Origin of the sequence: Enemella evansiae (genome assembly GCF_002250705.1) — a bacterium.
Classification (GTDB): Bacteria; Actinomycetota; Actinomycetes; order Propionibacteriales; family Propionibacteriaceae; genus Enemella; species Enemella evansiae.
On the sequence record NZ_NMVP01000036.1, the window covers coordinates 1 to 209,114 of the forward strand.

194 protein-coding genes, 4 tRNA genes and 7 pseudogenes are annotated in these 209,114 nt (G+C 69.1%); 80 read left to right on the top strand and 125 right to left on the bottom strand.

Annotated features, from left to right (window positions below; translation table 11 throughout):
* On the bottom strand, nucleotides 1-300 hold a 300-nt coding region (locus BI335_RS18085), incomplete at its 3' end, for an IS110 family transposase (protein WP_144009081.1).
* A gap of 605 nt (nucleotides 301-905) precedes the next feature.
* Here BI335_RS18085 and BI335_RS18090 point away from each other — a divergent pair.
* Genes BI335_RS18090 through arr form a run of 3 tightly spaced genes read left to right on the top strand, consistent with a single transcriptional unit; the run spans nucleotide 906 to nucleotide 5,595 of the window.
* On the top strand, nucleotides 906-4,127 hold the full coding sequence (locus BI335_RS18090) for a DEAD/DEAH box helicase (RefSeq protein WP_094432699.1): 3,222 nt from the start codon (nucleotides 906-908) through the stop codon (nucleotides 4,125-4,127).
* A gap of 17 nt (nucleotides 4,128-4,144) precedes the next feature.
* Nucleotides 4,145-5,170: an enoyl-CoA hydratase/isomerase family protein gene (locus BI335_RS18095; protein WP_094432701.1), complete on the top strand. Its 1,026-nt coding sequence runs from the start codon at nucleotides 4,145-4,147 to the stop codon at nucleotides 5,168-5,170.
* Entirely contained in the window at nucleotides 5,170-5,595 is a 426-nt protein-coding gene (gene arr / locus BI335_RS18100) for an NAD(+)--rifampin ADP-ribosyltransferase (RefSeq protein WP_172421950.1), read from the top strand. Before BI335_RS18095 ends, arr begins: the two co-directional genes overlap by 1 nt.
* Nucleotides 5,596-5,604: 9 nt before the next feature.
* On the opposite strand, the gene BI335_RS18105 is transcribed toward arr, so the two are convergent.
* Nucleotides 5,605-6,486: an alpha/beta fold hydrolase gene (locus BI335_RS18105; RefSeq protein WP_094432703.1), complete on the bottom strand. Its 882-nt coding sequence runs from the start codon at nucleotides 6,484-6,486 to the stop codon at nucleotides 5,605-5,607.
* 36 nt (nucleotides 6,487-6,522) lie between these two features.
* Complete coding sequence (locus tag BI335_RS18110; RefSeq protein ID WP_094432705.1) at nucleotides 6,523-7,182, bottom strand: TetR/AcrR family transcriptional regulator; 660 nt, start codon at nucleotides 7,180-7,182, stop codon at nucleotides 6,523-6,525.
* A 47-nt stretch (nucleotides 7,183-7,229) separates the two neighbouring features.
* On the opposite strand from BI335_RS18110, the gene BI335_RS18115 reads away from it, so the two are divergent.
* The gene (locus BI335_RS18115) at nucleotides 7,230-7,559 is read left to right on the top strand and encodes a TFIIB-type zinc ribbon-containing protein (RefSeq protein ID WP_094359580.1); all 330 of its coding nucleotides are present in this window, start codon (nucleotides 7,230-7,232) and stop codon (nucleotides 7,557-7,559) included.
* 99 nt (nucleotides 7,560-7,658) lie between these two features.
* Here the strand turns inward: BI335_RS18115 and BI335_RS18120 are convergent, their stop codons facing one another.
* Both BI335_RS18120 and mptB read right to left on the bottom strand, forming a co-directional pair.
* Nucleotides 7,659-8,456, bottom strand: a complete 798-nt coding sequence (locus tag BI335_RS18120) for an SDR family NAD(P)-dependent oxidoreductase (RefSeq protein ID WP_229119684.1) — start codon at nucleotides 8,454-8,456, stop codon at nucleotides 7,659-7,661.
* Nucleotides 8,457-8,597: 141 nt separating this feature from the next.
* Nucleotides 8,598-10,172 (bottom strand): polyprenol phosphomannose-dependent alpha 1,6 mannosyltransferase MptB, encoded by a 1,575-nt coding sequence (gene mptB / locus BI335_RS18125; protein WP_133626298.1) that lies wholly within the window; start codon nucleotides 10,170-10,172, stop codon nucleotides 8,598-8,600.
* A 115-nt stretch (nucleotides 10,173-10,287) separates the two neighbouring features.
* On the opposite strand from mptB, the gene BI335_RS18130 reads away from it, so the two are divergent.
* Together BI335_RS18130 and BI335_RS18135 are read left to right on the top strand one after the other, a co-directional pair.
* Nucleotides 10,288-11,517, top strand: coding sequence for an MFS transporter (locus BI335_RS18130; protein WP_094405530.1), 1,230 nt, complete (start codon nucleotides 10,288-10,290; stop codon nucleotides 11,515-11,517).
* 4 nt (nucleotides 11,518-11,521) lie between these two features.
* Complete coding sequence (locus tag BI335_RS18135; protein WP_094405529.1) at nucleotides 11,522-13,093, top strand: alpha-amylase family glycosyl hydrolase; 1,572 nt, start codon at nucleotides 11,522-11,524, stop codon at nucleotides 13,091-13,093.
* 3 nt (nucleotides 13,094-13,096) lie between these two features.
* Here BI335_RS18135 and BI335_RS18140 read toward each other — a convergent pair whose 3' ends face one another.
* Genes BI335_RS18140 through BI335_RS18150 form a run of 3 tightly spaced genes read right to left on the bottom strand, consistent with a single transcriptional unit; the run spans nucleotide 13,097 to nucleotide 14,398 of the window.
* Nucleotides 13,097-13,441, bottom strand: coding sequence for a 4Fe-4S binding protein (locus BI335_RS18140; protein ID WP_094359570.1), 345 nt, complete (start codon nucleotides 13,439-13,441; stop codon nucleotides 13,097-13,099).
* Nucleotides 13,438-13,998 carry an NADH-quinone oxidoreductase subunit C gene (locus tag BI335_RS18145; RefSeq protein WP_166646823.1) on the bottom strand — a complete coding sequence of 187 codons (561 nt, stop codon included), beginning with the start codon at nucleotides 13,996-13,998 and terminating at the stop codon, nucleotides 13,438-13,440. The genes BI335_RS18140 and BI335_RS18145 overlap by 4 nt, the downstream gene beginning before the upstream one ends.
* Nucleotides 13,991-14,398, bottom strand: coding sequence for an NADH-quinone oxidoreductase subunit B (locus BI335_RS18150; protein WP_094427312.1), 408 nt, complete (start codon nucleotides 14,396-14,398; stop codon nucleotides 13,991-13,993). Before BI335_RS18150 ends, BI335_RS18145 begins: the two co-directional genes overlap by 8 nt.
* A 374-nt stretch (nucleotides 14,399-14,772) precedes the next feature.
* Here BI335_RS18150 and BI335_RS22520 point away from each other — a divergent pair, with 374 nt between their 5' ends.
* The 7 genes from BI335_RS22520 (at nucleotide 14,773) to BI335_RS18185 (ending at nucleotide 23,954) form a co-directional block, all read left to right on the top strand.
* Entirely contained in the window at nucleotides 14,773-15,051 is a 279-nt protein-coding gene (locus BI335_RS22520) for an endonuclease domain-containing protein (RefSeq protein WP_411266764.1), read from the top strand.
* 124 nt (nucleotides 15,052-15,175) lie between these two features.
* Nucleotides 15,176-17,230, top strand: coding sequence for a 2-oxoacid:acceptor oxidoreductase subunit alpha (locus tag BI335_RS18160; RefSeq protein WP_407644079.1), 2,055 nt, complete (start codon nucleotides 15,176-15,178; stop codon nucleotides 17,228-17,230).
* Nucleotides 17,227-18,300 carry a 2-oxoacid:ferredoxin oxidoreductase subunit beta gene (locus tag BI335_RS18165; RefSeq protein ID WP_094359562.1) on the top strand — a complete coding sequence of 358 codons (1,074 nt, stop codon included), beginning with the start codon at nucleotides 17,227-17,229 and terminating at the stop codon, nucleotides 18,298-18,300. The genes BI335_RS18160 and BI335_RS18165 overlap by 4 nt, the downstream gene beginning before the upstream one ends.
* Nucleotides 18,301-19,227, top strand: coding sequence for an EamA family transporter RarD (gene rarD, locus BI335_RS18170; protein WP_094405526.1), 927 nt, complete (start codon nucleotides 18,301-18,303; stop codon nucleotides 19,225-19,227).
* Between the two features lie 46 nt (nucleotides 19,228-19,273).
* Nucleotides 19,274-20,398, top strand: a complete 1,125-nt coding sequence (locus tag BI335_RS18175; RefSeq protein ID WP_094405525.1) for a hypothetical protein — start codon at nucleotides 19,274-19,276, stop codon at nucleotides 20,396-20,398.
* A gap of 50 nt (nucleotides 20,399-20,448) precedes the next feature.
* Nucleotides 20,449-21,951 carry a hypothetical protein gene (locus tag BI335_RS21635; protein WP_094405524.1) on the top strand — a complete coding sequence of 501 codons (1,503 nt, stop codon included), beginning with the start codon at nucleotides 20,449-20,451 and terminating at the stop codon, nucleotides 21,949-21,951.
* A 47-nt stretch (nucleotides 21,952-21,998) separates the two neighbouring features.
* The gene (locus tag BI335_RS18185) at nucleotides 21,999-23,954 is read left to right on the top strand and encodes a M13 family metallopeptidase (RefSeq protein WP_229117846.1); all 1,956 of its coding nucleotides are present in this window, start codon (nucleotides 21,999-22,001) and stop codon (nucleotides 23,952-23,954) included.
* Between the two features lie 167 nt (nucleotides 23,955-24,121).
* Here BI335_RS18185 and BI335_RS18190 read toward each other — a convergent pair whose 3' ends face one another.
* On the bottom strand, nucleotides 24,122-25,072 hold the full coding sequence (locus tag BI335_RS18190; protein ID WP_094405523.1) for a Gfo/Idh/MocA family oxidoreductase: 951 nt from the start codon (nucleotides 25,070-25,072) through the stop codon (nucleotides 24,122-24,124).
* Nucleotides 25,073-25,192: 120 nt separating this feature from the next.
* On the opposite strand from BI335_RS18190, the gene ligA reads away from it, so the two are divergent.
* Genes ligA through BI335_RS18205 form a run of 3 tightly spaced genes read left to right on the top strand, consistent with a single transcriptional unit; the run spans nucleotide 25,193 to nucleotide 27,440 of the window.
* A complete protein-coding gene (ligA, locus tag BI335_RS18195; RefSeq protein ID WP_094404044.1) occupies nucleotides 25,193-25,729 on the top strand; it encodes a protocatechuate 4,5-dioxygenase subunit alpha in 537 nt (178 codons plus the stop codon).
* A complete protein-coding gene (locus BI335_RS18200; RefSeq protein WP_094405522.1) occupies nucleotides 25,729-26,568 on the top strand; it encodes a class III extradiol dioxygenase subunit beta in 840 nt (279 codons plus the stop codon). The genes ligA and BI335_RS18200 overlap by 1 nt, the downstream gene beginning before the upstream one ends.
* The gene (locus BI335_RS18205; protein ID WP_208109297.1) at nucleotides 26,565-27,440 is read left to right on the top strand and encodes an amidohydrolase family protein; all 876 of its coding nucleotides are present in this window, start codon (nucleotides 26,565-26,567) and stop codon (nucleotides 27,438-27,440) included. Before BI335_RS18200 ends, BI335_RS18205 begins: the two co-directional genes overlap by 4 nt.
* Nucleotides 27,441-27,512: 72 nt before the next feature.
* Here BI335_RS18205 and BI335_RS18210 read toward each other — a convergent pair whose 3' ends face one another.
* From BI335_RS18210 to BI335_RS18240, 7 genes are read right to left on the bottom strand one after another with little or no spacing between them, the layout of a single operon-like run.
* Complete coding sequence (locus tag BI335_RS18210; RefSeq protein ID WP_094405521.1) at nucleotides 27,513-28,598, bottom strand: 4-oxalomesaconate tautomerase; 1,086 nt, start codon at nucleotides 28,596-28,598, stop codon at nucleotides 27,513-27,515.
* Nucleotides 28,595-29,290 carry a 4-carboxy-4-hydroxy-2-oxoadipate aldolase/oxaloacetate decarboxylase gene (locus BI335_RS18215; RefSeq protein ID WP_094405520.1) on the bottom strand — a complete coding sequence of 232 codons (696 nt, stop codon included), beginning with the start codon at nucleotides 29,288-29,290 and terminating at the stop codon, nucleotides 28,595-28,597. Before BI335_RS18215 ends, BI335_RS18210 begins: the two co-directional genes overlap by 4 nt.
* A gap of 48 nt (nucleotides 29,291-29,338) precedes the next feature.
* Nucleotides 29,339-30,853 carry an aldehyde dehydrogenase family protein gene (locus tag BI335_RS18220; protein ID WP_094405519.1) on the bottom strand — a complete coding sequence of 505 codons (1,515 nt, stop codon included), beginning with the start codon at nucleotides 30,851-30,853 and terminating at the stop codon, nucleotides 29,339-29,341.
* 10 nt (nucleotides 30,854-30,863) lie between these two features.
* Nucleotides 30,864-32,072 (bottom strand): amidohydrolase family protein, encoded by a 1,209-nt coding sequence (locus BI335_RS18225; protein ID WP_094359542.1) that lies wholly within the window; start codon nucleotides 32,070-32,072, stop codon nucleotides 30,864-30,866.
* Nucleotides 32,073-32,089: 17 nt separating this feature from the next.
* A complete protein-coding gene (locus BI335_RS18230) occupies nucleotides 32,090-32,413 on the bottom strand; it encodes a hypothetical protein (protein ID WP_094405518.1) in 324 nt (107 codons plus the stop codon).
* On the bottom strand, nucleotides 32,400-32,780 hold the full coding sequence (locus BI335_RS18235) for a Rieske (2Fe-2S) protein (RefSeq protein ID WP_094432713.1): 381 nt from the start codon (nucleotides 32,778-32,780) through the stop codon (nucleotides 32,400-32,402). The genes BI335_RS18230 and BI335_RS18235 overlap by 14 nt, the downstream gene beginning before the upstream one ends.
* A 34-nt stretch (nucleotides 32,781-32,814) precedes the next feature.
* Complete coding sequence (locus tag BI335_RS18240) at nucleotides 32,815-34,101, bottom strand: MFS transporter (RefSeq protein ID WP_172421952.1); 1,287 nt, start codon at nucleotides 34,099-34,101, stop codon at nucleotides 32,815-32,817.
* 217 nt (nucleotides 34,102-34,318) lie between these two features.
* Between BI335_RS18240 and BI335_RS18245 the strand changes: the two genes are divergently transcribed.
* Nucleotides 34,319-35,590 carry a GAF domain-containing sensor histidine kinase gene (locus tag BI335_RS18245; protein WP_094405516.1) on the top strand — a complete coding sequence of 424 codons (1,272 nt, stop codon included), beginning with the start codon at nucleotides 34,319-34,321 and terminating at the stop codon, nucleotides 35,588-35,590.
* A complete protein-coding gene (locus tag BI335_RS18250; protein ID WP_094405515.1) occupies nucleotides 35,587-36,249 on the top strand; it encodes a response regulator in 663 nt (220 codons plus the stop codon). Before BI335_RS18245 ends, BI335_RS18250 begins: the two co-directional genes overlap by 4 nt.
* Nucleotides 36,250-36,274: 25 nt before the next feature.
* On the opposite strand, the gene purU is transcribed toward BI335_RS18250, so the two are convergent.
* The 3 genes from purU to BI335_RS18265 are packed head-to-tail and all read right to left on the bottom strand — an operon-like array spanning nucleotide 36,275 to nucleotide 39,401.
* The gene (purU, locus tag BI335_RS18255; RefSeq protein WP_208109296.1) at nucleotides 36,275-37,156 is read right to left on the bottom strand and encodes a formyltetrahydrofolate deformylase; all 882 of its coding nucleotides are present in this window, start codon (nucleotides 37,154-37,156) and stop codon (nucleotides 36,275-36,277) included.
* Complete coding sequence (locus tag BI335_RS18260; RefSeq protein WP_229119685.1) at nucleotides 37,156-38,040, bottom strand: methylenetetrahydrofolate reductase; 885 nt, start codon at nucleotides 38,038-38,040, stop codon at nucleotides 37,156-37,158. Before BI335_RS18260 ends, purU begins: the two co-directional genes overlap by 1 nt.
* Nucleotides 38,041-38,054: 14 nt before the next feature.
* Complete coding sequence (locus tag BI335_RS18265) at nucleotides 38,055-39,401, bottom strand: hypothetical protein (RefSeq protein WP_208109294.1); 1,347 nt, start codon at nucleotides 39,399-39,401, stop codon at nucleotides 38,055-38,057.
* A gap of 183 nt (nucleotides 39,402-39,584) precedes the next feature.
* Here BI335_RS18265 and BI335_RS18270 point away from each other — a divergent pair, with 183 nt between their 5' ends.
* Together BI335_RS18270 and BI335_RS18275 are read left to right on the top strand one after the other, a co-directional pair.
* Nucleotides 39,585-40,448: a bifunctional 5,10-methylenetetrahydrofolate dehydrogenase/5,10-methenyltetrahydrofolate cyclohydrolase gene (locus tag BI335_RS18270; protein ID WP_094405512.1), complete on the top strand. Its 864-nt coding sequence runs from the start codon at nucleotides 39,585-39,587 to the stop codon at nucleotides 40,446-40,448.
* The gene (locus BI335_RS18275; RefSeq protein ID WP_094405511.1) at nucleotides 40,445-41,152 is read left to right on the top strand and encodes an alpha/beta hydrolase; all 708 of its coding nucleotides are present in this window, start codon (nucleotides 40,445-40,447) and stop codon (nucleotides 41,150-41,152) included. The genes BI335_RS18270 and BI335_RS18275 overlap by 4 nt, the downstream gene beginning before the upstream one ends.
* A 375-nt stretch (nucleotides 41,153-41,527) precedes the next feature.
* Here BI335_RS18275 and BI335_RS18280 read toward each other — a convergent pair whose 3' ends face one another.
* The 5 genes from BI335_RS18280 to BI335_RS18300 form a co-directional block, all read right to left on the bottom strand.
* Entirely contained in the window at nucleotides 41,528-42,574 is a 1,047-nt protein-coding gene (locus BI335_RS18280; protein WP_094405510.1) for an ABC transporter substrate-binding protein, read from the bottom strand.
* An 11-nt stretch (nucleotides 42,575-42,585) separates the two neighbouring features.
* Nucleotides 42,586-43,446, bottom strand: a complete 861-nt coding sequence (locus tag BI335_RS18285) for an ABC transporter permease (protein WP_094404036.1) — start codon at nucleotides 43,444-43,446, stop codon at nucleotides 42,586-42,588.
* Entirely contained in the window at nucleotides 43,443-44,210 is a 768-nt protein-coding gene (locus BI335_RS18290) for an ABC transporter ATP-binding protein (RefSeq protein WP_094405508.1), read from the bottom strand. Before BI335_RS18290 ends, BI335_RS18285 begins: the two co-directional genes overlap by 4 nt.
* Before the next feature lie 78 nt (nucleotides 44,211-44,288).
* Entirely contained in the window at nucleotides 44,289-45,200 is a 912-nt protein-coding gene (locus tag BI335_RS18295) for an NAD(P)-dependent oxidoreductase (RefSeq protein ID WP_094405507.1), read from the bottom strand.
* Complete coding sequence (locus BI335_RS18300; protein WP_094405506.1) at nucleotides 45,197-46,219, bottom strand: amidohydrolase family protein; 1,023 nt, start codon at nucleotides 46,217-46,219, stop codon at nucleotides 45,197-45,199. The genes BI335_RS18295 and BI335_RS18300 overlap by 4 nt, the downstream gene beginning before the upstream one ends.
* Before the next feature lie 151 nt (nucleotides 46,220-46,370).
* On the opposite strand from BI335_RS18300, the gene BI335_RS18305 reads away from it, so the two are divergent.
* Nucleotides 46,371-47,024, top strand: coding sequence for a GntR family transcriptional regulator (locus tag BI335_RS18305; protein WP_229117843.1), 654 nt, complete (start codon nucleotides 46,371-46,373; stop codon nucleotides 47,022-47,024).
* Nucleotides 47,025-47,028: 4 nt separating this feature from the next.
* Here BI335_RS18305 and BI335_RS18310 read toward each other — a convergent pair whose 3' ends face one another.
* The 19 genes and pseudogenes from BI335_RS18310 to BI335_RS18400 form a co-directional block, all read right to left on the bottom strand.
* Nucleotides 47,029-47,586, bottom strand: a complete 558-nt coding sequence (locus tag BI335_RS18310) for a DinB family protein (RefSeq protein WP_094405504.1) — start codon at nucleotides 47,584-47,586, stop codon at nucleotides 47,029-47,031.
* 32 nt (nucleotides 47,587-47,618) lie between these two features.
* Nucleotides 47,619-49,043, bottom strand: a complete 1,425-nt coding sequence (locus BI335_RS18315; RefSeq protein WP_094432715.1) for an amidase — start codon at nucleotides 49,041-49,043, stop codon at nucleotides 47,619-47,621.
* Between the two features lie 9 nt (nucleotides 49,044-49,052).
* Nucleotides 49,053-50,228 (bottom strand): 4-hydroxybenzoate 3-monooxygenase, encoded by a 1,176-nt coding sequence (locus BI335_RS18320; protein ID WP_094432717.1) that lies wholly within the window; start codon nucleotides 50,226-50,228, stop codon nucleotides 49,053-49,055.
* A gap of 48 nt (nucleotides 50,229-50,276) precedes the next feature.
* Nucleotides 50,277-51,242: a polyprenyl synthetase family protein gene (locus tag BI335_RS18325; protein ID WP_229119686.1), complete on the bottom strand. Its 966-nt coding sequence runs from the start codon at nucleotides 51,240-51,242 to the stop codon at nucleotides 50,277-50,279.
* A gap of 79 nt (nucleotides 51,243-51,321) precedes the next feature.
* Nucleotides 51,322-52,887 carry an NADH-quinone oxidoreductase subunit NuoN gene (gene nuoN, locus BI335_RS18330; protein ID WP_094432719.1) on the bottom strand — a complete coding sequence of 522 codons (1,566 nt, stop codon included), beginning with the start codon at nucleotides 52,885-52,887 and terminating at the stop codon, nucleotides 51,322-51,324.
* On the bottom strand, nucleotides 52,887-54,416 hold the full coding sequence (locus BI335_RS18335) for an NADH-quinone oxidoreductase subunit M (RefSeq protein WP_094432721.1): 1,530 nt from the start codon (nucleotides 54,414-54,416) through the stop codon (nucleotides 52,887-52,889). The genes nuoN and BI335_RS18335 overlap by 1 nt, the downstream gene beginning before the upstream one ends.
* A gap of 13 nt (nucleotides 54,417-54,429) precedes the next feature.
* On the bottom strand, nucleotides 54,430-56,358 hold the full coding sequence (gene nuoL, locus BI335_RS18340; protein ID WP_094432865.1) for an NADH-quinone oxidoreductase subunit L: 1,929 nt from the start codon (nucleotides 56,356-56,358) through the stop codon (nucleotides 54,430-54,432).
* Between the two features lie 55 nt (nucleotides 56,359-56,413).
* Complete coding sequence (gene nuoK / locus BI335_RS18345) at nucleotides 56,414-56,713, bottom strand: NADH-quinone oxidoreductase subunit NuoK (protein ID WP_094432723.1); 300 nt, start codon at nucleotides 56,711-56,713, stop codon at nucleotides 56,414-56,416.
* 203 nt (nucleotides 56,714-56,916) lie between these two features.
* Nucleotides 56,917-57,720 (bottom strand): annotated as a pseudogene (locus BI335_RS18350) (NADH-quinone oxidoreductase subunit J); the annotation flags it as partial.
* Nucleotides 57,717-58,304, bottom strand: coding sequence for an NADH-quinone oxidoreductase subunit NuoI (gene nuoI / locus BI335_RS18355; protein WP_094432725.1), 588 nt, complete (start codon nucleotides 58,302-58,304; stop codon nucleotides 57,717-57,719). The gene nuoI and the pseudogene BI335_RS18350, both read right to left, overlap by 4 nt.
* Nucleotides 58,304-59,719 (bottom strand): NADH-quinone oxidoreductase subunit NuoH, encoded by a 1,416-nt coding sequence (nuoH, locus tag BI335_RS18360; RefSeq protein ID WP_094432727.1) that lies wholly within the window; start codon nucleotides 59,717-59,719, stop codon nucleotides 58,304-58,306. Before nuoH ends, nuoI begins: the two co-directional genes overlap by 1 nt.
* Nucleotides 59,716-62,178: an NADH-quinone oxidoreductase subunit G gene (locus tag BI335_RS18365; RefSeq protein ID WP_094432729.1), complete on the bottom strand. Its 2,463-nt coding sequence runs from the start codon at nucleotides 62,176-62,178 to the stop codon at nucleotides 59,716-59,718. Before BI335_RS18365 ends, nuoH begins: the two co-directional genes overlap by 4 nt.
* On the bottom strand, nucleotides 62,178-63,515 hold the full coding sequence (gene nuoF, locus BI335_RS18370; RefSeq protein WP_229119694.1) for an NADH-quinone oxidoreductase subunit NuoF: 1,338 nt from the start codon (nucleotides 63,513-63,515) through the stop codon (nucleotides 62,178-62,180). The genes BI335_RS18365 and nuoF overlap by 1 nt, the downstream gene beginning before the upstream one ends.
* A gap of 17 nt (nucleotides 63,516-63,532) precedes the next feature.
* Nucleotides 63,533-64,276, bottom strand: a complete 744-nt coding sequence (nuoE, locus tag BI335_RS18375; RefSeq protein WP_094432731.1) for an NADH-quinone oxidoreductase subunit NuoE — start codon at nucleotides 64,274-64,276, stop codon at nucleotides 63,533-63,535.
* Nucleotides 64,276-65,655, bottom strand: coding sequence for an NADH-quinone oxidoreductase subunit D (locus BI335_RS18380; protein WP_094432733.1), 1,380 nt, complete (start codon nucleotides 65,653-65,655; stop codon nucleotides 64,276-64,278). The genes nuoE and BI335_RS18380 overlap by 1 nt, the downstream gene beginning before the upstream one ends.
* Nucleotides 65,655-66,398: an NADH-quinone oxidoreductase subunit C gene (locus BI335_RS18385; RefSeq protein ID WP_094432735.1), complete on the bottom strand. Its 744-nt coding sequence runs from the start codon at nucleotides 66,396-66,398 to the stop codon at nucleotides 65,655-65,657. The genes BI335_RS18380 and BI335_RS18385 overlap by 1 nt, the downstream gene beginning before the upstream one ends.
* Nucleotides 66,395-66,958: an NADH-quinone oxidoreductase subunit B gene (locus BI335_RS18390; protein WP_094432737.1), complete on the bottom strand. Its 564-nt coding sequence runs from the start codon at nucleotides 66,956-66,958 to the stop codon at nucleotides 66,395-66,397. The genes BI335_RS18385 and BI335_RS18390 overlap by 4 nt, the downstream gene beginning before the upstream one ends.
* Before the next feature lie 34 nt (nucleotides 66,959-66,992).
* Complete coding sequence (locus BI335_RS18395; RefSeq protein WP_267489543.1) at nucleotides 66,993-67,358, bottom strand: NADH-quinone oxidoreductase subunit A; 366 nt, start codon at nucleotides 67,356-67,358, stop codon at nucleotides 66,993-66,995.
* A gap of 45 nt (nucleotides 67,359-67,403) precedes the next feature.
* Nucleotides 67,404-68,732, bottom strand: coding sequence for a geranylgeranyl reductase family protein (locus BI335_RS18400; protein ID WP_094359490.1), 1,329 nt, complete (start codon nucleotides 68,730-68,732; stop codon nucleotides 67,404-67,406).
* Nucleotides 68,733-68,943: 211 nt separating this feature from the next.
* On the opposite strand from BI335_RS18400, the gene BI335_RS18405 reads away from it, so the two are divergent.
* The gene (locus BI335_RS18405) at nucleotides 68,944-70,218 is read left to right on the top strand and encodes an isochorismate synthase (RefSeq protein WP_094405097.1); all 1,275 of its coding nucleotides are present in this window, start codon (nucleotides 68,944-68,946) and stop codon (nucleotides 70,216-70,218) included.
* A 111-nt stretch (nucleotides 70,219-70,329) separates the two neighbouring features.
* On the opposite strand, the gene BI335_RS18410 is transcribed toward BI335_RS18405, so the two are convergent.
* From BI335_RS18410 to BI335_RS18430, 5 genes and pseudogenes are all read right to left on the bottom strand, one after another.
* A complete protein-coding gene (locus BI335_RS18410; RefSeq protein ID WP_094359486.1) occupies nucleotides 70,330-71,016 on the bottom strand; it encodes a GTP pyrophosphokinase in 687 nt (228 codons plus the stop codon).
* A 62-nt stretch (nucleotides 71,017-71,078) separates the two neighbouring features.
* Entirely contained in the window at nucleotides 71,079-72,719 is a 1,641-nt protein-coding gene (locus tag BI335_RS18415) for a dihydroxyacetone kinase family protein (protein ID WP_094405096.1), read from the bottom strand.
* A 70-nt stretch (nucleotides 72,720-72,789) separates the two neighbouring features.
* On the bottom strand, nucleotides 72,790-73,725 hold the full coding sequence (locus BI335_RS18420) for a LysR family transcriptional regulator (protein WP_094359482.1): 936 nt from the start codon (nucleotides 73,723-73,725) through the stop codon (nucleotides 72,790-72,792).
* Nucleotides 73,726-73,754: 29 nt separating this feature from the next.
* On the bottom strand, nucleotides 73,755-75,410 hold the full coding sequence (locus BI335_RS18425) for a DUF6297 family protein (RefSeq protein ID WP_094405095.1): 1,656 nt from the start codon (nucleotides 75,408-75,410) through the stop codon (nucleotides 73,755-73,757).
* A gap of 146 nt (nucleotides 75,411-75,556) precedes the next feature.
* A pseudogene (locus BI335_RS18430) lies at nucleotides 75,557-76,204 on the bottom strand (ABC transporter ATP-binding protein); the annotation flags it as partial.
* 91 nt (nucleotides 76,205-76,295) lie between these two features.
* Between BI335_RS18430 and BI335_RS18435 the strand changes: the two are divergent.
* Entirely contained in the window at nucleotides 76,296-76,997 is a 702-nt protein-coding gene (locus BI335_RS18435; RefSeq protein WP_094432739.1) for a demethylmenaquinone methyltransferase, read from the top strand.
* A 1-nt stretch (nucleotide 76,998) separates the two neighbouring features.
* A complete protein-coding gene (locus BI335_RS18440; RefSeq protein ID WP_133626293.1) occupies nucleotides 76,999-78,726 on the top strand; it encodes a TM0106 family RecB-like putative nuclease in 1,728 nt (575 codons plus the stop codon).
* A 371-nt stretch (nucleotides 78,727-79,097) separates the two neighbouring features.
* On the opposite strand, the gene BI335_RS18445 is transcribed toward BI335_RS18440, so the two are convergent.
* The 7 genes from BI335_RS18445 to BI335_RS18475 all read right to left on the bottom strand — a co-directional run bounded on the left by BI335_RS18445 (nucleotide 79,098) and on the right by BI335_RS18475 (nucleotide 86,355).
* The gene (locus BI335_RS18445; protein WP_094405091.1) at nucleotides 79,098-79,868 is read right to left on the bottom strand and encodes an ABC transporter ATP-binding protein; all 771 of its coding nucleotides are present in this window, start codon (nucleotides 79,866-79,868) and stop codon (nucleotides 79,098-79,100) included.
* Entirely contained in the window at nucleotides 79,865-80,827 is a 963-nt protein-coding gene (locus tag BI335_RS18450) for a FecCD family ABC transporter permease (protein ID WP_208109293.1), read from the bottom strand. Before BI335_RS18450 ends, BI335_RS18445 begins: the two co-directional genes overlap by 4 nt.
* An 8-nt stretch (nucleotides 80,828-80,835) precedes the next feature.
* The gene (locus BI335_RS18455) at nucleotides 80,836-81,807 is read right to left on the bottom strand and encodes a FecCD family ABC transporter permease (RefSeq protein ID WP_094359468.1); all 972 of its coding nucleotides are present in this window, start codon (nucleotides 81,805-81,807) and stop codon (nucleotides 80,836-80,838) included.
* Nucleotides 81,797-82,819 carry an iron-siderophore ABC transporter substrate-binding protein gene (locus BI335_RS18460; protein ID WP_094432742.1) on the bottom strand — a complete coding sequence of 341 codons (1,023 nt, stop codon included), beginning with the start codon at nucleotides 82,817-82,819 and terminating at the stop codon, nucleotides 81,797-81,799. Before BI335_RS18460 ends, BI335_RS18455 begins: the two co-directional genes overlap by 11 nt.
* Before the next feature lie 66 nt (nucleotides 82,820-82,885).
* Nucleotides 82,886-83,755, bottom strand: coding sequence for a siderophore-interacting protein (locus BI335_RS18465; RefSeq protein ID WP_094432744.1), 870 nt, complete (start codon nucleotides 83,753-83,755; stop codon nucleotides 82,886-82,888).
* A 21-nt stretch (nucleotides 83,756-83,776) separates the two neighbouring features.
* Nucleotides 83,777-85,411 (bottom strand): 2-succinyl-5-enolpyruvyl-6-hydroxy-3-cyclohexene-1-carboxylic-acid synthase, encoded by a 1,635-nt coding sequence (gene menD / locus BI335_RS18470; RefSeq protein WP_229119687.1) that lies wholly within the window; start codon nucleotides 85,409-85,411, stop codon nucleotides 83,777-83,779.
* Nucleotides 85,408-86,355 carry an o-succinylbenzoate synthase gene (locus BI335_RS18475; RefSeq protein WP_094405088.1) on the bottom strand — a complete coding sequence of 316 codons (948 nt, stop codon included), beginning with the start codon at nucleotides 86,353-86,355 and terminating at the stop codon, nucleotides 85,408-85,410. The genes menD and BI335_RS18475 overlap by 4 nt, the downstream gene beginning before the upstream one ends.
* A gap of 35 nt (nucleotides 86,356-86,390) precedes the next feature.
* Here BI335_RS18475 and BI335_RS18480 point away from each other — a divergent pair, with 35 nt between their 5' ends.
* From BI335_RS18480 to BI335_RS18505, 6 genes are all read left to right on the top strand, one after another.
* Entirely contained in the window at nucleotides 86,391-87,578 is a 1,188-nt protein-coding gene (locus BI335_RS18480; protein ID WP_094405087.1) for an AMP-binding protein, read from the top strand.
* The gene (locus BI335_RS18485; protein WP_094405086.1) at nucleotides 87,575-88,477 is read left to right on the top strand and encodes a 1,4-dihydroxy-2-naphthoate polyprenyltransferase; all 903 of its coding nucleotides are present in this window, start codon (nucleotides 87,575-87,577) and stop codon (nucleotides 88,475-88,477) included. The genes BI335_RS18480 and BI335_RS18485 overlap by 4 nt, the downstream gene beginning before the upstream one ends.
* A 164-nt stretch (nucleotides 88,478-88,641) precedes the next feature.
* Complete coding sequence (locus BI335_RS18490; protein ID WP_094359456.1) at nucleotides 88,642-90,036, top strand: hemolysin family protein; 1,395 nt, start codon at nucleotides 88,642-88,644, stop codon at nucleotides 90,034-90,036.
* On the top strand, nucleotides 90,036-91,064 hold the full coding sequence (locus BI335_RS18495; RefSeq protein WP_094432746.1) for a CNNM domain-containing protein: 1,029 nt from the start codon (nucleotides 90,036-90,038) through the stop codon (nucleotides 91,062-91,064). The genes BI335_RS18490 and BI335_RS18495 overlap by 1 nt, the downstream gene beginning before the upstream one ends.
* 29 nt (nucleotides 91,065-91,093) lie before the next feature.
* Nucleotides 91,094-91,354: a PLD nuclease N-terminal domain-containing protein gene (locus BI335_RS18500; protein ID WP_094359453.1), complete on the top strand. Its 261-nt coding sequence runs from the start codon at nucleotides 91,094-91,096 to the stop codon at nucleotides 91,352-91,354.
* Nucleotides 91,355-91,404: 50 nt separating this feature from the next.
* Nucleotides 91,405-91,854 carry a hypothetical protein gene (locus tag BI335_RS18505; RefSeq protein ID WP_094432748.1) on the top strand — a complete coding sequence of 150 codons (450 nt, stop codon included), beginning with the start codon at nucleotides 91,405-91,407 and terminating at the stop codon, nucleotides 91,852-91,854.
* Between the two features lie 106 nt (nucleotides 91,855-91,960).
* Here BI335_RS18505 and BI335_RS18510 read toward each other — a convergent pair whose 3' ends face one another.
* Together BI335_RS18510 and BI335_RS18515 are read right to left on the bottom strand one after the other, a co-directional pair.
* Complete coding sequence (locus tag BI335_RS18510; RefSeq protein ID WP_094405083.1) at nucleotides 91,961-93,526, bottom strand: flotillin family protein; 1,566 nt, start codon at nucleotides 93,524-93,526, stop codon at nucleotides 91,961-91,963.
* A 34-nt stretch (nucleotides 93,527-93,560) separates the two neighbouring features.
* Nucleotides 93,561-94,085 (bottom strand): NfeD family protein, encoded by a 525-nt coding sequence (locus tag BI335_RS18515; RefSeq protein WP_094432751.1) that lies wholly within the window; start codon nucleotides 94,083-94,085, stop codon nucleotides 93,561-93,563.
* Between the two features lie 135 nt (nucleotides 94,086-94,220).
* On the opposite strand from BI335_RS18515, the gene BI335_RS18520 reads away from it, so the two are divergent.
* The 4 genes from BI335_RS18520 to BI335_RS22320 are packed head-to-tail and all read left to right on the top strand — an operon-like array spanning nucleotide 94,221 to nucleotide 98,599.
* Complete coding sequence (locus BI335_RS18520; RefSeq protein ID WP_094404684.1) at nucleotides 94,221-94,958, top strand: hypothetical protein; 738 nt, start codon at nucleotides 94,221-94,223, stop codon at nucleotides 94,956-94,958.
* 19 nt (nucleotides 94,959-94,977) lie between these two features.
* Nucleotides 94,978-95,622: a PRC-barrel domain-containing protein gene (locus BI335_RS18525; protein ID WP_094404683.1), complete on the top strand. Its 645-nt coding sequence runs from the start codon at nucleotides 94,978-94,980 to the stop codon at nucleotides 95,620-95,622.
* A 57-nt stretch (nucleotides 95,623-95,679) separates the two neighbouring features.
* Nucleotides 95,680-96,321: a MerR family transcriptional regulator gene (locus tag BI335_RS18530; protein WP_094404682.1), complete on the top strand. Its 642-nt coding sequence runs from the start codon at nucleotides 95,680-95,682 to the stop codon at nucleotides 96,319-96,321.
* 4 nt (nucleotides 96,322-96,325) lie between these two features.
* Entirely contained in the window at nucleotides 96,326-98,599 is a 2,274-nt protein-coding gene (locus tag BI335_RS22320; RefSeq protein ID WP_094404681.1) for a VIT and vWA domain-containing protein, read from the top strand.
* Here BI335_RS22320 and BI335_RS18540 read toward each other — a convergent pair.
* Genes BI335_RS18540 through BI335_RS18550 form a run of 3 tightly spaced genes read right to left on the bottom strand, consistent with a single transcriptional unit; the run spans nucleotide 98,565 to nucleotide 100,515 of the window.
* Nucleotides 98,565-99,233: an energy-coupling factor transporter transmembrane component T family protein gene (locus BI335_RS18540; protein WP_094404680.1), complete on the bottom strand. Its 669-nt coding sequence runs from the start codon at nucleotides 99,231-99,233 to the stop codon at nucleotides 98,565-98,567. The two genes, BI335_RS22320 and BI335_RS18540, sit on opposite strands and share 35 nt — an antisense overlap.
* The gene (locus tag BI335_RS18545) at nucleotides 99,230-99,922 is read right to left on the bottom strand and encodes an energy-coupling factor ABC transporter ATP-binding protein (protein WP_411266700.1); all 693 of its coding nucleotides are present in this window, start codon (nucleotides 99,920-99,922) and stop codon (nucleotides 99,230-99,232) included. Before BI335_RS18545 ends, BI335_RS18540 begins: the two co-directional genes overlap by 4 nt.
* Nucleotides 99,919-100,515 (bottom strand): biotin transporter BioY, encoded by a 597-nt coding sequence (locus BI335_RS18550; protein WP_094359435.1) that lies wholly within the window; start codon nucleotides 100,513-100,515, stop codon nucleotides 99,919-99,921. The genes BI335_RS18545 and BI335_RS18550 overlap by 4 nt, the downstream gene beginning before the upstream one ends.
* 148 nt (nucleotides 100,516-100,663) lie before the next feature.
* Between BI335_RS18550 and BI335_RS18555 the strand changes: the two genes are divergently transcribed.
* Nucleotides 100,664-101,200: a MarR family winged helix-turn-helix transcriptional regulator gene (locus tag BI335_RS18555; protein WP_094404678.1), complete on the top strand. Its 537-nt coding sequence runs from the start codon at nucleotides 100,664-100,666 to the stop codon at nucleotides 101,198-101,200.
* Between the two features lie 2 nt (nucleotides 101,201-101,202).
* On the opposite strand, the gene BI335_RS18560 is transcribed toward BI335_RS18555, so the two are convergent.
* From BI335_RS18560 to BI335_RS18640, 17 genes are all read right to left on the bottom strand, one after another.
* Nucleotides 101,203-101,529, bottom strand: a complete 327-nt coding sequence (locus BI335_RS18560; protein WP_094359431.1) for a hypothetical protein — start codon at nucleotides 101,527-101,529, stop codon at nucleotides 101,203-101,205.
* The gene (locus tag BI335_RS18565) at nucleotides 101,529-102,641 is read right to left on the bottom strand and encodes a Rieske 2Fe-2S domain-containing protein (RefSeq protein WP_094404004.1); all 1,113 of its coding nucleotides are present in this window, start codon (nucleotides 102,639-102,641) and stop codon (nucleotides 101,529-101,531) included. Before BI335_RS18565 ends, BI335_RS18560 begins: the two co-directional genes overlap by 1 nt.
* A 1-nt stretch (nucleotide 102,642) precedes the next feature.
* Nucleotides 102,643-102,861 carry a recombinase-like helix-turn-helix domain-containing protein gene (locus tag BI335_RS18570; RefSeq protein WP_094404677.1) on the bottom strand — a complete coding sequence of 73 codons (219 nt, stop codon included), beginning with the start codon at nucleotides 102,859-102,861 and terminating at the stop codon, nucleotides 102,643-102,645.
* A 37-nt stretch (nucleotides 102,862-102,898) separates the two neighbouring features.
* Nucleotides 102,899-103,420: an alpha/beta fold hydrolase gene (locus BI335_RS18575; protein WP_094404676.1), complete on the bottom strand. Its 522-nt coding sequence runs from the start codon at nucleotides 103,418-103,420 to the stop codon at nucleotides 102,899-102,901.
* Complete coding sequence (locus tag BI335_RS18580) at nucleotides 103,417-105,105, bottom strand: thiamine pyrophosphate-binding protein (protein ID WP_229117664.1); 1,689 nt, start codon at nucleotides 105,103-105,105, stop codon at nucleotides 103,417-103,419. The genes BI335_RS18575 and BI335_RS18580 overlap by 4 nt, the downstream gene beginning before the upstream one ends.
* Before the next feature lie 29 nt (nucleotides 105,106-105,134).
* The gene (locus tag BI335_RS18585) at nucleotides 105,135-105,926 is read right to left on the bottom strand and encodes an SDR family oxidoreductase (protein WP_094359421.1); all 792 of its coding nucleotides are present in this window, start codon (nucleotides 105,924-105,926) and stop codon (nucleotides 105,135-105,137) included.
* Between the two features lie 8 nt (nucleotides 105,927-105,934).
* Nucleotides 105,935-106,678, bottom strand: coding sequence for a 3-oxoacyl-ACP reductase family protein (locus tag BI335_RS18590; RefSeq protein ID WP_094360047.1), 744 nt, complete (start codon nucleotides 106,676-106,678; stop codon nucleotides 105,935-105,937).
* Entirely contained in the window at nucleotides 106,671-107,468 is a 798-nt protein-coding gene (locus tag BI335_RS18595) for an alpha/beta fold hydrolase (RefSeq protein ID WP_094404000.1), read from the bottom strand. Before BI335_RS18595 ends, BI335_RS18590 begins: the two co-directional genes overlap by 8 nt.
* 6 nt (nucleotides 107,469-107,474) lie before the next feature.
* Nucleotides 107,475-108,482, bottom strand: coding sequence for a VOC family protein (locus BI335_RS18600; RefSeq protein ID WP_094359417.1), 1,008 nt, complete (start codon nucleotides 108,480-108,482; stop codon nucleotides 107,475-107,477).
* Between the two features lie 30 nt (nucleotides 108,483-108,512).
* Nucleotides 108,513-109,496: a PDR/VanB family oxidoreductase gene (locus BI335_RS18605; protein WP_094403998.1), complete on the bottom strand. Its 984-nt coding sequence runs from the start codon at nucleotides 109,494-109,496 to the stop codon at nucleotides 108,513-108,515.
* A 45-nt stretch (nucleotides 109,497-109,541) separates the two neighbouring features.
* Nucleotides 109,542-110,072, bottom strand: coding sequence for a cupin domain-containing protein (locus BI335_RS18610; RefSeq protein WP_094359413.1), 531 nt, complete (start codon nucleotides 110,070-110,072; stop codon nucleotides 109,542-109,544).
* A 43-nt stretch (nucleotides 110,073-110,115) separates the two neighbouring features.
* Complete coding sequence (locus tag BI335_RS18615; RefSeq protein WP_094432874.1) at nucleotides 110,116-111,621, bottom strand: aldehyde dehydrogenase; 1,506 nt, start codon at nucleotides 111,619-111,621, stop codon at nucleotides 110,116-110,118.
* Nucleotides 111,622-111,772: 151 nt separating this feature from the next.
* Nucleotides 111,773-112,567: an aspartate dehydrogenase domain-containing protein gene (locus BI335_RS18620; protein WP_094404673.1), complete on the bottom strand. Its 795-nt coding sequence runs from the start codon at nucleotides 112,565-112,567 to the stop codon at nucleotides 111,773-111,775.
* Complete coding sequence (locus BI335_RS18625) at nucleotides 112,564-113,391, bottom strand: ABC transporter ATP-binding protein (RefSeq protein ID WP_094432753.1); 828 nt, start codon at nucleotides 113,389-113,391, stop codon at nucleotides 112,564-112,566. The genes BI335_RS18620 and BI335_RS18625 overlap by 4 nt, the downstream gene beginning before the upstream one ends.
* Nucleotides 113,392-113,398: 7 nt before the next feature.
* Nucleotides 113,399-114,331: an ABC transporter permease gene (locus BI335_RS18630; RefSeq protein ID WP_229117663.1), complete on the bottom strand. Its 933-nt coding sequence runs from the start codon at nucleotides 114,329-114,331 to the stop codon at nucleotides 113,399-113,401.
* The gene (locus tag BI335_RS18635; RefSeq protein WP_094404736.1) at nucleotides 114,328-115,116 is read right to left on the bottom strand and encodes an ABC transporter permease; all 789 of its coding nucleotides are present in this window, start codon (nucleotides 115,114-115,116) and stop codon (nucleotides 114,328-114,330) included. The genes BI335_RS18630 and BI335_RS18635 overlap by 4 nt, the downstream gene beginning before the upstream one ends.
* A 28-nt stretch (nucleotides 115,117-115,144) precedes the next feature.
* The gene (locus BI335_RS18640; protein WP_094404670.1) at nucleotides 115,145-116,113 is read right to left on the bottom strand and encodes an ABC transporter substrate-binding protein; all 969 of its coding nucleotides are present in this window, start codon (nucleotides 116,111-116,113) and stop codon (nucleotides 115,145-115,147) included.
* Between the two features lie 225 nt (nucleotides 116,114-116,338).
* Here BI335_RS18640 and BI335_RS18645 point away from each other — a divergent pair, with 225 nt between their 5' ends.
* From BI335_RS18645 to BI335_RS18655, 3 genes are all read left to right on the top strand, one after another.
* Nucleotides 116,339-117,454, top strand: coding sequence for an FAD-dependent monooxygenase (locus tag BI335_RS18645; RefSeq protein WP_094404668.1), 1,116 nt, complete (start codon nucleotides 116,339-116,341; stop codon nucleotides 117,452-117,454).
* Nucleotides 117,451-118,083 carry an IclR family transcriptional regulator gene (locus BI335_RS18650; RefSeq protein WP_172421954.1) on the top strand — a complete coding sequence of 211 codons (633 nt, stop codon included), beginning with the start codon at nucleotides 117,451-117,453 and terminating at the stop codon, nucleotides 118,081-118,083. The genes BI335_RS18645 and BI335_RS18650 overlap by 4 nt, the downstream gene beginning before the upstream one ends.
* A 201-nt stretch (nucleotides 118,084-118,284) precedes the next feature.
* Complete coding sequence (locus BI335_RS18655; RefSeq protein ID WP_094404664.1) at nucleotides 118,285-119,013, top strand: DoxX family protein; 729 nt, start codon at nucleotides 118,285-118,287, stop codon at nucleotides 119,011-119,013.
* A 90-nt stretch (nucleotides 119,014-119,103) separates the two neighbouring features.
* Here the strand turns inward: BI335_RS18655 and BI335_RS18660 are convergent, their stop codons facing one another.
* A complete protein-coding gene (locus BI335_RS18660; protein WP_094404663.1) occupies nucleotides 119,104-119,313 on the bottom strand; it encodes a DUF6458 family protein in 210 nt (69 codons plus the stop codon).
* 166 nt (nucleotides 119,314-119,479) lie between these two features.
* Here BI335_RS18660 and BI335_RS18665 point away from each other — a divergent pair, with 166 nt between their 5' ends.
* Both BI335_RS18665 and BI335_RS18670 read left to right on the top strand, forming a co-directional pair.
* On the top strand, nucleotides 119,480-120,520 hold the full coding sequence (locus BI335_RS18665) for a sugar kinase (RefSeq protein ID WP_094432755.1): 1,041 nt from the start codon (nucleotides 119,480-119,482) through the stop codon (nucleotides 120,518-120,520).
* Nucleotides 120,517-121,113 carry a bifunctional 4-hydroxy-2-oxoglutarate aldolase/2-dehydro-3-deoxy-phosphogluconate aldolase gene (locus tag BI335_RS18670; protein WP_094432757.1) on the top strand — a complete coding sequence of 199 codons (597 nt, stop codon included), beginning with the start codon at nucleotides 120,517-120,519 and terminating at the stop codon, nucleotides 121,111-121,113. The genes BI335_RS18665 and BI335_RS18670 overlap by 4 nt, the downstream gene beginning before the upstream one ends.
* 1 nt (nucleotide 121,114) lies before the next feature.
* Here the strand turns inward: BI335_RS18670 and BI335_RS18675 are convergent, their stop codons facing one another.
* Nucleotides 121,115-121,831, bottom strand: coding sequence for a trimeric intracellular cation channel family protein (locus BI335_RS18675; protein WP_094432759.1), 717 nt, complete (start codon nucleotides 121,829-121,831; stop codon nucleotides 121,115-121,117).
* A gap of 58 nt (nucleotides 121,832-121,889) precedes the next feature.
* Here BI335_RS18675 and BI335_RS18680 point away from each other — a divergent pair, with 58 nt between their 5' ends.
* From BI335_RS18680 to BI335_RS18700, 5 genes are all read left to right on the top strand, one after another.
* A complete protein-coding gene (locus BI335_RS18680; protein WP_094432762.1) occupies nucleotides 121,890-122,174 on the top strand; it encodes a zinc ribbon domain-containing protein in 285 nt (94 codons plus the stop codon).
* A 32-nt stretch (nucleotides 122,175-122,206) separates the two neighbouring features.
* Nucleotides 122,207-123,466: a formamidase gene (fmdA, locus tag BI335_RS18685; RefSeq protein WP_094404660.1), complete on the top strand. Its 1,260-nt coding sequence runs from the start codon at nucleotides 122,207-122,209 to the stop codon at nucleotides 123,464-123,466.
* A gap of 72 nt (nucleotides 123,467-123,538) precedes the next feature.
* Complete coding sequence (locus BI335_RS18690; RefSeq protein ID WP_094404658.1) at nucleotides 123,539-124,015, top strand: SRPBCC family protein; 477 nt, start codon at nucleotides 123,539-123,541, stop codon at nucleotides 124,013-124,015.
* A gap of 32 nt (nucleotides 124,016-124,047) precedes the next feature.
* Entirely contained in the window at nucleotides 124,048-124,293 is a 246-nt protein-coding gene (locus tag BI335_RS18695; RefSeq protein ID WP_094360037.1) for a DUF2630 family protein, read from the top strand.
* A 110-nt stretch (nucleotides 124,294-124,403) separates the two neighbouring features.
* Complete coding sequence (locus tag BI335_RS18700) at nucleotides 124,404-125,984, top strand: alkaline phosphatase D family protein (protein ID WP_094404656.1); 1,581 nt, start codon at nucleotides 124,404-124,406, stop codon at nucleotides 125,982-125,984.
* On the opposite strand, the gene BI335_RS18705 is transcribed toward BI335_RS18700, so the two are convergent.
* Nucleotides 125,938-126,594, bottom strand: a complete 657-nt coding sequence (locus BI335_RS18705; RefSeq protein ID WP_094360035.1) for a TetR/AcrR family transcriptional regulator — start codon at nucleotides 126,592-126,594, stop codon at nucleotides 125,938-125,940. The two genes, BI335_RS18700 and BI335_RS18705, sit on opposite strands and share 47 nt — an antisense overlap.
* 273 nt (nucleotides 126,595-126,867) lie before the next feature.
* Between BI335_RS18705 and BI335_RS21640 the strand changes: the two genes are divergently transcribed.
* A complete protein-coding gene (locus BI335_RS21640; RefSeq protein ID WP_172421956.1) occupies nucleotides 126,868-127,173 on the top strand; it encodes an HXXEE domain-containing protein in 306 nt (101 codons plus the stop codon).
* Nucleotides 127,174-127,352: 179 nt separating this feature from the next.
* Nucleotides 127,353-128,111, top strand: a complete 759-nt coding sequence (locus BI335_RS18715) for a transporter substrate-binding domain-containing protein (protein WP_208109289.1) — start codon at nucleotides 127,353-127,355, stop codon at nucleotides 128,109-128,111.
* A gap of 18 nt (nucleotides 128,112-128,129) precedes the next feature.
* Here the strand turns inward: BI335_RS18715 and BI335_RS18720 are convergent, their stop codons facing one another.
* The 4 genes from BI335_RS18720 to BI335_RS18735 form a co-directional block, all read right to left on the bottom strand.
* The gene (locus tag BI335_RS18720) at nucleotides 128,130-128,459 is read right to left on the bottom strand and encodes a hypothetical protein (RefSeq protein ID WP_094404650.1); all 330 of its coding nucleotides are present in this window, start codon (nucleotides 128,457-128,459) and stop codon (nucleotides 128,130-128,132) included.
* Between the two features lie 79 nt (nucleotides 128,460-128,538).
* Entirely contained in the window at nucleotides 128,539-129,222 is a 684-nt protein-coding gene (locus BI335_RS18725) for an ion channel (RefSeq protein ID WP_094359382.1), read from the bottom strand.
* A 43-nt stretch (nucleotides 129,223-129,265) separates the two neighbouring features.
* Nucleotides 129,266-129,339, bottom strand: a tRNA-Lys gene (locus BI335_RS18730).
* A gap of 298 nt (nucleotides 129,340-129,637) precedes the next feature.
* Nucleotides 129,638-130,519 (bottom strand): neutral zinc metallopeptidase, encoded by an 882-nt coding sequence (locus tag BI335_RS18735; protein ID WP_094404647.1) that lies wholly within the window; start codon nucleotides 130,517-130,519, stop codon nucleotides 129,638-129,640.
* Between the two features lie 192 nt (nucleotides 130,520-130,711).
* Here BI335_RS18735 and BI335_RS18740 point away from each other — a divergent pair, with 192 nt between their 5' ends.
* The 4 genes and pseudogenes from BI335_RS18740 to BI335_RS18755 all read left to right on the top strand — a co-directional run bounded on the left by BI335_RS18740 (nucleotide 130,712) and on the right by BI335_RS18755 (nucleotide 133,889).
* Nucleotides 130,712-131,176, top strand: a complete 465-nt coding sequence (locus tag BI335_RS18740; RefSeq protein ID WP_094403988.1) for an NfeD family protein — start codon at nucleotides 130,712-130,714, stop codon at nucleotides 131,174-131,176.
* 33 nt (nucleotides 131,177-131,209) lie between these two features.
* Nucleotides 131,210-132,343, top strand: a pseudogene (locus tag BI335_RS18745) (SPFH domain-containing protein); the annotation flags it as partial.
* Nucleotides 132,344-132,558: 215 nt separating this feature from the next.
* On the top strand, nucleotides 132,559-133,248 hold the full coding sequence (locus tag BI335_RS18750) for a hypothetical protein (protein WP_094404643.1): 690 nt from the start codon (nucleotides 132,559-132,561) through the stop codon (nucleotides 133,246-133,248).
* Nucleotides 133,249-133,289: 41 nt separating this feature from the next.
* Nucleotides 133,290-133,889: a sensor domain-containing protein gene (locus BI335_RS18755; RefSeq protein WP_094404641.1), complete on the top strand. Its 600-nt coding sequence runs from the start codon at nucleotides 133,290-133,292 to the stop codon at nucleotides 133,887-133,889.
* A 54-nt stretch (nucleotides 133,890-133,943) separates the two neighbouring features.
* Here the strand turns inward: BI335_RS18755 and BI335_RS18760 are convergent, their stop codons facing one another.
* The gene (locus tag BI335_RS18760; protein WP_094404639.1) at nucleotides 133,944-134,297 is read right to left on the bottom strand and encodes a metallopeptidase family protein; all 354 of its coding nucleotides are present in this window, start codon (nucleotides 134,295-134,297) and stop codon (nucleotides 133,944-133,946) included.
* 264 nt (nucleotides 134,298-134,561) lie between these two features.
* Here BI335_RS18760 and BI335_RS18765 point away from each other — a divergent pair, with 264 nt between their 5' ends.
* Nucleotides 134,562-135,923 carry an SH3 domain-containing protein gene (locus tag BI335_RS18765; protein ID WP_094404637.1) on the top strand — a complete coding sequence of 454 codons (1,362 nt, stop codon included), beginning with the start codon at nucleotides 134,562-134,564 and terminating at the stop codon, nucleotides 135,921-135,923.
* On the opposite strand, the gene BI335_RS18770 is transcribed toward BI335_RS18765, so the two are convergent.
* From BI335_RS18770 to BI335_RS18790, 5 genes are all read right to left on the bottom strand, one after another.
* Nucleotides 135,910-138,474 (bottom strand): glycosyltransferase family 87 protein, encoded by a 2,565-nt coding sequence (locus BI335_RS18770; protein WP_094404635.1) that lies wholly within the window; start codon nucleotides 138,472-138,474, stop codon nucleotides 135,910-135,912. The genes BI335_RS18765 and BI335_RS18770 overlap by 14 nt on opposite strands.
* A gap of 75 nt (nucleotides 138,475-138,549) precedes the next feature.
* Entirely contained in the window at nucleotides 138,550-139,470 is a 921-nt protein-coding gene (locus tag BI335_RS18775; RefSeq protein WP_094404633.1) for an SDR family oxidoreductase, read from the bottom strand.
* Between the two features lie 228 nt (nucleotides 139,471-139,698).
* Nucleotides 139,699-141,282: an AMP-binding protein gene (locus tag BI335_RS18780; RefSeq protein ID WP_094404631.1), complete on the bottom strand. Its 1,584-nt coding sequence runs from the start codon at nucleotides 141,280-141,282 to the stop codon at nucleotides 139,699-139,701.
* Between the two features lie 4 nt (nucleotides 141,283-141,286).
* Nucleotides 141,287-142,414, bottom strand: coding sequence for a DUF5938 domain-containing protein (locus tag BI335_RS18785; RefSeq protein WP_094404629.1), 1,128 nt, complete (start codon nucleotides 142,412-142,414; stop codon nucleotides 141,287-141,289).
* A gap of 2 nt (nucleotides 142,415-142,416) precedes the next feature.
* Nucleotides 142,417-143,238, bottom strand: coding sequence for an SDR family NAD(P)-dependent oxidoreductase (locus tag BI335_RS18790; protein WP_094404627.1), 822 nt, complete (start codon nucleotides 143,236-143,238; stop codon nucleotides 142,417-142,419).
* 161 nt (nucleotides 143,239-143,399) lie between these two features.
* Between BI335_RS18790 and BI335_RS18795 the strand changes: the two genes are divergently transcribed.
* Nucleotides 143,400-144,041: a TetR/AcrR family transcriptional regulator gene (locus tag BI335_RS18795; RefSeq protein ID WP_094432768.1), complete on the top strand. Its 642-nt coding sequence runs from the start codon at nucleotides 143,400-143,402 to the stop codon at nucleotides 144,039-144,041.
* Nucleotides 144,042-144,755: 714 nt separating this feature from the next.
* Here the strand turns inward: BI335_RS18795 and BI335_RS21215 are convergent.
* The 3 genes from BI335_RS21215 to BI335_RS18805 form a co-directional block, all read right to left on the bottom strand.
* On the bottom strand, nucleotides 144,756-145,895 hold the full coding sequence (locus BI335_RS21215; RefSeq protein WP_144009145.1) for a DUF5677 domain-containing protein: 1,140 nt from the start codon (nucleotides 145,893-145,895) through the stop codon (nucleotides 144,756-144,758).
* Between the two features lie 114 nt (nucleotides 145,896-146,009).
* Nucleotides 146,010-146,567 (bottom strand): flavoprotein, encoded by a 558-nt coding sequence (locus BI335_RS18800; RefSeq protein ID WP_094432771.1) that lies wholly within the window; start codon nucleotides 146,565-146,567, stop codon nucleotides 146,010-146,012.
* Nucleotides 146,564-147,787, bottom strand: coding sequence for a helix-turn-helix domain-containing protein (locus BI335_RS18805; RefSeq protein WP_094432773.1), 1,224 nt, complete (start codon nucleotides 147,785-147,787; stop codon nucleotides 146,564-146,566). Before BI335_RS18805 ends, BI335_RS18800 begins: the two co-directional genes overlap by 4 nt.
* 121 nt (nucleotides 147,788-147,908) lie before the next feature.
* On the opposite strand from BI335_RS18805, the gene BI335_RS18810 reads away from it, so the two are divergent.
* The 4 genes from BI335_RS18810 (at nucleotide 147,909) to BI335_RS18825 (ending at nucleotide 151,424) form a co-directional block, all read left to right on the top strand.
* A complete protein-coding gene (locus tag BI335_RS18810) occupies nucleotides 147,909-148,385 on the top strand; it encodes a hypothetical protein (protein WP_094432776.1) in 477 nt (158 codons plus the stop codon).
* Between the two features lie 35 nt (nucleotides 148,386-148,420).
* Nucleotides 148,421-149,920: a replication initiator gene (locus BI335_RS18815; RefSeq protein WP_324252841.1), complete on the top strand. Its 1,500-nt coding sequence runs from the start codon at nucleotides 148,421-148,423 to the stop codon at nucleotides 149,918-149,920.
* A 184-nt stretch (nucleotides 149,921-150,104) separates the two neighbouring features.
* A complete protein-coding gene (locus BI335_RS18820; protein ID WP_094432778.1) occupies nucleotides 150,105-150,305 on the top strand; it encodes a helix-turn-helix transcriptional regulator in 201 nt (66 codons plus the stop codon).
* Nucleotides 150,306-150,359: 54 nt separating this feature from the next.
* Nucleotides 150,360-151,424 carry a tyrosine-type recombinase/integrase gene (locus BI335_RS18825; RefSeq protein WP_172421958.1) on the top strand — a complete coding sequence of 355 codons (1,065 nt, stop codon included), beginning with the start codon at nucleotides 150,360-150,362 and terminating at the stop codon, nucleotides 151,422-151,424.
* A gap of 106 nt (nucleotides 151,425-151,530) precedes the next feature.
* On the opposite strand, the gene BI335_RS18830 is transcribed toward BI335_RS18825, so the two are convergent.
* Nucleotides 151,531-151,606: transfer RNA gene (locus BI335_RS18830), tRNA-Glu, on the bottom strand.
* 85 nt (nucleotides 151,607-151,691) lie between these two features.
* On the opposite strand from BI335_RS18830, the gene BI335_RS18835 reads away from it, so the two are divergent.
* Nucleotides 151,692-152,177, top strand: a complete 486-nt coding sequence (locus tag BI335_RS18835) for a phosphoribosyltransferase (protein WP_094432782.1) — start codon at nucleotides 151,692-151,694, stop codon at nucleotides 152,175-152,177.
* A 187-nt stretch (nucleotides 152,178-152,364) separates the two neighbouring features.
* Here the strand turns inward: BI335_RS18835 and BI335_RS18840 are convergent, their stop codons facing one another.
* The 4 genes from BI335_RS18840 to BI335_RS18855 form a co-directional block, all read right to left on the bottom strand.
* Nucleotides 152,365-153,315, bottom strand: a complete 951-nt coding sequence (locus BI335_RS18840; protein ID WP_094404623.1) for a sucrase ferredoxin — start codon at nucleotides 153,313-153,315, stop codon at nucleotides 152,365-152,367.
* Nucleotides 153,312-154,550 (bottom strand): cupin domain-containing protein, encoded by a 1,239-nt coding sequence (locus tag BI335_RS18845; protein WP_094404622.1) that lies wholly within the window; start codon nucleotides 154,548-154,550, stop codon nucleotides 153,312-153,314. Before BI335_RS18845 ends, BI335_RS18840 begins: the two co-directional genes overlap by 4 nt.
* Before the next feature lie 8 nt (nucleotides 154,551-154,558).
* Nucleotides 154,559-154,813, bottom strand: a complete 255-nt coding sequence (locus BI335_RS18850) for a BatC protein (protein ID WP_094359348.1) — start codon at nucleotides 154,811-154,813, stop codon at nucleotides 154,559-154,561.
* An 85-nt stretch (nucleotides 154,814-154,898) separates the two neighbouring features.
* Entirely contained in the window at nucleotides 154,899-156,305 is a 1,407-nt protein-coding gene (locus BI335_RS18855) for an acyl-CoA synthetase (protein ID WP_094404619.1), read from the bottom strand.
* Nucleotides 156,306-156,384: 79 nt separating this feature from the next.
* Between BI335_RS18855 and BI335_RS18860 the strand changes: the two genes are divergently transcribed.
* The 5 genes from BI335_RS18860 to BI335_RS18880 all read left to right on the top strand — a co-directional run bounded on the left by BI335_RS18860 (nucleotide 156,385) and on the right by BI335_RS18880 (nucleotide 160,232).
* A complete protein-coding gene (locus tag BI335_RS18860) occupies nucleotides 156,385-158,184 on the top strand; it encodes a hypothetical protein (RefSeq protein ID WP_094359344.1) in 1,800 nt (599 codons plus the stop codon).
* Nucleotides 158,185-158,189: 5 nt separating this feature from the next.
* Nucleotides 158,190-159,176, top strand: a complete 987-nt coding sequence (locus tag BI335_RS18865) for a formylglycine-generating enzyme family protein (RefSeq protein WP_094432878.1) — start codon at nucleotides 158,190-158,192, stop codon at nucleotides 159,174-159,176.
* 90 nt (nucleotides 159,177-159,266) lie between these two features.
* Nucleotides 159,267-159,340: transfer RNA gene (locus tag BI335_RS18870), tRNA-Asp, on the top strand.
* Between the two features lie 66 nt (nucleotides 159,341-159,406).
* Nucleotides 159,407-159,483, top strand: a tRNA-Phe gene (locus tag BI335_RS18875).
* Entirely contained in the window at nucleotides 159,483-160,232 is a 750-nt protein-coding gene (locus BI335_RS18880) for a fructosamine kinase family protein (protein WP_094432784.1), read from the top strand. The genes BI335_RS18875 and BI335_RS18880 overlap by 1 nt, the downstream gene beginning before the upstream one ends.
* 406 nt (nucleotides 160,233-160,638) lie before the next feature.
* Here BI335_RS18880 and BI335_RS18885 read toward each other — a convergent pair.
* Both BI335_RS18885 and BI335_RS18890 read right to left on the bottom strand, forming a co-directional pair.
* Nucleotides 160,639-161,622: pseudogene (locus BI335_RS18885) on the bottom strand (IS481 family transposase).
* A 148-nt stretch (nucleotides 161,623-161,770) separates the two neighbouring features.
* The gene (locus tag BI335_RS18890; protein ID WP_094432786.1) at nucleotides 161,771-163,066 is read right to left on the bottom strand and encodes an NAD(P)/FAD-dependent oxidoreductase; all 1,296 of its coding nucleotides are present in this window, start codon (nucleotides 163,064-163,066) and stop codon (nucleotides 161,771-161,773) included.
* 103 nt (nucleotides 163,067-163,169) lie between these two features.
* Here BI335_RS18890 and BI335_RS18895 point away from each other — a divergent pair, with 103 nt between their 5' ends.
* Nucleotides 163,170-164,609: a short-chain fatty acid transporter gene (locus BI335_RS18895; RefSeq protein ID WP_094359266.1), complete on the top strand. Its 1,440-nt coding sequence runs from the start codon at nucleotides 163,170-163,172 to the stop codon at nucleotides 164,607-164,609.
* Here BI335_RS18895 and BI335_RS18900 read toward each other — a convergent pair.
* A complete protein-coding gene (locus BI335_RS18900; protein WP_094432788.1) occupies nucleotides 164,599-165,255 on the bottom strand; it encodes a TetR/AcrR family transcriptional regulator in 657 nt (218 codons plus the stop codon). The two genes, BI335_RS18895 and BI335_RS18900, sit on opposite strands and share 11 nt — an antisense overlap.
* An 88-nt stretch (nucleotides 165,256-165,343) precedes the next feature.
* Here BI335_RS18900 and BI335_RS18905 point away from each other — a divergent pair, with 88 nt between their 5' ends.
* Both BI335_RS18905 and BI335_RS18910 read left to right on the top strand, forming a co-directional pair.
* Nucleotides 165,344-166,534 carry an MFS transporter gene (locus BI335_RS18905; protein WP_094432790.1) on the top strand — a complete coding sequence of 397 codons (1,191 nt, stop codon included), beginning with the start codon at nucleotides 165,344-165,346 and terminating at the stop codon, nucleotides 166,532-166,534.
* Nucleotides 166,512-166,976, top strand: a complete 465-nt coding sequence (locus BI335_RS18910) for a hypothetical protein (protein ID WP_094432792.1) — start codon at nucleotides 166,512-166,514, stop codon at nucleotides 166,974-166,976. The genes BI335_RS18905 and BI335_RS18910 overlap by 23 nt, the downstream gene beginning before the upstream one ends.
* 29 nt (nucleotides 166,977-167,005) lie before the next feature.
* Here the strand turns inward: BI335_RS18910 and BI335_RS18915 are convergent, their stop codons facing one another.
* Nucleotides 167,006-168,055 (bottom strand): glycoside hydrolase family protein, encoded by a 1,050-nt coding sequence (locus BI335_RS18915; protein ID WP_229119689.1) that lies wholly within the window; start codon nucleotides 168,053-168,055, stop codon nucleotides 167,006-167,008.
* Nucleotides 168,056-168,193: 138 nt separating this feature from the next.
* On the opposite strand from BI335_RS18915, the gene BI335_RS21220 reads away from it, so the two are divergent.
* Entirely contained in the window at nucleotides 168,194-168,508 is a 315-nt protein-coding gene (locus BI335_RS21220; RefSeq protein ID WP_144009146.1) for a transporter suffix domain-containing protein, read from the top strand.
* Nucleotides 168,498-168,947 carry a MarR family winged helix-turn-helix transcriptional regulator gene (locus tag BI335_RS18920; RefSeq protein ID WP_144009147.1) on the top strand — a complete coding sequence of 150 codons (450 nt, stop codon included), beginning with the start codon at nucleotides 168,498-168,500 and terminating at the stop codon, nucleotides 168,945-168,947. Before BI335_RS21220 ends, BI335_RS18920 begins: the two co-directional genes overlap by 11 nt.
* A gap of 117 nt (nucleotides 168,948-169,064) precedes the next feature.
* Here the strand turns inward: BI335_RS18920 and BI335_RS18925 are convergent, their stop codons facing one another.
* The 6 genes from BI335_RS18925 to BI335_RS18950 form a co-directional block, all read right to left on the bottom strand.
* Nucleotides 169,065-170,042, bottom strand: a complete 978-nt coding sequence (locus BI335_RS18925; RefSeq protein WP_094432882.1) for an alpha/beta hydrolase — start codon at nucleotides 170,040-170,042, stop codon at nucleotides 169,065-169,067.
* 4 nt (nucleotides 170,043-170,046) lie between these two features.
* Nucleotides 170,047-171,915, bottom strand: coding sequence for an alpha/beta hydrolase (locus BI335_RS18930; protein ID WP_229119691.1), 1,869 nt, complete (start codon nucleotides 171,913-171,915; stop codon nucleotides 170,047-170,049).
* 104 nt (nucleotides 171,916-172,019) lie between these two features.
* Nucleotides 172,020-172,250, bottom strand: a complete 231-nt coding sequence (locus BI335_RS18935) for a DUF3073 domain-containing protein (protein ID WP_094359276.1) — start codon at nucleotides 172,248-172,250, stop codon at nucleotides 172,020-172,022.
* A gap of 106 nt (nucleotides 172,251-172,356) precedes the next feature.
* Nucleotides 172,357-173,427 (bottom strand): phosphoribosylformylglycinamidine cyclo-ligase, encoded by a 1,071-nt coding sequence (purM, locus tag BI335_RS18940; RefSeq protein ID WP_094432796.1) that lies wholly within the window; start codon nucleotides 173,425-173,427, stop codon nucleotides 172,357-172,359.
* On the bottom strand, nucleotides 173,420-174,907 hold the full coding sequence (purF, locus tag BI335_RS18945; RefSeq protein ID WP_094432798.1) for an amidophosphoribosyltransferase: 1,488 nt from the start codon (nucleotides 174,905-174,907) through the stop codon (nucleotides 173,420-173,422). Before purF ends, purM begins: the two co-directional genes overlap by 8 nt.
* Before the next feature lie 14 nt (nucleotides 174,908-174,921).
* On the bottom strand, nucleotides 174,922-176,775 hold the full coding sequence (locus tag BI335_RS18950) for a glycoside hydrolase family 15 protein (protein WP_094432800.1): 1,854 nt from the start codon (nucleotides 176,773-176,775) through the stop codon (nucleotides 174,922-174,924).
* A gap of 207 nt (nucleotides 176,776-176,982) precedes the next feature.
* Between BI335_RS18950 and BI335_RS22525 the strand changes: the two are divergent.
* From BI335_RS22525 to lon, 3 genes and pseudogenes are all read left to right on the top strand, one after another.
* Nucleotides 176,983-177,159 (top strand): annotated as a pseudogene (locus tag BI335_RS22525) (thiamine pyrophosphate-binding protein); the annotation flags it as partial.
* Nucleotides 177,160-177,253: 94 nt separating this feature from the next.
* Nucleotides 177,254-178,627: a thiamine pyrophosphate-binding protein gene (locus BI335_RS22330; RefSeq protein WP_267489873.1), complete on the top strand. Its 1,374-nt coding sequence runs from the start codon at nucleotides 177,254-177,256 to the stop codon at nucleotides 178,625-178,627.
* Between the two features lie 65 nt (nucleotides 178,628-178,692).
* Nucleotides 178,693-181,116 (top strand): endopeptidase La, encoded by a 2,424-nt coding sequence (gene lon, locus BI335_RS18960; protein WP_094432803.1) that lies wholly within the window; start codon nucleotides 178,693-178,695, stop codon nucleotides 181,114-181,116.
* Between the two features lie 29 nt (nucleotides 181,117-181,145).
* On the opposite strand, the gene BI335_RS18965 is transcribed toward lon, so the two are convergent.
* The 8 genes from BI335_RS18965 to BI335_RS19000 all read right to left on the bottom strand — a co-directional run bounded on the left by BI335_RS18965 (nucleotide 181,146) and on the right by BI335_RS19000 (nucleotide 188,126).
* On the bottom strand, nucleotides 181,146-181,541 hold the full coding sequence (locus BI335_RS18965) for a DnaJ family domain-containing protein (RefSeq protein WP_094432805.1): 396 nt from the start codon (nucleotides 181,539-181,541) through the stop codon (nucleotides 181,146-181,148).
* A gap of 12 nt (nucleotides 181,542-181,553) precedes the next feature.
* Nucleotides 181,554-182,885 carry a dipeptidase gene (locus tag BI335_RS18970; protein WP_094432807.1) on the bottom strand — a complete coding sequence of 444 codons (1,332 nt, stop codon included), beginning with the start codon at nucleotides 182,883-182,885 and terminating at the stop codon, nucleotides 181,554-181,556.
* Between the two features lie 78 nt (nucleotides 182,886-182,963).
* On the bottom strand, nucleotides 182,964-183,893 hold the full coding sequence (locus BI335_RS18975; RefSeq protein ID WP_094432809.1) for a hypothetical protein: 930 nt from the start codon (nucleotides 183,891-183,893) through the stop codon (nucleotides 182,964-182,966).
* A gap of 142 nt (nucleotides 183,894-184,035) precedes the next feature.
* Complete coding sequence (locus BI335_RS22335; protein ID WP_267489874.1) at nucleotides 184,036-184,596, bottom strand: hypothetical protein; 561 nt, start codon at nucleotides 184,594-184,596, stop codon at nucleotides 184,036-184,038.
* Nucleotides 184,597-184,708: 112 nt separating this feature from the next.
* Complete coding sequence (locus tag BI335_RS18985) at nucleotides 184,709-185,317, bottom strand: RNA polymerase sigma factor (protein ID WP_208109287.1); 609 nt, start codon at nucleotides 185,315-185,317, stop codon at nucleotides 184,709-184,711.
* Nucleotides 185,318-185,482: 165 nt separating this feature from the next.
* Nucleotides 185,483-186,037, bottom strand: a complete 555-nt coding sequence (locus BI335_RS18990; protein WP_094432813.1) for a hypothetical protein — start codon at nucleotides 186,035-186,037, stop codon at nucleotides 185,483-185,485.
* Between the two features lie 151 nt (nucleotides 186,038-186,188).
* Entirely contained in the window at nucleotides 186,189-187,058 is an 870-nt protein-coding gene (locus tag BI335_RS18995; RefSeq protein ID WP_094432816.1) for a hypothetical protein, read from the bottom strand.
* 177 nt (nucleotides 187,059-187,235) lie between these two features.
* Entirely contained in the window at nucleotides 187,236-188,126 is an 891-nt protein-coding gene (locus BI335_RS19000; protein ID WP_094432818.1) for a hypothetical protein, read from the bottom strand.
* Nucleotides 188,127-188,475: 349 nt separating this feature from the next.
* Between BI335_RS19000 and BI335_RS19005 the strand changes: the two genes are divergently transcribed.
* Nucleotides 188,476-189,861, top strand: a complete 1,386-nt coding sequence (locus tag BI335_RS19005; protein ID WP_094432820.1) for an HNH endonuclease signature motif containing protein — start codon at nucleotides 188,476-188,478, stop codon at nucleotides 189,859-189,861.
* A 497-nt stretch (nucleotides 189,862-190,358) separates the two neighbouring features.
* Here the strand turns inward: BI335_RS19005 and purL are convergent, their stop codons facing one another.
* Nucleotides 190,359-192,641: a phosphoribosylformylglycinamidine synthase subunit PurL gene (gene purL, locus BI335_RS19010; RefSeq protein ID WP_094432823.1), complete on the bottom strand. Its 2,283-nt coding sequence runs from the start codon at nucleotides 192,639-192,641 to the stop codon at nucleotides 190,359-190,361.
* 74 nt (nucleotides 192,642-192,715) lie between these two features.
* On the bottom strand, nucleotides 192,716-193,366 hold the full coding sequence (locus BI335_RS19015) for a hypothetical protein (protein ID WP_094432825.1): 651 nt from the start codon (nucleotides 193,364-193,366) through the stop codon (nucleotides 192,716-192,718).
* A gap of 592 nt (nucleotides 193,367-193,958) precedes the next feature.
* On the opposite strand from BI335_RS19015, the gene BI335_RS19020 reads away from it, so the two are divergent.
* Nucleotides 193,959-195,014 (top strand): LacI family DNA-binding transcriptional regulator, encoded by a 1,056-nt coding sequence (locus BI335_RS19020; RefSeq protein WP_172421959.1) that lies wholly within the window; start codon nucleotides 193,959-193,961, stop codon nucleotides 195,012-195,014.
* Nucleotides 194,971-195,990 (top strand): class I mannose-6-phosphate isomerase, encoded by a 1,020-nt coding sequence (locus BI335_RS19025; protein ID WP_094432831.1) that lies wholly within the window; start codon nucleotides 194,971-194,973, stop codon nucleotides 195,988-195,990. Before BI335_RS19020 ends, BI335_RS19025 begins: the two co-directional genes overlap by 44 nt.
* On the opposite strand, the gene BI335_RS19030 is transcribed toward BI335_RS19025, so the two are convergent.
* Genes BI335_RS19030 through BI335_RS19040 form a run of 3 tightly spaced genes read right to left on the bottom strand, consistent with a single transcriptional unit; the run spans nucleotide 195,966 to nucleotide 199,377 of the window.
* Complete coding sequence (locus tag BI335_RS19030) at nucleotides 195,966-197,360, bottom strand: xylulokinase (RefSeq protein ID WP_094432833.1); 1,395 nt, start codon at nucleotides 197,358-197,360, stop codon at nucleotides 195,966-195,968. The two genes, BI335_RS19025 and BI335_RS19030, sit on opposite strands and share 25 nt — an antisense overlap.
* Nucleotides 197,357-198,346, bottom strand: a complete 990-nt coding sequence (locus BI335_RS19035) for a beta/alpha barrel domain-containing protein (protein WP_094432835.1) — start codon at nucleotides 198,344-198,346, stop codon at nucleotides 197,357-197,359. The genes BI335_RS19030 and BI335_RS19035 overlap by 4 nt, the downstream gene beginning before the upstream one ends.
* Nucleotides 198,343-199,377: an NAD(P)-dependent alcohol dehydrogenase gene (locus BI335_RS19040; RefSeq protein ID WP_094432837.1), complete on the bottom strand. Its 1,035-nt coding sequence runs from the start codon at nucleotides 199,375-199,377 to the stop codon at nucleotides 198,343-198,345. Before BI335_RS19040 ends, BI335_RS19035 begins: the two co-directional genes overlap by 4 nt.
* 237 nt (nucleotides 199,378-199,614) lie before the next feature.
* Between BI335_RS19040 and BI335_RS19045 the strand changes: the two genes are divergently transcribed.
* The 6 genes from BI335_RS19045 to BI335_RS19070 are packed head-to-tail and all read left to right on the top strand — an operon-like array spanning nucleotide 199,615 to nucleotide 206,117.
* Nucleotides 199,615-201,057, top strand: a complete 1,443-nt coding sequence (locus BI335_RS19045) for an ABC transporter substrate-binding protein (protein WP_094432839.1) — start codon at nucleotides 199,615-199,617, stop codon at nucleotides 201,055-201,057.
* The gene (locus BI335_RS19050) at nucleotides 201,054-202,037 is read left to right on the top strand and encodes a carbohydrate ABC transporter permease (RefSeq protein ID WP_229119692.1); all 984 of its coding nucleotides are present in this window, start codon (nucleotides 201,054-201,056) and stop codon (nucleotides 202,035-202,037) included. The genes BI335_RS19045 and BI335_RS19050 overlap by 4 nt, the downstream gene beginning before the upstream one ends.
* Nucleotides 202,034-202,867 carry a carbohydrate ABC transporter permease gene (locus tag BI335_RS19055; RefSeq protein ID WP_229119693.1) on the top strand — a complete coding sequence of 278 codons (834 nt, stop codon included), beginning with the start codon at nucleotides 202,034-202,036 and terminating at the stop codon, nucleotides 202,865-202,867. The genes BI335_RS19050 and BI335_RS19055 overlap by 4 nt, the downstream gene beginning before the upstream one ends.
* Before the next feature lie 3 nt (nucleotides 202,868-202,870).
* Entirely contained in the window at nucleotides 202,871-203,635 is a 765-nt protein-coding gene (locus tag BI335_RS19060; RefSeq protein ID WP_094432841.1) for an SDR family NAD(P)-dependent oxidoreductase, read from the top strand.
* Between the two features lie 21 nt (nucleotides 203,636-203,656).
* A complete protein-coding gene (locus BI335_RS19065; protein ID WP_094432843.1) occupies nucleotides 203,657-204,607 on the top strand; it encodes a carbohydrate kinase family protein in 951 nt (316 codons plus the stop codon).
* A gap of 31 nt (nucleotides 204,608-204,638) precedes the next feature.
* Nucleotides 204,639-206,117 (top strand): mannitol dehydrogenase family protein, encoded by a 1,479-nt coding sequence (locus BI335_RS19070; protein WP_094432845.1) that lies wholly within the window; start codon nucleotides 204,639-204,641, stop codon nucleotides 206,115-206,117.
* Between the two features lie 25 nt (nucleotides 206,118-206,142).
* Here BI335_RS19070 and BI335_RS19075 read toward each other — a convergent pair whose 3' ends face one another.
* The 4 genes and pseudogenes from BI335_RS19075 to BI335_RS21645 all read right to left on the bottom strand — a co-directional run.
* Entirely contained in the window at nucleotides 206,143-206,667 is a 525-nt protein-coding gene (locus BI335_RS19075) for a hypothetical protein (protein ID WP_094432847.1), read from the bottom strand.
* A 507-nt stretch (nucleotides 206,668-207,174) separates the two neighbouring features.
* Complete coding sequence (gene purQ, locus BI335_RS19080; protein WP_094432849.1) at nucleotides 207,175-207,858, bottom strand: phosphoribosylformylglycinamidine synthase subunit PurQ; 684 nt, start codon at nucleotides 207,856-207,858, stop codon at nucleotides 207,175-207,177.
* Nucleotides 207,855-208,193, bottom strand: a pseudogene (gene purS, locus BI335_RS19085) (phosphoribosylformylglycinamidine synthase subunit PurS); the annotation flags it as partial. The pseudogene purS and the gene purQ, both read right to left, overlap by 4 nt.
* Nucleotides 208,183-209,114, bottom strand: a pseudogene (locus tag BI335_RS21645) (hypothetical protein); the annotation flags it as partial. The pseudogenes BI335_RS21645 and purS, both read right to left, overlap by 11 nt.

Sequence of the window (209,114 nt, forward strand, 5' to 3'; positions counted from 1 at the left end):
CCGGGTGGTCTTATCGGGCCGGTTGACCTCGATCACCTCGATCCCGGCCGCCAGCAGATGCACCGTCAACCCGGCCCCATACGAACCGGTCGACTCGACCCCGATCGCGGTGATCGGTCCGTGGCCGGCGACCCAGTCCACCAACGCGGCATAACCCGCGCGGGAGACCGGGAACTCCCGATCAGCCAACAACACCCCGGTCTCGGTGAGCACGACCGCGTGATGGGTGCGTTGATGAGTATCGACCCCGGCCACCACCGGGGTCGGGTCTTGAGGCGTGGCATGGTTGGTGGTCATCATGGGTGATGTCTCCCTCTACAACTGGATCGAGGGATGACCTCCCAGGCCGGGCGGACACCACAGTGATGAGACACCGATCAAGGTCCTATCAAGTCACACCCGCCCGGTCTGGCCATCCAAACCGAAAGAGGGGCCCGGCGGGCCGGCCGTCGACAAGTCGCGTTCAAGGCACCCAACCAACAGCGCCAGTGTCGAGATCGGTCAAACGAACAACCCAGACCCCAAAGACATCATCCCCAAGGCCACCGGACCCCCACCACCATCCTCACTGTGTCGAGATGAGCTGACCCGAGCTGAGCTGTCACGCCGGTTGAGCGAGCGCCAGCGAGTCGAAGCCAGGTTCCCGCAGAGCCCACCCAGCGCCATCCTCTTCCCTTGCCGGCCGTTCCCCACTCTGCGGCTCAACTGTCACTCTGCGGACCGCATGCAAGCCGCGGAGTGAGAGTTAAGCCGCGAAGTGGAGTGATCCCCGATCAGGCCTGGCCCCCGGCCACCCGGCGCCCGAATAACCGGCATTGTGCATCGAGAGGATCGCGGACCCCTGTCCGCGAGGCGAGTTCCGGAGAACAACAGCGAGTGGCCGCCCGGAGGTACAGACTGTGGCCATGCAGGCACCCCGCGCCGCTGCTGAGAAGCAGCAGATCCTGCAGTTCTGGTGGATGCTGGAGCTGTTCAGCCCTCAAAAGTTGCCCAAGCCGACCTCCCGAGCGTCCGGGCCACGGGATCCACGAGTCATCGAGTGGCGGCCCGAGGATCCGCTGCCCTGGGACGCCCTTCGACCTCCTACGCCGCGGGGCAAGACCCGCAGAGTGTGGCGACACACCGTCTACCTGGGCGTGTACACGCTGGAAGACACGTATGACCGGCTGCATCGGATGTTCGCCGTCGATCCCGATGCTTACGACGAGAGACCCGGCGGTCAGAGCGCATGCGCCGCGCTGTTGGTGGACCATCAGGGGCGTTATGTCCCGCAATCTGCCGTGTTGTCATCCGCTCTCTGGGCAGTGGGCCGCATCGACGATCCCGGGCACCACGACCCGCGGTGGGCCGAGGGATTCCCAGCAGCCGGGACGGCGCTCATTGAGGCGGTCGACAAGCTCGAGGGTGCTCGCCGCGAGGAGGCAGAGACCGAGAAACCTCCGCGCCAAGACTCCGAATCCATTCTCAGACTCGTCCAGATCGCACGTACCGCGGCCGGCATCAGTTCCGAAGACGTTCTCGCGACAAACCGGGTCATCATCCAGTCCGTAGCCGTCTCCGCCGATAGATCGGAAGACGGTGCGGACAACGACTTCTTGAACAGCTTCTTCCTGGACGACCTCGCGCTGGCACGCGACGCTGTCGGCGACGGGCAGCCGATCGGGGCAGCGTTGACTGCATATCTGACCGCCGATGCAGACATCGACATGAGGCTCCGGATCGACGTGATCGAGCGGCCCGACGTTGTCGACGCTGGCACCAATCCAGGACGGACTCCCTATGGCCGCTGGCCATCGAACCCTGAGCACGCGTTGGCGCTCAGCCAACAGTTCGCAGTCAATCAAGCCCTCCACGATCTGGCACCGACCAGCGGCATGCTGGGTGTGAACGGGCCACCGGGTACCGGAAAGACCACCATGTTGCGCGACATCTTGGCCGGCAACGTGGTCGAACGAGCTCGTCACCTATCCCGCTTGAAGGACCCACGGGACGCGTTCACCTCCGTCACCCACAAGTGGGACTCGGACGGTCACGGTCGGTTCGTTCGTCAACTCAAACCGGAGCTGACCGGTTTCGAAATGGTCGTCGCCTCCGCCAACAACGCCGCGGTCGAGAACGTCACCGCAGAGATCCCCTCCGAACATGCGATCCACCAGAACTGGCGAGGGAGCGCTGACTACTTCGCCAGCATCGCCACCGGGATACTGAAGGAGGCCCCCAGGGACGACACCGAAGAGTCCGTGCCGTCGCCTGAGGCGTGGGGCCTCGTCGCCGCGAAACTGGGAAACAAGCTCAACCGGGCATCCTTCCGGTCGTCGTTCTGGTTCGACAACGCCGGCCCCTCGACTGGTGAGACAGCAGACGCGGGCAGTCAGCGAATGCAGTCCTGGTTGAACCAGCAGCTCCACGACTCACATCCCCACAAGACCTGGGATCAGGCGAAGGCCGAATTCTCACGCGCCGAGAGACGCGTAGCAGCCCTGGTCGCCGAGCGTCGAGAAGCTGCCGACCGCCTCAGCGCGCTCCCGAAGTGCCTACTCAGAGAGCATCAGCTCGCGGCGGAACTGGGCACTGCGCACCGCGATCTGCAACAAGCGAAATCGGATGTCAACTACCACCAGCTGATTGAGGCCGACGCGCTCACCAGACGTCACGAGGCCCTGGGCAGATACGATCGTGAGTTGGCTGCCAAACCCGGTGTGCTGGAAGCGATCTTCACACTGGGGCGAGCCAACCGTGAGTGGCGTCAGAGACTGACTCCCCTGGCCGACGAACTCGCTGTGGCCGAGCGGACGCAACTCGAGATCGCGACGTACGGGACAGGCCTGCGGGAACGCGTGCACCAACTAGCGGGCTCAGCACACCGACTGGATGATGAGCTGTCCCGGACCCGAATTTCGTTGTCCGAGCTGAGAAGCACGTGCGCAGCAGACCGGCAGCGGTTGGCTGCCGGCTATCCCGACGAGAGCTGGGTCGGTGACCGACGCGAGCTTCATGCCCCATGGCTCGACCCGGAGCTGGACGCCGCACGGTCAGATCTCTTCCTGGCCGCGCTTCAACTCCACCAAGATTTCTTCGCCAGCGCCGCAAAGGACATGCTCAATGGTCTGCGTGGAGCGATCGAGGTGGTTGCTGGGCGCTATCCGCACAATCTGGCACCCGAGGCGCTGAGAGCCGCCTGGCAGCTCTTCTTCCTGGTGGTTCCACTCGTCTCGACCACCTTCGCGTCGGTCGGCCGGATGTTCGGCCAACTGGGGCCCGAAACGATCGGCTGGTTGTTGATCGACGAAGCCGGACAAGCGCCTCCACAGTACGCCGTCGGCGCGATATGGCGCGCCAAACGGTGCGTCGTGGTGGGTGACCCACTTCAGTTGCAGCCGGTGGTGACGATCCCCCAGAAGGTCGAACGCGACATCGCAGCGGCGTACCGGATCTCCTCGACTTGGCTCCCCCCACTGGCCTCGGTTCAGACACTGGCCGATCGTATTGCTCCGTACGGGACCTATCTTGAGCAGGGCGAGGACCCTGTGTGGGTGAGCGCCCCGCTGAAGGTTCACCGTCGCTGCGATGACCCGATGTTCACGCTCTGCAACAAGATCGCCTACAACAACATCATGGTGAACGGCGTCCAGCGACCGGCTGTCGACCCGAACGAGCTGGATCGGTTCGCTCTCGATCGCCCCGAATCGCTCGCCGCCAGTTACTGGGCTGACAGCGCTGCGGAGACATCCGGCACCCATCTTCAAGAGAATCAGATCGAGCGCCTGCAGCGCGGCCTCGACTACCTGCGAGATCACGACGTCGATCCGTCCCAGGTTATTGCTATCTCACCCTTCCGGGCAGTCGCGGATCGCCTGGCATCTCTGAAGTCCGAGTATCCGGGTCTACGTGCAGGCACCATTCACACCGCGCAGGGACGGGAGGCACCGGTCGTGTTTCTCGTCCTCGGTGGTGACCCCGACAGTCCGGGCGCCAAGGCGTGGGCTGCGTCGACGGTGAACCTCGTCAACGTTGCCGCCAGCAGGGCGCAGCGTCGGCTCTATGTGATCGGCGATCATGAATCATGGACCCGGCACAACTACTTCCGTCAGCTTGGCGCAGCCCTGCCTGTTCGTCCCCGAAGCTGACTGGCAGACTCAGCGGCATGGATCACGAGATCGACTACGCGCCGGGGCGTACCGGCAGCGAGCAGGTGCTCTTCGCCCACGATGGCAACCTGGGCCGGATGCTGCTGAACCGCCCGAAGGCGATCAACTCGCTGACCGCCGAGATGTGCGTCGCGATGCTGGACCAGCTGGAGCGCTGGGCCGAGGACCCGGCGATCAAGGCGGTGTCGATCCAGGGCGCCGGGGAGCGCGGGCTCTGCGCCGGTGGGGATGTGAAGGCGCTGCGGCAGGCCCTGGTGGATGATCCGAAGTCCACCGCGCCCGTCGAATTCTGGGAGGCGGAGTACCGGCTCAACCAGTTGATCGCCGAATACCCCAAGCCCTACATCGCGATCATGGACGGCATCGTGATGGGCGGCGGCATGGGGGTGTCCACCCACGGCAGCATCCGGCTGGTCACCGAGCGGACCAAGGTGGCGATGCCGGAGACCATCATCGGCTTCTTCCCCGATGTCGGTGTGCTGCACTCGCTGGCCCGCGTACCGGATGAGTTCGGCACCTTCCTGGCGCTGACCGGCAGCACCATCGGCCCCGGTGACACGTTGGCCGCCGGCCTGGCGGACCACCTGATCGCCCAGGACGACATCGACGCCCACCTGGCGGCGGTGGCCGCGGGGGGCGTGCTGCCGCCGTTCCCGCCGAACCCCGAACCGGAATCCTTCGGCGCCGCCTGGATCGCCGAATCCTTCACCGGGGACGACGCGGCCGCGATCCTGAAGCGGCTGCAGAAGCACTCCGATCCGGCGGCGCAGCAGGCGGCCGAGCAGATCGAGGCCCGCTCGCCGTTCTCGGTCGCGGTCACGCTGGCCGCGCTGCGCCGGGCGGCGGACCTGTCGCTGCCCGAGGTGCTCGCCCAGGATCTCAAGCTGGCAACGCATTTCGCCGGCGATCCGGATTTCAGCGAGGGAGTACGCGCCCAGCTCGTCGACCGCGGCGACAAGCCGAAGTGGCGGCACAAGTCGCTGGCGAAGGTCGACGCCGACGAGGTCGCGGCCCTGTTCTGATGCACCAACCCGTTCCGTTCGAGGTCTTCCAGCCCGGTGTCTTCCTGCACGGCACCAGGACCGAGTTCGCACCCGGTGACCTGCTGGCGCCCGGGCACGAATCGAATTTCGAGACCGGCCGGAAACTGCACCACGTCTATTTCACCGAAACCCTCGATTCGGCGGTCTGGGGCGCCGAGCTGGCCCGCGGCGACGGGCCCGGGCGGATCTACGTCGTCGAACCGACCGGGGCGTACCACGACGACCCGAACGTCACCGACAAACGATTTCCGGGCAATCCGACCCGCTCCTTCCGCAGCACCGAACCGGTCCGCGTGATCCGCGAACTGGACGACTGGGCGGGACACAGCGCGGACCAGATCCAGGCGATGCGGGACGGCCTGCAGGCCCTCGAGGACGCCGGGGAGAACGTGATCCTCGACTGAGGTGCCGGCTCAGCGCCGCACCAGCTCGTCGATGAAAGCCGCCACCTGATCCGGCTGCTCCTCGGCCATGAAATGGCCGGCCGCGATCGGTTGATAGGTCGCCCCGGGCGCCCAGGCCTGCCACAGACTCAGCGCGTCGAACCCGAGCTGCGCTCCCCAGTCCTGGGACAGCACGCCGACCGGCATCGCGAGCTGCCGGCCAGCGGCACGATCGGCCCGGTCCTGCGCCAGATCGATGGTCGCGGTCGCCCGGTAGTCCGCGACGATCGACGGCACCGCGGCCGCGGAACTGTCGATGTAGTGGCGGCGTACCTCGGGCGGGAAGGTCGTCCCGCTCGGATCCCAGGCGTTCAGGAAGGAGGCGAAGAAGTCCTCGGCGACCGCGGTGATCATCCGCTCCGGCAACCCCGGTGGCTGCGCCATCAGATAGAGGTGCCAGGCCACTGTCGCGTCGACCCCGTGCAGCACGTCCCAGGTGTCCATCGTCGGCAGCACGTCCAGGATTCCGAGGTGGGTAACGGTTTCCGGATGATCGAGGGCAGCCCGTACGCCGACCAGCGCGCCGCGATCGTGGCCGATCAGCGCGAACCGGTCGGCACCCAGGGCGGCCGCGGCGGCGACGATGTCGCGGGCCATCGTGCGCTTGGAGTAGGCGTCGGGGGCGGCCGCCTCCGGCTTGTCGCTGGCACCGTAGCCGCGCAGGTCGGGCACGATCACCCGGTACCGGTCGGCGAGCTGCCGGGCGACGGTACGCCACATCAGCTTGGTCTGCGGGAAACCGTGGAGCAGCACGAGCGCCGGCCCGCTGCCGCCGACGGCGACGTCGAGGCTGATCCCGTCGGCACCGGGAAGCCGATGCTGTTCGAAACCGTCGATGGTCAAGGTGGGCATGGTCCGCCTTTCAATGGGGGTTGGGATTGCGGGCGTTCAGGAGAAGATCGCGCGCGCCGGTGGTTCGCTGCCGGCGCCGGTGCGCAGCGCCGGGATCAGGATGGTGTCGACCAGGTGGGCGAGATAGTCCGCATCGGTGGGCAACCCGTTGAGCCGGCGGAGCAGCAGCACCGACCCGGCCACCTCCTCATAGGCGAACGGGTCGGTGTCCACCGGCAGCTCACCGCGGTCGATCGCGGCCCGCAGCACCGCCGCGGGGAGTTTGGCCCCGGTCGGGCCCGTGCTCTCCTCGATGTGGCGGCACAGCTCGGGATCGTCGAGTCCGGCCTGCAGCAGCATCAGGCTCATCGCCCCGTCGGCGGCGCGCATCGTGGTGTCCAGGCGGGTGCACAGCGCGATCAGGTCACCGCGCAGCGATCCGGTGTCGATCAGGTCGCTCGGTCGGGCGGCGGCGTCGGCGACCGGCCCCGCCTTGACCGCTGCGACCACCATCTCGCGCTTGGTCTCCCAGCGGCGATAGAGGGTCGCCTTGGACGCCCGCGCCCGCCGGGCGACCTCCTCGAAGGTCAGGGCGTCGTAACCCACCTCGGCGAGCAGTGCCAGGACCGCAACCAGGATCTCGCGTTCCCGGCCGGCATCCCGGGGTCTCCCGGCGCGCGCGGTCGGCGTACTGGAATCATCATTACGAAACGGCACGTTTCGTACTCTAACAGACCGGTCCCGCTCTGGAGTAGATTCGGCGAATGGAACTCATCTGTCCGAAGTGCGGCGCACCGATGCGCCAGTACGAACGCAACGGGGTCGTCGTCGACCAGTGCACCGGATGCCGCGGCATCTTCCTCGACGCCGGGGAACTCGAACGGCTCACCCAGGCCGAGACGCAGTACTACCAGCAGGGCGGGTATGGCCGCGGTCCGGCGATGCCGCGCGGTCGCGGTGGCTGGGGGTCGGCCGACTCCCCCGGTTCACCCGGTTCGCCGAACCGCTACGGCTATGGCAACCGGGGCGGATACGGCAAGCACGGCGGGAAACAGAACCGCGGGCAGAGCTTCCTGCGTGGGCTTTTCGACTGAGCGGGTGGCTTCGACTCGCTGGCGCTCGCTCAGCCAACGGAGGAACCTCGTTCCTCGCTCGCTCAGCCAACGTGGGGACCTCGCTCAGCCAACGCTGGATCAGGGCAGGATCGAGTCCACGTAACCGCCGTCGACGCGGACCGCGCCGCCGGTGGTGGCCGAGGCGAGCGGTGAGCTCAGATAGACCACCAGGTTGGCGATCTCCTCGGGTTCGATCAGCCGCTGGATCAGCGACTGCGGGCGATGGGTACGCATGAACTCCACCTGGGCCTGCTCCCAGGGCAGCTCCCGATCCACCAACTGGTACACGAAATCCTCGACGCCGGCGGTGTGGGTCGGCCCGGCGATCACCGAGTTGACGGTCACCCCGGTGCCGGCCGCGGCCTTCGCGAAACCGCGGGACACCGCGAGCAGCGCGGTCTTGGACATCCCGTAGTGGATCATCTCCGCGGGGATCACGATCGCGGAATCGCTGGCGATGTTGAGAATCCGGCCCCAGCGCCGTTCGGTCATGCCCGGCAGCGTCGCCCGGATCAACCGGGTGGCGGCGAGCACGTTCACCTCGAAGAACCGCCGCCACTCCGCGTCGTCGATCTCCAGCGGTTCCCTGGCCTCGAAGATGCCGAGGTTGTTGACCAGCACGTCGACCGCACCGGCCGCGGCCAGCACCTCGGCCGTCCCCTGTTCGTCGGTGACATCACCGGGTGCGGCGATCAGTTCCGCCCCGGGCACCTCCGCGCGTACCTCATCGATCGCCGCGGTCACCTTCTCCGCCGACCGGCCGTTGACCGCCACCCGCGCGCCGGCACGTGCCAGTCCGCGGGCGATGGCCAGCCCGATCCCCTGGGTGGATCCGGTCACCAGGGCGGTCCTGCCGCTCAGGTCGATCTCGATCATCGGTGGTCCTTTCGGTGGGGGTTCTCATCTCGACACGGCGCCATTGCTCCGCTTCGCTCCACATGGCCGCCTACTCGATGAGCGTAGGAGTCGACACGGCGCCATTGCTCCGCATGGCCGCCTACTCGATGAGCGTAGGACTCAGTCGTCGACGGCGCCGACCTTCTCCCGTTCCGGTTCGGCCCTGGTACGCCCCGGCGGTGCGGTGGCGCCGTCGGCGCGTTCGACGAAGTGCCGGCGGTCATGGCTGAGGATCACCCAGGCGATCACCGCGGCCGCCGCGATACCGAGGGCCAGGGCGTCATTGCGCCAGGAGAAGCTCACCGAGGAATAGCTGAGCAGGGCGATCGACCCCCAGCTCGCGATCCGTACCAGCCGCAGCGAGGGGCGGACGAACGCGAACCAGGTGGCGGGCCAGGTGAAATACCAGGGGTGCAGCGCGGGGCTGCCGAGGATCAGCGCCACCCAGCCGAGGACCAGGAACTTCATCGGCTGCTTCGGACCCTGTTTCACCAGCAGGTAGAGGATCGTGAGCACCATCAGCACCATGCCGATCTGCCGCGCGACCCGGACCGCCCCGAGCGCCGCGACGTGCTCACCCATGGCATTGAGCGCCAACCGGGCCAGGTCGCCGATCATCGTCGGCGGGGAGGGGGTGGAGACCATGCCGGGCACGTTGATCGCCAGCAGCCAGCCCCAGCCCTGCCCGTTCGGCATGCTGGCCAGGGTGATCAGGGTGAACGCCAGCACCATCACCAGGGTGCCCACCGCGACCCGCCAGGCCGCCTGCCAGAGCCGCAGCCACCAACCGGAGGCCGGCCGCAGCACCGGCCAGGCGAACAGCGCCACCGGCACGATCGCCAGGATGCCGGGGATCTTGATCGCCCCGGCGGCCGCGACCAGCACACAGCCGAGCAGGAAGCGTCGGCGTACCGCTGCATGCAACGCCAGCGCGACGAAACCGATCATCACCGCATCGTTGTGCGCACCGCCGACCAGGTGCGCGATCACCAGCGGGTTGACCAACCCGAACCAGAGCGCCGACCGCGGATCCACCCCGAGCCGGCGGGCCAGCGACGGCACGGTGAGCGCCGCCGCGAGGATGCCGGCGATCGCGAGCAGCCGCATCCCCAGCGCCGAGGACCAGTAGGGCGACAGGCCGGAGGCATCCACCACCAGATGGGAGAGCTGCAGGCTGAGCGGACCATAGGGCGCGCGGGTGAAGCGCCAGGTCTCGACGACCTGCTCACCCCACCGGTTCTGCAGCATCCCCGCACCCATCTCATAGGGATTGAGCCCGGTGTGCAGCATGTAGCCCTCGGCCGCATAGGCGTACGAGTCGTGGCTGAAGATCGGCGGCGCGAGCAGCATCGGCAGCGACCACAACCCCAGCACCGCCAGGAAGTCGACCTTCGGCGCACCGGAGCGGGGCCGCAGTTTCAGCCAGGCGTCCATCACCAGCAGTACGCCGGTGAGCGCGGCCACCGTGCCGATCCCGGGCCAGAGCCAGGCGTACTGGCGGAACAGGCCGAGCACCTTCCACCACGGGCTGTTGTCGGGCAGGAACGCCGGACTCAGCCCGCCGAGGGAGATCAACGCCGTACCGACCATGCCGCGGCGGACCGCGGGGACGGCGAAGGCCTGGATCAGCAGCTCGGTGGCCGCCCGCTGGAACCGGTCGAATCGGGTGGCCGCTTCGCGCACGGTGAGCGCCATGGCCACCTCCTCCACACCTCGTTCACGGTTCGGGCCCGTACGACAGCGTAGTCACCCCGGGCCGCCACGCAGTTATCTTGATATCGAGATAGGTTGTCCGGGTGGGGGTGACCGCATGATCAAGCAGATCTTCTGGCCGGTACTCGCCCCCGCCTTCCTCTACCAGGTGGGTTCCGGGGCACTCACCCCGGTCGTGGTGCTGGCCGCACTCTCGCTGGGCGCCGGCCATGCGCTCGCCGGCGGCATCGTCACCGCGATGGGGGTGGCCGCGATCATCGCCTCGATCCCCGCCGGTCGACTCGTCGACCGCCTCGGCGACCGGAACGCGATGGGCCTGGCGACGGTGCTGGTGGCGGTGTTGACGACGGTCGCGGTGCTGGTGCTCACCCTGCGGCCGGGCAACGGGGTCTGGCTGTTCACCGGTGCGATCGTGTTGATCGGCGCCACCGAGGTGGTCTGGTCGCTGGCCCGGCAGGCGCTGGTCGCCGAGACCGTACCGCCGCAGCGGATCGCGATGGCGATGACCAGCCTGGGCGGCGCGGCCCGCGCCGGCCAGCTCGTCGGACCGGCGCTCGGCGCGCTGCTGCTGCTCCGGTTGCCGCTGCAGTCGGTGTTCGTGCTGCACATCGTCGCCGCGCTCGCCGCGACGGTGCTGATCTGGCGCTCCCGCTTCGGCGCCCCCACCGCGCGACCCGCGCGTCCGGCGTACGCCGAACGGGGCCGGAGGCCGCCGAAGCTGGACGTGCGCTGGAAGGCGGTCGCACTGGCGGGGGTGAGCATGGTGACGCTGTCGATGGCACGGCAGGGCAAGAACGTCGTGGTGCCGCTGTGGGGTGATCAGCTCCAGCTCTCCCCCAGTGCGATCTCGCTGCTGGTCGCGCTCGGCTCGGCGATCGAACTGCTGCTGATCGTGCCCGGTGGCATCCTCAAGGACCGGATGGGCCGGACCAGTGTGCTGGTCACCTGTCTGCTGCTGCTCGGGGTCGGGTTCGCGATCGTGCCGCTGGCGCCGACGGTCTGGGTGTTCGTGGTCGGGCTGGTGATCCTCTCGATCGGCAACGGCCTGGGCTCGGGGATCAACATGACCCTGGGCGCCGACCTCAGTCCACCGGTCGGCCGGGCCGGCTTCCTCGACTACTGGACGACGCTCACCCAGGCCGGCGCCTTCGCCGGACCCGGCCTGGTCACCGCGGTGGTCGCGGCCGCCAGCCTGTCCGCGGCGGTCTGGGCACTGGCCGCCGCGCCGCTGTTCGGCGCGGTCTGGCTGCTCTGCTTCCAACACGTCATCGGACTGCCCTCGGCCCGCCGCGCGCGCATCGAGCGGGTCGAGGGGGTGGAAGGATGACCCCATGCCGACCGCCGACGCCACGTTCACCGCACGCCGCGACGCGCTGTGGCCCCAGGCGCTCGGCGCGCTGCGTGGGCTGATCGGTCAGCGGCCGGAGACCGATACCGAACTGGAGCGGATCGCGGCGAGCTGCGCGCAGGCGTACGCCGACCGGCCGGCCGAGCTGCGGGCACTCGACGAACGCCGGCTGGTCACCCCGGACTGGTACCAGCGCAGCGAGATGGTCGGCTACCTCGCCTACGCCGACCGGTTCGCCGGTACGCCGGGTGGCGTGGTCGAGCGGATCGGTTATCTGCAACAGCTCGGCGTCAACCATCTGCACCTGCTGCCGATGCCCGGCGAACGCTTCGAGCCGGCCGATCTGCGGGGGTTGGGCGAGGCGCTGCGTGGTCGCGGGATCGCGCTCGGGGTGGATGCCGGGCCGATCGAACCGGACTCCTTCGACCGGCTCTTCGATGAAGTCTTCGCACTGGCGAATGCCGGAGTCGAGGTGATCCGGATCGACCCGGGGAAGGTCCCCGAGGTGCATATCCTGCTGATCGCCTGTCGGGCCTTGCTCGGCATCGTCGCCCCCGGTGTGCTGCTGCTGGCCGGCGCGACCCCGAACCCGGGATCACCGGTCGACTGGTTCGGTCGTGGCATCGCCACCGGTGCGGAATGCCAGCTGGCGTACCAGCCCACCGTCCCGACCATGTTGTGGAGCGCCCTCGCCGAACAGGACGTCCGGCTCACCCGCCTGGTGCTGAACGCGGTCCCGGCGATTCCACCGAACGCCTCCTGGGTGCTCGCGGCCCGCTCCCCGGCGGATCTCGACTTCGACATCAGCAACGATCAAGCCGCAGCGCTGGGGCTCGACGGTGCCGCGCATCGCTCGTTCCTGGCCGACTTCTATTCCGGGGAGTTCCCCGGTTCGTTCGCGAGCGGCGAGGTGTCCGGCCGTGACCCCGAGACCGGTGACCGGCGGATCGCCGGCACCCTCGCGTCGCTGGCCGGGCTGGAACGGGCCCGGTCCCTGAGTGGCGCCGATCGGCAGTCCGAGACCGACCTGGCCATCCGCCGGATCCTGCTGCTGCACGCGCTCACGATGTCGCTCGGCGGGCTGCCGATGATCAACTCCGGTGACGAACTGGGCCAGTTCAACGACCGCTCCTATCTCGCCGATCCGGCGCTGGCCGCGGACGGGCACTGGCTGCACCGCCCGCCGCTGGACTGGGCCGCGGCCGCCCGGCGGTTCGATCCGACCACCGCGGAGTGCCGGATCTTCTCCGGCCTGGCGAATCTGGTCGAGGCCCGGAGACGGACACCCCAGCTGCACGCCCAGGCCGGCAGCCGGGTGGTCGAGGTCGGCAACAACCACGTCCTCGGCGTGCTGCGGGAGAGTCCCCGCGGCACCGTCCTGGTGCTCGCGAATCTGTCCGCCCGGGCCTACTCGATCGGGCTGCATTCGGCACCGTGGTTCGCCCCGGGCGCCGGGCTGCGGGATCTGATCTCCGGTCATCCCGAGGAGCGCACGGTGCGGATGGATCCCTACCAGGTCCGCTGGCTGGCCGAGCTCCCCCGCGCCAACCGATAGGGGTCAGCGGAGCTCGTCGATGCCGTGCGCGAGCGCGGCGAGGTCGTCGGCCGGCGGCACGTGCGCGCCGTTCCACTCCAGCGCGTCGAAGGGGCACTCCTCCACGCAGATCCCGCAGTACATGCACAGCGACCAGTCGATGACGAAGCGGTCCAGCACGTTGTGGGTGCGCTCCCGCATCCCGCGGCCGGTGAGCTGGGCGGGGGCGTTCGGGTCGACCTCGGTGTGCGAGTCGATGTGGATGCACCAGGCCGGGCACTCCCGGGCACAGATCATGCAGGAGGTGCAGTTCTCCTCGATCAGCCGGATCTTGCCGTGGGTACGCCCCTGATCCTCGGCCGCGCTCATCGACGCCTCCGGACCCGGCCGCCCTGGGCGCTGACGGCGATCTCGTCGGGCGTCGGCGGCGGGGCGGCGGGGTCGCGGTCACCCCACACCTCGGGATCGGGTACGCCCGGGGGCACCATCCGGCGCCGGCTGGCGGCACCGGTCTCACCGGGCTCCTTGGCACCGGGCCAGCTCGCCGCCGCCCGTGCCCCGAGGACCTCGTCCTTGCGCAGCGGATGTCCGCCGTAGCGCGGTTCGATGAGCAGCGAGGTCGGATCGCCGCCGGTGAACCGGACCCCGAACAGGTCGGCCAGTTCCCGTTCGGCCCAGGCGGCCCCGCCGAACACCTCGGTCAGGCTGCCCAGCACCGGTTCGTCGCGCGGCACCCGGGTCTCCAGCCGGAGCGAGGCCCCCGAGCCGCGATCCAGCAGCTGCAGCACGATCCGGAACTCCTGGGCCCGGCCGATCTCGTCGACGCAGTCCAGCCAGTCGAAGAAGGCGTATCCCGTCGCGGCCGCGGCCCGGGCGGCGCTCACCCACTCACCCGGCGGCACCGGGCGCACCTCGACCTCAGCCATCGACCGGCACCCCCTGGCCGGCCGGCGCGCGCAACGAGTCGAGCGCGTCGCGGATGGCCTGCGGCGGGGGCGGGCAGCCGGGGACGAAGACATCCACCTCGACGAACTGCGAGATGCCCTTGGTGACCGCATAGGAATCCCAGTAGGGGCCACCGGAACTGGCGCAGGCACCGAAGGAGACGACCTTCGCCCCGGGCGTCCGCCCGAGGATCTCCTGGATGATCGGCAGCACCGCATCGGTCACCGTGCCGGAGACGATGACCGCGACCGGATCCTCGGGCCGCAGGTCCGCGCTCTCCACCCGGTACGCCCCAGCGGCCTCGAACTCCAGCGTGCAGCAGGCCAGCGCGATGTCGACCACCATCAGGGATCGGTCGCCGTACCAGTCGAAGCAGCGCATGGCCCGAAGCCTACGGCGTAACGCCGACTTACCCCGCGGTCGAACAACTGATGTCCACTCTCGTTCTCAGGCCCCGACGAGACCATGCGGCCCAGCGGCCCGCGTCGCGATTCGAGAGTGGAGATCAGCTGTTGTCCACAGGGCGACCCCGTTGCGCAGCGCCGTGCGCTGGCTGGCGTCCCGCGGCGAACTCGTGCGGGTGCTGCCCGGTTGCTTCGTGTCGGCCGCGGTCGCCGATGACCCGGCCGTTCGAGCTCTGGCGCTCGTCCACTACCTGCCGGACGCGGTCCTGATCGGGCGATCGGCCGCGATGCTCACCGGCTGGGCGGATCAGAAGCCGCCCCTGGTCCGAGGCGGAGCGGAAGGCCCACTGCCTGCTCCGCGATGCCGGCCTCACCTTTCAGACCAAGCATGCGATCCGGATCGATGGCGAGACCTTCTTCCTCGACGTCGCGCTCCCCGAGCTGCGGCTCGGTATCGAACTCAACGGCTTCGAACGCCATGGCCGGCGGGAGGTCTTCGAGAACGATCACCGGCGCCGCAACGCGGTACACCTGGCGGGTTGGCTCATCCTCGAGTTCACCTGGCGGATGATCACCGACCATCCGGACCGTTTCGTCGAGACCGTCCTGCGCGCCATCGCTCAACGGTGAAGCGCGACGCCACCGGGAGCCCGCTACCACGCTCTCACCCCCTGGCCGCACTACGGGACGGTAAGGACGCCCTCACCGGGCGAGGTATCGTCGGACGGTACGCCCATTGCGCCGGTCGATCCGAATCGACCCGACCGGCACCCAGGTGGCCCCGACCCAGAAAGGCTGCTGTTTCGTGCCTGATGTGAAGAGTCTCGACCGCGTCGTGATCCGGTTCGCCGGCGACTCCGGCGACGGGATGCAGTTGACCGGTGACCGGTTCACTGCCGACTCAGCCCTGCTGGGCAACGACATCTCGACGCTGCCCAACTTCCCGGCGGAGATCCGGGCACCGCAGGGCACGCTGCCCGGCGTGTCCAGCTTCCAGCTGCACTTCGCCGACTACGACATCATGACCCCCGGTGATAAACCCGATGTGCTGGTCGCGATGAACCCGGCCGCACTGAAGGCCAACCTGCGCGATGTGGACAAGGGCGGGGTGCTGATCCTGGACACCGCCGAGTTCACCAAGCGCAACCTGAGCAAGGTCGGTTACGAGTCCAATCCGATCGAGGACGATTCGCTCGCCGACTACCAGGTGCACGCCCTCGACCTGTCCGGGATGACGGTGGCCGCGGTGAAGGAGTTCGGGCTGACCCGCAAGGACGCCCAGCGCTCCAAGAACATGTTCACCCTCGGCCTGCTGTGCTGGTTGTTCAACCGCGAACCCGAGGGCACGATCTCCTTCCTGAGCAGCAAATTCGCGAACAAGCCGGCGATCCGGGACGCGAACATCGCCGCCTTCCGGGCCGGCAACGCGTTCGGCGAGACCACCGAGACGTTCGCGCACACCTACCAGGTGCACCCGGCCAAGATGCCGACCGGCCGCTACCGCCAGGTGACCGGCAACTCGGCGATGGCCCTCGGGCTGATCACCGGCGCGCACAAGTCCGGCCTGCAGCTGTTCTTCGGCGCCTACCCGATCACTCCGGCCTCCGATGTGCTGCACGAGCTGACCAAGCAGAAGCGCTACGGCGTGCTGACCTTCCAGGCCGAGGACGAGATCGCCGCCGTCGGTGCCGCGCTGGGTGCCTCCTTCGCGGGTGCGCTCGGCGTCACCTCCTCCTCCGGCCCGGGTATCGCGCTGAAGGCCGAGACGATCGGCCTGGGGGTGATGACCGAGCTGCCGCTGGTGGTGGTCGACGTGCAGCGCGCCGGCCCCTCGACCGGCATGCCGACCAAGACCGAGCAGGCCGACCTGCTGCAGGTGCTCTACGGCCGCAACGGTGAGGCACCGGTCCCGGTGATCGCGGCCCAGTCGCCGTCGGACTGCTTCGACACCGCGATCGAGGCGGTCCGCTGGGCGATCACCTACCGCACCCCGGTGGTGGTGCTCTCCGACGGTTATCTGGCCAACGGCGCCGAGCCGTGGCGGCTGCCGGAGATCGGTGAGATCCCGGCGATCGACCCGGCCTTCGCCACCGAACCCAACCAGGGTGAGGAATTCCTGCCCTACCTGCGGGATGAGAAGGGTGCCCGGCCGTGGGCGATCCCGGGTACGCCGGGGCTGGAGCACCGGATCGGCGGCATCGAAAAGGCCGCCGGCACCGGCAACGTCTCCTACGATCCCGACAACCACGATGCGATGGTGCGGGCCCGGCAGGCCAAGGTGGACGGCATCGTCCGCGACGTACCGGACCTGGTGGTGGACGACCCCAGCGGCGAGGCGAAGGTGCTGGTGCTCGGCTGGGGTTCCAGCTACGGCCCGATCATGGCGGCGGTACGCCGGGTGCGCGCGGCCGGCGGCAAGGTCGCCCGGGCGCACCTGCGCCATCTCAACCCGTTCCCCGCCAACCTGGGCGAGGTGCTGCGCGGCTACGACAAGGTGATCGTGCCGGAGATGAACCTCGGCCAGCTGGCGATGCTGCTGCGCGCGAAGTATCTGGTCGACGTGCAGTCCTACTCCCGGGTCCGCGGGCTGCCGATCTCGCTGTCCGAGCTGGCCGCCGACCTGCTGGACGAGGTCGGTGCGCATGCCAGCCCCGACGAGCTGAACGAAGAACCGATGGCCGACGGTGACGACCCCGTGCACGAGGGTTACGTCCCGGACTCGGCCGACCCGGTCCCGGCCGGTCCCGGCAAGGAGACCGATGATGCCGAGTCCAGTGGCGATTCCGACAAGGAGATGAGCAACCGATGACCCAGACCCCGACCCGCCCCGAGCGCAACGGTCTGGCCGGCGTACCGCTGGCGGTCGAACCGCTGAACCGCAAGGACTTCACCTCCGACCAGGAGGTCCGTTGGTGCCCCGGATGCGGCGACTACGCCGTGCTGGCCGCCTTCCAGGGATTCATGCCGGAGCTGGGGATCAAGCGTGAGAACGCGGTGATCATCTCCGGTATCGGCTGCTCCTCGCGGTTCCCCTACTACGTCGACAGCTATGGCATGCACTCCATCCACGGCCGCGCGCCGGCGATCGCCACCGGGGTGGCCAGCGCCCGCGACGACCTCGGGGTGTGGGTGGTGACCGGTGACGGTGATGCGCTGTCCATCGGCGGCAACCACCTGATCCACGCGCTGCGCCGCAACGTGAATTTCACGATTCTGCTGTTCAACAACAGGATCTACGGCCTCACCAAGGGTCAGTACTCCCCCACCTCGGAGCAGGGCAAGGTCACCAAGTCCTCCCCGATGGGTTCGGTGGACACCCCGTTCAACGCGCTCTCGCTGGCGCTGGGTGCGGAGGCCTCGTTCGTCGCGCGCACCATCGATTCCGACCGCAAGCACCTCACCGGGGTGCTCAAGGCTGCGGCCGAGCATCGCGGCGCCTCGTTCGTGGAGATCTATCAGAACTGCCCGATCTTCAACGACGGCGCCTTCGATGCGATCAAGGACAAGGATTCCGCCGCCGAGGCGATCATTCCCTTGCAGCATGGGGAAAAGGTGCTCTTCGGCGCCGACCAGCATCTCGGCGTCTACCGCAACGAGGACGGTTCGGTCGCGGTCGGCGAGGTGTCGGAGATCGGCCTGGATCGGGTGATCACCCACGACGCCCATGCCGCGGATCCGGCGTACGCCTTCGCACTCAGCCGACTCACCGATGCCGGGGTGCTGCAACGTTCCCCGATCGGCATCCTGCGCCAGGTCGAGCGGCCGTCCTATGACGACCTGGCCCGACAGCAGCTCGAGATCGCCAGCGGTGGCACCGAGTTGGACGACGCGCAGCTGCAGCAGCTCGTCGACGGCCCGGACACCTGGCTGGCCGACTGAGTGACGAGTACGCCGCCCGAGACCGGGTCTCGGGCGGGTGTCACCGCAGCCCTCACGGCGTACGCGCTGTGGGGGCTGGTGCCGCTCTACTGGCGGCTGATCGACGGCGCCGGTGCGTTCGAGGTGCTGGCGCACCGGATCATCTGGTCGCTGGCCTTCGGCGTCCTGCTGGTGCTGCTGTTCGCCCGGACGCGGTGGCGCAGACAACTCGCCAGCCCACGCACCCTGCTCACTCTGGCGGCCGCGGCCGGTTTCGTCACCATCAACTGGGGTGTCTACATCTGGGCGGTCACCAATGACCGGGTCACCGAGACCGCGCTCGGCTACTACATCAATCCGCTGATCTCGATCCTGTTCGGCGTGCTGTTGCTGCAGGAACGGCTGGCGCCGATCCAGTGGGTGGCGATCGGGCTGGCGGCGATCGCGGTGGTGGTGATCACCATCGGCTACGGCCGACTGCCCTGGGTGGCGCTGCTGCTGGCCGGCAGCTTCGGGATCTACGGGGTGATCAAGAAGCGGGTCACCGTCGAACCGATCGTCTCGCTGACCTATGAATCGGCGGTCGCCACCCTTCCGGCGCTGCTCTTCCTCGGCTGGTTGGCCGCCCGCGGGGGGAGCCACTTCGGGCAGCAGCCACTGAGCCAGGACCTGTTGCTGATGGGCGGCGGTGTGGTCACCGCGGTCCCGCTGCTCGCGTTCGCGTTCGCGGCCCAGCGGATCCCGCTCAGCCTGCTCGGCATCACCCAGTATCTGGCGCCGACGATCCAGTTCGTCCTCGGCGTCGCGGTCTTCGGTGAGCCGATGCCGCCCGCCCGCTGGGCCGGTTTCATGCTGGTCTGGCTGGCGCTGATGCTGATCACCGGGCACGCGCTGTGGCGGGCCCGGCGCCGGCGAACGAGTTCGCTGGGCGGCACCCCCGCCGGTTAGGGTGAACCGGGTGCGGGGCCCCCACCTCCCGCGCCAGGAGTGACAGATGACCGAGCGCAGCCCGTTCGCGCGACCGGAGCCCGATGAGCCGGAGCCCAGGCCGTCGCGGTCCGCCGGTCCGGCCCCCGAACCGCCCACCGAACCGCCGTCCACCGAACCGCCGTCCGCCGGGGAGCCGCTCTGGCAGCCCGATCCGACCGCGGGCCGGGCGCGTCGTCGCCGGCCCGGGTTGTGGGCCGCTGTCGGCGTACTCGCCCTGGCTCTGCTGATCGGAACCGCCTTCGGCGTCCGCACCCTGCTCGCGCCCGCCGCCTCGACCAGCCAGGCGGGACCCGCCGACCAGGCGACCGCCTATCTGCAGGCGCTGGCCGCCGGGGACGCCGATCGCGCGCTCGCCCTGAGTTTCGTCAAGGGCAGCGGCCCGCTGGTCAGCAAGGATCATCTGCAGCAGAACCGCCCCCAGATCAGCGACATCACCGTCATCGATGCCGGCTCCGGCGATCCCGCCGGGACCGATGTGGTGCTCGGTTACAAGCTGGCCGGCAAGGATGTCCGCGGCACCTTCCCGATGTTCCAGAACCCGCAGCGGCAGTGGCAGCTGCGCCGCGGTTCGGTGCAGCTGCGGGTGGCACCGACGCCGCAGATGGTGCCGGTGCTGCTCGACGGACGGAAGCTGGACTCCAACAGCTACAGCTATCTGGTGGATGTCTTCCCCGGTACGCACACACTGAGCACCGGGTCGAAGTGGCTGGATTTCACCACCCCGCAGGTCACCGTGACCGGGCTGACCGACCCACCGGCGGTCGACGCGGCGACCGCGCCCACTGCGGCGTACGCCGGCGCCGCGAAACAGCAGGTCAGCGAGCGGATCAAGGGCTGCGTCGCCAGCAGCGAGCTGGCCCCGGCCGGCTGCCCGTGGGCGCGGAAGGCGCGCGCGGATCAACCGGTCAGACCTGGTTCGGTCTCCTACCAGCTGCTCAGCCAGCAGATCAGCGTCGGCAAACCCGGTAGCACCGATGCGATCGCCCGGGGCGAGGTCCAGCTGCGGCTGCGGATGAGCAGCAGTTCCCGGATCAACGGCAGCTACCAGTCCGACACCGAGGAGTTCGACGTCCGCAGTCGGTACGCGATGGACCTGCTCAGCGCCGGTCCGGATTTCGTCTGGGAGTGAACAGGAACCTTCCGGAGCTATCCTTCTAGCCGAACCCCGGAAGGAGTGCGGTGAGTCAGGACCCCAACGGAACCGATTGGTACGCCCGGCAGCAGGGCGACCGGGTGTGGCCGGAACAGCCCCGCACCGTGCTCCGTCCCGACGACCAGTCCTGGCGCCATCCCGCCGATCCGGGCCCGGCCCCGGGACCGGTCGAACCCGCCCCCCACACCCCCTACGAGCACGCCCAGCCGCCGGGTGAGCCGACCACCGCCTGGCCGCCGCAGTTCGGCGCCCCGCAGTCCGGCGCGCCCCAGCCACCCCCGCCGCAGCCCCAGCCGCCCCAGCCTTCCGGGCCCCCGCCCGGCAGTGTCGCCTGGTTGCAGCAGCACTATCCGGCGCCGGGTGACCGCCCCGCACCACCGCCGGAGGCGCCGTACCAGCCCCCGCAGTATCCGGGCCAACCGCAGTATCCGGGCCAGCCCCCGTATCCCGGCCAACCGCAGTATCCCGGCCAGCCCGGCCAGCCGCCGTTCGTCGAGCCGGTGTCCGCCTTCGCCCCCCGCCCACCGGGCGCCTCGGCACCGGAGCCCCCGGTGGCAGCGCCCGCGAAGACCCAGAAACCGGTCCGGGTGGCGCTGCTCGCCGGTGGTGCGACCGCCCTGGTCGCGCTCGTGGTGATCGTCGCGATGCTGTTCGGCCGACCCGCCGGCGGGGCCGCCGGTGAGCAGGATCCGCGGCCCTCCGATGGGGCGGTCCGGTTCCTGGAGGCCGTCGGTGCCGGTGACTCGGCCCGCGCCCTGTCCCTGCAGCAGCAACAGCCCAAGGACCGCACCCTGCTCACCGACGCGGTGCTGCGCGAGGCGCGGCAGCGGGCACCGATCAGCCAGATCCGGGTCACCCAGGAGACCCCGACCGAGGTGGAGCTGACCTACCGGCTCGGCGAATCCGAGGTACGCGGCCGCTTCGTGCCCGCGAAGCAGCCGGATGGCAGCTACAAGGTGGAGCGCGGGACGACCACGGTCCAGGTGACCCGACCCAGGTCGATCCCGGTGCTGTTCAACGGGGTCAAGCTGGAGACCAACGAGGTGGAGGCGTTCCCCGGGGCGTACGAGATGTCCACCGGGATGGCGAACATCACCTTCACCGACCCGCAGTTCACGGTGTCCGGGCCGACCTCCTTCCCCCGCCTCGCCCCCGCGGTGACGCTGACCGACGCCGGCCGGAAGGCGATGCTGGATGCGACCCGCGGCGCCCTGGACGGGTGCATGGCCGCCAAGGAGGTGAACCCGCAGAACTGCCCGCAGCTGGTGAAGCTGGAGCCGAACCAGCGCCCGGACAACAACACCGTCCGCTGGGAGCTGATGGAGGATCCGCTGGTCAACCAGGTGCCCAAGCTGAGCATCAACGACGACACCACCGCCGAACTGCGGCTGACGGTGAAGGCCAGGCTGACCGTCACCGTGCTCACCGACGGCCGACCGGGCACGGTCACCGGTCAGGAGATGACCTTCCCGACCCGGGCCGTCGCGCCGATGACCGGCAGCGAGGTCACCGCGCGGTTCGTGAACTGATCCCTCACCCCGAGCCGGGGCTGGCGGCGCTGGCTAGGCTGGGCGAGGTGAGCACCGTACCTGCCATCGACTTCACCACCTTCGACCGCACCGTCCGCCCCGCCGACGACCTGTTCCGGCACGTCAACGGGCACTGGCTGCAGACCGCCGAGATCGACCCGGACAAGCCGGGCGCGGGCGCGTTCATCACCCTGCGCGATGACGCCGAGAAGGCGGTCCGCGACATCATCACCGGCCTGGACGCCGATGAGCCGGGTACCGACGCGGCCCGGATCGCCGACCTCTACGCCTCCTTCATGGACACCGAGCGGATCGAGCAGCTCGGTCTCGATCCGCTGCGCGAGCAGCTGGCCGCGATCGATGAGGTCGATTCACCGCAGGCGGTGGTACGCCTGTGGGGCACCCTGGCCGGGCTGGGTGCGCGCACGGTGATCGGGCTGGACGCCGATTCGGATCCGGGTGACCCGGATCGGGTGCTGATGTTCGTCGGGCAGTCGGGCCTCGGCCTGCCCGATGAGGCCTACTACCGCGAGGAGCAGTACGCCGACATCCGCGACGCCTACCGCGCGCACATCGCCCGGACGCTCGCCCTGGCCGGCTTCGGGGACGCCGAGAGCGCCGCCGATCGGGTGCTGGCGCTGGAGACCGAGATCGCCGCCCGGCACTGGGACAAGGTCCGCACCCGCGACATCGTGCAGATGTACAACCTCAAGGACTGGTCCGACTTCGCGACCGCCGCGGCCCCGATCGACTGGTCGGATTTCCTTGCCGGGGCAGGGATTCCGGTCGAGGCGATGAACCAGGTGGTGGACGCCCAGCCGTCCTTCTTCACCGAGCTGGCCGATCTGGTCACCGAGCAGCGGCTGCCGCAGTGGCGGGACTGGGCCCGGTTCGCGCTGCTGTCGTCGTTCTCGCCCTATCTGAGCGAGGAGTTCGTGGCCGAGCGGTTCGACTTCTACGGCACCACGCTGTCGGGTACGCCGACCAACCGGGAGCGGTGGAAGCGTGGCGTCTCCCTGGTCGAGGGTGCGCTCGGGGAGGCCGTCGGAAAGATCTATGTGGATCGGCATTTCTCGTCGAAGGCCAAGGATCGGATGGACGACCTGGTCGCGAATCTGCTGGAGGCGTACCGGCAGTCGATCAGCGAGCTGGACTGGATGGGTGAGGAGACCCGGGCCGAGGCGCTGAAGAAGCTGTCCCGGTTCACCCCGAAGATCGGCTTCCCGGTGAAGTGGCGGGACTATTCCGCGCTGGCCATCGACCGGGAGGATCTGGTCGGCAACGTGATCGCCGCCAACCGGTTCGAGCTGGATCGGGCCGTCAAGAAGGTCTCCGAGCCGGTGGACCGCGACGAGTGGTTCATGACCCCGCAGACGGTGAACGCCTACTACCACCCGCTGCGCAACGAGATCGTCTTCCCCGCCGCGATCCTGCAGCCGCCGTTCTTCAACGCCGACGCCGACGATGCGGTCAACTACGGCGGGATCGGGGCGGTGATCGGCCACGAGATCGGGCACGGTTTCGACGACCAGGGCTCCACCTGCGACGGTGACGGCCGGTTGCGCAACTGGTGGACCGACGCGGACCGGGAGGCGTTCAGCGCGCGGACGAAGTCGCTGATCGAGCAGTACGACGCGCTCTCCCCCGAGGGTGCCGATGGCCGCACCGTGAACGGTGAGCTGACGATCGGGGAGAACATCGGTGACCTCGGCGGGCTGTCGATCGCGCTGAAGGCATGGCGGCTTTCCCAGCAGGGCAAGGAGGATGCCGAGCTCGACGGGTTCACCGGTGAGCAGCGACTGTTCCTGTCCTGGGCCGCGGTCTGGCAGGCCAAGTTCCGCCCCGAGATGGTCAAGCAGCGCCTGGCGACCGACCCGCACTCACCGAACGAGTTCCGGTGCAACCAGATCGTCCGCAACGTCGACGCCTTCCACCGGGCCTTCGACGTCACCGAATCCGACGAGCTCTGGCTCGAACCGGGGGCGCGCGTCTCCATCTGGTGATCGCTGGGCGCCACGCTCATCGCGTAGCAAGCCATGCGCAGGGCCCCGCTTCCACGCTCATCGAGTAGCAAGCCATGCGCAGCGAAGCGGAGCAATGGCTTGCGTGTCGAGATGATGCCCGCACAACGTTGCATGGAGAAAGACCCGTCGGACCCGATCTGCCGATTTCAGTCGGCGGCGTCGATCAGCTGCTCCACCCGGTCGAGCACGCGCATGGTGGGCAACAGGTCCGCAACGGCGGCCTCGGGAGTACGCCCCTCGAGGATGGCGGTGACGAACTCGCGGTCCTGGTTCTCGATGCCGCGCTCGTGATCGGTCTCGACGGGTTCCGGGCCGGCGGGCTTGCCCCAGCCATCGGTGAGTTCGTCGTACCGGGCCAGATAGGTGCCGTTGTCGCAGATGAAGCGGAAGTTCGACCCGAAGGGGCCGTCGTTGTTGAACGACAGGGCGATGGTGCCGACGGCGCCGGACTCGGCGCGCAGCGAGATGCTGAGGTCCATCGGGATCCCCAGCTGTTCCGACAGCGGGCCGGCGACCGCGGCCACCTCGGCCGGTGCGCCCCCGCTCTGCCAGACGAACTGATCCACCCCGTGGCAGGCGTGGTGCCAGAGCAGGCTGTCGGTCCAGGGGCGCAGTTCGCCGCGGGCATTGCGGTTGTCACGGCGCAGGAACAGGGTGTCGACCAGCAGGTGCTGCAACCGCAGCCGGCCGTCGCCGATCTGTTGGTGCACCCACGCCTGACCGGGATTGAAACGGCGGGTGTGGGCACCCATCGCGGTCCGGCCGACCCGGTCCGCGGTGGCCACGATCCGTTCGGCGTCGGCCAGGTTGTCGGCGATCGGGATCTCCACCAGCACGTGCTTCCCGGCCTCCAGGGCGGCGACCGCATGCTCGGCGTGCATCGGGGTGGGCGTGGCCAGGATCACCGCCTCGATGTCCTCACGGGCCAGGCAACCGTCGAGATCACCGACCTCGGCGACCCCGTGCTCGGCGGCCAGCTGCGCACCGCGTTCCCGGTCACCGGCCGCCAGATAGACGACCTCCGCCTCCGGCACCTGCGCCAGGGCCGCCAGGTGCTTGGCACCGATCACTCCCTCACCGGCCAGACCGATCCGCATTGCTACCTCCTCGTCGCACGAATCCTGTGGACCAAACTGTAGACAATAATGTTGCCACTGCCTAGAGTGGGTAGTGAGACGCGGTCACGGGAGACCTGCGCAGGCGGGAGGAACACAGGCATGACGCCACCTGAGGAAACACGAACCGAACACGCCGAGCCCGAACAGCGCCCCGCACCGGCGGGCGATCGGAGCAGCCCGGACCATGTCCCCGACTACGAGGACATCCCCGGCACCTATGTCTTCAACGGACGGCGCAGCCGCGCGGGTTATCCGTTGAACATGATGGCGATGTCATTGAACCATCAGGCCAACCGGGACGCCTTCACCGCGGACTCCGAGGCGTACATGGAGCGCTTCCAGCTCTCCCCCGAGCAGCGCCAGGCGGTCCGCGACCGCGACTACCTCGCGATGCTGCGGCTGGGCGGGAACATCTACTTCATCCACAAACTGGCCGTCCTGGACGGGCTCACCCTGCAGCACGTCGGCGGCGACATGTCCGGCATCACCGTGGACGAGTTCCGCGCCATGATGCTGCACGGCGGCCGGCCGATCGAGGGCAACCGCACCCGCGCGGAGTGGGCGGCCCGCCCGCATCCCGAACGCCCCACCGGGCTCGACGAATACACCAGCACCAACAAGGAAGGACGCGCCTGATGGCTGAACTGGTCGGCGGCATCGGCTGCTCCCACGTGCCCGCGGTCGGTGCCGCGATGGACAACGGCAAGACCGAGGAGTCCTACTGGGCCCCGTTCTTCGAGAAGCTTCCCCCCGCGCGGGAGTGGATGGCCCAGACCGCGCCCGATGTCTGCATCGTCGTCTACAACGACCACGCCACCGCGCTGGATCTGAACCTCATCCCGACCTTCGCGCTCGGTGTCGGTGAGAGCTTCCAGCCCGCCGACGAGGGTTACGGCCCGCGCCGGGTCCCGGTCGTCGAGGGCGCCCCGGATCTGGCCTGGCACCTGGCGGAATCGCTGATCCTGGACGAGTTCGACATGACTCTGGCGAACAAGATGGAGGTCGACCACGGGCTCACCGTGCCGCTCTCGGTGATGTTCGGGCAGCCGCAGGCGTGGCCGACCAAGGTCATCCCGCTCTGTGTGAACGTGATCCAGTACCCGCCGCCCACCGCGCACCGCTGCCTCGAACTCGGCCGCGCGATCCGCCGGGCGCTCGACGCCTGGGAGGGACCGGAGCGGATCGCGATCTTCGGCACCGGTGGCATGTCGCACCAGTTGCAGGGTGAGCGGGTCGGGCTGATCAACTCCAACTTCGACACCGAGTTCATGAACCGGATGATCGCCGAACCCGACGAGCTGGCCACCATCAGCCACACCGAGCTCATCCGCGAGGCCGGCTCGGAGGGCATCGAGATGGTGATGTGGATGATCATGCGCGGTGCGATGAACCCCGAGGTCACCGAGATCTATCGCAACCTGCACGTGCCGACCTCGAACACCAGCAACGGCCTGCTGATCCTGGAGAACGCGTGACCACGAAGACGATTGCGGCGCCGGTCGCCGATCCGCACCCGCCGACGCGGCTGCAGCTGCCGGCCGGCGCCACCGACGCGCACTGCCACGTGTTCGGGCCCGGGGATGTCTTCCCCTACGCCCCGGAGCGGGCCTACACCCCGCCGGACGCACCCTACGAGCGGTTGGTCGGACTGCACGACCGGATGGGCCTCACCAACGGTGTGATCGTCCAGGCGAGCTGCCACGGCACCGACAATGCCGCCCTGCTGGACGCGCTGCGCCGCGGTGAGGGCCGCTACGCCGGGGTCGCGATGGTCTCCCCCGAGGTCACCCGCGCCGAACTGGAGGAGCTGCACGAGGCCGGGGTGCGCTCGACCCGGTTCAACTTCGTCGCCCATCTCGGCGGGCGCCCCGATCTGGACGCTTTCCGCACCGTGGTCGAGAAGGTCGTGCCGCTCGGCTGGCATCTGGTGCTGCACTTCGATGCCAAGGACATCGCCGACAATCTCGACCTGCTGCGCGGTCTGCCCTGCCCGTGGATCATCGATCACATGGGCCGGGTGGACACCGCGGCGGGTGTCGACCAGCCGGCCTTCGCCGCCCTGCTGGAGCTGATGGCCGACGAGCGTTCCTGGGTGAAGATCTCCGGCGCGGAACGGCTCACCGTCGACGGTACGCCGCCCTATGACGATGTCGTCCCGTTCGCCCGCGCCCTGGTCGAGGCGGCACCGGATCGGGTGCTGTGGGGCACCGACTGGCCGCACCCGAACGTCCGCTCGATGCCCGACGACGGCGACCTGGTCGACCTGCTCGCCGATCTGCTGCCCGGCGAGGCCGATCGGCAGCGGGTGCTGGTCGACAACCCGCGTACCCTCTATCCGCTCAGCTGAGCGATCCCGACACAGAAACCGCCGGTGGCCCGAGGGCCACCGGCGGTTTTTCCTTCTGCTGTTCGGATTCGATCAGGGCAGGCGCTGACCGGGGCCCGGGAAGACGGTGCCGTCGAAGATCTTGCGGGCGGTCGACACCGCACCGCCACTGAGCACCCGCGGGGTGTCCGCGCTGTCGTCGACGCGCACGTCGACCTGCAGCACCCCGCTGGGATGCTCCACCGCGATCAACCCACCACCGCTCGGCATGGCCGCCGCGAGCTCGTGCCCGACGGCACCGTCCAGCAGCACCCCGGTGACGACGCTGATCGCGCCGAAGACCCCGATGGCCTGGTGCGGCTGCCGGGGGATGAAGGAGCGCACGCTGATCATCCCGTCCCCGGCGGGCGGGGCCACGATGGCGGTCTTCGGCACGCTGAGCGCGGTCACGTCCCCCATGCCCATCAGTTCCCCGGCCTTGATCCGCAGGGAATCGATCCGGTTCAACAGGGCCTCGTCGGCCGCCAGTTCGGCGTGGCTCTCGTGCCCGGTCAGCCCCAGTTCGTCGGCCGCCACGATCACCGCGGGCATGCCGTTGTCGATCAGCGTCACCGTCAGCCCGTCGATCTCGTCGCGGAGCTGCCCGGTGGGCAGCAGCGCACCGGTCACCGAGCCCTCGAGGTCGGCGAACCGCAGCGTGATCGGCGCGGCGCTCTGCGGCACCCCGGCGAGCGTGGTGTCCCCGTCATAGTCGACCCGGCCACCGGGGGTGGCGAACTCGGCGGTCACCAGGCCACCGGTGTTGACCATCCGGATCCGCACCTCGGTGCGCTCGGCGCCCGCGCTCACCAGGCCGCGCTCGACCGCGAACGGGCCGACCCCGGCCAGGATGTTGCCGCAGTTCTGCCGGTCGCTGATCGTCGGCTCGGCCACCCCGACCTGGAAGAAGTGGTAGTCCACATCGACGTCGTCCTGCCTCGACGGCGAGACGATCGCCACCTTGCTGGTCACCGTGGTGGCGCCACCCAACCCGTCGATCTGCCGCGGGTCGGGCGTACCCATCACCCGGAGCAGGAACTCGTCCCGCTCCGCGGGGTCGGTGGGCACGTCTTCGGCGAGGAAGTACGCCCCCCGCGAGGTCCCGCCACGCATCAGCATGCAGCGGGTCCCCGCGGTCATCGGCCGGCCTCGGCGGAGGTGACGTAGCGGATCCCGAGCTCGGCGACCCGGTCCCGCCAGCCGTAGTGGTCCAGGCCGATGACCCCGGAGCGGAAGGCCTCCCGGGCCCGGGCCTCCTTGTCGATCCGGGCCTGGGAGAGTTCCAGGGCCCGATCGACATCGGCCCGCTGGACCACCATCACCCCATCGTCGTCGGCGACGATCACGTCACCGGGGCTGATCAGCTGACCGCCGAGCACCACCGGGACGTTGACCGCACCCGGGGTCGCCTTGACGCTGCCCTGGGCGTTGATCGCCCGCGACCACACCGGGAAGCCCATCTCCTTGAGCTCGCTGGAATCGCGGGCGCCGCAGTCCAGCACCACCCCGCGTACCCCGCGCTGCTGCAGCTGGGTCGCGAAGAGCTCACCGAACAGCCCGCCCAGGTTCGGCGAGGCGAGCCCGACCACGAGCACGTCACCGGCCCGGCACTGCTCCACGGCGACGTGGATCATCAGGTTGTCGCCGGGCCAGCAGAGCGCGGTGACGACATTGCCCCCGATCCGCGCCCCCGGCCAGACGGGGCGATGCTCCGCCCCCAGGCTGCCGATCCGGCCGAGCGCCTCGTGCACCGTGGCGACGCCGAACTCACCCAACCTGGCGGCGCGTTCGGCGTCGGTACGCGGTGGGTCGGTGATGACGATGGACTCCATGGGTTGATTCTCCGCCTTCTTCCTGTGTTGTCGTTTCCTCCGCCGGGCTCAGAGGGGGTACTGGGCGTGCGCCGCCTGCAGGGTGATCCACCGGGTCTCGGTGAAGAACTCCTCCTCGCGGAAGCCGCCGAACTTGCCGAACCCGGACTTGCCCATGCCACCGAACGGCACCGCGGCATGGTCGGCGACGGTCTGGTCGCCGACATGCACCGAGCCGGCCTGGATCCGCGGCGCGATCTCCCAGCCGCGGCCCATGTTGGAGGTGATGATGCCGGCGGACAGGCCGTAGCCGGTGCCGTTCATCATCTCCACGGCCTCGTCGATGGTGTCGTAACCGCGGACCTCCAGCAGCGGCCCGAAGAACTCCTCGGTGCGCAGCTCGGAATCGACCGGCACATCGCGCAGCACCACCGGTGCCACGACCACCGCATCGTCGTCGCTGGCATCGGCGGGAACATCGGTACGCTCCCCCGCCGCCAGCACCGCGCCGGACTCCAGCGCGGAGTCGACCAGACCGCGGATCCGCTCGGCGCTCGCCCGGGTGATCAGCGGACCGACGACGGTGGTCGGCTGGGTCGGATCACCGACGCCGAGCCCACCGACCCGGCGGGCCAGCCGGGCGCTGAACTCATCGACCAGGGAGTTCGGCACCAGCACCACATCGGAGCACATGCAGATCTGACCGGAGTTGTAGAAGCCGCTGAAGGTCGCCGCATCCACCGCGTAGTCCAGATCGGCGTCGTCGAGCACCAGCAGCGGGTTCTTGCCACCGAGCTCGAGCAGCGCCGGGGTGAGGTTGCGCCCGGCCACCTCACCGATCTTGCGGCCGACCGCGGTCGACCCGGTGAAGTTCACCCGGCGTACCCGGTCGTCGGAGATCATCGATTCGATCAGCTCCGGCGCATCGGCGCGATCGTTGGTGATCACGTTCAGCACCCCGGCGGGCAGCCCGGCATCGGCCATCAGCCTGGCCAGCGCCAGGCCGGCGGTCACCGGTGACTCCTCGCTCGGGCGCAGCACCACGGTGTTGCCGAGCGCGATGGCGACCGCGAACGCCCGGATGCCGAGCACGATCGGCGCGTTCCACGGCGAGATGGCGAGCACCACGCCGGCGGGTTCGCGGATGGTGAAGCTGGCCACCCCGGGACCACCGGTGTTGTAGGACTCACCGATCGGGCCGGAACCGAGGGTCGCGGCCTGCTGCAGGATCTGCACCGACAGCGCGATGTTGATCGCGGTCCACACCGGCGTCCCGCCGACCTCGCGGGCCATCAGCTCGGTGAACTCGCCCTGCCGCTCCTGCAGCAGCTCGGCCGCCCGCAGCATCACCTTCTGCCGCTCCACCGGCGGGGTCTCCCGCCAGGTCTTGAACGCCTCGGCGGCGGCATCCACCGCAGCGCGGGCATCCTCGACGCCGGCGGCGGCGACCTGGGCGACCTCCTCGCCGGAGGGCGAGAGGACGGCGACGGTGCGGCCACTGCGGGCCGGCACGTCCTCGCCGTTGATCAGCAGGCCGTGGGTGGTGATGTCCGCCCCGGTCTGTGGCTTGGTTTCAGCGGTCATGATCGTTTCCTCAGTCCAGGTTGAAAATCTTGCGAGCGGTCTCGCCGAGAATGTTGCGCTTGCCCTGGTCGGAGACGAAGGGCAGGGTCATGATCCGGCCGGGCACGTCGAAGTCCCAGTGCGGCCAGTCGGAGGAGTAGAGCAGGGTGTTGTCGGCATCGATCGCCTCGAAGGTGCTCTGCAGCAGCCGCATATCGGTGACCTCCAGCGGCTGCGAGGTGTAGTACATCTCGCGCATGTATTCGCTGGGCAGCTTCTTCAGCCCGGGCGCGTCCGAGGTCCGCAGGATGTACTCATGATCGAGCCGCTGCATCATGAACGGCAGCCAGGCCAGCCCGCTCTCGATCCAGATCACCTTGAGATCGGGGAAGCGCTCGGGCAGCGCGTTCACGATCCAGTTGGTCAGGTGGGTCATGTTGCAGGTGACGAAGGACATCGAGTGCACCGAGAGGAAGCGGTTCATCGACTTGGTCATCGAGTCGTTCCAGGAGGGGCCGGCGTGGAAGCCGAGCGGCATGCCCAGCTTCTCCAGCTCCGCATAGACCGGCATGTACTTGTTGTTGTGCACACCGACGTGCCGCTGGCTGGTGACCAGGAAGCCGATCACATCGGGATGGTCGTGGTATTGCCGGATCGTGCGCAGCGACTCCTCGGCGTCCTCGAAGGGCAGACCGAGCATCGTCTTGATCCGGTTGTCCGTGCCCAGCACGGTTTCGGTGAACCACTTGTTGTACGCCCGCATCAGATTCCCGGCGATCTCCGGGCTCGGGTGCAGACCGATCTCCAGCATCGGCTGGGGGAAGACCACCTGCACGTCGATGGACATCGAGTCCATGGCGCGGCGGATCAGGGTGACGTCGCGGTGCACGTCGGTCTCGGTGACCTCCTCACCGAGCTGGGCCTGGTGCGGGATGCGCCCGCCGACGTCCTGGAAGGTGAGGCCGGGGGTGAAGCCGCTGAGCGCGCTCTCCCCCATCGGCCAGTCCTGCATGTGTCGGCGGCCGACATCGCGCAGCACCGGATCCTCGATGTAGTCGATGATCTCCGACCAGGAGTCGAGCTCCACGTGGTGGGAGTCGACGTCGACGATGAAGTAGTCGTCCAGACCGAAGAACTCGGCCTCGTTGCGGGCGTTCGCCAAGATCTCACGCGAGTCGGTGGAGACCGTGATCTGCTGGGTCTCGCGGTGGGTCGCGGTGTTCGATGGTTCCTTCAGCATGGGTGTCTCTCTGCTCCTCACGAGTGCTGGGCGGCCTCGAGCCGGGAGAACCACAGCGCGAGGTCGAAGGGATTGAGGTCCTGGGATTTCATCAGCGCGTGCACGAATCGGACGACATCGGTCGGCGCCACCTCATTGGCGTCGAAGGTCCAGTCGTCGGCACCCTGACTCAGGTCGGAGGCGATCACGTAGAGCCTGATCACATCGGTGATCACCTGCTGCAGCTCTTCCCCGCGCAGCAGATCCGGTTCGCCGGCGAGCACCCCGTCGACGTATTCGCGCAGCTGATCGGCGATCCCGGCGAAGCGGGAGCCCTCTGCGGCGTTCTCAGATTTCGACAAAGATCTCACCATTCTCTTCGTGCACGGGGAATGCGGACAGCTTCATCCGCGGCACCGAGACGTGCTCGCCGGTGGCGACCACATATTCGGCGCCGTGCCAGGGGCAGACGATGTGCAACTGGTCCTCGTCGTAACTCATCCCCACAGCGCGTTTCTGGTCGTCCAGGTTCTCCACCACCCGCGGGATGAGCAGGCCCTGGCAGACCGGGCCGCCCTGGTGCGGGCAGGTGTTGCGGTAGGCGTACAACTTGTTCTTGGTGCGGAACACGCCGATGGTGGTGGCGCCGATGTCGACGACGATCCGGCCACCCTCGGGCAGCTCGTCACTCTGCGCCACCTTGAGGCGGTTGGGCGAGATTGCGGTCATCTGAACTCCTTCACTGCTTGAGGTTTTGGGGCGGTCACGAATCCGCGTGGGATCCGAAGCGCAGGGCCAGCACTGCGATCAGGCTGATCACCGCCAGCCCGGCCACGTAGAGCGAGATGTAGAAGGTGGATCCGAAGGAACCCAGCAGCGCCGTGGCGACCAGCGGTGCGATACCGCCGCCGAAGACCGCGGCGATCTGGTAGGACAGCGAGGCGCCGCTGTAGCGGACCTTGGTCGGGAACACCCCGGCCAGCACGGCACCCTGGGGACCGGTCATGAACGCCTGCACGAACATCGCCACGCCGAGGGCGAGCAGGATCAGTCCGGGCCGGCCGGTGTCGACCAGCTTGAACATCGGCACGGCCCACAGGATGACCAGCACCGCACCGAGGATGAAGGACCGCTTGTGGCCCATCCGGTCGGCGATCACCGCGCACAACGGGGTTGCGATCAGTTGCACCACTGCGACCCCGACCACGATCCACAGCATGGTCCGCGAGGGGATCTGCAGCGTCCGGGTGCCGTAGGAGAGCATGAAGACCGCGCTCAGATAGCCGATCACCGGTGCGGCGAGGGAGATCAGCGCACCGAGCAGGACCGCCGGGGTGTGGTTGCGGAGCAGGTCCAGCAGCGGGTTGTGCGAGATCTCGCCCTCGTCCTCGGCCTCCCGGAAGGACGGCGTCTCCGACACCTTGAAGCGCAGGTAGAGCCCGACCAGGATCAGCACACCGCTGACCAGGAAGGGGATCCGCCAGCCCCAGGCCGCGAAGGCCTCGGGTGCCAGCGCGGCACTGATCCCGATGAAGATCAGGTTGGCCAGGATGATCCCCGCGGGTACGCCGGTCTGCGGGATCGCGCCGTAGAGCGCGCGCCGCTTGGGCGGTGAGTACTCGACCGCCATCAGCGCGGCCCCACCCCATTCGCCACCGACACCGAGGCCCTGGACGAACCGCAGGGTGACCAGCAGGATCGGCGCCAGGGCACCGATCGCCGCATAGTTGGGCAGCAGGCCGATCAACATGGTGGCCGCACCCATCATGATCATCGAGAGCAGCAGCATGGATTTGCGACCGACCCGGTCACCGAAGTAGCCCATCACGATGCCACCCACCGGGCGGGCCACGAAGCCGACCGCGAACGCTCCGAAGGCGGCGAGCGTGCCGGCCAGCGGGTCGTTCGACGGGAAGAACTGGGGTGCGAAGACCAGTGCCGTCGCGGACCCGTAGAGAAAGAAGTCGTACCACTCGATCGTGGTACCGATGAAGCTCGCACCCAGCACCCGCGCACGTTCGCGCGCTGTCGGTGTGGGCACCGACTCCATCGATTGCACCTGATCCGCCATCATTGCGCCTCTCCGTTGAGCACCTGAAAAGGAACGGGAAGCGGCCGGTCGCAGATGGCGTCTGCCGACTGGTCGCCCGGGGTCCCCGGCTCCAATTGCGATGGTTTCAGAGCGTCACCATTATTGTCAACAATTTCTTCAATTACTTTGTGTCTCGGCGTGTTGACAGCAGGATCGCAGCGGCAGACGATGAAGCATGGCCCCAGCACCCGGCGATCCGTCCGCCCCGGTCGAGCCCGTGCCGGCGCACCAACAGCGGCGGCTGGCCGCGGTGGCCCGGGCCGCGGCGAATCTGGCCGCGCACGGTCCGCTGGACGAGACCCTGAACGCCCTGGCCGCGGAGATCGTCGAGACCGACGCCCTGCCCGGCGTACAGATCTTCACCGTCGACGAATCCGGGCACTATCTGCGGCTGATGGGGTCGGCCGGTTTCAGCCGCTGGCCGGACTTCCTGGAGCGGCTGCTGGCCTGCCAACGCCGCGGCGCCCGATTGCGGATGCTCGAGGTGTTGCGCAGTGGCGAACCGGTGATCACCCAGCATCGCGGTGGTACCGACCTCAACAATCCCGACTGGGCACCGCTGCACGACTACCTGCGCGAGCTCAACTGGGACAGCTGGGCCAGCATGCCGCTGCTGATCCGTGGCCGGGTCGCGGGCGTGCTCAACGTCTTCCTGGCGCCGGGACAGGGCATCGGCCGCCGGCAGCGGGAGTTCCTGCTGGCGATGGCCGATCACGCCGCGGTGGCGGTCGAGTTCGCTGCCCTGCTGGATCACGAGCGGGCCACGGTACGCCAGCAGGAGCGCGTCGAGCTGGCCCACGATCTGCACGATTCCGTTGTCCAGCAGGTGTTCTCGATCGGGTTGCAGGCCCGGTCCCTGGAGCTGCTGGCCAGGGGCACCACGGCCCCGGCGCCGGATCAGGTCGCCCGGCTGGCCGGCGAGGTCGGCGAGCTGGCGCGGCACGTGCTCGACGATCTGCGCGCGATGGTGGACGAGCGGCACATCACCGGCACCGAGTTCGCCGACGCGCTGCACCAGCTGGCCGACGGCATCACCAGGCGGTTCGGGCTGCGCATCGAACTGGACCTCGAACCGGGGCTCGGCGAGACGATCAGCGAGCAGGTGACCAAGGACGCCTACCTGCTGATCGCCGAGGGGTTGCACAACGTCGCCAAACACGCCGCCGCGAGCACCGCGGTCATCCGGGTCGGGACGACCGGCAATCTGCTGCGGATCACGATGGTGGATGACGGCCGGGGGCTGACCGGGCACTCCGACACCGCCGGCGGCGGGATCGGAGTGCACAGCATGCGGGAGCGGGCCCAGCGCTGGCAGGGCGACCTGACGATCGGCCCGGGAACGGTGCGCGGCACCGAACTGCGGGCCTGGCTGCGGATGCCGCCGCGGGAGTCCTGGGCGACCACCGGCGTACCGATCGACACCGAACCCGGCGTGGGCGCCCGATGAGCGCAGACCGGCCGATCAGGGTGCTGATCGTCGATGATCACGCGGTGGTGCGCCGCGGAATCCGCAGCTATCTGGAACTGCTGGAGGACATCGAGGTGTTCGGCGAGGCCGAGAACGGGGAGGCCGCGCTCGCCACCCTGGCCGATGCCGTTGCCCGCGGCGAGGGCCCCGATGTGGTGCTGCTCGATCTGATCATGCCCGGCATGGACGGGGTCGAGACGACCGAGCGGATCCGGACCCGGCATCCGGGTGTGCGCGTGGTGGTGCTGACCAGCTTCGGGGAGCTGGAGCGGGTCCGCGCCGTGCTCGATCTGGGTGCCGCCGGATATCTGCTGAAGAATGCCGATCCCGATGAGGTGTCCACCGCCATCCGGGCGGCGATGCGCGATGAGGTGTTCCTCGATCCGGCGATCACCCGTCGGCTGACGCGGGGTTCGGCCGGCGGAGACACCGGGATCCGTTCGCTGACCGCGCGGGAGCGGACGGTGCTGACCCTGGTCGCCAACGGCCGGTCGAACAAGGAGATCGCCAAGGAGCTGGTGATCAGCGAGCGGACCGCGCGTACCCATGTCAGCAATGTGTTGCAGAAGCTGCGCCTGCATTCACGGACCCAGGCCGCCCTGGCCGCGGTCCGTGAAGGTCTCGTCCCGCCGCCCTGACCTTCGACGGCGGGACGAGACGGTCTCAGAGGACGACGGTGGTGTGGCCGTCTCGGAAGACCCGGTCCTGGCAGTGCCAGGCGACGGCGCGGGACAGCACGCCCCGCTCCACGCTGGCACCCTTGCGCTGCAGGTCCTTCACACTGTCCTCGTGCGAGGCGCGGGTCACGTCCTGCTCGATGATCGGGCCCTCGTCCAGGTCCTCGGTGACGTAGTGCGCGGTGGCCCCGACCAGCTTGACGCCCCGGTCTTTTGCACGCTGATAGGGATTCGCGCCCATGAACGCCGGCAGGAAGGAGTGGTGGATGTTGATCACCGGCACCCCCACCTGCTCCAGGAAGTCGCCGGACAGCACCTGCATGTAGCGGGCCAGCACCACCAGATCGACGTTGCCGGCGAGCAGCTTGAGCTGTTCCGCCTCGACCTGGGGCTTGTTCTCCTTGGTCATCGGGATGTGGAAGAACGGGATCCCGAAGCCGCGGACGTCGTCACCCAGGGTCGGATGGTTCGAGATCACCATCGGCACGGTCATCTCGATCTCATCGCGCCGCTGCCGCCAGAGCAGGTCCAGCAGGCAGTGGTCGGCCTTGGAGGCGAAGATCGCCACCCGCTTGCGCTTGCGCGCCTCGACCACCCGGGCGTCCATCCCGAGCCCCTGCCCGAGCCGCTCGTCGACCGCCGCCTGGACCTCCGCGAGCCGGGTGGCCAGGTCGGGCAGATAGAACACCGTGCGCTGGAAGAACCGGCCGCCGGACGGGTCCGAGGTCGCCTGGGCCAGCGAGACGATGTTGCCGCCGAGTTCGGTGACCAGTCCCGAGACCGCCGAGACGATCCCCGGCCGGTCATCTCCCTGGACGACCAGCCGGGCGTGGTCGACCATGTCGTTGGGTGCTTTCTCCTCTGCCATCAGTGCCCCTCCCGGGTCGCGGTGAGCAGCCGCTGGCGCCAGCGTTCGGCACCGGCGACCTCGTTGAACGTGAACAGGTGCAGCCCGGCGATGTGGGTCGGCGTACGCGCGGTGACCGCACCCAGCTTCTTGACCAGCTTCATCGGGTCGTACGCCCCCGGCAGCAGGAAGCGCCACACCATGTTCTGCTGCTTGGCCAGGAATCGCGCGGACTGGCCGAGGCCGAGACCGGCCGAGATCCGGATCAGCTTCTGCCGATTCACCGGGCCCGGGAGCCCCACCTTGATCGGCAGCGAGATCCCGTCCCGGGCCACATCGGCGGCCCAGGCGCCGAGCACCTTGGCATCGAAGCAGGCCTGGGTGATCAGTCCGTTGGCATGGGGTGCCTTGGCCCGCAGCGCCTCGCTCAGCGTCGCGTCGTCGATCTTGGCGTGCCCCTCGGGATAACCGCCGATGCTCACCGTCTCGAACCGCCGGCCCTGCCGCTCGAGCGAGTCGAGCAGGCCGCGGGCGTCGGTGAACTCACCGGCCGGTTCGGGTGCGTCGCCACCGATCACGAAGATCGAGGTGACGCCCGCCTCGGTCAGCCGATCGGCGACCTCGGCGACCTGCTGATCACCGGTGAACAACCGGGCAGCCAGGTGTGGTGTCGCCCGGTATCCCTGCTGGGTGAGACGTTCGGTGAGCGCCAGGGTGGACTCCAGGCCCTTCGCCTCGGTGACCGTGATCGACAGGGGCACCTCGGTGGGCACGTGCTCGAGGACCAGCCCTTCGGTCTTGGCGAAGGGCATCACCTCGAAGCTGACGTTGCGGGCCAGCTGCGACAGCGTCACCGGTGCGGGGGCGGCAGCAGGCCCCGGCACCCGGGTGGAGGATTCGGTCATCCGCATCCCCATGATCAGGACGCCCGGTAGCTGGCCCGGGTCCCCTGCGCGATCGGGCACGGCTCGACGGTCGCACGGAGTTCGATCTGGCGGTGCTCCTCGACCAGCGGCTTCTTCGAGTTCGGCTGCTCGCCCCAGACCACGGTGACCTCGGTGCCCTGGGTGAGATCGGGATCGACGGTGGCCAGCGAGACGAAGGCGTGCTCGTTGTTGATGTAGCCCACATCGAGGGAGACGCCGACCTGCTTGCCGTCGCGGAGCACCTTGTCGTGCTGGTAGAGCCCGTAGCGCGACTTGGGCAGTTCCATGTACTTGGCCGGGGTGCCCGGTTCCAGCAGCGTCTTCATCGCGGCCGCGACGTCGTCGGCGTTCCAGACCAGGGTGACCTTCTCGCGGTGCGGCTGGTCGGCCATCTTCTCCAGCGCCTCGCGGCCCAGGAAGTCGTGGTCGAACTTCACCGAACGCCCGTAGCCGATCTCGTAGGGGGTGACGTAGTAGTCGCTGATCTCGGCGGAGTCCATGCTGCCGGCCAGCGAGGCGACCTGGTTCACCGGCAGCCACTCGCGGTAGCCGGCCTCGGCCTCGCCGAAGATCGCGGGCACCACCGCAGGCACCCAACCCGACTCGAGGTTCGCGGTGGCGTACGCCTTGGCGCCGGCGCGCACCATGCCGTATTCCTCGCCGGCGGTGAGCAGCGCCTCGAGGACCGCGTCGCGCTCCTCCCAGGGCCCGAACATCTCCAGTCCCGGCTGCCCGGCCATCCCGTGCCGCAGCCCGCGGACCCGGTGGCCGGCGATCGTCACATCGGCCATGTTGAAGAACTTCACGTCGGAGACCGAGGTGCCGCTGGCCTTCTCGATGATCTCCAGGGCGACCGGGCCCTGGATCTCGTAGCGGTAGGTCTTCGGCGGGCCGGAGGGGCGGTCCATGGAGTTCTCGTCGCGCTCCAGGTCGACCTTGTAGCCACCCTTCTCCGCCTGGTACTGGAGCCAGTTGATCACCGTCGACTGGCCGACCACGTCGAACAGCTCGTCCTCCAGGTGGAACAGCACCGCGTCGCCGATCAGGTAACCGTCACCGTTGGTGGCGATGTACTGCTTGGCCTTGCCGGGGGCGGTCTTGGCGAAGGAGTTGACGCCGAAGTCGGTCAGCAGCCGCAGCGCGTCCGGACCGGAGATGTAGAGATCGGTCATGTGGTGCGACTGATCGAGCAGGGCGGCGGTGGTCCGCCAGGCGGCCTGCTCGGAGCGCCAGTTGGTGAACTCCGGGGCCACGGGGAATGTCGCGGCCCGGGCGGCCTTGTTGCGCAGCAGTTCGACCGGCGAACCGGCCTTCTGGATCGCGTCCTTGAGAGTGTCCATCGTCAACCTCCGTGCGCCCGGATCGCGTCCGAGCCTCGATGCTTCGGTGGCGGGCTCATGCCTCGCCGTGATCCAGCACATCGCAATCGCCGCACCCCCCGCGACGGACAATGGGATGGAATGGCCTGCGACAAATGACGTAGTCCGCGTTCGGAACGCCCAGAACTGCCTAGTGTGTGGGAAATGAGCGCACAACTTCTTCCCGGCGGCCCGGTCGCCGATGCCGTGTTCGAAGATCTCCGCCCGCGGATCGCCACGCTGCGCGAGGCCGGCCACCCGGTGGGGCTGGGTACGCTGCTCGTCGGCTCCGACGGCGCCTCCGCAGGCTACATCAGGATGAAGATCGACAAGGCCGAGGAACTCGGCATGACCGCACCGCACATCCACCTCGGTGACGAGGCGACCCAGTCCGATGTGCTCGAGGCGGTGCGCAGCCTGAACGCGGACCCGCAGGTCACCGGGGTGCTGCTGCAGCACCCGACGCCGCCGCAGATCGACTTCGAGGCGGCGATGCTGGCGGTCGATCCGGACAAGGACGTGGACGGCCTGCACCCGGTGAACATGGGCCGGTTGGCGCTCGGCATGCCGGGCATGGTGGCGTGCACACCGGCCGGAATCGAAGCCCTGTTGGCATTCCACGGCATCGAGGTGTCCGGGCGCGGGGTGTGCATCCTGGGCCGCGGCACCACCCTGGGCCGGCCGTTGGCGCTGCTGCTGTCGCAGAAGCGGCCGACCGCGAACGCCGCGGTCACCGTGGTGCACACCGGCGTACCGAACTGGGATGACTACACCCGCGCGGCCGACATCGTGATCGCCGCCGCCGGCGTACCGGGGATCCTGCAGCCCGAGCACGTCCGCCCCGGTGCGGTCGTCGTCGGCGGCGGGGTACGTTACGAGGGCCGCAAGCTGCTGCCCGATGTGGATGAATCGGTGGCCGAGGTCGCCGGGGCGATCACCCCGCGGATCGGTGGTGTCGGTCCGACGACGATCGCGATGCTGTTCCGCAACTGCGTCGAGGCCGCCGAGCGTCAGGCGGGTGCGCGATGAGTGTGATCGTCCTGCTGCACGGCGCCTGGCACGGCGGGTGGGCCTGGGATCGGGTCGCCCCGCAGCTGCGGGCCGCGGGTCACGAGGTGTACGCCCCCACGCTGAGCGGGGTGAGCGATCGGGCGCACCTGGTGAACCCGGCGATGGGGCTGGAGACCCACCTGATCGATGTCGTCGAGCTGATCGAGAAGCACGATCTGCGCGAGGTGCTGCTGGTCGGCCACAGCTACGCCGGGATGCTGGTCTCCGGGGTGGCCGACCGGATCCCCGACCGCATCGCTCGACGGGTCTATCTCGACGCTTTTCTCGGTGAGGATGGGGAATCCGCGACCGACCTGCAGCCCGAACGGATCGCCGGCCACTATGCCGAGTCGGTGGCCGAGGCCGGTTTCGGGTGGCTGATCCCGCCCCGGAAGCTGTCGGCGATGGGTGTCGAGGATCCCGCCGACCTCGACTGGCTGACCCCACGGCTCACCCCGCACCCCTACCGCTGTTTCACCGATCGGCTGTCGCTGACCGGCGCCGGCGCCGAGGTGCCGGGCACCTTCATCGAGTGCGTCGGCTGGCAGCGGGTGTTCCGCGACCAGGCCGAACGCGCCACCGTACGCGGCATGCGCACCCGGGAGATCGACACCGGCCACGAGGCCATGGTCACCGCCCCCGACGCCCTCGCCGAGCTGCTCCTCGCCGAAGCCACCGACTGACGTTCATCGAGTAGGCGGCCATGCGCAGCGCAGCGGAGCAATGGCACGTTCATCGAGTAGGCGGACATGCGCAGCGCAGCGGAGCAATGGCACGTTCATCGAGTAGGCGGACATGCGCAGCGCAGCGGAGCAATGGCCGCCGTGTCGAGATGAACCGCCCGCTCATCGAGTAGGCGGACATGCGCAGCGCAGCGGAGCAATGGCCGCCGTGTCGAGATGAACCCCGCGCGACCGTCCCTCGCCTCATCTGGGTGTGGTCGCAGCTGGTCGGCGTTCGCGAACCCATTGCATCGACCGCGAACCCACGCCACGCCGGATGCATTGGGTTCGCGGTGGAGCTGATGGGTTCGCGGTGCCCATCGTCTGGACGCGTTCTCAGGCCTGGGAGGCCTGCGGCACGAAGGTGGCGAAGTCCGGCGGGTTCTTGGCCAGCCCCGTCTGCATGTGGAAGTCCTTGCTCTTGTCGTACGCCGCCCGGCTGATCGCGTGCGATGCGGACATCTCCTCCGGCAGCAGAGCGAGCAGGGAGTCGATGACGCCATCGGGGGTCCCCTGCAGATAGGACTTCAGCAGCGTCCGGGTCGTGTCCTTGTCCTGCCGGATGAACTGCAGCGCCTGGTCCATCGACTTGTTGAACCCGTCGACCATCGTCTTCTTCGCATCCAGGACCGCGGTCGTCGAGAACACACAGCCATGCACCACGCCCGCCAGCGAGGGAACATCCCCGCGTTGCGGTGAGATGTAGATCTTGCCGGTGCCCTCCCCCGCGGCGACCTGTCCGATCGGTTGGAAGAAGGACAGCGCATCGACCTGCTTGGACTTGAGGGCACCGACGGCGGCCGTGGTCGCCGCACCGAGATTCACCAGGGTGGCATCCTTGTTGGCGTCCTTGCCGATCTGCTGGAACAGGTGGACGAGCAACGCTTCGGTACCCGAACCGGGGCCGGTGATGCCGATCTTCTTGCCCACCAGGGCCGATACGCGATCATTGAGCGGTGCCTGTTCTGCCGGCCCTGCGAAGTCATTCCCGACCACCACATCGACGTAGTATTCGGTGACCAGCCCGGCGGTCAGCCGCGCGGTCTTGTCCACCTCATAGAGGTTGAAGGCGTCCGTCGTGACCCCGGCGGCCAGGTCGATGGCCCCGGATTTGAGGGCGGCCGCCAATTTGGCACCGGTGCCCAGCCGCGGACGCTCACCCAGCTTCACCCCGTTGGCCTCGAAGAACCCCTGTTGTTCGGCGACGTGCAGCGGGAAGAAGGCGACGGAGTCGGAGATCTGGCCGACATTGAGAATCCCGGTGTCGCTCACCGAGGCGGCCCCGCCCTTCTTGGCGCAGCCCGCCAGCAGGGCGGTGGCCGAGAGACCGACCGCGGAGCCGAGCAGCGTACGCCTGGTGATGGCGGTTCGATTGATGCTCATGGACGTCTCCTTCACTCGGCCTGGGCCAGTGGTTTCCAGCGGTTGACTCGGCGCGCCAGCAGACCCACCGCGAAGTTGAGCACCGCGGCCAGGACGGTGAGCACGATCAGCGTGGCGAAGACACCAGCGGTGTCGAAGCGGGCGGCGGCGTTGTTGATCAGGTAACCGAGGCCCTGGTTGGACGCGACCAGCTCACCGATCACCGCACCGATCAGCGCATACGGGATGGCCACTTTGAGCCCGGTGAGCAACCCGGACATGGATGCGGGCAGGATCACCTTGCGGATCACCGTCCACCGATCGGCGCCCATCAGCCGAGCGGCATCGATCAGTCCGCGATCCACCTCGCGGATCCCGGCGATCGTGTTGATGAACACCAGGAAGAAGACACTGATCGCGGCCAGCAGCACCTTCATCTCCAGCCCGATGCCGACCCACATGATGAACAGCGGTGCCAGCGCGACCTTCGGGATGGCGTACAGCGCCATGATCAACGGCTCCAGCACGTCATAGACCAGGTACATCGAGCCGAGCAGGTAGGCCAGCAGGACGCCGGCGAGCGAGCCGAACAGGAAGCCGAGAATGATCTCCCGCAAGGTGATCCAGGTGTGCACGGCGAGTGTGCCGTCCCCCACCCACTCGATGAAGCGGGCCCAGATCTCACTCGGCCGGCTGACGAATGACTCGTCCAGCACCGGACCGGACAACACCTGCCACAGCAGCAGGAACACCAGCACCACAAGAACCCGGAGACCCCAGACCAGGGCACCGCGTCGATTCTGCTGCCACCAGCTGGTGCGGTGGCTCTCCCGCAGCGGCCCGGAGCCGGCCGTTCCATCGGGTCTGGTCTCAACCGAGGGATCTGCTGTCATGCCACGGCTCCTTCGCGGAGCGCTGCCGCCAGGTCCTTGTGCAGTTCGAGGAAGGCGGGATCGACGCGCACGTCATCGAGGTCCCGCGGCCTCGGCAGGGGGACTCGCACGTCGCGGAGGATCCGACCCAGTGGGCCCAGCACGACCACTCGGTCGCCGAGCACCAGCGCCTCCTCGATGTCGTGGGTCACGAACACCACGGTCGCCCGCGATTCCTGCCACAGTTCGAGAAGCTCGGTCTGCAGCTCATGTCTGAGCTGCGCGTCCAGGGCACCGAAAGGCTCATCCATCAACAGCGTCGAGGCACCGCCGGCGAGCATCCGAGCGAGGCTTGCCCGCCGTCGCATACCACCGGACAGTTCCCGCGGATAGCTCTTCTCGAAGCCTGCCAGACCGACCTTGTCGATCAACTCGGCAGCTCGCCGAGCCCGTTCCTGCTTCGGGATCCGCTGGAGCTCCATCGGCATCTCGACGTTTCGCTGGACATCGAGCCAGGGCATCAACGTGTCCGCCTGGGTGAGGTATCCGATGTCGACCGTGGGGCCGGTGTGCGGGCGGCCCTCGTAGCGGACCTCACCGGTCGTCGGGCGAGTGAGCCCGGAGAGCAGGTTCAACATCGTCGACTTGCCGCAGCCACTGCGGCCCAGGACCGTGGTGAACTCACCCTCGGCGAGCTGCAGATCGAAACCGCGCAGGGCAACGGTCGCCGTTCCGTCCCGCACGAATCTCTTGCTCAGGTCGACGGCCTCCAGAACGGTTCCCATCAACTCCCCCTTCATTGGCAGCATTGCCCATCGCCAATATTGTTGACAATTTTGCTGCTGTCAAGGGCTGTGGAGGATTCAGCCCTGCCCCGCCGCACGCGCTCGGGTCGCAGCCAGCAGCTGATCGGCCAGCTCGCGCCAGCCGTGGCCCGGTTCACGGGTCACCGATCCGTCGTCGGCGCGATCGGCGACCCAGGCCTGCACCTCGGCGGCACCGGCCGCCGTGGCACCCGGAAGGCCCGCGTCCGCGACCATCGCGCCCGCCTCGGCGACCTCCTCGCTGCGGCGCCGGCCGTGCTGGGCGACGCGGTGCAGGAAGTAGTCACCCTGCTGCTCCCAGTCGATGCCGGGGAAGGTCTCGGCGAGCGAATCGAGCACCGCGTCCTCGACACCCCAGGCGCGCGCGGTGGTGAGCGATTCGACCATGATGGCCTCCAGCCCCTTGATGACCACCGAACGGCACAACTTGGTCGCCGACGCGATTCCCAGGCGTTCATCGTGGGCCGTCACCTGCGTGAATCCCAATGACTGCAGGATTTCCGCGCCCTGACCCGCGTGCGGTCCGCCGAGCAGCATCGGCACCCGCAGTCGGTGCGGGGGCACACTGGTCATCACCGCGGCCTCGACATAGCGCCCGGCAGCCGCGTCGACGAGTGCGGCCGCCTGCTGCTTCGCCTGTGGTGACGCCGAGTTCAGATCCACCAGCAGCGCACCCGGCGCCAGGGCATCGGCGACGGCGGCCGCCGCCGGCACCGCCTGTCTGGCGGTCACCGCACTGAAGACCAGCTCCGCATCGGCGACCGCATCCGCCGCGGTCGCCACCAGGCTTACCCCGTGATCATCGGCGTGCCGGCGCAGCGGTTCGGCGTCACCGCCGGTCTTGCGATCGTGGGCGACCACCTCGATCCCCTGCGCCCGTAACTCCTCGGCCAGGATCCGACCGACCTCGCCGCAACCGATCAACCCGACCCGGCGTACCACCAGGTTCACCTGCCCTGGTTGGTGAGCAGCTTGTCCAACCGCGGATAGACCGACCGGGCGTTGCTCTCCACGATCCGGGCCCGGGTCTCCGATGCCAGGTCCGCGGCGTCGATGTAGCGCCGGGTGTCGTCGAAGTAGTGGCCGGTCTCGGGATCGATGCTGCGGACCGCGCCGATCATCTCCGAGGCGAAGAGGATGTTGTCGGTCGGGATCACCTTCAGCAGCAGGTCGATCCCGGGCTGGTGATAGACACAGGTGTCGAAGAAGACGTTGCCCAGCAGGTGTGCGGCCAGATCGTCCTTCCCCAGCGCCATCGCCAGGCCACGGAACCGACCCCAGTGGTAGGGCACCGCGCCACCGCCGTGCGGGATGACCAGCTTCAGCTCCGGGAAGTCGGCGAACAGGTCACCGGTGAGCAGTTGCATGAACGCGGTCGTGTCGGCATTCAGATAGTGCGCACCGGTGGTGTGGAAGGCCGGATTGCAGCTGGTGGAGACATGCACCATCGCGGGCACCTCCAGCTCGACCAACTTCTCATAGATCGGATACCAGGAGCGATCGGTGAGCGGCGGCGAATCCCATCGCCCGCCGGACGGGTCGGGGTTCAGGTTCACCCCGACACAACCGAGCTCGGTGACGGCGCGCTCCAGTTCCGGCAGGCAGGTCGCCGGATCCACCCCCGGTGACTGCGGCAGCATCGCGGCCGGGACGAAGCGGTCGGGGTAGGTCGCGGCGACCCGGGCGCACAGGTCGTTGCAGATCCGGGCCCATGTCGAGGAGGTCTCGAAATCACCGAGATGGTGCGCCATGAAGGAGGCGCGCGGCGAGAACACCGTCAGATCGATGCCCCGCTCGTCCATCAGCCGCAGCTGGTTCGCCTCGATGCTCTCGGCCAGCTCGTCGTCGCTGATCCGCAGTTCCTCCGGCCGCGGTGCGGGGCCGCCGTCGAGCGCCGCGAGCTGCTTCGAGCGCCACTCGGCCAGCGGTGCCGGCGCGGTGGTGTAGTGACCGTGGATATCGATGATCATGCGAGGCCCCTCCCGGTCGGCACCTCTGCCGACCACCACCCCCACCCTAGATTATCGACACGATTGTTGACAATAAATCTCGACTTTTTGACTTCTACCGCCCGATTCGGGACCCCGACATGGGAGGATGCGCAGCATGGCTAGAGCATCGGTGAGTGACAATCGACTGGTGGGCCGACCCGGCCGGGACGTGGTGTCCGCCGGGATCCGGGACGCGATCCAGCGCGGAGACATGGTGCCCGGCCAACGTCTGGTCGAGCTCGAACTGACCGAGACCTTCAATGCGACCCGCAGTTCGGTCCGCGAGGCGCTCGGTGAACTGGCCATCGAGGGCCTCGTCGAGCTCGTACCGGGCCGCGGCGCCCGGGTCCGGGTGGTGAGTGTCGAGGAGGCCGTGCAGATCACCGAATGCCGGGTCGCCCTGGAGCGACTGTGCGCCGCCCGCGCCGCCGAGCTCGCGACCAAGGCGGAGCGGGCCGATCTGCGCCGGATCGGCAAGGAGATGGAGACGGCGGTCTCCGGCCTCGCCCTGGACACCTACTCCGCGCTGAACCGCGAACTGCACGACACCATCCAGCGGATCAGTGGTCAGGAGGTGGCGGCCCGCCTGTTGCGCGGGCTGAACGGCCAGATGGTACGCCACCAGTTCCGGTTGTCGATGCGTCCGGGTCGGCCGTCGGTCTCCCTCCCCCAGCATCTCAAGATGATCGCCGCCATCGACTCCGGTGACCCACGGGCCGCCGAACAGGCGATCGAGGAGCATCTGGCCAGCGTGATCGAAGCCCTGCGCTCCACCCCGCAGTGAGCCTTCAGGCCATCGACTTCTTCCCGTCGATGGCTTCCCGGATGATGTCGGCGTGGCCGGCGTGCTGGGCCGTCTCACCGATCAGGTGGGCGAGCACCTCGCGGGCCGAGCGCTGGCCCGGCTCCGGATCCCAGGGTGCGGCCGGGAGCTGGTGGCTGACGCCGAGGTCGGCCAGCTCGGTGACCACCTGCTCGGTGCGGGCGGCCACCTCCGCATAACCGGCCAGGATCTCGCTCAGCGTCTGATCCGCGCGCAGGGTGAACTCGTCCTGCCGCTCCAGCACCCAGGCCGGGATGGTCGACGGGTCGTTCCAGTCGATCTTCTCCATCGCCATGAAATCGACGCTCGGGTCCGGACCGTCGAGCACGAAGTCGATCCAGCTCCGCTCGGTCGCGGCGACATGCTTGATGATGCCGCCGATGGTGAGATCGCTGACGGTGGCCGCCTGCCGCGCCTGGTCGTCGGTCAGCCCCTCGGCGGTGCCGATCAGGAAGCGCCGCCGGTCGGCAAGGGTCTGCAGCAGCATCCGGCGTTCGGCATCGAGGGCGGTCGGGTCGGTCATGATGGCTCCTTGGTCGGGATGACCGCAGTCCATCACCCGATGCGGACAGTTTCGGTCCGCTGGGTCCGATTCGGTCCGGTCGCCTCCAACTGCGCGGCGAGCGCGAGCAGCCGTGCCTCCTCACCCAACCCGCCGCCGAGCATGATCCCGATCGGCAGTTCCACGCCGTCGATCCTCGCGGTGTGCAGGGGCAGGCTGATCGAGGGGCGTCCGGTCAGATTCCACACGCTCGTCCAGGGGGTGAAATCGGTCTGGGCGGCGAAATCGGCGGCCGGGTCGGCGTCATTGCGCAGCGCACCGACCGGCAGTGGCGGCTGGGCCAGCGTGGGGCTGAGGATCACATCGAACCCGACCCAGGCCTGTTCGGTACGCCGGGTGATCTGCTGGATCCCGGCGTACGCCGCAGCGAAACCGAGTGCGGAACACGAGCGCCCCTTGTCCCGCAGCCAGCGGGTCAGCGGCCGCAGCGAATCCTCCGCCCCCTCGGGCACCGGTACCGACAGCGCGCCGACGGCCCACAGGTCACCGAAGGCGGCCCATTCCTCACCACCGAAGGGTTTCCGGGCGACGGCGACCTCGTGACCGAGTGCGGAGAGCTGGCGTACCGTTGCCTTGACCGCCTGGGTGACCGCGGGATGCACCTCCGCTTCATCACTGATCACCGGCTCGGAGAGCACCCCGATCCGCAACCGCCCGGGGTCTTCGTCGCAGGCCGCCAGGAAGCCACCGGGCACGCCAGCCGGTGCGGCGAAGAAATCACCGGGCCAACCGGTCGACAGTGCATCGAGTGCGGCGGCGGTGTCGCGGACATCGCGGGTGAGGACGCCGTCGCTGCTGATGGCGGCACCGTCCACACCATGGGGGCCCTTGGAAATCCTTCCCCTGCTGGGTTTCAGCCCGACCAGCCCGCAGCAGCTGGCGGGGATCCGGATCGATCCACCGCCGTCGGAGCCGTGTGCGATCGGCACCACCCCACCACTCACCGCCGCGGCTGCCCCACCCGAGGAGCCACCGGCCATCCGGGTCGGATCCCAGGGCGTGACCGCCGCCGGACGACCCTCGGGTTCGGTATAGCAGGGCAGCCCGAACTCCGGGGTCGTGGTCTTGCCGAGGATCACCATCCCGGCCTCCCGGATCCGGGTGACCACCCCGTCGTCCCGCTCGGCCCGTTGCCCGGCGTACACCGCCGAACCCGCCTCGAAAACCATTCCGGAGACCTGATTGAGGTCCTTGACCGGACACGGCACCCCGAACAGCGGACCCGGTCGAAAATCCTTGTCCCGCAGGCGATCCTGCAGTCCCCGGGCCTGGGCCAGTGCCTGCTCGTGGGCCACCTCGACGAATGCCCCGTGACGGTCCGCATCGGCCCGCCGCAGCGCCGCCTCGGTCGCCTCGAGCACACCGATCTCGCCGCTGCGGATCGCCGTCGACAGCTGGACCGCGGTCAGTTGTTCCATGCCCGGAGCCTAGCCATTCGGCCAGCCCGTGTACGCCTCGGCGAGCCAGGCGCGGCCGTGTTCGGACTCGACCAACATCCGCAGCTCCCCCAGCGTCCGCAGCCGGTCGAAGTCGGAGGCGTCGGGATTGTTGTGCAGCATCGAGGTCATCCAGAAGGAGAAGTGCTGCGCCTTCCAGACCCGGTCAAGGCTGCGGGTACTGTACGCCTGCAGCGCCCCGGGATCGCCGGCGGCCCAGTCGCCGAGCACCTCGGCCAGCACCCGGACGTCCTGCAGGGCCAGGTTGAGTCCCTTGGCACCGGTCGGCGGCACCGTGTGTGCGGCGTCCCCGGCGAGCAGCAGATTGCCCCAGCGCATCGGTTCGGAGACGAAGCTGCGGAACGGCAGCACCACCTTCTCGGTGATCGGCCCCTCGTTGATCGCGAACCCGTTGTGGTTCAACCGATCCCGGAAGGTCTGCCAGATCGCCTCGTCGCTCCAGTCGGCGGGTTCGGTGCCGACGGGGACCTGGAAATAGAGCCGCTGCAGGGCGGTGGTGCGCTGGCTGACCAGCGCGAAACCGGCCGCCGAGCGGGCATAGATGAGTTCGTGGTGACTGGGCCCGGTCTCGGCCATGATTCCGAACCAGGCAAAGGGATATTCGCGATAGTAGGCGCGTCGTTGGTCCTCGGGGATGGCGTGCCGGCAGGTGCTGCGCGACCCGTCGGCGCCGATCAGCAGGTCGCACTCGATCTGCACCTCGTCGTCCCCGCCGGGGGTGCCGTAGCCGATCACCGGTCGTCCGGTCAGCTCACTCACCCGGGCCGGACCGACCCCGAACCGGACATCGGTGCCGGCCCGCTGGGCCGCCTCGGCCAGGTCGATGAACACATCGGTCTGCGGATAGAGGTAGGTGGAGGCGCCGACCAGGCCGGTGAAGTCGATCGGATAGGAGTCGCCCTGGATGCGGACATCGATCCCGTCGTGGCGAATGCCGTCGCGCAGGATCCGGTCACTGACACCGTCGAGCAGCAGATCGGCCGAGCCCTGCTCCAGGATCCCGGCGCGGTGGGTGTGCTCGATCTCGTCCCGGCTCCGGGACTCGACGACGATGTGCTCGATGCCCTGCCGGTTGAGCAGATGCGACAGCATCAACCCGGCCGGGCCCCCACCGACGATCCCCACCCGGGTGCGTTCCTGTTTCATGCAGTGACCTCCTCGTCCCCGGGCCCGAGCCTAGACCCGCCGGGCCGGTCAGGCCGAGCGGGTGACGACCTGGTCGCAGAGGGCGTTCAGCGCGTCCTTGGCGGGGCCGGCGGGCAGCGGGGCGAGGAAGCCGCGCGCGACCTCGGCCCGGCGGCGTACCTCGGCCCGCGCGTCCTCGACGGCGGCATGCGCGCGGAGCAGGGCGATCGCCTCGGCCAGCGCGGCGTCGTCGGCCAGATCGGAGCCGATCAACTCCTTCAGCCGGTCGTCGGCCGGGTCCTCCGAGCGCAGCGCGAGCAGCGTCGGCAGCGTCGGTACGCCCTCGCGCAGGTCGGTGCCGGGGGTCTTCCCGGTCTCGGTGGAGGTGATGTCGATGATGTCGTCGGAGAGCTGGAAGACCACTCCGATCTCCTCGCCGAACGACTCCAGCGCCGCCAGCACCTCGGCGGAGGCGCCGGAGACCATGCCGCCGAAGACCGCGGAGGTGGCGATCAGCGACCCGGTCTTGTCGGCCACCACCTGCAGGTAGTGCGCCAGCGGCTCGTCGGACTCCCCCGGTCCGACGGTCTCGGCGATCTGGCCCTGCACCAGCCGGGCGAAGGTCTTCGCCTGCAGCGCGACGTAGTCGGTACCGAGCTCGGCGACCGTCGAGGACGCCCGCGCGAACAGGAAGTCGCCGACCATGATCGCGACCGAGTTCTGCCAGCGCCGGTTGGCGCTCGGCGCCCCACGGCGCAGATCGGCGTCGTCCATCACGTCGTCGTGGTAGAGGCTGGCCACATGGGTCAGCTCGACCACCAGCGCGGCCCGGGTCAGATCGTCCTCGTCCACCGGGCCACCGAACTGGCTGGCGAGCACCACCAGCAGCGGCCGGAACCGCTTCCCGCCGGCGGAGATGATGTGCTGGGCGGCCTCGGTCACCATCGGGGTGTCGGCGCGCGCCGTCTCCAGCAGTCGCTCCTCGATGCGGTCCAGCCGATCCTTGACCGAATCGGCGAACCCGGCGTCGGTCACGGCCTCATCCCTGGGCAGCACCGCAACCTCCCCCTCCTGTGACACCGCACGCAACCGAACCGTCCCTTCTGGGTACGCCTCAGCGCAGGAATTCCTGCGCCGTCGCCGCCAGCGAGAGCAGCGGTCCGGGAAGGATACCCAGCAGCACCGTGAGCACGCACCCGACGACGACGGTACCCATGGTCAGCCAACTGGAGCGAACCACCCGGGTGTCCTCCGCGGCCGGCGAGAAGAACATCACCATGATCACCCGCAGGTAGAAGAACGCCGCGACCAGCGACATCAGCACCGCGACCACCACCAGCCAGGCGAAGCCGCCGCGCCAGGCGGTCACGAACACCGCCCACTTGCCGATGAACCCCGAGGTCAGCGGGATGCCGGCGAAGGAGAGCAGCAGCAGCGCCATCGCGGCGGCGGTACCGGGCGAGCGCTTCGCCAGCCCGGACCAGCCGGCCAGCGCGGTCACCTCACCGGACTCGTTGCGCACCGTGGTCACCAGCGCGAACGCGGCGATGGTGGCGACGCCGTAGGCGGCCAGATAGAACAGCACCGCCGAGACCGAGGTGATGCCGCCGGAGATCCCGGCGCTGGGCTGCGCGGCCCCGGTGATCGCGGTGAGCAGGAAGCCCGCGTGCGCGATCGAGGAGTAGGCCAGCATCCGCTTGATGTCGGTCTGGGTGATCGCCAGCAGCGACCCGACGGCCATCGTGAGCACCGCCACCGCGGCGATCAGCGGCTGCCAGTCCCAGCGGGCACCGCCGAAGGCCACGAACAGCACCCGCAGCAGCGCGCCGACGGCGGCGATCTTGGTGCAGGCGGCCATGAACCCGGTGACCGGGGTGGGCGCGCCCTGGTAGACGTCCGGGGTCCAGGAGTGGAACGGCACCGCGCCCACCTTGAACAGCAGGCCGATCGCCAGCAGCCCCATGCCGCCGATCAGCAGCGCCGGCGAACCGGAGACGCCGGTGGCCAGCGAGTCGGAGATCTGGCGCAGGGTGAACCCGCCGGAGTAGCCGTAGATCAGCGCCGTGCCGTAGAGGAAGAACGCCGAGGAGAGCGCGCCGAGCAGGAAGTACTTCAGCGCGGCCTCCTGGGACAGCAGCCGGCGGCGCCGGGCCATCCCGCACATCAGGTACAGCGGCAGCGACATGATCTCCAGCGCCACGAACATGGTCAGCAGGTCGTTGGAGGCCGGGAACAGCATCATCCCGGTGAGCGCGAACAGCAGCAGCGGGTAGATCTCGGTGTGCTCCAGCCGGGCCTCGATCGCGGCCTGCTCGGCGGGCGTACCCGGAACCGACGCGGCCTGCGGGGTGAAGCCGGTCGCCCCGCCGCCGAGCCGCCGCTCGGCGAAGATCGCCAGGGTGAAGATGGTCAGCACCAGCAGGGTGGCCCAGATGAAGTAGGTCGGACCGTCCAGCGCCACCGAGCCCAGGGCGCCGATCAGGCCGTCGCCGCGGGCCCAGATGTAGATGGTGAACCCGAGCGCGACCAACATCGTCACCAGCGCGAGCAGGACCTGCGGCACCGCCCGCTTGCCGCGCGGCAGGAAGGCCTCCAGGCCGACGCCCAGGCAGGCGCCGACGAACACCGCGATCAGCGGTGCGATGTGCAGATACTCGACCGGGGGTGGATAACCGTTCATCAGTTCTGTCCCTTCGCGAGCGGAGCGGCGGGGTCGGCCTCGCCGATGATCTGCATGGTGTTCTGCACCGCGGGCTGGATGGTGTCCAGCATCGGCTTCGGGAAGAGGCCGAACGCCAGGATGATCAGCAGCAGCGGGGCGATGGCGAGCTTCTCCCGGCCGTCCAGGTCACTGCGGCCCTCCGCGTCGAAGGACTGAGCGACCTGGTGGGTCACCGGCCCGGTCATCATCCGCTGGTAGGTCAGCAGGATGTAGAGCGCGGACAGCACCATCGCGACGGTGGAGACACCGGCGACGATCGGGTGCCGGGCGAACGAGCCGGCGATCACCATGAACTCCGAGACGAAACTGGACATGCCGGGCAGCGCGGCCGAGGACAGGCCGCCCATCAAGAACAGTCCGGCCAGCACCGGGGCCACCTTCTGTACGCCCCCGAAGGCCGAGATCTGCTGGCTGCCGCGCCGGCGTACCAGATAACCCGCCACCAGGAACAGCACCGCGGTGGAGAAGGCGTGGTTGAACATGTAGAAGGTCGCACCGCTCATCGACACCGTGGTGAAGGAGAAGATGCCGAGCACGATGAAGCCGAAGTGGCTGATCGAGGTGAACGCGATCAGGCGGTAGAGATCCTTCTGCCCGACCGCGGCCAGTGCGCCGTAGATGATCGAGATCAGGGCCAGCGCGATGATCACCGGCGAGGCCCACTTGCTGGCCTCGGGGAACAGCTCCAGGCAGAACCGGATCATGCCGAAGGTGCCGATCTTGTCCAGGATGCCGACCATCAGCGTCGAGCCACCGGGCGTACCCTGCTCGGCCGCATCCGGCAGCCAGGTGTGGAAGGGCACCATCGGCGCCTTCAGCGCGAAGGCGATGAAGAAGCCGAGGAACAGCCAGCGGCCGACGTTGCCGCCCAGGTCGAGCTGGGTCAGCTCGCTGAGCAGATAGGTCGGGGCGCCGCGCTGCTCCGAGGAGATCGCCGACAGCCCGATCACCGAGGCCAGCATCACCAGACCGCCGGCCAGGCCGAACAGCAGGAACTTGATCGCGGCGTACCCGCGCCGGGCCTGGCCGAAGCCGCCGAGCAGGAAGTACATCGGGATCAGCGTGGCCTCGAAGAAGAGGTAGAACAGCAGCACGTCGGTCGCCAGGAAGACGAACAGCGACAGCGATTCCAGCGCCAGCACCAGGGCGAAGAAGACGTGGCTGGTCCAGCGGTCGTCGGCGTCGACGGTGTCCCAGGAGGCGAGCATCACGATCGGGGTGAGGATCACCGTGAGCAGCACCATCGTCAGGCTGATGCCGTCGACCGGGCCGAGCGCCCAGTAGGCGCCGAACGCCTTGATCCAGGGCAACTGCTCGGCGAACCGCATGCCCATCCCGGACAGCACCGCGATCGCGACACCGAGGATCAGGGTGGCGATCGAGAACACCATGCCGACGGCCTTGGCGTGGGCGCCCTTGATCATCATCAGCACGGCCGCGCCGAGCATCGGCAGCAGACCGAGGAGGGTCAACCAGGGAAAACTCATCTCTCTCCCTCTCTCAGGCCAGCTGGCCGAGGATCAGTACCGCACCGACGAGGACGGCACCGGCCACCATCATCAGCGCGTACGAACGGACGTAGCCGGTCTGCAGGCGCCGGATCTGGGTGGACAGCCCACCGAAGGTCGCCGCCGTCCCGTTCACCGCGCCGTCGACGCCCTTGTCGTCGAACTCCGCGATGCCGCGGGCCAGGCCCATGGTCGGGCCGACCACGACGGCGTCGTTCAGCGCGTCGCCGTAGAGGTCGGCGCGGGCGGCCCGCTCCAGCGCATTGCCCGAGGGGGCGTACACCGGGACGTCACCGCGGAAGACCCACCAGCCGAGGAACACCCCGATCGCCACCGCGACGATGGTGATGATGCCGATCGGGGAGATGAAGCCCTCGTACCACGGCGCGGCGTGCACCTCTTCACCGCCAACCGCCGGTGCCAGCCACTCGCCGATGAAACCGTTGAGCAGGAAGCCGCCGATGATCGACAGCACCGCCAGGATGATCAGCGGAATCGTCATCACCGCAGGGGATTCGTGCGGATGCCGGACCGCGAACCCGTTCGGGTTGTCCTCATCCGGCTCCACCCAGCGACGCTTGCCCCAGAAGGTCATCATCATCATCCGGGTCATGTAGTAGGCGGTGATCAGCGCACCGACCAGCGCGCAGATGCCGACCACCAGGTTGAACTCGAAGGCCGCGGTGATGATGTGGTCCTTGGAGAACGAGCCGGAGAAGCCGGGTACGCCGATGATCGCCAGGTAACCCATCGCGAAGGTGAGGAAGGTGACCTTCATGAACTTCGACAACCGGCCGTAGTTGCGCATGTCGACGTCGTCGTTCATGCCGTGCATCACCGAACCGGCGCCGAGGAACATGTTGGCCTTGAAGAAGCCGTGGGTGATCAGGTGGAAGATCGCGAACGGGTACGCCGCCGGGCCGATGCCGGCGGCCAGCATCATGTACCCGATCTGGGACATGGTCGAGCCGGCCAGCGCCTTCTTGATGTCGTCCTTGGAGGTACCGATCCAGGCGCCGGCGAGCAGCGTGACGGTACCGACGATGACCACCGCCATCCCGGCGACCGGGGTCTCGGCATAGATCGCGTGGCTGCGGGTGACCAGGTAGACACCGGCGGTCACCATCGTCGCGGCGTGGATCAGCGCCGACACCGGGGTCGGGCCCTCCATCGCGTCCAGCAGCCAGGACTGCAGCGGCACCTGGGCGGACTTGCCGCAGGCGGCGAGCAGCAGGAACAGCCCGATCGCGGTCGCGGTGGCCGCGCCGGAACCGAACAGGGTGCCCTGGGCGGTGGCCATTCCCTTCGCGCTCTCGTTGACCTGGCTGAAGGTCACCGAACCGAAGGTGGCGAACATCGTCGACATCGCCAGCGCCATGCCGATGTCGCCGACGCGGTTGACCACGAACGCCTTCTTGGCCGCCGCGGCCGCGGACGGCTTGGCCTGCCAGAAACCGATCAGCAGGTAGGACGCCAGGCCGACCCCCTCCCAGCCGATGAACAGCACCAGGTAGTTGTCGGCGAGCACCAGCAGCAGCATCGCGGCGACGAACAGGTTCAGGAAGCCGAAGAAGCGGCGGCGCCGTTCGTCGTGGGCCATGTAGCCGATCGAGTAGATGTGGATCAGCGACCCGACACCGGTGATCAGCAGCACGAACAGGATGGACAGCTGATCGATCAGCAGGCCCATCTGGACATCCCAGGGGCCGACCCCGATCCACTCGTAGAGCTTGGCGTTCACCGAGCGGGTGCCGGGATCGGCGAGCATCTGGACGAACAGGATCGCGCCGATCACGAACGAGTAGATGGAGGCGGCGCAGCCCAGCAGGTGGCCCCACTTGTCGCCGGCCCGGCCGATCAGCAGCAGCACCGCGGCCGACAGCAGCGGCACCGCGATCATCGTCCACGCCAGGCTGAACATCCCGGTGGCGGGGATGGTTGGGGTGATGGTTTCCAGCAGATTCACGCGTCCGTCCTCAGAACTTCAGCAGGTTGGCGTCGTCGACGGAGGCCGAACGGCGGGTCCGGAAGATGGCCACGATGATCGCCAGCCCGACCACGACCTCGGCCGCGGCGACCACCATCACGAAGAAGGCAGCCACCTGGCCGTCGAGATTGCCGTTGGTGCGGGAGAAGGTGACCAGCGCCAGGTTGCAGGCGTTCAGCATCAGCTCGACCGACATGAACGCCACGATCGCGTTGCGGCGCACCATGAAGCCGACGGTGCCGATGGTGAACAGCAGCGCGGAGAGGATCAAGTAGTAGTTCGGGTTCATGCGTCCTTCCCCTCACCGTCGGTGTCGGCGGCGTCGGTCCGCGCGTCCGCGTCCGCGTCCGGGCGTTCGGTACGCCGGGGGCGGGCCGACAGCGGGCGCCGCATGGTGCGGGGCTGCTCGGACCGCTCCGCGCGCCCCTGCTCGATCGCCGGCCGGTCGGTGCCCTCGGCCTGCTCGGCCTCGCCGGCGGACAGCGCCGGGCGCTGACCGCCCTCGTCGAGCCGCTGCCCGCTCAACGCGGCGACGGTGGCCCGGGTGGCCTCCGCCAGCCGCGGACCGTCGACGACGGTGCCGCGGGCCAGCATGGTCTTGGAGACCGACTTCGGCTCGGCGGTACCGTCCGGCAGCAGCGCCGGGATGTCGACCGCGTTGTGGCGGGCGTAGACACCCGGGGTAGGCAGCGGGCCGGGGTGCTCGCCGGTCTCGGCGTAGCGCCGCATCCGCTCGCTGGCCCGCTCCTTCTGGGTGTACTTCTTGCCGATCCGCTCCCGGTGCGCCAGCACCATCGCACCCAGCGCGGCGGTGATCAGCAGCGCCGAGGTGGCCTCGAAGATCAGCACGTAGCGGCGGAACAGCAGGTCCGCCAGCGCCGGCACGTTGCCCTGCGGGGTGGCGGCGTTCAGCCCGACCGGGTTGCCGATCACGGCATTGCCGACGGCCAGCACCAGCAGGACGCCGACGCCCAGGGCGGCCAGGATCGCCGCCAACCGCTGCCCGCGCAGCGTCTCCACCAGCGAATCGCTGGTGTCCACACCGACCAGCATCAGCACGAACAGGAACAGCATCAGGATCGCGCCGGTGTAGACGATGATCTGCACCGCGAACAGGAACGGCGCGTCCTGGGCGGCGTACTGCACCGCCAGGCTGACCATCACCGTGGCCAGGCAGAGCGCCGAGTGCACCGGCTTGCGGGCCAGCACCATGCCGAGCGCGCCGAGCACCATCACCGGCGCGAGCAACCAGAAGGCCACCGACTGCGCGGCGGCCGAGACCTCCAGGACGATCACTTCGCTTCTCCTGCCTCGCTGGCACCGGTCGCGGCGTCCGCCCGCGGCGGGCGCGCCTCACCGGTCCGGGTGTCGGGCTGGCCGGTGGTCGGCAGCCCGAGGAAGTAGTCCTTCTCGCTGTCGCCGAGCAGCCGCGGGTGCGGCGGCTGCTCCATCCCCGGCAGCAGCGGCGCGAGCAGCCGATCCTTGGTGTAGATCATGTCCTCGCGGGTGAAGTCGGCCAGCTCGAAATCGTTGGTCATCGTCAGCGCCCGGGTCGGGCAGGCCTCGATGCACAATCCGCAGAGGATGCAGCGCAGGTAGTTGATCTGGTAGACGCGGCCGTACCGCTCGCCGGGCGAATAGTTCTCGCCCTGCACGTTGTTCGCGCCCTCGACGAAGATCGCATCCGCCGGGCAGGCCCAGGCGCACAGCTCGCAGCCGACGCACTTCTCCAGCCCGTCCGGCCAGCGGTTCAGCTGGTGCCGGCCGTGGAACCGGGGCGCGGTGACCTTCGGCTTGACCGGGTAGTCCTCGGTGAACGTCTTGCGGAACATGGTCCGGAAGGTCACCCCGAACCCGGCCCACTGATCGAAGAACCCCATCAGCGATTCCCTCCTTCGTTATCGCGGGGGGCGCCCCCCGGACCCCCGCGCTCGCTGCGCTCGCCGGCTGGCTGCGTGGTCGCGCTGGTCGCCCCGCTCGGACCGCTGTCACGTTCCACTTCGCCTTCGAGTACGCCGGCCAGCTCGGGCAGCGTCTGGCCCTCCCGCGGCGGCACCGGGTACCCGCCGGCGTACGGGTCGAACGGGCCCTCGTCGGGGTACGCGTCCTCGTCGTCCACGTCGTCCTTGTTCGCGACCACCAGCCACCAGGTGACCACGGTGATCACGAACAGCCCGAAGCTCCACGCCACCGGCGCCATCGCACCGGAGAGCGCGATCCCGGCGAAGCCGCCGGTGTTGACGATGGTGCGCACGATCGCGACCGCGAGCAGCCAGAGCAGCGAGATCGGGATCAGCACCTTCCAGCCGAGCGCCATGAACTGGTCGTAGCGCATCCGCGGCAGTGTGCCGCGCAGCCAGACGAAGAAGAAGATGAACACGATCACCTTGAGGGTGAACCAGAGCAGACCCCACCAGCCGCGATCGAGGAAGGTGCCCTGCAGCGGCCACGGCGCGTGCCAGCCACCCAGGAACAGGGTGATCACGATCGCGGAGACGTTGACCATGTTGATGTACTCGGCCAGGAAGAACATCGCGAACCGGAAGCCGGAGTACTCGGTGTGGAAACCGCCGACCAGCTCCGACTCCGCCTCCGGCAGGTCGAAGGGCGCCCGGTTGGTCTCACCGACCATCGAGATCACATAGATCACGAAGGACGGCAGCAACAGCGCCCAGTACCAACCCTGCAACGGAATCTCGGCGCCGCCGAAGAGGCTGAGCGGCTGGGCCTGCGCCTCGACGATCTTCGAGGTGGACATCGACCCGGCGTACATGAACACGGTGACGAAACTCAGCCCCATCGCGATCTCATAGGAGATCATCTGGGCGCTGGAGCGCAGGCCGCCGAGCAGCGAGTAGGTCGAGCCCGAGGACCAGCCGGCGAGCACGATGCCGTAGATGCCGACCGAGGCCAGCGCCAGCATCACCAGCACCGAGACCGGCAGGTCGGTGAGCTGCAGCGTGGTGCGGACCCCGAACATGGTGACCTCGCCACCGAGCGGAATCATCGACAGGATGGAGAATGCGGGGATCGCGACCAGGTAGGGCGCCAGGTTGAAGACGAACTTCTCGGCGTTGACCGGCCGGAAGTCCTCCTTGGTCATCAGCTTCAGACCGTCGGCCAGCGACTGCAGCGAACCGCCCGGGCCGTTCATCGTCGGGCCGGTGCGGTGCTGCATCTTCGCCACGACCTTGCGCTCGAAGACGATGTTGAACAGCGTGAACAGCAGCAGGAAGACCAGCACACCGGCGGCCTTGATCAGGGTGATCCACCACGGATCGGAGAATCCGGTCATGCCTCCACTCCCTCCTGGTTGGTCTCGGCCAGTTCGACCCGCACCAGGTCACCCGGCACCGCGCCCAGGTTGGGGCCGATGCCGACCCCCGGCGCGTTGGTCGGCAACCACACCACCCGGTCGATCACACCCGGATCGACCAGCAGCGGCAACACGATCTCGCCGCCCTCGCGGGAGACCCGGACCAGGGTGCCGTCGGTGATCCCGCCGGCCATCGTCGGGTTCATCCGCACCACCGGCGGGCGGGCGGTGGCCTGCAGGTCGGCTTCGCCGTCGATCGCGCGGGAATCGTCGATCAGCTCGCGCCAGGACGCCAGCACGGCCTCACCGGTACCCGGCTCGAGCAGCGCCTCCGGCGCCTCGTCCGGGGCCGCGGCCCGCTGCCCCTCCCAGCCGGCGAACTCGGCCAGTTCGGCCTTCGCCTCGGTGGGGGTGCGTACGCCGAGGTCGGCGCCCAGGGCGTCGGCCAGCGCGGCCAGCACCCGCAGGTCGCTCATCACCTGCTGCGAACCCAGGTACTGGGTGACCGGGCGTTCCCGGCCCTCCCAGTCGATGAAGGTGCCGTGCCGCTCCTCGATCAGCGAGACCGGGAAGACCACATCGGCCCGCTCGGTGACCTGGGAGCGGCGGGTCTCCAGGCTGACCACGAAGCCGGCGTCCTCCAGACCGGCCAGTGCGGCGTGCGGGAAGCGGAAGTCGGCCGGCTCGATGCCGCCGACGATCAGCGCGTCCAGGTTGCCCTGGGTGCCGGCCGCCAGGATCGCGTCGGCGTCCAGGCCCGGTTCGGCGGGCAGCCCCTCGATGCCCCAGACCGTCTGGGCGTCCACCCGGGCGGCGGGATCGGTGACCAGCCGGCCACCGGGCAGCAGGTTCGGCAGGCAGCCGGCATCGATCGCGCCGCGGTCCCCCGCCCGGCGCGGCACCCAGGCGAGCTTGGCGCCGGTGCGCTGCACCAACTGCAGGGCGGCGGTCAGCGTACCCAGCGACTGGCAGGCGCGTTCGCCGACCATCACCACCGAGTTCTCATCGAGCTCGATGTCGGCGGGCAGGTTGTCCAGCGCCTGCGCCTCGGTGCCCGGCAGCGCCGGGACCAGGGTGGCCTTCAGCTTGCTGGAGCCGTAGGACAGCACCGCGCCGACGGTGGCCACCGCCAGCTTCTTCTTGCGGACCGCCTTGCGCAGCCGCAGGAACACGATCGGCGACTCGTCCTCGGGCTCGAAGTCGACCAGCAGCACCCGGTTGGCGTTCTCCAGGTCGGCGTAGGTGGTCTGCAGACCGGCACCGGCGACCGCGTGGGCGAGGAACTGGCCCTCCTCCAGGGTGTGCGGCCGGGAGCGGAAGTCGATGTTGTTCGTGCCGAGCACCGCGCGGGCGAATTTCGCGTACCCGTAGGAATCCTCGAGGGTGAGCCGGCCGCCGGGCAGCACGCCGAGGTTCGCCCCGGGCGTACCGTCGTTGGCCTCGACGGCGGCCAGGATGCCGGCCGCCGCGGTGTCGATGGCCTCGGCCCAGGACGCCGGCCGCAGCACGTCACCGTCACGGACCAGCGGGGTGGTGATCCGGTCGTCCTGGCGGCCCGAGACGAAGCCGAAGCGGCCCTTGTCGCAGTTCCACTCCTCGTTGACCTCCGGCTCGTCGCCGGCGAGCCGGCGCATCACCTCACCGCGCCGGTGGTCGACCCGCAGCCCGCAGCCGGCGGCGCAGTTCTCGCAGGTGGAGGGCGTGGAGACCAGGTCGAAGGGCCGGGACCGGAAGCGGTAGGCGGTCGAGGTCAGCGCACCGACCGGGCAGATCTGGATGGTGTTGCCGGAGAAGTAGCTCTCGAAGGGCTCCTTCTCATAGATCCCGACCTGCTGCAGCGCGCCGCGCTCGGTGAGCGCGATGAACGGGTCGCCGGCGATCTGCTCGGAGAACCGGGTGCAGCGGGCGCAGAGCACGCAGCGCTCGCGGTCCAGCAGGATCTCCGCCGAGATCGCCAGCGGCTTTGGGAAGGTGCGCTTGACGCCCTCGAAGCGGGATTCGCCGTGTCCGTTGGACATCGCCTGGTTCTGCAGCGGGCACTCGCCGCCCTTGTCGCAGATCGGGCAGTCCAGCGGGTGGTTCACCAGCAGGAACTCCAGCATCCCCTCCTGGGCCTTCTCGGCCACCCGGGAGGTCACCTGGGTCTTCACCTTCATCCCGTCGGCGACCTCGATGGTGCAGGAGGCCTGCGGCTTGGGCATCCCGCGGCCGTTGCCGGCATCGGGGATCTCCACCAGGCACTGCCGACAGGCGCCGACCGGGTCCAGCAACGGGTGGTCGCAGAACCGCGGGATCGCCACGCCGATCATCTCGGCGGCGCGGATCAGCAGGGTCCCCTTGGGTACCGACACCTCGACGTCGTCGATGGTGACGGTGAGCAGGTCCTCGCGCTTGGCGACATCGGCGCCCTGGCCGGAGGGCTTGTCGGTCACGGTCATCAGTGGGCTCCCACGGTCTTCTCATCGTGCAGCGAGGCGGCGTCGAAGAGCGCGCTCTTCTCATACGGGTAGAGCTCCCAGGCGGGGGTGTGCATGCCCTGCTCGAACTCCTCGCGGAAGTACTGCACCGCGGAGGTGACACAGGCCACCGCGCCGTCGGCGAGCGCGCAGAAGGAGCGGCCGCCGATGTTGTCGCACAGGTCGAGCATCTTCTCGATGTCCCCCTCCACGCCCTGACCGGCCTCCAGCCGCATCAGGATCTGGGTGAGCCACCAGGAGCCCTCCCGGCAGGGGGTGCACTTGCCGCAGGACTCGTGCTTGTAGAACTCGATCCAGCGCAGCGTGGTGCGGACCACCGAGGTGGTCTCGTCGAAGCACTGCAGCGCCTTGGTGCCGAGCATCGACTTCGCGCTCGCCATGCCCTCGTAATCCAGCGGCAGGTCGACGTGCTCGGCCGAGCCGGTGAGGATCGGGGTGGACGAACCGCCCGGGGTCCAGAACTTCAGCCGGTGCCCGGCGCGCATCCCGCCGGAGAGATCCAGCAGCTGGCGCAGGGTGATCCCCATCGGCGCCTCGAACTGGCCGGGGTTGGCGACGTGCCCGGACAACGAATAGAGCGTCATGCCCTTGGACTTCTCGGTGCCCATCGCGGCGAACCAGTCCTTGCCGTTCGCCACGATGCAGGGCACCGAGGCGATCGACTCGACGTTGTTGATCACCGTCGGGGAGGCGTACAGGCCGGCGACCGCGGGGAACGGCGGACGCAACCGCGGCTGCCCACGGCGGCCCTCCAGCGAATCCAGCAGCGCGGTCTCCTCACCGCAGATGTACGCCCCGGCGCCGGAGTGCACGACGACCTCCAGGTCGTAGCCCTTGCCGAGGATGTTCTTGCCCAGATAACCCGCCGAGTACGCCTCCCGGACGGCCTGCTGCAGCCGCCGGGCGACGTGCAGCACCTCGCCGCGGACGTAGATGAAGGCGTAGCTCGCGCCGATCGCGTAGGAGGAGATCGCCACACCCTCGACCAGGGTGTGCGGCGAGGCCAGCATCAGCGGGATGTCCTTGCAGGTGCCCGGTTCGGACTCGTCGGCGTTCACCACCAAGTAGGTGGGGTTCGGGTTGTCCTTGGGGATGAAGGACCACTTCATCCCGGTCGGGAAACCCGCGCCGCCGCGTCCGCGCAGGCCGGAATCCTTGACGGTGCTGACGATGTCGCCCGGCGCCATGTCGAGTGCCTTGCGCAACGCCTCGTACCCGCCGCGGCGTTCGTAGTTGGTCAGCCGCCAGGCGCGCTCGTCGGCCCAGTTGTCCGACAGCACCGGGGTCAGCAGATCGATGTTCACCGAATCGGGGCTCACTTGTCGTCCTCCTTCGCCGGAGCAGGCGTGGGCAGGTTGTCCGGATCGGGTGCGTGCCAGTTGTTCTCCCGCGCGATCTTCAACCCCAGCACCGATTCCGGGCCGGCGGTCGGGCCCTCGTCGGCGAGCCCGTCGGGGAAGCCGGCCAGCACCCGCTCGGCCTCGCGCCAGCTGGTGATGGTGGCGCCGCGGTCGGCGACCACGGTCTCGTCGGCGATCAGCGCGTCGACGATCTCGATCGCCCGCTGCGGGGTCACATTGTCGAAGAACTCCCAGTTGACCATCATCACCGGCGCGAAATCGCAGGCCGCGTTGCACTCCAGGTGCTCCAGGGTGACCTGGCCGTCGGGGGTGGTCTCGTCGTTGCCGACGCCCAGATGCCGTTGCAGGGCGGCGAAGAGGTGGTCCCCGCCCATCACCGCGCACAGCGCGGTGGTGCAGACGCCGACCGCGTGCTTGCCGACCGGCTTGCGCTTGTACATGGTGTAGAAGGTGGCCACCCCGGACACCTCGGCCGGGGTGATGTCCAGCACCTCGGCGCAGACCTCGATGCCGCGCGGGCTGACCCGCCCGTCCACCGACTGCACCAGATGCAGCGCGGGCAGCAGCGCCGACCGCGGCTGCGGGTAGCGGGCCGCGATCTGGCGGATCTCCTCGACGGTCTGCTCGGTGATGTTGCTCTGCTCATTGTCGAAGTCGATGCCGCCGGAGTTCTCGAAGTGGGTCTTGAAGCCGCTCATCAGCGATCCACCCCTCCCATCACCGGGTCGATGGAGGCCACCGCCACCACGACATCGGACATCAGCGAGCCCTCGCACATCGCCGGTACCGCCTGCAGGTTGTTGAAGCTCGGGTCGCGGAAGTGCGCCCGCCACGGGCGGGTACCGCCGTCGGAGACCAGGTGGGCCCCGATCTCGCCCTTGGGCGACTCCATCGGCACGTACGCCTGCCCCGGCGGTACCTGGAAGCCCTCGGTGACCAGCTTGAAGTGGTGGATCAGCGCCTCCATGGACTGGCCCATGATGTGCTTGATGTGCTCGTTGGAGTTGCCGATGCCGTCGGAGCCGACCGACAGCTGCGCCGGCCAGGCGATCTTCGGGTCGGCGACCATCACCGGCGCGCCGTCCATCTTCTCCAGCCGCTCCACGCACTGTTCGGCGATGTGCAGGCTCTCCCACATCTCGGCCTGGCGGACCAGGAACTTGCCGAGCGCATCGCAGGTGTCCTCGGTCGGCACCTCGAAGTCGTAGCTCTCGTAGTCCCAGTAGGGCTGGTCCTTGCGCAGGTCGTAGGCGTACCCGGTGGAACGCAGCATCGGGCCGGTGATGCCCAGCGCCAGGCAGGCGGAGGCGTCCAGGTAGCCGACGCCGCCGAGCCGACCCAGGAAGATCGGGTTGGCGTTGCAGAACTCCTTGTACTCCACCAGGTGCTTCTTGAGCCAGGCGATGGCCTCCTTGACCTTGTCCAGCTCCTTGGGGCCGATGTCGTTGGCGACCCCGCCCGGACGGAAGTACGCATGGTTCATCCGCAGCCCGGTCACCGCCTCGAAGGCGTCCAGGATCATCTCCCGGTCCCGGAAGCCGATCGTCATCACCGTCAGCGCGCCGATCTCCATGCCGCCGGTACCGATGCAGACCAGGTGCGAACCGATCCGGTTCAGCTCGCTCATCAGCACCCGGATGACCTTGGCCTTCTCCGGGATGTCGTCCTCGATGCCGAGCAGCCGCTCGATCGAGGCGACGTAGGCGCCCTCCTGGTAGAACGGCGTCAGGTAGTCCATCCGGGTGCAGAAGGTCACGCCCTGGGTCCAGGTGCGGAACTCCATGTTCTTCTCGATGCCAGTGTGCAGATAGCCGATGCCGCACCGGGCGGTCTGGATGGTCTCGCCCTCCATCTCCAGGATCAGCCGGAGCACGCCGTGGGTCGACGGGTGCTGCGGGCCCATGTTGACCACCAGCAGCTCATCGCCGCGTTCGGCCTGGGCGGAGACGATCTGGTCCCAGTCCTGGCCGGAGGCGGTGTAGACCGTGCCCTCGGTCTCCTCGGTGCCCGGGATGCCGTAGAGATCCGGCTGGTCGTCCACCAGGTGCTCCGGGGGACGCTGGGTGTCCTGGCTCATCAGTAGCTCCTGCGCTGGTCGGGCGGCGGAATGGTGGCGCCCTTGTACTCCACCGGTACGCCGCCGAGCGGATAGTCCTTGCGCTGCGGGTGGCCGGGCCAGTCGTCCGGCATCAGGATCCGGGTCAGGGCCGGGTGGCCGTCGAAGATGATCCCGAACATGTCCCAGGTCTCGCGCTCGTGCCAGTCGGCGGCCGGGTAGATCGCGACCACCGAGGGCAGGTGCGGGTACGCCTCGGAGCAGCCCGCCTCCAGCCGCAGCCGGCGATTGTGGGTCAGCGAATGCAGGTGGTACACCGAGTGCAGCTCGTTGCCGGTGTCGCTCGGGTAGTGCACGCCCGACACCGAGGCGCAGTGCTCGAAGCGCAGCCGGGCGTCGTCGCGGAGCGCCTTCGCCAGCTCCGGCAGTTTCGCCGGGTCGACGTAGAGGGTCAGCTCACCGCGGTGCACCACGACCTCGCGTACGCCCCCGGGGACCAGTTCGGCGATCCGGTCGACGACCTCGTCGAACCAGCCGCCGTAGGGCCGGGCCGACGGGCCGGGCTGCTCGACGGTGCGGACGATCCCGCCGTACCCGGAGGTGTCGCCGGAGCCGGAGCCCCACATGCCGTGCTTGACCTCGACCGGGCGGCCCTCGACCACGCCGGCCTGCTCGACCTCGTTGCTGGCGGGGGCGTTGCCGCTATCCGCGCCCGGCTGGTCGCGCGGGTCGGGGGCGGCACCCTCGGGCTTGTTGTCGCTCAACGCAGCAGACCCTTCATCTCGTGGGTGGCCGGCGCCTCGAGGGCCGCCTGCTCCTGGTCGGCGATCTCGGCGAGCTCGTTCGGGCCCATCTTCAGCTTCGCGACCTTCTGCTTGCGCAGCTTGAACATCGCGTCGATCAGCATCTCCGGCCGCGGCGGGCAGCCCGGCACGTAGATGTCGACCGGCACGATGTGGTCGACGCCCTGAACGACCGCGTAGTTGTTGAACATGCCGCCGGAGGAGGCGCAGACACCCATCGCCAGCACCCACTTCGGGTTCGGCATCTGGTCGTAGATCTCGCGCACGATCGGGGCCATCTTCTGGCTCACCCGGCCGGCGACGATCATCAGATCGGCCTGCCGCGGCGAGGGGCGGAACACCTCCTGGCCCCAGCGCGACGCGTCGTAGCGCGGGGCGCCGTAGGTCATCATCTCGATCGCACAGCAGGCCAGCCCGAAGGTGACCGGCCAGAACGACGCCTGCCGCATCCAGCCGACCAGGCCCTCGACCGTGGTCAGCGCGATGCCCGCAGGAAGCTTGTCCTCAAGCCCACCAGCCATGTTCAGTTCCCTCCTCGGGTCTGTGCGATGTTCATCATTCGCCCCACTCCAGGCCGCCGCGCTGGATCACGTACCAGAAGGCGAGGAAGACGGCGTCGACGAACATGATCATGATCACCAGGCCCCACCAGCCCATCCGGTCGAAGGTGACCGCCCAGGGGTAGAGGAAGACGATCTCGATGTCGAAGACGATGAAGAGCATCGCGGTGATGTAGTACTTCACCGGGAAGCGGCCACCGCCGATCGGCTGCGGGGTCGGCTGGATACCGCACTCGTAGGAGTCGTACTTCGCCCGGTTGTAGCGCTGCGGACCGATCTGCATGGTCACGACGAGGCCGCCGGCCACGAACAATGTCGCCAGGATCAACATGACCACCAGCGGCAGATAGGCGTCAGTCACCGTATCTCCCTTCCACTCTCTTGCCGATCTCCATGCGCCGGCACCTCATGCCGAGGGGGCGAGTCTGCTGAGCATGTTGATCGTGTGATCCATCGCATCGCCATCGTTGCTGTCGGTCAAGTTCGCCAGCAGTTTCAGCGTGAACTTCATCAGCGTGCGTCGCGGCAGCCCGTAACGGGTGCAGAGCTTCATCACCTCGGGATGCCCGATCAGCTTCACGAACACCCCGCCCAGGCGGTAGTACCCGCCGAGCTCGGCCTGCAGTCGCTTCGGGTACGCCTGCAGCGCGCGCTCGGCGGTGCTGGTGCCCACGCCGCGGTAGTGCGCCTCGGCCATCGCGTCGGCGGCGTACTCCCCCGCCTCCATCGCATAGGCGATGCCCTCACCGTTGAACGGGTTGACCATGCCGCCGGAGTCGCCGACCAGCAGCAGCCCGCGGTCGTAGTGCGGCACCCGGTTGAAGCCCATCGGCAGCGCAGCGCCGCGGATCTCGCAGGTGCGGTTCTCCTCGCGGAAGCCCCACTCGGCCGGCGTGTTGTCCAGCCAGCGGGTCATCAGCTCCTTGTAGTCGGTCTTGCCGAAGGCGCTGGAGGTGTTCAGGATGCCGAGACCGATGTTGCAGGTGCCGTCACCCATCCCGAAGACCCAGCCGTAACCGGGCAGCAGGTTCGATTCCTTGGGCTTGCCGTCCCACAGCTCCAGCCAGGACTCCATGTAGTCGTCGTCGTGGCGCGGGCTGTTGTAGTAGGCGCGGACCGCCACCCCCATCGGCCGGTCGTCCCGCTTGGTACGCCCCATCGCCAGCGAGAGCCGGGTCGAGTTGCCGTCGGCGGCCACCACCAGCGGCGCCCGGAACTCGCGGCCGTCCTTGCTGCGGACGCCGACGATCCGGTCGCTGCGCTCGTCCAGGATCGGCTCGGTGATGGTGGTGTTCTGGATCAGCTCCGCCCCGGAGGCGACCGCGTTGCGGGCCAGCAGGTCGTCGAAGTCCGCACGCGGGCGGACCAGCCCATAGTTGGGGAAGTCGGCCAGGTCCGGCCAGTCGAAGACGAACGGCTCCTCGCGGCCGGCATAGACGCGCAGGCCGCGGTTGTGCAGCCAGCCGTTGGCCTCGGAGGTGTCGATGCCGAGCCGGATCAGCTGCCGGGTGGCCCGCGGGGTCAGCCCGTCACCGCAGACCTTCTCGCGGGGGAACGTGGACTTCTCCACCAGCGCGACCGACAGGCCACGGCGGGCCAGATGCGTCGCGGTGGCCGATCCGGCAGGGCCGGCGCCGACGACGACGACATCGGCCTCGACACGCTCCGTGTCGCCGGAGCCGAAGCCACCTTCCAGACGGTCGGGGGAACCAACCCCATCAGGGGTCTGGGACATTCCTTCTCCTGAACTCGCCACCTACCCGTCGACAGACGACGGCGGGCTCGTGAAAACCATCACGATCGTCGTCAGTCTAGGGCAGGGGGCACCTCGGTATCCAAATGGGCCGATCGGTGGCGGATGGCACCGGAAATCCTTGCTGGGCAACGAATGACCACGGAATAACGCAATGATTTCGTGACCTATTTTATGGACGTATCCTGCCGAGGTGGCCCATTCGCACACCACCTCGACCCGTCCGCAGGTCGGACGCCGCCGCCCGCCGATCGCGGCTCGCACGATCAGCATCGCCGACCCCGGTGAGCTGTCCGCGCTGCTGCCCGGGGAACAGGATCTGGCCTGGATCCGGCGGGGTGACGGCATGGTCGGTACGGGGGTGATCGCGCGCGAGGAGTTCTCCTGCATCGCCGATGCCGACGACTGGTGGGGCCAGTTCGTCTCCGAGATCGAGCACGAGTCGGAGCTGCCCGGGGTGAGCGGGACCGGGCCGGTGGCCTTCGGGTCCTTCACCTTCGACCCGGACCACACCGAGCAGCGGGCGGTGCTGGTGGTGCCGCAGTTCGTGGTGGGGCGCCGCGACGGGCAGTGCTGGCTGACCCGGCTCGGCCCGGGTGAGATGCCCGAACCGGGCTGGCTGCCGAAGCCGAAGACCCCACCGACCTCGCCGGGTCAGATCAGCTATGCCGATGGCGCCCTGTCCGGACCGCGGTGGGAGACGGCCGTCGCGGAGGCGGTGCGCCGGATCCGGGCCGGGGAGGTGGACAAGGTGGTGCTGGCGCGGGATCTGCTGGCGCAGGCCGAGTACCCGATCGATCCGCGCTGGCTGGTCAACGGCCTGGCCCGCGACTACGAGCGCTGCTGGACCTATCTGGTGGACGGTCTGGTCGGCGCCTCACCGGAGATGCTGGTCCGGCGACAGGAGGGCCTGGTCACCTCGCGGGTGCTGGCCGGCACCATCCAGCGCACCAGCGACGAGGAGGAGGACCGGGCGCTGGCCGCGCACCTGTCGCACTCCAGCAAGGACCTGGCCGAGCACGAGTACGCCGTCGCCTCGGTGGCGAAGGCGCTGACGGCGTACTGCTCGGGGATGAACGTGCCCGACGCGCCCTATGTGCTGGAACTGCCGAATGTCTTCCACCTGGCCACCGATGTCACCGCCGTCGCCCGGCCGGGGGCCTCGTCGCTGGCCCTGGCCGCCGCCCTGCATCCCTCGGCCGCGGTCTGCGGTACGCCGACCGACGGCGCCCGCCGGATGATCCGCGAACTCGAGGGCCTGGACCGCGGCCGCTACTCCGGCCCGGTCGGCTGGGTGGATGCCGAGGGTGACGGCGAGTGGGCGATCGCGCTGCGCTGCGGCCGGATCCGCGGCAACACCGCGCAGCTGTACGCCGGCTGCGGCATCGTCGCCGACTCCGACCCCGCCGCCGAGCTCGCCGAATCGATGGCCAAGCTCGTCCCCATGCGCGACGCCCTCGAAGGTTGACCCGCTACCCCACCCACGCTCATCGAGTAGGTCGCACAGCGACCGTGTCGAGATGAGCGCAAGTGGTGGCACTCCCCGGCCGGGTCGTTCCCCACTAGGTGACCACGGCCCTCAGAACTCGTACCGGGTCTCGGGGAAGGCGCCGTGCACCTGCACGTGCAGCCGCTCCATATCGGCGTCCAACCGGGCCGCGGTCTCGGCGGCGTCGTGCAGCCCTTCGAGCAGCTCGCCGGGGACCTCGCGGTCGTACTTGTAGTAGATCTTGTGCTCCAGGCTGGCCCAGAAGTCCATCGCGATGGTGCGGAACTGGACCTCCACCGGGACCTGCAGCTGCTCCCGGGAGAAGAACACCGGCACCTCGACGATGACGTGCAGGCTGCGATACCCGTTCTCCTTGGGTTCGGCGATGTAGTCCTTGCGCTTCAGCACCGTCACATCGGGTTGCTGGACGAGCATCTCGACGACCTCGTAGACATCGCGGACGAAGGAGCAGACCACGCGTACGCCGGCGATGTCGGTGATCTGTTCGCGCATCGCCTCCAGCTGCGGCGGGCAACCGATCCGCTGCGCCTTCGCCAGCACCGACTCGGGCTTCTTCAACCGCGAGGCGACGTGCTCGATCGGGTTGTATTCGTGCATGTGCTGGAATTCCTGCTCCAGGATCCGCAGCTTGGTGCTGACCTCCTCGATCCCGGACTGGTAGCCGAGCAGGAACCGCCCCAGCCGATCTCGCTCCGCCAACAGCCGACTGATCGGGAATTCTTCGAGCAGAGCCGGGTCGAGCAAGGGTTCGGGCATGCTCCGAGACTACGACGGCGCCCGGGCGGACACCGACGTTCACCGGTGATGTGAGGGATGACTCAGGGGCGTACCCCGCAGCCCAGGAAGATCGCGATCAGCCTGGCACCGGGATCGACGACCCCGCGTCCGGCCTCGCCGACGTAGCTGCCGCGCCCGCGCCGGGCGACGAGTTCGGAGGTCTGTTCGGCGGCCCGGTCGGCGGCCTCGGCGGCGGCCCGGATCGCCTCATCGAGGGAGCCGTCGGCGTCCGCGACCCGCTGGGCGGCCTCGGCGGCCGGCACCATCGCATCGACCATCGTCTTGTCACCGACCTCGGCGCCGCCGAGTTCGCGTACCCGGTCGGCCGCGGTCCGCAGCGCCTCGGCGTACGCCCCGGGGTCGCCGCCGATGCCGCGGGCGAGGGTACGCAGCCAGAGCGCCAGCAGCGGACCGGAGGTGCCCCCGACGCCGGCGAAGGCGCGGGACAGGGCGACGAAGGCGTCACCACCGGCGCGGTAGCGGCCCAGTGCGGTACGCAGGTTGGGTCCGAAGTCGCCGTCACCGGACTGCCGGTCCAGTTCGCCGAGTTCGTCGGCACGTTCACCGGCCCGCTCGACGAAGCGGTCGATCCAGTCGGTGGCGGCCTCGCTGCCCTCCTCCTCCGCGGCGGCGGCGGTGGTCTCGTCGGCGGTGATGGTGGCGGGTTTCGGCTGCGCGGCCGGCACGCCGGCCAGTCGGGTTCCGCGCCAGTGGGCGGTCTGCACCGGAGCATCCCACCAGCGCTGCAGTTCGTCATCGAGCAGCAGCACGGTGAGCGACAGACCACGCATGTCGAGTGAGGTGACCAGGTCGTCCACGATCGCCCGGGAGACCTCGATGCCGCGCCGGTCCAGTTCGGCCAGCGCGTAGCCGGCGGCCGCGTCCAGTTCCAGTGGCGTGGTCGCGCCGAGCCCGTTGACCGCCAGCAGGACCGGTGATTCCAGCGGCAGGTCGTCGGCGAGAGTGTCCAGCATCCGGCGTACCAGTGCCTCGAGCGGTTCGGTGCGGATCCGGTCGGTACCGCGTTCGCCGTGGATGCCGACCCCGAACTCGATCTCGTCGGCACCCAGCTCGAAGGCGGGTTCGGCGGTGAAGTTGGAGCCGGCCGCCACCGCCGCGCCGACGCTGCGGGAGCGGTCCACGACCCGCTGCCCGAGCTCGGCCAGTTCGGCGAGAGGGCGGCCCTCCTCGGCGGCGGCCCCGCAGATCTTCTCGACCAGCACGGTGGCGACGGTGCCGCGCCGCCCGGGCGTACTCCCCCGCTCCGCGGACGGCACGTCGTCGTCGACGAGCACGCTCGCCACCTCGACCCCGCGGTCGCGGCACTCGTCGGCGGCCAGCGCGAAGTTGATCACGTCGCCGGTGTAGTTCTTCACGATCTGCAGTACGCCCCGGCCGGCGTCGGCGGCCAGCATCGCGGCCCGCACCTGATCGGCGGACGGGCTGGAGAAGACCTCACCGGGCACGGCGGCATCCAGCATCCCGACGCCGACGAACCCGGCGTGCAGCGGCTCGTGCCCGGACCCGCCGCCGGAGACGAGCGCGACCTTGTCGGTGGCCGGTTCGGCGCGCAGCACGAACCGCGGGTCCTCATGCAGGGCGACCAGATCGGCGTTCACCGCACAGAATCCGCGCAGCCCGTCGTTGACCGCTTCGCTGCCACTCACCAGATGCCGGGTCATCGCCGACCAACTCCTTCGTCCGATTTCCCAATCAGCCTAGGGAATCCGCCGCGCGCGGAACGAGGTGGGGTCAGCAGACGTGGATCCGCTGGCGCTGCACCTTCGGCGACTTCGTGGTGAGCTGCTTGGCCGCCTTGCGGAGCGCGGTGTGCAGGGTGACGACCTCGGGACGCTCGGCCTCGCTCTCGGGGACCAGCACCGACACCTGGCGGCGTACCCCGTTGGTGATGCCCAGCGGAACCATGCCCGGGGTCTCCTGACCGAGCACCGCGAGCGCGGGGCGCATCGCCACCCCGATTCCCTTGCTCACCATGATCTGGGTCATCTTCGGGTCGTCGGTGGACATCAGGATCTCGGGGTTGAAGCCACGTTCCCGGCAGACGGTGATCAGTTCCTGGCGGCACTTCGGGCAGCCGCCGATCCAGGTCGACTCGGCGGCCTCCTCCAGCGCCACCGCCCCGCGATCGGCCAGCGGGTGGTCGTCGGCGACCAGCAGCACGAACTCCTCGTCGAGGATCGGCAGTTCGACCTGACCGCGGCCGGTCTCGTCCTCGGGATAGGAGAAGGTGATCAGCACATCGGCCTGGCCGGAGCGCAGCAGGTCGAAGGAGGCCGGCGGTTCGGCGTCCAGCACCTTGACCCGCAGCCGCTCGTCGTCGGCGAGCATCGAGGCCACCGCCTCGGGCACCAGGGCGGCGTTCGCGGAGGGGAAGGACGCCAGCCCGAGCTCGATCAGATCGTCGCGGTTCACCGCCTCGCGGACCTGTTCGACGACGAACCGCCAGCTGGAGAGGGTCGACTCGGCGTACGACTGCAGGGTGCGGCCGGCCGCGGTCAGCTCGATCCGGCCGCCCTCACGGGTGAACAGCTGGGCGTCGAGCACCCGCTCGAGGGCCTTGATCTGCTGGCTCACCGTCGGCTGGCTGAAGTTCAGCCGCCGCGCGGCCGCGGAGATGCTGCCGGTGTGCACCACCGCGAGGAAGACCTCGAGCAACTTCGTGTCCATGATCGGATTGTCGCACGTTCGTCCAATTCCTACCGGCCCTTGGCGCGGGCCCGCTGGGCCCGGGCCTTCTCCAACTCCTTCTGCTGCTCCTCGCGCTGCTCCTGCAGCTTGTCCATGTCGAAGTTGCCCATCACGAACCAGTACGCGATCGCGGCGATCACGGTGGAGATCAGCCAGTGCCCGCCGAACGCGAGCGGGGCGGTGATCAGCAGCACCACCTCGAAACCACGGACCAGGTTGGCGAACATGCCGGTCGGCATGGCGCCGGCCTGGGTGGCGAGCATCGGTTTGCCGAAGTCGATCGGTTTGGCGGCGGTCCAGCGGGCGGCGCCGAGTACGCCGGCGACCGCGGTGACCAGCGCGGTCGGGAGGGCGTCGGTGATCTGGGTGCTGCCCACCCCGGCCAGCGCGGGCAGGGTGACGACGGACCAGATCAGCCCGGCGACCGCCGGGATCATCAGCGAGGCCCGGCGCAGCTCCTGCTCGGTGAACGGGAAGGCGCGGGCCAGGCCGAGGGTCCGGGTGAGCACCCGCAGGGTGCCCATCAGCGGGATGAGGGCGCCGAAGAGGGCCAGCGCGGAGACCATCGGGGTGAAGCTGCCGAACCCGAGCGCGACGCAGGCGTACGGCACCACGATCGAGGCGAGCACCGGCCCGAACGCGCTGGGGGTGCGCAGCAGCCGCAGCAGATCCCGGCGTACCAGGGCGCCGAGGCCCAGCCCGGAGCCCTTCCGGGGCCGCACGTGGCCGCGTTCCATCGCCCGCCGCTCGACGACGATGTCGCGGGCCAGGCCGAGGTCGAGGGCATACATCGCACCCGCCATCCCGGAGACCAGCGACCCGCCCGAGACCAGCCGGGCGCGGCGGATCCGGTTCAACCGGGTGAGCGCCAGCGCGCCGGCGAGCAGCAGCACCGCGACACCGGCCGCCGCCACCACCGCGGTCACCAGCAGCTCGCGGTCGTTGGTGATGGTCAGCGCGAACCAGCCGGCGGCGATCCCGACGACCATGATGAGCGCACCGACCGCGACCAGGGTGAGCAGCACCGTCGCGGTGCGGGTGATCCAGCCCCGCTCGAGGCCCTGTTCGGCGGCCGCGAAGGCGACCATGGCGGCCGCCGCGAGCCCGGTGGCGATCGCCCAGGCACCGATCAGCACCGGGGTGGAACCGGTCAGGGCGGCGATCAGCGCACCCGCCGCGAGGCCGACGAGCAGCGCGATGCCCAGCGCCTTGACGAACCGGCCGCGCAGCAGCCGGGACCGGTTGATCGGCGCATCGAAGATCCAGAACCCCTCGGCGGCCGAGGCCAGTACCGGCCCGAACAGCCGGGCGGTGGCGAGCGCCAGGGCGAGGACCGCGGCGAGCACCGCGAACGGCAACAGGGTCCGGGCGGACTGGCAGCTGGCGGCGGCGCAGGCGGCCGAGGTCGTCTGGACGCGCATCACCAGCGCGACGAGCATCCCGCCGAGCACCAGGACCGCGAGCACCACGACATAGCCGTCCTGGATCGCCTCGAACAGCGTCTTGGTCGCGCGGCCGCGGCGGAAGTCGTCGACCAGCCGGGACAGCGCCCGCTCGTCCACCTCATGGGTCGACCAGGTCTTCCGGGTGGCCGGGCTGGGATCGACCCGGGGATCGGGTTCGATCGCGGGATCCGGGTCGACCGTGCGGTCCGGCTCGCTCATCGCTTCTTCCGTCCGTGCGAGGGCTTCGGCTTCTGCTTGGGTTTCTGCTGCTGTTTCACCGGTTGCTTGGCACCGGCCTGGTTCGTCCCGGGCTCGGCGGGCTGCACGATCGCGTCGCCGGTCTCGGCGTCCTCGCGGAGCGGGTCACGGTCGCCGCCGAGGCGTACCACCCGGGTCGCGACCTGCTCGACCAGATGCGGTTCGTGGCTGGCGAAGACGATCGCCAATCCGTTGGCGAGCTCGGTACGCAGCCGATCGGCGAGCCAGTGCACCCCCTCGACGTCGAGCCGCTGCTCCGGTTCGTCGAGGACCAGCAGCCGGCGCGGCCGGACGAAGGCGGTGGCCAGCGCGAGCCGACGCCGCTGGCCCGAGGAGAGGGTGCCGGGCAGCTGGCCGGCCTGCGGTACCAGCTGGACCTCGTGCAGGATCTCATCGACCGCGGCGTCCGGGTCGTCGATGCCGTGCGCCCGGGCCAGCAGGTCGAGATGTTCGACCACGCTCAGGTCGGGAAAGAAGTCGAGATCGTCGATCACGGTGGCGACATTGCGCCGGATCTCCCGCGAGGTCTCCGACATCTTCTCCCCGAGCACCGTGATGCTGCCGTCGCTGGGCTTGTCGGCACCGATCAGCATGCGCAGCACGGTCGACTTGCCGGCGCCGTTGCGACCGGTCAGCGCCACCGCCTCCCCGGCCGCCACCTCAAGGTTGAAGTTGTCGACGATGGAGCTGGGACCGAAGGACTTCTTCAGCCCGCTCACCTTGAGAACGGTCTCGGGTTTGGCCATGGCTGCGATTCTCCCGCGCTTCGCCAACTGTTACCAATCGGCTCGCCCCCCCACGCTGACCGAGCGAGCGCCAGCGAGTCGAGGTCACTAGGGTGGTCGGGTGCCGAAGTCCGACTACCGCGCCACGCTCGCCAAGCGCCGCGCCGACGTGTCCGCCATGTTCGACCGGGTCGCCCAGCGCTACGACGTGATGAACGACGTGATGACGATGGGCCAGATCCGGCGGTGGCGCCGGCTGGTGCAGGAATCGATCGACCCGAAGCCCGGGCAGCGGATCCTCGATCTGGCCGCCGGCACCGGCACCTCGAGCCGCCCGCTCGCCGACGCCGGTGCACTGGTGGTGCCGACCGATCTGTCGCTGGGGATGCTCAAGGTCGGCAAGGAGCATCATCCCGATCTGCCGTTCCTGGCCGGTGACGCCCTGGCGCTGCCGTTCGCCGACGGCGTCTTCGATGCGGTGACCATCTCCTATGGCTTGCGCAATGTCGAGCACACCCTGGCCGCGCTGACCGAGATGCGCCGGGTGACCCGGCCCGGTGGCCGGTTGGTGGTGGCGGAGTTCTCCACCCCGACCGCGGCCCCGGTCCGGCTGGGTTATCAGCAGCTGGTGCTGCGGGCGCTGCCGGAGCTGGCGAAGGTCGCCTCGTCGAACCCGTCGGCGTACCACTATCTGATCGAATCGATCCGCGCCTGGCCGGATCAGCGCGGGCTGGCCGATCTGATGGTGCAGGCCGGCTGGACCCGGGTCGAGTGGCGCAATCTGTTCGGCGGCGTGGTGGCGCTGCATCGGGCGGTCGCCTGAGGTGCCCGCACCACTGGTGCTGGACGCCTGGGCGGCACAGACCTGCCCGGTGAAGACCTGGTACGCCCACAGCCCCGGTGTGGCGGCGCCCGAGCCGCGCCCGGACGAGTCGCTGCGGGAGTCCTTCGCCGGCGGGCAGTCGCTGGTCGATGAGGTCCTCGACAGCATCCTCCGGCAGGCCCGCGGCCCGGTGATCGATCTGCGGCCGCTGACCGATCGGCCAGTCGAGGAGCAGCTGGCGGCCTGCCGCGCCGCACTGGCGTCCGGACCGCTGCTGATCATCGGCGGACTGCTGCCCGGGCCCCCGAACGGTCACCGCAGTGGCCGGCCGCATCTGCTGGTCCGCGGCACGGACACCGATGACGCCCGGCCCGGCTTCCACCCGGTGCAGATCAAACGGCGCCGGCTCACCGAGCCCCGGATCGGTGACCGGTCGCCGATCCGGGTCAGCCGCCTGGCGCATCCGTCCCCGGACGCGGCGCGGGCGCTGGCGGAGCGCACGCTGAAACCGCCGCGCGACCGCGACGGATACCTGTTGCAGCTCGCGCACTACTGGCGGTTGCTGCAGTCCACCGGGTACGCCGCGCCGGAGCCGCCGCTGGCCGGGGTGATCGGCACCGACGAGTACCGGTTCGACCCCGACGGCGAGCCGGCGCATGGGATCGGCTGGATCCCGCTGGACGTACCGCTGGTGCGTACCTTCTCCCGCTCCAGCGACACCGGCTGGCGGCTGCGTACCGCCCTGGAGCGCTATGACCACGAGTTCGACTTCCGGCTGAAGGTCGCCGAGACCGCGCGGGCCGGCGGGCCACAGCTGGTGCAGCCGATCCGCAACCGGGAGTGCCAGTCCTGCGCCTGGTGGCAGCGCTGCGAACCGGTGCTCGGCGCGGACGACATCTCGGTGCGGATCGACAAGACCCCGCTCGATGTCCGCGAGATCGGCGTCCTGCGCGGGCTCGGCATCAGGACGGTGACCGAACTCGCCGCGACCGAGCTGGCGGAGCTGAAACCGCGCTATCTGCCGGAGGTGCGGCACCGCGAGGGGGCCGAGAAACGGATCGAGAACGCGCATCGCCGGGCCCGGTTGATGCTGGCCGGGGTGGAGCTGGAGCGGGTCACCACCGGTCCGATCGACGTGCCGGCGGCGGAGATCGAGGTCGATCTGGACCTGGAGACCTCCGCCGACGACCGGATCTATCTGTGGGGCTTCTGGGTGCACGACCGGCGCCCCGGGGCGGAGACGAGCGAGCCGCGGTTCGTGGAGTTCAGCGCGTGGTCCGATCTGGACGCCGACGGCGAGCAGGCGCTCGCCGTGCGCGCGCTCGGCTGGCTGCGGGAGCTGGCGGGATCGGCCGAGGTGCGGGTCTACCACTATTCGCCCTTCGAGGTGCACCACGTGCAACGGCTCGCCGCGGCCGCCCCGGACCATCCGGTGCTCGCTTGGGCGCTCGACCACACTGCCGAGTGGTGCGACCTGTTCACCGTGGTCCGGGACCACTACTTCGGTACGCGAGGGCTCGGGCTCAAGGTGGTGGCGACCCTGGGCGCCGGTTTCCGCTGGCGGGATGAGGAACCCGGCGGCCTGGCCTCGCAGGCCTGGTTCGCCGAAGCCTGTCACGGCCCCACCCCCGAGGCCCGTTCCGCCGCCCGGCAACGCGTGCTGGACTACAACGAGGACGACGTCCGCGCCACCTGGCGCCTGCGCCACTGGCTCCGCGCCCAGCCCTGACGCCCGCACGTTCATCGAGTAGCCAGCCATGCGCAGCGAAGCGGAGCAATGGCTGGCGTGTCGAGATGAACCCTACCCCTCCCGCACGTTCATCGAGTAGCCAGCCATGCGCAGCGAAGCGGAGCAATGGCTGGCGTGTCGAGATGAACCCCGTACGCCGGCTGAGCGAGCGAGGTACGAGCGAGACGAGGCCAAGCACCTCGCAGACCCGTTCGTGAAACCACCCAACGATGCGCGAAACCCCTGCTGCAGTAGGGGTTTCACGCCAGGAAGGGTGGTTTCAGCTCGTGGCACCGGTACCGACCGCCGTGGGACCGGGTTCATCTCGACACGCTCGCTGCGCGAGCTACTCGATGAACGTGAGGAACGGCTCAGCGCAGGACGCGCAGCATGGGGCGGGCGGTGTCCGGATCGACGAGAATCTCAACCGAGAGGCCGAAAACGCGGTCCATCAGTTCGGCGGTGAGCACCTCGGCGGGCGTACCGGCGGCGGCCACTCGCCCTCCGTCCAGCACGATCAGCTGGTCGGCGTACCGGGCCGCCTGGTCCAGGTCGTGCAGCACCGCGACGACCGCGCGCCCGTCGGCGGCCAGGTCGCGACACAGGTCGAGCACCTCGTACTGGTGGGCGATGTCGAGGAAGGTGGTCGGCTCGTCCAGCAGCAGTGCCGGCGTCTGCTGCGCCAGCACCAGCGCCAACCAGACCCGCTGCTGCTGGCCGCCGCTCAACTCGGCGACCCGCTGGGCGGCCAGCTCGGTGACCCCGGCGACGGCCATCGCCTGATCGATCGCCGGACCGTCCCCCTTCGCCCACGGTCGCCAGAGCCCGTGATGCGGGAACCGCCCGCGCCCCACCAGCTCGCGTACCGTCACCTGATCCGGTACCACCGGGGACTGCGGCAGGAACGCCACCTCCCGCGCGAACTCCTTGTGCGCAAAGGAATCCAGCGGCTTTCCCGCCACCTCCACCGATCCACCGGCGAGCGGCAGGATCCGCCCCAGACCGCGGAGCAGGGTCGATTTGCCGCTGCCGTTGGGCCCCAGGATCGCGGTGAAGGAACCGGCCGGCGCCCGCAGCGAGACCTCCTGCACCACCGGGGCGGCCCGATAGCCGACCGATACCGCGTTCGCCTGGATCGTCATCGATTCGCCCTCCGAAAGCTGGTGGCCAGTACGCCACCCAGATAGATTCCGCCCAGTCCGGCGGTGAGTACGCCGACCGGCAGTCCGGACACCAGCGGTGCCTGCTGCACGGCCAGATCGGCCGCCGACAACAGCAGCGCGCCGACCAGCGCGGTGGCCACGAGTTCACCGGGAATGCCGACCAGCCGGCGCGCGATCTGCGGCGCGGCCAGCGCAACGAATGCGACCGGCCCGGCGACCGAGACCGCGACGGCGCACCAGAACACCCCGAGCCCGATCAGGGCCGTCCGCGAGGCACCCGGTGGCGCCCCGAGGCCACTGGCCAGATCGTCACCGAGCTCCAGCACCCGCACCCGCTCGGCCACCAGCCAGGTGATCGGAAAACCAACCACCAGAGCGATCACGGCCAACAGCGCATGCCCGGGGTCGCGCGCGTTCAGCGACCCGGTCAGGTAGCCGACCAGCGCCATCGCCCGGTCCCGCAGCACGATCGCCACCACCAGTTGCACCACCGCCAGCGACAATCCGGCCACCCCGATCCCGGCCAGCACCATCCGCGCCGGCGAGCGGAATCCGGTCCCGGTCGCCAGATAGGTGAGGGTCACCGCGGCCAGTGCGCCGACGACGGCGCCGACCTGCACCGGCACCGTGGGGGTGAGCAGCTGGCAGAGCACCGCACCGGCACCCGCGCCGGCGGTCACCCCGATGATGTCGGGGCTGGCCAGCGGATTGCGCAGCGGGCCCTGGAACAGCCAACCCGCCATCCCGAGTGCCGCGCCGGCGCAGAGCGCGACGACGAGCCGGGGGCCGCGCAACCGCTCCAGCACGAACGCGACCCGGGTCGGTGCATCGCCACCCAGCCAGGCGAACACCTCCGCCGGGCCGATCCCGAGACGGCCCAGCGCCAACGTCGCCCCGGCCACCAGGACCAGCAGCGCGACCAGGACGATCCAGGTCACCGTGCGCCTCATCGCCATGCCGTCCTCCGCACCACGAGCAGCAGCAGGGGGGCGCCGCAGAGCGCCGTCACCACCCCGACCTGGATCTCCAGCGGCCGGGCGACGACCCGGCCGAGGGTGTCCGCCGCGAGCAGCAGGGCCGGGCCGACCAGCGCCGAGCCGATCACCTGGACCAGGAACCGGTGGCCGGCGACCCGGCGTACGATCGCCGGCACCGCCAACCCCAGGAACGCGATCGGCCCGACCACGGCGGTCGCGGTACCGGCCAGTACCGTCGCACAGAGCACGCCCAGCCAGCGCGTCCGGGCCGGATTGGAGCCCAGCGAGGCGGCCACCTCATCACCGAGCGCGAGCGCATCCAGCGGCGCGGTCAGCAGCAGCGCCCCGACCAGTCCGAGCACCACGAGACCGACCAGTACGCCCCAGGAGGACACCGGCGCGGCGAGCGAGCCGATGTCCCAGCTGCGATAGGCATCGAAGACATCCGGCCGGGTCAGAGTGATGGCCTGCACCACAGCGGTCAGCGCGGCCGAGATGGCCGCACCGGCGAGCACCAACCGCACCGGGGTCAGCTCCCCGCCCATCGCGGCGATCCAGGTGACCGCGGCCATCGCGACGAAGGCGCCGACGATGGCCACCGGCACCAGGGCGAGCCCACCGACACCGAGCAGCACCGCGGCGCAGACCGCGGCCGCCGCACCGGCGTTCACCCCGAGCAGACCGGGGTCGCCGAGCGGGTTGCGGACCACGCCCTGCAGCAGGCAGCCGGCGACCGCGAGCCCCACACCGACCAGCAGACCGAGCAGGGTGCGCGGGATCCGGGCGTCGATGATCAGCTGTGCCTGCTCGGGGGCGTTCCCCTGCAGCGCCGCCCAGACCTCGCCCGGGCGTACCGCCACCGAACCCAGACAGATGCTGGCGGTGACCAGCAGGGCGAGCAGGATCAGTCCCGCGGCCCCGCGCAGCAGGTCAGCCCGCAACCTTCGACGCCTGCGCGTCGATCAGCGGCAGGTAGCGCTCGATCGCCCAGGGCACGGTCAGCGGGTTGATCATCGAAGAACCGGTCACGAAGGACTGGTCGTTGCTGGCGATCACCGCGCCCTTCTGCACGGCAGGGATCGCGGCGTACAACGGCTGTGCCTCGACCTGCTTGCGGGTGTCCGCATCGCTGTAGAAGGTGAAGAACAGCTCGGCATCGGCGACCTTGTTGGCGTTCTCCAGCCCGAGCAGTGCCGAATCGGTGCCGCTGGTCTCGGGCAGCGTGGCGACCACCGGATCCAGCTTCAGCCCCAGCTTGGTCAAGAAGGCGACCCGCTGCTCATCGGGCAGGAAGATGCCCAGCGTGCCGGGCCCGTTGGTGTAGGCGTAGACGAAGGAGATGTCGCGGTAGTTGGGACGGCTGGCGGCGGCCTTGGCGAAGGTGTCGTCGATCTCGGCGATCAGCCGGTCACCCTCGGCCGGCTGGCCCAGCGCGGTCGCGATGGTCTTGATCTGCTGGTCCCAGTTGGTGCTCCACGCCTTGTCCGGGTACGCGATGGTGGGCGCCAGATCGGAGAGCACCTTGTACTGCTCGGGGGTGATGCCGGACCAGTTGGCCAGGATCAGATCCGGGTCGGCGGCCACGATCGCCTCGATGTCGAGCTCGGTGGATCCCTTGATCAGGGTCGGCAGCTGACCGCCGCGCTTCTCGACGGCTTCCCGGATCCAGGGCAGCTGGCCGCTCTGATCGGCACCCCACGGATATGCCTCGATGCCGACCGGGATCACCCCGAGCGCGATCGCGGTCTCCGCGGACCCCTGACCGAGAGCGACGATCCGCTTCGGCGCGGCAGGGATCTCGGCGGTGCCGAGCGCATGCTTGATGGAGACCGGGAAGGCGCCGTCCGAGCCGCCCTCCGCCGGTGGCTGGGCCTGCGGCGACGGGGACGCGGAGCAGGCGGAGACCAGCAGCAGCACCAGGCCGACGAGCAGGGCAGAGAGACGGGAACGCATCGATTCTCTTTCTGGGTGGGGAATCAGGGCAGGTGGGGGTGGGTGGACAAGTTCAAAGACGGCTGTTCAGCATTCGGCCCGACCGCGGCGCCAGTAGCCCATGAAGGCCACCTCGCTGCGGTCCCAGCCGGTGCTGACCAGATGGCGGCGGATGGTGGTCACCACCCCGGCCTCACCGGCGATCCAGGCGAATCGGCGGCCACCGGTCTCCGGCGCCTCGGCGGTGGTCGGGGTGTCCCAGAGGATCGCGTCGTCGTCGGGCAGCTCGGCCCGCGCGGTGGGTTCGCCGATCACCGCGGCCAGCAGCAGCTCACCGATCTCGTGCTTCTCGTTCCTGGGCAGGATTTCCACACCGACACCGGCCGGAGCCGGGAGCGCAATCCGGTCGGCGTCGGTGGGAACCTCCAGCAGCACCCGGCCACTGATCGTCTCGGGCAGTGCCGCCACGATCGAGCGGATGGCCGGCAGCGCGGTCTCGTCGCCGACGACCAGCACCTCGCCGGCGCCGTCGGGCCGCCACTCCAGGCCGAGCCGGTCGTGACCGGTCAGCCGGGAGTCCGGTCCGACCAGGATCGCCTGCTCCCCGGGTTCGGCCGCGCCGGCCCAGCGGGTGGCGGGGCCGATGTCACCGTGCCGGGCGACGATGACGTCGACCTCGCCGACCTCGGGGCGCACCGCGGCCGGGGTGAAGGTACGCACGGGGCGGCGCTCCATCTCCGGCAGGGCGCGCCAGGCGGCGTACCAGTCGTCCCCGGGTGGGAAGTCCGCCAGATCGTCGCCCCTCCCCCGCGGCAGGACCAGCTTGATCCGCTGGTCCAGGCAGGTGGCACCGAAATGCTGCAGCTCGGGACCGGTGAAGGTCAGCTGCCGCAGTTGCGGGGTCAGGTCGGTGGCACGCTCGAGCACGACACGGAACTGGCTGTACGGGCGACTCACACGAGAAAAGGTAAGGCTTGCCTAACTAGGCGTCAACCCCAGTTTCCGCAGTTGCTGATCCATCGCGCGGCGGTCCTGGCGCCCCACCGGCACCTCGATCACCTCTTGTCCGACAACCGGTTCGGCGAGCAATTTGTTCAACTCCACAAGGGATTCCGCCCGGTCATACCGCCAGCCGTACCCCTCGACGACCGGTTGCAGCCGCACCCCGGTCGGCGTACCGAAGACCCGCTCGAAACCTGTGGCGTACGCCTCATCGCCCTGTTCCAGACTGTGGAAGATCGAGCCACCGTCGTCATTGACCACCACCAGCCGCAGCCGCGGGCGCCGCTCCAGCGGCCCGATCAGCAACCCGCCGACATCGTGTAGGAAGGTCAGATCGCCGAGCAGTGCGGTCACCGGCTCGTCGGTCGCCAGGCCGATCCCGGCCGCGGTGGACACGGTGCCGTCGATCCCGGCCAGCCCGCGATTGGCATAGACCAGGAACGGATTCTTCGGCACCGGCGCCAGATCGAGGTCGCGGATCGGGTTCGACGATCCGGCCACCAGCACATCCTCGGCGCCGAGGGAGGCGACCACCGCCGCCGCGGCCGTCTGCCCGGTCAACCGGTCACCGAGGAGTCCATCGATCCCGACCGAGACCCGTTCCCCCGCCGCGGTCCAGCGCTCGAGCCAGTCGTCCCGGGACGGCTCCTCACAGTGCACCTTGGTCGCGACCCGCATCCGCGGCGCGGCGACCTGCAGTCGGCTGGTTTCGGTGACCACCACCGTCTCCACGTCGGTACGCCGCAGCAGGCGCGTCACCGGCCGGGACAGCGTGGGGTGCCCGAACACGATGACCCGCTCGATCTCCTTGCCCAGTGGGGTCTCCAACAGCAGCCGGTAACCGCGGACCGCCGCACCGGACCGGGCGTTGGAGGTCGGTTCGGCCAGCAGCGGCAACCGGCCCTGCTCGGCGAGCCGGCGGGCCCGCTGCCCCATGGTGGGTGTCGCATCACCGGCCAGCACCACCGTGCGACGGTCCCCGGACAGCCGATACGGCACGGTCTCGACCACCCCGGGTGCCGATTCGACCGGATCTCCCGTCGCACCCTCGCGCGGAGCCTCCCCGTCCTCGTCGGAGATCAGCGGCTCGCTCAGCGCGACGTTGAGATGCACCGGCCCGGGGTCCCGGGTGAACACCCCGGACGACGAGCGCAGCAACCGCTCGAACTGGAAGGCCCAGGCGTCGGAATCGCCTTCCTGGTTGGAGATCCGGGCGCTGGCACGGACGAAGTGGCCGAAGATCCCTGCCTGATCGGTGGTCTGGTTGGCACCGGTGTGCGCCATCCAGGACGGCCGGTCGGCGCTGATCACCAGCAGCGGCACTCCGGAGTGGGCGGCCTCCATCACCGCCGGCTGCAGATTGCCGACCGCCGTGCCGGAGGTGGTGACCACCGCCGCCATCCGCCCGGACGCCTTGGCCAGGCCGAGCGCCAGGAACCCGGCATCCCGCTCATCGATCCGCACGTGCAGCTCCAGGCCGCGTTCGCGGGCCGCCCGTTCCAGTGCCAGCGCCAGCGGCGCGGAGCGACTTCCGGGGCTGAGCACCACCGGCGAGCCCGCGGTCTCGAGACCGCGCACCAGCGTCTCGGCCAACCGCATGGCGGCGTTCACAGTGGTACCCCCGCGAGCCGGGTTTCCCACCGGGCAACGGTTTCCTCGTCGGCGGCGCAGCGCCGCAACGCATCGGGATCGGCCTCGACGGCCCGCACCGAGATGGCCCCGTCGACCGCGGTCAGCGAGTCGGCGACCAGGTCGTCGGTGAGCAGGGAGCGGGTGTTCAGCCCGCAGGCGTGGGGCAGCTCCGGCAGGGCAGCGGCCAGCGCGACCCCGGCGGCCAGCCCGATCGAGGTCTCCAGCGCCGAGGAGACCACCACCGGCAGCCCCAGCAACTCGGCCAGCTCGAGGCAGCGGCGTACCCCGCCCAGCGGTTGCACCTTCAACACCGCCACATCGGCCGCCGCCAGCTCCGCGACCCGCTCCGGGTCACCGCTGCGCCGGATCGACTCATCGGCCGCGATCGGCACCGAGATCCCCTTCTGCAGCAGGGTTCGCCGCAATCGGGCCAGGTCCTCCACCGAGGCGACCGGCTGCTCGGCGTACTCCAGCCCGAACCGTCCCAGCTCCCGCAGCGCGGCGACCGCCTGGTCGAGATCCCAACCACCGTTGGCATCCACGCGGACCCGGCCGTCGACGCCGAGCGCATCGCGCACCGCTTCCACCCGCGCCAGGTCGTCGGCCAGCGTCTGCCCGGGCTCGGCGACCTTGACCTTGGCGGTCCGGCAACCGGAGTCACGCGCCACGGCGTACGCCTGTTCCGGGCCCACCGCGGGAACCGTCGCGTTCACCGGCACCGACTCCCGCACCGGCTCCGGATAACCGTCGTCGGCCGCCTCCCGTGCGGCCGCCAGCCACGGCTTCAGCTCGTCACCGTGATAGTCGAGGAACGGACTCCACTCCGCCCAGCCGCCGGCACCACGCCAGACCATCCCCTGCCGTCGGGTGATGCCGCGGAACCGGGTCCGCATGGCGATGTCATAGACGTGGAGCTCGGGCACCCGCGCAGTCTAAGGGGTCGGACTACAGTGAACAGGTGCTGCTCCGACCCCTGCCCGCCGCCGACCCCGCCCTCGTGGCGGCGCTGCGACAGGCACTCGACGGGGGGTCGGCGCTGGCCCCGCTGCCGGCCGACCCGCAGGCCGCGGAGGCCGCGCTCGCGATGCTCCGCCCCGACCAGCCGCTGGAGCACACCGACACCGCGCTGATCGTCGCCACCTCCGGCTCCACCGGCACGCCGAAGGGCGTGCTGCTCTCCGCCGATGCGATCCGCGCCGGGGTCATCGCCACCCACCAGGGCCTCGGCGGCCCCGGCGACTGGGTGCTCGCTCTGCCCGCCCACTACGTGGCCGGGATCATGGTGATCGCCCGCACCCTGGTCGCCGGCACCGAGCTGGCGTACGCCGACCCGCGGCTGGGCGACCTGCCCACCCCGACCCGCCCGACCTATCTCTCGCTGGTGCCGACCCAACTGCACCGCGCCCTCGACTCCGCCGAACTCACCGAGACACTGCGGGCGTACGCCGCGATCCTGCTCGGCGGCGCCGCCGCCCCGCAGCCGCTGCTGGACCGCGCCGCCGCGGCCGGGGTGCGGGTGGTGACCAGCTACGGGATGAGCGAGACCTGCGGCGGCTGCGTCTACGACGGCGTACCGCTGCCCGGACTGCGGGTCGACCTGCTCGGTGAGCGGCAACGGATCGCCCTGTCCGGCCCGATGCTGTTCTCCGGTTACCGGTTGCGCCCCGAACTCACCGCCGAGACCCTGCAGGACGGCCGGTTGCTGACCAACGACCGCGGGGAGTGGGTGCCACGTCGGCCGAGCGAGGGAGGCAACTCATCTCGACACGCTCGCTGCGCGAGCCACTCGATGAGCGTAGGTGAGTCGAAGCGATTCCTGCGCGTCCTCGGCCGCCTCGACGATGTGATCATCTCCGGCGGCGTCAACGTCGATCTGGCCGCGGTGGAACGGGAGCTGCACCGGCACTGGCCGCAGGCCGCCGCGATCGGCGTACCCGATGAGACCTGGGGGCAGCTCGTGGTCGCCGCGGGCACCGACCTGCCCGACCTCGCCACCCTGCGCGAGACCCTCGACACCCTGGCACCCGAAGCCCGACCGCGGGGCCTGTTGCGGCTCGATGTGCTTCCGACGACCAGCAGTGGGAAGGTGGATCGCCAGCGCCTGATCGCCCGCTGGCCCGACCACCACGACAAGGAGCTGCTGTGACCGGCCAGCCGGAAGCCACCCACCACCCCAGGTTCGCCGACTGGGTGGCCGGGGCGCGACCGCGAACCCTGCCGGCGGCGCTCTCCCCCGTGCTCGCCGGTTCCGGGGTCGCCTCGTTCGCCAGGGCCTTCGACCTCGGGATGGCGCTGCTCGCCCTGCTGGTCGCAGTCGCCCTCCAGATCGGCGTCAACTACGCCAACGACTACTCCGACGGCATCCGCGGCACCGACGCCGACCGGGTCGGGCCGATGCGGCTGGTGGGTTCCGGCGCCGCCTCCCCGGCCGCGGTGAAGCGGGCCGCCTTCGGCTGCTTCGCGGTCGCGGCGGTGGCCGGACTGGTGCTCTGCCTGTGGAGCGGGCAGTACTGGCTGGTGCTCGTCGGGGCCGCCTCGGTGCTCGCCGCCTGGTACTACACCGGTGGCCGCAATCCCTACGGTTACCGCGGTCTCGGCGAGGTCTTCGTCTTCATCTTCTTCGGCCTGGTCGCGGTCTGTGGCACCGCGCTGGTGATGCAGGGCCGGTTCTCGCTGCTGGCACTGGCGGTGGCCTGCGCGATCGGTTTCCTGGCCTGCGCCATCCTGGTGGCCAACAACCTGCGGGACATCCGCGGTGATCTGGAATCCGGCAAACGCACCCTGGCGACCCGCTTCGGTGACCGCGGTACGCGCTGGTTCTACCTCGGGTTGCTGGTGGCGACCGCGATGGCCGTGGCTGCGGCCGCCTGGCTGAGTACGCCGTGGGCGCTGCTCGGGCTGGTGTTCGTTCCGCTGCTGCTGCCCTCGACCCGGATCGTGCTGCGCGGCGGTGTCGGCCCCGAGCTCATCGCGGTGCTGAAGGCCACCGGGATGGCCGAGCTGGCCTGCGCCGCCGGCCTGTTCGTCGGCTTCCTGCTCGGCTGAGTGTTGGCCCGCTTTCGGGCATGCCCTACACTCTGCGAAAGCCCTGACACACGACGGAAAGAAGCCGTGAGCCATCGCACCACCTCCGACTCGGAGGGTCGATCGTCCAGCTCCACATCGGAGCCTCCCAGTATCGCGCTGAGCCCCTCAGGGGGTGACGTCTCGTGCCCGAGTTGTTGAGCATCGCACTCGGTGTCCTCATCACCCTGGTGATCATCGCCGCCTGTGGGTTCTTCGTGGCCCAGGAGTTCGCCTACATGTCGGTCGACCGGTCGCGGATCGCGGCCCAGGCCGAACGCGGTGACCCCAAGGCCAAGCGGGTCCAGGCCATCACCCAGCGCACCTCCTTCATGTTGTCGGGCGCCCAGCTCGGCATCACCGTCACCGGTCTGCTGATCGGTTACGTCGCCGAGCCGATGATCGGCGATCCGCTCGCCGAACTGCTCTCCGACACCGGTCTGAGCCGCGGTGTCGCGGTGCTCCTCGGCACCACCGGCGTACTGGTCCTGGCAACCATCGTGACGATGATCTTCGGCGAGCTCTATCCGAAGAATCTCGCGATCGCGAGCCCGGAGCCCCTGGCCCGGGCACTGGCCCTGCCGACCCGCATCTATCTGCTCGCCTTCGGCTGGCTGATCACCGTGTTCGACAAGGCGGCGAACGGTCTGCTGCGGCTGCTGCGGATCGAGCCGCTCGAGGATGTCGACGCCAGCGCCAACGCCCGCGACCTCGAGGCGATCATCGAGGAGTCGCGGGCCAGCGGGGATCTGCCCGATGACCTGTCCATCATGATCGACCGGATCATCGACTTCCCGCGGCGCGATGTGGAACATGCGATGGTGCCACGCTCCCGGGTCGACTCGATCTCCCCGGACGCCACCATCGGCGAGGTCCGATCCCTGATGGCGACCGGGCACACCCGCTATCCGGTGATCGGCCACGAGGACTCCCCGATCGGTATCGTCGAGTTGATCGACCTGCTGCGCCGCGCCCACGACGACACCGCCCCGGTGTCCAGCGTGATGCGCGAGACGGTGGTGATCCCGACCTCGATGCCGCTGCCGGATGCTCTCGAGCGGATGCAGCAGACCCGCAACGAGCTCGCCTGCGTCGTCGACGAATACGGCAACTTCGACGGGATCCTGACGATCGAGGACCTCACCGAGGAGGTCGTCGGCGAGCTGTCCGACGAGCACGACATCCAGGTGGATGAAGTGGTGGCCGTCGACGACGACCACTGGAGTCTGCCCGGTGACATGCATCTCGACGAGGTCGAGCGGCTGATCGGCCACGACCTGCCGGAGGTCGACACCGAGACCATCGCCGGGCTCGTGGTGAGCGTGCACGGTGACCTGCTGCCCGAGGGCGGCACGGTGCGGATCGACCTGCCGGAGAAGGCCTCGGAATCGGTCCAGGGCATGCACATCGACCGCTGGCTCGAGGTCCGGGTCACCGAGGTCGAGCGGCACGTCCCCTCCCAGGTGCTGGTGAGTTTCAACGAGGTCGACCATGACGGCGTACGCGAGGGTGACGACGTGAGCGAAGGGAAGGTGCGCTGATGGCCTGGTGGGCAGTCACCCTGATCACGATCGCGCTGATCATCGCCAGCGCGTTCTTCGTCATCATCGAGTTCGCCCTGCTCGCGGCGCGACGGCACCGGCTCGAGGAGGACGCCCCGCGCTCCGCCGCGGCCCGCGCCGCCCTGCGCGGCATGAACGAGCTGACCCTGATGCTCGCCGCGGCCCAGCTGGGCATCACGGTGTGCACCTTCCTGCTCGGCGCCATCACCAAGCCGGCGATCTACAAACCGTTGGCGCCGGTGCTGCGCGACTGGGGGCTGCCGCTCTGGCTGGCCGACGCGGCCGCCTTCGGGTTCGCGCTGATCGTCGTCACCTTCCTGCACCTGGTCGTCGGCGAGATGGCGCCGAAGTCGTGGGCGATCGCCCACCCCGAAACCGCCGCGAAGTCGGTCGGCCTCGCCTCACGCGGTTTCGCCTGGCCGCTGCGCCCGTTCCTGCTGTGGATCAACCACGTCGCCAACCGGCTCGTCGCGGCCTCCGGGGTCGAGCCGGTGGAGAAGGCGGCCGTCGGCGGGCAGGACGCGGACACGATCCGCGAACTGGTGTCGCATTCCCGGGAGGCCGGGGTGCTCGAGACGCAGTACTCCGCGCCGATCGAGAACGCGATCGGGCTGGGATCGCTGACGGTGCGCGACATCGTCCGCACCGATCGGACCCCGACCGCGGTCCCGGTGGACGCCACCGCACTGGACGTGCAGGAGGCGTCCGCGCGGAGCGGGCACCTGCGGGTGCTGGTCGGTACCGGACCCGGGTCGAAGATCGTGCACGTCCGCGACACCCTCGACATCCCGGAGGCCACTCCGGTCTCGGAGATCGCCCGGGCGGCCTTCGTGCTCTCCCCCGAGGCGACGGTGTTGGACACCCTCACCACGATGCGCCGCGAGCACGAACAGCTCGGCATCGTGGTCGACGGTGACGAGCTGGTCGGGGTCGTGTCGCTGGACGATCTGCTGCGGGAGGTGTTGCCCGGACCGGCCGATCCGCTGGTCCAGGCGGTACGCGGGTAGCCGGTTGCGCAGCGAACTAGAATGAGGTCATGCTCAGGTTCCTGCCGTTGATCATCATCGTGATGCTGATGATCTACTGCGTCGTCGATGTGGCTCAGTCCCGCAGCGACGAGGTGCGGATCGCTCCGCGCTGGCTCTGGGCCGCCGCGGTGATCCTGTTGCCGCTGTTCGGCGCGGTGACCTGGCTGTTCTGGGGCCGCCCGAACGCCGCCTCCATCGCCGAGGCCGAAGCCGACCGGCATCCCGCCGCCCCTGACGACGACCCGGATTTCCTGCGCCGATTGCGCTGACCACGGCCCGGAACTCGCCCCTGCACCCGGGACCTGCTAGGAACAGGGCCATGCAATCCGACCCGCTCCAGCCGCTCAAGATGACCGTCGGCACACTGGCCACCGGCTGCGTGATCATCGGCGTCGTCGTCGCCGGCATGATCATGACGCCACCGGAGGAACCGGCATCGCTGGGCCAACAGGTGGTGCCGATCCTGCTGCCACTGATCACCGCCGCCGTCGGCTGGACCCTGCTGCGCCGTCCGCCCGCCCCGACCGGTGACCAGGCCGCCGGCCCGCAGGCCATGGCCGCACTCCGGTCGCGGACCATGCTCGCCGCGGCCATCACCGAGGCCGGCGGGTTCCTCGCCTTCGCGTTCGGCTTCGTCTTCGAGTTCCCGCCCCTGGCGGTGACGATCGCACTGGTGCTGGCCGGCGTACTCGTGCTGGCCGTGGCCTGGCCCCGGATGTCCCGCCTCGAGGAGTGGGAGCGGGAGATGCGCCGGCAGGTCCGGCGCTGACCCTTTGACCCGTCGCTGCGCTCCTCGTTCAGGGAACGGGTCACCGGACGCACGAAACCCCTGCCGCAGCAGGGGTTTCGTGGTGTGTGGTGTGAGTGCAGGCGAGTCAGCGGATCTCGGCGCCGTCCACCCCATCGTGGGCCGAACCGTCGGCGGTCACCGAGGCCGGCACCCGCGCGGGCGCCTTCTCCCGGGCCTCGTCGGTGTACTTCTCCAACAGCTTCGACAGGTCGACACCGGTGGTGTTCTTGATCAGCTCCATCGTCTGCACGACGTTGTTGGTGACCTGCTTCGGCACCGCACCGGCGCCGTCGGTGGAGACCACGGTCAGCTTGTCGATGCCCGCCATCGGGGCGGCGACCTTCTCGGCCACCTGCGGCAGCACCTCGACCAGCATCTGCAGCACCGCGGCCTCGTTGTACCGCGCGAACGCCTCGGCGCGCTTGTTCATCGCCTCGGCCTCCGCCTGGCCCTTGGCCAGGATCGCCGCCGCCTGCGCGTCACCCTCGGCGCGGACCGCGTCGGCCTCGGCGACACGACGGGCCTTCTCCGCCTCACCGCGGCGGGCACCCTCGATGGCCTCCGCCTCGGCGAGCGCGGCGCGGCGGGACTTGTCGCCCTCACCGGTGAGCCGGGACTTCTCGGCATCCGCCTCGGCGGCCGCGATCGAGGCGGCCTTGTTGGCGTCCGCCTGCCGGATCGCGGCGGTACGCCGGGCCTCGGCCTCGGTCTCCACCCGGTACCGCTCGGCGTCGGCGGGCTTGCGCACCTCGGTGTCCAGCTGGCGCTCCTTCAGCGCCGCCTGGCGGACCGCCACCTTCTCCTGTTCGGCCAGGATCGCCTGGTCCCGGTCGGCCTGCGCCAGCGGACCGGCAGCGGATGCCTGCGCCTGGGCGGCATCGGTCTCCGCCTTGATCTCGGCATTCTTCAGCGACAGCGACCGATCCGCGACCGCGACCTGGGTCTCCGCCGAGATCCGGGCCTGCTCGGCCTCCTGGCGCGCCGCAGCCTCGGCCACCGCCGCCAGCTGACCGACGCGCGCCGCCTCCGGGCGACCGAGGTCGGAGAGGTAGGAACCGTCATCGGTGATGTCCTGGATCTGGAAGGTGTCCAGCACCAGCCCCTGCCCGGTGAGCGAGGACTCCGACTCATCGGCGACCCGCTGCGCGAACGCGGCCCGGTCACGGATGATCTGCTCGACGGTCAGGCCGCCGACGATGGAGCGCAGCGAACCGGCCAGGGTCTCCTGAGTGAAGGTCTCCACCTCGTCCTGCTGGGACAGGAATCGCTGGGCGGCGGCGCGGATCGAGTCCTCGTTGCCGCCGACCTTGACGATCGCGACGCCATCGAGATTCAGCCGGATTCCCTGCTGGGACACGGCTCCGCGGATCTGCACCATGATCCGGCGGGAGGAGAGATCGAGCACGTGCAGGCGCTGCACGAACGGCATCACGAAGACACCGCTGCCCATCACGACCTTCTGGCCGGACAGGTCGCTGGAGATCTGCCCGGTTTCGGGGTTCTTGACTTCCTTGCCCTTGCGGCCGGTGACGATGTACGCCTCATCGGGCCCGGCGACCTTGTAGCGGCTGGCGATCAGAAAGCCAACCAGCAGGACGATTGCGACGATGCCGATCACGGCGATCACGATCGGTGACAAGAGACCTGTCATCGAGTTCCTTCTTTCATTTCTTGTGTGGAGGGGTTCAGCTGGTCGCGGGTGGGTCGTTCACGTCCGCACGGACCACCACCGAGGTCGGGGAGAGGACGCCGACCACCTCGATCGGGGTTCCGGCGGTCAGCGGTTCGTGGGCGCGGGCATTGAGTTTGGTCGGGTGGCCGCGCAGCACCACGCGTACCTCGCCGTAACCGTCGGTGGGGATGTCATTGATCACCCGGCCACGGGATCCGGTGAGGTGCTCCTGGCGCACCGTCACATCGCCGGTGTTCCGCTCGTCGCGCAACCGGCTGGTCAGCACGCTGGCGCCGACCCCGACGAGGACGCCGACGAGCACCCCGGCCACGATGGCGATGGTCAGACTGCCACTCAGCTCGAGCGCGATCGCGCCGCCGAAGCCGAAGGCACCGATGAAACCGGCCAGCCCGGCGACCGAGAAGAAGTCACCGCCGATGGTGTCGAATCCGAGGAGTCCGTCGAACAGGTCGCCCAGCAGCATGGCCACCAGGAGCAGCACCACGCCCAGCCCACCGAGGGCCAGCAGCACGATCATTCGAACCCATCCCGTCCTCCACCTGAGGCGAATCCTAGGGCCCGGTGGGGTCAACCGGGAGCCCGTCGTCACCTTGGCCGCCTTGCCGCACCCGGCTAGGGTGGGCGGCGTTTTCGACACTCGGGAGGTTCCGGCATGCGGCGACACCTGGCAGCGAGCTGCGCCCTGACGGCGGCGGTGCTGCTGACCGCCTGCACCGGCGGGGAGAGCGAGACCGCCCCGCCGGCCGAGGCCCCGAACCCTCCGGCGGTCACCGCGACCCCCGAGGCCTCCCCGACGCCGACCGAGTCCGCCGCCACACCGGTGGAGCCGACCCCGGCGGCGAGCGAATCCGTGGCGGCCGGGACGACCGATCCGGCCAAGCTGGACGGCGCGCTGCTCAAGCCCGAACAGCTGCCCGGTTGGGAGCGGGCCGACGACGCCAACGAACCGGTACCGGCCACGGCCGATCCCGAACCGTGTGCGGCCATCTACCAGCAGACCGTGGGCAAGGTCGCCAGCGACTTCGGGGCGACTGCGGCGTACACCAAGGATTCGCTGTTCCTGCAGGAATTCATCGACCTGGTGGACAACGGCAGCCAGTCGATCTCCGACATCGAGAAGACCGTCGGCCAGTGCCAGAGCTTCAGCGTCGACGAGGGGGGCGAGATGACGAAGTTCACCGCCACCCCGATGGCGGTCCCCGCGCTGGGTGACAAGGCGTACGGGTTGCGACTCGGCGTCGACGGCGCCGACAAGGCCGAACTGCTCTATGTCTGGGTGGCCTACAAGGACACCGTGATGACGATGCACATCGACGGCGAGAAGGTCGACGAGAAGCTGCTCACCGACACCGCAGCCCAGGCGACCGACACCCTGAAGGCAACCATCTGACCACGGCTGCCATGCTGGGATGACACGCACCGTCCGGGTGCGTCTGGAACGGGAGGATGCAGTGACCGATCAGCCGAACCGGACTCAGGACCAGCCCCAGCCGGTACCCGATCAGCCGGTCTCCGGCCGGACCGCCGACGACGACACCCTGTTCGAGGCGATCTCCCGGGCCACCGTCCGGGATCGCGACGGCAACAAGCTCGGCAAGGTGGGCCAGCTCTTCCTCGACGATCGCAGCGGTCGGCCGAGCTGGGTCACGGTGAAGACCGGGCTCTTCGGCACCTCGGAGACCTTCGTGCCGCTGCAGGGATCGAGCTTCGACAACGACGAGCTCACCGTCGATCGCACCAAGGACGTCGTCTCCGACGCCCCGCGGATCGACCCCGAGGGCCACCTGGATCCGGCCGATGAGGACGCGCTCTACGACTACTACGGGCTCGACAGCGCCAGCACCCGGGACGCCTCGGATCCGCAGAACGAGGTCACCCCGGCGGCCGAGCAGAACACCTACGGTGCCGAGTTCAACAACACCGCCGGCCTCACCGAGACCCGGCCGGCCGCGGCGGATCGCGATGTCGACCCGGTCGGTGGCCTGAACTCCCCCACCGTCGACGCGGCGGCCGACATTCCGCCGGTCCGGCCGCGGCTGCGCCGGCACCGCTGAGCGGGAAGCGCAACTTCCCCCTACCACCATGACACTGACAGTGTTACTGTTAGTGTCATGGATGACGCCACGCTGCTTCCCGAGCCGCCCCCCGAGGGGTGGGGCCTGGACCCGTTCCTCGAGGTGGCGGCCGCCCAGCTCAGCGAGTTGGGCCTGACCGGCGCGGCACCGGATCGCCGGACGGTGCGCTACTACGCCACGGCCGGGTTGCTGGACCGCCCGGAGAGCCATGGCCGGGAGGTCCGCTACCGGCAGCGTCAGCTGGCGCAGCTGCTCGCGGTGAAGCGACTACAGGCCGCGGGGGTACGCCTGGCCGCGATCGCCGAGCGGATCGGCGGGGTGAGCACCGACCAGCTGGCCCGGCTCGCGCACACCCCACAGTCCCTCGAGACCGGTCCGGCCGAGTTCTGGCGCCAGCATCCGGCCGACGCGGCTCCGCCGGCCGCCCCCGCGGCACCCCCACCGGTGGCACCCGGGTCGGTGCAGCGCCCGTCGGTGCTCACGCTCGCCCCCGGCGTACGCCTGGTGCTGGACGCCGACCTGTCCCCGACCGAAGCCGCCGCCCTGACCCGGGCCGCGGCCCCGTTGCTGACCCGCATCGCCGCCCTCGGTCTGGGCGCCGACACAACGAAGGCCCCCGGCGTGGCCGCCGACACCACGAAGGCCCCCGGCGCGGGCGCCGACACCACGAAGGAATGACGTCATGCACAGTGCGACTCCATCCCAGTTGACTCCGGCCGAGCTGGCGGCCAGCACCCCACCCCTGCCGCCCGGCGGGCTGTGGGCGCCCGAGGGTGGTCCGCTGCCGCTGCAGTCGGTACGCCTGACCGGGACCGTGGACGGGATCCTGGGCAGCTGGCGGATCACCCAGACCTTCCGCAACGATCGTGACCACCCGATCGAGGCCGTCTACACCTTCCCGCTGCCCGATCACGTCGCGGTCACCGCGATGACCGCCCGGCTCGGCGATCGGGACGTCGACGCGCGGCTCGCCGAGCGCGGCCAGGCTCGCGCCGATTACGCCGCCGCACTCGCCGAGGGCCAGCGCGCCGCCCTGGTCGAGCAGGAACGCGGTGACGTTTTCACTGCCCAGCTGGGAAATCTCGCCGCTGGCGAGGAGGCGACGATCACCCTCGAACTGGCCGGCCGACTCGCCATGGAGGCGGCGGAGGCGGCCCTGCGGATCCCGCTGGTGGTCGCCGAACGCTATCTGCCGGGTACCGATGCCGGGACCCGGCACGGCACCGGTGTCGGCCCCGACACCGATCGGGTCCCCGACGGATCCCGGATCACTCCGCCGCGGATCGCCGGCCGCACCGGTGTCGACCTGGCGGTGTCGGTGCGGATCAACGCCGTCGGACTGCTCGACGGGCCGCCCCGGACCGGGCCGGGCATCGAGGTGCTCGACACCGATCAGGGGTGGGAGCTGCGCAACGCCCCCGGGATCGACCTGAACGCCGATCTGGTGGCCCGGTTCGGCGTCCGCCCGCAGCGGGTCCGCGCGCTGCTCACCGCCGACCATGACGATCCCGACCAGGGCACCTGGCAGGCGGTGGTGACCCCACCCGAGGGTGCTCGGGACGAGACCGGCCCGCGACGGTTGGTGCTGGCACTGGATCGCTCGGGCAGCATGAGCGGTTGGAAGATGGTCGCCGCCCGTCGTGCCGCGGCCCGGATCATCGACTCGCTGGGCGGCGCGGATTCCTTTGCCGTGTTGGGATTCGACCACACCGTGGAGCGCCCGGGCGAGGGCCTGACGGCCGCGACCGATCACGAACGGTTCGCGGCGGTGCGGTGGCTGTCGGCACTCGAGGCGCGCGGTGGCACCGAACTGCGGGAGCCGCTGCTGCAGGCCGCGGATCTGTTGGCGGGCACCGACGGCGAACGCGTGCTGGTGCTGGTCACCGACGGCCAGGTCGGCAATGAGGCCGAGCTGTTGTCGGTGATCGCCCAGCGATTGACGGGGGTGCGGATCTACTGCCTGGGCATCGATCAGGCGGTCAACGCCGCCTTCCTCCGCCGACTGGCGGCCGTCGGTGGTGGGCGCTGCGACCTGGTGGAGTCCGAGGCGGAGCTGGACGAGGTGCTCACCCGGTTGCATCGTCGGATCGCGGCGCCGCTGGCCCGCGGGCTCACCGTCGCCATCGAGGGGGTCACCCTGGAACGGGACGCGACCGTACCGCGGTTGGCCGACCTGTTCCCGGCCGGCCCGGCGGTGCTGTCCGGGCGGTGGCACGCGTCCGGGGAACCGGAACTGGGCGCGGTGTCGGTGACCGTGCTGGCCGAGACCGACGAGGGGATCGCGGAGTGGCCGGCCGAGGTCGGTCAGCCGATCGCGGAGTCGACCGATGTGCTGCGGAACAGTTGGGCGCGGGCGCGGATGCAGGAGCTGCAGGACCGCCGGGATGCCGATCCGGGGTCGATCGGTGCCGATGAGATCACCGAGTTCTCCTTGGCCCATGGGATTCTCTCGCCGTTCACCGCCTGGTTGGCCGTGGGGCCGGGTGGGGTGACCGAGGCCGCACAGCAGGTGGTGCAGCCGGTCGCCCAGCCGGCGGGTTGGGCGGCGGCGCCGATGCTCGCCGGACCGGATCAGGCACCGGTGATGTTCAGCCGGGCCTGCGAACCGCGGGTCACGGGGACCCGCCGGACCGGCGCCCTGTTCGCGGACAGGGCCGCCCCGGCCGCCGCACCGCCGGCGGCCGCCCCGATGGCGGCCGGTCAGTCCGGTCAGGGGATGCCCGCGCTGGATCTGACGCCTTTCGGCGCCCGGTTGGCCGAGTTGGTGCAGCACTGGCACGAGTTGTCGGTGTGGGTACGCCGGCGGGCACAGGCCGAGCTGGTCTCGGACCTGGAGTCGGTCGGGGCGCCGGCGGAACTGGTGCAGGCGGTGGCCGGGTTGCCGGAGCGGGCGGAGGAGGTACGCCGGTTGTGGCGCGAGATCACCGGGGCGGAGCTGCCCGACGCCGGTCGTTGAGGTCATCGGGGCCCACGGGCTCGGTCTCGCCGAGGCCGCGGGCCGCCAGCGCCTCACCGGTGGCGTGGGCGTACGCCACCGCCTGGACGACGACCGGGGAGACCCGGGCCAACAGGTTGCGGTCCAGACCGCGGGCCCGCGCGGCATCGCGCACCTCGTCGAAGGACGCGAGCAGGTGCGGGATGCTGCGCAGCATGATCCCGGCGGCCAGGCCGACCCGTTCGGGGTCGACGCCGACCACCCGCAGGGGCCGGGCGGCTGCGACCAGGGCATCGAGCAGCACCGGCGCCGGGGTGGTCAGCACCAGCATTCGGGCGGCGTACACACAGAGCAGCAGATTGGCGACCACGACGATCGCGGTGGCCACGCTGCCCCAGATGACCTGGTAGCCGACCAGCAGCGCGATCATCACCCAGAAGACCGGCGGCAGCACCAGGCAGCGACGCACCCCGAGCCGGCTGCTGAGCAGCAGGACCACCGAGAATGCCAGTGCGGCAAGCGAAACCGGCCACTGCCGCAGGATCAGACCGCTCAATGAGAGTGCGAACATGATCGCGAACTTGGCCGCCACCGGCATCCGGTGCACCCAGGAGTCGCCGGGGCGGTAGAGCCCGAACAGTTCGACGCGGCTCATGCCATCAGCTCCCGGTAGTGGGCGATGGCCTCCGCGGGCACCCCGTCGAAGCAGATCCGGGCCCGATCCACCACCAGCACCCGCTCCATCTCGGCGGCCAGGTCGAGGTCGTGGGTGGCGAGCACCAGCTGCTGGTCGAGTGCGGCGAAGGCCTCGGCGAGCAGGCGCCGGTGCCGCAGGTCGAGCAGCGTGGTCGGTTCGTCGGCGACGATGATCTCCGGTTCGGTGGCGAGCACCGAGGTCAGGGCGACCAGTTGCCGCTCTCCCCCGGACAGGTCGTAGATCGACTGTCTGGCAAGGGATTCCAGGCCACGGTCGCGGAGTCGCTGCAGGGCCGCCTGCTCCCGGTCGGCGCGGCGACGGTGGGTGCGGCGCAGGCTGAGTTCGATGTCCTCGATCGGGGTGGACATCACCAGCTGGGCCAGCGGATCGGTGAACACGAAGCCCACTCGCCGGCGTACAGCCCGGCCCTGTCTGACGGTGTCCAACCCGTCGACGGTGACCGTGCCGGTGGTCGGTGCGATCAGGCCGTTGAAGAGCCGCAACAGGGTGGACTTTCCGGATCCGTTGGCACCGATGACCGCGATCCGCTGCTCGGTGAGGGTGAGGTCGCAGGGGTGCAGCAGGATTTTCGGGCCGCTGTCCCCCTCGACCCGGACCCCGGCCCCGGTCAGCCGGAGCAGGCTCACGTGACGGGTTGCTCGCGGGGCGTACGCCGCCGCCCCACGCGCAGCGCCGGGAAGGCTCGGAAGACGGTGGCGGTGATGGCGGCGGCGAGCACGTTCTTGACGATGTCGCCGGGCCAGAAGACGAGGTCGGTGAGGATCGCCTTGTCCAGGCTCATGCCCGCATTCGCCATCAGGCCGAGGATTCCGGCCGGGTGCACGATCAGGATGCTGGCGCCGAACCCGGCCAGGAAGAGGGCGAGCAGCATCGGCAACCGGGTCCGCAGCAGCGCGCGGGCGAGCAGTCCGGCGACCAGGGCGGCGATCGGGAAGGACAGCAGATATCCCGCCGACGGCTTGCCCAGCGAACCGATACCGGCGGCCCCGCCGGCGAAGACCGGGAGCCCGATCAGGCCGACGACCAGATAGAGCAGCACCGCGGTGAACCCGCGCCAGGGACCGAGCACCAACCCGGCAAGAGCCACCCCGAGGGTCTGCAGCGTGATCGGTACGCCGACGCCGACATTGATCGCCGGGATCAGCGAGAGCACCGACACCAGGGCCGCGAAGACGGCCACCAGGGCGAGATCGGTGGTGCTGCTGGTGCGCTCGGACATGCCACTCCCACGGGTATTGAACAGTGTTCAGATTCGATTGCTCCGGGCAGCATAGACCGGTGCTCACCGAAGGTCCATCCGAGCCCCGGTGCGAATATCTTAGTGCTAATATTCTTATCCTGATGGCAATCAGCACCCCGGGAGAACCATGAGCAAGCGCAACGGCCGGCGGCCGGACACGGTCGACGAGATCATCGCGGCCTGGGCGGTCACCCGGCCCGGTCTGGATGTCTCCGCGATGGAGGTCTTCGGGCGGCTGCACCGCAGTTTCCTGCTCTATCGCGAGCAGATCGCGGACCGGTTCGAGGAGCTCGGCACCAATGTCGCCGGCTTCGACGTAATGGCCGCACTGCGCCGCGCCCCGGAGTTCCGGATGAGTGCCGGTGATCTGGCCCACCAGACCTTGGTGACCACCGGAGGCCTGACCCTGCGGGTACGCAAGCTGGAGGCCGCCGGCCTGGTGCGCCGGACTCGGGACACCGTGGACAACAGGGTGGTGCACGTCCAGCTCACCGACGCGGGGCGCGAGCTCGTCGATCGGGTCGCCGACGAGCACTTCGCCAACCTCGCCCGGATGCTCGACGGCCTGACGCCGCGCGCCCAGGACGATCTGGCCGATCAGTTGTCGCTGCTGGAGGCCTCACTGCACGCCGCAGCACCCGGTCTGGAGCCCCGCGAGGCCTGACCTCACCCGGCCGCGCGGCGCTCTTCGGCTTCGCGGGTGAGCCTTTCCCGGACCGGCAGGAAGTCGTAGCTCGGCCAGCACTCTGTCCGGAAGACACCCCAGGCCCGCCGCTCCAGTTCGACGTTCACCGCCGGAAGCAGAGCGGCGGGCAGGCGCAGGCTGACGATCTGACCCACTCCCGCCGCGACCACCCAGGAGACGATCTCGCACCCCTCCGGTGGGAACCCGCGCCACCAGTCCCGGTCGTCCAGCTTTCGCTGCAGTTGTTCGAGATTCTGGGACTGGTCGTGGCGGAGCAGGATCGTCAGGAGCAACCGATCATCGCCCATCACTGCTCCCCGGCCAGCACCTTCGCCTGAGCTTTCGCATCGGCCTTGTAGAGCCGCCGGATCCGGGAGACGCCCAGGTCGTGCTGGTAGAGGTTCTCCTCGGCATCGGCGTCGGCGGCAAGTGCCTCCAGCACCGTCCGATCCTGCTCCAGCACCTCCCAGTGCCTGGCCTCGAGCCGCGTGCGGTAGAGGAATCGCCACACCTCCCGCTCCCAGCCCTGCACCCGCCGGGTCCGCCAGTGGAAGACGCAGACATTGTTCTCATCCACCGGTACCGCCATGCCCACGATCCCGAAAACCCCACCGGGGCCGGCATTCGCGGCGTACGGGATCTCCAGATCGACGTGGTCGGTGGCTCCCCTGATGAACTCGACCCAGTCGAAGTTCACCCCGCGCTGATCGGTCTTCTCGAAGAAGAATCCGCGATCGGTCTCCCGGATCCGGAATCGGGCGGAGGTGTCACCGCCGAACATCGAGTGGGAGTCCCGGTGCAGGAAGGCGCCGTGCATCGGGTCGAGCACGTTGTCCATGTAGAACCGCCAGGGCCCCGCCCATTCGGCGTAGTTGAGGAACCATGACACCTCGTCATCGGCCAACCGGTCGGGGAGGCTGAACTCGGTCGGTTCGTCCTCGGCGGTCAACGGCACGAAGGCGAAGATCACATCGGCGGCCTCGACCACCTCGAGGGAGAGGGTCGCCTGCCGGCCCTCGAGGGCACAACCGGGCATCCCCGGCACCGAGACGACGGTGCCGGTGCCGTCGACCTGCACGCCGTGATAGCGGCAGGCGATCCGATCACCCAGATGTTGGCCGACCGAGAGCGGGGCGCTGCGGTGCGGGCAGCGGTCCTCCAGCATCCGCACCACTCCCTCGCTGTCGCGGAAGAGCAACCAGTCCACCCCCAGTCGGGTGACCTTGGTCATGCTGCCCGCGGCGACCATTCGGGACGGGAGGATCGGGTACCAGCGATTGCGCAGTCCGTTCGCGGAGATCTCTTCCGCGGTGAGGGTACGCCGCGTGCCGGCGGCCTTCCTGGGTCGGCTCTTCGGCCGCTGCGCGGCATCGTTGCCGGTGTTCGCTCCGGCGGTGTTCGGTGTGGCGGTGGCAGTCATCTCAGTTCCCCAGTTGTCGCATCTCGTCGCGGAAGGTGTCCTCGGTCCAGGGACGGCCACCGGGGCCGTGCAGTCCGAGGTCGTTGAGGCCTTTGACCAGACCGGGCAGATCATGGGTCCCCCGGGCAAAGACCTCCATGATGGCGCCGGACAGCTTCACCTCGTAAGGGCTGAACGGTTCGGGATGGGTCTGGTGTGCATCCAGATATTGCGCGGACATCGGTCCTCCTCAGATTCTCGTCCGGACTAGCGGGATTTCAGGTGTGATCGGGCAGCCGGTCGGCCGCGAGACCTTCGGCGATGACCATGAACGCCCCGCCCCACTCGACGAAGGAGGCCGGGCGGGAACGGTGGCTGGGTGCAGTGATCCCGTCGATGATCACGAACACTCCGTTCTCGATGCCGCCGGCCACCGACTGGGCCTGGGCGACCGGGCTGTTCGGCTCCGGGGCGGCGGCGATCACCAGGCTGGGCACGTGCACCCGGCCGAGCAGCTCCCAGTAGTCCGGGTTCGATTCGTCGACCTGCGGATCGATCAGCACCAGGCTGACCAGCCGATCGCCTTCCTCAGCAGCGAAGGACAGGGCGCCCTCGGCGTCGAGCCCGCTGGCGATCAGGTGAACGGGAGCCCGGCCGAGCTCGTTGGACACGGTGTCGCGGAACTGTCCGGCGTCGGCCTGATCTGGCGTACCGATCCACCGGAATCCTTCACCCACGGCGCTCTCCTGCTCCGCGGCGGCGTACACCACCTCGTGTGCCAGTTCATCGGTGAGCCTCATCCTCGTCCTCCGTCCGTGGTCGCCGGATTGTCCTTGGGTGGCTGGGGAATGTGCACCGGTGGCGTGAACGGCTGCGGCGCCGGGGCGAGGGTCTCCACCTGCACCTCGATCAGGGCGGGGCCACCGCTGCTGAGCGCCGCGGTGAGCGCGGGGCCGAAGGTGCCCGGAGCGCCGGTCCGCCAGTAGGGCAACCGCATCGAGGCCGCCAGTGCTTCGAAGTCCGGGGTGAAGAGATCCACGCCTGACCGGTCCAGACCGTTGGCCTGCTGCATGTTTCGGAGCACTCCATAGCCGGCGTCGTTGAACACCACGACGATGCACCGGGCGCCGGTCCCGCTGAGCGAGGCGAGCTCGCCGAGATGAACCGCCAGCCCACCGTCACCGGCGAAGACCACAGTGGGCACCTCGGGTCGTCCGACCGCGGCACCGATTCCCATCGCGAGACCCTGGCCGATGCCACCGCCGAGCGGGAAGATGTTCGACTCGCGGGTGTACAACTCGAGCAGCCGGTTTCCCCATTGGGACGAGGGAATCGTGACATCGCGCGCGATCACCGCCTCCCTGGGCAGCTGGTCGCGCAGCTCTCGACAGATCTCGGCATAACCGCCGATCTGTTCGAAGAGATTCTGCCGTACCGTCCGGCGGATCCCGGCGACCTGCTCGGTCCACTGCGACGCGGTGGCCGATTCATCGACTCGCTCCAGCAGCGCGGCGAGGATCGCCCGCGCATCACCGACGAGCCCGTGGCTCGCCGGGTAGGGACGGGTGAGCGCCCGCCGATCGATGTTGATGCCGACGTGCGCGGCCGGCAGGGTGAGGTGGTAGGTGCGGGTCTCGTTGGACCGGAAGTGGGTGCCGACGCTGAGCAGCAGGTCGGCCTCGGCGAGCAGTTCCGCACCGTGGGTCGTCGACGCGAAGTTGCCGACCACCTGCGGATGGTCCTCGGGCACGATGGCCCGACCGGAGTTGCTGGTCAGCACTCCGGCTCCGGTACGCCGCAGCAGTTCGGTCAGTTCGGTTCCGGCCCCGGCCGCTCCTCCCCCGATCCAGAGCAGCGGGCGCCGGGCGCCGGCGATCAACTCAGCAGCGGCATCGAGCTCCGCGCCACCGGGAAGGGGTGGTTCGCTCACCGCACCGGAGGCGCAGGGAAGCTGTGCCTCCGGCCGGGCGAGGTACTGCAGATCGGTGGGCCACTCCACCGAGACCGGACCCTGGGGCGCGGTGAGGATCTGCGCGAACGCGGCCTCCAGCGTCGCCTCGACCGTCTCGGCCGTATCGATGGAGGCGGCGTGCTTGGACACCGCTCGGAGCATCTCCAACTGATGCGGCACCTCGTGGATCACACCCTGGTTGCTGCCGATCCACTCGCTCTCGATCTGGCCGGTCAGGTGCAGCACCCGGCTGCCCGCGGTCAGCGCCTCGACCATCGATCCGGCGGCGTTGCCGGCCCCGGTGCCGGTGGAGGTGATCGCCACGCCCACCTTGCCGGTCGCCCGGGCATAGGCGTCGGCAGCGTTCACGCAGGCCGCCTCGTGCCGCATCTCGACGAACTGCAGGTCGCGGGCCAGCGCTTCGACCAATGGCAGGTTGTGGATGCTGATGACACCGAATGCGGTGTCGATCCCGTGCCGGCGCAGTACCCGGACCAGCACGTCACCGCCCGTCCCGCGTTGTGCTGCGTTCACGAGATCTCCTTGTCTGGTGGTGATCGTGGTCATGGCTGCCTGGTCACCCCGCCTCCTACGTCGATGCTTGTCCCGGTGATGTAGCTGGCCAGCGGTGAGAGCAGGGTGACGATCGGATACGCCACCTCGGCCGCGGTCCCCAGGCGCCCCAGGGTGATACCGCGGTCGGTGGCCAGGTCGGCGCTCCACTGCTGGTAGTCGAGTTCGCCACCAGCACCGGCGTACTCCTCGAAGCGGCGGCGCCACTGACCGGTGTCGATCAGCCCCAGGCAGACCGAGTTGACCCGGATCCCGTCGGCGGCGAGTTCGGCGGCCATCGAGCGGGTGAGGTTGAGCAGTCCCGCGCGGGCCGCCGAGGTGACCGCCAGCCTGGTCTCCGGTTGCCTGGCGAGAATCGCATTGACGTTGACGACGGCTCCGACGTCGGATGCGGCGAGCTGGGGTCGAGCGGCACGGATCACGTTCCAGGCACCGAAGATCTTCAGCTCGAACTCCTCCCGGATGTCGTCATCACTCGCATCGGTCAGCGTCGACATCAGCGAGCGGCCGGCGTTGCAGACCAGGCCATCCAGCGCGCCGAAGTGCTGGATTCCCCGCTGCACAGTGGTTTCCACCTGGTCGCGCGCGGTGACGTCGCAAGACAGCGGCAGGGCCCGCTCGGCACCCGGCAGGGCCTCGACGGCCGCCGTCAGACGTCGCAGATCGCGGGCGCCGGCGATCACCTGCGCACCCTCGGCGAGCAGGAACTCGGTGGTGGCCAGGCCGACACCCGAGCTGGCACCGGTGACCAGCACCGTGCGACCGCTGAGCTGCAGGTCCATCAGTTCTCCTAGGTCGGCATCACGAAGCCACCGTCGACGACGATGGTCTGTCCGGTCAGATAGCTGGCCGCGTCGGAGGCCAGGAAGGCGACCACCGACGCGACGTCACCGGGCACCTGGTCCCGGTCCAGGGCGCGGTGATCGGCATAGAGGGCGTAGCGGTCGGCCGGGACCGATTCGGTGGCCTCCACCCGGGTGAGACCGGGCGCCACCGCATTGACCCGGATGCCGTGCGGCCCGGCGTCACGGGCCATGGTCCGGGTCATCGCCAGCACCGCACCCTTGGAAGCGACGTAGTGGACCAGTCGTGGCGAGCCGTAGTAGGCGGCATCGGAGGCGAGGTTGATGATGACACCGCTGCGGCGTTCCAGCATCGGCCGGACCAGATGTTTGCTGACCAGCCAGGTGCCGGTCGCGTTGATGCGGAGCAGCTGGTCGAAACTCTGGTCCTCGAGCTCCCAGAACGTGTCCCCGCCGACCCCGTCGGCCTTCGCGGCGTTGTTCACCAGCACCTGCGCGCCACCGAGTTCTGCCACGTGGGCGGCGAATGCGCGGACCGAACCGGTGTCGGCGATGTCCAGCGGATGGGCCGACACCTGCTGTCCGGCGGTGCGCAGCTCGGCCGCGGTCTGCTCGGCGAGTTCGATGCGCAGGTCACCGATCACGACCCGGTCCTCCGGGAACGCCTCGACGATGGCCCGGCCCAGTCCGCGGGCCCCGCCGGTCACCACGACCAGTCGCGACTCAGTCATCGAGCACACCCCAGAACGCGGTGAGCACGCGTACCAGCTCCTCCGGCCGCTCGGTGACCGCGCTGTGTCCGGCCTCGGGGATCACCTCGAAGCTTGCCCCGGGCACCAGCTCGGCCAGCAGGCGGGATTCGGCGACCCCGGTGACCACGTCATCGGCGCCGACCACGACCAGGGTGGGCGTCCGCAGTTCCCGCAGCAGCGCGGTGTTGTCGGTGCGGGCCATGAACTCCGCAGCTGACCGGTATCCGGGGGGTCGCACCGTGGCCATCACCTCGCGCACCTGCTGTCCCACCGAGGCCGGTGCACTGGCTGAGACCAGCCGGGGCGCTCGCGTGGCGGCGAACTCCGCCGCACCCAGCTCCGTCAACGCGGTCACCCGTGCCGCCATCCCGGCGGCCTGCTCGGGACTGGTGGCCGAACCCCTCGTCGAGTCCGCCAGGACCAGACTGCGCACCCGTTCCGGCGCCCGGGCCGCCACCTGGGTGGCGATCACCCCACCCCACGATGTGCCGAAGAGATCCACCTGGTCCAGTCCAAGCTCGTCGACTGCCGCGAGAACCTCACCGGGATGGTCCACCGGACCGCTCGGATCGGCCGATTCGCCGTACCCCGGAGCGTCCCAGGCATAGGCTTCGATTCCCTGTGCAGACAGCAGTTCGGCAGCCTCGGAACAGGAGCGGGCGTTCCCGCCGATCCCGTGCAGCAGGAGCACCCGACGGGTCGGCGCGCCATGGGGACGCGCCACCACCAGGCTGATGCCGGTGTCGAGCTGGATGCGAGTGCAGGCCATCGGGGATCAGAACCTCCCGCTCACCGCGCGCTGCTGTGGCGTCTCCACCGCATCGTTGAGATCAGCCAGGAAGTATCCCTCCCGCGCGGACACCCGATCGCGCGCTCCCCGGTCGGCGACCCCGGCCATCGCCTGACGGACCTCGGCCCCCGGCGGCCCGGCAGTGCGCCACTGGTCCGACAGTTCGGGGGTACGCCGCCAGGTGCGGCAGAGCCAGGTGTCCTCGTTGATCTCCTCGACCTCGGAGGTGTACTCGCACACCAGTTCGGCCGGATCGGTGAAGTAGGAGAAGGTGTTGTTGCCCGGCCCATGCCGCCCGGGACCCCACTGTGGTTCGATCCCGTGCACCTTCAGGTTGCCGATCCCGCGCATGAAGTGGTCGATCGAGGTGAGTTCGTAGGCCACATGGTTGATCGACGCCCACGGCGCCTGGTTGAACGCGATCACGTGATGCTTGGGTGTGCATCGGAGGAAGGCCATCTGATGCTCCGACCAGTCGGAGATCCGCATCCCGAGCACCTGGGTGTAGAAGGCGGTGGCGGCGTCGATGTCGGTGGTGTTGAGGACGACGTGGGCCAGCTGCCGTGGCACCGAGGGATAACCGTTGGCGTCCTGGTGCACCACCGCATTGACATCGGCGGCCAGTTCGATGACCCGCCCCTCGGGATCGACCAGAGCGCAGGAGTAGCCGCCGGCCGCCTCGTCATGCCGGCCAGGGGTGCGGAGCAGCGGAACGCCGATGCTCTCCAGGCGGCGCGCCGCTTCATCGACCTCGCGCGGCGTGCCGACCGCGAAGGTGACCCCGCCCATGGCGTTCTGGGTGCCCTGCTGCAGTTTGAGGATGTGGTGTTCCTGCCCGGTCCCCCGCAACCAGAAGCACCGGTCGTCGGATTCGCTGATCCCGAGCCCCCACACCTGGTGGTAGAAATCCTTGCTGAGCACGGGGTCCGGGACCTGCAGGGTCACCGATCGCAGGCCTCGGAGCCGGACGACCGGTTCATCGCTGTAGTGCATATCTCCTCCTTCGCAGTCGGTCGGTGTGCTTCACAGGTCGAGCACCAGTTCGGATCCGCGGCAGCGGGACACGCACAGGCACATGGTTTCCCCGGATTCCTTCTCCTCATCGGTGAGCAGGAAGTCCCGGTGATCCAGCTCGCCGGAGATGACACCGGTCTCACAGGTGCCACAGATTCCCTCCAGACATGAGGATGGCACGTCGACACCGGCCGCACCGAGGGCATCGAGGATCGACTCGTCCGCCGCGACCGGGAACCGGGCACCGGTGCTGTGCAGCACCACGTCGAAGGCCCGGTCCTGCTCGGCGTCCGGGTCGACCTCGCGTGTGGGTGCCTGGAATCGCTCCAGGCGGAGATTCGCGGGGACCGGCATCGCGTCGGCCACCGCATCCATGAGCGGACCGGGACCGCAGCAGTAGACGATCGTCTGGGGATCCTGCGCCGACAGCAGCGCGGTCAGGTCGGGGAAGCGGCCGACCTCGTCGTCGATGTGCACGTGCACCCGTTCGGACGGCAGGCCTTCGACCTCGTCCAGGAACGCCAGCTGCGGCCGGCTCCGACCGGTGTAGAGCAGCGCCCAGTCGGCACCGCGGCTGTTGAGCTCGCGGGCCATCGCGATGATCGGGGTGATTCCGATCCCACCGGCGATCAGGTAGTGCTTCACCGGAGTCGTGGCGTCCGCGTTCTCCAACCGGAAGGCATTGCGGGGACCTTCGACCTCGATCTCCGCCCCGATCGGCAGCTGGTCGTGGATCAGGCTGCTGCCTCCGCGGGAGTCCACGGTCCGCAGCACCGCCACCGTCCACTGCCGATCATCGGCCGGGTCGGAACACAGTGAGTACTCGCGGACCATGCCGTTCGGCAGGTGCAGCGCCAGATGCGCCCCGGGTTGCCAGCCGGGCAGCGGGCGGCCGGCCGGATCGACCAGGGTGATACTGGTGATGCCAGTCGCCTCCCAGCGCTTCTGGAAGACGCGAAGGGTGCGCCGCTCGTCGATGCTCCCGCTCTCCATGGTTCCTCCTCCTCTCGTATCGGGTTGCGCGTGCCGGGGTTCGGGTCAGCGGCTGACCCCGTACATCTCCGAGCTGGGCGGGTAGCTCGGCAACTGCGGCTTCCTGGTGCCGATGATCACGCAGAACAGGGCGTCGGTGTCTCCGACGTTGGACAGGCTGCGGGGCACCCCGGCCGGGACCACGATCAGGTCGCGATAGCCGAGTCGCCGGGTCGCCTTCTTGTGACCGTCTTCGACATCGTGGACCGAGACGTCGAGCTCGCCCTCCAGCACGAAGAAGGCCTCCTCGACATCGTGGTGGGTGTGCTCGGGGCCGACCGCGCCGGCGGGGAGCCGCATGTTGGAGAAGGTGAAATGCTCCGAAGGGATGATCCGATTGTCGTCATCGAAGTTTCCGGTGGCGCCGGAACCGAGGTAGCGGATCTGGGCACGGCGGAAACGGTCACCCCCGGCATCGGCCTGGAAACCCAACGCGTCCCAGTCCTCGAACCGGGTCTCCCGGGTGGCGATGCAGGAGTCGATCAGCTGCTCCAGGTCCTGGCCGCTGGCGTTCCTGGTCTCGGTCTGTTCGGTCATGATTGATTCCTCTCTGTTGTCGTGCGGATTCGAAGGCGGGGAGTCAGCCGGCGTCACTGGCGCGCGCCTGGTCCGCCGCCCAGGGCAGCGGCTCCCCCGAGGTGTCGATGAAGATCGACTTCTGATGCATGTAGGAGCGAATGCCCTCACGCCCTTTCTCGACGCCGAGCCCGCTCGCGTGCCGGCCCGAGAAGGGTGTCGAGATCGAGAACTGCTTGTAGGTGTTGACAAAGACGGTGCCCGCCTGGATCCGGCGGGCGATTCGCCAGGCCCGTCGGTAGTCACTGGTCCAGATCCCACTGGCCAGTCCGAAGATCGTGTCGTTGGCCTGTCGCACCAGGTCCTCCTCGTCGTCGAAGGTGAGCAGCACCGCCACCGGACCGAAGATCTCCTCCTGGCAGATCCAGTCCGAATTCTTCACGTCAGTGAGGATTGTGGGCAGATAGTACGCCCCCGCAGCCAGCTCGGGATCGCTCGGCGGGGCGCCGCCGACGAGCAGTCGGGCCCCGTCGTCGACGGCCCGCTGCACCATCTCCGCGACCCGGTCGCGGTGGCTGTGGGTGATCAGTGGCGCGACCTGGGTGCGCGGGTCGGAACCGGGGCCCACGGTCAGCTGCGCGGTCGCTTCGGCGAGCCGGCGTACCAGCTCCTCCTCGACCCCGCGCTGCACGAAGATCCGGGAACCGGCGATGCAACTCTGCCCGCTGGAGGAGAAGATGCCGTAGAGCAGGCCGGCCACCGCCTGGGTCAGGTCGGCATCCTCGAAGACGATCGTCGGCGACTTGCCACCGAGCTCGAGGGTGACCGGCATCAGCTTCTGCGCGGCCACTCCGGCCAGGTGTCGGCCGGTGTCGGTGCCACCGGTGAAGCTGACCTTGCTGATCTGCGGATGGGCGACCAGTGCCTCACCGACGGTCCGCCCCGGGCCGGGCAGCACCGAGAGCAGACCGGTCGGCAACCCGGCGGCCTCGGCGATCCGGGCGAGCTGGAGGGTGACCCAGGGCGCCCAGACGGGTGGCTTCGCCACCACCGCATTGCCGGCGGCCAGTGCGGGAGCGATCTTCTGAGCATCGGAGGCGATCGGTGAGTTCCATGGGGTGATCGCGCCGACCACACCCATCGGTTCCCAGGTGGAGAGCGTGAGCGCCGATCCTCGGCGGGGAGTGATCGCTTCCTCCAGGGTCTCCAGAGCGGCGGCAACGTAGCGGAAGGTGCCGGCGGCGCTGCGGGCCAGTGCCGTGGTCTCGGACAGGGTCTTGCCCGTGTCCATGGTCTGCAGGGCGCCGATCTCGGCGCTGTGCTCATCGATGGCATCACCGATCCGGCGCAACACCAGTGCCCGTTCATGCGGCAGTTTCTCGGCCCAGCCGGACGCCGACACCGCCCGCAACCCAGCGGTGACGGCCTCGTCCACATCCTCGGGCGTCGCGGCCGTCAGGGTGGCGAAGACGCTGCCCGTCGCCGGATTGACCGACTCGATCACCGGACCCGTGCCGCGTCGCCAGTGGCCGCCGACCAGGATCTCATCGCGAAGCAGTTCCGCGGCCATGGCGTGACCCGCAACCCGCGGTCGCCCGCCATTCATGGTGGCGGTGACAAGCTCGGTGTCCATCGCATCTGCCTCGCTTTCGTCGATGGAATAAGTCTGAGCGCTAAGATATTTTTCGTCAAGGCTTTTCGTCATGCTTCTTGCCGTTCCTTCACAACACCGGTGGCGGGGAGGCGGTCAGCGCGGCGACCGTGTGCAGCACCGAGTAGGGCGTGATGGCACTGCTGCGCGGATTGCGCGCACTGGGTCGGTGCCGCATCTCGAAGGTGTACTCGCCGAGGGGCCCGACCGCTTCGATCCGGTGCGTGCTCGAGGTCGCATCGGGGTCGGCGCACAGCTCGACCGTGAGCTGCTGCGGACCACCGATCGCCAGGGCCACACCGGCCACGATATTGAGCGAGTCGGGAAACAACCGGACGGCCTCGACCGGCGTACCGGCAAAGACCTGGACAGGCCGTTGCGCACCGGTGATGGCGCGGACCTGGTCGGCCGGCATCCAATCCCGGACCAGCGTGGCCGGACGCTTGGTGGTATGCATCAGCACCCTCTCGAAGGGGGCTGCGCGGCGGGCGGAGGCCAGCAGATCCAGACCACCGACGGCCCCGTGGGTGGCGTGCACGCGACCGGGACCGAGCGCGGCCAGCCGACCGGCCAGGCGAGGATCCAGACAGGCCCCCACCGAGGTGACGAGCAGGTCGACCCCCGAGCCGACGACCTGATCGATGACCTGGTGCACCACCGGTTGCCCGGCACACTCCACAACCAGATCCGCATCACCCAGTGCCGCGGTCAGGTCGAGCTGTGGCGCGGGTGGGTCGGCCACCGGCGAGCGGCTCACGACGGCGCCCAGTGCGGCACCGGGTACCGCACCGGCGGCCAACTCGGCCGCCACCACCGAGCCGATCACCCCGTGACCGAGCACCACCACGCGCATTGGCTGGTTCATGCCGGTTCGGCCTCGGCCGACCCCTGGCTGAGCTGGGTATGGCGCAGCAGCTGCGTCACATGGCCGCGGATCTCGACGAACCGTGGATCGGTCTTCGTCGTGAAATGATTACGCGGATGCGGCAGGTCGACCTCGATCGTCTCGGCAACCACGCTCGGCGGGGTGGAGAGGACGATGATGTGATCGGCGAGGTACACCGATTCATCGATGTCATGGGTGACGACCAGCACCGTGATTCCCAACTGTCGTTGGATTCTCAGCAGCAGATCCTCCAGGTCAGCCCGGGTCTGGGCATCCACCGAGGCGTACGGCTCATCCATCAGCAGGAGCTTCGGCCGGGAGGCCAGTGCGCGGGCGATCGCGACGCGCTGCTGCATGCCGCCCGACATCTGCCAGGGATACAGCTTCTCCCGTCCGGACAGTCCGACGGCTTCGATCGCCTCCGTGACGCGCTGGTCACGCTCGGCGACCGGCAACCCGGACAGCGGGAAGGCGATGTTCTTGTCCACCCGCAGCCACGGATACAGCGACCGCGAATAGTCCTGGAACACCATCGCGAGACCGGCCGGTACACCATTGACCGGTGCCCCCTCGAAGGTGACCGTGCCCTCGGTGGGGCTGTCCAGTCCGCTGATGATTCGTAGCAGGGTCGACTTGCCGCAGCCGGACGGGCCGACGATCACACTGACCTGATGGGCCGGGACGGAACAGCTGATGTTCCGCACCGCCAGATTGTCACCGTAGCGTTTGGAAACCTGCTGCAGCTGGAGTTCTGGCTGTTCCACCGCGATCGGCGCGGAGGTCTGGTCATTCGATTGGGTCATGGTTGTCTCAGTCATTCTGTTCCGTCGCTCCTCGATGCCAGGCGAGCACCCGGCGTTCGATCAACAAGAAGATGCAGTTCATCGCCACGCCGAGCGCCGCCAGCACGATCAGGACCGCCCAGAAACCGGAGTAGTCGAAGTTGCGCTGGGTGGAGATGAGCAGGTAGCCCAAGCCATTCTCGGACTTCTGCAGTTCGGAGATGATCATCAGGATCAGGGACATCGCCATCGCGGTACGGATTCCGGCGAAGATCTTGGGGGCCGCACCGGGCAGCACGATGTGACTCAGCACCAGCCGTGCCGGAATCCGGAAGATGGCTGCCGCCTGGGCCCTGGTCTCCCCCACCGACTGGACGCCGTCGATGGTGTTGAACAGGATCGGCCAGACCACGCTGAACGCGATCAGGAAGATCTTCGGCGCATCCCCGATTCCGAACAGGAAGAAGAAGACGCCGAGCAGAGCCGGGCTCGGCAGCGATCGGCCGAGATGGATCAACGGCTGGAACAGCGCAGCGAGCAGGGGGAAGATGCCGAGCAGGACCCCCACCCCGACACCGATCGCGATGGCGAGCCCCAGACCGGCCAGGGCGCGGCCCACGCTGGGGAAGAAGTGGGTCCAAGTGGCTTCACCCAGGAAGAACTGTCGCGGGTCGGCGCTGAGGAACATCTCTGCACACCTGGCGAAAGCATCCATCGGAGTCGGCACGAACAATCCACCCGCCTCGGACTGCGAGAGGGCGTACCAACCGAGCAGAATCACGATCGGCACCACCAACCGCAGCCCGATCCGCGTGATCAGCGGAACCCCGCGACGACGCCGACCTCGAGCCGCCGACTCCCCCGACGTCTGCACCGCGGCCCGATCCGCATCCGCCTCGGTCTCGGCGATCGATCCGACCTCGTGGTCGACCGTGACTTCTTCATGATTGAGTGAGGTCACTGGGCCAGTCCCTTCTTCCAACCGAAGACTCCGTTGTCCAGGGCGGCCATCAGCAGGCTCACCGCCACCCCCAGCAGGCCGGCAACCAGGGTGGCGGCGTACACCAGGTCCAGATTCGCGGCATTGGCACTGTTCTGCAGGATGTAGCCACCGATCCCGGTGCCGGAACCGATCAGCAGTTCCGCCGACACAGCGACGATCAGACCGATCGAGGCGGCGATCCGGATGCCGGTGAACGCGAAGGGCAGGGCCGAGGGCAGCGTGACCCGGCGCAGGATTCCCAACTCGGAGATCCCGAACGATCGTGCGGTCTGCACCGCGGTGCTGTCGGTGGAGCGGACGCCGTACATGGTGTTCAGCAGGATCGGCCAGACGCAGGCGAGTGCGACGGTGATCGACAGCGGCAGCATTCCCGAACCGAGCAGCAGCACCAGGATCGGGCCGAGGGCGATCGAGGGCAGCACCCGGAAGCACTCCACCGGAAGTTCGAAGGCGATCAGCACCATCCGGCTGGCCCCCATCGCCGCGCCGAGCAGGACACCCGCGACCGCGGCCAGCAACAGGCCCAGCATCCATTCGGCGATGGTGAATCCGACAGCCGACCAGAACTCGGCGTCCGACATCAGCACCCCCGTGCCGCCGAGCACCTGACTGGGGATCGGCAGACCCGGTTTGGAGATCACGGTACGCAGCAGCAGCTCGGTCACCGCGGTGGTTCCGAGCACACCGACCACCCCGAGCACGATCTGGCGATTGCGGTTGTACGGCGCGTGCAGCAGATTCATCATGGCCCCTTTCGGCGATCGGGCGGGATCAGACCGCGGGCTGCCAGGCGTGGTCCTCAGCCTTGTAGTCGGGCTTGACCAGACCCTGCTGCTTGAGGATCTCGACAGCCTTGGCGTAGTCAGCGGACTGGAAGGAGTCGTAGTACTTGGGCAACGGCATGTTCTTCGCCACCGCGGGATCGAGTTTGGCCACACCGGGCAGCCATTCCCGCTGAGCGGACTCGTTGGCCTTCAGGTCGGCTCCGGCCGCATACATCGCCCGAGCGAAGGCAGCGGTGCTGCCGGGGTTCGACCTGATGAACTTCTCACTGGCCACGTAGTCGGAGCCGGCCAGCCCACGATTGGGCCCCTCGGTCAGATCGGCGATCTGACGCAGACCGGCGTTGCGAGCCGCGGAGGCGAAAGGCTCGGGCAGGTAACCGGCCTCGATGGATCCCGCCTGCACACCCTTGACCATCTCGGGGAAGGGCACCTCCACCCAGTTGGGCTTGACGTCGAGCCCCTTGGATCGAGCCAGGTTGTTGAAGGTGATATCACCCATGTTCTTGGTGGTGTTGATCCCGAGGCTTCTGCCGTTCAGGTCGGCCATCGATCGGATCGGGGAATCGGGGTTGACGAAGACTCCCAACCCGTTGTCGGCGAGCGCACTGGTCAGCACCACGGTCTTGATCGGTAGCCCCGAGTTGGCTGCCATCGAGGTGCCGAACGGAGTCGAGTTGGTCATGTCCAGCTCTCCCGAGGCGACCTTCTGGATACCGACCGGCCCACCCTGCACCGCGACGATCTCCACATTGAGGCCCTCCTTGGCGAAGAAGCCCTTGTCCTTGGCCCAGTAGAGCGCGGCATAGTCGGCCAGCGGCAACGAACCGACCTTCAGATCGGTCTTCTCGGGCTTCCCGTCCCCGCCGGCCGAAGCCGTGCCCGACCCGCCGCACCCGGTGAGTGCCAGCGACAGCACCGCCACCCCGGCCACCACCATGGACGTCAACTTCTTCATCGGAGTCCTCCACCGCCAGGGAGCGCGAGGCGGCCCGTGGCCCCATTACCTTTGCGCTCAACATTTTTGTTGCAAGCTATTTTGAACACGGGGTCGCCCGAGGGTCAAGGTCTGCCGAAGAATTTCTGGGCCTCGGATCCGAGCCAGGGGTTGACGGCACTCCGCGAGGAGTGTTCATATTTGGCTATACCTTTCATCTTTGAACAGCCCGATCGGAGCAGATCAATGCGGATCGCGATCAACGGCGCCGGTATCGGCGGCCTCACCCTGGCCCTGGCACTCAATCGGCTGGGCCTCACCAGCACGGTGTTCGAGCAGGCTCGAGCCTTCACCCGGGTCGGAGCGGACATCAACCTCACCCCGAATGCGGTGCGCGCGCTGGACCAGTTGGGCATCGGTGAGCAACTGCGCCAGACCGCGGCCAGGCCCGCCTTCCGGATCAGCAGGGACGGTCGCACCGGCGAGGAGACGTCACGCCTACCGATGTCAGAAGCAGCGGAACAGACCTACGGCGCACCCCAGCTCACCCTGCACCGCGGTGATCTGATGACCGTGCTCGAGGACGCAGTCGGCGCATCGGGTTCCACCGAGATCTCGCTCGGGCATCGCCTCGTCGACCTTCGATCGCAGGATTCCCTTCAGACATTGGATTTCGCTGACGGCAGCAGTGCGGAGGCGGATGTCACCGTGGGTGCTGACGGCATCCATTCAGCCGTGCGTACCACCCTCCTCGGTGCGGAGCATCCCACCTTCACGGGCGTGGTGGCGTATCGCGCGGTGGTACCGATCGATCGACTCGCGGGGTTGCCGGACCTGGACTGCTTCACCAAGTGGTGGGGCACCGACCCGGCCGTGCAGATCGTGACCTTCCCGCTGGGTCGTGGCGAGCTGTTCATCTTCGCCACCGTGCCGCGGTCCAGCTGGTCGGAGGAGTCCTGGACCACTCCCGGTCGGATCGAGGAGCTGCGCGAGGCGTACGCCGCCTTCCACCCGCAGGCGCGGGCCCTTCTGGACGCCTGCGATGAGGTGCTGACCTCGGCACTGCACGTCCGCGATCCCCTGCCCTGTTGGGGAACTGAGCGGGTCACCCTGCTCGGGGACGCCGCCCATCCGATGATGCCGTTCATGGCACAGGGCGCCGGCCAGGCGATCGAGGACGCAGTGGTCCTGGCCAGGACACTGGCCAGGTTCGAACCGGCCGAAGCGCTGCACCGCTACCAGGCAGCACGAAGAGAGCGCACCGCGAGAATCCAGTTGGGGTCCCGTGGCAACGCCTGGCTGCGGGAGGGCGGCAACGCCGACTGGGTGTATGGCTATGACGCGTGGGAGGTGGCGGTGTGAGCGACCAGCTGGTGACCCCGGTGCTGCGGGCACTGGACCTGTTGGACTGGCTGGCGGCCGGTGGCAATACCGACAACCTGAGCGAGGCGTCCCGCGAGACCGGAATCAGTCGGGCCACCCTGGGCCGACTCCTGGACACCTTCCACACCGCCGGGGTGCTGGCCCCGAGTCCGGCCGGCACCCGCTTCGGCGGCCGGATGCTGCGCCTCGCGGCGGCCGTGATCGGCGATGGCGATCTCACCGGCGCCGCAGCGGTGACGCTACCCTCGGTCGCCGCCGACCTGGGGTTGTCCACCTATCTGGTCATCCTGGACGGTGAGGACGCGGTGTATCTGCAGCAGCACCTCCCCGATGCCCCACTGGTCAGCAATATCGGCGTCGGCAGCCGGGTTCCCGCTGTCCAGGTGGCACCCGGGCGCATCCTGCTGGGGATGGCGGAGGAAGTCGCCTGGAGCCGGTCGGGTCTGGAGTCGGGCGTCGGCGCCGCGGCCATCGGCATCCGGCATCGCGGTGAGTTCGTGGGCGCCATCAGCGTGGCCGGTCCGCAAGCAGGGGTGGACGCTGTTGCCGATCGGATCGAACCAGTGCTTCTGGTTGCAGCGCAGGACATCAGCGCACGTTTGGGATGATTCGATGGTTCCGGATTCTTCACCATGGAATCTCGGAACGGGTCACACCCTGCCGCGCAGGCGCTATAACACCGGAAACCCTGTCAGCTAAGGGATTCGCGCGATCCAGAGACCGGAATCACAGTTTTCATCACCCAGTAGACTGCCCACCCAGACACCCCGGAATCCCCCGGGCCGCCCTCCAGAGAAGGATTCCCTACCATGGCATCGAATCCCGAGAAGGACGCCGTGAGCGACGACAGGACCAAGCCCACCCGCACCGACAGGTCGGGTGTCGCGACCGACCAGTCGGCGACCGCCGGCACCACCGACAGCACGAGATCCGACACCCCCGCGGGAGCGTCCCGGGTCGGCGCCGCGAGCGGTGCCTCCGATAGGACGGCACCGCAGACCAGCCGGTCGACCGAACAACTCCGTGACGACAGCTGGGACCGCCGCCAGGCATTCACCGAACTCGAACTGACCCGGGCGAACAACCGCCGAACCACCGATCTCGGGATCCTGGTGCTGCGGGTGGCCGCCCTGCTGGTGCTGACCCACGGGCTCAGCAAGCTCGGCAACTTCTCCGGCTTCCGCAACACCGTGGCCCAGACCACGATCGGTGCGCCCGCACCGGATCTGGTCGCCCTGCTGCAGATCGCGGCCGAGGTCGCCCTGCCGATCGCTCTGTTCCTCGGCATCCTGACCCGCATCTCCGGCCTGCTGCTGGCGATCAGCATGACCACGGTCTGGCTGCTGATGCACCTGCTGCCGAACCTGAGCACCCCACTGACCAGCTCGGGTGGCCTGCAGGGTGAACCGGCGCTGCTCTTCGCGCTCATCGGACTCACCCTGTTCTTCACCGGCGGCGGCCGGTTCTCCGTCGATCGGTTGGTGCTCGGCAAGCGCCTCCAGGACCGTGCGGAACGACGCGCCGAGAAGCGCGCCTGAGCGCACCCGCAGCGGGACCTGACCGCCGCACACGACGATCGCCCCGGACCGCATCGGCCCGGGGCGATCGCCTGTCTGGACGGGAAAGGCTCAGACGTCGTCGCGGTAGACCTCGCGGGTCCGCGTGGACCGCGGGCGGTTCATCACGAGCTCCAGCAGCAGCCACACGGCCCCGGCACCGGCGGCGATCCAGCCGATCATCACCAGGTCCACCCCGCTGATCGAATCCCGGATGGCCAGCGCCAGCACCAGACCGATGACGATCAGGGCGATCGGACCGCCCAATCGAGCAGCACGCATGTCGCACACTCCTTTCGCGGGCAGGACAGCCCAGAGGCCCTGATTGTAGACATGACGACCCGCGGAACGCCCGGAAGCGCGCGGAGCACCGATCGCTACGATGGTGCCGCGCATCGGTCGGGACGAGCCCCGGCCGGAGGTCAGGGCAGGAGCGACGACGGAACGGATGACGACCACGGACTGGAGCGCGACGACAGCCGAGCATCCCGATCGGAACGGGCAGGTGGTGTGCATCGGGGAATCGATGACCCTGCTCACCCCGCCGGCCGGGCAGTCGCTGATCGAGGCCACCGAGACCGAACTGCACGTCGCCGGCGCCGAGGGGAATGTCGCCTGCGGGTTGGCCCACCTCGGCATCGGCACCCAGTGGCTCAGCCGGATCGGCGCCGACCCCCTGGGCCAACGCATCCTGGACTTCTATGGCTCCCGCGGCGTCGGCCTCGACCATGTCGACGTCGACCCCGAGCGACCCACCGGCGTGATGTTCAAGGACCGCGTCGGTGAGCGCAGCAGCGTCCTCTACTACCGCAGGGGTTCCGCGGCCAGCGCCCTCAACCCCGAGATGCTGCCGGGCCTGGGCGAACCAGCCTTGATCCACCTGAGCGGCATCAACGCCGTGCTCTCCAATCAGATGGCCGACCTGGCCGCGACCGTGGTCATCGACCGGGCACTGCCCGATGCGCTGGTCAGCTTCGATGTGAACCACCGCCCCGGCCTGTGGCCCGCCGAGGAGGCCGCCGCGCCGCTGCGTCGCCTCGCCAACGCGGCCGACGTGGTGCTGGTCGGCCTCGACGAGGCGGAACGACTCTGGGGCAGCGGCACCGCCGAGGACGTCCGCGCCGCCCTGCCCGACGCCGGCATCATCGTGGTCAAGGACGCCGACCGCGGCGCCTGGCACCTGGCGGGCGAGGAGACCGTGTTCCAGCCCGCGCTGCCGCTGCGGGTGGTCGACGTGGTCGGCGCCGGGGACGCCTTCGCGGCCGGTTATCTGGCGGCCCTGCTCTCCGGGCGTACGCCCGCCGCGCGGCTCCGGCTGGGCCACCTGCTGGCCGCGCTGACCATCCAGTCCACCGCGGACACGCCGCCATTGCCGGATGCCCGGGTGCTCTGGGAACTGGCGGACGCCGAGGACGGCTGGGACCAGATCGTGATCGACCCGCGTGCACTCGATGACGCGGAAATCCTGCGAGGAAAGGAAATCCGGTGACCACCCTGGACGAGCTCTTCGAGAATCAGCCGATCATGGCGATCCTCCGCAATATGGACCCCGAGCGCAGCGTCCGGCTCAGCCGGACCGCCTGGCAGCTGGGCATCTCGATGGTCGAGGTGCCGATCCAGACCCCCGACGCCGTGCCGTCGCTGGAGGCGGTGCTGGCCGCCGGCCGCGAGCAGGGCCGCCCGGTCGGCGCCGGTACGGTCACCTCGGTCGACCAGGTCGAGCTGTGCGAGGAACTCGGCGTCGCCTTCACCGTCGCCCCCGGACTGGACGCCGACGTCGTCGCGGCCTCCGAACGGGTCGGCGTACCCCACCTGCCGGGTGTGGCGACCGCGACCGAGGTGCAGCACGCCGTCCGGTTGGGGCTGACCTGGCTGAAGGCGTTCCCGGCAAGCCTGCTGGGCAAGGATTTCTTCCCGGCGATGCGCGGGCCGTTCCCGCAGGTGAACTTCGTCGCCACCGGTGGGATGAGCGCCCGCAATGCCGGTGAGTTCCTGGCGGCGGGGGTGCGCTGCGTGGCGGTCGGTTCTGCCCTGGAGGACGAGCAGCAGCTCCCATTGCTGGCCGAGCTGATCGGCCGCTGAGCTAGTCCTCCGGCTTCTCCGCGCGGCGGCGCCGCGACCGGCGCTCCACCCGGCGGATCAACGAGGCCAACTGGGTCCGGGTCATGGTGACCGTGCCGTCGCCGTGCACGGGCAGCCGCCAGTCCCGCCAGTGCGCGAGCGCGGCAAGGCCGGCACCGGCGAGCGCCGAGACGATCATCGTCGGCGCCACCGGCAGGCCGGCCAGCTGACCGCCGACCGCCAGCGCCGCCGCGAGCAGCGCCGGGATGGCGTACAATCGATTGCCGCCGAACACCTCCGGCACGTTGCCGACGGCGATGTCGCGGATCATCCCGCCGCCGATCGCGGAGGTGATGCCCAGGCACATCGACGGCAACCAGCCCAGCCCGGCCTGCAACGATTTGGTGGCACCGGTCACCGCCCAGATGCCCAGCACCAGCGCATCCGCGATCGGGAACGCGCGCCGCCACAACCGGTCCGGAATCCGCAACAGGTACGCCACCGCGGCGCCGGCGAGCGCGCAGAGCAGGTAGCTCTGATCGGTGAGTGCAACCGGCCGCCCGGCCTGCAGCAGCGTGTCGCGGATCATCCCGCCACCGAGCCCGGAAATGATGCCGAGCACGGCGAAACCGGTGATGTCGAAGCGCCGCTGCCGGGCGATCAGGCCACCCAGGATGCCGTTCAGCGCGACACCGACCAGGTCGATGATGCGGAACGCCAGCGCGAGCTCGTCGGACACCGGTCAGTTGTAGCACGCGGCGCCGTGGCAGGATGAGCCCAACCAGGAGGAGGCCCGGATGCCGACCTACGAGTTCCGCTGCCCCACCCACGGCCCGTTCGAGGCGCTGCTGCCGATCGCCCGGTCCAGGGGTCCGGCTCCCTGCGTCGAATGCGGCGCGGAGGGCGTACGCCTGCTCAGCGCCCCGCGACTGAATCTCGGCGACTCGACCGCCCGCCGGCTCCTCGATGCGACCGCCCGATCGGCCAGCGATCCGGCTGTCGTCTCCGCTCCGCCCGGGCGACCCGCGGCCCGCCCGCGTACCGCGCCCGACCCGCAGACCGCACGGCTCCCCCGGCCCTGACCGACCCCGCACACCGATCAAAGGAGATCCCGATGCCCGACGTGGTGTTCCCGCTCGACTCGACCAAGAGCTTCACCGACCAGAAGTTGATCGGCCACAACCGCTGGCACCCCGACATTCCTGCCCAGGTTCGGGTCAGGCCCGGTGACACCTTCCGCGTCGACTGCCGGGAGTGGTTCGACGGCGCGATCCACAACGACGACTCGGCCGAGGACATCCTCAACGCACCGCTGAACAGCGTGCACGTGCTCTCCGGCCCGATCGCGGTGGAGGGCGCGAAGCCCGGTGACCTGCTGATCGTCGACATCGTCGACCTCGGCCCGATCCCGCAGGAGGACCGCGGACCGCTCGCCGGTCAGGGCTGGGGTTACACCGGCATCTTCGCCCGGGAGAACGGCGGCGGGTTCCTCACCGACCAGTTTCCCGATGCCTACAAGGTGATCTGGGATTTCCAGGGTCAGACCGCGACCTCCCGGCACGTTCCCGGGGTGTCCTTCACCGGCATCGTGCACCCGGGCCTGATGGGCACCGCGCCCTCGGCGGAGCTGCTGGACCGTTGGAACGGCCGGGAGCGCGCGCTGATCGCCACCGACCCGGAGCGGGTGCCGCCGCTGGCATTGCCGCCGGAACCGCAGGACGCGATCCTGGGCAGTCTCCCGAAGGGCGAGTACGCCCGCGTCGCCGGTGAGGCGGCGCGGACCGCGCCGCCGCGGGAGAACGGCGGCAACCAGGACATCAAGAACCTCACCAAGGGAACTCGGATCTTCTATCCCGTCTACGTCGATGGTGCGAATCTGTCGGTCGGTGACCTGCACTTCAGCCAGGGTGATGGTGAGATCACCTTCTGCGGGGCGATCGAGATGGGCGGCTTCATCGATCTGCACGTCGACCTGATCCGCGGCGGCATGGAGACCTACGGTGTCGGGGAGAACGCGATCTTCATGCCCGGCAACACCGACCCGCAGTACAGCCAGTGGCTGGCGTTCTCGGGCACCAGCGTCACCCTGGACGGCGAGCAGCGCTACCTCGATTCGCACCTGTCCTACCAGCGGGCCTGTCTGCATGCGATCGACTATCTGACGAAGTTCGGCTACACCCCCGAGCAGGCATACATGATCCTCGGTGCGGCACCCATCGAGGGCCGGCTCTCCGGTGTGGTGGACATCCCGAACTCCTGCTCCACGGTCTATCTGCCGACCGCGATCTTCGACTTCGACATCCGCCCCTCGGCCGACGGCCCGCACCAGATCGACCCGGGGCAGGGCGTACCGCGCGCTTCCTTCCAGGATTGAGATCGCGGCGCCCCGATCCGATCGCGCAAGATCGGAGAAGCGACCGGATCGGCTTTCCGCCACGATCGCACCATGACTACTGAGACCACTGAACAGCTTGCCACCACGCGTACCATCACCGCCTCCGCCGAGGACATCTTCGCCGTCCTCGCCGACCCGGGCCAGCACGGCGCCATCGACGGCACCGGCTGGGTCGGGGCCCAACGCTCGGCCGGCACCCTGCACGCCGTCGGCGACGTCTTCGAGATGGACATGTATCACGTGAACGCCGGTGGGGCGTACGTGATGCGCAACCAGGTGATCGCGTTGGACCGGCCGCGCACGATCGGTTGGCTGCCGATCGGCCAGGGCCCCGACGGCCAATGGGCGCCCGGGGGCTGGATCTGGCGCTACGATCTCGAGCCGGTCGAGGGCGGTACGCAGGTGACGCTCACCTATGACTGGTCGCAGGTGCCGCAGTTCCTGCGCGATCAGATCCCGTTCCCGCCGTTCCCGATCAGCCATCTGGAGAACTCGCTGGCCAACCTGGAGCGGCTCGTCACCCGCTGACCCGGGTGCGCGGTCCGTGCCACAATGGCCGGGTGACCGATTCGAGCATCCACGCACACATCGACGACCTCATCGCCGAGGAGAAGACCCTGCGGGAGCGGCTGGCCAAGGGTGAGATCTCCGTCGAGGAGGAGAACGCCCGACTGTCCACCGTCGAGGCCGACCTGGACCGCTGCTGGGACCTGCTGCGCCAGCGCGACGCGCTGCGCGAGTTCGGCAAGAACCCTGACGAGGCCCAGGTGCGTTCGGCGAAGACCGTCGAGGGCTACCAGAGCTGACCCTTCGCGGCCTCCGGCAGGTTTCAGCCGCTCGTCACGTCTGAGTAACCCGGGAGTCATCCGCGGCTGACTGAATGGTCGGACCACCCAACGCCCCATTGGAGGTCCGCATGTCGCTCGACCGTCTGCCCTCACTGTCCCGCCGCGGATTCCTCGGCCTCGGCGCCGGCGCGGCCGCCGTCCTGGCCGTGGGAAACGCGCCCTCGGCGTACGCCGACCCACTGAAGCAGGAACTGTTCACCCTCGGCGTCGCCTCCGGTGATCCGCGCCCCGACTCGGTGGTGCTGTGGACCCGGCTCGCCGCCGCGCCGCTGGCCCTCGACGGTCTGGGCGGGATGCCCGACCGGAAGATCCCCGTGCACTGGCAGGTCGCCGAGGACGAGCGGTTCGCCCGCGTGGTCCGCCAGGGCACTGAGCTCGCCACCCGCGACTGGGCCCACTCGGTGCATGCCGAGGTGACCGGGCTCCGCCCGGACCGGGAATACTTCTATCGCTTCCGCGTCCAGGGCCAGCAGTTCAGCCCGATCGGCCGGACCCGTACCGCGCCGGCCGAGGGGGCGGACAACTCGGCCTTCACCTTCGGCTTCACCTCCTGCTCGAACCTGCCGGCCGGTTACTTCACCGCCTACCGGCACATGGCCGAGGACAACCTGGCGCTGATCGTGCATCTCGGCGACTACCTCTACGAGGGCGAGGGCAGGAGCGCGCTGCCCGGCCGCTCACACTCCTCCGGTGCGGAGATGTTCACCCTCGGTGACTACCGCGCGCGCTACTCGCAGTACAAGACCGATCCGGATCTGCAGGCCGCCCACGCGGCGGCGGCCTGGGTGCACGTCAACGACGATCACGAGGTGGAGAACAACTGGGCCGGTGACTATTCCCAGCCCGACAACGAGCCCGATCAGGATCCGGCCGTGTTCCGGCAGCGTCGCGCTGCGGCGTACAAGGCGATGTATGAGAACCTGCCCTACCGTCCCAGCTCGACCCCGCAGGGCCCGGACATGCAGGTCTATCGGCAGCTGCGGTTCGGTCGGCTGCTGGATCTCGACATGCTGGACACCCGGCAGTTCCGCTCGCGGCAGTTGCAGGGTTGTGTCGGTGACTGCACCGCCCGCTGGGACGACTCGCGGACGATGCTGGGCAGCCGGCAGCACGAGTGGCTGCTGGACAAGCTCGGCACCAGTCAGGCGCAGTGGAAGGTGCTCGGCAACCAGTTGATCACCTTCGATGCCGACAGCGTCGCCGGGCCGGGGCAGGACTTCAGCGAGGACAACTGGAACGGGTACGCCGCAGCGCGCCAGTCGCTCTATCAGGGCATCGTGGACCGGGGTGTGGACAACCTGGTGATCGTCACCGGTGATGCCCACCGCAATGCCGCCTCCGACCTGAAACTCAAGTTCTATGAGGAGTCCTCGCCGACGATCGGTGCAGAGTTCCTCGGCACCTCGATCAGCTCCGGCGGCGATGGCTCCGACAGCGACGCCCGCGGCCGCTTGTGGCTGGCGGAGAATCCGCACATCAAGTTCGCCAATGCCCAGCGCGGTTACCAGCGGGTGCGGGTGTCGAAGGAGCAGTTGCTGGTCGACTACCGCGTGGTGGACTACGTGACCCGACCCGGTGCACCGATCCGGGACCGTGCGACGCTCACCGTCCGTGACGGCCGCCCGGGGATCGCCGACGTGGCCGGCTGACGGTCGCCAGATAGCTGGTCAGCATCACCACCACCTCGTCGATCAGTCGGCGCATCTGTTCGGGGCGCCCGTGGCCGACGAAGCGGTGGGTGAGCGATTCGATGGTGGCCGTCACGATCCGCGCCGCGAGCTCGGGATCGTCGACGGTCACCGTCGGGTCGGTGCGCAACCGGTCGGCCACCCGCTCGATCGCCTGCATCTCGACGCGGTGGAAGCGGTCCAGCAGGTCGGGCGGACGGGGTGCCTCGTCGAAGATCACCCTGTGCAGGCGGGGATTGCGGGCGTGCAGGGTGTGCACGGCCTCGGCGAGCGCGGTCAGCCAGTCCTCCAGTGTCGCGTCGGCACCCAGTGCCTGGTCGATGACACGTTCGGATTCCGCGAGGTGTTCCTGCGCGAGGGCCAGCAGGATCGCGTCCTTGTTGCCGAAGTACTGGTAGAGCGATCCGATCGACAGGTGGGCCTGCTCCGCGATCCGATCGGTGGTGCCCGCGGCGTACCCGTGCTCAGCGAAAACGCGAGCCGCAGCGGCGAGGATCCGTTCCCGAGTTCGCCGGGATCGCTGCTGGCGTGGGTTTTTCCTGGGTTCCAGGGCCTTCTTCGGTGTCGTCATCGTCACCCCTGAACGCGAGTATTCAAATGCGAGGAATCCCTCGTATTCTAGTCATCTCCGACGAACGAGGTGACTGACGATGGGATCGAACACCGCACCGGCGGCACCCGCCGCATCCGCACCACCCGGTCGCCTGGTCCGGGGCGCACCGTTCCTGCTGCCCTATCTGGTCTATGTGACGCACACCCTGGAGGAACTCCCGGGTTCGCCGCCTGGGCGACGAAGTTCTTCGGCCCGGAGTCCACCGGGACCTTCGCGACCTATCACATTCCGTTGATACTGCTCGTGCTGCTGGCGTCGGTGCAGGCGATCCGAACCGGTCGGCGGGTGTGGATCGTGCTGGCCACGGCGTTCCAGTGGCAGTTCGGTATGAATGCGTTGTTCCATCTGAGCACCTGGATCGTGCTCGGTGATTACTCCCCCGGTGCGGTGACCGCGGCCGTGGTCTCGATCCCGGCGACGGTGTTCTTCCTGTGCTGGGTACGCCGGGAGCAGCGCGCGACCGGTCGAGAGCTCGCACTGGCCATCGCGATCGGTACCGCGATCGCCGGCCTGGCGATCGGGTTCCTGTTCCTGTGACGCCTGTCGCGGATTGGGACGATCACTCCGGATCGTGGCGCACGCGGCGGTGGTGGGGTAGACACTGCGCATGATGCAACGCATTCACAGCGGCCGACGTCGCCCGCTCCGGAGCCGGCGACTCATCACCCTGGCCGGCGCGGCGCTCGTGCTCAGCGCATGCACGGCCAATCCGAGCGGTGACGCACCGACCACGGCCCCGCCCTTCCGCCGGACCGGGAGCGCCCGCCGCGGCCGGCAGGCTGCAAGCGATCAAGCAAGCCGGTGCGCTGCGAATCTGCACCACCGGTGACTATCGTCCCTTCAGTTACCTCGATCCGGGGACCCGGCAGTTCAGCGGGATCGATATCGACATGGCCAAGGACCTGGCGAAACGGCTCAAGGTCGCCCCGATGATCGTGCAGACCAGTTGGAGCACCCTGATGCCGGATTTCCTTGCCAAGTGCGATATCGGGGTGGGTGGGATCTCGATCTCACTGGAACGGGCCGAGCAGGCGGCGTACAGCAGCGCGACCCTGACCGAGGGCAAGACGCCGATCACCCGCTGTGAGAACGTGGAGAAGTTCGACACGGTGGCGGAGATCAACCAGCCGAACGTCCGCTCGATCACCCCGATCGGCGGGACCAATGAGAAGTTCGCCGCGGCCAACTATCCGCAGGGCCAGATCATCAGATTCGCCGACAACAACAAGATCTTCGACGAGATCCTGGCGGGCCGGGCCGATGTGATGACCACCGACGCCTCGGAGACCAAGTGGGTCGCGAACACCAAACCGGGTCTGTGCGCGGTGCACCCCGATCAGCCGTTCGACTTCTCGCAGAAGGCCTATCTGCTGCCCCAGGGCGACGTGGCCTTCAAGCAGTACGTCGATCAGTGGCTGGTGATCGCCGAGAAGGACGGCACCCTGGCGGCCGCCACCAAACCCTGGTACGGCTGAGTCGTCGGCCGTTCAGGGTCAGCTCGCCGCGACGAGCTGATCGAGGAACTGCTGCGCGGCCTTGGTGTTCTTGCGTCCATCCATCAGGGCCTTCGGGGAACCCGGTGAGTTGTCGTAGTCGATCACGACGCTGGTGCCGGCGCCGTTCTCCGAGAGGGTCAGGGCGAGTGCGGTGCCCCAGTTGAACGCGGTGCGCTTGGTGGTCACCTCGTAGCGCTCACGGTCGGGGCTCACCGCTCCCAGATGGTGACCCTGCTCCGAGACCACCTTCTCGATCGTGGCCCGGACGGTATCGGCACTGGTGGAGAAGTCCTGCTCGAGTCGTCCGTTGGATGCGAAGATGCCCATGACTTCCTTGCCTGCTTGATAACGCGGGACAGGAGTCTATCGGGCGGCCGGTTCACCGAACCGGGGACGGCGGGCCACCTCAGTCGTCGTCGGAGCCCGAGGCGCGGAGCTGCTGGCGGCGGGCCATCAGCGCGATCACCCGGGCGACGATGACGGCGAGATAGAGCATTCCGGCGATCTGCTCGATCGCGACCACGGCGCGGGCCTGCGGCCGGATCGGGATGATGTCGGACAACCCGGTACTGGTCAGGATGGTGATGGACAGGAACAGCAGTTCCATCCAGGTGCGCGGGTTCTCGGCGTTGGTCGCCGCGGAGAAGGACATCGGCCAGATCACCTGCAGCGCCTGATAGGCGTACGCGAATCCCCAGGCGAAGACGGTGAAGGTGGCACCGGTGGCCAGCACCTCATCGAGGCTCACATCGGTGTCGAAGAACATGTACCGGATCAGCGCGTACCCGGTGTAGAAGTAGAAGGCCGCCTGCAGCGTGGATGCGGCCACGATCAGCCAGGGGTCGTGGACGACGATCTCCAGGATGGTGAGCACCAGGACCGGACCGCCGAGCAGCACCGAGACCCAGGTCAACGCCGGCGTGGAACGTACCGCGGCGACCGCGACGGCGACCACGACGATGCCGATCAGGTTCACCACCAGCCGCCCGGTGCCGAGATCGTCCAGGAACGGGTAGACCAGCAGGGCCACGATCTGCAGCAGCAGCAGGGCACCACACGGGTTGGCCCGGAAGAAGGCGAGCAGCTTCATGGCATCGAGACGATAGCCCGTCCCCGGGCACTGCCCCACTGGGTGCCCCCACTGGGACTCGAACCCAGGACCCGCGGATTAAAAGTCCGCTGCTCTAACCAACTGAGCTATAGGGGCGTGCACAGGGTAGCCGAGGAGGGCGTACGCGGGGCAACACGGATTCGGTCGACGTGGTTCAGCCCGATGCGCCCCTGCGGAATTTGCGGCTCGATGTGCGAACCGGTCGATCTGGGCCGGTTTCCGAGATCGAGCCGCAATTTCGGCGGCCCATCGGTGCGATGGCGTCCGTCTTCCGGCCGGGTAGCTGGCTGCGGTCCATCCCGACACGCCCCGCGCCGCCTTGCTTCGCTGCGGCACCGCGCGGCTGCTCGATGAACGTCACGGGCTGCGGCACCGCGCGGCTACTCGATGAGCGTCAGCGGACCTGTTCGGTGGGGACGCGCCAGGTGTTGCAGCCGGAATACCACGGCCCGGTCATGCCGGCGCGGGCCCAGGTCCGCCGGGCTTCCGGCGTGCCGTGGGTGGACGCCCAGTCCGCGGGCCAGCGAGCCAGCGAATCCAGGTCGCGCTGCCGGACCTCGCGCGGGCGCTGGATCGGGCTCCAGGAGCCGGCGACCAGGGCACCGGCCATGCAGGTGGCCTGCAACTCGATCCGGCGGCCGAAGGCCTCCTCGCCGGCATACCGCGACGAGGCGCTCACCCAGATCCCCGAGATCGCCTGCAGGTGGTGGGCGTACTCGTGCGCGATCAGGAACTCATCGGCGCTCGGGTCCTCGTCGAACTCCTCGGGCGGCGGCAGCCGATAGGTGATCGTCTGATTCACCGCGCAGTAGACCGCCCCCCAGTCGGCGTGCTGGGTGGTCGGACAGACCATGATCGGATCCCGCCCCTCGACCACCAGCCGAGGGATGGTTCCCACCTGCCGCCGCATCCGCCCCATCGGGCCGTCGTGCAGGGTCGCCAGGCAACGCACCAGCGACTCCAGGTAGGCCACTCGCTCACCCCGCGGGACGCGGTCGCGCCGCTCGAACCGCCAGCAGGTGAAGCCGTCGGGGAACTGCCAGCGGTAGAGCAGGTTCCGGGTCGCGGACCGGTCCGGATCCCAGCTCCGGGTCCGCGTCGGTGTCGGGGTCGGCGTCTGCGGCTGCTGGATCTGCGCCGGAGGCGTCGGCGGATCGAGCCGCCGGGCGTACGCCTGGACACCCGCAGCAACCAGCCCGGCAACGAGCACGAACGCCAGCAGGAACTGCCACCAGCGCGAACCGCTGCCCAGCTCCAGTTGCTCGGTGCGTCCCATCGCTCCCCCTCGTCCAAGTCTGTCACGAGTGGCTTCGACTCGTCGCTGCGCTCCTCGCTCAGCCAGCGTGGGGAAACCCGCCGCGCTCCTCGCTCGGCCAGCGTGGGAGAAGTTCGCAGCGCTCCTCGGTCCGCCAGCGTGATAGGACTTGGCGTCATCTGAGAGACTGGAGTGAAAGAGGGGGTGCTGGCAATGGAGTGGTTCAGCCAACATCTCTGGGCGACGTGGCTCGGGATCGCACTGCTGCTGGGCGCCGCGGAGTTGTTCACCGGTGATCTGATCCTGCTGATGCTGGCCTCCGGCGCGCTCGCCGGGGTGGCCACCGCCCTGGTCCTGCCCGGGGCGTTCGTGATCCAGATCGTCGTCGCGTTGATCGTCGCGGTCGCAACGATGTTCCTGCTCCGCCCCGCACTGCTCTCCCGGATGCGCAACAGCAAGGGCTACCGCAGCTCGGTCGAACAGGTCGTCGGCGCCGAGGGCGTGGTGACCCGCGAGGTGACCCGCCAGTCTGGTGAGGTCAAGATCAACGGTGAGACCTGGAGCGCCCGCGCGTACGCCCCGGACGTGGTGATCTCCCCCGGCGAGGAGGTCGACGTCTTCGAGGTCGACGGCGTCACCGCCCTGGTCCACCCCCGCAACCGCCCACTCACCACCTGACCTCCCCTACCCCATAACGAGAAAGGCCCGTCCATGGAGTTCATCTGGATCCCACTGCTCATCGTCTTCGTGGTGGCACTGCTGACCACCGCGATCAAGGTGATCCGGCAACAACAGGTCGGGCTGGTGGAGCGATTGGGCAAGTTCCACAAGACCCTCGAACCGGGGCTGCACTTCGTGGTACCGGTGATCGACCGCATCTCCTACAAGATGGACATGCGCGAGAACGTGGTCTCCTTCCCGCCGCAGGGTGTGATCACCGAGGACAACCTGATGGTCGGCATCGACTCGGTCATCTACTTCCAGATCGTCGATCCGGTCCGCGCGGCCTATGAGGCGCAGAACTACGAGTCGGCGATCGAGCAGCTCACCATGACCACGCTGCGCAACATCATCGGCGGCCTGGATCTGGAACGTACGCTGACCAGCCGCGAGGAGATCAACCAGCAGCTGCGGGTGGTGCTGGACGAGGCCACCGGCAAGTGGGGCATCAAGGTGAACCGCGTCGAGCTGCGCTCGATCGAGCCGCCGGCGACGATCCGCGATGCGATGGAGAAGGGCGCCCGCGCCGAGCGGGACAAGCGGGCGGCGATCCTGCTCGCCGAGGGTCAGCGACAGTCCCAGATCCTGGCCGCCGGCGGTGACCGGGAGTCGGCGATCCTGCGTGCCCAGGGTGAGCGCGAGGCCGCGGTGCTGCGTGCCCAGGCCGATCGGCAGTCCGCGATGCTGCGCGCCGAAGGTGAGGCGCAGGCGATCACCACCGTCTTCGGCGCCATCCACGCCGGGGAACCGGATCAGGCGCTGCTCTCCTACCAGTACATGCAGATGCTGCCGAACCTGGCCCGCGGCGACTCCAACAAGATGTGGATCGTGCCGAGCGAGCTGAACGATGCGCTCAAGGGCCTGGGCAACACCGTCAACCAGCTGAACGAGGGCATCCCCGCGCAGGTGTCGGACAAGAGCAAGTTCGCCGCACCGGAGAAGGTCGACGTGTTCGCCGAGATCGCCGATCAGAAGGAGGCCGATGAGGAGGCCTCCAAGCGCACCGTGAACGAGGCGATCGAGGAGGCCCAGGCGCTGGAGAATCCGGCCGCCGCCCGCCCGCGCCGCGGCTCGGGCAATGGCAACGGCAACGGCAACGGCCAGCAGCAGTCGGACCAGTCACAGCAGCCGGCGCTGGGCCAGGGGCCGCAGCAGCCCGGGTACGGTGCCGGCCAGGGGCCGTCGCAGGAATACCAGGGCCAGCCGCAGCAGTACCAGGGGCAGCCCCAGCAGCCCTACCAGGGCCAGGCCTACCCGCAGCAGCAGGGCTACCAGCAGCAGGGGCAGCAGCCGCCGAACGACCAGAACTGGCGCTGAGTGGCGTACGCCGTGACTGACTGATGGCGGGCTGGCAGGCCGCACTGGCGGTCGTGATGGGGCTCGGGGTGGCCGTCATCCTGCTCGGTGGCTTCTGGGATCGGGAACGCCGGTTGCGCGCCCAGCGGGCACGCAGCCTGCCGCCCGACCGGAACGTCCCCGGGCTGCCCGCCGACGCCGCACCGCCGCGCTATCTCGACCACGACCAGGCCCTGCGTACGCCCGAGGACGCCGAGTCGTTGGCGCTCGACCCGGTACGCCGGACGGCGCTGCGGGCCCGCGTCGCCGCGGCCACCCCGGTGCCCGCCGGACTGGCCAGCACCCGCTTCGTCACCGATCCCGATACCGGCTGGGCGGTGGCCGACGATGCGACCGTGCTGGTCTGCAGCGAGCCGGTGGAGTCGCTGCGCGAACTGCTGCCGACCCTCGAGCGGGTGCTCGCCGGCGGGACACCGCTGGTGATCGTGGCGCCCGGGATGCGGGCCGAGGTGCTCGAGACCCTGGAGGCCAATCAGGCGCAGCGATCGCTGCGGGTGGTCGTGGTGCGCGCCGACCACGATCCCCTCTACCGACTCGCCGAGCTGAGCGGCGCCACCGCGCTGGATCACTCCGACCTGCAGGCCGGGTACGCCCCGGCCTCCGCCTTCGGCGCGGTGTCGACCTGGGTGTCGGCCAGAAAAGAGAGCTGGGTGCTTGGAGCGCCGGTAGCGTGACGACCCTTGCACGATCGGTCCTGACCGCGCCGTTTCGGGCGATGACCTGGCGACGGACGCTCTACGGTCTCCTCGGGCTCCCGGTCGCGGCCGTAGGCTTCGCTCTCCTGATGACCGGTGTGATCGCCAGCATCCCGCTGATGATCGTGCTGCTGGGCACACTCGTCTTCCTGCTCTCCGCCGCGGTCGCCGGACGGGTCGCGGCCTTCGAGCGGGGACGGGCACGCTTCCTGCTGCGGGCCGATATCGGTGAGCCGCACGAGCACCCTCGGGTCGAGGGCCGTCTGCTGCGGAGATTCGGCGCCCGGGTGGGTTCGTGGCGCACGTGGCGGGAGATCCTGTTCGTGGTGTTCAACCTGCCGGTGTCGTTCGTCGTCTTCTTCCTGTGCGTCTACCCCTGGATCCAGGTGGCCTACAGCATCAGTTACCCGATCGTTTTCTGGGGCGCCGAGTTCGGACCGGATTCGTGGGGCGGACCGAGTTGGCTCGGTGTCATCGCGGTCCACTCGCTTCCCGGATACGTCCTGCTCTTCGCCACCCCATGGATCGTTTGGGGCGCGACCTGGCTGCAGGTCCGCTGGATCCAGCTCATGACCGGCTCGCCGCGCAACCGGTCACTCGGAGCCTCATCCGGCACTTGAGGCTTTTCTGCGGCTGTCGAATGACCGCCCGCCCGCGGCGCCGAAAGGCACCGCTCAGGCGTAGCCGAGCTGATGCAACTGCTCGTCGTTGATGCCGAAGTGGTGGGCGATCTCGTGCACCACGGTGATGTGCACCTCATCGACCACCTCGTCGCGGTCCGAGCACATCGCCAGGGTCGGATTCATGTAGATGAAGATCCGGTCGGGCAGCACCATCGTGTAGTCGGAATTCCTTTCCGTCAAAGGGATTCCGTCATAGAGACCGAGCAGTTTGGGGTCCCCCTCGGGGGGTTCCTCCTCGATGATCACGATGCAGTTGTCGATCAGCGCGACCAGCTCGTCGGGCACCTGGTCGAGGGCATCGGCCACCAGATCCTCGAACTCCCCGAACGACATCTCCACCGCCATGGCCCGAACCTATCCGACCCGACAAATCACATCATTGTAATTTTACACCCGCACACGGCGTGTCGAGTTGCCCTCGGGACGAAAGTTCCTCTGATCGATTGCTGAGGATTCTGAGTCGTGGATAAAGTCCTGCGCAGTCTGAGGTTGCTGTTGCGGACGGGTTCACAGTGAGCCGCTCGCCGGGCCGCCTGGGACGACCCGATCCTGGGGAAGGGACCGGGCCACTGACGCGACGGCTGGGGAAGGCCGTCGGGGAGGAACATCGTGAACGTCCTGCGCAATGTCAGGGCGGTGGTCGCCCTGGGCGGCGCTGCCGTTCTGCTCACCAGCGGCGGCCTGGTCGCCAGCGTCGCCGCCAGCCGATCGGCCCAGGCCGACCCCTTCACGGTGCGCGCCAACGGCGGGTTGAACGTCCGCTCCGGCCCCGGCCTGAACAGCCCGATCATCGGCGGCCTGCCCACCGGTGCGCGGATCGACTCCACCGGCCCGGCGAAGAACGGCTGGATGCCGATCAGCTACCGCGGCGGCACCGGCTGGGTCTCCGACCTCTATCTGAACGCCCAGGGCATCGGGCAGCAGCCAGCCGGCAACACCGTCGCCCAGGGCTCGGCGTACACCACCGCCGCGCTGAACGTGCGCACCGGCGCCGGTATCAGCTACCGCGTGGTGACCGTGCTCGCCAAGGGCACCCGGGTGGACAGCACCGGCGTGCAGAGCAACGGCTACACCCAGATCCGCCACCAGGGTCAGACCCGCTGGGTCTCCAGCCAGTACCTCTCCGGCAGCCCTGCGACCCCCGCACCCTCCCCCGGCCCCGGCCTGCCCCCGATCGTCGGCACGGCCACCGCGACCGCCGAACTGATGATCCGCACCACCTCCGGCGCGGTCTTCACCAACATCAAGGACGTGCCGCGCGGCACCGTGCTGCAGCTCACCGGCGTCACCGAGAACGGACGCACCCAGATCGTCTTCGAAGGCGCGGTGCGCTGGGTGAACAGCAGCTACCTCTCCGGCACCTCGACGGTCGGCAAACCGCCGACCAGCGGGTTGCCCGCCGTCGTCGGCCAGAAGTACGCCACCACCGCCCTGATCCTGCGCTCCGGGTCCGGCGATGTGTTCACCAGCTACGGGGACGCACCCGCCGGGGCCCGCCTGGACGTCACCGGGCGGGTCGAGAACGGCCGCGCCCAGATCGTCTACAACGGTGCGGCCCGCTGGGTCACCGCCAAGTATCTGAGCGACACCGCACCCGGTCCGGTCGGCGGTGGCGGTGGTTCCGCCAACGTGGTCGGCGCCGCCGGGCTGACCGCGAACTCGCGGCAGGTGCTGGCCGAACTGCAGGCGAAGTTCCCCGAGATCCGCTCCTACGGTGGGGTACGCCCGGACTCGATCCCCGATCACCCCTCGGGTCGGGCCATCGACGCGATGACCTACACCGATGCGGCACTCGGCCAGCGGGTCGCCGACTACATCCGCGCCAACGCCACCCGGCTGAACGTGGAGTATGTGATCCACAACCAGCGGATCTATTCGGTGGCCCGATCCTCGGAGGGCTGGCGCTACATGGCCGATCGCGGCTCGGTGACCGCCAACCACAAGGACCACGTGCACATCACGGTTCGCTGACGACCTCCGCGCGGCGGGCCCGCCAGGGGCGGTTGTTGAACATGGCGACGAGCAGCAGGATGCTGGTCGCGAACGGCATGAAACCGGCCGCGAGCTTGTGCCAGAAGTTGTAGGTGAACTCGATGTTGTTGTCCGACGGCAGCGCCAGATGGAACTGGAAGGCCTGCCAGAGGGCCAGGGCGAGCAGCAGGAATCCAATGGTGGCAGGCAATCGCGCCGTTGCGTTCGTATCCGGCAGCTCGACCCGCTGACCCAGGTCGGAGAACCACCACTGGCGGGCCGCGATCAGCGCACCGGGTAGCAGCCACAGGTAGTAGTAGTTCCAGGCCAGCGGGGAGATCAGGATGGTGGCCGCACCGCACAGGGTGAGCGCCAGCCATTCCTGGCCGACCCGGTGCCAGCGGACGGCGGCGAACAAGCCGATCAGGCCGATCACGATGCCCAGCAGGGTCAGCAGGATGCGGGTGCTGTCGGCGTACCCGACGAAACGCTGCATGGCACTGACGAAACCCTGGTAGTGCACCAGCGGGCCGGCGGCGTAACCACCGATCTTGCCGCCGAGCAGCAACCGGAAGAACTGGATCGTCTGACTGGGCAGGATCAGCGCAGTACCGAGGGTGACCGCGGCACCGGTGCCGATCGCGACCAGCGCGGCCCGATAGCGACGGGTGAGCAGCAGATAGATGATGAACAGCCCGGGGATGATCTTGATCGCGGTCATCAACCCGATCAGCACCCCCATCGGGATCAACCGTTCCCGGTCCAACCGCGGGAATCGCTTCACCGGCAGGATTCGCCGCAGCACGCCGGGCCCCGGCGCGAGATCGAGGAAGATCAGCGCCACCATCAGCCCGTGGATGTTGCCCATCTTGATGTCGGCGTCCAGGGTGCCGATCAGACAGAGCGCCGCGGCCACCAGCACCGGCGCGCGCCAACCGCGTACGCCGATCCGCCAGACGACCGCGGTGAAGGCGCACACGTTGAGCACCTGCATGACGAACATGCCGACGGTCCGCATGTCCAGACTCAGCCCGGTGGGCAGCGCCAGGACCGCGGCGAACGGCGGATAGAGGAATGGCCAGCCCTGGATGTTGTAGATGTCCCCGCCCTGCAACAGGGTGCGCGCGGCGACGGTGTAGACGTCGAAGTCGGGCATCAGCGGCCGCCACGGGATGAAGCTGGACTCCGGCCGGAAGAAGGATCCGGCGAGCCACATCGCGGCCAGCAGCGGGACCCACCAACCGATCCAGCGGGTCGCGAAGGCCTCGGTGGGGTCACCGGCCGCGCTGGCATCGACCGGCGGGCGCTCGCTCGACCGGCGCTCGGCGCGGAGGCGTACCAGCTCGAGGGTGAGCATCAGGACAGCGAAGGCGATCAGCAGCAGCGCGGAGCCGTTGGCCGTCCACTTCTCCAGGGCGCTGAGGGGCGGATCCTCGGCCTCATGGCCCTCCTGGATGACCCGCCAGGGCCGCATCCCGGCCCAGACCACCAGCGCGGCGCCCAGGATCCGGGCGATCGCCGGCAGTCCGCGGAGCAGCAGCGCGACCGCCAGCGGGGCCAGCCAGATGTATTCGTGCGGCCAGACCAGCCAGTTGACCGAAGTGACGGCCAGGCCGACCACCCCGACCGCGGTCCAGGCGTACCCCCGCCGAGCCAGCAGCAGACCGGCGGCGAGCAGCAGCAGCGCGGTCAGCCAGGCCACCCCGACCGCCAGCAGGGCCGGTGTCCCCCAGCGCATCAGGGAGCCGGTGATCGACTGGTTGTTCAGGTTGAGCACCACAGCAGGATCGGGAATCAGCCGCTCCGGTACCGCGATCCGGAACCAGCGGGCGGTCGCCCCCGGGGAGACCAGCAGCGCCACAAGCGAGCAGGCGGTGGCGACGCCGAGACCGACGAGTGCAGCGCGGCGCCGTCGGGCGGCGGCCAGCACGAGCAGGAAGGGTGCCAGATAGGGCGAGACCGCGATCGCCAGACCGGTGGCCACCCCACCCCAGCGGGAGCGGCCGGTCGGGGAGATCAGATCGATCCCGATCAGCCCGACCAGGATCAGCAGTGGCGTACCGAGGGAGAACGCGGTGCGAACCGGTTCGGTGTTCAACACGATCACCCCGGCCAGCCCGACCCGCCAGCCGAGCACCGGGATCCGGCGCAGCGCGAACGCCACCACGGCCACGTTGAGCAGCCCCCAGACGATCTCCAGCAGCGGCCACGGGAGCAGGCTCAGCGGACTGGCGGCCAGGGCCGCGAACGGGGTCAGCCGGAACGGGGTTCCCGGGTCGTACATCCGTTTGCCCGACAGCAACGGGCCCGAGGCGTCCAGCATGGTGTGCAGCTCGACCAGCTGCGGGCGCCAGGGCGTGAACGTGCCACCACGGCTGATCACCCAGCTGGCCGCGAAGGCCAGCAGCAGCAGCCCGAAGATGGACGCACCGCGGCGCTGCCAGGTCGGCCGGGGGCCGGTCGGCTGCACCTGGAGAGCCCAGTCCCGGGCAGGGCCCAGCCGGGTCAGCGCGCGCTGGCCCACCCGAGAGATCTCCTGCCGCTGCACCACCGAGCCATCATGGCACGGCCGATCCAGCCCGGCCGGGGATTCGATGGGTCAGCGATTCGGCCCTGACCGGCCGGTTCAGGGGTTCAGGCTGGTCCCGGTGGCGGCCTCGGCGACGGCCCACAGAGAGCTCGCCAGCGTGGGCCCCTCGGTGCTGCGATAGAGCTTGGTCGGCGCGGTCGAGCCGACCAGCCCGAACCGGCCACCCGGTCCGTAGTAGCCGCCGTTGACCGCGGCCGGGTCGGCGGCGGCGACCAGCAGCGGCTCGGTGCCGGTCTCCACCTCTTGGGCGGGCAGCACGTTGAGATCGGTCATCCGCTTGGTCAGGGTGCTGCGCCGGCTGCCGCCCAGGGCCGCACCGGCGGACTGCAGGTTGGTGCGGGTGTAGCCGGGGTGCGCCATCGTCGAGGTGAGCGGCCACCCGCGCTCGGTGGAGAGTTTCGCGAGCTGCAGGCCCATCAGCAGGTTGCCGAGCTTGGACTGGGCGTACGCCCGTTCGGGCCGGTAGCTGCGTTGCCAGTCGAGGTCGGCGAAGTTGATCGAACCCAGTTGGGCCATGCCGCTGGACATGGTCGTGACGCGGGGCCGCTCGGCCTGCAGCAGGGTGGGCAGCAGCCGGACGGTGAGCGCGAAGTGGCCGAGGAAGTTGCTGCCCCACTGGAGTTCGAAGCCGTCGGCGGTGGTGAGCCGTTCCGGCGGGGTCATCACACCGGCGTTGTTGATCAGGGTGTGCAGCGGCCGGCCGTCGGCGACCAGTTCATCGGCGAAGGCGCGGATGCTGGCCAGGCTGGACAGGTCGAGCAGCCTGATCTCGAGGTTGGCGCCGGGGACCTGCTGGAGGATTTCCGCGCGGGCGGCCTCGGCCCGCTCGGCGGAGCGGCAGGCCATCACGATCTCGGCGCCGGCGGCCGCGAGCCGTTTGGTGGCCTCCTTGCCGGTGCCGCTGTTGGCCCCGGTGATCACGATCCGACGTCCGCTCTGGGCGGGCACCATATACATGTTTCATTTGTAGCAGGGCCGCATGACGCCGGCTGAGCGAGCGCAGCGCAGCGTCCTACCCACGTCGGCTGAGCGAGGAGCGCAGCGACGAGTCGAAGCCACGCCGGCTGAGCGAGCGAGGTACGAGCGAGTCGAAGCCCGCCCGTCAGAATTTGCGGCTCGATTCACCAACCGACCCCATTCCACGGCGTGTCGCAGATCGAGCCGCAGATTCCGCAGCCGGGTTGCTCAACCCAACCGCGCCCGGATGTCGGGTTTGACGATCTTGCCGACCTTGGAGCGGGGCAGGTCATCCCAGACCTCGATCTGCTTCGGGGTCTTCACCGAGCCGATCCGGCTCTTCACGAATGCCTTGAGCTCCTCGGGATCGACCTGGTGTCCGGCGGCGGGTTGCACCACGGCCACCACCCGCTCGCCCCATTTCTCATCGGGCAGGCCGATCACCGCACAGTCCTGCACCGACTCGTGCGCGAAGAGCGCCTGTTCGACCTCGCTGGAATAGACGTTGAAGCCGCCGGTGATGATCATGTCCTTGGCGCGGTCGACGATGAACAGAAAACCGTCGTCATCGAGGTAGCCGATGTCACCGGTCCGGTGCCAACCGTCGATGCTCGCCTCCGCGGTGGCCTCGGGATTCTTGTAGTAGCCGCGCATCACCAGCGAGGAGCGGACCACGATCTCACCGCGCTCCCCCGTTCCCAGCAGGGAGCCGTCCTCGGCCAGAATGCCGACCTGCACCAGGGGGCTGGGTCGGCCAGCGGAGGCGAGTCGGTCCGTGGCGATCTCGCCGTCGGCACCGAAGTGATCGCGCGGTGCCATCGTCGAGATCATCATCGGTGCCTCGGTCTGGCCGAACAACTGCGCCATCGGCCCGATCCGGCGCAGCGCCTCCGCCAGCCTGGTCACCGAGATGGGCGCCGCGCCGTACCAGAAGCACTGCAGCGAGGACAGGTCGGTGGCATCCAACTCGTCGGCGGCGAGCACCATGTAGATCAGCGTCGGCGGGAGGAAGGTGTGGGTGACCCCGTGCGCGGCGATCAGCCGCAGGAACTCCGCCACGTCGGGACGACGCATGATGATGATTTCCCCACCCAGGCAGAGAATCGGGAAGCAGAGCACCCCGGCTGCATGGGTCAGCGGCGCCAGCGCGAGATAGACCGGCCGCCCTTCGAACGGATAGCTCATCAGGGTGATGGCGCTCATCGTCTCAAGGTTGTGCCCGGTGAGCATCACCCCCTTCGGCCGGCCGGTGGTGCCACCGGTACCGGCGATCAGGGCCAGGTCGTCCGCGGGGTCAGCCGGGTCGGATTGGACGACACCGCCGCGCCCGCGTACCTGAACGGGCGCGGCGATGTCTGCTTGCGGGGCCGGTCGGTCACCGGCGTCGAGGAACTCGGCCCAGCCGAGCGCACTCTCGACCTGGCCGTCGAGGCACACCCAGGTGTGCACGGCGGCCAGGTCGGGGCGGATCTGGGCCACCAGGTCGGCGTACGCGGCCTGGAAGATCAGCACCTCGCAATCGAAGAGCTCCAACAGGTCCCGGTTCTCGGCGGCCTCGTTGCGCGGGTTGATCGGGCACCAGACGCAACCGGCGCGGGAGATGCCGAAGACCCCGGAGAACGCGACCGGGTCGTTGCCGGACAGGATCGCGACCTTCGACCCGGGCCGCGCCCCTGCGGCGTACAGGGCATCGGCGATCCGCCACGACAACTCCTGCACCTCGGCGTACAACATCGACTCGCCGTCGGTGGTCAGGCAGGGCCGGTCGGGACCCAGTGATGCCCCCTTGTCCAGGTAGTCGACGAGCCGCATGGGTTCAGGCCTGCACCGTGAGCACCGGTTCGGCGACCAGCCCGAACGACCGCAGCGTGCCGAGCAGTTCGCGATGCCCGAACGCCTGGCAACCGGAGGCGAAGCCGGTGCGGTGGGGTGGTTGCTGGAGCAGGGAATACGCGGCGTACGCCTGCAGCAGTCCGGTCTGCTTGTAGTTGCTGTTGCCGTGGATCACGCAGTGAGCGCGGCCGAGCGGACCGGAGGCGTACACCGAGTCGAGGGATTTGTTCAGGCGTGGGTTTTCCCGCGGCGGCATTTCGTTCATCACCTGGGCGGCGGTCGCGGTGAGGGCCTCGTCGCGTTCCTCCTCGCTCATGTCCTTGGTGGCCTCCAGTGCCCCGGCGACGATCTGCGGTACGCCGTTCATCAGTGCGGCATTGAAGACTCCGCCCTGGGCCTTGCAGTTGGCGACTCGGGGGTCGTGTTTGAACCAGACCGGATGCGAGGTTCCGCCCCAGGGCAGGGAAAGCGCGAGCTCGTGCTGCCCGGGTACGACGAGTGGGACGAGTCCCTGATCGGGGTCGAACTCGACGTATTCGTTCTGCTGCAGGAAATGCGCCTTGGAGGTGGCGGCGTTGACGAGGATGGTCCGGGTGGAGGCGATGGTCGGCGATCCGCCCCAGAAGACGGCCACGTCGAGGGTGTCCAGGCCGGGCGTCTCCAGGCAGAGCTGGGCAGCGATCTCTCCGGTGGTGTACATCTGCGCGATGCCCGGTGAGAGCAACAGCCCGGCCGCGGCGAAGTCGGCACCGTATTTCTCGTCGCAGGTGATCAGCCAGTCCTGCTCACCGGTGGTGTCGGTGTAGTGCGCCCCGCTGGCCAGGCAGGCCTCCACGACCTCGGGACCGTGTTTGCTGAACGGGCCGACGGTGTTCAGCACGACCTTCGCCCCGTCGAAGAGGGAGGTCAGCGCGTCGACGGAGTGTTCGACGGTCTGGATCTCGTAGTCGGCGGTCTCGATGCCGGGGACGTGCGAGGCCATCGAGTCGGCCAGCTTCTCCTCGTTGCGACCGGCGGCCACGAACGGAACGTTGTATTCGCGCAGATATTCACACACCAGCCGACCGGTGTAACCGGAGGCACCGTAGACCACGACAGGCTTGTCACTCATCGTCACATCCCCATTCCGCCGTCGACCGGAATCCCTGCCCCGGTGATGAATCGCGCTGCATCGGAGGCCAGGAAGACCACCACATCGGCCATGTCCTCGACCGCGCCGAGCCGGCCCGCGGGGGTCTGGTCGACGACCGCGGCGACGGCCTGATCGGGTGACTCGAAGAGGCCGATGCTGGCGACGTCCTGGGCCAACCCGGCACCCATCGCGGTCGGCACGAGACCGGGATAGATGACGTTCACGCGTACGCCGTAACCGAGCTTTCCTGCCTCCATGGCGCTCACCCGGGTGAGCCGGTCCACCGCGGCCTTGGTGGCGGAGTAGATGGCGATACCGGGGAAGGCGATGGTGGCGGCGACCGAGGAGACGTTGATGATCGACCCACCGCCTCCGGCCGGGCCGTCGGGGCGCATCGCGCGCAGGCCGTGTTTGATGCCCAGCGCGGTGCCGAGGATGTTGACCTCGAGCTGCTTGCGGATCTCGTCGGCGCTGACCTCGGTGATCAGGTTGGTGATCTCGATGCCGGCGTTGTTGACCAGGATGTCCAGGCCGCCGAGCTGGTTGATGGTCTCCTCGATCGCCCGTTCCCAGCCGGCGTCGTCGGTGACGTCGAGCTGGACCGCGCCATGCCCCTCGCCCAGGTTGGCCGCGGTCTGGTCGACCTGGGGCTGCACGTCGGCGAGCACGACCCGGGCGCCGGCGGCAGCGAGGGCCTTGGCCATCCCTTCACCGAGCCCCTGGGCGCCGCCGGTGACGAGCGCCCGGCGCCCACTGAGGTCGTATCCGCTGCTGGTCTTCGTTGCCGTCGCTGTGTCTGCCATCGCGTGCTCCATTGCTCTGCCGGTGGGTGTGATGTGAGCCACACGCTGCCCGATGACTTGACAACTGTCAAGAGTTTTCTGGACAGTTGTCAAGGATTCGGGCAGGCGTACATTGGGGGAGGCCTGCCCGAACCCGACCCGGGCGCATCGACAGGAGGCTGATGACCGCGACCACGACGAGCAATGCCGCCCGCGCCGATCGGGGCGTCGACAAGAGCGAGCGGCGCCGGATCGAGTTGGCCGAGTCGGCCCTGGCCACGCTCGGCGAGCTGGGATATGCGCGGACCAGCCTGCGCGAGATCGCCCAGAACTCACCGTTCTCGCACGGGGTCGTGCACTACTACTTCGCCGACAAGACCGAGCTGATCGTCTACTGCGTGCGCCACTACAAGGCCCAGTGCGTGCACCGTTACGACGAGATCGTCGAGACCTCCCAGACCGACGGTGAACTGCGGGAGCGGTTCACGGCGAAGCTGGTGGAGAGCCTGCTCGGCGAGGCGGAGATGCACCGGCTCTGGTACGACCTGCGCTCCCAGAGCATGTTCACCCCCGAACTGCGCGACGCCGTCGAGGCGATCGACGACAGCCTGGCGACCATGGTCGGCCGGGTGCTGGACCGGATCTGCGAACTGGCGGGCACCGAGGCGCTGGTCGACCACCAGACCGCGTACGCCCTCCTCGACGGCATCTTCGAGCAGGCGTTGTTGGACCACCACTCCGACAAGCCCGGGGTCATCGAAACCCTCACCAACCGCGCCCGCACCACCCTGGACCTGCTGATCCCGCGCACGCCCGCTGGCTGAGCGAGCGAGGTATGCCCACGCTCATCGAGTAGGTCGCGCAGCGACCGCCCCTCACGCTCATCGAGTAGGTCGCGCAGCGACCGTGTCGAGATGAGCCCGTACGCCAACCACTCAGCTCGAAGCCATGCGCTGGGACATGCACTAGTCGAAATCTGACCACACCGAAACCCAGTCCCACTGGGTTTGATCATGGACTCCGCGGACTACTGCATGTCCTGGCGTTCGGACTCCGGGGTGGCAACTGACTGCGCGGAGCGGCGACCCTTCGACTCTTCGCTCAAGGATCGAGGCGTACTGGCATCCCCTACCGGATTCGAACCGGCGCTGCCGCCTTGAAAGGGTGGCCTGAGGGGTTCCTGGGAGGGTCCGCGCGGCGGAAACCCGCGCTGTGACTACGTGCTGGTTCGGGGTGGTACGGGGTGAATCCGGGCGGCGTGTGTCCCGCTCGTGTCCCGGGCGCACGTCTTGGTCGCGGGGGCGACCAGCACTGCCGCCTGCTTGGAAACTCGACAGGGCCGCACCTCGGCGGCGGGTGTGTCACGATCAGACCGTGCGTGAAGTGCCTATTCGTGTGCCAAGACTCGCTGCGCCAGTCACCCAGTTATGCACACCGATGCAGGAGACTCAGGCGAGACGCTACGGATTGCTGCCCTGAGAGTCGCGACGAGGTCGAGTAGGCGATTCCTCTATTCAAGCACCACCAGGGGCCAATAATCAGCTAGTATTGACGAGCCAATCTCCATCGTATCGAATCAAAAGCGAGTTGTCGGGGATCGGCGGCTGGCCCGTCGGCGACACAGATACATCAGGCAATCCGATTGTAAGCCAATCTCCACCTGCCGGAAGATATATATCCGGATCAGCCAAGAAACGCTCGAGGAACTCCTCTATGCTGGCCTGGGCGGGTTCGGTTAGATTTGTTGGAGACTCGGACGGCCAAAGCGACCTAGAAGCAGGGACATGCAGATAGTATCGCATCCGTTTTCCTGACCTGTGTACGGCCAGCACGGCAGTCGGCCCGGGTATTCGATTTTTCGGCCACAAAGTCGAGTCGATTTTACAGACTGCTTCATACACCTCCGGCCAGATAGAAAGCAGCTTTAGGCAATCGTCGGTCTGGAGCTGAAGATCCAGATCTGGACGAAAGCGCGAGATGCCTCGCAGTAGCGCTAGGTATGCCTGAATGCCAGCAAGCAGTGCAATCGGCACTAGCTCCAGAGCAGGGCCGGTTCTAAAAGTGTACCTAGGTTCGATCGGCCTGTGCTTTATAACGCCAAGACTGCCGCCTGCACTGCCGTGAGTCACCAAAGAGGCCAGTCTGTAATACTCGTATAAATCGGTCAGACCCGCGTTTCTCGCCCGCTCCCTTAGATTGTCGGAAGCCCATCCTCGCCTAAATCCGGAACCGTATTTCTTTTCGGCCGACGCGAATCGGCTTCTTGCTGCTTGAGTTCCCTTAGCCAGCCTGTGCTTGTAGGATCTGCGCCGTCTGCGTTCTAGCAGATTCAGGCCGGGTTTCAAGTCCGCGAGCAGGATGGCAGCGAGATCGAGGTGATCGTAATACCGGTCTGCTGCATGATCATCCGAAGCAATTGCGTGAAGGTTTATGGAAAGTTCCACTAGCGACCGCGCGCTGCGTATGGCTGATCGACCATTCCCCTGTTGCACTTCAGACAGAAGTGCAAAGAAGTCATTAACTGACTGATTCGTGACAATACGGCGAGCGATATGGGTGGCCGCGTGAGTAAGGATCTGGCCAACTAGAAGGGCCTGTGATTCGGCCACCTGCGAGATGGCCCGATCCAGATTCGGCGCTCGTTCGCCAATCATCGCGCGATAATCGTGATAGTCCATACTCGCCCCTAATCAGTCGATGTGTCAGTATACGGCGGTAGTCGAGCGAGGACCGGACCGCAGCGGAGCGAGGACCGGACCGCAGCGGCTGCGCGAGCGCAGCGAGCGCCTTGATTACTTAGAGGTGGATTCGTCAGTAGAGGCCAAGCCGTTGGCTAGGGCGACGATCTGAGGCCAGGGAAGCGGGTTGCGCCCCTGCCGTGGTTCGTGGAGCGGCCAGAGGTCGCGGCCTTCGATGAGGTGCAGGCCGGCGGATCGAAGTGCTTCTATGTGGCTGGTCCAGGCTGGCTGTCGGGCGTGGGCGGCGTTGATTCTGGGAAAGACGATGGTCGGCGCCAGCGTCATGGATTCGCAGATGAAGGTGAGCGCTTGGTTGTCTGCGATTCCCAGGGCGAGCTTGGCGGTGGAGTTCGCCGACCACGGCGCGGCCACGATCACATCTGGTTGCGGATGGGGGCGCGGATCGCTTGGCAGGCGGGATTTCCAGCGCACTGGGTAGCCCGTTGCCTGTTCCAACGCCGCAACCTCACCGGTTGATTCGAGCCAATGGCCTGCGGTCGGGGTGAGTGTGACGGCGGCGCTGTGACCCAACTCGATCAACGGCTTGATGAGCTGCTCGCGTAGTTCTTCGACTCCCCCGGCACCGGAGGCGACGACTGCGATGTGACTCATGCGATGGCGCGGCAGCTCATCGCGAGCCGGGTCAGCTTCGGATCGGCGGTGCCCTTGGCGCGACGGTGCAGGGCCTTGACCGTCTCCCGTGCACTGGCGCTGTGATGCACCACCTGGGGCGCCTTCTGCTCGGCGTCGAGCAACCGATCCAGCGCGTCATCGTCCTGGGCGGTGTAGCTGTGGGCTCGCGCCATGTCCAGATCGTGGGTGACGGCACGCTCAGCGGGGAGCCCCTCGGCGGCGACCCGGGGACCGTGTTCGAGGACGTAAGCCACATCGTCCAGGTCAAGGGCTGCCGAGAGTCGATGCAGCCGAACGTTGGTTGGTCCGAAGCTGGTGAACCAGTGGTTGGCGTCGTGACCGAGCTTGTCGGCGGCGGTCTCGGCCTGCGCGAGTAGGTCCTTGGTCAGGCTCCGGTCCTGATTGCGGGCGGCTGCGACTGCGGTACGCAGACGCAGCATGCCGGACAGGCTCAGCGCTTCGGGATCATCGGCCCCGGGCTGCGATTCGAGCCACGCGGCGGCGGTGTTACCGAGATTCAGCGCGTCGTCGTAGCGACCGACCGACAGCAGCGCATGCGTACCGGCCCGGGCGGCGGATGCCAGGGCAAGCGGATCACCGGATTGTTCGCCCGCGCTCATGGCTCGCTCGGCCGCGATCCATGCCAGATCGGCCTCACCGATCTTCGACAGAGTCGAGGCCGCCAGATGGTGCGCCCGCGCGGACACCCGCCACGCATCGGCAGCCTGCGGACCCTCGGCCTGCTCTTCGAGCGCCTGAGCGGTCGTGATGAGTCCCGGCAGCGCCTGGATCACCCTCCCGATTCGGCCCTGTTGGTAGTCGCGCCAGCTCGCCTCCGTGAGATGGACCGAATGGCGCAGGTCGACCGGTCGCGCAGTGACGCCACCGAACAGCGTGCGGCACAGCCGCCGATGGCTCATAAGGGCTTCCCTGATCGCTGGAACGTCGTCCTGGGATGGTTCCTCGTCCTCGACCAAGACAGGCTGCCCGAGCAGGTCACCGAGGTTCACGCGCAGCTCGCGGGCCAGCTCGGTGAGCACATCCAGCCGGCGGATATCGCGCTCGTTGCGTTCGATCTTGCTGAGCCAGTCCTCGGATCGTCCCACGAGATCGGCCAGCACGCGCTGGGTCAGGCCACGGCGGCGTCGGTAGAACGCGATCCGCTCACCGACGCTGTAGGCGTCACCGGCTCCTCTCATGCCGACCAGCCTAAACCGGCACCCCGGGCATGGACACCCGGACGGTTTGTCCGGGTGCTCGGTCGCGCACAGGCATTCACTAGGCGTACGGCATCGAACACCCCACAGAAGGAGAGCCGACATGACCATCACGACCATGCCCACCCGCCAACAGACAGCATCGCGTCACAACCAGGGTTCGAGCGAATCTCAGAGGATGTTGCGGGAGCGGCAGCCAGCAACGGGTAGATATCAGGCTCCGGTTGTGGAGCGGTGGACTCCTGAGCTGGTGACTGCGTTCATGCGTGCGTCTCGGCTGACGAAGGAGGAAGTCGCCAAGCGGGCGGAGGTGCACCCGAAGACGGTGGAACGGTGGCAGCTTATGGCCGCTCGCAAGCCGTTCCCTCGGCATCAGCGGGTGCTGGATGCACTCCTGTCGGAGGCCTCGGAGGCGGTGCAGGTGCGGTTCTGCCAGTTCGCGGGCCTGCGGCCGGTGCGTCAGGTCGAAGCGCCGGGGTCGGAGTGGGAGGACTGCCGTGCGGAGTTGGCCCGGTTGAGCGAGGTGCTGGACCGGTTGACCGAGAATTTGGAGGCGATCCACCCGGAGACCGGGCGGTGAGCGTTCCGCTGCCGCTGCTGCAACTCGGGCCGGAGGTGGCCCGGGATCTGGCAGCCGCGCATCGGGTCTGTGTCCGCCCGATCATTCGGCGGGTGCTGGATCGCGACACTGGCGAATCTCAACGGATACCGGTGCCGTGCGGTGCGACCCGGGAAACCGTCTGCCCGCCGTGTGCGCAGAAAGCTCGGGCGTTACGAATGCAGCAGTGCGCCGAGGGCTGGCACCGCGCCCACGAACCCGACATTACGACAGCCGAAAGCAGCGAGGATTCTCCACCAGCACAGGAAACCCGCGACGATGAGGACGGGTTCGAACAGGCTGGTGGTGGTCGGCGGGTTCGTTCGACCAGGCGGCGAACCGATGCAGCTTCGCTGCCGAAACGCCCGGCTGAGGATCGGACGGTGGGCCGGGTGTTCACCACCCCGGACGGGCGGGCCTATCGGCCCTCGATGTTCCTCACCCTCACTCTCGGCTCCTACGGCCGGGTGCGTGGCGGGCTTCCGGTGGATCCGGGTGGGTATGACTATCGGCGGGCGGCGTTGGATGCGTTGCATTTTCCGAAGTTGGTGGATCGGTTCTGGCAGAACCTGCGTCGGTGTGCGGGGTTCAAAGTCCAGTACTTCGCCAGCATCGAACCCCAATCCCGGTTGGCTCCGCACCTGCACGCCGCGGTCCGGGGTGCGGTGCCTCGGCGGGTGCTGCGGCAGGTGATCGGGGCCACCTACGTTCAGGTGTGGTGGCCGCCGTGTGACACGGTGGTCTATCCCGATGATCGGTTGCCGGTGTGGGACGGCACCGACTATGTGGACCCGGCCACCGGTGCGGTGTTGCCGAGCTGGGCGGACGCGCTCGATGCCACCCTGGCCGATGAGGCTGCGGAGCCGGTGCATGTGATGCGGTTCGGCACGCAGGCCGATATGCGCGGGATCATCGCCCCCTCCGATGAGGCGGATCGGGCGGTGCGCTATCTGACCAAGTACCTGACCAAAGCGATCTCCGACCCTCTCGACCGCGACCCCGACCACGACGACGACGGCGATCAGGGTGACCCGGGGCGGGAGGCGCACATCGCCCGGCTGGTGGCCGAGCTGAGGTACCTGCCCTGTTCGCCGCGCTGTGCGAACTGGCTGCGCTACGGCGTGCAACCCCAGCATGCGCGCGCCGATCAGTTCCCGGGCCGTTGCCGGGGTAAGGCCCACGATCGGGAACACCTTGGGTTGGGCGGGCGTCGGGTGCTGGTCTCGCGGCAGTGGTCGGGCAAGACCCTGGGCGACCACAAAGCCGACCGTGCCACCGTGGTCCGCGAAGCGTTGTTGGCGGCCGGGGTGGTCGCGCCGGAGACCGAGCGGCTGGCCGCGACCGTGTTGTCCGGTGATGGGTTGCCGCGGTTCGTGTGGATCAGCGAGCACCCCGACCCGACCGAGTACGTGGCGGTGATCTTTGCCTCCATCGCGGAGAAGATCCGTTGGCGGACCCAGTACGAACTAGCCAAACAAGCCGGGAATGTTTCGGCAACTGCCGCGCAGCCACCGTGACCGGTAACCGGGGCGGCCAGGATTCGGCCTCGCCGGGATAGCTGCCGATCCCTGGGATTCGGATCGCCTGTCCAGGGTGAGCGAAGCGAATCACGAAGTGACACGAAGTGCCCTTGACTGGCGGGCCGAAGCCCAGTCACCTCCACAATCCCGGCGAGGACGAACCCCCAAAGGAGCGCAGATCATGGCCAAGTCGTTGGATCGTTTGCTGTCAGTGCAGGAGGTTGCCGAGCTGCTTGGCGTACCGGTGCGGACCATCTATGAGTGGCGGTATCGGGGCGAGGGGCCGCGCGGGTATCGGATCGGTCGGCATGTGCGATACCGCCTGTCGGCGGTCGATGAGTGGTTGGAGGCTCATGCCGATCCGATCCGGAAAGCAGCCTGAGCTGTGGCCTCGATCGAACGGCGCAAGGTGCCGCGCCGGGAGGTGTCTGGTCGGGTGCGGCAGGTTGCGCGCTACAAGGTGCGCTATCGCGATGCGGGCGGGCGCGAGCATTCGGAGACCTTCGGCCGGCTGATCGACGCCGAGCGGCGCAAGGCGCACCTCGAAACCTCGCTGTCCGATGGGACCTGGCACGATCCGCGACGCGGTGAGGTGCGGTTCGCGGAGTGGGCGGCTCAGTGGGTGCCGACGCGGCATGACCTGCGGCCGACCACCCGGGCGCGGTTGGAGACGACCATGAAACGTCAGGTGCTGCCCCGGTTCGGGAATCTGCCGCTGATGCGGATCACCAACGGCGAGGTGCGGTCTTGGGTGGCCGATCTGTTGGCGGGCGGGTTGTCGGCTGCCACGGTTCGTAAGGCGGTGTTCGCGTTGCGCCAGTGTCTGGATGCGGCGGTGGAGGATCGGCGGATTGCGGTGAATCCGGCGGCGCGGGTTCCGCTGCCGAGTGAGCGGGCCAGGCCGTCGCGGTATCTGACTCAGCGGGAGGTCGAGCGGCTGGTTGCGGTGATGCCGCAGCGGTATCGGGCGTTGGTGCTGGTGGGGGCGTACGCGGGGTTGCGTTGGGGTGAGGCGGTCGGGCTCCGACGCTCCGGCATCGATGTGTTGCGCTCGCGGATCACGGTGTCAGCGACGGCGGTCGAGGTGCACGGTCGGGTGTTGCTTGACCAGGAGCCGAAGACCCGGCGTTCGCGGCGGGTGGTGCCGATCGCGCGGTCGGTGATGGCGCGGGTGGACCTGCACCTGGATGCCTTCGTGCCGCCGGAGCCTGATGCGCTGGTCTTCACCACCGAGGCGGGTGGTCCGTTGTTCCGTGGCACGTTCGGGAACCGGGTCTGGCGGCCGAGTGTGCAGGCGGCCGAGTTGGCGGGGCTGACCTTCCACGGGCTGCGGCACAGCTTCGTGGCGATCCTGGTCGCGGCCGGGTGCAACGTGCGAGAGGTGTCGGAGTGGGCTGGTCACAACAGCGTCGCGTTCACCCTGACCCGCTACGGCGGCCTGTTCCAGGACGGCTCGGATGCGGCGGTGGACCGGCTCGATGCGCTGCTGGGCGGTGAGTAGCTGTGTCCCTGGTAGCTGTGTCCCTGGTGTGTCCCCGAGCGGGTGGCCGCGTTTCGCGACGCTCCCCTGTCGAGTGCATCGCCCCTAGTCAACGGGCTGTTTCCAGTGGCATCCCCTACCGGATTCGAACCGGCGCTGCCGCCTTGAAAGGGCGGTGTCCTAGGCCGCTAGACGAAGGGGACCTGTCCGAGGCTGGGCCGCGGACCGAACCAGCATAGGGCAGCGAGCCCGAAGCGGCCAACGCGATACCTCCGGCATGATGTCTCCATGTCCGAGCGCGAGACCCTGACCTACGACGGCTTCGGTGTGGCGGTACGCGAAGTCGCGACCGAGGTGCACCAGAGCGGCTTCCACCCCGACGTGGTGCTCTCCATCGCCCGCGGCGGCCTGCCGTTCGGCGGCTGCCTGGGGTACGCGCTGGATGTGAAGAACGCGTTCGTGGTGAACGTCGAGTTCTACACCGGGATCGATACCCGGCTGGAGATGCCGGTGATGCTGCCGCCGACGCCACAGGCCGTCGACCTTGCGGGGATGAAGGTATTGATCGCCGACGACGTGGCCGACACCGGGCGTACCCTCCAGCTCGTCCGGGACTTCTTCGCCGAGCAGGTCGCCGAGGCCCGTACCGCGGTGATCTATGAGAAGCCGCAGTCGGTGATCAGCTGCGACTACGTCTGGAAGCGGACCGACCGCTGGATCAACTTCCCGTGGTCCACGCTGCCGCCGGTGACCCAGGAGGGCGAGAAGCCGTAGGGGCGCGGGGGTTGGCTTCGACTCGCTCGTTCCTCGCTCGCTCAACCAACGTGGGGACTGGCTTCGACTCGCTCGTACCTCGCTCGCTCAACCAGCGTGGGGGCGGGTTCGTCTCGACACGGCCGCAAGCGGCCTACTCGACGAACGTGAGGGTGAGTGGGTTCGTCTCGACACGGCCGCAAGCGGCCTACTCGACGACCGGTTTGAGGTCGTCGGCGATCGAGAGGTACATCCGCTTGGGCAGTTCGGCCTTGCAGGTCAGGAAATTCTTGTCGGTGATCTCGTGGTGGCCGGTGGCCTCCACCAGGCCGACCCCGTCGATCTCCAGCAGCACGGTCCAGCGCTCGTCCTCGTCGACCTGCTCGGTCAGCGGGTGCACCTGGTCCCAGGCCAGCGGGCCCAGCCGGTCGTACGCGGCCACCACGGCGGCCTGCACCGGCGAGCTCTGCCCGCACGGCCCGCGCAGATGGCTGGCGTCCACCCGGCCCTCGAGCTGGGCGCGGACCACCGGTTCGACATCGTCGGGATCCATCCCGCCGTAACAGGCCCCCTCGGGCAGCAGGATCAGGTTCCCGGCGAACCGGTCACCCCCGGTGTGCGTGCACTCCCAGGTCGCCTCCGGCCACAGCTCCGCCGCCCGGGCCGCGACCGGGCGGCCGCGGGTGGCGCAGCAGACGTCCTTGCGGCCGTGGGTGCAGACCAGCAGCAGCCGCGGCTCCCCCGCCGCCGTCGGCTCGTCGGCGATCCGGCACACGTCGGGGTGCGCGCCGGCGAACAGCTCGGCGGCCCGGATCAGCTCCGCGTCGTCATCGGCCCAACCCCAGCGCACCGGTTCGGCGGCCGCCTGGTCGACCACGCACCAGCGCCGGCGATCGCCGATGGTGTCGGTCTCCCGACCCGGCCGGCGGATCAGCATCACCCGGGCGTTCGCATGGTTCAGGATCGCCATCAGGGTCTCCTTGACCGCCGGCTCGACCTTGAGGCCGGCCCAGGCGGTCGCACCCCAGCCGGTCGGTTGTTCGATCAGGAACCAGCGGTTCTGCGGTGGGGCGGTACCGATCCGCTGGTCGTGCCGGTCGCGGGCCGCGGTCGAGCAGCGGAATCCGGGCGGCCGTTGATCCGCCTCGATGGCCGTCATGGCGCCTCCGCCCCGCGCTCGAGAATCCCTTCCCTGATGAGCATACGCAGCCCGTCGCGGCTCACCCCGGTGGCCTCCCGCAGCTCCGCGACACCCGCCGGCGACTTCGCCAGGCGGCGTACCGCGGCGACCTGCGCATCATCGACGGTGCAGCGACCGGCGCGGGTGCGCAGCGACGAACCGTCCGCGGCTTCCTCGATCCGCAGCAGCAGACCGGTACGCAACCGCAGCGTGTCCGCATCGGTGAGCGCCTCGGCATCCGCCAGGGCCTGGAACGGGGGCACCGCTGCCGGTCGCTGGGCATTGCGGGCGTCCGCCAGCAGGGCCGCTGCGATCCGCTCATCGGGCAGATCGGCCAGCAACCGCTGGAACTCCTGCCGCACGGCGTCCAGGTCGGCGGCCAGCGCAGCCGGGTCGTCCACCTCGATCCCGAGCGGCAGCGAGACCCGCGCCTCGGTCAGCTCGCGCAGCGCCCGCAGCGCCTCGTCGGCCAACGCGTCGGCGAGATGGTGCCGGGTCCAGGTGTGTACGCCGAGGGTCAGGTGCCCGGAGATGCCACCGGTCGCCCGCGCGGAGTGCAGGTAGCCGCGCGGCAGATAGAGGCAGTCCCCCGGCCGCAGAGTCAACCGCAGCAGGGGTTCCTCGGCGGCCCGTTGCTGGACCGCGGTGCGATGTTCGGCCCACGGCTGGTCGCGCAGCGGATGCTCGACCACCGGGGCGTGCACGATCCACTCCTTGCTGCCGTGCACCTGCAGCACGAACACGTCGTGCACGTCGTAGTGCGCGCCGAAGCCCTGGTTCTGCGGCGGGGTGAGATAGCAGTTGGCCTGGATCGGGTGGCCGAGCTCGGCGGACAGACCGTCCACCAACCGGGCGACCGGCGGCCAGGTGCGGTGCAGTGCCTGCAGCACCACGGTGGCGCCATCGGCGAAGCGGCGGCGCACCTTGTCCTCGTCGATCTGGTCGGAGATTCCGGCACCGACACCGCCACCGGTCGTGAAATCCTTGTCCGGAAGGGTTTTCCCGTCCTTGGCGAGTCTCAGGAACGGGGTCCGCAGACCGCGGCCGGCGAGCAACTCGTCGGCCGCGGCCAGCGAAAAGAGATCGCTGAGGTCGTCACCGGCAGCGCGTTCATCGCTGGTGACCAGCAGGGGCGCACGGCCCCAGACCTCCTCGGCGAAACCCGCCGACGCCGATCCGAGCAGTCGGTCCAGCGCCGGTCGTTCAGCAGGCACGGACCGGATCAGCTCCGGCCCACACCGCCGCCGGCGCCGCCATCAGCGCCACCGTCGGCCCCGCCGTCCGCGCCACCATCGGCACCACCGTCGGCGCCACCGTCCGCACCGCCATCGGCACCGCCGTCCGCGCCACCATCGGCGCCACCATCGGCACCGCCGTCCGCGCCACCATCGGCACCACCGTCAGCACCGCCATCGGCACGACCGAGCCCGGTGACCTGGTCGTCGTCCTTGTTCTCCTCGTTCGCGAAGTCCGTCATCTCAACATCTCCTCGAATCCTGGGTGACTGCGGCGGAACCGCCGCAGGATCAGTCTGTTGCCCGATCCGTTACCCGGCAAGGGGTTCAGCGATTCTCGAGCAACTGCTTCTTCTGCACCTTGCCCATCGCATTGCGGGGCAGGGATTCGACGAACACGATCTCGCGCGGACGCTTGTGCACCGACAGCTCCCCGGCGACCGCCTGGATCAGCTCCTCGGCGCTCACCTCACCGTCCTCGGCGACCACGTGGGCGACGATCCGCTGCCCGAGATCGTCATCGGGTACGCCGATGACGGCGACCTCGCGGACCATCGGGTGCGCCAGCAGGGCGGTCTCCACCTCCCCGGCACCGACCCGGTAACCGCCGCTCTTGATCAGATCCACCGAGGCCCGGCCGACGATCCGGTGGAAGCCGTCGGCGTCGATCGCGGCCAGATCCCCGGTGGCGAACCACCCGTCGGCGGTGAAGGACTCCTCGGTCGCCTGCTCGCGGCCCAGATAGCCGCTGAACAGCGTGTCACCGGTGATCTGCAGGTTGCCGATCGATTCGCCGTCGTGCGGGACCTCGTTGCCGTCGTCATCGCGGAGTCGGCTGCGTACCCCCGCGATCGGCACGCCGACCCATCCGGGTCGCTTCTCGCCGTCGGCGCGGGCGCTGATGGTGATCAGCGTCTCGCTCATCCCATACCGCTCCACCGGCTCGATCCCGGTGAGCTCCTGCAGCTTCTCGAACACCGGCACCGGCAGCGGCGCGGAACCGGACACCAGCAACCGCGCGTGGGCCAGTCGGCGGGCCGACTCGGGATCGCGGGTGACCCGGGTCCAGACCGTGGGCACCCCGAAATACATCGTGCCGGCCGCTGCGGCGTACGACTCCGGCTTGGGACGCCCGGTGTGCACCAACCCGGAACCGACCCGCACCGGCCCCAACATGCCGAGCACCAGCCCGTGCACGTGGAACAGCGGCAGCCCGTGCACCAACACGTCCTGATCGCTCCACTGCCAGGCCTCCGCCAGCCCGTCCAGGCCGGCGGCCAGCGCGGCCCGGGACAGCAGCACCCCCTTCGGCGAACCCGTCGTCCCCGAGGTGTAGAGGATCAGCGCGACCGCACTGCCCGCCGGTTCGTCGAAGTCGGCATCGGAGCGGGCGTCGGGATCGACCGCGATCACCGGCAGCTCGCCCGCATCCTCTGGCGCCTCCCCCAGCCAGGCCTCCGCCTGCGAATCGCCCAGCAGGTATGCCAGTTCCGCCGGGCCGGAGTCCACCGGCACGGGCACCACCGACACGCCGGCGAGCAGGCCACCGACCACGGCGAGCGCGGTGCGCAGGGTGGGTCGGGCGAAGACCGCCACCCGCTCCCGCCCGGCGACCGATTCGGCGACCGCGGCCGCGGCCCGGCGGAACTCGGTGCGGCTCAGCGAACCGTCGGCGAAGGTCAGCGGGTGGTGCCCCCGATCGGCGATCAGGGCGTCCAGCAGACGAGCAGTCATGCAGTGATGTCTACCTCACCGGGTCCGCCGCCCCCGCAGGGGCCCGGATCACGGTCACCGCGCCTATACGATTGCGTCCATGTTGTTGCCCGAGGCCCGTTTGTCGCGCCTCGGCAGCACCAGTGCCAGACCCATCCCGGAGACCCACCTGGGCCGGGCCTGGCTGGCCCTGCAGCTGGTCTTCACCCCCAGCCACGTCGCCGTCGCCGCACCGATCGTGATGGTCGCGTTCATGGGCTGGCAGCAGCGCTGGATCTCCGACGACGGCTGGATCAACATCCGGGTGCTGAACCAGTTCTTCGCCGGCAACGGCCCGGTGTTCAACATCGGCGAACGGGTCGAGGTGACCACCTCGACACTCTGGTTCTGGATGCTGGTCGCCGGCCGCTGGCTGCTGCCCGGTACCGAACCCCAGGTCACCGGCGCCGCGGTGGGCTGGGTGCTCACCCTGCTCGGCATGGTGACCGCGGCGCTCGGCGCGGCCCGGTTGTTCGCGCGCCGGAACACCTTCGTCACCGTCCCGGTCGGGATCCTGGCGATGGCCGCCCTGCCGCCGTTCTGGGACTTCGCCACCTCCGGGTTGGAGACCGGGCTCTCCTTCGCCTGGCTCGGCACCTGTTTCTGGCTGCTCACCCGGCGGATCCCGCCCGAGATCGGGGGCCCGCTGCGGAACTGGCCGCTCGCCGCGGCGATCTGCATCGGCCTGGGCCCGCTGATCCGCCCCGACTTCGCGCTCTATGCCGGCCTGTTCGCGCTGGCGCTGCTGTTCACCCGGCTGCGCGGCTGGTGGCAGTGGCTGATCTGCTGCACGATCGGCATCGCGCCCGCGGTGGCGTACCAGATCTGGCGGATGGGCTTCTATGCCCTGATGGTGCCGAACACCGCGCTGGCCAAGAGCGCCGGCGACGTGCACTGGGAGCAGGGGTTGATCTATCTGATCGACTACGCCGGGCTCTATGTGCTGGCGGTCCCGCTGCTGGTCGGCCTGCTCGGCGTCGGCCTGCATCTGGCGTACGCCGTCCGCCGGCGGGAGCTGGGGCGGGCCGTGGTGGTGGCGGCCCCGGTGCTGGGGGCGCTGCTGCACGCGCTCTACATCGTCCGGATGGGCGGTGACTTCATGCATGCCCGATTCCTGCTGCCGGACACCTTCGCGCTGATGCTGCCCGCCGCGGTGATCGCGGTGGACAAGCCCCGGCGGGAGACCGCGATGGTGGTGCTCGCCTTCGTCGCCGGCTGGGCGGTCGCCATCTCGACCAGCGCCCGGACCCCCTATCAGGACTCGGCCAGCGAGGACGGGATCGCCAACGAGCGCGCCTTCTGGGCCGCCACCACGACCACCAACCAGCTGCTCACCATCAACGACTGGCGCAGCTCCACCCCGGCCTGGGACGGCCAGCTCGCGCGCTGGAACCAGCAGGCCGGGCTCAGCTACTACGACGACGGCAGCAGGCGGTTGCCGACCCGCAGCGGCACCGGGATCTATCTGGCGCGGGACAACATGGGCATCCTGCCGGTGATGGCCGGCAACGAGGTCCGGGTCGTCGACCGGTTGGCGCTGGCCGATCCGATCACCTCGCACGCGGTCGAGGACCCGCGGCTGCAGGACAAGACCCGCGTCGGGCACCAGCCCCGACCGGCCGCCTGGCGGACCGCGCGCTATGTGAAGGCGGCCGAGGACGATTCACAGTCGGTGGCCCATGCCCGGCTCGCGCTGCAGTGCGGCGATCTGGCGGTGCTGGAGCAGGCGGTCACCGAGCCGATGACCAGCGAACGGTTCTGGGAGAACGTGTCCCTGGCCCCGCGGCTGACTACCTTCACCTTCCCCGCCGACCCGGCCGAGGCCCGCAAGGCCTTGTGCGGTTGGCAACCGGGCTGGTGAGCCCGATGGATTCCGAGCACTCCTGCTGCACACCCGAGCCCCCGGTGGCCCCGGTGTTCGATCCGGCGGCGGCCGAGGCGGAGCTGGCCGGGTTGCGGGCGGCGATCCCGGCCGGTGCGGGTGCCGGTGCGCATCGGGTCGAGCAGGTCGAGGTGCCCGCTGGGGCGTACCGGATGGGTGACCGGCATGGCGATCACAATCCCGCCGACGGTGAGCTGCCGGCCCACCGGGTCGAGCTGTCGGCGTACCGGATCGACGCGACGAGTGTCACCAACGACGACTTCGCCCGGTTCGTCGAGGCGAGCGGCTATCGCACCGAGGCCGAGGTCTACGGCTTCTCGGCGGTCTTCGAGCTGGCGGTCAGCGATCCGTCGGCGATGCTCGGTGCCGCCCCCGAGGCGCCGTGGTGGAAGGGGGTGCGCGGCGCGGACTGGCGACATCCGGGTGGCCCCGGGTCGTCGCTGGCCGGGCTCGGTGACCATCCGGTGGTGCATGTCAGCCACGGGGACGCGCTCGCCTACTGCCGCTGGGCCGGGCGGCGGTTGCCGAGTGAGGCGGAGTGGGAGTACGCCAGCCGCGGTGGTCTGGACGGGGCACGGTTCCCGTGGGGTGATGAGCTGCTGGGGCCCGGGGACGAGTGGCGCTGCAACATCTGGCAGGGCCGGTTCCCGGTCGAGAACACCCGCGCCGACGGCTTCCTGACCACCGCCCCGGTGCGGACCTTCCAGCCCAACGGTTACGGGCTGTGGCAGACCATCGGGAACGTGTGGGAGTGGTGCGCGGACTGGTTCTCCCCGCGGACGTACGCCGAGCGCGCGGGCGCGGTGGTGGTCGACCCGAGCGGCCCGGTACGCGGGTCGACCCGGGTGCTGCGCGGTGGTTCGTATCTGTGCCACGCGTCCTACTGCAACCGCTACCGCAACGCGGCCCGCTCGCAGAACACCCCCGATTCGTCGATGGGTAACGCGGGTTTCCGGACCGTCGCGGGGTGAGCCGGGAATCGATTTGGTGCAGCCGCTGCCCGGGCGCTATAGTTTCCGGGCTGGCGCAGGCCGGCAGATCCGGACACGTCCGGGTTCCAAGGCCCCGTGGCGCAGTTGGTTAGCGCGCCGCCCTGTCACGGCGGAGGTCGCGGGTTCGAGTCCCGTCGGGGTCGCGGAAGCGGTGGTGCACAGCATCGCCGCTTTTGCAGCAGATAAGGCATTTTTTGCCTTCTCTGCTTGGCCAGGTAGCTCAGTTGGTAGCAGCGTTCGCCTGAAAAGTGAAAGGTCGCCGGTTCGAACCCGGCCCTGGCCACCATGGACTTCCGTAAACAGGACCGCAGCGCGGACCCGGGATTCTTCGCGACCGAGGCCGCCGGATTGCGCTGGCTGGCCGACGCCGATGGTGCGCGGGTCGTCGAGGTGCTGGCGGCCGACGACCACTCGATCACCCTGCAGCGGTTGGATTCGGTCGCCGCTGATCGTGCGGGCGCCGAGGAGTTCGGGCGGTCACTGGCGCGGACCCATGCCGCGGGTGCGGACACCTGGGGTGCCCCGCCGCCCGGTACCGATGGGCGCGGCTGGATCGGCCCGCTCCCCCAACGCAACCAGCCGGAATCGACCTGGGGGCAGTTCTATGCCGAGCACCGGGTCCGCCCGTTCGCCGATCAGGCGCACGCGGCCGGGAGTCTGGACCGGTCGGGGTACGACGTCATCGGGCGGGTCTGCGAGCGGCTGATCGCCGGCGCCTTCGACGATGTGGACACCCCGGCGCGGATCCACGGGGACCTCTGGTCCGGCAACGTGATCCCCACCGCCGCAGGCTGGACGCTGATCGACCCGGCCGCCCACGGTGGGCACCCGGTGACCGACCTGGCGATGCTGGAGCTGTTCGGGAATCCCTATCTGGACAGGACTTTTTCGGCGTACGCCGAGGCCGCGGCCCTGCCGGACGGCTGGCGGGACACGATCGGCCTGCACCAGCTGCATCCGCTGCTGGTGCATGCGGTGCTCTTCGGTGGCGGGTACGCCGCCCGCGCGGTCGCCGCCGCCCGCGCGTACGCCTGAGCAATCAATGGCGAGGTTTCACCTTGTCAAAGGAAACTCCGTTAAACCAACCCCAGCGCCCATCATCGAACTCGACCAAGCAGGATGGGTACAATTTCGAGCCGTATCCGCGATCGAACTGAGTTGAGATCTCTAAGATTGTTCCAACGGCATCTAGATAGTCCACACGAACCCGCACGCGTTCGCCAACACTGAACTTAAAGAAGCGCAACTCAGGATTGTTTGGATCGGGTCTTGCGAACTTCCTACCGAAAGGCCACATTTCGCACCTCATTCACAGACACTAGGGTGTATGTTTAGTAGCTTACCGAAGAGAGGACCGCTCTCCTAGAACTGCGACCGAAAAGACGTCCCCAACATTGGTGGGAAGGCGCCAGCGGCTGCGCGAAGTGCTGCGGATCATGCACTAGCTGTAGGAGGGCCGGAGGTTGGTGGCGCGGGTCTTTAGTCGAGATGCTGGCGGTCGGCCGTCCGCGGCGCTGTGTGGTCGATGGTAGTTGTAGTGGATGTTCCAGACCTCGAGTGCGGCTGAGCGTTCGTCCTCGCTGCGGTATTCACGGGTGCAGAGGAGTTCTTCGGCCAGGATCCGCTGGTAGCGCTCGACCTTCCCGTTGTGACGGGGGGTGTAGGGCCGGGTGAACTTGTGCCGGTCTGTTGGCCACGATTCGGGCGAAGTCGCCCGAGCGGTAGCGGGACCCGTTGTCGGTGATCACGCGCGGTGGATGTGGGTGATGCCGTGCGCGACGAACCAGACTTTCGCACGGGCCAGGAATGCCGCTGCGGTCTTGCCCTTCTCATCGGCCAAGGGCTCGGTGTAGGCGAGCCGGGAGAACCCGTCGACGCTCGAGTGCAAGTACACATAACCGGCCTTTGCCCCGGCATCCTTCGCGCGGCCCGCAGCTCGGTGTTGGTCGCTGTCGCGGCCGTGGATGCCCCAGCCGCCACCGTCGGGGATCGGGCCGACCTTCTTCACGTCCACGTGGGCCATGTGGCCAGGCCAGCGGGCGGTGATCTTGCCCAGCTCACGGTTCGACTCCCCGCTCGGGTCGAGGAACCGGTGCTGTCCCAGACCGAGCCGGGTCGGGTGCCGGGTGATGGTCCGACGGTTGAGGATGATGCCCTGAGCGGCGAGTTCGTGGGTAATCCGCGAGGCCGACCACTTGTTGCTCCGGCGCCAGGTCTCGATCTGGCCGATCACCTCTTCGGGAATCACTCGCGGGCTGTGATGAGGTGTGGAGGACCGATCCAACAACCCGAGCTCGCCGGAGCGTCGCCAGCAGTTGACCCACTTGATCGCGCAGGCACGGGAAATGCCCACCCCTGCGGCGACGTGTGCGATCGGACGGGACTGGCAGCCGACGATGAGTCGGGGACGACCTTCAACCGACAGCGGGCATTACGACGGTGGGACACGAGGGCAGGCTCCTTTGGCTGGCTCAATGAGTTGCTTGGTCGCTCCTCATCCTTGCCGCGGAGGGCCTGCCCTTCCTGCTACCTCAGCCCCACCGGCCTGTCGTCAACGTCCTGCCCCGCAACTACTAGATGTGGTCGGCGTCCGGGCGGGGCGCCGGCAGCTCACCGGTCTTCGAATCGGCCAGGTCGCCGACGATGGCGTTCGCGCTCTTCGGATAGAGCAGGTAGCGGAAGCCGAGGTTGATCATCGCCTGGATCCGGTTCCGGCCGCCGAGCAGCTCGGCCAGGTGCAGCGCGACCCACATCCCCCAGGCCGGCAGACCGGTGACGTTGATCCCGCCGGGCAGCTGCACGACCGCCGAGCTCCGCCCGATCGTCGCCATCGTGCCGCGGTCGTGGTATTCCATCGTCTTCAGCGGCTGGCCGTGATCCAGGGCACGGATGTTGTGCGCGGCCAGCTTGCCCTCCTGGATCGCCGGCTGGGCCAACTGCGGCAGGGGATCCTGCTCGATGATCGCGGCATCACCGACCGCGAAGATGTCGGTGAATCCCTTCACCTGCAGGGTCGGCTCGGTGACGATCCGGCCACCGCGGCCCTGCGGCATCCCCCACTTCTTGACCAGGTCGTGGCCGCCGATACCGGCCGCCCAGACCACCAGATCCGCCTTCTCCTTGGTCCCGTCGGAGAACTCGACCTCGCCCGGGCGTACCTCGGCGATCGCGGTGTCCAGCCGGACGTCGACGCCGCGCTTCTGCAGCTGGCGCAGGGTGTAGCGCTGCAGGTCCTCCTTGAACGGTGACAGCAGCACCGGGCCCATCTCGACCAGCATCACCCGGACCCGGGCCGGATTGACCTCCGGATAGGCCACCGGCAGCCCCTGGCTGCGCATCTCGGCCAGGGTTCCGGCCATCTCGACACCGGTCGCACCGCCGCCGACGACGACCACCGACAGGTCCTGGTTGGCCGGGGCGACCGCCAGCTTCTCCAACAGGCCGAACATCAGGTCGCGGACCTCGAGCGCCTCCGCCCGGGTGTAGATCGAGCGGGCGTACTCGCTGGCACCGGGGATGCCGAAGAAGTTCGCGCCAACGCCCTGGGCGAGCACCAGATAGTCATAGTCGATCGAGCTGCCCTGATCGACGAGCACCTTCTTGTTCTCGGTGTCGATCCCGGTGACATTGGCGCGCCGGAACCGCACCCGGCCCTTCTTCTTGGCGGCCAGGGCACGCAGCGAGAAGGTCACGTCACCGGGGTTCAGACCGCCGGTCGCCACCTGGTAGAGCAGCGGCTGGAAGGTGGTGTAGGGGTGGCGGTCGACCAACGTGACCCGGGCGCCGGCCGCGGCCAGATCATTGGTGGCATTGAGGCCTGCGAAACCGGCACCGACAACGACGATATGGGGAGCACTCACGGGGCCCATTGTCCCGGACCGACCACCATCGGACCAGCCCCACCCCCATCGCTGGACAGGCCGCCGAGGACTATCGTGCATCTGCTCACTCGCCCAGGAACAGGAGACGACGATGTCCACCCAATCCACCGCGGATGCGGATCTCGAGCCGCAGGGGCCGTTGGCCCGCGCCGCACAGGCGCTGGCCCGGTTCACCGAGAAGTGGTTCCCCGACGCGTTCGTCTTCGCCGCCTTCGGCACCGTGCTGGTCGCGGTGCTGGCGCTGGCCAACGGCGGCAACCCGGTGACCCTGGTCGCCACCTTCGGCGACGGCTTCTGGGACCTGGCCGCCTTCACCCTGCAGATGGCGATGGTGGTGCTCACCGGTTATGTGGTGGCCACCTCGCCGCCGGTGCTGAGGATCATCGAGGCGCTGGCCCGGGTGCCGAAGGGGCCGCGCTCGGCGGTGGCCTTCGTCGCCCTGATCGCACTGCTGGTCTCGCTGCTCAACTGGGGTCTGTCGTTGATCACCGGTGGCCTGCTGGCTCGGGCGGTGGCTCGACGCAAGGATCTCCAGGTCGACTACCGGGCCCTCGGGGCGGCGGCACTGATGGGCCTCGGCGCGGTCTGGGCGCTCGGGTTGTCCTCGTCGGCGGCACAGTTGCAGGCGACGCCCAAGTCGATCCCGGCCGCAGTGCTCTCGATCACCGGCGTGCTCGACTTCGGCAAGACGATCTTCACCTGGCAGTCGATGCTGTCGGCGCTGATCCTGATCCTGGTCACCGTGGCCATCGCGTACGCCTCGGCGCCGCGCGGCAAGGCGGTCCGCACGGCCGAGCAGATGGAGGTCGACGTCACCGACACCGTCGAGGAGCCCGAACCGAGGACCCGGCCGGCGGAGTGGTTCGAATACAACCCGATCCTGTCGATCGGCGTCGGGATCCTCACCCTCGGCTGGGTGGTGTACCAGTTCGCCACCAAACCGGTCGTGCAGGTGCTGTCCAACCTGAACGGCTATCTGATGGTGTTCCTGGTGCTCGGGCTGGTCCTGCACGGTACGCCGCGGCGGTTCCTGATGGCGGTCAACAAGGCGGTCCCGGCGACCGCCGGCATTCTCGTCCAATTCCCTTTGTACGCAGCGATGGCGGCCATGCTGACCAAGGTGCCTGGTTACGGCGGGCACACCGTCTCGGACCGGCTGGCGACCATCTTCACCAGCTTCGGCGGCGGGTCCGGTTTCGCCGTGGTGCTGGCCATCTACACCGCCGTGCTCGGGCTGCTGGTGCCCTCGGGTGGCGGCAAGTGGCTGGTCGAGGCGCCCTATGTGATGCAGGCCGCGAACGATCTGCAGTACAACCTGGGCTGGACGGTGCAGATCTACAACATGGCCGAGGCGCTGCCGAACCTGATCAACCCGTTCTTCATGCTACCGCTGCTGGCGATCCTGAAGGTGCGGGCGCGGGATCTGGTCGGCTTCACCTTCCTGCAGTTCATCTTCCACCTGCCGGTGGTGCTGCTGCTGGTCTGGTTGCTCGGCACCACGTTCAGCTACATCCCGCCGATCATTCCCTAGCAGGGTTGGGATCGCGGACGATACCCAGGCCCGCGCGGAGCGTCGGCAGGAAGCGCTCGGCCAGGCCGTCGAGCTGGGTGCGGTCCCCGGTGGCGATGAGCTGGTCGAGTGTGGCGTCGAGGCCCTCGTAGAGCAGGCCGAGCACGAAGCGCGGGTCACCGGTGGTGACCTCGCCGGCGGCCGCACCGGCCTCGACGTAGTCGGCGAGTTCGCTGACGACCCGTTGGTTCGCCGCCCGGCAGATGTCGTGGGCAGGACCGCTGCTGGAGGCGTACACCAGGCGATGCAGGTCGGCGTTCTGCACCGCGACCGCGATCAGTTCGGTGAAGATGGCCTCCAGCACCGGAAGTGACCAGCGCCGGTCCGCCTCGTCGAGGCGCACCTCGGCCGTGGCCAGCAGGGTGTCCACGTAGCGCTGCCAGAGCGCGCCGAGCAGGTGGTCCTTGCTGGTGAAGTGGCGGTAGAAGGTGCCCTTCCCCGCGCCGGCCGCGTCGGCGATGTCGTCGACCGTGGTGCGCTCGAATCCCTTGCCGGCAAAGACTTCCAGGGCAGCGTCCATCAGGTCCGAGCGTCGTTGGTCGGCGCTCTTCACCACCCGGCGCGGCTTGCCGGTGGTTCGGTCGGTTCGGTCGGCGGTCTCGGGCATGGGCCCAGCCTATCGGATGGACGGACGGTCCGTCCGATGTGCTAGCGTGCTCAGCGGACGGACGGTCCGTCCGTTAGGAGGGTCGGAGATGTACACCGCGCGCGATCGACTGAGATTCTGGGGCCTCGCGTACGCCCTGTTGCTGCTGCTGACCGGGACCAACCTGGCCACCCCGCTGTACGGGCTCTATCAACAGCGGTTCGGGTTCTCGCCGGTGACGATGACGCTGATCTTCGCGGTCTATGTGGCCACCCTGATCCCGGCGCTGCTGCTGGCCGGGCCGTTGGCGGACGCCGTCGGCCGCCGGGCCGTGCTGGTCCCGGCAGTGCTGCTGGCCATGGTCGGTACGGGGTTGTTCGCGGTTGCCGGATCGGTGGGCGCGCTGTTCCTGGCGCGGATCATCCAGGGCGCCTCGGTGGGCGCGGCCTCCGGAGCCCTGACGGCGGCGATCGCGGACGCGGCACCGCCGGACGGGCAGCGCCGCGCGTCCCTGGTCGCCACCGCGGCCTCGGTCGGCGGACTCGGAGTCGGGCCACTGCTGGCCGGACTGATCGCCGAACTCGCTCCCCGACCCCTGCTCATGCCGTTCCTCGTCGAACTGGTCGCCCTGCTGCCGGCACTCGCCGCGGTGCTGCTGATACCGGCCCCGCGCGAGCGCCACCGGTGGCGCCCGAGGGTGCCACGCGTCCCGGCGGACGCCCGCTCGATCTTCTGGCTGAGCGGTATCGCGTCGTTCCTCGCGTTCAGCGTGACCGGCCTCTTCCTGGCACTGGCCCCGACCTTCATCCAGACGCTCAGCGGACGGCGGAGTCTGATCCTGGGTGGGGCCGCGGTGGCCCTGATGATCGCGGCCTCCGTCGCGGCGCAGCTGCTCGGCTCCCGGATCATCACCCCACGCAGCCAGATCCCCGGATTGATCGCACTGACGCTCGGACTGCTCTGCCTGGCCGCCAGCGGGCTCTGGCAGTCGTTGCCGCTGCTGCTCATCGCGGCGCTCGCCGCGGGCATCGGCCAGGGTGTGGTGTTCCTGGGTGGGTTGAGCGAGGTCACCCGGAGCGCGGCGGCGGATCAGCGCGCGAGCGTGGTCTCGGCGTTCTATGTGCTGGTCTATCTGGGGGTGGGCGTACCGGTGATCGGTGCCGGCGTGCTGGCGACCCGGGTCGGCCTGCTCACCTCGGTGGAGATCTTCGCCGGCATCGTCGCCGGCTGCTGTCTGGTCAGCGCCGGCATCCTGCACCCCCTGTTGCGGAGGCATCATGAACTGCAGCCCGCTGCGTGAGGCGTACCGCGACCTGCTCGCCGCCCTGCGCGCCGTCCGGATCGAGCGGTTGACCGACGAGCAGTCGGCCGACCTCGACTGGACCCTCGCCCACCTCGCCCTCAGCGACGCGGAGCTCACCGCGGCCGCCGAGGCGACCCGTCGGGGCGAGCCGGCCGTGGTGGACAACGCCGGCGCGATGGACCCGGAACGGCTGGGCGCCTGGACCGGGACGCGGAGCCTTGCCGACCGGGTCGCAGGGCTCGAGGCCCAGGCCGAACGACTGGTGACGGATCTGTCGCGGCTGGACCAGTCGGCGTCCGGGAGCCCGGTGACCCTGCGCGTGCACGATCGCCGGGGCCGGTTCGTCGAGGAGCAGACGATCACCTGGGTCGAGCTGGTCGTCCTGCGCGCCGAGCGGCACCTGCCCGGGCACACTCGGCGGATCGAGGCGTACGCCTGACCGGCCGAGTCACCGGTTGTGCACAGAGTTCAGATCGGCCGGGTTGGCGGCAACGTCAGCTCGGCGGTCACCACCGAAAGGTAGAAGGGCGCGGGAACGGGCGGTCGTCGACCGCTGAGGAGCCGTCTGGCCAGGAACCTCGGCCAGCGGGGCGCATCGCGGACGCCCGTCGCGTAGACGTAGCTGCGCCCGGCGGCGTGCAGGACCCCAGGGCCGTACGCACCGCGGGCGAAGACTCCCGGCATGCCGGGAGCGTCGGTGCGCAGCACATGCTCCGGTTCTGACCAGTCACCGCGATCGAGGCTGAGTTCGCTGGCGAAACTCACCCACAGACCCTGCGGCGGGAAGCCACCGGTACCGAACAGGTCGGCACCGCGGGCGAGCACCATCAGCCAACCGTCCCCGGTCGGGGCCACCGCGTTGTCGAAGTAACCCTCATCCGGCCCGGCGAACACCCGCGGTTGCGACCAGGCCAGGCCGTCGGTGCTCTCGGCGACCCAGAGCTCGTAGTCGGGATGATCACCCGGCCCGATCTCGTGCGGATTGGCCTGGTACCACATCAGGTAGCGATCACCGTCGTGCACAACCAGTGGCTCCAGCACGCTCATCCGAGGCGGGGTGCCGGTGATCAGCGGTGCACCGCGGCGTACCCAACGACCATCGTGGAGTTCGAGCGCGCCGATGGCGTAGCTGCTCGTCGATCCGTACTGCTTCCGCGACGAGCGACCGGTGTAATAGACCCGTGCCGGTTGACCGGCGGCCGCGGGCACATACGACGGGGTATGCATGCCCGCCCCGTCCCAGGCACCCCTCGGCGGATCGGGCGCCAGCGGCAGGGCGCGGCCCTGCCGGTCCAGTTCGAACCGCCACGACCGACCCGCAGGGTCGGCTCCCGGGGTGAGTACCGCGGCGTACAACCGGTTGCGGAACGAGGTGCTAAACCCGCCGAGGAACATCGTCGGGCGCCCGTCGATCACGTGGACATCGGGGTCACCAAGACCCAGTACGCCGGGCGGCGTGGGGCCGTCGACCATGTCCCACAGAATCGTGATCTCGGACGGGGTGAGTTCATCGATCACGGGCGACCTCCTGGGAATCGGACACACCGAATGGTGCGGACTCCCCTGCTCATCAGGTAGGTCGTTGCCGCAGAGCATAGTCGACCCGATCGAGCGACCCGAGTTGCCAGTTTTAGTTTAGTATCCTAAATTAGATGCATGACCACAACCACTCGTGCCCGTCCGGCTCCCGCAGTGGGAGCGAAGAAGCCGCTCCGGTTCAAGATCGGGATCGGCCTGCTGATCCTCTATCCGTTCTTCTACCTGGTGATCCCGATCGCGGCCTTCCTGGCGATCGATGCCGGCCTCAAGGTCGCAATCGTCGGCGGCGTGCTCGCAGCCGCCGAGGTCGTCCTGCTCGCCGCAATCGCCTGCGTCGGCAAGGAGGCCTTCCAGGCGATCAAGGCCAAGATCTTCCGGAAGAAGCTGGCCGCCAAGGAGCCGGTCACCGAGGGGGCCGGTCATGCCCGCTGAGACCGAGGCGCGGGCGGCCGCGGCGCGGATCAACCAGCTCATCCTCGAGCTCTGGATCGAGACCGAGGGCCAGGGGCCGCAGTACCAGCACTCCGACTTCGAGCTCACCGGCCAGCAGCACGCCGTCCTGGAGCGGATCGCGAACGATCCGGAGATCACCTCGGCCCGGCTCGCCGCGGACCTCGGGGTGACCAAGGGGGCGATCAGCCAGCACCTGGGCGTGCTCGAGAAGGGTGGGTACATCACCCGGCGGCGCAGCGAGCGCGATGGCCGCGTCCAGGTGCTCGAACTCCAACCGCGCGGGGTGGCCTATCGCGACGCGCTCCGGCGTTACGAGGAGTTCACGGTCGATCGCTATCTCGCCAAACTGTCCGCCGACGACATCGCCGAGATCGTCGCCGCCCTGACGAAGCTCAAGTCCGCGTTCGCCAAGGAGTGAGTGGTGTGGGTGGTTCATCTCGACACGCACCCCGGGCTCCGCTTCGCTGCGCCCGGGGTGCTACTCGATGAACGTGGAACGTGGGCAACCGCGCTCCGCTTCGCTGCGCCCGGGGTGCTACTCGATGAACGTGTCGTGGGGGCCGTAGGCGGTGAGCCAGCGGTCGATCTCGGCGAAGACCTTGGCGCGGACGGGGGCGCCGGAGAGCACCAGGTCGTGCATCCCGTCGGCGATCCGGACGACCGTGACGTGCGGGCCCAGCCTGGTGGCCCGAGCGGCGATCTGCTCGACGTCGAGGACGATGTCGGCCTTGGTCAGTTCATCGGACCAGCGGCGGGCGAAGCTGGTCCGGGTGGAGGCCAGCACCAGCACCGGGCAGTCGATGTGCAACCCGGCGGCGATCCGGGCATGGCCCTGCAGCACCGCGCGCAGCCACCCCACGCGTACCGGGGTCGACGGGGTCGATTTCAGCGAGAGGTCGTAGTCCCACTCCCCGCCCTCGCTGGCATGCAGTGCCCGCTTGTAGAAGCCGGCGTCCGGCAGCGGCAGCACGGTCGTCGGTCGCTGCCCGCCGAGCGCGTTGACCAGCGGCGCGCCGAGGGCCCGCACCAGGGAGGAGCCCTGCAGATCCAGCCAGGGTGAGTTGAGCACCACCGCGGTGAACCGCCCGGGCCGCGAATCGGCGTAGAGGGACGCCACCAGTCCACCGGTTGAGTGCCCCATCAGCACGAGTTGATCATGATCTTCCATGATCAACTCGACGGCGGCATCCAGTTCCTCGGCGTACGCCCCGAGGTCGGTGGTGAAGCCCATCAGCTGGCCCTCGGACCATGATCGGCCATAACGGCGCAGATCCAGGGCGTGGAAGGCGTACCCCTGCGCGGCCCAGTGCTCGGCCAGATGCCGCTGGAAGAAATAGTCGTTCCAACCGTGCACGTAGAGCACGGCCGCCCGCGTCTCCGGGCGGCGCTGGGGGCGTACCAGCACCGCCCGGAGATCTTCACTGGGATCGATCTCCGGCTCCGGTCGCAGCGGCAGCACCGTCTGCTCGAAATCGGTCAGCAGATCAGGTACCCACGTGCGCACGGGGCCCATCATGTCAGCTACGGGAGTTCGCGACCTCGTCGAAACTCTTGCGCAGCACCGGGTTCAACCCGCCGTTGGGATTCTTGCTGCCGGACCGCTTCGGCAGCGGCACCGACTTCCCGTCGACCGGGCCGGCGAACGGATAGACGGCCGAGTCCTCCGGCAGCGGCGAGGTGCCGCAGATCTGGTCCCTGCCGGGCAGTTCCCCGGTGAACAGGAACCGGTCACCGATCTCCTCGACGCACTGCGACTGCGAACCGACGTACTGTCCGTGCTCGCCCTCGTCGTCGATCCCGATGAAGCGCGCCCGCTCACCGAGCCGCTTGCGGGTCCGCTCGGCACCCTCGTAGGCGGTGGCCGGATCCAGCTCGCTCTGCACCATCAGCACCCGCGGGGATTCCTTCAGATCGATGCGGCGGTCCTGCGGTGCGTACTGCCAGTAGGCGCACATCGGGACGCCGTTCATGTAGCCGTAGAACGGGTACTTCTGCGCCATCCGGTCGGCCTCGCGGAGATAGAACCGGCTGTCTTTGGACCACGCGGTGTCGTTGCAGCGCACCACGGTGCCGATCGCACCCAGATTCACCTCGGGCGAGGCGGCGTCGTTGCGGGCGTTCGCCAGGATGCTGCGCCGATCCTGGGTCACCTCGGCGGTGGCCGCGGTCGCCGAGCTGGCCTGGCTGGCGACCCGGTACCGGGCCTTCATGTTGGCGAGCGTCTCGTACGCCTGCAGGTCCGGGGAGATCCGCGCCCAGGCGGCCTCCACGTGCCGCGCCTCGATCCGGCCGGAATCGGACGGCGAGCGGACGTACTCCTCGTGCACCAGGATGTCGAGCAGCGCCCGGATGAACCGGGTGTTGCTGTAGATGTCGGAGTAGATGTTGCCGTCCAGCCCCTCGGCAGCGACCTGGCTGTCCCGCTCCTTCACCAGCGACACCAGCCCGCCGCGGATGCTCTCGTACCGGGCCAGCACCTGCTCCGGCGTACCGCCCAGACCGTCGCGCACCTGGCCGTTCTGCCGGGCGATCCAACCGAACAGCTGGTCGCGGCGCCGCTGCCCGGAGAACGGGTCGAAGTTCACGTTCAGCCACTGGGTGTTGGCGAAGTCCATGTTGGAGTCCAGCACGAACCGCCCGACCCGCTCGGGGTAGGTGTCGGCGTACCAGCCGCCGAGCCAGGTGCCGTAGGAGTAGCCGACGAAGTTGAGCTGGCGGGCCTGCAGCAGCGCGCGCACCAGATCCATGTCATAGACGGTCTGCTGGGTGGATACGAACGGCGCGAACTCGGTCGCACTGCACGCCTTGGCCAGCAGCTGCGCCTCGGCGATCTCGGCGGTGTGCGTCTGCTGGGTGCGCTCGCGGCGGTCCGGGGTGGTCGGCAGCGCATCCAGCTCGGCCTGGCTGGTCAGACAGCGCAACGCCTCGGAGCGGCCGAAGCCACGCGGGTCCAGACCGACCAGATCGAAGTCTTTGAACAGCTGCGGCTTCTGTGCGCCCAGGCCGGCCGACACCGAGAGCCCCGCCCCGCCCGGGCCGCCCGGGTTGGACATCAGCAACCCCTTCGAGCTGCCGGTGGCCCGGCTGTAGGCGATCGCCACCTTGATGTCGGGATGCGCCGTGGGATTGTTCCAGTCCATCGGCGCGGTGATCGTCGCGCAGTTGGTGGTCGGCGCGTCCGGGACGCTCGCCTTGACGGCAGCATCGAACGAGCACGGTGCCCAGGTGATCTGCTGCTGCAGATATTTCGCCGGGATCGCCGGACGCGGCGGGTCCTTCGGCGCGGCCGCCTGGGCCGGAACGGTGACGAGCAATGGGGTGACCAGACCGAGGCCGACGGCGACGACGGCGGCGGTCAGGCCCCTGCGGCGTGCGCTGGGGAACACTGGGATCTCCTTGCTGGGGTGGGTGAGATTCCCGTCACCCTAGCGAAGGAGGTGAACCGTCGAACAGGGGGCCCGATCAACCGGCGGTCAGTCGACCGCCGCGGTCATCCGGACTTGCGGAGGTCCCCGTAGCCGTCGTCGTAGCGATCATCCTCGTACTGCGCCGCCAGATCGGCGTACGCGTCGGGAATCTCCGGGTGGTCGGTGTCTCGCTCATCGGCGGACTCGCCTCCCCGCAGTTCGCGCTCCAGCGAGGTGAAGTCCGTGTCCACCGACCGGTACTTCAACTCACGAGCCACTTTGGTCTGCTTCGCCTTTGCACGGCCGCGCCCCATTGGGTCGACCCCCTCGCATGTCGTTCGCGGTCTTACCGCGGCATTGTCAGATAAATGTCGTGGTGACAGATTACCCAACGATCCGCACCTGACCAACACGGCCCGCTCAGCGAGCCGCGTGTTCTCCGACCAGTTGGACACCGCCCTCGCCACCGGCGGTGACGCGGCCGATCACCCGGGCGGGTACGCCCCGGTCGGCCAGTACGCCGACCGCGCGGTCGGCCGCGGATTCCGGCAGCACCGCGACCATTCCGACCCCCATGTTCAGGGTCGCCTCGATGTCGGCATCGCTGAGCCCGCCGACCTGTTGGACCAGGCCGAAGATCGGCGCGGGCTGCCAGGCGGTGCGGTCGATGGTGACACCGACACCCGCGGGCAGCACCCGGGCGAGGTTGTTGGCCAGGCCGCCGCCGGTGATGTGGCTCAGCGCGTGCACCTCGACGGCGTTGATCAGCGCGAGGACGTCCTTGGCGTACACCCGGGTCGGGGTGATCAGCTCCTCACCGAGGGTGCGGCCGAGTTCGGGCACCTCGCGATCCAGTGCCCAGCCGGCCTGCTGCAGCAGCACGTGGCGGACCAGCGAATAGCCGTTGGAGTGCAGCCCGGAGGAGTCCATCGCCAGGATCACATCCCCGGGCCGGATCCGGTCGGCGCCGAGGATCGAATCCTTCTCGACCACCCCGGTGGTGGCGCCGGCGACGTCGTATTCGTCGGGCTCCAGCAGCCCCGGATGTTCCGCGGTCTCACCGCCGAGCAGTGCACAACCGGCCTGCTCGCAGGCGGCCGCGATGCCACCGACGATGGCGGCGATCCGCTCGGGTACCAGCTTGCCGGTGGCGATGTAGTCGGTGACGAACAGCGGCTCGGCGCCGCAGACGACCAGGTCGTCGACGAGCATGCCGATCAGGTCGAAGCCGATCGTGTCGTGGCGGTCCATGGCCTGGGCGATGGCGACCTTGGTGCCGACCCCGTCGGTGGAGGTGGCCAGCACCGGATGCCGGTACGCCTGCAGCGCGGCCGCGTCGAAGAAGCCGGCGAAGCCGCCGAGCCCGCCGAGCACCTCGGGCCGGTGGGTGCGGGCCACCGAGGCCTTCATCAGCTGGACCGCACGGTCCCCCGCCTCGATGTCGACGCCCGCGGCGGCGTACGCGGAGGGGGCGGAACGGGTGTCAGGCATCGGCGTCCTCGTATTCGATCTCGTCCAGGGCGGGTTGCAGGTTCTCCCGGACGGCGGCCGGGACGGGCACGGGATAGACCCCGTCGAAGCAGGCCCGGCACAGGTCGTCCTTGGGCTGGTGGCTGGCCTGGATCAGGCCCTCCAGGGAGACGAAGCCGAGCGAGTCGGCGCCGATGGCGGTGCACATCTCCTCGACGCTCATCCCGGGGGCGAGCAGCTCGGCACGGCTGGCGAAGTCGATGCCGTAGAAGCAGGGCCACTGCACCGGCGGCGCGGAGATCCGCACGTGCACCTCCTTGGCGCCGGCCTGGCGCAGCATCGCCACCACCTGGCGCTGGGTATTGCCGCGCACGATGGTGTCGTCGACCACCACCAGCCGCTTGCCCTCGACCACATCGCGCAACGGGTTCAGCTTCAACCGGATGCCGAGCTGGCGGATGGTCTGGCTGGGTTGGATGAAGGTACGCCCGACATAGGCGTTGCGGACCAGGCCCTGGCCGTAGGGAATGCCGGACTGGTCGGCGTACCCGATCGCCGCCGGCGTACCGGACTCCGGGGTGGGGATCACCAGATCCGCCTCGGCCGGTTGCTCGGTGGCCAGGATCTTGCCGACCTTGACCCGCACGTTGTGCACCCGGCGGCCCTCGAGCAGGGTGTCGGGGCGGGAGAGATAGACGTATTCGAAGAGGCAGTGCTTGGGCCGCGCCTCGGCGAACCGGACACTGCGCAGGCCGTCGGCGTCGATCATGATCAACTCACCGGGTTCGACATCGCGGACATAGGTCGCGCCGACGATGTCCAGGGCGGCGGTCTCCGAGGCGACCACCCAGCCGCGCTCCAGCCGGCCCAGTGCCAACGGCCGGATGCCCTGCGGATCGCGGGCGGCGTACACCGTCTGTTCATCCATGAACACCAGGCAGAACGCGCCCTGCAGCCGCGGCAGCACCTGCAGCGCGGCCTCTTCCAGGGGCAGGTCGTCGAAGGTGGCCAGCAGTGCGGTGACGATCGAGGTGTCGTTGGTGGAGTCCATCCGCTCCTTGTGCGGCACCGGTTCGCTGGAGCGTTCGGCGAGCCAGGCCTCCAGCTCGTCGGTATTGGTCAGATTGCCGTTGTGGCCGAGCGCCAGCCCGCCGCGGGCGGTGGAGCGGAAGGTCGGCTGGGCGTTGTGCCAGACGCTCGCCCCGGTCGTCGAATAGCGGGCGTGCCCGATCGCCAGATGACCGTTGAGGGAGTTCAAGGTGGCCTCGTCGAAGACCTGGGAGACCAGCCCCATGTCCTTGAAGACCATGATCTGGCGGCCGTTGGAGACCGCGATCCCGGCCGACTCCTGGCCGCGGTGCTGCAGCGCATAGAGGCCGTAGTAGGTGAGTTTGGCCACCTCTTCGCCGGGGGCCCAGACGCCGAAGACACCGCAGGCGTCCTGGGGTCCGCGGTCGGCAGGATCGAGCTCGTGGGTCAACCGGCCGTCAGCGCGAAGCACCCGGCAAGCCTACCTCAGCGAATCGGGTCCGCGGTCTCACGGACGGCGGGCAACCCGCGCTGCAACCGGTCCAGGGTGACCGCGGCGTTCACCAGCGTCAGATGGCTGAACGCCTGCGGGTAGTTGCCGACCATCCGGCCCTCGACCGGGTCGTACTCCTCGCTGAGCAGGCCGACGTCGTTGCAGAGCCCGACCAGCCGGTCCATCAGCGCGTGCGCGTCGTCGGTACGCCCGGCCAGGGCGTACGCCTCCACCAGCCAGAAAGAGCAGGCCAGGAAGGGATATTCGTCCCCGGCGAGCCCGTCGACACCGCTGGAGGTGCGGTAGCGCAGCAGCAACCCGTCGCGCATCAGGTCGTTCTCGATCGCCTCGATGGTGCCGAGCACCCGGGGATCGTCCCCGGGCAGGAAACCGGTCTGCGGAATGATCAGCAGCGAGGCGTCCACCTCGGTGGTGCCGTAGTGCTGGGTGAAGGTGTTCTTCTCGGTGTTGAACCCCTGCGTCAGCACCTCATCGCGGACCTGGTCGCGGACCTCGCGCCAGCGTTCTGCGTCATTGGGTACGCCGAACTCCTCGGCCGCCCGGATCGCGCAGTCCAGCGCCACCCAGACCATCACCCGGGAGTGGGTGAACGCCTGCCGCTCGCCGCGGATCTCCCACAGCCCGTTGTCCGGCTCCTGCCAGTGGTCGGCGAGATCGTTCACCAGCGCCCGCTGCATCGCCCACGCCTCGTGGGACTCGGTCATCCCCTGCGCCCGGCCGCGTTCCAGCGCCATCAGCACCTTGCCGAGCACATCGGACTGCCGCTGGTCGGCGGCACCGTTGCCGATCCGCACCGGCCGCGAATCGGCGTACCCGGGCAGATGGCCCAGCTCGCGTTCCAGCAGGTCGCGGGAGCCGTCGATGCCGTACATGATCTGCAGGTCGCCCGGATCGCCGGCCACCGCGCGCAGCAGCCAACCGCGCCACAGCTCGGTCTCATCGAGATAGCCGGTGCCGAGCAGGGCCTCCAGGGTGTACGCCGCATCGCGCAGCCAGCAGAACCGGTAGTCCCAGTTGCGTTCGCCGCCGAAATCCTCCGGCAGCGAGGTGGTGACCGCGGCGACGATGCCGCCGGTCCCGGCATGGGTGAGCAGCCGCAGCACCTGGACCGAGCGCTCGACCTGATCGGCCCACGGCCCGGTGTAGGAGAACCGGGCGGCCCAGTCGCGGCTGATCCGCAGGGTCTTGCTGAACTGGTCCTCCACATCGAGGGCGTCGGGGATCTCGTGCCAGGAACGCACCCAGGTGGTCGACCAGGCGTACTCCTGACCGGCCCGCACCACATGCTCGCCGACGTGCCGGCCGTCCTCGGCGGTGGGCAGCTCGGGGCCGCGCAGCACCAGCATGTCCGGGCCGGCGGTCGCGGTCACCATCTCCGACAGCTCGCCCCGGTTCCGCCGGGTCACCCAGGGCCGGATGTCGCCGTAGCCGGGCCGGACCACCCATTCGTGGCGGATCGTCACCTCACCGGAGATCCCGCGGACGATCCGCATCACATCGGCGCGGCCGTCGGACAGCGGCATGAAGTCGAGCACCTGGATCACCCCGCTCGCGGTGGTGTGGGTGGTCTCCAGCACGAAGCTGTCGTCGAGGTAGCGCCGGGTGGTCTCGGCCTCCTCGACCGGGCCGATCAGCCACCGGCCGTTGTCGGGGGTACCGAGCAGGGCGGCGAAACAGGCGGCCGAGTCGAAGCGCGGCAGGCAGAGCCAGTCCAGCGACCCGTCCCGGCTGACCAGGGCCGCGGTGCCGGTGTCACCGAGCACGGCGTAATCAGCGATCGGGGTGCGGTTGGCGGCCGTCTCGGCCTGGGTTTCGGAGACCGACATGGGCCAGATGGTAGCGGCGCCGGTCTCGCGGTTCGATCGTGGTCTCCCGCCCGGAGTGGCGCGCGTGCTAACTTCCGTGGCGTCCGACCCGGTGCGGCGTGCAGCCCGCGGGTCGAGTTCGGAAAAGGGACTGGCGTCAGGGTCGGCAGGTGGACCCTCGAGACACATATGGCCGCCACTTGTTCTGCCCATGTCCCGGGAGTTCCCATGACCACCGACTCACCCACCGTCGCCACCGCCCTGGCCGATCGGCTCGCCGAGCACGTCGACGTCGTCTTCGGCGTCCTCGGCAACGGCAATGCCCATTTCATCGATGCCCTGCTGCGGCATCCGGTCCGCTGGGTCGCGATGCGGCACGAGTGCGGCACGGTCGCGGCCGCCGACGGCCATCACCGCGCCGGCGGGAAGCTGGCGCTGGCGACCACCACCTACGGGCAGGGGGTTCACCAACGCCGCGACCAGCCTGGCCGAGGCACGGATGGCGCGGATCCCGCTGCTCCTGGTCACCGCGCAGGCCCCGACGGCGGGGCTGCGGCCCTGGGACATCGACCAGGTCGCGTTCGCCGAGACGATGGGCGTACCCACCCTGGTGCTGAGCACCGACAATGTCGACACCGCGGTCGCCGAGGCGGTGACGCGGGCCGTCGGCGAGCGCACCCCGGTTGTGCTGGCACTCCCCTACGACCTGATCGAGCAGCCGGTCACCGCAGCGTCCGCGGCGCCCGCGCCGGTGGCGACCCCGGAGCCGCGACCGCTGAGCGAGGACGCGCTGGCCGATCTGGTGACTGCCCTGGCCGCGGCGAAGCGGCCGATGATCCTGGCCGGCCGCGGCGCGGTGCCGGCGGCCGAGGGGGTACGCCTGTTGGCGGCTTTGCTCGGTGCGCTCGGGGTCACCAGCGCCACCGCCCGCGGCCTGTTCACCGGTCAAGAGCTGGATGCCGGGGTGGCCGGCGGGTTCGCCTCGCCGCGGACCGCCGAGCTGATCGGCGAGGCCGATCTGGCGCTGGTCCTGGGCGCGGGGTTGAACCAGTTCACGATGTCCTTCGGCGACACCTTCGCCGCCGGCACCGACCTCTGGCAGATCGACGACCTGGCCGCCGCCACCCACCCGCGGGTGGACCGGTTCGCCTCGGCCGATGTCGGCGCGGCCTGCGACCAGCTGCTGGCCGCGGTCGCCGACCGGTCGCCGGCCGCGGGCTGGGATCCGGCGGCGGTGGCCGGCGCCCAGGCCGACCGCGAGCCGGGTGACGAGTTGGCGCCCGACGGCCTGCTCGATCCCCGGTCGCTGACCCGCCGACTGAACGAGATCCTGCCCGCGGACCGGGTCGTCGCGTTGGACGGCGGGCACTATGTGGGCTGGCCGAACACCTATCTCGACCTGCCCGACGAGCGCAGCATGCACTGGTCCGGTTCCGCCTTCCAGTCGATCGGGCTGGGGCTGCAGACGGCGGTCGGGATCGCGCACGCCCGCCCGGACCGGGTGCTGGTGATGTGCTGTGGTGACGGCGGGGCGCTGATGGGGGCGGCCGATCTGGAGACGCTGATCCGCGAGTCCCGGCGTACCGTCGTGGTGATCTACAACGACGCCGCCTACGGCGCCGAGATCCACCAGTACGGCGCCCGCGGCATCAACACGCTGCCGATGCTTATCCCGCGGGTCGACTTCGCCGGGATGGCGCGCGCCCTCGGCGCCCGGGCCGAGGTGATTCGCCGGCTCGACGACCTGGCCGGGCTGGCCGACTGGGTCGACGACGGCGCCGACGGGCTGTACCTGGTGGACTGCCGGGTCTCCCCCGACATCGTCGCGCCCTATATCAAGGAGATCATCGCCAAGACCCTCGTCCGGGACTGAAATCTGGTCCGAAACTGGTCTAGACCAACTGGAATAGTAATCATGTAATCGGCGTTGCGGATTGCATGAGTAACGAGACCTCACCGGTCGGCGGTGCCGGATCGAACACGACCGCCCCGTATCCCGTCCTGTTCCTCGACGACGTCGTCGTGCTGCCCGGCATGGTCGTTCCCGTCGAACTGGACAACAACGCGCAGGCGACGATCGATGCCGCTCGCGCCGCACATCCCGATGATTCATCCCCCGACGCCGGTCGCGACTCCGCGATCCGGCAGCCGCTGCTGATCGTGCCCCGCATCGAGGGCCGCACCGGCGCCATCGGCACCATCGCCGAGGTCACCCAGGTCGGCCGGCTGCCCTCCGGCGAACCCGCCGCGGTGGTCCGCGGCCTGCACCGCGCCAGCATCGGCGCCGGCACCGTCGGCCCGGGCGCGGCCCTCTGGGTGCAGGCCACCGAGCTCGACGACGACGGCGCCCCGAGCGGACACGCCCGCGAGCTGGCCACCGAGTACAAGACCGTGCTGATGTCGATCCTGCAGACCCGCGGGGCCTGGCAGATCCTCGACGCGGTCCAGCGGATGGACACCCCGGCCGAGCTGATCGCCGCCGCGAGCTATGCCCCGTGGCTGGACAGCGCGACCAGGCTGCGGTTGCTGGAGACCCTCGATCTGGAGGACCGGCTGGCCGACCTGCTGAAGACCGCCAAGGACGTGCTGGCGGAGGTCGAGGTCACCGAGAAGATCCGCGAGGACGTGCGCGAGGGGATGGAGAAGACCCAGCGCGAATACCTGCTGCGCCAGCAGCTCGCCGCGATCCGCAAGGAACTCGGCCAACTGTCCGGCGACGAGACCGAGGGCGGCGACGACTACCGCTCCCGGATCGAGGCCGCGGACCTGCCCGAGGCGGTACGGTCGGCCGCGCTGCGCGAGGCCGACCGGCTGGAGAGCTCGGCCGAGTCCAACCCGGAGACGGGCTGGATCCGGACCTGGCTGGACACCGTGCTCGACCTGCCCTGGTCGACCCGCACCGACGACAGCACCGACATCGGCGCCGCCCGCGGCGTACTCGATGCCGATCACAGCGGACTGGACGACGTGAAGGACCGGATCGTCGAATACCTGGCCGTCCGCGCCCGCCGCGAACAGCGTGGGCTGCAGGTCGTCGGCGGCCGCGGTTCCGGCGCGGTGATGGCGCTCGTCGGCCCGCCCGGTGTCGGCAAGACCTCGCTCGGCGAATCGGTCGCGCGCGCACTGGGTCGCAAGTTCGTCCGCGTCGCCCTGGGTGGCGTCCGCGACGAGGCCGAGATCCGCGGTCACCGGCGGACCTATGTCGGCGCGCTGCCCGGCCGGATCGTCCGGGCGATCAAGGAGGCCGGTTCGATGAATCCGGTCGTGCTGCTCGATGAGATCGACAAGGTCGGCTCGGACTTCCGCGGTGACCCCGCGGCGGCCCTGCTCGAGGTGCTCGACCCGGCGCAGAACCACACCTTCCGCGATCACTACCTGGAACTGGATCTGGACCTGTCCGATGTGTTGTTCCTGGCGACCGCGAACGTCGCCGAGACCATCCCGGAGGCGCTGCTGGACCGGATGGAGCTGATCCGCCTCGACGGCTACACCGAGGACGAGAAGGTCTCGATCGCCCGCGATCACCTGCTGGCCCGCCAGCTGGAGCGCGCCGGGCTGACCACCGAGGATGTCACCGTCGAGGACGGGGCGCTGCGCCAGCTCGCCACCAACTACACCCGGGAGGCCGGGGTGCGGCAGCTGGAGCGCGGCATCGCCAAGATCCTCCGCAAGGTCGCCACCAAGCTGGCCACCAGCACCGACGTCGCCACCCCGGTCGTCGTCGGCGAGGCGGAGGTCACCGACTACCTGGGCCGCGCCCGGTTCGAGCCGGAGGCGGCTCGCCCGGACGGTATCCCCGGGGTCGCGACCGGCCTGGCCGTGACCGGAGCCGGTGGTGACGTGCTCTACGTCGAGGTCGCCACCATGCCCGGCAAGCCGGGGCTGACGCTGACCGGTCAGCTGGGTGAGGTGATGAAGGAGTCGGCCGCGATCGCGCTCGGTTTCCTGCGGGCCAACGGCGAACGGCTCGGCATCGACACCGGCGCGCTGGCCGACAACCAGGTGCACGTGCACTTCCCCGCCGGGGCGGTGCCGAAGGACGGCCCCAGTGCCGGTGTCACGATGACCACCGCGCTCGCCTCGCTGCTCACCGGCCGCGAGGTACGCACCGAGGTCGGGATGACCGGCGAGGTGTCGCTGACCGGGCGGGTACTGCCGATCGGTGGGGTGAAGCAGAAGCTGATGGCCGCCCATCGTGCGGGCCTCACCGAGGTGATCATCCCCAAGCGCAACGAGCCCGATCTGGACGACGTGCCGGAGGTGGTCCGCGAGGCGCTGACCGTGCACCTGGCCGAGAACGTGGCCGATGTCATCGACATCGCCCTGGCCCCGGCCGGCGCGGAGCAGGAGTTGGCCGCCTGAGGGTCTGAGTGCGCAGAATCCCTGCGTGGCTAGGAATTGGCGCCGTCGGCATCACGCCGGCGGCGCCATTCTGCTATCACCTCGTCGACGTTCAACCGGCTGACCACGATCATCGGGCCGGCGTCGCGGCGCAGCCAGGATTCCTTGATCCGCTCGTTCAGGTCGACCACGATCGCCCGGGCCTGGTCCTCGGTGCGGACGTCGGCCAGCGCGCGCTGGATCTCGGCTCGCTCGCGGCGCAGTTGCAGGGTCTCCGGCAGTGGCGGTTTGAGGCCCTCGCGTTCGAGTTTGGCCTTGATCCACCAGCCCTCGTCGCGGTCGCCGAGGTTGGGGATCGGTTTGCCCTCACCCGGCAGGTTGTCGAACTCGCCGCGCTCGATGGCCTCGCGGATCTGGCGTTCGATCCAGCTCTCGAACCTGACCATCAGACCCCCTCGTCAGGACTGGGCGAGCCGTTCCAGGAACAGCGCCTCCGCCCCGGCCGCCTTACCGAAATCCCCCAGGTGCAGGGATTCGTCGGTGGAGTGCATCCGCGAGGTCGGGTCGACGACCGCAGTGGCGAGCACCAGCGCGTCGGGGTAGCGCTCCATGAACGCAGCCGCGAGCGGGATCGACCCGCCGAGGCCCATCTCGACCACCTCGGTGCCCCAGGCCTCGGCGTACGCCTTCCGTGCGGTCTCGGCGTACGGTCCGGTGAGCGGCATTTCCGAGGGGCTGCCCTGCTCGCCCATGGTGACCTCGACGTGCGCACCCCAGGGGGCGTGCGCCTTGAGGTGCTCGGCGACCCGCTGCTGGGCCCGCGCGGGGTCGTCGCCGGCGGCGAGCCGGATGCTGACCTTGGCCCGGGCCGACGGAATGAGGGTGTTGGAGGCCTTGGCGACCGGGGTGGTGTCGATGCCGATCACGGTGATCGCCGGCTTGGTCCACATCCGCTGCACCAGCGGACCCTCGCCGATGAACTCGACCCCCTCCAGCAGCCCGGCCTCGTTCCGCAGCCGGTCCTCGGGGTAGTCCAGGTCGGGGGCATCGGTGCTCACAAGTCCCTCCACGGCGACGTTTCCGGCGTCGTCGTGCAGGCTGGCCAGGATCCGGGTGAGCGCCATCAGCGCGTCGGGGGCGACGCCGCCGTACTGCCCGGAGTGCAGGCCGTGATCGAGGGTGGAGACCTCGACGACCAGGTCGGTCATGCCGCGCAACCGGGTGGTGAAGGCCGGTTGGCCGACGTCCCAGTTGCCGGAATCGGCGATCACGAAGACATCGCAGGCGAGCTGGTCGCCGTGCTCGGCGAAGAAGTCCTCGAGGCTGGGCGAGCCGATCTCCTCCTCACCCTCGACGAAGACGGTCACCCCGACCGGCGGCTTGCCGTCGAAGGCGCGCAGCGCGGCCAGGTGGACACCGAAGCCGCCCTTGTCGTCGGCCGCGCCGCGGGCATAGAGGCGGCCGTCGCGTTCGGTGGCGGTGAACGGGTCGCTGGCCCACTGGGTCTCGTCGCCGGGCGGCTGGACGTCGTGGTGGGCATAGAGCGTTACGGTCGGTTTCCCTTCCGGGGCAGGGAATTTCCCGACCACCGCGGGCCGGCCGCCGCCCGCGGAGAGGATCTCCACCTGGGCGCCGAGTGCGCGCAGCTTGTCGGCGACGAAGTCGGCGCTGCGGCGTACATCGTCGGCCCGTTCGGGGTCCGCGCTCACCGAGGGGATGGCGATCAACTCGGCCAGGTCGGTCCGCACCGACGGCAGTACCCGGTCAACGGCGGCAAGAACGTCACTCATGCCCGCCACTCTAGTCAGCGTGCGGCGGTCCGAGCGGGGTACGCCCGGCCCCGAGCGCCGGGCGTACCCCGCCGGGTCTCAGACCCCGGTGCTGGGCAGACCGCCGCTGGCCTCCGGGGTGGTGCGGGTGCCGGACGAGGCGGGCCCGGCCGGGTTCTTCGGCTGCTCGCCGGTGCCGGCCCAGATCGGGAAGGTGAACTTGCCGCGGACCAGCGCGCCGGCCGAATCGCCGGTCACGTCGTAACTCCCGTTGGCCCCGGACGGCCAGCCGCCGGCGGGTGCCGGGAAGACCAGCAGTGCGGTCCCGTCCGGCCCGGCGGTCTGGTGCGCGTTGGCCCAGGGTGCGGACTGACGATTGGGCAGCACCGAGCCGTCCAGCCGTTCGCCGGGGTTGGCGCCGGAGATCGCCAGGGTCAGCGGGGCGTGCGGGCCCGAGGGCAGCCGGAGGTCGGCGGTCAGCCGGGCGCTGCGGGTCACCCGGAAGGTCGTGCTCTCGACCTGACCGGTGTTGCTGGTGACGGTGAAGCGGTAGTCGGTGCCGACCAGCCAGCCGGCGCTGGGCGGCGGGATGGTCGCGCTGACCGAGCCATCGACGCCGGCCCGGAGCTCGTAGTGGTACGCGGCCTCACCCTGGCCGACCGCGCCGCCGTCGATGTCGACCCAGCCGCCGGGCGCCAGCCCGGTGACGGTCACCTCGAGGTTGTCCCGGGACGCGACCGGGGTCTGGAAGGCGACGCTCATCCGAGTGGTCGGGGTTGCGGTCGGGGTGCTGGACCCGGTCGCCGTCGGAGTCGCCTTCGGCGTACCGGTGCTGGTGGGCTTCGCGGTCGGCGTGGGCTTGCCGGTCGAGGTGGGCTTCGCGCTGGTCGTGGGTTTAGCGGTGACCGCCGGCGTACCCGGCGCGACCGGGGAGGGCGTCGCGAGTGCCGGACCGAGGCCGAGGACGAGAACGCCGGTGGCACCGGCGGCGAGTGCGGAGAGTCGGGCGAGGCTGCTGCGGGTGGACATGATGGACTCCTGGGGCCGTAGGGATCGCCGCATTCCCTTTCCTGGCGGGTTTTGCGGTCACCGGAGAGGAGTACGCCCACCGGGCCGGAGTTCCGCCGGCGTGGTCACGACTCGATGACGATCTCCCGGCGGAGCCAGCCCGTCAGGCCGTGCCCGGGGTACGCGTCGGCGGCCGGGTCTTGGTGGGGCTCTTGGTCGGCGGCCGGGTTGTCGTCCGGGTCGGCTTCGGGGACGTCGTGGGCTCGGCGGTCTCGGTCGGTACCGGGGTGATCGGGATCGGGGTCGGCGTGACCGACGGGGTGGGTGTCGGCGTCAGGGTCGGTGTCGGCCGGTGGGTCGTCGGCCGCGGCGCCGGGGGCTGGGGGGCGGGCGGCGGGGTGGGCGTGGGGGTCGGCTCCGGGGTCGACGTCGGGCTCGGTGTCGGCAGCTCCGGGGTCGGCGACACACTGGCCGGCGGCGTCGGCGTACCGGCCGGCAGCATCGACCCGTTGCCGTGGGTGACCTGGAAACCGGCCGCACCGACGGCCAGGCCGGCCGCCACCGCGGCGGCAGCGACGGGCAGCAGCCAGCGCTGCACGGGCCGACCTGCCCGGGCCGCGGGTTCAGCAAGAATCCTCGCCAGCATGGCATCGGCCCCGGGTAGCTCGCGCTCGCGCAGCGGGTCGATGCTCGGCCGGTTGGGGTCCATCCCGTTCGCTGTCATGCCGGGGCCTCCTCCTTTCCGATCCGCGTTGTCTGAGTGGTCTGGTTTGTCTGACCGCCCGGAAGGAGTCCGGGTCGGGCTCGGAGGTTCCATCCTCTGAATGAGATGTTGCTCATCCCTCGTCACCCCCGAGCAGCCGCGCGACCTCGGTGGTCGCCAGCTTCTGCCGAGCCCGGGACAGCCGGGATTTCACCGTGCCGACCGGTACCCCGAGCACCTCGGCGCATTCGGCCAGCTCGAGCCCGCTCCACACGACCAGTTCGATGACCGCGCGCTGGTTCTCCGGCAGTTGGGCGAGCACCTGGCGTACCCGGGCCATCCCGGCCTCCTGGGCGAGCCAGTCGCCGACATTGTCCTGCGGGCCGCCGGGCTCGTCGCCGATCCGCCGGGCCAGCCGGAGCCGACGCTTGCCGCCGCGGGCGCTGTTCAGCACCTCGTGCCGGGCCATCGACAGCAGGATCGGCGCCGCGGACTGCCGGCGCAGCGGGTCGACGCGGCCCTCACAGGCCCGGCGCCAGAGGGTCGCGAAGGTCGCCTGGGTGAGATCCTCGGCCAGCGCCCAGGAGGCGGTCGCACGGAAGCAGAAGTTGTAGACGAGCTTGTTGTAGCGCCGGAAGAGGAACGCGAAATCGGCCTCGACGCGGTCCTGCAGGCCACGCCAGAGGATCTCGTCGGTCGGCTCGGGCAGCGCGGTCATGGGCGCCACCACCAACTCCACCATCGTCCCCTCCTGTCAGGCCCGCCGGCCAGACGTGTCCGAACCGGAGGAGTCCGCCGTCCGGGTGTGCGTTCCGCGAGCGAATAACGGTTGCATAACGGCGGCTCGGTCTGCTGCCGGCTCGTCCCGTGCTGATCGTATGGCCGTCCCGTGTCGTTGTCGGCCGCTTCAGACGCCCGTCTTGGCCAGGCCACCGCTGGCCTCACGCGCTGCGCCGGCGGGGTTCCGCGTCGCAGCGGGCTTCGTGGGGGTCGCCTTGGCCGCGCCGGACGGGGTGCGGAAGGTTCCAGTCCGGTGTCCGGCCCCCTGTGAGTCGCCGCCGACACCCCACAGGTAGGTGGAGTTGGCGGGCCAGCGCCCGTTCGGCGGGGCGAGTCGGAGCACGGCGCGGCCGTTGGCGTCGGCGCGCGCTGTGTCGATGGTCTCGGCCTGCGCCTGGTCGTCCCGACCGGCCGCCGCGGAGACCTGCGATCCGGGCCGGGCGCCGGTGACCACCAGCACCGCCGGCGCGGTGAGGCTGCCGGGCGCCTGCACGCTGACGGTCAGCTTCCGCTCGGCGGGCTTGGTCGGCGGTCGGCTGGTGGTGGGAGCTGGGGTGACCGTGCCGTGCGGGGTGCCCGGTGCGGCGGGCGTTGGTGCGGCGATCGCTGTGGGTACGGCGAATGCGGCCCCGGCGAGTGCGGTGCCGGCGATCGCCAGGGCGATTCGGTGCCGGGTCTTCATGGCGGGCTCCTTTGTCCGAACTGTGTGTGCAGTGAGATGGCCGGCCAGACCGAAAAGTTGGCTGCCGGGGTGAAAAAAACGATCGGTCCGGATCCGGCTTCCCCAAGCCGAACCCGGACCGACCGAGACCTCTGCCGGCGTACCGGTCCTGTCAGACGCCGGTCTTCGCCAGGCCGCCGCTGCTGTCCTTGGTGGTGGTGGTGCCGCCGCCGGTGCTCTTGCCGCCGTGGAAGGTGAAGCTGGCCTCGTAGAAGTGGTCACCCATGCCCTCCTGGTCGACGACCACGGTGTACTTCTGGCCGTCCACCCAGCCGCCCTTGGGCGCCGGGATGCTGAGCGTGATGGTGCCGTCCTTGCCGACAGGTCCGTAGCTGCGGATCTCGGCGCCGTCGGTGCCGTCGGGGCCGACGGATGCGGACATCTTGGTCCCCGGGGTCAGGCCCTTCATGTGGACGACGGCCGGGGCGGTGCTGCTGCTCGGCGGCGTCAGCGTGCCGGTGCCCGTCTTGCTGCCGGCCGGGGTGGTGAAGTGCTTCGTGACGACCGTGCCGTTCACCTCGACGCGCACCTCATAGGTCAGGCTGGGGATCCAGCCATCCTTCGGTGCCGACAGCACGGTCCGTGCCGAGTGATCGACGACCCTGCCGCTGCCCGAGCTCACCACCTTGTCGGTGCCCGGTTCGCCGATCGAGGCCGAGATGGTGTCGCTGGTCGCGCCGCTCACGTTGACCACGACCGGGGCGGTCAGCGACTCCGGCGCCGACGCCGAGACCGACAGCGGGCCGACCGGTGCCTGCGTGGGTGTCCGGGTCGCGGTCGGGGTGCTGGTCGCCGAGGGAGTACTCGTCGCCTTCGCCGTGTTGGTGGCGGTCGCCTTCGGCGTGTTGGTGGCGGCCGGCTTGCCGGTCGCGCTCGGGGTCGCGGTCGGCGCGGCCATGGCCAGCGGGGCGCTCAGCGCGAGGCCGGCGATGCCGGCGGTCAGTGCGGAGGCGATGGCGGCGGTACGCGTGCTCTTCTTCATGGTCTGTCTCCTGATTCGGGAGCCGCCGTCGGCTCCGTACACCCGTTGAGATGGTCGACGTCCGGGAAAAGTTGCCTGAGGGTGGGCTTTTCGGTCCGGAAGGTTCCGCTCGGATCTCTGGTACGCCGACAAGCGGCCCCCCCGATTACTCGGACGGGCCGCTCGCTCCTCGGTGGGTCAGACGCCGGTCTTGGCCAGACCCCCGGTGCTGTCCTTGCTGCTGCCGCCAGCGGTGGAGCCACCGTTATCGCCTGTGCCTTTGCCGCCACGGAAGGTGAAGGTGGCCTCGTAGTAGTGATCGCCCATGCCCTCCTGGTTGACGACCACGGCGTATGTCTGGCCGTACTTCCACCCGCCCTTCGGTGCGGGCAGCGAGAGGGTGATGGTGCCGTCCTTGCCGACGGTGCCCGAGGTGCTGCTCAGTGGGGTGCCGTCGGTCCCGTCCGGCCCGGCGTACGCCGACATCTTCGTACCTGGGGTGAGACCCTTCATGCGGACGACGGCCGGTGCGGTGCTGCTGCTCGGCGGGGTCAGCGTCCCGGCGCCCTTCTTGCCGCCGGGCGCGGTGAAGCCCTCGGTGAGCGTCTTGCCGCCATTGGCGGTGACCTTCACCAGGTAGTACCCGCCGGGGACCCAGCCGCCCTTCGGGGCCGGAACATCGAACGTGGCCGCGCCGTTCTGGAACTTCCAGGCACTGCCGGCGCTCGCCACTCTCGACTGCCCCTGCTGGGTAGCCTCGGCAATCACCTCATCGCTGGTGATCCCGGTGACGCTGACCTTCGCGGGACCGGTCGTGGATGCCGGGGCGGTCACCGAGACCGTGAACTTCCCCACCGGCTTGCTGGTCGAGGTGGGGGTCGGCTCACCGGTCGGTGTCGTCGTGGGTGTCGCCTTCGGGGTCTTGGTCGGCTTGCCGGTGGGTGTGCTGGTGGCGGTCACCTTCGGCGTGCTGGTGCTGCTCGGGGTCGGGCTCGGCGCCGCCAGGGCGAGCGGGGCGCTCAGCGCCAGACCGGCGATGCCGGCGGTCAGTGCGGAGGCGATGGCGGCGGTACGCGTGGTCTTCAACATGATCTTGCTCCTGGACTTGGGGAGCCACTGTTGGCTCCGTACGCCCGGTGAGATGCCTGCCGTCGTGGAAAAGTTGGCAACGCTTCGATAACGCCCCCAGCGCTCACGTTCATCGAGTAGGTCGCCGTGCGCAGCGGAGCGGAGCAATGGCGACCGTGTCGAGATGAACCACCCCCATACGCCGGCTGAGCGAGCGAGGGACGAGTCCCCATCCGCCGGCTGAGCGAGCGAGGAACGAGCGAGTCGAAGCCAAGCCCACCAAAAAGGTTGTCCACAGATTTCCGGACTTTTCTGTGAGGGCGGGGAATCCGGGCCGCGACTGTCAGACCCCTCCTATTGAACAGCAGGTATGACAGGCAGTGCAGCCACCCTCATCGAGACCGCGACCGCGGTCGATGACCTGCTGCACACCGCCCTCACCGAACCAGCCGGCGACAGGCTGCTCACCGACGAACAGTTGCTGGAGTTGGCGGTCATCGGTGAGCGGATCACCTCCCGCCTCAAGGCTCTCACCACCCGCACGCTGGCCAGCATCGAGCACCGCAAGGCCACCGAACACGTCCACGGGATCAAAACCAGCCGCTGGCTGCAGGAACAGCACACCCACGCCTCGAACGATGCCTACGCCGCGATCCGCGAAGCCGTCCGCACCACCCAAGCGGGGCCGGTGTGGCAAGCCCTGGCCGAGGCGGAGATCTCGACCCACCAGGCCCGGGCGATCTTCGCCAGCGTGCACTACCTCCCCCCGGATCTCCCGAAGGACAAGGAGACCGCGGCGGCACTAACGATGGTCCAGTGCGCCGAGCAGTTCGGGCCCGACGATCTCCGCGGACTCGGCGAGAGGTTGATCGAGGTCATCGACCCCGAACATGCCGATGAGATCCTCGGCGAACGGCTGGAACGCGAGGAGGCCGCGGCGCGCCGGAACCGCGAACTCCGCCTGCACCCCGACGGGATGGGATCCACCAACATCAAAGGGAAGCTGCCGCTGGCCGATGGGAAGAAGCTCGCCGCCCTGCTCGACGCGCTCGTCGACCAGAACACCACCGATGCCCCACCCGCGTGCGGCTGTTACTGTCCCGGCCCCTCGTGTGGGGTCTGCGGCGGGCGCCCGTCCCGGGCGATGCGCCGGGCCGATGCCCTGATGGAGCTCTGTGCCACCTATGCCGACGCCAACCATGCCTCAGCCGGTGGTGCCGATCGAGCACGGGTCAATGTCACCGTGGATCTCCGGGCACTGGTCACCGGACTGGGGGTGAGCGAGGTCAACGGCCAGCTCCTGTCGGCGCAGCAGTTGCGGTTGCTGGCGTGCGATGCCGACATCATCCCGATGGTCCTCGACAGTTTCGGGATTCCGCTGGATGTGGGTCAGTTGAAGCGGTTCTTCACCCGCGAGCTCCGCGCCGCCCTGGTCGCCCGCGACGGCGGTTGCGTGTTCCCCGGCTGCGACCGGCCCGCACGGCTTTGCGATGCGCACCACATCACACCGTGGTGGTGGGGCGGGCCGACCAGTCTCGACAACGGGGTCCTGCTCTGCGCGCATCACCATGCCCTCGTCGAACCCACCCGGCAGCGGCTGCACAACCCGAACCGCTGGGAAGTCCGCATCAACCCCACCGACCGGTTGCCGGAACTCCTGCCACCACGGGCACTGGACCCGAAGCGCCGACCCCACAGACACCTGCGGCACCGACTCCGCACCACCCCGATCGGCCCCGGCGGGGACGACCATTGACGCAGCGCATCTCGACACGGCGGTTACTCAGCCCGGATCCACCGATCCCCGAGTAGTCAGCCATGCGGAGCCTGCGAAGCAATGGCGGCCGTGTCGAGATGACGCCGGTCGGCCGACTCGAGGGAAAACCAGGTCAGCTCGCGTAATCGGACGTGCAGTAGTCCCAGCGGTCCATGATCAAACCCGCTCTGACTGGGGTTGCCGACCGGTCAATTCTGACTACTGCACGTCCGGTTACGCCGCCGCTGGTCCGCACGACCGTCCGTCGGTCCAGCTACACCTGAGGCGGCGCCCCCCGGGTGTCCGCGCGCTGCTGGCGCGCCGGATGCTCGGGGCGACTCGTCCCAGCGTCCGCCAGGCCCTCTGGCTCACCGCGATCGTTGACGCCGCTCATCTCGACACGGCAGCCATTGCTCCGCTTCGCTCCGCAGATTTCGTGCCGGGGCTGACGGGGGGCGGAGCCCCCGTCTGTCTGCCTACTCGATGAGCGTGGTTGCTCAGGCGTCGACGACGGCGCCCTCCATGGCGGCCGGGATCGGCGCCTGCCAGACCCGGCGCAGCTCATCAAGGGGGACCTCGAACAGGCCCTCGAACCGCAGCGCGCTCCCCCGCTCGCCGACGGTGCCGAGCTTCGTCACCGGCAGCCCGGCGTCCGGTCCGGTGGCCGCCTCGGCGAACCGCTGGGACTGCTCGGGGGATACCGAGACCAGCACCCGGCCGGTGGATTCGGACCACAACTCGACCGTCGGATCGCCCTCCCCCAGGCGTACCGAAGCCCCGAAATCCTTGCGCAGGCAGGATTCCGCGAGGGCCTGGGCAAGGCCGCCGTCGGCCAGGTCGTGGGCGGAGGTGAACAGTCCGACCGAGGCGCCCCAGACCAGGAAGTCGGCGAGCCGCTTCTCGTGGTCGAAGTCGATCGCCGGCACCGTACCGCCGAGGTGACCGTCGTGCACGACATCGGCCCAGGCGGAGCCGGACAGCTCCTCCCGGGTGGTACCGATCAGCCAGATCTCATCGCCGGGGTTGGCGAAGCCCATCGGGGTCCGCTTCGCGACGTCGTCGATGACGCCGAGCACGCCGACGGTCGGGGTCGGCAGGATCGCGGTGGTACCGGTCTGGTTGTAGAAGGACACGTTGCCGCCGGTGACCGGTGTACCGAGTACCTTGCAGCCGTCGACCAGGCCGAGGATCGCCTCGACGAACTGCCACATCACCGCGGGATCCTCCGGGGAGCCGAAGTTCAGGCAGTCGGTGATCGCCAGCGGCTGGGCGCCGGTGGTGGCGACATTGCGGTACGCCTCGGCGAGCGCGAATTGTGCACCCAGGTAGGGATTCAGGAAGGCCATCCGTGAATTGCAGTCGGTGCTCAGCGCCACCCCGAGGCCGGTTTCGGCGTCGATCCGCAGCATCCCGGAGTCCTCGGGCTGGGCGAGCACGCTGTTGCCGCGGACGTAGCGGTCGTACTGGTCGGTGACCCAGGATTTGTCGCACAGATTGGGAGAACCGACCAGTTTCAGGAAGGTACGCCGCAGCGCCTGCGGGTCGTTGTCGCGGGCCAGCGCATTGGCATCATCGGCCATCACCCGGTCCGCCCAGTCCGGCCGGGCGTAGGGCCGCTCGTAGACCGGACCGTCGTGCGCGACGGTCTTCGGGTCGACGTCGACGACGGTCTCACCGTGCCAGTCGATCACCAGCCGGTGGTCCTCGGTCACCTCGCCGACCACGGTCGCCTGGACATCCCACTTGCGGCAGATCTCCATGAACTTCTCGACATCGTCCGGCCGGACGACCGCCATCATCCGTTCCTGGGACTCGCTCATCAGGATCTCTTCGGGCGACAGCGTCGAGTCCCGAAGCGGCACCCGATCGAGCTCGACATGCATCCCGCCGTCGCCGGCGGAGGCCAGTTCGCTGGTGGCGCAGGAGATCCCGGCAGCGCCGAAGTCCTGGATGCCGGTGATCACGCCGGCCGCGAACAGCTCCAGGGTGCATTCGATCAGCAGCTTCTCCATGAACGGGTCGCCGACCTGGACGGCGGGCCGCTTGGTCGGCGTACCCCCGGTGAAGGTCTCCGAAGCAAGGATCGAGGCACCGCCGATGCCGTCGCCGCCGGTGGCCGCGCCGTACATGATCACCTGGTTGCCGGCGCCGGAGGCCTGGGCGGTGTGCAGATCCTCATGCCGCAGTACGCCGACGCAGAGCGCGTTGACCAGCGGGTTGCCGGCATACGACTTGTCGAAAGCGACCTCCCCGCCGATGTTGGGCAGCCCCAGGCAGTTGCCGTAACCGCCGATCCCGGACACCACCCCCGGCAGCACGCGGCGGGTGTCGGCGGCGTCCAGCGGACCGAACCGCAGCGGGTCCATCACCCCGATCGGGCGGGCCCCCATGGCGAGGATGTCGCGGACGATGCCGCCGACGCCGGTCGCCGCGCCCTGGTGCGGCTCGACGTAGGAGGGGTGGTTGTGCGACTCGGCCTTGAACGTGACGGCGTACCCCTGACCGATGTCGAGCACGCCGGCGTTCTCACCGATCCCGGCGAGCATCCGGCCGCGGGCGGTCTGCTGGGACAGCTCGCCGAACTTCTTCAGGTGCACCTTGGAGGACTTGTAGGAGCAGTGCTCGGACCACATCACCGAATACATCGCCAACTCGGCCCCGGTCGGGCGACGACCGAGGATCTCGCGGATCCGGTCGTATTCGTTCTGCTTCAGCCCGAGCTCGGCCCACGGCTGGTCGACGTCAGGGGTCTTCTTGGCATTTGTCACGGTGTCGGCCACGGGGCGAATCTATCGCAGCGCGACGAAAGACCGGCCCGGGCCGACTGGCCCGGGCCGGTCCGCCGAGGCGCTCCTCAGACACCTGTGTGCGGCAGTCCTCCCGTGGTCTCGGCCGCGGCCGCGCCCGACCCGGTGGTGCCGGTGCCGGTGGAGCCAGGCTTGCTCCCGGCGCTGCAGCCGCCGGTGGCCCCGTCGACGGTGTACTTGAACAACCAGGCGCCAACCCGTTGCCCGTGATCGTGGTATTCACCCTCGACCCAGACCAGATAGGGCCCCTTCTCCCAGCCCCTGGCTGGCGCGGCGATGGTGACCGAACCGCTGCCGTCGGCATTCACCACCACCGAGCCCTCGCCGAGGTAGGCGCTCTGCCCGTCCTGCGGGGTGATGCCGGCCTCGACATGGTCGCCCGGCCGGGCCCCGGTGAACCGGTAGGTGACCGGATCGGTGGCGCATCGAGGCTCGGTCACGCTGCTGCGGACGGTGGAGTTGAAGGTGGTCATCTGGAAGGTTCCGCGGGTCGAACCGGAGGCCTTGTCGCCGGTCACCCACGCCTGGAAGTAGTAGGTCGCTCCGCTCACCCAGCCACCGTCCCTGGGAGCGATGCTGATCCGCGCCGATCCGCCCGCGCCGATCGTGCCGCTGCCTCCGCCGCCGGCGAGGCCGGTGCCCTGGACCATCACCGCGATCTCGACCGGCGTACCGGCCGGGCCGTCGACGACCGCCATCACCGGTTCGCCCTGATAGCGCGGCGGGGTGATTGTGGCCTTCAGGTGGACCCGTGGCGCCGGGGTGCTGCTGGTGGTTGGGGTGCAGTCGGGCTCACGGTGGGTGCGGGCGTAGCTGCCGCAGAGTCGGTTGCGGCCGGGGATGCGGCCCTCGTCGGGGACGCTGTTGGTTGCTGGGGCGGTGTGGGCTTCGGGGTCGCCGTCGTTCGCCCGCTCGGGGTCGAGGCGGCACTGGACGGGGCAGCCCTGGACCGCCTGGCACCGGGTGAGGGGGTGGGGGCCGCGATCACAAACGGGGCCACGGTGAAGGTGACGAGGGCGGCACTGATCGCGATGGCAGGTGCCAGCAGGGACCGTGACTGGATGGACATTGGGGGCTCCTTCCTGGTTGAACGGTGCGTTCACCGAGCAGGAGTACGCCGGCCACGAATTGGTTGACCAGGAACGGGTTTCTTCGCTTGTTCTCAGCCAACCCTGCTGCGGGCCGGGTTGGACAGGTTGACGGCTGGGTCGGACTGGGGGTGGGCGTGGTCGAGGAGGTCGCCGATCGTGGACGTCTAACATGACCGACAGGCGATCAGAGGGGAATTTCGTGGCGAAGAGCGGGAGCGATGGATATGCGCCCTCCAGGCGGCCCACCCTCACCGACATCGCCCAGGAGGCAGGGGTCAGCCTCAAGACCGCTTCCCGGGTGGTGAATGGTGAACCAAACGTCAGCCCGGAGATGACGCTGCGGGTGCAACGGGCGGCTGACAAGCTGGGATATCGACACAACCGGATGGCGGCCCTGCTGCGCAGCGGTCGTTCCGGGATGATCGCGCTGTTGATCCGAGACTTGGCCAACCGCTTCTATTCCTCGGTGGCGGCGGGCGCCGAGTCGGTGGCCGAGCAGCACGAGGCCCTGCTGGTGATCTCCTCGCACGAGGCTCGGTTGGACCGCCAGACCCAGCTGCTCGAGGTGATGTTGAACCATCGAGCCGACGGACTCCTGATCACGCCTGCGGCGGGGATGGATGAGCTGCTGCGGTCCGAGGTGCGCCGGCGTACGCCGGTGGTCGCGATGGACGTGGAACCGGACGGGGTGGACGTCGATTCGGTGACCTTCGACAACCGGGCGGCCGCCCACGATGCGGTGAGCGAGGCCATCCGACACGGGGCCAGGCGGTTCGCGATGATCTTCGACTCCTATGAGCTGAGCACGATGCCACAGCGTCGTGACGGCGCCATCGCGGTACTGCGGGAGCACGGCCTGACCGTCGACGAGCGGCTGATCCGCAGTGGCGCGCACACCTCGGTCGAGGCCCACACCATCGCCCGGGAGCTGATGGCCGCCGAGGCCCCACCGGATGCGATCTTCTGCGGCAACAACGTGGCGGCGATGGGAGCCGCGGTCGGCACTCGTGGCCACCGCGAGGTCACCCTCATCTCGTTCGACGATTTCCCGCTGAGCACGGTGCTCGACGCACCGGTGGTGATCGTCGACCACGACGCCCGGGAGATGGGCGCCACTGCTGCGCAGATGCTGTTCGAGCGGATCGCCGACCCGAGCGCTCCGGTACGCCGGGTGACCAGTCCGACCGTGATCAAGGCGAAGCGAGGACGTGGTGAGTTCAAGACCATACCCACTGCCCGGCAACCGGCCAGCTGACCGGTTCTATCGCGGTGGCGAGAAGATCGCTGCCCTGCGGGGAATTCCGTGGCACGGTGGCCGGCTGCCGGAGGACTGGGTCGGTTCGACCACGACCCTGCACGGCGAGGAGTCGCTCGGGCTGACCACGCTTCCGGACGGTCGGACCCTGCGCGCCGCCGTGACGGCCGACCCGTTGGCGTGGCTGGGTGAGGAACACGTGGCCGCCTTCGGGGCCGACACGATGCTGCTCACCAAGCTGCTGCACGCCGGCCAGCGGCTGCCGGTCCACCTGCACCCCGACGGTGAGTTCGCCGCTCGGCACCTGGGCCGGCGCCACGGCAAGACCGAGGCGTGGGTGATTCTGGCTCCCGGTGTGGTGCACCTCGGGTTCGCCGAACAGCTCACCGCGACCCGGCTGCGCGAGCTGGTGGACCGCCAGGACGTGCCGGCGCTGCTGGGCAGCCTGCACTCGTTCGAGGTACGCCCCGGCGACGCGGTCCTGGTCCCGGCCGGGATGCCGCACGCGATCGGTGAGGGAGTGCTGCTGGTCGAGGTGCAGGAACCCGAGGACCTGTCGATCCTGCTGGAGTGGGCTGGGTTCGCCATTGACGGCCCCCGGGAGGGCCAGCTCGGGCTCGGTCTGGACCTCGCTCTCACCGCGACCGACCTCCGCGCCCGGACCGCCGGGGAGATCGGCGAGCTGGTCACCCACCAGGGTGCCGGATCCCTGCTCCCCTCGGCCGCCGGACGCTGGTTCCGGGTCGAGGCGTCCACCGGAGCAGCGGAGTTGGAGCCCGGATTCTCCGTGCTCGTTGCCATCGCCGGCGACGGTCAGCTGCACTGGGCCGACGGATCGGTCGAGCTGGCGCGGGGCGCGACCGTGCTGACCCCGCACGGGGCCGGCCCGCTGCGGGTCAGCGGCGAGATCACCGTGCTGCGCTGTCGGCCCCCGAGCCCGGTCGGCTCGCCTCAGTCCTCGGCCAGCGACAGGTAGCGCTCCAGCACCTGCGGGGTGGGGTCCGCCTGCTGCGTCTGGACCTGACCGAGATCCCAGCGTGGACGCTCCCCCGACAACACCCAAGCGGCCTGCACGGCGGCACCGTTGGCGACGTATTCCCCCGGCGGCGGCACGTCCACCGGCAGCCCGAGCATGGCGGGCGCGATCCGGCGTACGGCCTCGGATCGGGCGGCGCCACCGACCAGGGTGACCCGCTCCACCGTGACCCCCTGCTCGCGGATCGCGGCCAGCCCGAACGCCATCAACCCGAGCAGCCCCTCAACCGCTGCCCTGGCGTAGTTCTCGCGGGTCAGCGAGTCGAGCGTCAGCCCGTGCAGGGTTCCGGTCGCGTCCGGCCGGTTCGGCGTACGCTCCCCCTCCAGATAGGGCACCAGGGTGAGTCCGCCGGCGCCGGGGGCGGCGGCCAACGCCAGCCTGCTGACGCCGGCGTGATCCACTCCCAGCACCCGGGCCGCCGCGTCCAGGATCCGCGACCCGTTCAACGTGCAGGCGAGCGGCAGGAAGGCGCCGGTGGCGTCACTGAACCCCGTGATCAGGCCCGACGCGTCGGCGGTCGGCTTCGCCGACACCGACGCCACCACCCCCGAGGTGCCGATCGACAGCGAGGTCTGTCCCGTGTCCAGCCCGAGCCCGAGGGCCGCCCCGGCGTTGTCCCCGCACCCGGGTCCGAGCGTCGGCGCCCCGGTGAGTGCGGACGCCTCCCCAGCCGGGTCGGCGGGTCCGAGCACGCGCGGGAGGACCAGGTCGTCAGCGCGGGAGCCGAGGGCCATCGCGAGCAGGTCGCGGCGATAGTCGTTCTCTCGCCCGTCGAAATAGCCGGTGCCGGAGGCGTCGGAGCGGTCGGTGACCAGGTCTTCGAGCTGCCCGGTGCCGCGCAGTCGCCAGGTCAGCCAGTCGTGCGGCAGCGCGACGGCGGCGGTGCGCTCTGCGTTGTGCGGTTCGTGTTCGGCCAGCCAGCGCAGCTTGGTGATGGTGAGCGAGGCCACCGGAACCGAACCGACCGCCTCGGCCCAGGCGGCGGAACCCCCCAGCTCCTCGACCAGCTCGCTCGCTGACCCGGCGGATCGGGTGTCGTTCCACAGCAGGGCCGGGCGGACCACCTCGCCGGACTCGTCGAGACAGACCATGCCGTGCTGCTGCCCGCCGACGGCCACCGCCTCGACGTCGTCCAGCCCGCCCGCCGCGTGAATCGCCTCCTGCAGAGCAGTCCACCAGTGGTCCGGATGGACCTCGGTGCCGTCGGGATGCCGCGCCGCGCCCTCCCGCACGGCCCGGCCCGACTCCGCCTCGCGGATCACCACCTTGCACGACTGGGTCGAGGAGTCGATCCCGGCGACGAGCCTCACGACGTCACCTGCCGGAACCAGTCCTCACCCAGGTCCACCGCGGACGCGTGGTCCGCACGGGCGTACGCCGGGTGCGGACTGGCTGCGACGATCGCGTTCAGGCGCTGCAGGCGCTCGACCGCGACGCGGGCCCCCTCCGCCCGCCTGGCCGCGTCGTGGCGCCCCACCCCGTCACCCCAGATCGCCCGGCCGGCCATGTAGCCGCTGGCGCCCGCCCGGGTCGCCATTTCCAACTGGGGAACGAAACCGTCGAAGGTGACACCGGCGGAGAGGAGCACCCACGGGCCGTCCGCCGCCTCGTGCAACCGCGCGCAGGCGTCCTCGGCCTCGGCGGGTTCGGCGCGGTCGAGATCGACGGGGAACTCGACCTTCATGATGTCGGCCCCAGTCTGCTTGAACAACCGGGTCGCAGCGATCACGCTCTCTGTGCGACGCCGCACCCGATCGGGATCGGTGGGCGACTCACCGGGTTTCCAGTACCACAACGGTTCCACCACCAGCGGCAGGTTGACCGCGTGGCAGCGCCGCACAACGTCGGCCACCCGGTCGACCGTTTCGGCGGGGTCGTCGTCGGCCCGGTGGAAGACCACCAACTTGGCGACGTCCACCCCCAGGGTGACAAGCTCTTCCGGCGCCCACCCCTCGCGGAGTCTCAACCGTGGTTCAAAATCCCCGCCCTCGGGCTGATAGTAGAGCGCTTCCAGGCCGCTGATCGTGCCCACGCCACCGGGGACGGCACCGGTCAGCACCGCGGGACCCCAGGCGGTCGGCGGATCCAGCAGCAGGGCCGAGCAGTGCGGGGCCATCGCCTCGATCAGCTCCAGCTTGGAGCGCACCACCTCCTCGTGGCTCACCCTGGACAGGTCACGGTCGAACAGGATCGCAAAGGTCTCCGGGTGGTCGATGGCCGCCGCCCGGATCGACCCCTGTGGGTCACAGATGCGGGACAGCCGGCGGAGCCGTGCCAATTTCTCGACGGCGCTCATCGCTGCGGCTCGATGATGCTCTTGAGCGTCCCCGGGTCGGTGTCGATGTCGAGGGCGTGCTGCACCTCAGCGAGACCGAAACGTCCCGACACCAGTGCGTCCAGGTCCACCACGCCGTTCTGCACCATGGAGATCCCCGCCGGCCAGGTGTTGTTGTAGCGGAAGATCCCGGTCACCCCGATCTCGCGGGCCGTGATCACCGAGACCGGCAGGTTCATGTCCTCATCGCCCATTCCGACGATGATCGCGGCACCTCCCGGCTTGACCGTGGCGATGCCCGAGCGCACGGCCGGCAGCGCTCCGGTCGCGTCGATGAACGCGTCCACGCTTGCCTCGGGCAACTGCTCGGCGGCCGGGTCGACCACCTTGGTCGCACCGAACTTGAGGGCGAGTCGGCGGCGTTCCTCGAGCAGGTCGGTCATCACGATCTCGCCCGCTCCGAAGGCCTTGGCGGCCTGGGCGCAGATGATGCCGATCGGCCCACAGCCGGCGATCAGCACCGAGCTGCCGGGTTGGATGTGCGCCTTCCGGACGGCCGCGATGGCGCAGGAGAGGGGTTCGAGCAGCGCGGCGGCGTCCATCGACATGGTGTCGGGGATCGGGTGGGCGAAGTCCGCCTGGATCACCCCGTACTCGGCGAACACCCCGTCGATCGGCGGGGTGGCATAGAACTCGATTTCCGTGCACAGGTTGTATTCGCCGCGCTTGCAGAACTCGCAGGTGCGGCAGGAGCGCTGCGGTTCGATGGAGACCCGCTCGCCGATCCGTCCCGGGTCTACGTCGGATCCGACCGCGACGATCGTGCCGCCGGACTCGTGTCCGAGGATGATCGGGCGGTCGACGACGAAACCGCCGATCCGGCCGTGCCTGTAGTAGTGCACATCGGAGCCGCAGACCCCGACGGCCTCGATCCGGACCAGCACCTGGTCGGCCTCCGGTTGTGGAACGGGTCGGTCCTCCAGGACCACCGTCAGGTCTGGCTTGAGCACGCTGGCCCGCATCGACCGGGGCACTTCGACATTGACATCCATGGTGTGCACCTTTGCAACAGTTCCGTCAGGAGCGGCGGTGGTGGCCATCCGAACACCTGACCCGGGACCGGCCGACCAGGTCCGTCGAGCCAATACGGTAACAGGCGTTGACAACGTTGTCTTCCCCGTGTCGTAATGGATTCATCCAATCGCGCAGCGAAGCGCTCAGCCGATCGCCTGCGCATCAGTGACTCTGGCCGGCCCCAGCAGCCGTCCTCAGGCGAAACGAGGTTGATCATGTCGGAATTCCTGCACCCGTTCTCCCGCCGGGCGGCTCTGGGCGGAGCCCTGGGCCTGGCCGCCGCGGCGGTGGTGGGTTGTAGTGGTGAGCAGCAGGAGTTGCCCAGCGGCAACTCGGGCGGGGACCCCTGGAAGCAGTTCTCCGGGGCCACCATCAACTTCATCTCTGAGAACACCTCTCCCTCGGCGGCAATCGCGGCCAACCTGGCTCCGTTCGAGCAGTTGACCGGGATCAAGGTGAACATCCAGCAGATGGAGCTGGACAAGGTGGTCGAGAAGGTGAAACTGGACTTCTCCTCCGGCACCGCGCAGAACCACGTGATCTACGCCGACCCGTATCAGATTCTGGCGCCGCTGGCCGACGGGCTGGCCGACCTGACCCCGTTCATGAACTCCGACAAGTATCCGAAGCTGGAGAAGGGCGTCGAGGACTTCATCCCCACCCAGCTCAAGGCGGCGGGCAAGTTCCTGGACGACAAGAAGGTCTACGCGCTCCCCTACGACTGCCCGACCATGATCTGGCACTACCGGATCGACCTTTTCGAGAAGTATCGCGACCGGATGAAGACCGACCTCGGCTTCGATCCGACGCCCAGCGACAACTCCACCTGGGACCAGTACTTCGCGATCGCCGAGTGGTTCAACAAGAACGCCAAGGCTGACGTCAAGTTCGGCACCGGCCACCAGGCCAAGCAGCACGACTCGCTGATGTGCGACTACTCCAACATCCTGTGGGCCTACGGTGGCGACTACTTCGAGAAGGGCCAGGAGGTGGGCCTGCTCGGCGTCGAGAACCCGGGCAAGGTGTCGATCAACAACGAGGCCGGGGTCGCGGCCACCACCTTCTACAAGAAGCTGCTGAAGATCGCCCACCCCTCCTCGACCACCTGGGACTGGAACGGTCTGGGCGACGCGTTCGCCGCCGGCGAGGTCGCGATGTGCCCCAACTGGCACGAGTTCGCCGCGGGTGAGGAGAAGAGCTTCCCCGGCAAGGTCGGGTACGCCCGGCTGCCCAAGGGCCCGAAGCGTTCGGCCAACATCTATGGCGGAACCGGGATCGGCATCAACAAGAACGCCAAGGGCAACGAGCTGGGTGCGGCCTGGCTGTTCGTCAACTGGGCCACCAGCCCCGCGACCCAGCTGGCCAGCCTCGGCTCCTCGGTCGGCGGCGGTACGCCCACCCGCACCTCGGTCTATGACATGCCGGAGGTCAAGGCCGAGCAGACCAAGAGCCCGTCGAAGTATCCGAACATCCGCACCGCCGAGGCGGTCCAGAAGGCGTGGCAGTCCGAGAACATCGGCCTGCGCCCCAAGGTGTCGCAGTGGGTCCAGCTGGACACCATCATCTTCACCGAGCTGTCCAAGATGCTCACCTCCGACGGCGACCCCGCCGCCACCGTCAAGGGGATGAGCGAGCAGATGCAGAAGGTCATGGGATGAGCACCGCGACCGCTGAGGGGCCCGCCACGACGGCGGGCCCCGAAGGGGCCGCAGGCAAGCCCAGCAAGAAGAAGTTCAAGGAACCCACCGGCTTCTTCACCTTCGAGTTCGCGCTGATGGCGCCAGCACTCGCCTTTCTGGCGCTGCTGTCCATCGTGCCGCTGGTGATGCTGATCGCGATGAGCTTCTCCAAGGTGCGCACCCTGGGCGGGGTCCGACTCACCCCCAACGGGGTCGACAACTGGGCCGCGGTCCTCTCCGACGCCTCCATCTGGGCCTCCTGGGGGCGTACCCTCGTCTATTTCGTCGCGCTGATCGTGCTGGAGATGGCGCTCGGCTTCGCGTTCGCGGTGGTACTGAACCGGCTGATCCGGCTGCGTTCGGTGATGCTGTCGATCGTCCTGCTGCCGATGTTCCTGGCGCCGGTGATCGTCGGCCTGCTCGGCCGGTTCATGCTGGACGGCACCATCGGCCTCTACGCACAGATGCTGTCCGCGGTGGGCCTGCCGGTGGACCTGTTCGCCAAACCGTCCACCGCGCTCCCCACGATCATCATGATCGACGTCTGGGAGTGGACCCCGCTGATCGCGCTGATCATGCTGGCCGGGCTCACCTCGGTGCCGCCCTCCACCCTGGAGGCCGCATCCGTCGACGGCGCAGGCTATTTCCGAACCCTGTTCACCATCATGGTGCCGCAGATGAAGGGGGTCATGCTCGTCGCGCTGCTGGTGCGCTCGATGGACGCCGTCCGCTTCTATGACATCATCACCGCCACCACCAACGGCGGTCCGGCCGATTCGACCAAGATCATCCCGCTGAAGCTGTATGAGCTCGCGTTCCGGTTCAACGACCAGATCGGACGGGCCGCGGTCGTCGGAATCATGATGCTGATCTTCTCCAACATCATCGCCACCTTGTTCGTGAAGTTGTTCGCGGACAAGGAACCCACCCACGCCAAGTTGGAAGGACCGGGCCAGTGACTCGCACCACCCCGCTGGGTCGGGTGATCACCCTGATCCTGACCGTGCTGATCGCCCTCTGGTCGGCCGTGCCGATCGCCTGGATGATCCTGACCGCGTTCAAACCGCAGGGCGCGATCCGGACGAACCAGACAGTGCTGCTCTTCGCCCCGACCATGGACAACTTCCACAACCTGTTCTTCGGCGGCAACAAGGTGGGCTCGTTCCTGGTGAACAGCGTGATCACCGCGGGCGTCTCCACCCTGATCGCCGTGGTGCTGGGCTGCCTGGCCGGCTATGGAATGGCGCACTGGCGGTCCCGCTTCAAGTCGAACGTTGCCTTCTGGGTGATCTCGACCCGGATGGCCCCGATCGCCGCGGTTATCGTGCCGCTGTTCGTGATGTTCCGCACCGCCGGGCTGGTCAACACCCTGCCCGGGCTGATCCTGGCCTACCTGTCGTTCAACCTGCCGTTCGCGATCTGGATGATGAGCGCGTTCTTCGAACAGGTGCCGAAGTCGATCGAGGAGGCGGCGCTGGTCGACGGCTGCAACAAGATCCAGGCGTTCCGCAGCATCGCCCTGCCGGTCGCCATGCCCGGCGTGGTGACCACCGCGGTGCTGTGCCTGGTCTTCGCCTGGAACGACTATGCGTTCAGCTCCGCGCTCGGCGGTCCGGGCAGCTCGACCATGCCGATGGCGGCGGGCGCCCTGGTCACCCAGAGTGGCGTCGACTGGGGTCTGCTCTGCGCGCTCGGCGTGGTCGTCGCCGTGCCGATGCTGTTCGCCGGCCTGGCCGTAAGACGACACCTGGTCACCGGTCTGTCCCTGGGCGCTGTGACGGGAGAGTGAACCATGACAGTACTTTCGGCATTCGACCTGACCGGCCGCACGGCCTTCGTCACCGGCGGTAATCGCGGTATCGGCAAGGCGCTGGTCCGGGCGCTCGCCGAGGCGGGGGCCACGGTCTGCTTCACCGCCCGCGACGAGTCGCTCAACCGTCAGGTCGTGGACGAGTTCACCGGCGAGGGGCTCTCGGTGCTGTCCGTGACCGGCGACGTGGTGGCTGATCCGGACGGGTTGGTCAAGGAGGCGACCGTGGCCCTGGGTGGGCGGATGGACATCCTGGTCAACAACGCCGGCGTGTGCATCCACAGGCCCGCCCTGGAGGTCACCGACGTGGAGTGGGACCACGTCTTCGAGGTGAACGTGCGGGCGCTGTGGCGGCTCAGCCGGGCGGCCGGGCGGGTGATGGCGGATCAGGGCGGTGGCACGATCGTCAACATCGGTTCGATCTCGTCGATCATCGTGAACCGGCCGCAGTGGCAGCCGGCGTACAACGCCTCGAAAGCCGCGGTGCACCAGCTCACCAAGTCGCTGGCGGCGGAGTGGGCGCCGCTCCACATCCGGGTCAACGCGCTGGCGCCCGGCTACATCCGCACCGAGATGGCGCCGGTGGACAACCCGGAGTTCAAGGCCCGGTGGATCGACGACGCCGCCCAGCAGCGCGCTGCCGAACCCGAGGAACTGGGTCCGACCCTGGTCTATCTCGCCTCGGACGCGTCGGCGTTCATGACGGGTACCGTCCTGGTCATCGACGGCGGTTACACGTTGTTCTGAACTCGAGTGCAGGGAGGGAAAATGCGGGTTCTGGTGGCCGGTCACCTCTGCATCGACCTGTTCGTCGAGCTCGACGACCAACCGGGTCTCGAAGCCGGCCATCTCTATGACGTCGGGGCGATGACTCCGCGGCTGGGCGGCGCGGTGGCCACCACCGGTGAGGCTCTGCGCACCCTGGGGTTGGACGTCGCGGCCGCCGCAACCGTGGGTGACGATCATCTCGCCGTTGTGCTGACCCAGCTGCTGGAGCAGGCGGGGATGGACACCAGCCAACTGTCCCGGACGCACCTCCCGTCCTCCTATTCGATCGTCGCGCAACCCCCGGGACGGGACCGCACCTTCTGGCACTGCACCGGAGCCAACGACGCGTTCACCGGGGCAGAGCTGGATCTGGACGGGATCGACCTGCTGCACGTGGGATATCCGAGCCTGCTGCCCGGGCTGCTCGCCGACGGGGGCGAGGCGCTGACCGTCCTGCTGACCCGGGCCAGGGAACAAGGAATCGTCACCTCCGTCGATCTGGCGGTGGTGGACCCGCGTCAGGCCGGGTCGATCCCGTACGCCGAGCTGCTGGCTCGCTGGCTCCCGCTGATCGACGTGCTCAGCCCCAGTCTGGACGACCTCACCTCCGCCCTCGGTTGGGAACTGGAGGCGGACCCGGCCGGACTCGCCGACGCCGCCGAGCGACTGGTCGGGATGGGGGTGGGGGTCGCGGCCGTCACCGGTGGGCAGTGCGGAATCGCCGTGTGCACAGGAGATCGGGTGGACCAGCTCGCCCTTCCTGGCGTACGCCCGACGCGCGAGTTCGTCCCGACCGTCCCCGCCCGCCGAATCGTCACCACCACCGGCGCCGGCGACATCGCCACGGCCGGGTTGCTGCACGGCCTGTGCACCGGCGCCGGGGTGCGTGAGGCGGCCGAGGGTGCCGTCCGGGTCGCCGCTCGGCACGTCGCCGGTGACCCCCTGAACTGAGCCGACCGCCTTTCTGACAAGGAGAAATCGAATGAACCCCAGCAAGCTGTCCGAGGCCACCCGGAATCAGTTGCCGGAGGCCGTCCCCGGCCCGGCGTACGACCGGCTCGAGGTGACCCCGGGCATCGTGCACTTCGGCGTCGGCGGTTTCCACCGCGCTCACGAGGCGATGTATCTGGACCGACTGATGAACGAGGGGAAGGCGCTCGACTGGGGGATCATCGGCGTCGGCACGATGAGCGCCGATGCCCGGATGCGCGACGCGCTCGGGCCCCAGAACGGCCTCTACACGCTGGTGCTCAAACACCCCGACGGCACCCTGGAGCCTCGGGTGATCGGGTCGATCCTGAACTTCCTGCTCGCCGCCGACGACCCCGAGGCCGTGCTGGAGCGGACGTGTGACCCGGCCACCCGGATCGTCAGCCTGACCATCACCGAGGGCGGCTATCACGTCAACCAGGCGACCGGGGAGTTCGATCCGGATGAGGCGCTGCAACGGGACATCGCGCGGGAATCCTTGCCCACCACAGCTTTCGGGTTCATCACCGAGGCGCTGCGCCGTCGCCGGGAAACCGGCGTACCGGCGTTCACGGTGATGTCCTGCGACAACCTGCCGGGCAACGGTGACGTCGCCCGGGAGATGATCGGCGAGTTCGCCCGCCGTCAGGATCCCGAGCTGGCCGCCTGGATCGCTGCCGAGGTCCATTTCCCCAACTCGATGGTCGACCGGATCACCCCGGTCACCTCACCCGAGGACCTGGAGCGGGTCGGCGCACTCGGCGTGGACGACGCCTGGCCGGTGGTGTGCGAGCCGTTCACCCAGTGGGTGCTGCAGGACGACTTCGGACTCGGCCGCCCGCCGTTCGAGGAGGTCGGCGTCCAGCTGGTCGACGACGTGGTCCCCTACGAGCTGCTGAAGCTGCGCCTGCTGAACGCCAGCCACCAGGCCCTGTGCTATCTGGGTTACCTGTGCGGATACCGGTATGCCCACGAGGTCTGCAGCGACCCCGAGTTCGTGGATTTCCTGCTGGGCTACATGGAACGCGAGGGTACGCCCACGCTGCCGGAGGTCCCCGGGGTCGACATCGACGCCTATCGCCGGCGGCTGATCGAGCGGTTCGCCAACCCGGAGGTGCGCGACCATCTGGCCCGGCTCTGCCTCGAGAGCTCGGATCGGATCCCCAAGTGGCTGGTGCCGGTGATCCGGGAAAACCTGGCCAGCGGTGGCGAGATCGAGCGCTCGGCCCTGGTCGTGGCCGCCTGGGCGCGCTATGCCGAGGGGGTCGATGAGCAGGGAGAGCCGATCGAGGTGGTGGACCGGTGGAAGGAGAAGGTGATGGCGGCGGCAGCCCGCCAGGGCGAGGACGAGCTCGCGTTCCTGCGCGACCGCTCCTTCTTCGGTGATCTGGTGGAGAACGAGCGGTTCACCGCGAGCTATCTGCACTGGCTGCGTCGGCTGCACGCTGTCGGTGCGCGGGAGACCCTGCGGGAGCTGCTCGGCCGGTCGTGACGGACTCGGGCCTGGAAGCCCGGGCTCAGAGCGGCCGGATGCCGCCCATCAGGCGGTCCTCCACCTCCGGCGGCAACTTGCCCGGACCGTCGACCGGGACGACGAACGGGATCGCGTGGTGGCGGCCCTGCACGGTGACCACCGCGATGCTGTGCCGCACGGGCCCGTGGCAGGTGCTGACCCGATCACCCTGCTCGGCCGTGGCCAGCTCGAGCCCCCGCTCTGTCCGCACGGTCCGGTCCGGTCCGGGTCGCAAGGGTTGGGACCCCGATGGCAAGGAACCGAGCCACCGTTGCAGTTCCTGACGCGCCGATCCGATCGGCTGTGCGGGGATCACCGACGGTGTCGCACCGGGTGAGCTGACCTTCCACGAGGGTGCCGGGACGATGAACCCGACCTGGGCGCCGATCGCGGACGGGCCGCCCCAGGGGACGGGCTGGGTAGAGGTACGCACGAACTGGCGATCCCCGCGCAGGGTCCCCTGCTGGAAACGCAACCACTCCTGCGGCACTTCGTACGCGACGGTGTTGCCGAAGTCGGGCACCGCCACCCAGCCGGGACCTCTGCCCGGCAGCGTGGGGACCGGTACGGGAGTCGCCCCTCGCGGTGCATTGCCCGGGCGGCTGGGCAGGGGAATCGTGGAACCGAAGTCGGATGGCTGCTCAGCCAGTCGATCCTGCCCGCACCGAGGGAGAGCAGCAGACAGGCCGCCAGCGCCAACCCGGCGAGTGGCCAGCGGCCCAGCCGGAAGCCACCGACACCTCGCGCCGGCGAGTCGTTTCGCGGGAGCGGAGGCGGCGCCGCGGCGGGTTCCTCGGTCGGTGGCGGGTCGGGCAACTCCCCGGGCGGGGTGAAGTCGGGGCCGCGTACGCTCCCCGGTCAGGCTCGCTTGGCGGATCCGCGGGATTCGAACCGGTCACGAGGTCTGCAGACGCTCGCTCACTCCTGGCCCGGTCACCCCGACAGGCTAACCCGCCACCCGGTCAGGGCCGCTCGCTGGTGGACTGTTGGCCGATCTCCAGCCTGTCGGTGCGAGCGCGTTTGGTTCGGCTCGGCCTCAGACGCCGACGCGCTCCAGGAACCGTGACACCGAGGAAAAGAAGCCGCGCCCATCCAGGGTGGGGCCGGTCAGCTCCTCGACGTTGTGCTCGGGGTGCGGCATCAGCCCCACGACATTGCCGCGCTCGTTGGTGATCCCGGCGATATCGTTCACCGACCCATTGGGGTTTCCTTGCAGGTAGCGAAAAACGACCTGATTCTCACCCTCGAGTCGGAGTACGGTCTCGGGGTCGGCCTGGAAGTTGCCCTCGCCGTTCTTCAACACGATGGAGATCTCCTGGCCCTGACTGAAGGCATTGGTCCACACGGTGTCCACCGACTCGACGCGGAGCAGCTGGTCCCGGCAGACGAAGGTGCGCACGTCGTTGCGGATCAGCGCACCGGGCAGCAGGTGCGCCTCGCAGAGCACCTGGAAGCCGTTGCAGATGCCGAGCACCGGCATCCCCTGCTCGGCGCGCCGGATGATCTCCCCCATCACCGGTGAGAACCGGGCGATCGCGCCGGCACGCAGGTAGTCGCCATAGGAGAAGCCACCCGGCAGGATCACCGCGTCGATGCCCTCGAGGGTCTCCGATCCGTGCCAGATCGGCTTGGCGGACAGACCGCAGACCTCGACCGCGCGCAGCGCGTCGTGGTCGTCGAGGGAACCGGGGAAGGTGACGATGCCGATGGTCGGGGTCACTTCGTCGCTTCCTTCGTGGGCTCCTCGTTCTGCGCCTTCTCCGCGACCGGCTGCTTCTCGACGTGCACCTCGAAGTTTTCGATCACGGTATTGGCGAGCAGCTTGTCGGCGGCGTCGCGGACCTTGGCGACCACCGCATCGGTGACCTCGCCCTCCACCTCGATCTCGAACCGCTTGCCCTGGCGTACCTGCAGACCCGAGAATCCGAGCCGCTCCAACGCCCCGGTCACCGCCTTCCCCTGGGGGTCGAGGATCTCGGGCTTGGGCATCACTTCCACGACTACACGCGCCATGACCGCGATCCTATCGTCTCCACGGCACTGCTCAGAGCGGCCGCAGGCTGGTGATGATGCGCTTCTCGATGTCGTCGGGAAGGTCCTTGTCGGTACCGCGATCGGTGCCGATCACCAGCAGCGCCTTGCGGCCATTCGGCAGGTCGATCCCGACCACCGTGACCCGGAATCGGGGCGCCGGGCAGTCCTTGCTCGGCGTGGTGTCCACCGCCTCCACGGTCGCCACCGTCGCCTCGCCACCGGAGGCGGTGCGCACCTTCGTCACGGTCGGCGCGGGCACCTCGCCGGTCTTACCGGTGTCGTAGTCGCTGTTGGACACCTGAGCCCACAGCTCGGCGTACTTGACCGGATCCCCGTCACGGTTGCTGGATGAGCCATAGGTCACCAGGCCCAGCGAGCCGCGCTGGCTCGATCTGGAGGACGCGCAGGCCTGCTCCTGATAGTAGGTCGCGCAGTGGGCGAGCACCCGCCGACCCTTGGTCTCCTGGCCGAAGAGCGTCCCCTCATTGAAGGTGAAATCCCGGGGCACGTCGAAGGCCGCGCCATCCCTGACCGACGCGATCGCCCGCCATCCCGGGACCACCGCCGGCACTTCGCGGGTGGGGCAGGGCGAGTCGTAGCTGCTGCTGCTTGTCGCGCTCGGCGTACGTGTCGGGTCGGTCGACGGGGGCGAGGGGGTACGCCGAGTCCTCGGCGTCGCTGTCGGGGTCGGTTCGAGCGTCGGGCCCGGCGTCGCCGGTTCGGAGGTCGTCAGGCCCAACACGAAGAACCCCGTCAGCACCAGACCGATCACACAACCGATGACCACGGCGATGATCCCGAACTTCCCGCCGCCGCCGCTGCCGGGTCGTCGCGGCGGCCCGGTGGGTGGCGGGGGCGGGGGCGGTCCCCAGCCCTGCCCGCCCCCCGGCGGCGGACCCTGCGGATTCCAGCCACCGAACGGCCGCTGTTGCCCCGCCGCGC

Excerpts from the sequence above, each read along its gene's own strand:
- BI335_RS18985 (WP_208109287.1), bottom strand. The coding sequence starts at position 185,317 with ATGGTGGAGTTGGTGGTGGCGCCCATGACCGCGCTGCCCGAGCCGACC.
- BI335_RS18335 (WP_094432721.1), bottom strand. The coding sequence starts at position 54,416 with ATGAGTTTTCCCTGGTTGACCCTCCTCGGTCTGCTGCCGATGCTCGGC.
- BI335_RS19035 (WP_094432835.1), bottom strand. The coding sequence starts at position 198,346 with ATGAGCGCCGTCGAGAAATTGGCACGGCTCCGCCGGCTGTCCCGCATC.
- BI335_RS18645 (WP_094404668.1), top strand. The coding sequence starts at position 116,339 with ATGCGGATCGCGATCAACGGCGCCGGTATCGGCGGCCTCACCCTGGCC.
- BI335_RS18890 (WP_094432786.1), bottom strand. The coding sequence starts at position 163,066 with ATGGGCCCCGTGAGTGCTCCCCATATCGTCGTTGTCGGTGCCGGTTTC.
- BI335_RS18095 (WP_094432701.1), top strand. The coding sequence starts at position 4,145 with ATGGATCACGAGATCGACTACGCGCCGGGGCGTACCGGCAGCGAGCAG.
- nuoK (WP_094432723.1), bottom strand. The coding sequence starts at position 56,713 with ATGAACCCGAACTACTACTTGATCCTCTCCGCGCTGCTGTTCACCATC.
- BI335_RS18415 (WP_094405096.1), bottom strand. The coding sequence starts at position 72,719 with ATGACCCGGCATCTGGTGAGTGGCAGCGAAGCGGTCAACGACGGGCTG.
- purM (WP_094432796.1), bottom strand. The coding sequence starts at position 173,427 with ATGCCTGACACCCGTTCCGCCCCCTCCGCGTACGCCGCCGCGGGCGTC.
- ligA (WP_094404044.1), top strand. The coding sequence starts at position 25,193 with ATGACGCCACCTGAGGAAACACGAACCGAACACGCCGAGCCCGAACAG.
- BI335_RS18820 (WP_094432778.1), top strand. The coding sequence starts at position 150,105 with ATGGCCAAGTCGTTGGATCGTTTGCTGTCAGTGCAGGAGGTTGCCGAG.
- BI335_RS18785 (WP_094404629.1), bottom strand. The coding sequence starts at position 142,414 with ATGAGTGACAAGCCTGTCGTGGTCTACGGTGCCTCCGGTTACACCGGT.
- BI335_RS18860 (WP_094359344.1), top strand. The coding sequence starts at position 156,385 with ATGTTGTTGCCCGAGGCCCGTTTGTCGCGCCTCGGCAGCACCAGTGCC.
- BI335_RS18525 (WP_094404683.1), top strand. The coding sequence starts at position 94,978 with ATGACACGCACCGTCCGGGTGCGTCTGGAACGGGAGGATGCAGTGACC.
- BI335_RS21220 (WP_144009146.1), top strand. The coding sequence starts at position 168,194 with ATGACCACAACCACTCGTGCCCGTCCGGCTCCCGCAGTGGGAGCGAAG.
- BI335_RS18275 (WP_094405511.1), top strand. The coding sequence starts at position 40,445 with ATGAGTGTGATCGTCCTGCTGCACGGCGCCTGGCACGGCGGGTGGGCC.
- BI335_RS18285 (WP_094404036.1), bottom strand. The coding sequence starts at position 43,446 with ATGACAGCAGATCCCTCGGTTGAGACCAGACCCGATGGAACGGCCGGC.
- BI335_RS18220 (WP_094405519.1), bottom strand. The coding sequence starts at position 30,853 with ATGACCGCTGAAACCAAGCCACAGACCGGGGCGGACATCACCACCCAC.
- BI335_RS18620 (WP_094404673.1), bottom strand. The coding sequence starts at position 112,567 with ATGAACCAGCCAATGCGCGTGGTGGTGCTCGGTCACGGGGTGATCGGC.
- BI335_RS18570 (WP_094404677.1), bottom strand. The coding sequence starts at position 102,861 with ATGTCCGCGCAATATCTGGATGCACACCAGACCCATCCCGAACCGTTC.
- BI335_RS18135 (WP_094405529.1), top strand. The coding sequence starts at position 11,522 with ATGCCGACCGCCGACGCCACGTTCACCGCACGCCGCGACGCGCTGTGG.
- BI335_RS18505 (WP_094432748.1), top strand. The coding sequence starts at position 91,405 with ATGCAATCCGACCCGCTCCAGCCGCTCAAGATGACCGTCGGCACACTG.
- BI335_RS18365 (WP_094432729.1), bottom strand. The coding sequence starts at position 62,178 with ATGACCGTGACCGACAAGCCCTCCGGCCAGGGCGCCGATGTCGCCAAG.
- BI335_RS18895 (WP_094359266.1), top strand. The coding sequence starts at position 163,170 with ATGTCCACCCAATCCACCGCGGATGCGGATCTCGAGCCGCAGGGGCCG.
- BI335_RS18850 (WP_094359348.1), bottom strand. The coding sequence starts at position 154,813 with ATGACGGACTTCGCGAACGAGGAGAACAAGGACGACGACCAGGTCACC.
- BI335_RS18805 (WP_094432773.1), bottom strand. The coding sequence starts at position 147,787 with ATGAGAGGAGCCGGTGACGCCTACAGCGTCGGTGAGCGGATCGCGTTC.
- BI335_RS18655 (WP_094404664.1), top strand. The coding sequence starts at position 118,285 with ATGGCATCGAATCCCGAGAAGGACGCCGTGAGCGACGACAGGACCAAG.
- BI335_RS18315 (WP_094432715.1), bottom strand. The coding sequence starts at position 49,043 with ATGGAACAACTGACCGCGGTCCAGCTGTCGACGGCGATCCGCAGCGGC.
- BI335_RS19060 (WP_094432841.1), top strand. The coding sequence starts at position 202,871 with ATGACAGTACTTTCGGCATTCGACCTGACCGGCCGCACGGCCTTCGTC.
- BI335_RS18310 (WP_094405504.1), bottom strand. The coding sequence starts at position 47,586 with ATGACCGACCCGACCGCCCTCGATGCCGAACGCCGGATGCTGCTGCAG.
- BI335_RS19040 (WP_094432837.1), bottom strand. The coding sequence starts at position 199,377 with ATGGATGTCAATGTCGAAGTGCCCCGGTCGATGCGGGCCAGCGTGCTC.
- BI335_RS18775 (WP_094404633.1), bottom strand. The coding sequence starts at position 139,470 with ATGTATATGGTGCCCGCCCAGAGCGGACGTCGGATCGTGATCACCGGG.
- nuoE (WP_094432731.1), bottom strand. The coding sequence starts at position 64,276 with ATGAGCGGCTTCAAGACCCACTTCGAGAACTCCGGCGGCATCGACTTC.
- BI335_RS18550 (WP_094359435.1), bottom strand. The coding sequence starts at position 100,515 with ATGTCCGAGCGCACCAGCAGCACCACCGATCTCGCCCTGGTGGCCGTC.
- BI335_RS22320 (WP_094404681.1), top strand. The coding sequence starts at position 96,326 with ATGCACAGTGCGACTCCATCCCAGTTGACTCCGGCCGAGCTGGCGGCC.
- BI335_RS18600 (WP_094359417.1), bottom strand. The coding sequence starts at position 108,482 with ATGCACTACAGCGATGAACCGGTCGTCCGGCTCCGAGGCCTGCGATCG.
- BI335_RS18145 (WP_166646823.1), bottom strand. The coding sequence starts at position 13,998 with ATGGCTGAGGTCGAGGTGCGCCCGGTGCCGCCGGGTGAGTGGGTGAGC.
- nuoN (WP_094432719.1), bottom strand. The coding sequence starts at position 52,887 with ATGAACGGTTATCCACCCCCGGTCGAGTATCTGCACATCGCACCGCTG.
- BI335_RS18700 (WP_094404656.1), top strand. The coding sequence starts at position 124,404 with ATGTCGCTCGACCGTCTGCCCTCACTGTCCCGCCGCGGATTCCTCGGC.
- BI335_RS22330 (WP_267489873.1), top strand. The coding sequence starts at position 177,254 with ATGGCGCGGATCCCGCTGCTCCTGGTCACCGCGCAGGCCCCGACGGCG.
- BI335_RS18640 (WP_094404670.1), bottom strand. The coding sequence starts at position 116,113 with ATGAAGAAGTTGACGTCCATGGTGGTGGCCGGGGTGGCGGTGCTGTCG.
- nuoL (WP_094432865.1), bottom strand. The coding sequence starts at position 56,358 with ATGTTCAGCCTGGCGTGGACGATGATCGCGGTGCCGCTGCTGTCGGCC.
- BI335_RS18735 (WP_094404647.1), bottom strand. The coding sequence starts at position 130,519 with ATGGGACGCACCGAGCAACTGGAGCTGGGCAGCGGTTCGCGCTGGTGG.
- BI335_RS18515 (WP_094432751.1), bottom strand. The coding sequence starts at position 94,085 with ATGATCGTGCTGCTGGCCCTCGGTGGGCTGGGCGTGGTGCTGCTCCTG.
- BI335_RS18910 (WP_094432792.1), top strand. The coding sequence starts at position 166,512 with ATGAACTGCAGCCCGCTGCGTGAGGCGTACCGCGACCTGCTCGCCGCC.
- BI335_RS18905 (WP_094432790.1), top strand. The coding sequence starts at position 165,344 with ATGTACACCGCGCGCGATCGACTGAGATTCTGGGGCCTCGCGTACGCC.
- BI335_RS18390 (WP_094432737.1), bottom strand. The coding sequence starts at position 66,958 with ATGGCTGGTGGGCTTGAGGACAAGCTTCCTGCGGGCATCGCGCTGACC.
- BI335_RS18495 (WP_094432746.1), top strand. The coding sequence starts at position 90,036 with ATGGCCTGGTGGGCAGTCACCCTGATCACGATCGCGCTGATCATCGCC.
- BI335_RS18400 (WP_094359490.1), bottom strand. The coding sequence starts at position 68,732 with ATGTCCCAGACCCCTGATGGGGTTGGTTCCCCCGACCGTCTGGAAGGT.
- BI335_RS18320 (WP_094432717.1), bottom strand. The coding sequence starts at position 50,228 with ATGAAACAGGAACGCACCCGGGTGGGGATCGTCGGTGGGGGCCCGGCC.
- BI335_RS18855 (WP_094404619.1), bottom strand. The coding sequence starts at position 156,305 with ATGACTGCTCGTCTGCTGGACGCCCTGATCGCCGATCGGGGGCACCAC.
- BI335_RS18530 (WP_094404682.1), top strand. The coding sequence starts at position 95,680 with ATGGATGACGCCACGCTGCTTCCCGAGCCGCCCCCCGAGGGGTGGGGC.
- BI335_RS18635 (WP_094404736.1), bottom strand. The coding sequence starts at position 115,116 with ATGAATCTGCTGCACGCGCCGTACAACCGCAATCGCCAGATCGTGCTC.
- BI335_RS18780 (WP_094404631.1), bottom strand. The coding sequence starts at position 141,282 with ATGCGGCTCGTCGACTACCTGGACAAGGGGGCATCACTGGGTCCCGAC.
- BI335_RS18260 (WP_229119685.1), bottom strand. The coding sequence starts at position 38,040 with ATGACCGAATCCTCCACCCGGGTGCCGGGGCCTGCTGCCGCCCCCGCA.
- BI335_RS18090 (WP_094432699.1), top strand. The coding sequence starts at position 906 with ATGCAGGCACCCCGCGCCGCTGCTGAGAAGCAGCAGATCCTGCAGTTC.
- BI335_RS18810 (WP_094432776.1), top strand. The coding sequence starts at position 147,909 with ATGACCATCACGACCATGCCCACCCGCCAACAGACAGCATCGCGTCAC.
- BI335_RS18925 (WP_094432882.1), bottom strand. The coding sequence starts at position 170,042 with ATGGGCCCCGTGCGCACGTGGGTACCTGATCTGCTGACCGATTTCGAG.
- BI335_RS18615 (WP_094432874.1), bottom strand. The coding sequence starts at position 111,621 with ATGGCCGCGGAACTGCTTCGCGATGAGATCCTGGTCGGCGGCCACTGG.
- BI335_RS18950 (WP_094432800.1), bottom strand. The coding sequence starts at position 176,775 with ATGTCGGTCTCCGAAACCCAGGCCGAGACGGCCGCCAACCGCACCCCG.
- BI335_RS21215 (WP_144009145.1), bottom strand. The coding sequence starts at position 145,895 with ATGGACTATCACGATTATCGCGCGATGATTGGCGAACGAGCGCCGAAT.
- fmdA (WP_094404660.1), top strand. The coding sequence starts at position 122,207 with ATGCCCGACGTGGTGTTCCCGCTCGACTCGACCAAGAGCTTCACCGAC.
- BI335_RS18690 (WP_094404658.1), top strand. The coding sequence starts at position 123,539 with ATGACTACTGAGACCACTGAACAGCTTGCCACCACGCGTACCATCACC.
- BI335_RS18270 (WP_094405512.1), top strand. The coding sequence starts at position 39,585 with ATGAGCGCACAACTTCTTCCCGGCGGCCCGGTCGCCGATGCCGTGTTC.
- BI335_RS18605 (WP_094403998.1), bottom strand. The coding sequence starts at position 109,496 with ATGGAGAGCGGGAGCATCGACGAGCGGCGCACCCTTCGCGTCTTCCAG.
- BI335_RS18420 (WP_094359482.1), bottom strand. The coding sequence starts at position 73,725 with ATGGACACGAAGTTGCTCGAGGTCTTCCTCGCGGTGGTGCACACCGGC.
- BI335_RS18565 (WP_094404004.1), bottom strand. The coding sequence starts at position 102,641 with ATGACTGCCACCGCCACACCGAACACCGCCGGAGCGAACACCGGCAAC.
- BI335_RS18750 (WP_094404643.1), top strand. The coding sequence starts at position 132,559 with ATGGCGGGCTGGCAGGCCGCACTGGCGGTCGTGATGGGGCTCGGGGTG.
- BI335_RS18965 (WP_094432805.1), bottom strand. The coding sequence starts at position 181,541 with ATGGTCAGGTTCGAGAGCTGGATCGAACGCCAGATCCGCGAGGCCATC.
- BI335_RS18760 (WP_094404639.1), bottom strand. The coding sequence starts at position 134,297 with ATGGCGGTGGAGATGTCGTTCGGGGAGTTCGAGGATCTGGTGGCCGAT.
- BI335_RS18175 (WP_094405525.1), top strand. The coding sequence starts at position 19,274 with ATGACCGAGCGCAGCCCGTTCGCGCGACCGGAGCCCGATGAGCCGGAG.
- BI335_RS18460 (WP_094432742.1), bottom strand. The coding sequence starts at position 82,819 with ATGCGTTCCCGTCTCTCTGCCCTGCTCGTCGGCCTGGTGCTGCTGCTG.
- BI335_RS18900 (WP_094432788.1), bottom strand. The coding sequence starts at position 165,255 with ATGCCCGAGACCGCCGACCGAACCGACCGAACCACCGGCAAGCCGCGC.
- BI335_RS18225 (WP_094359542.1), bottom strand. The coding sequence starts at position 32,072 with ATGCTGAAGGAACCATCGAACACCGCGACCCACCGCGAGACCCAGCAG.
- BI335_RS18665 (WP_094432755.1), top strand. The coding sequence starts at position 119,480 with ATGACGACCACGGACTGGAGCGCGACGACAGCCGAGCATCCCGATCGG.
- BI335_RS18680 (WP_094432762.1), top strand. The coding sequence starts at position 121,890 with ATGCCGACCTACGAGTTCCGCTGCCCCACCCACGGCCCGTTCGAGGCG.
- BI335_RS18790 (WP_094404627.1), bottom strand. The coding sequence starts at position 143,238 with ATGGCAGACACAGCGACGGCAACGAAGACCAGCAGCGGATACGACCTC.
- BI335_RS18970 (WP_094432807.1), bottom strand. The coding sequence starts at position 182,885 with ATGAGTGACGTTCTTGCCGCCGTTGACCGGGTACTGCCGTCGGTGCGG.
- BI335_RS19070 (WP_094432845.1), top strand. The coding sequence starts at position 204,639 with ATGAACCCCAGCAAGCTGTCCGAGGCCACCCGGAATCAGTTGCCGGAG.
- BI335_RS18210 (WP_094405521.1), bottom strand. The coding sequence starts at position 28,598 with ATGACCGCGGGGACCCGCTGCATGCTGATGCGTGGCGGGACCTCGCGG.
- BI335_RS18290 (WP_094405508.1), bottom strand. The coding sequence starts at position 44,210 with ATGGGAACCGTTCTGGAGGCCGTCGACCTGAGCAAGAGATTCGTGCGG.
- BI335_RS18880 (WP_094432784.1), top strand. The coding sequence starts at position 159,483 with ATGGACTTCCGTAAACAGGACCGCAGCGCGGACCCGGGATTCTTCGCG.
- BI335_RS18520 (WP_094404684.1), top strand. The coding sequence starts at position 94,221 with ATGCGGCGACACCTGGCAGCGAGCTGCGCCCTGACGGCGGCGGTGCTG.
- BI335_RS18140 (WP_094359570.1), bottom strand. The coding sequence starts at position 13,441 with ATGAGCGCGGCCGAGGATCAGGGGCGTACCCACGGCAAGATCCGGCTG.
- BI335_RS18560 (WP_094359431.1), bottom strand. The coding sequence starts at position 101,529 with ATGGGCGATGATCGGTTGCTCCTGACGATCCTGCTCCGCCACGACCAG.
- BI335_RS18555 (WP_094404678.1), top strand. The coding sequence starts at position 100,664 with ATGAGCAAGCGCAACGGCCGGCGGCCGGACACGGTCGACGAGATCATC.
- BI335_RS18990 (WP_094432813.1), bottom strand. The coding sequence starts at position 186,037 with ATGAAGACCCGGCACCGAATCGCCCTGGCGATCGCCGGCACCGCACTC.
- BI335_RS18245 (WP_094405516.1), top strand. The coding sequence starts at position 34,319 with ATGGCCCCAGCACCCGGCGATCCGTCCGCCCCGGTCGAGCCCGTGCCG.
- BI335_RS18445 (WP_094405091.1), bottom strand. The coding sequence starts at position 79,868 with ATGACGATCCAGGCGAACGCGGTATCGGTCGGCTATCGGGCCGCCCCG.
- BI335_RS18425 (WP_094405095.1), bottom strand. The coding sequence starts at position 75,410 with ATGAGCGAGCCGGACCGCACGGTCGACCCGGATCCCGCGATCGAACCC.
- BI335_RS18120 (WP_229119684.1), bottom strand. The coding sequence starts at position 8,456 with ATGATCGAGATCGACCTGAGCGGCAGGACCGCCCTGGTGACCGGATCC.
- BI335_RS18835 (WP_094432782.1), top strand. The coding sequence starts at position 151,692 with ATGTCCGAGCGCGAGACCCTGACCTACGACGGCTTCGGTGTGGCGGTA.
- BI335_RS18660 (WP_094404663.1), bottom strand. The coding sequence starts at position 119,313 with ATGCGTGCTGCTCGATTGGGCGGTCCGATCGCCCTGATCGTCATCGGT.
- BI335_RS18755 (WP_094404641.1), top strand. The coding sequence starts at position 133,290 with ATGACCTGGCGACGGACGCTCTACGGTCTCCTCGGGCTCCCGGTCGCG.
- BI335_RS18920 (WP_144009147.1), top strand. The coding sequence starts at position 168,498 with ATGCCCGCTGAGACCGAGGCGCGGGCGGCCGCGGCGCGGATCAACCAG.
- BI335_RS18240 (WP_172421952.1), bottom strand. The coding sequence starts at position 34,101 with ATGGAGTCGGTGCCCACACCGACAGCGCGCGAACGTGCGCGGGTGCTG.
- BI335_RS18840 (WP_094404623.1), bottom strand. The coding sequence starts at position 153,315 with ATGACGGCCATCGAGGCGGATCAACGGCCGCCCGGATTCCGCTGCTCG.
- arr (WP_172421950.1), top strand. The coding sequence starts at position 5,170 with ATGCACCAACCCGTTCCGTTCGAGGTCTTCCAGCCCGGTGTCTTCCTG.
- BI335_RS18975 (WP_094432809.1), bottom strand. The coding sequence starts at position 183,893 with ATGTCCACCCGCAGCAGCCTCGCCCGACTCTCCGCACTCGCCGCCGGT.
- BI335_RS18725 (WP_094359382.1), bottom strand. The coding sequence starts at position 129,222 with ATGAAGCTGCTCGCCTTCTTCCGGGCCAACCCGTGTGGTGCCCTGCTG.
- BI335_RS18380 (WP_094432733.1), bottom strand. The coding sequence starts at position 65,655 with ATGAGCCAGGACACCCAGCGTCCCCCGGAGCACCTGGTGGACGACCAG.
- BI335_RS18935 (WP_094359276.1), bottom strand. The coding sequence starts at position 172,250 with ATGGGGCGCGGCCGTGCAAAGGCGAAGCAGACCAAAGTGGCTCGTGAG.
- BI335_RS18200 (WP_094405522.1), top strand. The coding sequence starts at position 25,729 with ATGGCTGAACTGGTCGGCGGCATCGGCTGCTCCCACGTGCCCGCGGTC.
- BI335_RS18150 (WP_094427312.1), bottom strand. The coding sequence starts at position 14,398 with ATGCGCTGCTTCGACTGGTACGGCGACCGATCCCTGATGGTGGTCGAC.
- BI335_RS18280 (WP_094405510.1), bottom strand. The coding sequence starts at position 42,574 with ATGAGCATCAATCGAACCGCCATCACCAGGCGTACGCTGCTCGGCTCC.
- BI335_RS19005 (WP_094432820.1), top strand. The coding sequence starts at position 188,476 with ATGACAGGCAGTGCAGCCACCCTCATCGAGACCGCGACCGCGGTCGAT.
- BI335_RS18595 (WP_094404000.1), bottom strand. The coding sequence starts at position 107,468 with ATGGCCTGCACTCGCATCCAGCTCGACACCGGCATCAGCCTGGTGGTG.
- BI335_RS18500 (WP_094359453.1), top strand. The coding sequence starts at position 91,094 with ATGCTCAGGTTCCTGCCGTTGATCATCATCGTGATGCTGATGATCTAC.
- BI335_RS18265 (WP_208109294.1), bottom strand. The coding sequence starts at position 39,401 with ATGGACACTCTCAAGGACGCGATCCAGAAGGCCGGTTCGCCGGTCGAA.
- BI335_RS18410 (WP_094359486.1), bottom strand. The coding sequence starts at position 71,016 with ATGCCCGAACCCTTGCTCGACCCGGCTCTGCTCGAAGAATTCCCGATC.
- BI335_RS18540 (WP_094404680.1), bottom strand. The coding sequence starts at position 99,233 with ATGAGCCGCGTCGAACTGTTCGGGCTCTACCGCCCCGGCGACTCCTGG.
- nuoH (WP_094432727.1), bottom strand. The coding sequence starts at position 59,719 with ATGACCGGATTCTCCGATCCGTGGTGGATCACCCTGATCAAGGCCGCC.
- BI335_RS18510 (WP_094405083.1), bottom strand. The coding sequence starts at position 93,526 with ATGACAGGTCTCTTGTCACCGATCGTGATCGCCGTGATCGGCATCGTC.
- BI335_RS18610 (WP_094359413.1), bottom strand. The coding sequence starts at position 110,072 with ATGACCGAACAGACCGAGACCAGGAACGCCAGCGGCCAGGACCTGGAG.
- BI335_RS18300 (WP_094405506.1), bottom strand. The coding sequence starts at position 46,219 with ATGATCATCGATATCCACGGTCACTACACCACCGCGCCGGCACCGCTG.
- BI335_RS18720 (WP_094404650.1), bottom strand. The coding sequence starts at position 128,459 with ATGGGCATCTTCGCATCCAACGGACGACTCGAGCAGGACTTCTCCACC.
- BI335_RS18995 (WP_094432816.1), bottom strand. The coding sequence starts at position 187,058 with ATGAAGAAGAGCACGCGTACCGCCGCCATCGCCTCCGCACTGACCGCC.
- BI335_RS18105 (WP_094432703.1), bottom strand. The coding sequence starts at position 6,486 with ATGCCCACCTTGACCATCGACGGTTTCGAACAGCATCGGCTTCCCGGT.
- BI335_RS19045 (WP_094432839.1), top strand. The coding sequence starts at position 199,615 with ATGTCGGAATTCCTGCACCCGTTCTCCCGCCGGGCGGCTCTGGGCGGA.
- BI335_RS18250 (WP_094405515.1), top strand. The coding sequence starts at position 35,587 with ATGAGCGCAGACCGGCCGATCAGGGTGCTGATCGTCGATGATCACGCG.
- nuoI (WP_094432725.1), bottom strand. The coding sequence starts at position 58,304 with ATGGGGTTCTTCGATCAGTGGGCCGGGTTCGGGGTGACCTTCCGGACC.
- BI335_RS19015 (WP_094432825.1), bottom strand. The coding sequence starts at position 193,366 with ATGGCGGTCGTCGACGGCCCGGCCGGTACGCCGGTCGAGATCGCGGTG.
- purU (WP_208109296.1), bottom strand. The coding sequence starts at position 37,156 with ATGGCAGAGGAGAAAGCACCCAACGACATGGTCGACCACGCCCGGCTG.
- BI335_RS18575 (WP_094404676.1), bottom strand. The coding sequence starts at position 103,420 with ATGAGGCTCACCGATGAACTGGCACACGAGGTGGTGTACGCCGCCGCG.
- BI335_RS18740 (WP_094403988.1), top strand. The coding sequence starts at position 130,712 with ATGGAGTGGTTCAGCCAACATCTCTGGGCGACGTGGCTCGGGATCGCA.
- BI335_RS18705 (WP_094360035.1), bottom strand. The coding sequence starts at position 126,594 with ATGACGACACCGAAGAAGGCCCTGGAACCCAGGAAAAACCCACGCCAG.
- BI335_RS18115 (WP_094359580.1), top strand. The coding sequence starts at position 7,230 with ATGGAACTCATCTGTCCGAAGTGCGGCGCACCGATGCGCCAGTACGAA.
- BI335_RS18585 (WP_094359421.1), bottom strand. The coding sequence starts at position 105,926 with ATGGACCTGCAGCTCAGCGGTCGCACGGTGCTGGTCACCGGTGCCAGC.
- BI335_RS18590 (WP_094360047.1), bottom strand. The coding sequence starts at position 106,678 with ATGACTGAGTCGCGACTGGTCGTGGTGACCGGCGGGGCCCGCGGACTG.
- BI335_RS19050 (WP_229119692.1), top strand. The coding sequence starts at position 201,054 with ATGAGCACCGCGACCGCTGAGGGGCCCGCCACGACGGCGGGCCCCGAA.
- BI335_RS18235 (WP_094432713.1), bottom strand. The coding sequence starts at position 32,780 with ATGACCGCAATCTCGCCCAACCGCCTCAAGGTGGCGCAGAGTGACGAG.
- BI335_RS18190 (WP_094405523.1), bottom strand. The coding sequence starts at position 25,072 with ATGCGGATCGGTCTGGCCGGTGAGGGAGTGATCGGTGCCAAGCACCTG.
- BI335_RS18625 (WP_094432753.1), bottom strand. The coding sequence starts at position 113,391 with ATGACCCAATCGAATGACCAGACCTCCGCGCCGATCGCGGTGGAACAG.
- lon (WP_094432803.1), top strand. The coding sequence starts at position 178,693 with ATGAGTAACGAGACCTCACCGGTCGGCGGTGCCGGATCGAACACGACC.
- BI335_RS19065 (WP_094432843.1), top strand. The coding sequence starts at position 203,657 with ATGCGGGTTCTGGTGGCCGGTCACCTCTGCATCGACCTGTTCGTCGAG.
- BI335_RS18130 (WP_094405530.1), top strand. The coding sequence starts at position 10,288 with ATGATCAAGCAGATCTTCTGGCCGGTACTCGCCCCCGCCTTCCTCTAC.
- BI335_RS18795 (WP_094432768.1), top strand. The coding sequence starts at position 143,400 with ATGACCGCGACCACGACGAGCAATGCCGCCCGCGCCGATCGGGGCGTC.
- BI335_RS18800 (WP_094432771.1), bottom strand. The coding sequence starts at position 146,567 with ATGAGTCACATCGCAGTCGTCGCCTCCGGTGCCGGGGGAGTCGAAGAA.
- BI335_RS18215 (WP_094405520.1), bottom strand. The coding sequence starts at position 29,290 with ATGGAGTCCATCGTCATCACCGACCCACCGCGTACCGACGCCGAACGC.
- BI335_RS18165 (WP_094359562.1), top strand. The coding sequence starts at position 17,227 with ATGACCCAGACCCCGACCCGCCCCGAGCGCAACGGTCTGGCCGGCGTA.
- BI335_RS18865 (WP_094432878.1), top strand. The coding sequence starts at position 158,190 with ATGGATTCCGAGCACTCCTGCTGCACACCCGAGCCCCCGGTGGCCCCG.
- BI335_RS22335 (WP_267489874.1), bottom strand. The coding sequence starts at position 184,596 with ATGACAGCGAACGGGATGGACCCCAACCGGCCGAGCATCGACCCGCTG.
- BI335_RS19000 (WP_094432818.1), bottom strand. The coding sequence starts at position 188,126 with ATGTTGAAGACCACGCGTACCGCCGCCATCGCCTCCGCACTGACCGCC.
- mptB (WP_133626298.1), bottom strand. The coding sequence starts at position 10,172 with ATGGCGCTCACCGTGCGCGAAGCGGCCACCCGATTCGACCGGTTCCAG.